This is a genomic window from Methylobacterium sp. Leaf93 (assembly GCF_001422345.1).
In the GTDB taxonomy this organism is placed as follows: domain Bacteria; phylum Pseudomonadota; class Alphaproteobacteria; order Rhizobiales; family Beijerinckiaceae; genus Methylobacterium; species Methylobacterium bullatum.
Genome location: NZ_LMMS01000001.1, coordinates 529,303 through 757,152, shown reverse-complemented (window position 1 = coordinate 757,152; position 227,850 = coordinate 529,303). Strand labels below are relative to the sequence as shown.

202 protein-coding genes, 2 tRNA genes and 1 riboswitch (2 of these 205 cut by a window edge) are annotated in these 227,850 nt (G+C 68.2%); of the genes, 91 read left to right on the top strand and 113 right to left on the bottom strand.

All coding sequences use genetic code 11. From position 1 onward, the window contains the following. Together ASF26_RS03320 and ASF26_RS03315 are read left to right on the top strand one after the other, a co-directional pair. Positions 1-973 carry the 3' portion of an FAD-linked oxidase C-terminal domain-containing protein gene (locus ASF26_RS03320; protein ID WP_056249453.1) on the top strand. It extends 461 nt beyond the left edge of the window, so only the last 973 of its 1,434 coding nucleotides appear in the window; the start codon falls outside the window, past its left edge; it ends in the stop codon at positions 971-973. Between the two features lie 106 nt (positions 974-1,079). Beyond that, the gene (locus ASF26_RS03315) at positions 1,080-1,367 is read left to right on the top strand and encodes a hypothetical protein (protein WP_056249852.1); all 288 of its coding nucleotides are present in this window, start codon (positions 1,080-1,082) and stop codon (positions 1,365-1,367) included. Between the two features lie 32 nt (positions 1,368-1,399). Here the strand turns inward: ASF26_RS03315 and ASF26_RS03310 are convergent, their stop codons facing one another. The 5 genes from ASF26_RS03310 to ASF26_RS03290 form a co-directional block, all read right to left on the bottom strand. Beyond that, positions 1,400-2,101 carry a hypothetical protein gene (locus ASF26_RS03310; RefSeq protein WP_056249849.1) on the bottom strand — a complete coding sequence of 234 codons (702 nt, stop codon included), beginning with the start codon at positions 2,099-2,101 and terminating at the stop codon, positions 1,400-1,402. 26 nt (positions 2,102-2,127) lie between these two features. Further along, positions 2,128-2,973 (bottom strand): 23S rRNA (adenine(2030)-N(6))-methyltransferase RlmJ, encoded by an 846-nt coding sequence (rlmJ, locus tag ASF26_RS03305; RefSeq protein ID WP_056249449.1) that lies wholly within the window; start codon positions 2,971-2,973, stop codon positions 2,128-2,130. A gap of 18 nt (positions 2,974-2,991) precedes the next feature. Continuing rightward, positions 2,992-3,651: a ribonuclease T2 gene (locus ASF26_RS03300; RefSeq protein WP_056249445.1), complete on the bottom strand. Its 660-nt coding sequence runs from the start codon at positions 3,649-3,651 to the stop codon at positions 2,992-2,994. After that, positions 3,648-4,115: a hypothetical protein gene (locus ASF26_RS03295; protein ID WP_018045906.1), complete on the bottom strand. Its 468-nt coding sequence runs from the start codon at positions 4,113-4,115 to the stop codon at positions 3,648-3,650. Before ASF26_RS03295 ends, ASF26_RS03300 begins: the two co-directional genes overlap by 4 nt. 128 nt (positions 4,116-4,243) lie before the next feature. Next, positions 4,244-5,290: an extensin family protein gene (locus ASF26_RS03290; RefSeq protein WP_056148704.1), complete on the bottom strand. Its 1,047-nt coding sequence runs from the start codon at positions 5,288-5,290 to the stop codon at positions 4,244-4,246. A gap of 189 nt (positions 5,291-5,479) precedes the next feature. Between ASF26_RS03290 and ASF26_RS03285 the strand changes: the two genes are divergently transcribed. Next, the gene (locus ASF26_RS03285; RefSeq protein ID WP_244475800.1) at positions 5,480-6,241 is read left to right on the top strand and encodes a methyltransferase; all 762 of its coding nucleotides are present in this window, start codon (positions 5,480-5,482) and stop codon (positions 6,239-6,241) included. Positions 6,242-6,426: 185 nt separating this feature from the next. Here ASF26_RS03285 and ASF26_RS03280 read toward each other — a convergent pair whose 3' ends face one another. From ASF26_RS03280 to ASF26_RS03265, 4 genes are all read right to left on the bottom strand, one after another. Next, a complete protein-coding gene (locus tag ASF26_RS03280; RefSeq protein WP_018045910.1) occupies positions 6,427-6,687 on the bottom strand; it encodes a hypothetical protein in 261 nt (86 codons plus the stop codon). A 243-nt stretch (positions 6,688-6,930) separates the two neighbouring features. Then, a complete protein-coding gene (locus ASF26_RS03275; RefSeq protein WP_244475799.1) occupies positions 6,931-8,157 on the bottom strand; it encodes an adenylate/guanylate cyclase domain-containing protein in 1,227 nt (408 codons plus the stop codon). A gap of 187 nt (positions 8,158-8,344) precedes the next feature. After that, on the bottom strand, positions 8,345-9,019 hold the full coding sequence (gene metW, locus ASF26_RS03270) for a methionine biosynthesis protein MetW (protein WP_244474586.1): 675 nt from the start codon (positions 9,017-9,019) through the stop codon (positions 8,345-8,347). 14 nt (positions 9,020-9,033) lie between these two features. Next, entirely contained in the window at positions 9,034-10,242 is a 1,209-nt protein-coding gene (locus ASF26_RS03265; protein WP_056249442.1) for a homoserine O-acetyltransferase, read from the bottom strand. 302 nt (positions 10,243-10,544) lie between these two features. Between ASF26_RS03265 and ASF26_RS03260 the strand changes: the two genes are divergently transcribed. The 3 genes from ASF26_RS03260 (at position 10,545) to ASF26_RS03250 (ending at position 13,568) form a co-directional block, all read left to right on the top strand. Continuing rightward, positions 10,545-11,408, top strand: a complete 864-nt coding sequence (locus ASF26_RS03260; RefSeq protein ID WP_056249433.1) for a chorismate mutase — start codon at positions 10,545-10,547, stop codon at positions 11,406-11,408. Between the two features lie 86 nt (positions 11,409-11,494). After that, positions 11,495-12,616 carry a histidinol-phosphate transaminase gene (locus ASF26_RS03255; protein ID WP_056249430.1) on the top strand — a complete coding sequence of 374 codons (1,122 nt, stop codon included), beginning with the start codon at positions 11,495-11,497 and terminating at the stop codon, positions 12,614-12,616. Beyond that, positions 12,609-13,568, top strand: a complete 960-nt coding sequence (locus ASF26_RS03250; RefSeq protein ID WP_056249424.1) for a prephenate/arogenate dehydrogenase family protein — start codon at positions 12,609-12,611, stop codon at positions 13,566-13,568. Before ASF26_RS03255 ends, ASF26_RS03250 begins: the two co-directional genes overlap by 8 nt. 256 nt (positions 13,569-13,824) lie before the next feature. Here ASF26_RS03250 and ASF26_RS03245 read toward each other — a convergent pair whose 3' ends face one another. The 10 genes from ASF26_RS03245 to ASF26_RS03200 form a co-directional block, all read right to left on the bottom strand. Then, positions 13,825-14,922, bottom strand: coding sequence for a DUF2125 domain-containing protein (locus ASF26_RS03245; protein ID WP_056249420.1), 1,098 nt, complete (start codon positions 14,920-14,922; stop codon positions 13,825-13,827). A gap of 105 nt (positions 14,923-15,027) precedes the next feature. Next, positions 15,028-15,411, bottom strand: coding sequence for a hypothetical protein (locus ASF26_RS03240; protein ID WP_056249417.1), 384 nt, complete (start codon positions 15,409-15,411; stop codon positions 15,028-15,030). Positions 15,412-15,610: 199 nt separating this feature from the next. Next, positions 15,611-16,390, bottom strand: a complete 780-nt coding sequence (locus ASF26_RS03235; protein ID WP_056249412.1) for a lysophospholipid acyltransferase family protein — start codon at positions 16,388-16,390, stop codon at positions 15,611-15,613. A 72-nt stretch (positions 16,391-16,462) separates the two neighbouring features. Continuing rightward, positions 16,463-18,199 carry a gamma-glutamyltransferase gene (gene ggt, locus ASF26_RS03230; protein ID WP_056249409.1) on the bottom strand — a complete coding sequence of 579 codons (1,737 nt, stop codon included), beginning with the start codon at positions 18,197-18,199 and terminating at the stop codon, positions 16,463-16,465. A gap of 81 nt (positions 18,200-18,280) precedes the next feature. Then, positions 18,281-18,763: a hypothetical protein gene (locus ASF26_RS03225; protein WP_056249406.1), complete on the bottom strand. Its 483-nt coding sequence runs from the start codon at positions 18,761-18,763 to the stop codon at positions 18,281-18,283. A gap of 9 nt (positions 18,764-18,772) precedes the next feature. Beyond that, positions 18,773-20,059 carry a 23S rRNA (adenine(2503)-C(2))-methyltransferase RlmN gene (rlmN, locus tag ASF26_RS03220; RefSeq protein ID WP_056249402.1) on the bottom strand — a complete coding sequence of 429 codons (1,287 nt, stop codon included), beginning with the start codon at positions 20,057-20,059 and terminating at the stop codon, positions 18,773-18,775. A gap of 95 nt (positions 20,060-20,154) precedes the next feature. After that, positions 20,155-20,574 (bottom strand): hypothetical protein, encoded by a 420-nt coding sequence (locus ASF26_RS03215; RefSeq protein ID WP_056249399.1) that lies wholly within the window; start codon positions 20,572-20,574, stop codon positions 20,155-20,157. 115 nt (positions 20,575-20,689) lie between these two features. Next, positions 20,690-21,379, bottom strand: a complete 690-nt coding sequence (locus ASF26_RS03210; RefSeq protein WP_056249396.1) for a uracil-DNA glycosylase — start codon at positions 21,377-21,379, stop codon at positions 20,690-20,692. After that, the gene (locus ASF26_RS03205) at positions 21,376-22,896 is read right to left on the bottom strand and encodes a bifunctional UDP-sugar hydrolase/5'-nucleotidase (RefSeq protein ID WP_056249391.1); all 1,521 of its coding nucleotides are present in this window, start codon (positions 22,894-22,896) and stop codon (positions 21,376-21,378) included. Before ASF26_RS03205 ends, ASF26_RS03210 begins: the two co-directional genes overlap by 4 nt. Positions 22,897-23,016: 120 nt before the next feature. After that, positions 23,017-23,970, bottom strand: coding sequence for a class I SAM-dependent methyltransferase (locus ASF26_RS03200; RefSeq protein WP_056249388.1), 954 nt, complete (start codon positions 23,968-23,970; stop codon positions 23,017-23,019). 127 nt (positions 23,971-24,097) lie between these two features. Between ASF26_RS03200 and hemH the strand changes: the two genes are divergently transcribed. From hemH to hisG, 3 genes are all read left to right on the top strand, one after another. After that, positions 24,098-25,180 (top strand): ferrochelatase, encoded by a 1,083-nt coding sequence (gene hemH / locus ASF26_RS03195; RefSeq protein WP_056249385.1) that lies wholly within the window; start codon positions 24,098-24,100, stop codon positions 25,178-25,180. Between the two features lie 98 nt (positions 25,181-25,278). Beyond that, positions 25,279-26,433 carry an ATP phosphoribosyltransferase regulatory subunit gene (locus tag ASF26_RS03190; RefSeq protein WP_056249382.1) on the top strand — a complete coding sequence of 385 codons (1,155 nt, stop codon included), beginning with the start codon at positions 25,279-25,281 and terminating at the stop codon, positions 26,431-26,433. After that, a complete protein-coding gene (gene hisG, locus ASF26_RS03185) occupies positions 26,426-27,445 on the top strand; it encodes an ATP phosphoribosyltransferase (RefSeq protein ID WP_056249374.1) in 1,020 nt (339 codons plus the stop codon). Before ASF26_RS03190 ends, hisG begins: the two co-directional genes overlap by 8 nt. 20 nt (positions 27,446-27,465) lie before the next feature. Here the strand turns inward: hisG and ASF26_RS03180 are convergent, their stop codons facing one another. Genes ASF26_RS03180 through hemE form a run of 3 tightly spaced genes read right to left on the bottom strand, consistent with a single transcriptional unit; the run spans position 27,466 to position 29,351 of the window. Next, entirely contained in the window at positions 27,466-27,822 is a 357-nt protein-coding gene (locus tag ASF26_RS03180; protein ID WP_056249370.1) for a hypothetical protein, read from the bottom strand. Then, the gene (gene hemJ / locus ASF26_RS03175) at positions 27,819-28,271 is read right to left on the bottom strand and encodes a protoporphyrinogen oxidase HemJ (RefSeq protein WP_056249367.1); all 453 of its coding nucleotides are present in this window, start codon (positions 28,269-28,271) and stop codon (positions 27,819-27,821) included. Before hemJ ends, ASF26_RS03180 begins: the two co-directional genes overlap by 4 nt. Before the next feature lie 9 nt (positions 28,272-28,280). Continuing rightward, positions 28,281-29,351 carry a uroporphyrinogen decarboxylase gene (gene hemE / locus ASF26_RS03170; RefSeq protein WP_156462841.1) on the bottom strand — a complete coding sequence of 357 codons (1,071 nt, stop codon included), beginning with the start codon at positions 29,349-29,351 and terminating at the stop codon, positions 28,281-28,283. 604 nt (positions 29,352-29,955) lie between these two features. Here hemE and ASF26_RS03165 point away from each other — a divergent pair. The 6 genes from ASF26_RS03165 (at position 29,956) to ASF26_RS03140 (ending at position 35,077) form a co-directional block, all read left to right on the top strand. Continuing rightward, positions 29,956-30,786: a pyruvate, water dikinase regulatory protein gene (locus tag ASF26_RS03165; RefSeq protein WP_018045933.1), complete on the top strand. Its 831-nt coding sequence runs from the start codon at positions 29,956-29,958 to the stop codon at positions 30,784-30,786. Between the two features lie 20 nt (positions 30,787-30,806). Continuing rightward, positions 30,807-31,421 (top strand): nucleoside triphosphate pyrophosphatase, encoded by a 615-nt coding sequence (locus tag ASF26_RS03160; RefSeq protein ID WP_056249356.1) that lies wholly within the window; start codon positions 30,807-30,809, stop codon positions 31,419-31,421. A gap of 26 nt (positions 31,422-31,447) precedes the next feature. Continuing rightward, the gene (locus ASF26_RS03155) at positions 31,448-32,290 is read left to right on the top strand and encodes a shikimate dehydrogenase (RefSeq protein WP_056249352.1); all 843 of its coding nucleotides are present in this window, start codon (positions 31,448-31,450) and stop codon (positions 32,288-32,290) included. Continuing rightward, positions 32,287-32,892: a dephospho-CoA kinase gene (coaE, locus tag ASF26_RS03150; protein ID WP_056249348.1), complete on the top strand. Its 606-nt coding sequence runs from the start codon at positions 32,287-32,289 to the stop codon at positions 32,890-32,892. The genes ASF26_RS03155 and coaE overlap by 4 nt, the downstream gene beginning before the upstream one ends. A 35-nt stretch (positions 32,893-32,927) precedes the next feature. Further along, the gene (gene dnaQ, locus ASF26_RS03145) at positions 32,928-33,653 is read left to right on the top strand and encodes a DNA polymerase III subunit epsilon (protein ID WP_056249840.1); all 726 of its coding nucleotides are present in this window, start codon (positions 32,928-32,930) and stop codon (positions 33,651-33,653) included. Positions 33,654-33,832: 179 nt separating this feature from the next. Further along, positions 33,833-35,077, top strand: a complete 1,245-nt coding sequence (locus ASF26_RS03140; protein ID WP_056249344.1) for a PHB depolymerase family esterase — start codon at positions 33,833-33,835, stop codon at positions 35,075-35,077. Positions 35,078-35,188: 111 nt separating this feature from the next. On the opposite strand, the gene panC is transcribed toward ASF26_RS03140, so the two are convergent. From panC to ASF26_RS03095, 9 genes are all read right to left on the bottom strand, one after another. Beyond that, positions 35,189-36,052 (bottom strand): pantoate--beta-alanine ligase, encoded by an 864-nt coding sequence (gene panC, locus ASF26_RS03135; protein ID WP_056249340.1) that lies wholly within the window; start codon positions 36,050-36,052, stop codon positions 35,189-35,191. A 93-nt stretch (positions 36,053-36,145) separates the two neighbouring features. Next, the gene (locus tag ASF26_RS03130; RefSeq protein ID WP_244475798.1) at positions 36,146-36,562 is read right to left on the bottom strand and encodes a hypothetical protein; all 417 of its coding nucleotides are present in this window, start codon (positions 36,560-36,562) and stop codon (positions 36,146-36,148) included. Between the two features lie 111 nt (positions 36,563-36,673). Further along, on the bottom strand, positions 36,674-37,927 hold the full coding sequence (locus ASF26_RS03125) for a BatD family protein (RefSeq protein WP_056249337.1): 1,254 nt from the start codon (positions 37,925-37,927) through the stop codon (positions 36,674-36,676). Positions 37,928-38,226: 299 nt separating this feature from the next. Further along, on the bottom strand, positions 38,227-39,138 hold the full coding sequence (locus ASF26_RS03120) for a tetratricopeptide repeat protein (RefSeq protein ID WP_056249333.1): 912 nt from the start codon (positions 39,136-39,138) through the stop codon (positions 38,227-38,229). Further along, positions 39,138-40,067, bottom strand: coding sequence for a vWA domain-containing protein (locus ASF26_RS03115; RefSeq protein WP_056249329.1), 930 nt, complete (start codon positions 40,065-40,067; stop codon positions 39,138-39,140). The genes ASF26_RS03120 and ASF26_RS03115 overlap by 1 nt, the downstream gene beginning before the upstream one ends. Continuing rightward, complete coding sequence (locus tag ASF26_RS03110; RefSeq protein WP_056249326.1) at positions 40,064-41,077, bottom strand: VWA domain-containing protein; 1,014 nt, start codon at positions 41,075-41,077, stop codon at positions 40,064-40,066. Before ASF26_RS03110 ends, ASF26_RS03115 begins: the two co-directional genes overlap by 4 nt. Positions 41,078-41,081: 4 nt before the next feature. Then, positions 41,082-41,549 carry a DUF4381 family protein gene (locus tag ASF26_RS03105; RefSeq protein ID WP_056249322.1) on the bottom strand — a complete coding sequence of 156 codons (468 nt, stop codon included), beginning with the start codon at positions 41,547-41,549 and terminating at the stop codon, positions 41,082-41,084. 3 nt (positions 41,550-41,552) lie between these two features. Further along, complete coding sequence (locus ASF26_RS03100; RefSeq protein WP_244475812.1) at positions 41,553-42,413, bottom strand: DUF58 domain-containing protein; 861 nt, start codon at positions 42,411-42,413, stop codon at positions 41,553-41,555. Positions 42,414-42,511: 98 nt separating this feature from the next. Then, positions 42,512-43,525: an AAA family ATPase gene (locus tag ASF26_RS03095; protein WP_056249315.1), complete on the bottom strand. Its 1,014-nt coding sequence runs from the start codon at positions 43,523-43,525 to the stop codon at positions 42,512-42,514. 337 nt (positions 43,526-43,862) lie between these two features. On the opposite strand from ASF26_RS03095, the gene ASF26_RS03090 reads away from it, so the two are divergent. The 3 genes from ASF26_RS03090 to ASF26_RS03080 all read left to right on the top strand — a co-directional run bounded on the left by ASF26_RS03090 (position 43,863) and on the right by ASF26_RS03080 (position 46,304). After that, positions 43,863-44,765, top strand: coding sequence for an alpha/beta hydrolase (locus ASF26_RS03090; protein WP_056249314.1), 903 nt, complete (start codon positions 43,863-43,865; stop codon positions 44,763-44,765). 48 nt (positions 44,766-44,813) lie between these two features. Further along, entirely contained in the window at positions 44,814-45,530 is a 717-nt protein-coding gene (locus ASF26_RS03085; protein ID WP_056249310.1) for an MgtC/SapB family protein, read from the top strand. An 87-nt stretch (positions 45,531-45,617) separates the two neighbouring features. Beyond that, positions 45,618-46,304: an SDR family oxidoreductase gene (locus tag ASF26_RS03080; protein WP_056249306.1), complete on the top strand. Its 687-nt coding sequence runs from the start codon at positions 45,618-45,620 to the stop codon at positions 46,302-46,304. Between the two features lie 4 nt (positions 46,305-46,308). On the opposite strand, the gene ASF26_RS03075 is transcribed toward ASF26_RS03080, so the two are convergent. Continuing rightward, positions 46,309-46,641: a hypothetical protein gene (locus ASF26_RS03075; RefSeq protein WP_200925877.1), complete on the bottom strand. Its 333-nt coding sequence runs from the start codon at positions 46,639-46,641 to the stop codon at positions 46,309-46,311. 289 nt (positions 46,642-46,930) lie between these two features. On the opposite strand from ASF26_RS03075, the gene ASF26_RS03070 reads away from it, so the two are divergent. Beyond that, the gene (locus ASF26_RS03070; protein ID WP_056249828.1) at positions 46,931-47,806 is read left to right on the top strand and encodes a C40 family peptidase; all 876 of its coding nucleotides are present in this window, start codon (positions 46,931-46,933) and stop codon (positions 47,804-47,806) included. Here ASF26_RS03070 and ASF26_RS03065 read toward each other — a convergent pair. Genes ASF26_RS03065 through ASF26_RS03050 form a run of 4 tightly spaced genes read right to left on the bottom strand, consistent with a single transcriptional unit; the run spans position 47,796 to position 50,624 of the window. Continuing rightward, positions 47,796-48,257 carry a low molecular weight phosphatase family protein gene (locus ASF26_RS03065; RefSeq protein WP_056249303.1) on the bottom strand — a complete coding sequence of 154 codons (462 nt, stop codon included), beginning with the start codon at positions 48,255-48,257 and terminating at the stop codon, positions 47,796-47,798. The genes ASF26_RS03070 and ASF26_RS03065 overlap by 11 nt on opposite strands. Before the next feature lie 39 nt (positions 48,258-48,296). Then, complete coding sequence (locus ASF26_RS03060; RefSeq protein ID WP_056249299.1) at positions 48,297-48,812, bottom strand: UPF0262 family protein; 516 nt, start codon at positions 48,810-48,812, stop codon at positions 48,297-48,299. Positions 48,813-48,819: 7 nt separating this feature from the next. Next, complete coding sequence (hisD, locus tag ASF26_RS03055) at positions 48,820-50,115, bottom strand: histidinol dehydrogenase (RefSeq protein WP_056249295.1); 1,296 nt, start codon at positions 50,113-50,115, stop codon at positions 48,820-48,822. Then, positions 50,115-50,624 (bottom strand): DUF2948 family protein, encoded by a 510-nt coding sequence (locus ASF26_RS03050; RefSeq protein WP_056249292.1) that lies wholly within the window; start codon positions 50,622-50,624, stop codon positions 50,115-50,117. The genes hisD and ASF26_RS03050 overlap by 1 nt, the downstream gene beginning before the upstream one ends. 216 nt (positions 50,625-50,840) lie before the next feature. Between ASF26_RS03050 and ASF26_RS03045 the strand changes: the two genes are divergently transcribed. Further along, the gene (locus ASF26_RS03045; RefSeq protein ID WP_056249288.1) at positions 50,841-51,206 is read left to right on the top strand and encodes a hypothetical protein; all 366 of its coding nucleotides are present in this window, start codon (positions 50,841-50,843) and stop codon (positions 51,204-51,206) included. 45 nt (positions 51,207-51,251) lie between these two features. Here ASF26_RS03045 and murA read toward each other — a convergent pair whose 3' ends face one another. Continuing rightward, on the bottom strand, positions 51,252-52,541 hold the full coding sequence (murA, locus tag ASF26_RS03040; protein ID WP_056148788.1) for a UDP-N-acetylglucosamine 1-carboxyvinyltransferase: 1,290 nt from the start codon (positions 52,539-52,541) through the stop codon (positions 51,252-51,254). Between the two features lie 138 nt (positions 52,542-52,679). After that, positions 52,680-52,847 carry a hypothetical protein gene (locus ASF26_RS23020; protein ID WP_200913237.1) on the bottom strand — a complete coding sequence of 56 codons (168 nt, stop codon included), beginning with the start codon at positions 52,845-52,847 and terminating at the stop codon, positions 52,680-52,682. 343 nt (positions 52,848-53,190) lie between these two features. Between ASF26_RS23020 and hemA the strand changes: the two genes are divergently transcribed. Further along, the gene (gene hemA / locus ASF26_RS03035; protein ID WP_056249285.1) at positions 53,191-54,534 is read left to right on the top strand and encodes a 5-aminolevulinate synthase; all 1,344 of its coding nucleotides are present in this window, start codon (positions 53,191-53,193) and stop codon (positions 54,532-54,534) included. Between the two features lie 7 nt (positions 54,535-54,541). On the opposite strand, the gene ASF26_RS03030 is transcribed toward hemA, so the two are convergent. Then, positions 54,542-55,060 (bottom strand): TspO/MBR family protein, encoded by a 519-nt coding sequence (locus ASF26_RS03030; protein WP_056249281.1) that lies wholly within the window; start codon positions 55,058-55,060, stop codon positions 54,542-54,544. Between the two features lie 141 nt (positions 55,061-55,201). Here ASF26_RS03030 and ASF26_RS03025 point away from each other — a divergent pair, with 141 nt between their 5' ends. The 3 genes from ASF26_RS03025 (at position 55,202) to ASF26_RS03015 (ending at position 58,118) form a co-directional block, all read left to right on the top strand. Next, positions 55,202-56,350, top strand: a complete 1,149-nt coding sequence (locus ASF26_RS03025) for an aminotransferase class V-fold PLP-dependent enzyme (protein WP_056249278.1) — start codon at positions 55,202-55,204, stop codon at positions 56,348-56,350. Between the two features lie 98 nt (positions 56,351-56,448). Beyond that, positions 56,449-56,910: a hypothetical protein gene (locus tag ASF26_RS03020; RefSeq protein WP_018045965.1), complete on the top strand. Its 462-nt coding sequence runs from the start codon at positions 56,449-56,451 to the stop codon at positions 56,908-56,910. A gap of 179 nt (positions 56,911-57,089) precedes the next feature. After that, a complete protein-coding gene (locus ASF26_RS03015) occupies positions 57,090-58,118 on the top strand; it encodes a MerR family transcriptional regulator (protein WP_056249273.1) in 1,029 nt (342 codons plus the stop codon). A gap of 231 nt (positions 58,119-58,349) precedes the next feature. On the opposite strand, the gene ASF26_RS03010 is transcribed toward ASF26_RS03015, so the two are convergent. Together ASF26_RS03010 and mdoH are read right to left on the bottom strand one after the other, a co-directional pair. Further along, positions 58,350-59,372, bottom strand: a complete 1,023-nt coding sequence (locus ASF26_RS03010) for a helix-turn-helix domain-containing protein (RefSeq protein ID WP_244475797.1) — start codon at positions 59,370-59,372, stop codon at positions 58,350-58,352. Between the two features lie 249 nt (positions 59,373-59,621). Then, a complete protein-coding gene (gene mdoH / locus ASF26_RS03005; protein ID WP_082477487.1) occupies positions 59,622-61,517 on the bottom strand; it encodes a glucans biosynthesis glucosyltransferase MdoH in 1,896 nt (631 codons plus the stop codon). A 238-nt stretch (positions 61,518-61,755) separates the two neighbouring features. Here mdoH and ASF26_RS03000 point away from each other — a divergent pair, with 238 nt between their 5' ends. From ASF26_RS03000 to ASF26_RS02990, 3 genes are all read left to right on the top strand, one after another. Next, positions 61,756-63,231, top strand: a complete 1,476-nt coding sequence (locus ASF26_RS03000; RefSeq protein WP_056249822.1) for a glucan biosynthesis protein — start codon at positions 61,756-61,758, stop codon at positions 63,229-63,231. Between the two features lie 163 nt (positions 63,232-63,394). Continuing rightward, positions 63,395-64,498 carry a catalase family protein gene (locus ASF26_RS02995; RefSeq protein WP_056249268.1) on the top strand — a complete coding sequence of 368 codons (1,104 nt, stop codon included), beginning with the start codon at positions 63,395-63,397 and terminating at the stop codon, positions 64,496-64,498. A gap of 83 nt (positions 64,499-64,581) precedes the next feature. Beyond that, positions 64,582-64,784: riboswitch (cobalamin riboswitch) on the top strand. 110 nt (positions 64,785-64,894) lie between these two features. Next, positions 64,895-67,045, top strand: a complete 2,151-nt coding sequence (locus tag ASF26_RS02990) for a TonB-dependent receptor (protein ID WP_056249264.1) — start codon at positions 64,895-64,897, stop codon at positions 67,043-67,045. 46 nt (positions 67,046-67,091) lie between these two features. Here ASF26_RS02990 and ASF26_RS02985 read toward each other — a convergent pair whose 3' ends face one another. After that, positions 67,092-67,649 carry a DUF1993 domain-containing protein gene (locus ASF26_RS02985; RefSeq protein WP_056249260.1) on the bottom strand — a complete coding sequence of 186 codons (558 nt, stop codon included), beginning with the start codon at positions 67,647-67,649 and terminating at the stop codon, positions 67,092-67,094. Between the two features lie 95 nt (positions 67,650-67,744). Next, positions 67,745-68,854 (bottom strand): hypothetical protein, encoded by a 1,110-nt coding sequence (locus ASF26_RS02980; protein WP_056143777.1) that lies wholly within the window; start codon positions 68,852-68,854, stop codon positions 67,745-67,747. Positions 68,855-69,087: 233 nt separating this feature from the next. Between ASF26_RS02980 and ASF26_RS02975 the strand changes: the two genes are divergently transcribed. Beyond that, positions 69,088-71,418: a Tex family protein gene (locus ASF26_RS02975; RefSeq protein ID WP_056249256.1), complete on the top strand. Its 2,331-nt coding sequence runs from the start codon at positions 69,088-69,090 to the stop codon at positions 71,416-71,418. 382 nt (positions 71,419-71,800) lie between these two features. After that, on the top strand, positions 71,801-72,253 hold the full coding sequence (locus ASF26_RS02970; protein ID WP_056143771.1) for a BLUF domain-containing protein: 453 nt from the start codon (positions 71,801-71,803) through the stop codon (positions 72,251-72,253). A gap of 108 nt (positions 72,254-72,361) precedes the next feature. Here the strand turns inward: ASF26_RS02970 and ASF26_RS02965 are convergent, their stop codons facing one another. From ASF26_RS02965 to ASF26_RS02930, 8 genes are all read right to left on the bottom strand, one after another. Next, the gene (locus ASF26_RS02965) at positions 72,362-73,708 is read right to left on the bottom strand and encodes an L-serine ammonia-lyase (RefSeq protein ID WP_056249253.1); all 1,347 of its coding nucleotides are present in this window, start codon (positions 73,706-73,708) and stop codon (positions 72,362-72,364) included. Between the two features lie 119 nt (positions 73,709-73,827). Continuing rightward, a complete protein-coding gene (locus ASF26_RS02960) occupies positions 73,828-74,334 on the bottom strand; it encodes a phosphate-starvation-inducible PsiE family protein (RefSeq protein WP_056249250.1) in 507 nt (168 codons plus the stop codon). Positions 74,335-74,404: 70 nt separating this feature from the next. Next, positions 74,405-74,962, bottom strand: coding sequence for a DUF4337 domain-containing protein (locus tag ASF26_RS02955; protein ID WP_018045979.1), 558 nt, complete (start codon positions 74,960-74,962; stop codon positions 74,405-74,407). A gap of 94 nt (positions 74,963-75,056) precedes the next feature. Further along, positions 75,057-76,103 carry a sulfate ABC transporter ATP-binding protein gene (gene cysA, locus ASF26_RS02950; RefSeq protein ID WP_056249246.1) on the bottom strand — a complete coding sequence of 349 codons (1,047 nt, stop codon included), beginning with the start codon at positions 76,101-76,103 and terminating at the stop codon, positions 75,057-75,059. Positions 76,104-76,107: 4 nt separating this feature from the next. Continuing rightward, complete coding sequence (gene cysW, locus ASF26_RS02945) at positions 76,108-76,989, bottom strand: sulfate ABC transporter permease subunit CysW (protein WP_056249243.1); 882 nt, start codon at positions 76,987-76,989, stop codon at positions 76,108-76,110. After that, positions 76,982-77,839, bottom strand: a complete 858-nt coding sequence (gene cysT, locus ASF26_RS02940; protein ID WP_056249239.1) for a sulfate ABC transporter permease subunit CysT — start codon at positions 77,837-77,839, stop codon at positions 76,982-76,984. Before cysT ends, cysW begins: the two co-directional genes overlap by 8 nt. A gap of 322 nt (positions 77,840-78,161) precedes the next feature. Further along, entirely contained in the window at positions 78,162-79,244 is a 1,083-nt protein-coding gene (locus ASF26_RS02935) for a sulfate ABC transporter substrate-binding protein (protein ID WP_280136341.1), read from the bottom strand. A gap of 687 nt (positions 79,245-79,931) precedes the next feature. Then, positions 79,932-80,120 carry a hypothetical protein gene (locus ASF26_RS02930; protein WP_056249236.1) on the bottom strand — a complete coding sequence of 63 codons (189 nt, stop codon included), beginning with the start codon at positions 80,118-80,120 and terminating at the stop codon, positions 79,932-79,934. Positions 80,121-80,514: 394 nt separating this feature from the next. Here ASF26_RS02930 and ASF26_RS02925 point away from each other — a divergent pair, with 394 nt between their 5' ends. After that, a complete protein-coding gene (locus ASF26_RS02925; protein WP_018045985.1) occupies positions 80,515-80,736 on the top strand; it encodes a hypothetical protein in 222 nt (73 codons plus the stop codon). 279 nt (positions 80,737-81,015) lie between these two features. Here the strand turns inward: ASF26_RS02925 and ASF26_RS02920 are convergent, their stop codons facing one another. Beyond that, entirely contained in the window at positions 81,016-81,411 is a 396-nt protein-coding gene (locus tag ASF26_RS02920) for a hypothetical protein (protein ID WP_056249232.1), read from the bottom strand. Positions 81,412-81,487: 76 nt separating this feature from the next. Then, entirely contained in the window at positions 81,488-81,934 is a 447-nt protein-coding gene (locus tag ASF26_RS02915; protein ID WP_018045987.1) for a helix-turn-helix domain-containing protein, read from the bottom strand. Positions 81,935-82,002: 68 nt separating this feature from the next. Here ASF26_RS02915 and ASF26_RS02910 point away from each other — a divergent pair, with 68 nt between their 5' ends. Continuing rightward, entirely contained in the window at positions 82,003-82,788 is a 786-nt protein-coding gene (locus tag ASF26_RS02910; RefSeq protein ID WP_056249226.1) for a cation transporter, read from the top strand. 224 nt (positions 82,789-83,012) lie between these two features. On the opposite strand, the gene ASF26_RS02905 is transcribed toward ASF26_RS02910, so the two are convergent. From ASF26_RS02905 to zapE, 3 genes are all read right to left on the bottom strand, one after another. Beyond that, the gene (locus tag ASF26_RS02905; RefSeq protein WP_056249223.1) at positions 83,013-85,364 is read right to left on the bottom strand and encodes a xanthine dehydrogenase family protein molybdopterin-binding subunit; all 2,352 of its coding nucleotides are present in this window, start codon (positions 85,362-85,364) and stop codon (positions 83,013-83,015) included. Then, a complete protein-coding gene (locus tag ASF26_RS02900) occupies positions 85,361-85,840 on the bottom strand; it encodes a (2Fe-2S)-binding protein (RefSeq protein WP_056249219.1) in 480 nt (159 codons plus the stop codon). Before ASF26_RS02900 ends, ASF26_RS02905 begins: the two co-directional genes overlap by 4 nt. A 643-nt stretch (positions 85,841-86,483) precedes the next feature. Beyond that, positions 86,484-87,629 (bottom strand): cell division protein ZapE, encoded by a 1,146-nt coding sequence (zapE, locus tag ASF26_RS02895; protein WP_056249216.1) that lies wholly within the window; start codon positions 87,627-87,629, stop codon positions 86,484-86,486. A gap of 314 nt (positions 87,630-87,943) precedes the next feature. Between zapE and ASF26_RS02890 the strand changes: the two genes are divergently transcribed. The 3 genes from ASF26_RS02890 (at position 87,944) to ASF26_RS02880 (ending at position 89,323) form a co-directional block, all read left to right on the top strand. Then, entirely contained in the window at positions 87,944-88,567 is a 624-nt protein-coding gene (locus tag ASF26_RS02890) for a GNAT family N-acetyltransferase (protein ID WP_244475796.1), read from the top strand. Between the two features lie 122 nt (positions 88,568-88,689). Further along, positions 88,690-88,983, top strand: a complete 294-nt coding sequence (locus ASF26_RS02885; RefSeq protein ID WP_056249213.1) for a hypothetical protein — start codon at positions 88,690-88,692, stop codon at positions 88,981-88,983. 121 nt (positions 88,984-89,104) lie between these two features. Beyond that, complete coding sequence (locus ASF26_RS02880; RefSeq protein ID WP_056249210.1) at positions 89,105-89,323, top strand: hypothetical protein; 219 nt, start codon at positions 89,105-89,107, stop codon at positions 89,321-89,323. A 1-nt stretch (position 89,324) separates the two neighbouring features. On the opposite strand, the gene ASF26_RS02875 is transcribed toward ASF26_RS02880, so the two are convergent. The 3 genes from ASF26_RS02875 to ASF26_RS02865 form a co-directional block, all read right to left on the bottom strand. Continuing rightward, positions 89,325-90,011, bottom strand: coding sequence for a spermidine synthase (locus tag ASF26_RS02875; protein WP_056249207.1), 687 nt, complete (start codon positions 90,009-90,011; stop codon positions 89,325-89,327). Between the two features lie 112 nt (positions 90,012-90,123). Further along, complete coding sequence (locus ASF26_RS02870) at positions 90,124-91,797, bottom strand: formate--tetrahydrofolate ligase (protein WP_056249194.1); 1,674 nt, start codon at positions 91,795-91,797, stop codon at positions 90,124-90,126. 233 nt (positions 91,798-92,030) lie between these two features. After that, entirely contained in the window at positions 92,031-92,252 is a 222-nt protein-coding gene (locus ASF26_RS02865; protein WP_056249192.1) for a heavy-metal-associated domain-containing protein, read from the bottom strand. Between the two features lie 283 nt (positions 92,253-92,535). Here ASF26_RS02865 and ASF26_RS02860 point away from each other — a divergent pair, with 283 nt between their 5' ends. Both ASF26_RS02860 and ASF26_RS02855 read left to right on the top strand, forming a co-directional pair. Beyond that, complete coding sequence (locus tag ASF26_RS02860; RefSeq protein WP_056249190.1) at positions 92,536-94,032, top strand: EAL domain-containing protein; 1,497 nt, start codon at positions 92,536-92,538, stop codon at positions 94,030-94,032. 117 nt (positions 94,033-94,149) lie between these two features. Continuing rightward, positions 94,150-95,064: a TIGR01459 family HAD-type hydrolase gene (locus tag ASF26_RS02855; protein WP_056249187.1), complete on the top strand. Its 915-nt coding sequence runs from the start codon at positions 94,150-94,152 to the stop codon at positions 95,062-95,064. A gap of 58 nt (positions 95,065-95,122) precedes the next feature. Here ASF26_RS02855 and ASF26_RS02850 read toward each other — a convergent pair whose 3' ends face one another. Further along, entirely contained in the window at positions 95,123-95,662 is a 540-nt protein-coding gene (locus ASF26_RS02850) for a protein phosphatase CheZ (RefSeq protein WP_082477486.1), read from the bottom strand. A gap of 55 nt (positions 95,663-95,717) precedes the next feature. Continuing rightward, a complete protein-coding gene (locus ASF26_RS02845; protein ID WP_018046001.1) occupies positions 95,718-96,101 on the bottom strand; it encodes a response regulator in 384 nt (127 codons plus the stop codon). 277 nt (positions 96,102-96,378) lie between these two features. On the opposite strand from ASF26_RS02845, the gene ASF26_RS02840 reads away from it, so the two are divergent. After that, positions 96,379-97,392, top strand: coding sequence for a bifunctional riboflavin kinase/FAD synthetase (locus tag ASF26_RS02840; RefSeq protein ID WP_056249184.1), 1,014 nt, complete (start codon positions 96,379-96,381; stop codon positions 97,390-97,392). A 39-nt stretch (positions 97,393-97,431) separates the two neighbouring features. On the opposite strand, the gene ASF26_RS02835 is transcribed toward ASF26_RS02840, so the two are convergent. The 4 genes from ASF26_RS02835 to ASF26_RS02820 all read right to left on the bottom strand — a co-directional run bounded on the left by ASF26_RS02835 (position 97,432) and on the right by ASF26_RS02820 (position 102,016). Beyond that, on the bottom strand, positions 97,432-98,202 hold the full coding sequence (locus tag ASF26_RS02835) for an anti-sigma factor (protein WP_056249816.1): 771 nt from the start codon (positions 98,200-98,202) through the stop codon (positions 97,432-97,434). 92 nt (positions 98,203-98,294) lie between these two features. Beyond that, positions 98,295-98,936, bottom strand: a complete 642-nt coding sequence (locus ASF26_RS02830; RefSeq protein WP_056249181.1) for a sigma-70 family RNA polymerase sigma factor — start codon at positions 98,934-98,936, stop codon at positions 98,295-98,297. Positions 98,937-99,007: 71 nt separating this feature from the next. Beyond that, on the bottom strand, positions 99,008-100,567 hold the full coding sequence (locus tag ASF26_RS02825; RefSeq protein ID WP_348271073.1) for a CHASE3 domain-containing protein: 1,560 nt from the start codon (positions 100,565-100,567) through the stop codon (positions 99,008-99,010). Between the two features lie 387 nt (positions 100,568-100,954). Next, a complete protein-coding gene (locus ASF26_RS02820) occupies positions 100,955-102,016 on the bottom strand; it encodes a patatin-like phospholipase family protein (protein ID WP_244475811.1) in 1,062 nt (353 codons plus the stop codon). 480 nt (positions 102,017-102,496) lie between these two features. Between ASF26_RS02820 and ispG the strand changes: the two genes are divergently transcribed. Beyond that, complete coding sequence (ispG, locus tag ASF26_RS02815; RefSeq protein ID WP_187273356.1) at positions 102,497-103,810, top strand: flavodoxin-dependent (E)-4-hydroxy-3-methylbut-2-enyl-diphosphate synthase; 1,314 nt, start codon at positions 102,497-102,499, stop codon at positions 103,808-103,810. A gap of 328 nt (positions 103,811-104,138) precedes the next feature. Beyond that, a complete protein-coding gene (locus tag ASF26_RS02810) occupies positions 104,139-106,091 on the top strand; it encodes a potassium transporter Kup (protein WP_056249180.1) in 1,953 nt (650 codons plus the stop codon). A gap of 10 nt (positions 106,092-106,101) precedes the next feature. Here ASF26_RS02810 and ASF26_RS02805 read toward each other — a convergent pair whose 3' ends face one another. The 5 genes from ASF26_RS02805 to ASF26_RS02785 form a co-directional block, all read right to left on the bottom strand. After that, positions 106,102-106,845, bottom strand: a complete 744-nt coding sequence (locus ASF26_RS02805) for a cell wall hydrolase (RefSeq protein WP_244475810.1) — start codon at positions 106,843-106,845, stop codon at positions 106,102-106,104. 289 nt (positions 106,846-107,134) lie between these two features. After that, positions 107,135-107,974 (bottom strand): aldo/keto reductase, encoded by an 840-nt coding sequence (locus ASF26_RS02800; protein ID WP_056249175.1) that lies wholly within the window; start codon positions 107,972-107,974, stop codon positions 107,135-107,137. A 58-nt stretch (positions 107,975-108,032) separates the two neighbouring features. Next, positions 108,033-110,930, bottom strand: coding sequence for a preprotein translocase subunit SecA (gene secA / locus ASF26_RS02795; RefSeq protein ID WP_056249172.1), 2,898 nt, complete (start codon positions 110,928-110,930; stop codon positions 108,033-108,035). A 158-nt stretch (positions 110,931-111,088) separates the two neighbouring features. Further along, positions 111,089-111,331 carry an aspartate dehydrogenase domain-containing protein gene (locus ASF26_RS02790; RefSeq protein WP_056249170.1) on the bottom strand — a complete coding sequence of 81 codons (243 nt, stop codon included), beginning with the start codon at positions 111,329-111,331 and terminating at the stop codon, positions 111,089-111,091. Positions 111,332-111,450: 119 nt separating this feature from the next. Next, positions 111,451-111,795: a hypothetical protein gene (locus ASF26_RS02785; protein ID WP_156462838.1), complete on the bottom strand. Its 345-nt coding sequence runs from the start codon at positions 111,793-111,795 to the stop codon at positions 111,451-111,453. A 232-nt stretch (positions 111,796-112,027) separates the two neighbouring features. Here ASF26_RS02785 and ASF26_RS02780 point away from each other — a divergent pair, with 232 nt between their 5' ends. Beyond that, positions 112,028-112,936, top strand: coding sequence for a peptidylprolyl isomerase (locus tag ASF26_RS02780; protein WP_056249164.1), 909 nt, complete (start codon positions 112,028-112,030; stop codon positions 112,934-112,936). A gap of 96 nt (positions 112,937-113,032) precedes the next feature. Here ASF26_RS02780 and phbB read toward each other — a convergent pair whose 3' ends face one another. Continuing rightward, positions 113,033-113,761 carry an acetoacetyl-CoA reductase gene (phbB, locus tag ASF26_RS02775; RefSeq protein WP_026176322.1) on the bottom strand — a complete coding sequence of 243 codons (729 nt, stop codon included), beginning with the start codon at positions 113,759-113,761 and terminating at the stop codon, positions 113,033-113,035. Between the two features lie 226 nt (positions 113,762-113,987). Continuing rightward, positions 113,988-115,169, bottom strand: a complete 1,182-nt coding sequence (locus ASF26_RS02770) for an acetyl-CoA C-acetyltransferase (protein ID WP_056143698.1) — start codon at positions 115,167-115,169, stop codon at positions 113,988-113,990. Between the two features lie 326 nt (positions 115,170-115,495). Here ASF26_RS02770 and phaR point away from each other — a divergent pair, with 326 nt between their 5' ends. Further along, positions 115,496-116,110, top strand: a complete 615-nt coding sequence (gene phaR, locus ASF26_RS02765; protein WP_056161148.1) for a polyhydroxyalkanoate synthesis repressor PhaR — start codon at positions 115,496-115,498, stop codon at positions 116,108-116,110. A gap of 487 nt (positions 116,111-116,597) precedes the next feature. On the opposite strand, the gene rpmF is transcribed toward phaR, so the two are convergent. Beyond that, positions 116,598-116,786, bottom strand: a complete 189-nt coding sequence (rpmF, locus tag ASF26_RS02755) for a 50S ribosomal protein L32 (protein ID WP_018046018.1) — start codon at positions 116,784-116,786, stop codon at positions 116,598-116,600. A 326-nt stretch (positions 116,787-117,112) separates the two neighbouring features. On the opposite strand from rpmF, the gene ASF26_RS02750 reads away from it, so the two are divergent. From ASF26_RS02750 to ASF26_RS02690, 13 genes are all read left to right on the top strand, one after another. Beyond that, the gene (locus ASF26_RS02750; protein ID WP_056249161.1) at positions 117,113-117,493 is read left to right on the top strand and encodes a helix-hairpin-helix domain-containing protein; all 381 of its coding nucleotides are present in this window, start codon (positions 117,113-117,115) and stop codon (positions 117,491-117,493) included. Positions 117,494-117,600: 107 nt separating this feature from the next. Beyond that, the gene (locus ASF26_RS02745; protein WP_056249158.1) at positions 117,601-118,227 is read left to right on the top strand and encodes a ribonuclease D; all 627 of its coding nucleotides are present in this window, start codon (positions 117,601-117,603) and stop codon (positions 118,225-118,227) included. Between the two features lie 291 nt (positions 118,228-118,518). Beyond that, entirely contained in the window at positions 118,519-119,283 is a 765-nt protein-coding gene (locus tag ASF26_RS02740; RefSeq protein ID WP_056249155.1) for a hypothetical protein, read from the top strand. Further along, positions 119,280-120,020 carry an LptA/OstA family protein gene (locus ASF26_RS02735; protein ID WP_082477483.1) on the top strand — a complete coding sequence of 247 codons (741 nt, stop codon included), beginning with the start codon at positions 119,280-119,282 and terminating at the stop codon, positions 120,018-120,020. The genes ASF26_RS02740 and ASF26_RS02735 overlap by 4 nt, the downstream gene beginning before the upstream one ends. After that, positions 120,017-120,910 (top strand): LPS export ABC transporter ATP-binding protein, encoded by an 894-nt coding sequence (gene lptB / locus ASF26_RS02730; RefSeq protein WP_244475795.1) that lies wholly within the window; start codon positions 120,017-120,019, stop codon positions 120,908-120,910. The genes ASF26_RS02735 and lptB overlap by 4 nt, the downstream gene beginning before the upstream one ends. 400 nt (positions 120,911-121,310) lie before the next feature. Beyond that, the gene (rpoN, locus tag ASF26_RS02725) at positions 121,311-122,858 is read left to right on the top strand and encodes an RNA polymerase factor sigma-54 (RefSeq protein ID WP_082477500.1); all 1,548 of its coding nucleotides are present in this window, start codon (positions 121,311-121,313) and stop codon (positions 122,856-122,858) included. A 156-nt stretch (positions 122,859-123,014) separates the two neighbouring features. Further along, positions 123,015-123,626 carry a ribosome-associated translation inhibitor RaiA gene (raiA, locus tag ASF26_RS02720; RefSeq protein ID WP_026176326.1) on the top strand — a complete coding sequence of 204 codons (612 nt, stop codon included), beginning with the start codon at positions 123,015-123,017 and terminating at the stop codon, positions 123,624-123,626. A 123-nt stretch (positions 123,627-123,749) separates the two neighbouring features. Next, on the top strand, positions 123,750-124,217 hold the full coding sequence (gene ptsN / locus ASF26_RS02715; RefSeq protein ID WP_056249149.1) for a PTS IIA-like nitrogen regulatory protein PtsN: 468 nt from the start codon (positions 123,750-123,752) through the stop codon (positions 124,215-124,217). Positions 124,218-124,261: 44 nt separating this feature from the next. Then, positions 124,262-124,555, top strand: a complete 294-nt coding sequence (locus ASF26_RS02710) for a hypothetical protein (RefSeq protein WP_056249795.1) — start codon at positions 124,262-124,264, stop codon at positions 124,553-124,555. Positions 124,556-124,691: 136 nt separating this feature from the next. Next, entirely contained in the window at positions 124,692-126,104 is a 1,413-nt protein-coding gene (locus tag ASF26_RS02705; RefSeq protein WP_056249146.1) for a Wadjet anti-phage system protein JetA family protein, read from the top strand. Between the two features lie 151 nt (positions 126,105-126,255). Beyond that, positions 126,256-126,522, top strand: a complete 267-nt coding sequence (locus ASF26_RS02700) for a hypothetical protein (RefSeq protein WP_018046029.1) — start codon at positions 126,256-126,258, stop codon at positions 126,520-126,522. A gap of 91 nt (positions 126,523-126,613) precedes the next feature. Further along, on the top strand, positions 126,614-127,249 hold the full coding sequence (locus ASF26_RS02695) for a DUF4194 domain-containing protein (protein ID WP_056249143.1): 636 nt from the start codon (positions 126,614-126,616) through the stop codon (positions 127,247-127,249). Positions 127,250-127,460: 211 nt separating this feature from the next. After that, positions 127,461-130,916 (top strand): SbcC/MukB-like Walker B domain-containing protein, encoded by a 3,456-nt coding sequence (locus ASF26_RS02690; RefSeq protein ID WP_056249140.1) that lies wholly within the window; start codon positions 127,461-127,463, stop codon positions 130,914-130,916. Positions 130,917-130,961: 45 nt separating this feature from the next. Here the strand turns inward: ASF26_RS02690 and ASF26_RS02685 are convergent, their stop codons facing one another. The 6 genes from ASF26_RS02685 to ASF26_RS02660 all read right to left on the bottom strand — a co-directional run bounded on the left by ASF26_RS02685 (position 130,962) and on the right by ASF26_RS02660 (position 135,914). Next, a complete protein-coding gene (locus tag ASF26_RS02685; protein ID WP_056249137.1) occupies positions 130,962-131,900 on the bottom strand; it encodes an ABC transporter ATP-binding protein in 939 nt (312 codons plus the stop codon). A gap of 25 nt (positions 131,901-131,925) precedes the next feature. Then, positions 131,926-132,189, bottom strand: coding sequence for a hypothetical protein (locus ASF26_RS02680; RefSeq protein ID WP_056249792.1), 264 nt, complete (start codon positions 132,187-132,189; stop codon positions 131,926-131,928). Positions 132,190-132,411: 222 nt separating this feature from the next. Further along, complete coding sequence (locus tag ASF26_RS02675) at positions 132,412-134,094, bottom strand: SpoIIE family protein phosphatase (RefSeq protein WP_056249135.1); 1,683 nt, start codon at positions 134,092-134,094, stop codon at positions 132,412-132,414. Next, positions 134,091-134,948, bottom strand: a complete 858-nt coding sequence (locus ASF26_RS02670; protein WP_056249133.1) for a GGDEF domain-containing protein — start codon at positions 134,946-134,948, stop codon at positions 134,091-134,093. The genes ASF26_RS02675 and ASF26_RS02670 overlap by 4 nt, the downstream gene beginning before the upstream one ends. A gap of 5 nt (positions 134,949-134,953) precedes the next feature. Next, entirely contained in the window at positions 134,954-135,349 is a 396-nt protein-coding gene (locus ASF26_RS02665) for a DUF1987 domain-containing protein (protein WP_056249130.1), read from the bottom strand. Positions 135,350-135,362: 13 nt separating this feature from the next. Further along, positions 135,363-135,914 carry a SiaB family protein kinase gene (locus ASF26_RS02660; RefSeq protein WP_056249127.1) on the bottom strand — a complete coding sequence of 184 codons (552 nt, stop codon included), beginning with the start codon at positions 135,912-135,914 and terminating at the stop codon, positions 135,363-135,365. A gap of 346 nt (positions 135,915-136,260) precedes the next feature. Here ASF26_RS02660 and ASF26_RS02655 point away from each other — a divergent pair, with 346 nt between their 5' ends. The 6 genes from ASF26_RS02655 to ASF26_RS02630 all read left to right on the top strand — a co-directional run bounded on the left by ASF26_RS02655 (position 136,261) and on the right by ASF26_RS02630 (position 142,310). Beyond that, positions 136,261-137,334, top strand: coding sequence for an HD domain-containing phosphohydrolase (locus ASF26_RS02655; RefSeq protein WP_244475794.1), 1,074 nt, complete (start codon positions 136,261-136,263; stop codon positions 137,332-137,334). A gap of 301 nt (positions 137,335-137,635) precedes the next feature. Continuing rightward, positions 137,636-138,259: an FMN reductase gene (gene msuE / locus ASF26_RS02650; protein WP_056249122.1), complete on the top strand. Its 624-nt coding sequence runs from the start codon at positions 137,636-137,638 to the stop codon at positions 138,257-138,259. A 94-nt stretch (positions 138,260-138,353) separates the two neighbouring features. Then, positions 138,354-139,142 (top strand): aliphatic sulfonate ABC transporter permease SsuC, encoded by a 789-nt coding sequence (gene ssuC / locus ASF26_RS02645; RefSeq protein ID WP_018046040.1) that lies wholly within the window; start codon positions 138,354-138,356, stop codon positions 139,140-139,142. Between the two features lie 54 nt (positions 139,143-139,196). Next, positions 139,197-140,042 carry an ATP-binding cassette domain-containing protein gene (locus ASF26_RS02640; protein WP_056249119.1) on the top strand — a complete coding sequence of 282 codons (846 nt, stop codon included), beginning with the start codon at positions 139,197-139,199 and terminating at the stop codon, positions 140,040-140,042. Between the two features lie 45 nt (positions 140,043-140,087). Then, positions 140,088-141,251, top strand: a complete 1,164-nt coding sequence (ssuD, locus tag ASF26_RS02635; protein ID WP_056249115.1) for an FMNH2-dependent alkanesulfonate monooxygenase — start codon at positions 140,088-140,090, stop codon at positions 141,249-141,251. A gap of 84 nt (positions 141,252-141,335) precedes the next feature. Further along, positions 141,336-142,310 carry a sulfonate ABC transporter substrate-binding protein gene (locus ASF26_RS02630; protein WP_056249111.1) on the top strand — a complete coding sequence of 325 codons (975 nt, stop codon included), beginning with the start codon at positions 141,336-141,338 and terminating at the stop codon, positions 142,308-142,310. A 7-nt stretch (positions 142,311-142,317) separates the two neighbouring features. Here the strand turns inward: ASF26_RS02630 and ASF26_RS22465 are convergent, their stop codons facing one another. Continuing rightward, positions 142,318-142,455 carry a hypothetical protein gene (locus tag ASF26_RS22465; protein WP_156462837.1) on the bottom strand — a complete coding sequence of 46 codons (138 nt, stop codon included), beginning with the start codon at positions 142,453-142,455 and terminating at the stop codon, positions 142,318-142,320. Positions 142,456-143,386: 931 nt separating this feature from the next. On the opposite strand from ASF26_RS22465, the gene ASF26_RS21780 reads away from it, so the two are divergent. Then, positions 143,387-143,689, top strand: coding sequence for a hypothetical protein (locus ASF26_RS21780; RefSeq protein ID WP_348271072.1), 303 nt, complete (start codon positions 143,387-143,389; stop codon positions 143,687-143,689). Positions 143,690-143,701: 12 nt separating this feature from the next. Here ASF26_RS21780 and ASF26_RS02625 read toward each other — a convergent pair. Continuing rightward, positions 143,702-143,778: transfer RNA gene (locus ASF26_RS02625), tRNA-Arg, on the bottom strand. Between the two features lie 189 nt (positions 143,779-143,967). Here ASF26_RS02625 and ASF26_RS02620 point away from each other — a divergent pair. Beyond that, positions 143,968-145,017, top strand: a complete 1,050-nt coding sequence (locus ASF26_RS02620; RefSeq protein ID WP_056249108.1) for a cysteine synthase A — start codon at positions 143,968-143,970, stop codon at positions 145,015-145,017. Positions 145,018-145,150: 133 nt separating this feature from the next. Next, a complete protein-coding gene (locus tag ASF26_RS22460) occupies positions 145,151-145,306 on the top strand; it encodes a hypothetical protein (RefSeq protein WP_018046049.1) in 156 nt (51 codons plus the stop codon). An 87-nt stretch (positions 145,307-145,393) separates the two neighbouring features. On the opposite strand, the gene ASF26_RS02615 is transcribed toward ASF26_RS22460, so the two are convergent. Beyond that, on the bottom strand, positions 145,394-146,818 hold the full coding sequence (locus tag ASF26_RS02615) for a serine protease (RefSeq protein WP_056249105.1): 1,425 nt from the start codon (positions 146,816-146,818) through the stop codon (positions 145,394-145,396). Positions 146,819-146,992: 174 nt separating this feature from the next. Here ASF26_RS02615 and ASF26_RS02610 point away from each other — a divergent pair, with 174 nt between their 5' ends. Both ASF26_RS02610 and pbpC read left to right on the top strand, forming a co-directional pair. Continuing rightward, positions 146,993-152,341, top strand: a complete 5,349-nt coding sequence (locus tag ASF26_RS02610; RefSeq protein WP_082477481.1) for an alpha-2-macroglobulin — start codon at positions 146,993-146,995, stop codon at positions 152,339-152,341. Positions 152,342-152,498: 157 nt separating this feature from the next. After that, the gene (pbpC, locus tag ASF26_RS02605) at positions 152,499-154,550 is read left to right on the top strand and encodes a penicillin-binding protein 1C (RefSeq protein ID WP_056249101.1); all 2,052 of its coding nucleotides are present in this window, start codon (positions 152,499-152,501) and stop codon (positions 154,548-154,550) included. A gap of 18 nt (positions 154,551-154,568) precedes the next feature. Here pbpC and ASF26_RS02600 read toward each other — a convergent pair whose 3' ends face one another. Beyond that, entirely contained in the window at positions 154,569-155,279 is a 711-nt protein-coding gene (locus ASF26_RS02600) for a L,D-transpeptidase (RefSeq protein ID WP_056249099.1), read from the bottom strand. A 282-nt stretch (positions 155,280-155,561) separates the two neighbouring features. Here ASF26_RS02600 and ASF26_RS02595 point away from each other — a divergent pair, with 282 nt between their 5' ends. Further along, positions 155,562-155,918: a hypothetical protein gene (locus ASF26_RS02595; RefSeq protein WP_056249096.1), complete on the top strand. Its 357-nt coding sequence runs from the start codon at positions 155,562-155,564 to the stop codon at positions 155,916-155,918. 204 nt (positions 155,919-156,122) lie between these two features. Here ASF26_RS02595 and ASF26_RS02590 read toward each other — a convergent pair whose 3' ends face one another. Continuing rightward, positions 156,123-156,332 (bottom strand): hypothetical protein, encoded by a 210-nt coding sequence (locus tag ASF26_RS02590; RefSeq protein WP_056249093.1) that lies wholly within the window; start codon positions 156,330-156,332, stop codon positions 156,123-156,125. 278 nt (positions 156,333-156,610) lie between these two features. Between ASF26_RS02590 and ASF26_RS02585 the strand changes: the two genes are divergently transcribed. The 3 genes from ASF26_RS02585 (at position 156,611) to ASF26_RS02575 (ending at position 159,944) form a co-directional block, all read left to right on the top strand. Continuing rightward, positions 156,611-157,276, top strand: coding sequence for an HAD family hydrolase (locus ASF26_RS02585; RefSeq protein WP_056249090.1), 666 nt, complete (start codon positions 156,611-156,613; stop codon positions 157,274-157,276). 142 nt (positions 157,277-157,418) lie between these two features. Next, positions 157,419-157,871 (top strand): anaerobic typically selenocysteine-containing protein, encoded by a 453-nt coding sequence (locus tag ASF26_RS02580; RefSeq protein WP_155935015.1) that lies wholly within the window; start codon positions 157,419-157,421, stop codon positions 157,869-157,871. 258 nt (positions 157,872-158,129) lie between these two features. Further along, positions 158,130-159,944 (top strand): M10 family metallopeptidase, encoded by a 1,815-nt coding sequence (locus ASF26_RS02575; protein ID WP_056249087.1) that lies wholly within the window; start codon positions 158,130-158,132, stop codon positions 159,942-159,944. A 290-nt stretch (positions 159,945-160,234) separates the two neighbouring features. On the opposite strand, the gene ASF26_RS02570 is transcribed toward ASF26_RS02575, so the two are convergent. After that, positions 160,235-163,984, bottom strand: a complete 3,750-nt coding sequence (locus ASF26_RS02570) for an AAA family ATPase (protein ID WP_056249084.1) — start codon at positions 163,982-163,984, stop codon at positions 160,235-160,237. Between the two features lie 895 nt (positions 163,985-164,879). Between ASF26_RS02570 and ASF26_RS02565 the strand changes: the two genes are divergently transcribed. From ASF26_RS02565 to ASF26_RS02550, 4 genes are all read left to right on the top strand, one after another. Continuing rightward, positions 164,880-166,253 (top strand): MFS transporter, encoded by a 1,374-nt coding sequence (locus ASF26_RS02565; RefSeq protein WP_056249081.1) that lies wholly within the window; start codon positions 164,880-164,882, stop codon positions 166,251-166,253. A gap of 176 nt (positions 166,254-166,429) precedes the next feature. Next, on the top strand, positions 166,430-167,377 hold the full coding sequence (locus ASF26_RS02560; RefSeq protein ID WP_056249079.1) for a helix-turn-helix domain-containing protein: 948 nt from the start codon (positions 166,430-166,432) through the stop codon (positions 167,375-167,377). A gap of 679 nt (positions 167,378-168,056) precedes the next feature. Further along, positions 168,057-171,587, top strand: coding sequence for a PAS domain S-box protein (locus tag ASF26_RS02555; protein WP_056249075.1), 3,531 nt, complete (start codon positions 168,057-168,059; stop codon positions 171,585-171,587). Positions 171,588-171,824: 237 nt separating this feature from the next. Beyond that, complete coding sequence (locus ASF26_RS02550; protein ID WP_244475793.1) at positions 171,825-173,252, top strand: calcium-binding protein; 1,428 nt, start codon at positions 171,825-171,827, stop codon at positions 173,250-173,252. A gap of 73 nt (positions 173,253-173,325) precedes the next feature. Here ASF26_RS02550 and ASF26_RS02545 read toward each other — a convergent pair whose 3' ends face one another. The 3 genes from ASF26_RS02545 to ASF26_RS23310 form a co-directional block, all read right to left on the bottom strand. Beyond that, complete coding sequence (locus tag ASF26_RS02545) at positions 173,326-174,306, bottom strand: catalase family peroxidase (protein ID WP_056249069.1); 981 nt, start codon at positions 174,304-174,306, stop codon at positions 173,326-173,328. Between the two features lie 333 nt (positions 174,307-174,639). Beyond that, positions 174,640-175,866, bottom strand: a complete 1,227-nt coding sequence (locus tag ASF26_RS02540; RefSeq protein WP_056249066.1) for an exonuclease SbcCD subunit D — start codon at positions 175,864-175,866, stop codon at positions 174,640-174,642. Between the two features lie 110 nt (positions 175,867-175,976). Next, entirely contained in the window at positions 175,977-176,363 is a 387-nt protein-coding gene (locus ASF26_RS23310; RefSeq protein ID WP_056249064.1) for a hypothetical protein, read from the bottom strand. Between the two features lie 298 nt (positions 176,364-176,661). Between ASF26_RS23310 and ASF26_RS02530 the strand changes: the two genes are divergently transcribed. Next, entirely contained in the window at positions 176,662-177,627 is a 966-nt protein-coding gene (locus ASF26_RS02530) for a L,D-transpeptidase (RefSeq protein ID WP_156462836.1), read from the top strand. 536 nt (positions 177,628-178,163) lie between these two features. Here the strand turns inward: ASF26_RS02530 and ASF26_RS02525 are convergent. Next, positions 178,164-178,712 carry an SMI1/KNR4 family protein gene (locus tag ASF26_RS02525; RefSeq protein WP_056147068.1) on the bottom strand — a complete coding sequence of 183 codons (549 nt, stop codon included), beginning with the start codon at positions 178,710-178,712 and terminating at the stop codon, positions 178,164-178,166. Between the two features lie 613 nt (positions 178,713-179,325). Here ASF26_RS02525 and ASF26_RS02520 point away from each other — a divergent pair. After that, positions 179,326-180,441, top strand: coding sequence for a calcium-binding protein (locus tag ASF26_RS02520; protein WP_056249061.1), 1,116 nt, complete (start codon positions 179,326-179,328; stop codon positions 180,439-180,441). A gap of 324 nt (positions 180,442-180,765) precedes the next feature. Beyond that, positions 180,766-181,302 carry a DNA starvation/stationary phase protection protein gene (locus ASF26_RS02515; RefSeq protein ID WP_056249057.1) on the top strand — a complete coding sequence of 179 codons (537 nt, stop codon included), beginning with the start codon at positions 180,766-180,768 and terminating at the stop codon, positions 181,300-181,302. Positions 181,303-181,396: 94 nt separating this feature from the next. Here ASF26_RS02515 and ASF26_RS02510 read toward each other — a convergent pair whose 3' ends face one another. The 8 genes from ASF26_RS02510 to ASF26_RS02475 form a co-directional block, all read right to left on the bottom strand. Next, positions 181,397-181,594 carry a hypothetical protein gene (locus tag ASF26_RS02510; protein ID WP_018046073.1) on the bottom strand — a complete coding sequence of 66 codons (198 nt, stop codon included), beginning with the start codon at positions 181,592-181,594 and terminating at the stop codon, positions 181,397-181,399. Positions 181,595-181,940: 346 nt separating this feature from the next. After that, complete coding sequence (locus ASF26_RS02505) at positions 181,941-182,303, bottom strand: DUF6481 family protein (RefSeq protein WP_280136340.1); 363 nt, start codon at positions 182,301-182,303, stop codon at positions 181,941-181,943. 147 nt (positions 182,304-182,450) lie between these two features. Further along, positions 182,451-182,660, bottom strand: coding sequence for a cold-shock protein (locus ASF26_RS02500; protein ID WP_026176335.1), 210 nt, complete (start codon positions 182,658-182,660; stop codon positions 182,451-182,453). A gap of 290 nt (positions 182,661-182,950) precedes the next feature. Beyond that, complete coding sequence (locus tag ASF26_RS02495; protein ID WP_056249050.1) at positions 182,951-184,234, bottom strand: cation:proton antiporter; 1,284 nt, start codon at positions 184,232-184,234, stop codon at positions 182,951-182,953. Positions 184,235-184,543: 309 nt separating this feature from the next. Beyond that, positions 184,544-185,764 carry a Gfo/Idh/MocA family oxidoreductase gene (locus ASF26_RS02490; RefSeq protein ID WP_056249047.1) on the bottom strand — a complete coding sequence of 407 codons (1,221 nt, stop codon included), beginning with the start codon at positions 185,762-185,764 and terminating at the stop codon, positions 184,544-184,546. Positions 185,765-185,946: 182 nt separating this feature from the next. Beyond that, positions 185,947-187,122, bottom strand: coding sequence for an ABC transporter permease (locus ASF26_RS02485; protein WP_056249044.1), 1,176 nt, complete (start codon positions 187,120-187,122; stop codon positions 185,947-185,949). A gap of 25 nt (positions 187,123-187,147) precedes the next feature. Further along, a complete protein-coding gene (locus ASF26_RS02480) occupies positions 187,148-187,648 on the bottom strand; it encodes a DUF4112 domain-containing protein (RefSeq protein WP_056249041.1) in 501 nt (166 codons plus the stop codon). A 96-nt stretch (positions 187,649-187,744) separates the two neighbouring features. Then, positions 187,745-188,914: an aminotransferase gene (locus tag ASF26_RS02475; protein WP_056249037.1), complete on the bottom strand. Its 1,170-nt coding sequence runs from the start codon at positions 188,912-188,914 to the stop codon at positions 187,745-187,747. A 601-nt stretch (positions 188,915-189,515) separates the two neighbouring features. Here ASF26_RS02475 and ASF26_RS23015 point away from each other — a divergent pair. The 7 genes from ASF26_RS23015 to zwf all read left to right on the top strand — a co-directional run bounded on the left by ASF26_RS23015 (position 189,516) and on the right by zwf (position 201,797). Beyond that, on the top strand, positions 189,516-189,656 hold the full coding sequence (locus ASF26_RS23015) for a hypothetical protein (RefSeq protein ID WP_200925875.1): 141 nt from the start codon (positions 189,516-189,518) through the stop codon (positions 189,654-189,656). Positions 189,657-189,928: 272 nt separating this feature from the next. Continuing rightward, positions 189,929-191,347: an MdtA/MuxA family multidrug efflux RND transporter periplasmic adaptor subunit gene (locus ASF26_RS02470; protein WP_056249026.1), complete on the top strand. Its 1,419-nt coding sequence runs from the start codon at positions 189,929-189,931 to the stop codon at positions 191,345-191,347. A gap of 181 nt (positions 191,348-191,528) precedes the next feature. Beyond that, the gene (locus ASF26_RS02465; protein WP_056249024.1) at positions 191,529-194,642 is read left to right on the top strand and encodes an MdtB/MuxB family multidrug efflux RND transporter permease subunit; all 3,114 of its coding nucleotides are present in this window, start codon (positions 191,529-191,531) and stop codon (positions 194,640-194,642) included. Between the two features lie 89 nt (positions 194,643-194,731). Further along, the gene (locus ASF26_RS02460; protein WP_056249021.1) at positions 194,732-195,229 is read left to right on the top strand and encodes a DUF559 domain-containing protein; all 498 of its coding nucleotides are present in this window, start codon (positions 194,732-194,734) and stop codon (positions 195,227-195,229) included. Further along, positions 195,226-198,504, top strand: coding sequence for an efflux RND transporter permease subunit (locus tag ASF26_RS02455; protein ID WP_056249017.1), 3,279 nt, complete (start codon positions 195,226-195,228; stop codon positions 198,502-198,504). The genes ASF26_RS02460 and ASF26_RS02455 overlap by 4 nt, the downstream gene beginning before the upstream one ends. Positions 198,505-198,674: 170 nt before the next feature. Beyond that, positions 198,675-200,162 carry an efflux transporter outer membrane subunit gene (locus ASF26_RS02450; RefSeq protein WP_082477496.1) on the top strand — a complete coding sequence of 496 codons (1,488 nt, stop codon included), beginning with the start codon at positions 198,675-198,677 and terminating at the stop codon, positions 200,160-200,162. 111 nt (positions 200,163-200,273) lie between these two features. After that, on the top strand, positions 200,274-201,797 hold the full coding sequence (gene zwf, locus ASF26_RS02445; protein ID WP_056249003.1) for a glucose-6-phosphate dehydrogenase: 1,524 nt from the start codon (positions 200,274-200,276) through the stop codon (positions 201,795-201,797). 10 nt (positions 201,798-201,807) lie between these two features. On the opposite strand, the gene ASF26_RS02440 is transcribed toward zwf, so the two are convergent. The 3 genes from ASF26_RS02440 to ASF26_RS02430 all read right to left on the bottom strand — a co-directional run bounded on the left by ASF26_RS02440 (position 201,808) and on the right by ASF26_RS02430 (position 205,008). Beyond that, positions 201,808-202,587, bottom strand: a complete 780-nt coding sequence (locus tag ASF26_RS02440) for a restriction endonuclease (RefSeq protein ID WP_056249782.1) — start codon at positions 202,585-202,587, stop codon at positions 201,808-201,810. Positions 202,588-203,289: 702 nt separating this feature from the next. Next, positions 203,290-203,784, bottom strand: a complete 495-nt coding sequence (locus tag ASF26_RS02435) for a MucR family transcriptional regulator (RefSeq protein WP_056249000.1) — start codon at positions 203,782-203,784, stop codon at positions 203,290-203,292. A 561-nt stretch (positions 203,785-204,345) separates the two neighbouring features. Next, on the bottom strand, positions 204,346-205,008 hold the full coding sequence (locus ASF26_RS02430; protein ID WP_056248997.1) for a class II aldolase/adducin family protein: 663 nt from the start codon (positions 205,006-205,008) through the stop codon (positions 204,346-204,348). 99 nt (positions 205,009-205,107) lie between these two features. Between ASF26_RS02430 and ASF26_RS02425 the strand changes: the two genes are divergently transcribed. After that, positions 205,108-207,735, top strand: a complete 2,628-nt coding sequence (locus ASF26_RS02425; RefSeq protein ID WP_056248994.1) for a bifunctional acetate--CoA ligase family protein/GNAT family N-acetyltransferase — start codon at positions 205,108-205,110, stop codon at positions 207,733-207,735. Positions 207,736-207,751: 16 nt separating this feature from the next. Here the strand turns inward: ASF26_RS02425 and ASF26_RS02420 are convergent, their stop codons facing one another. The 4 genes from ASF26_RS02420 to ASF26_RS02405 all read right to left on the bottom strand — a co-directional run bounded on the left by ASF26_RS02420 (position 207,752) and on the right by ASF26_RS02405 (position 211,400). Beyond that, on the bottom strand, positions 207,752-208,549 hold the full coding sequence (locus ASF26_RS02420; protein ID WP_056248991.1) for an ABC transporter permease: 798 nt from the start codon (positions 208,547-208,549) through the stop codon (positions 207,752-207,754). A gap of 127 nt (positions 208,550-208,676) precedes the next feature. Then, positions 208,677-210,044: a hypothetical protein gene (locus ASF26_RS02415; RefSeq protein ID WP_056248988.1), complete on the bottom strand. Its 1,368-nt coding sequence runs from the start codon at positions 210,042-210,044 to the stop codon at positions 208,677-208,679. A gap of 351 nt (positions 210,045-210,395) precedes the next feature. Continuing rightward, positions 210,396-210,713 carry a hypothetical protein gene (locus ASF26_RS02410; protein ID WP_056249778.1) on the bottom strand — a complete coding sequence of 106 codons (318 nt, stop codon included), beginning with the start codon at positions 210,711-210,713 and terminating at the stop codon, positions 210,396-210,398. 201 nt (positions 210,714-210,914) lie between these two features. After that, positions 210,915-211,400 (bottom strand): SRPBCC family protein, encoded by a 486-nt coding sequence (locus ASF26_RS02405; RefSeq protein ID WP_018045728.1) that lies wholly within the window; start codon positions 211,398-211,400, stop codon positions 210,915-210,917. Between the two features lie 494 nt (positions 211,401-211,894). On the opposite strand from ASF26_RS02405, the gene ASF26_RS02400 reads away from it, so the two are divergent. Together ASF26_RS02400 and ASF26_RS02395 are read left to right on the top strand one after the other, a co-directional pair. Further along, positions 211,895-213,469: a 2-isopropylmalate synthase gene (locus ASF26_RS02400; protein WP_056143471.1), complete on the top strand. Its 1,575-nt coding sequence runs from the start codon at positions 211,895-211,897 to the stop codon at positions 213,467-213,469. 102 nt (positions 213,470-213,571) lie between these two features. Continuing rightward, positions 213,572-213,647: transfer RNA gene (locus ASF26_RS02395), tRNA-Lys, on the top strand. Between the two features lie 314 nt (positions 213,648-213,961). On the opposite strand, the gene ASF26_RS02390 is transcribed toward ASF26_RS02395, so the two are convergent. The 3 genes from ASF26_RS02390 to ASF26_RS02380 form a co-directional block, all read right to left on the bottom strand. After that, positions 213,962-214,213 carry a hypothetical protein gene (locus tag ASF26_RS02390; RefSeq protein ID WP_056143474.1) on the bottom strand — a complete coding sequence of 84 codons (252 nt, stop codon included), beginning with the start codon at positions 214,211-214,213 and terminating at the stop codon, positions 213,962-213,964. A gap of 399 nt (positions 214,214-214,612) precedes the next feature. Beyond that, positions 214,613-215,452, bottom strand: a complete 840-nt coding sequence (gene pucL / locus ASF26_RS02385; protein WP_056143476.1) for a factor-independent urate hydroxylase — start codon at positions 215,450-215,452, stop codon at positions 214,613-214,615. A 41-nt stretch (positions 215,453-215,493) separates the two neighbouring features. Then, complete coding sequence (locus ASF26_RS02380; protein WP_082477479.1) at positions 215,494-216,891, bottom strand: nucleobase:cation symporter-2 family protein; 1,398 nt, start codon at positions 216,889-216,891, stop codon at positions 215,494-215,496. Positions 216,892-217,066: 175 nt separating this feature from the next. On the opposite strand from ASF26_RS02380, the gene uraD reads away from it, so the two are divergent. Next, positions 217,067-217,963, top strand: a complete 897-nt coding sequence (gene uraD / locus ASF26_RS02375) for a 2-oxo-4-hydroxy-4-carboxy-5-ureidoimidazoline decarboxylase (protein WP_056248984.1) — start codon at positions 217,067-217,069, stop codon at positions 217,961-217,963. Positions 217,964-218,057: 94 nt separating this feature from the next. Then, entirely contained in the window at positions 218,058-218,321 is a 264-nt protein-coding gene (locus tag ASF26_RS02370) for a hypothetical protein (RefSeq protein WP_056248979.1), read from the top strand. An 82-nt stretch (positions 218,322-218,403) separates the two neighbouring features. Here the strand turns inward: ASF26_RS02370 and ASF26_RS02365 are convergent, their stop codons facing one another. The 6 genes from ASF26_RS02365 to ASF26_RS02340 form a co-directional block, all read right to left on the bottom strand. After that, a complete protein-coding gene (locus tag ASF26_RS02365; protein WP_056248975.1) occupies positions 218,404-219,459 on the bottom strand; it encodes a BMP family ABC transporter substrate-binding protein in 1,056 nt (351 codons plus the stop codon). A 94-nt stretch (positions 219,460-219,553) separates the two neighbouring features. Further along, positions 219,554-220,480, bottom strand: coding sequence for an ABC transporter permease (locus tag ASF26_RS02360; protein ID WP_056248972.1), 927 nt, complete (start codon positions 220,478-220,480; stop codon positions 219,554-219,556). A 29-nt stretch (positions 220,481-220,509) separates the two neighbouring features. Further along, positions 220,510-221,601: an ABC transporter permease gene (locus tag ASF26_RS02355; protein WP_056248969.1), complete on the bottom strand. Its 1,092-nt coding sequence runs from the start codon at positions 221,599-221,601 to the stop codon at positions 220,510-220,512. 332 nt (positions 221,602-221,933) lie between these two features. Further along, positions 221,934-223,535 (bottom strand): ABC transporter ATP-binding protein, encoded by a 1,602-nt coding sequence (locus ASF26_RS02350; protein ID WP_056248966.1) that lies wholly within the window; start codon positions 223,533-223,535, stop codon positions 221,934-221,936. A 2-nt stretch (positions 223,536-223,537) separates the two neighbouring features. Continuing rightward, the gene (locus ASF26_RS02345; protein WP_056248963.1) at positions 223,538-224,902 is read right to left on the bottom strand and encodes an 8-oxoguanine deaminase; all 1,365 of its coding nucleotides are present in this window, start codon (positions 224,900-224,902) and stop codon (positions 223,538-223,540) included. Positions 224,903-224,967: 65 nt separating this feature from the next. Continuing rightward, positions 224,968-225,975, bottom strand: a complete 1,008-nt coding sequence (locus ASF26_RS02340; protein WP_056248960.1) for a hypothetical protein — start codon at positions 225,973-225,975, stop codon at positions 224,968-224,970. A gap of 233 nt (positions 225,976-226,208) precedes the next feature. Between ASF26_RS02340 and ASF26_RS02335 the strand changes: the two genes are divergently transcribed. From ASF26_RS02335 to ASF26_RS02325, 3 genes are all read left to right on the top strand, one after another. Further along, positions 226,209-226,949 carry a GntR family transcriptional regulator gene (locus ASF26_RS02335; RefSeq protein ID WP_056163970.1) on the top strand — a complete coding sequence of 247 codons (741 nt, stop codon included), beginning with the start codon at positions 226,209-226,211 and terminating at the stop codon, positions 226,947-226,949. 154 nt (positions 226,950-227,103) lie between these two features. Beyond that, complete coding sequence (locus tag ASF26_RS02330; RefSeq protein ID WP_056248958.1) at positions 227,104-227,778, top strand: isochorismatase family cysteine hydrolase; 675 nt, start codon at positions 227,104-227,106, stop codon at positions 227,776-227,778. A 54-nt stretch (positions 227,779-227,832) separates the two neighbouring features. Then, positions 227,833-227,850, top strand: partial view of a regulator gene (locus ASF26_RS02325; RefSeq protein ID WP_200925874.1) — the 5' end (the start) only. Its footprint extends 1,575 nt past the window's final position; 18 of the gene's 1,593 nt are visible here — the first part of the coding sequence; it begins with the start codon at positions 227,833-227,835; its stop codon lies beyond the right edge, outside the window.

The following is a 227,850-nucleotide window of genomic DNA, read 5'->3' as shown; positions in this document are numbered from 1 at the left end:
CGCGGGCAACATCGCGATGAATTCGGGCGGCGCGCATTGCCTGAAATACGGGGTGACCACCAACAACCTTCTGGGCGTCACCCTGGTGATGAACGACGGCACCGTGGCCGAGATCGGCGGGGCCCATCTCGACAGCGCCGGCTACGACCTCCTTGGCCTGATCTGCGGCTCGGAGGGTCAGCTCGGCATCGTCACCGAGGCGACGGTGCGCATCCTGCGCGCGGCGGAAGGCGCGCGCCCGGCCCTGGTGGGCTTCTCCTCGGTAGAGGATGCGGGCGCCTGCACCGCCGCCATCATCGCTGCCGGCATCATCCCCGTGGCCATGGAGTACATGGACCGCGAGGCGATCCTCATCACCGAGGATTTCGCGCAGGCAGGATATCCGCGCGATGCCGAAGCGATGCTGATCATCGAGGTCGAAGGCTCGGACGAGGAATGCGAGGCGATGCTGGCCCGGATCGAGGCCATCGCCCGCGACTACCGGCCCACGAGCATCAGGGTCTCGAAATCCGAAGCCGAGAGCGCCGCGATCTGGAAGGGCCGCAAATCCGCCTTCGGCGCCACCGGCCGGATTTCGGACTACATCTGCATGGACGGCACGATCCCCACCGGGCAATTGCCGCTGGTGCTGGAGCGCATCGGCGCGATCTGCGCCGACAAGGGCCTTCGCGTCGCCAACGTGTTCCATGCGGGCGATGGCAACCTGCATCCCCTCATCCTGTTCGACATCAACAAGCCCGGCGAGTTGCAGAAGGCGGAGGCCGCAGGCGACGAGATCCTGAAGCTCTGCGTGGAGGTCGGCGGCTGCCTCACCGGCGAGCATGGTGTCGGCATCGAGAAGCGCGAGCTCATGCGCTTCCAATATGCGCAGGCCGACCTCGACCAGCAGATGCGGGTCCGCAACGTGTTCGATCCGAAGTGGCTGATGAACCCCGCCAAGGTGTTCCCGCTGGAGGGGCGCGTTGCCGCTTGAGGCCGGCGCGCCGCGCAACGCGGTTTCTCGCGATCCCGCCGAACCAAGCCCGGAACGCTAAGCTCCGGGCCGGTGTTTCCTCCCCGCACAATCGTGGAGGATGATCATGCGCATCGTTGCAACGCTCTCGGCCCTGGTGCTGCTCACCGTGGCGAGCACGGGAGCGGCCGAAGCCAAAGGCTGCATCAAGGGCGCGATCATCGGCGGCCTCGCCGGGCATTACCTGGCCGAACGCGGCGTGGTGGGTGCGGTCGCGGGCTGCATCGGCGGTCGCTATCTCGCCAATCGCCGCGCCAAGCAGCAGCGTGAGATCGAGTACGGCTCGCGGGTGCAGCAGCGTGGAGCCGGCTACGCACCGAACCAGGCCTATCCCCGCCGGTCCTACAATTACTGAGATCGACCCGGCGGGACGGGACGGCGACGGGACTACCCGTTCCGCCGGCCCGCCTCGGCTTGTACGTTCGTCCTTACGGCGATCCAGAGCACGTGCCGGCGTCCGCCGGGATGGGCGGGATAGCGGTGTTCCTCGACATCGAAGCCGAAGCGCCGGAGCCGCTTCTTGAACCGGCGGTCCGGCCCCCCGGACCAGACGGCCAGAATGCCGCCCGGTCGCAGGGCATAATGCGCCCGCTTGAGGCCCCAGCCATCGTAGAGGCGGTCGTTTTCCCGGCGCGTCAGCCCCTTGGGGCCATTGTCGACGTCGAGGAGGATGGCATCGTACTGAGCCTGTCCCGACTGGATGAGGCGGTTCACGTCGGCCTCGACGAGGCTCACGCGCGGATCGTCGAGGCTCCCGGTGAAGAGATGGGCAAGCGGTCCGCTCGCCCAGGCAATGACCGCCGGCATCAGTTCGGCCACGACGACCTCCGCCTGCGGGCCGAGGGTGTCGAGGGCGGCACGCAGGGTGAACCCCATTCCGAGGCCGCCGATGAGGATCCTCGGCGCCGGGTTTCCCTCGAGCCGCGCGCAGGTGACCGTGGCCAGGGCACGCTCCGAATCGCGGTGCCGGTCGTTCATCAGTTCGGCCGTGCCGACCATGATCGAGTAGGCATCGTCATAGCGGACGAGACGCATCGTCTCGACGCTGCCCGGAATGGCGGCGCTGGCGATGGGAATCGCGGAATTCATCGACGGGACGACCTTCACGACAGGATTCAAGCCTCGACGCCGAACGCGTCGCAGCGGAACGCCCCGTAATCGCCCCGCGCCAGCCGCTCGGCCAGGGCGGGCAGGAACAGGGCCGCCTCCTCGGCGAGACGCCAGGGCGGGTTGATGACGATGAGGCCGTTTCCGTTGAGACGGTTCGGATAGGGCTCCGAAATCATCAGGTCGATGCGCAAAGCGGGCCGGGAGAGCGAGCGGTCGAGTCCCGCCACCATGCGGTCGATGAGTGCGGCGTCCTTGATCGGATACCAGCCGAGATAGATGCCCGTCGGCCATTTCGCGACGGCCTTGGCCAGAGCCGCGCCGAGCTTCTCGACTTCGCCGAGTTCTTCGTAAGGCGGGTCGATCAGCACGACGCCCCGCCGCTCGGGGGGCGGGATCAGCGCATGGAGGGCGGTCCACCCGTCGAGATGCATCACCTTGGTGCGCGGATCCTGGTTGTAGCGCTCGCGCAGGAGCTCGGCATCGGCCGGGTGCAATTCGACGAAGACGCCCTGGTCGCTGGGCCGTAGGAATTCGCGGATGATCGCCGGCGAGCCGGGATAGATAGTCGCCCCATGGCGCGCCTGGGTGGCGGCGACGGCCTCGCGATAGGGGGTGAACAGCGCCTCCACCTCGTCGGGGAAGGGCGTATCGAGGCGGCCCCAGCCATCGTGCCACTCACCCGTCCGCCCCGCCTCGTCACCGGTCAGGTCGTAGAAACCGAGGCCCGCATGGGTGTCGATGGCACGAAAGCCCGTGGGCTTGGCCTGGAGATGATGGAGCACACGCGTCAGCACGAGGTGCTTGAGCACGTCAGCGAAATTACCGGCGTGGAAGGCGTGCCTGTAGTTCATGGGCGCAGGTTCCTGGCCTCACCGGCTCGCGTCGACGGCGATCTCGCCCGCACGGCAATTCTGCCGCGCCACTTCGGGGCAGGGCGCGAAGCCGCGCAGATCCTTGGTGAAGCAGATCCGCACCTCCTGCAACTCTCCCCGGGTGCAGGTGACCGACATCATGTCCGGGCGCAGGCCGCGATTGGCCGCCACGAACTGGCGGGCGATATCGACGGGGGCGATGCGCGTGTCGGAATCGGGCTTCACGAAGCCGGCCGGGATGGTCACCGCTTCCCGCGCCTGGGCGGCGGCCTTGAAATACGACATCGGATCGAGGCCCGAACAGGTGCCGTGCTTGCGCCACTCGTGGCGGGCGAGCCCCTCGCTCGGATAGACCTCGCCGGCCAGGTCCATGGCCTGGCGGGTGGGAGAGCGTTCCACGGAGGAGCAGTCGGACGGGTAGCCCCGCGTATATTGCGGCCACAACCCATGGACGACGAAGCCGAGGCCGCGACCCGGCCGGCACTGGCCGTCGGCGTCACGCCGTCCGGCCGTCTCGCAATAGGTCGGCGACCAGGACAAGGCCAGCACATAGAAATCGAACTCGCCGGGCGTGCCGCCGCGTCCATAGCCCTGCGCCTGCGCGGTTCCGGCGAAAGCCGTCAGCGCCAGTCCGGCGAGCGCGGCGACTCGTCTCACGGACGGGCTTCGCGGCAGGCCGTGGCGTAGGCATAGGCGAGGTTGCGGTCGAGGCCGTGGACGCAGAACTCCACGCCCCAGGTCACGCCGATGAAGCCGAGGCCCTCGCGGACGGAATAATCGACCTTGCGCTTGATCCCGTCCGACGTGGTCGCCACCGCGCTGCAGAAGCGGCGGGGGTAGGTGTCGAGGCCCCAGGGGCGCCAGGCCGTCCGCTCGATCCGGTCATAGCCGACGATGGTGAGGCTCGAGTTCCAGAACTTCGCCTCCTTCTCGGCGAACTGGCTCGACATCTGCTCCAGCACCGAGGAATCCTGGCAGCCCGGAATCTGCCCGTCGAAGGGAAACTCACGTTCCTCGGCGGGGGTGATCTCCTCGCGGCCCGAGCGGGCGAAGGCGGGTTGGAGGCTACCCGCGAGGACGAGGCCGAGGGCCAGGGCGGTGACGAGGGAATTCGGGCGCATGCCGGCGTCTTTTCGCTGGAGTCCGTTCATCCGGGGACGATGGCGTCTGTCCGGGCGGTGTCAAGCGCAAGAGGCCGGGCGGCATCGCTTTCATTCCGGCCTGGGGCGACCGGAACACAGTCCGGCCCTCAGTAGATCGGGTCCGACAGGCCCGGGGCGGCGAGGGACAGCGGCTCGTCCGAGAAGCCCGGCGCCGGTTCGGCATAGGTCGGCGCGGAGGCCAGACGCGAGGACTGCGGGCGCGGTACCGGCCGGGCCGCCGGCGTGGAGGCATAGGCGGAAGGCGCCCGATTCGACGGGGCGGCAGCGGACAGGGCGGGGGAGGGCGCGCGGGCGACCTGCGGGCTCGTCCTGGCAGGGGTCCGGTTCGAGGACATCGGGGCCACGCCGTAGGGATCGTCCTCCTCGACATCGAGGGGGGCCTGGGGCGGGGCGGGCTGGCGCTCCACCGGGCGCGGGCGCGAGACCGGCCGGGGCACGCCGTCGGCGCCGAGCTGCGGCGTGAACTTCAGCAGCGGCTGGCAGATGCGCTTGAGGCCGCGCGGGTCGTGGCGGGCGAGATCCACGTGGATATGGTCGTAGTGGAACACGTTGGAGCCGGGGGCGAGCACGGTGGAGAAGCGTGCGCAGGCGCCGATGAACACCTCGCGCAGAAAACCCTGCTCGGCCTCGGTGCCGCGCCAGCCGCCCTTCACGGTGATGACGTAGCCGTCGGCGAGCTTGAACGACATGATGTCGACGGCATTGCCGAACGAATGCTCCGAGAGCTTGGCGCCGGCCTGGTTGTTGCGGCCGCGGCAGGCATAGGAGCCGGCGTTGATCTCAGCTACGGGCTGGCCGAAATACAGGTTGGCAGCGGGCTGGATCGTGTCCGCCAGCCAGGCCTCGGCCTCGGCCAGGGCCGGGCAGGCCAGCGTCATCCGCTGCTTCAGAGCGACGGAGCCCTTTCCGAGACGGGTGATCCGGTAGGGCTGCAGCATGCCGCAGACGCCGGGACCGGCGATCTCCTTCACCGGTGTGACGAATTCGGTGGTCTCTACCAACCGCTTGGCGTTGCAGGCCTGTTCGGTCTGGTCGCGCCAGGCCTCGCGGCTCTCGAACGGGCTGCGTCCACAGCCGGTGAGACCTGCGCCGATAAGTCCGAGAACGGAAAACGCGAGTACGCTACGCCACATGTCGGAACAATGGGCAGCTTTTCGTAAAGCGTTCGTCAACGATGCCGAGTGATCGCTCACCTGTGTATGAGTGTGGACGGCCGAGGCTTCCCTCTTGCGCGGCCGGAAGCGCAAGTCGCGCCGGGACGCTTGAGCGCGCCCCGCGCCCGGTCTATCGCAGCCTCACCGATGATCCCGACGACGGCACCGATGCGTCCCTGGAAACAGGCTGTGGCCCGGGCCTTCGACGGGGCGGACGATTACGATGCCGCGGGAATCATCCAGGCGGAGGTCGCTGCGCGGCTGGCGCAGCGCATCGCCGCCCTGCCCCTTCCCCCGTCGCCACACATTCTCGAGATCGGCTGCGGCACCGCCTTCCTCACGCGGGCCGTCCTCGCTCATGTGACGCCCGGCCTGATGGTGGCATCGGATCTGTCCCCCGCCATGATCCGGCGGGCTCGCGAGCGCATGCAGCATCGCCCGGATTTGGCCTTTCTCGTCATGGACGGCGAGCGGCCCTGCCTGGCGCCGGGCTTCGACCTGATCTGTTCGAGCCTGGCGGCGCAATGGTTCGAGGATCTGGAGAGCGCGCTCGGCCGCCTTTCCGGCCTGCTGGCTCCCGGCGGGTTCCTCGCGGTGACGACCCTGGCGTCCGGCACGTTCCGCGAATGGCACGCGGCGCATGACGCTATCGGCCATCGCCCCGCTACGCCGTCCTATCCGACGGCGGAGGCCCTGGCCCGACTCCGGTTCGCCGGCTGCACGAGCGGCGTGTTCCTGGAGCCGGTCGTCGAGAAACATGCCGACGGCCGGGCCTTCCTCCGCTCGCTTCGCGCCATCGGGGCGGGAACGCCGGGCACCGTCCGTCCCCTCTCGCCCGGCGCATTGCGGACGGTCATCCGACAGTTCGAAAGGGGAGGGGCAGCGATCACCTACGAGGTCGCCACCCTGGAGATCCGGCGCGATCCCTGACATGGAAACGGCGGGGCTCTCGCCCCGCCGCACAGCGTTCCGGTCTTGGTGAACGATCCGACCTACGAGGCCAGGAAGACGCTCGCGGTGCCGACGATGGTCCAGATCAGGCCGCCCGCGAAGGCACCGATCATGGCGTAGGAAAAGCCCTTCAGAACCATGTTCGTCCCTCTCGTCTCAAAGGATCAGCAGCGGTTTCCGCCGGAGGTCTGACCGTATTGCTGGACCGGGAAATTCTGCTGGTTGGCGTTGCCTTCGGCGGCCGAGCTCATCGGGCAGCCGAGATAGGCGGGCGGGCGGCTGACCTCCCTGAGGGAGCCCGTCTCGGTGACGTCATAGGGCGAGAAAGCGGTGTAGCGCGAGGGGCGCTCGAACGCCGTTGCAGAAGAGATCGAAGCAGCGCCAAGCACAAGAGCGGTAGCGACGGCGGCGATACGGTTCATCATGGCGTTTTACAAGTTCCTTTACAGTGCGGACCAGATGTTTGGCCCGCTTCTCTCTGCATGAAACTGATATAGGAAGTCTCTTTCCTCCATGACGTGTCACGGCACACGAACCATGCGGGATTAAGAGTGCCTCACAAAACTCCCGGTCACCGTCGGTTCTCGCTCACGGCACGACGGTGCAGCGGGAGTTTTGTGAGAGACACTCAGTGACGAGTCTGCCGATGGCATCGGGCTGGATACGATTCAGCGCGCGACGGCGTAGAGCCGGGGCCCAGAGGCCTCGCTCACCGTCCCGGCCGAGATCCAGTTGAGACCGCTCGCCCCGGAGCCGGCAAGGAGATCGCGGAAATCTTCCGAGATGGCGATCGAGAGGTCCACGGCCTTGGCCCGTGCCTCGATGCGGGCGAGGGTGTTCATCGCTGGGCCGAGCACGGTGAATTCCGCGCGATGACCGTCGTCGAACACGCCGACGAGGACGTCGCCGGCATGCAGCGCGATGGTGACGCGCAAGGAGGGAAGGCCTTTCTCCGCGAGGCGCCGGTTGAGGGCCGCCAGCCGCAGCTGGACCGCCTCGGCACAGGTGAAGGCCGCGCGCGCCTGCGCCTGGGGAGGGCCGACGAGGAACTGCGCCAGCACCCCGTCGCCGATATACTTGTCGACAATGCCGCCGCGTTCCGTCACGGCCCGATGCGTCAGAGCGCGCATCTCCATGAGGACCTCCACGACCTGCTGGGGCGGCCGCGTCCGCGTCAGCGCCGAGAAGCCGCGGATGTCGAGGGCGAACAGGCAGGCATGCCGTTCCTGGACCTCGCCCGGACCGCCGCCCTGCGCCAGATCCTCGGCGACGGCGGCCGGCACGAAGCGAGTGAGGATCAGGCGCTCCCGCTCCAGCCGGAACGTCGCCGCCACCGCCCAGGTCAGCCGCCGCACACCGTCGAGGACTACGAGGCTGGCGACCATGAAGGTGAGAAGGCCCGGAACCTCCTCGTCGAGGGTGACGTGCGGTCCCAGATGCTGGCTCTCGGGCGAGAGATAGACGAACAGGATGGCGCCGCCCCACCCCGCCGTCACCAGACCGGCGAAGATGCAGGTGTGCCAGACGCGCATGGTCAACGCGGTCTGCAGCAGGATCAGGAAGGCCGGGATCCGGCTGACCGCGGCGGCAGCCTCCTCCGTGTCGGCGGCACCCAGAAACATGTGCTCGACGAGGACGTAGATCGCGACGCTGGCATTGAGGAGAGTCGAGCCCCAGCCGAGCCACCCTCGGCTCGGGCCTACGGGGATGCCGGTACCCGGCGCCGTTCGCAGGCTGAGCAGCGCCAGGAGGATCGAGGCCCCGGCATAGACCGACAGGACGATCCAGTGTCCCAGCCCGTGGATCGATCCGTCATAGGTCTGCGCGGTGGCGAGCAGGACCAGGACGATGAGCAACTGCAGGGCGAAGGACCGGCCGCTCGATGCCTGCTGCAAATGCGTGATCGTCGGCGAACGCGGCTCTTCCCCGTTTGCCCGGTCTCGATCCCCGGTTCTCAATAGGCTGTCTCCTCCTGCGCCATCGGCCGCTCCTCATGCCGGATGCGGTCCACGCAGGCCATCGGTGGAGATTGCCGCATGCCGGCCGCCGGCCTCTTCGGGAGGGGTACGCGCCCGGATCGCCTCAGTTGGCGTCGGACGGCGTTCCGTCACCGCGCCGCAGGAGGAACACCCCTTGCGCGCCGAACAGGTTCCAGACCCACCACGGCATGGAGATCCGCATCGGCCGGCCGCGCGCGTTGAGCGCCGTGGCCTTCTCGATCTCGGCCCCCACGGTCCGGCACAGGCCGACGAAGTCGCGGATGGTGCAATGGTGGATATTCTGGGTCTCGTACCATTCCTCCGGCATCAGCTCGGTCACCGGCATCCGCCCCCGGAAGGCGAGTTCCGAGCGGACCCGCCAATGGCCGAAATTCGGGAACGAGATCACCACCTGCCGGCCGATGCGCAGCAGGTGTTCCAGCACGATGCGCGGGTTGCGCGTCGCCTGGATGGTCTGGGACAGGACCACCACGTCGAAGGCGTCGTCGGGGTAATTGGCGAGATCGGTGTCGGCGTCGCCCTGGATCACCGGCAGGCCACGCGCCAGGCAGGCGTTGACGCCCTCACGGGAGAGCTCGATGCCGCGCCCGTCGACGCCGCGCCGGTCGCGCAGCAGCGCGAGCAGGGTTCCGTCGCCGCAGCCAATATCGAGGACGCGGGCGCTCGGCGGCACGAGACCGAGCACGACGAGATGGTCGACGCGGGCGCCGTCGCTGCGCGGCAGCGTGTCGGTCGTGCTCCAGGGGGCGAGGGCCACGCGGCTCACCGACGTCACAAGCCCCTCGCCCGGGCCGCGGCGTCGATGAAGCCCTTGGCGGCGTTGAACATCACCGGCTCGTCGAGGAGAAAGGCGTCGTGACCCTTGTCGCTCTCGACCTCCACGAAGGCGACCGAGGCCGAGGCCGCGTTCAGCGCATGTACGATGGCGCGGGAATCCGCCGTGGGAAACAGCCAGTCGGAGGTGAAGGACATCACGCAGAACCGCGTCCGGGTGTTGCGGAAGGCGTTGGCGAGCACCCCGCCATGGTCGGCCGCGAGGTCGAAGTAATCCATGGCGCGGGTCAGGTAGAGGTAGGCGTTGGCGTCGAACCGCTCGACGAAGCTCAGGCCCTGGTGGCGCAGATAGCTCTCGATCTGAAAATCGGCGTTGAACGAGAAGGTCGGAGCATGGCCGCCCTGGAAGCGGCGGCCGAACTTGCGGTGCAGGGCCGGCTCGGAGAGATAGGTGATGTGGGCACCCATCCGCGCCACGCCGAGGCCCTTTGCGGGGCGCGTGCCGGCTTCGAGGTAGCGTCCTTCCGCCCAGGCCGGGTCGGCCATGATCGCCTGACGGCCGACCTCGTGGAAGGCGATGTTCTGGGCCGAGTGGCGGGCGCCGGTGGCGATGGGCATCGCGGCGAAGACCCGGTCGGGATAGAGCGCCGCCCATTGCAGCACCTGCATGCCGCCCATGGATCCGCCGACGCAGAGGAACAGGTCGCGGATGCCGAGACGGTCGAGGAGCATCGCCTGGCCCCGCACCATGTCGCGGATCGTCACCAGCGGAAAGTCGAGGCCGTAGGGCTTGCCCGTGGCGGGATCGGTGGAGGCCGGACCCGTAGAGCCCATGCAGGAGCCGATCACGTTCGAGCAGATCACGAAGTAGCGGTCGGTATCGATGGGCTTGCCCGGTCCCACCAGGGTCTCCCACCAACCGCGCTTACCCGTCACCGGATGGGTGTGGGCGAAATGCTGGTCCCCGGTGAGCGCATGGCAGATGAGCACCGCGTTCGACCGGTCGGCGTTAAGGGTGCCGGCCGTCTGGTAGGCGATCCGGAACGGCGCGAGATCGACGCCGGCATCCATCGCCAGCGGTTCGTCGAGGCCGAACGAGGCCACCGGGCTTCGCGGATCGAGGGAGGGCGGCGCATCCGTCGGGATGCCGTCCTGGCGGAGGTTCCCCTCGTCGGGCCTTGCGAGACTGTCGAGCGACATGGTCATCAGGCGTCTTCGCGCGTTGTTCGCCGATTCGCTTTCGCGGTGATGCGAGGGGGGCGGCCGGTCGCCACCCTATCGACGCGTCGCGAAGGTCCATCCCCATCGGTGCCCGGCCCAGCCGAACGAATATGGGCGTAATGTGCGTATGCACGGGCGTCAACGAAAGGGGCCGCGCGCGAGAAGGTCACGACCGGTGCTCTGGTCCTCGGGCTTCGGGAAACGTAGACACGATCGGCCGTCTCCCTCATGCGGGGTCGGCAAGATCCATACCCGATCCATACCCGCCGCCGGACGCGACTGCCCGCATGCGCTTCACCACGAGACCCGCACCGCCCCTCGACAATCTCGCCGAGTTGCGCGCCGAGATCGACCGGATCGACGCGGAGATGCATGCCCTGCTGATCCAGCGCGGCTCGATCATCGACCGGCTCATCGCGGTCAAGCGCACCTCGGCCAGCGGCTCGGCCTTCCGGCCCGGCCGCGAGGCCTCGATGATGCGGCGCGTGGCCGAGCGCCATCGCGGGCTGCTCCCCCTCGACACCGTGGAGGGGATATGGCGGGTCATCATCGCCACCTTCACCTGGGTCCAGGCCCCGTTCAGCGTCCATGCGGACGTGTCCGGCGGCGACGCACAGATGCGCGACTCGGCGCGCTTCCATTTCGGATTCACGGTGCCCTACCGGCCGCATCCCACCTGCGCGGCGGTGATCGAGGCCGTGGCCGCCTCGCGCGGCGATCTCGGCATCTTCCGCCTCGACCCCGAAGGTTCCGCACCGCCGAGCCCGGAGGCGCCGTGGTGGGAGGGCCTCGTCGGTGAAGGCCGGCCCAAGGTGATCGCGCGGCTGCCCTTCATCGAGCGGCCGACCCATCCCGCCGGAACCCCGGTCTTCGTGGTGGCCAACCCCCTCGACGATCCGGCCGCCGCCCAGCGCGACTGGGTGCTCCACGCGGCCCGGCTCGAGAACTGGACGCCCGAGAGCGCCCGTGCCCTGCAGGACCTCTACGGCGAGGTGGTGGCGCGCGCGGCCGTCACGGGCGGTCACCGCCTTCTCATTGCCGTACCGGGCGGGGTCGGCGGCCGGCAATTGCGGGAGACCCTGGAGCGGGCCGGCACGATCGTGGAAAGCCTCGACGAGATCGGCAGCCACGCCGCCCGGTTCCGGGTGTAACGACGGGCCGGGAGGCGGCCGGTTCTCTCGTCAAGGAGGGCAAGCTGCGTTAGACGGGCAGCCTGAACTCCAGCCGGCCCGCGCTCATGTCCTCCGCTTCCCCCGTGTCCCGTCCCGTACCCCGCCCCGGAATCCTCGCCATCGAGGCCTATGTGCCCGGCAAGAGCGGCGCGCCGGGCGCTGTGAAGGTCCACAAGCTCTCCTCCAACGAGACGCCGCTGGGTCCGAGCCCCCTGGCCATCGAGGCCATGCGCGAAGAGGCGTTCCGCCTCGCCCTCTATCCGGACGGAAACTCCACGCGCCTGCGCGAGGCCATCGCCTTCCGCTACGGGCTCGATCCCGCCCGCATCGTCTGCGGTGCCGGGTCGGACGAGCTCCTGTCCTTCCTCGCCTACGCCTATCTCTCGGAGGGCGACGAGGGGATCTTCACCGAGCACGGTTTCCTGGTCTACCGCATCGCCATCCTGGCCGCCGGCGGCACGCCCGTGGTGGTGCCCGAGCGCGATCTTCACGCCGATGTCGACGCGATCCTCGCCGCCGTCACGCCGCGCACAAAGATTGTCTACCTCGCCAACCCCAACAACCCGACCGGCACCTACCTGCCCTTCGCCGAGATCCGACGCCTGCATGCGGGCCTGCCGCCGAACGTCCTCCTCGTCCTCGACGGGGCCTATGCCGAGTACGTGCGGACGAACGATTACAGCGCCGGCCTCGAACTGGTCCTCGAATCCGAGAACGTGGTGATGACCCGCACCTTCTCGAAGATCCACGGCCTCGCGGCCCTGAGGATCGGCTGGATGGTGGGCCCGGCGGGGGTGATCGATGCGGTGAACCGCATCCGCGGGCCGTTCAACCTGTCGGGCAGCGCCATCGCGGCCGGGGCGGCGGCCATCGCCGACGAAGCGCATGTGGCGGCGGCGGTCGCCCATAACGAGACCTGGCTCGCCTGGATGACCGAGGTCGTCTCCTCGCTGGGCTTGGCGGTCACCCCGAGTGTGGCGAACTTCATCCTCGTCCATTTTCCCGACGAGCCGAACCGCAGCGCTGCGGAAGCAGACGCCTATCTCGCCGCGCGCGGCGTAATCGTGCGGCGCGTCACGTCCTACGGCCTGCCGGACGCGCTGCGCGTCACCATCGGCAGCGAAGAGGCGAACCGGGCCTTCGTCACGGCGCTCACCGCCTTCGTGAAGGACGGCATCCGTGCCTGAGGCGAAACCCGTCTGCCAGCGCCTCGCTATCGTCGGCCTCGGGCTGATCGGCTCGTCCATCGCGCGAGGGGCGCGGCAATACGGGCTGGCGCGGAGCATCGTCGCCATCGACCGCGACCCGGCCGTGGTCGAGCGTGTGCGGGCTCTCGGCCTCGCCGACGAGGCGACGGGGGAAGCCGAAGGCATTGCCGGCGCCGACCTCGTCATCCTGTGCGTCCCGGTGGGGGCCGTGGGTGCCGTCGCAGAGGCGATGGCGCCGCATCTGAAACCCGGCGCCATCGTGTCCGATGTCGGCTCGGTTAAGGCCTCTGTGGTCGCCGCCGTCTCGCCCCATCTGCCGGACGGCGTCCATTTCGTCCCGGCCCATCCCGTGGCGGGCACCGAGTATTCCGGCCCCGATGCCGGCTTCTCGACCCTGTTCTCGGGCCGCTGGTGCATCCTCACCCCGCCGGAGGGCACCGACGAGGCCGCCACCGCGCGGGTCCAGGCCTTCTGGGAGGGGCTCGGCGCCATCGTCGAGAGCATGACGCCGGAGCATCACGACCTCGTGCTCGCCATCACCAGCCACGTGCCGCATCTCATCGCCTACAACATCGTCGGCACGGCCGCCGATCTCGAAGCAGTGACGCAATCGGAGGTCATCAAGTTCTCGGCCGGCGGGTTCCGTGACTTCACCCGCATCGCCGCCTCCGATCCGACCATGTGGCGGGACGTGTTCCTCACCAACAAGGACGCGGTGCTGGAGATGCTCGGCCGTTTCAACGAGGATCTGGCGGCACTGGCCCGCGCCATCCGCTGGGGCGACGGCGACGCGCTGTTCGAGCTGTTCACCCGCACCCGCGCCATCCGCCGGGGCATCGTCGCCCTGGGGCAGGAGACGGCGGAAGCGGATTTCGGCCGCAGCCGCACCCCGCCGGAGCCGGCGAAGGACGAACCGGTCTCCGAGCGGTAGGGGTCGTCCGGTGAGTGTGACCGTGGGGGCTGGTTCGCCATCGCCCCCCGAGCAAAGCGTCCATTCTCTCCCCCCCACGACCTCATCCTGAGGCGCCGCGCAGCGGCCTCGAAGGAGGGTTCCAGAAACCACGTCGCGAGCTGGAGGGCTCCTTCGAGGCCTCCGCTTCGCTTCGGCTCCTCAGGATGAGGTCGTGCAGGGATGAACGTCTCCTGCCGAGACGTCATGGCTCATGCATTGGGGTCGAGCGGCCCGCTCAATACAGAGGCGGCACCTGGACGTTGGGAATCGGGAACGGACCCAGCATCAGGCGTCCGTCCGTGAGGCGCAGGGGCGGCAACGCCTTGAGGGACGGATCTCCCGTCGCCGCAGGCGCTGCGGCCGTTTCGGCGTCCTGGCGGCGACTTCCGCCACCGAGCAGCTTACCGACCAGCCCTCCGATCAGGGCTCCCTTCTCCGCCCCGAAACGCTGGCCCATGACCTGCCCGACCAGAGACTCTACCCCGGCGGCGCGGATATCGATCTGTCCGGCGGGACGGTGCTCGTCGTCGAGCGCGATCTTGCCCTGGGCCTGGAGGCGGCGGTCGCCCTTGGCCAGGGAAAGCAGGGCGATGTCGAGGCTGCCGCCGGCCCGGCGCCAGGCTTCGAGCTCGCGCGCCACCTGTCCCGTCCGGATGACGGCCGCCTGATTCACCGTGGCATCCAACGCCATGTCGATGGGGGCGGTGTTGCCGAGGAGAGGATCGAGGACCGGCACGTTCGCCTGCGTCAGCCGCAGGCTGGTGTCGACGGCACCCTCGGTAGCGAAACGGGCGGGTGTCGGCCGGGCGTGGAATTCGAGGTGCTTGGCCGCCACGTCGATGGGCTGCGGTCCGGCATTTGTCACTCTGACTTTCGGTCCATCCATCGCCAGGGAGGCCCGTGCGAACCCGTCGGACGTACCGTGGAAACTCGCCTCCAGCGAGGTCCAGGTGGCGTCGGCGACGAGGCCGTCCTGTTCCACGTGGAACGGCCCGCTCGCCTGCAGGATGCCCTGGCGCGGCTGATAGACCTGTACCACCGCGGTCAATGGTCCAAGGGTGAAGCGGCTGTCCGCCCGCGAGAAGGCGAGGGAGGCGCAGCGCAGTTCGATCCGAAAGGGATAGCCGGTGATCGAGCGATCAATACAGGTCCAGTTGCGCCCGGCCGTCGCCTCGCGGGCCATCCAGGCATCCATTTCGGACTCGGCCTTTCCGCGAATCCAGAACCAGCCCGCGCTCCAGATCAGGACGACGGCGAGGAGAAGAATGTAGGGCAGGAACAGGCCGGTCCGCGATGGCCGTTTCCTGGCCGCCAAATCCGGTTCCTGCGCCATCGTCCGCTCGCCTCGATCTCGAAGCCCCGTCGCCGTCGACGGGGGGTCCTTCGTGACTGAGCTTTGGCGGGTCTCAACGCGGCGAAAGCATGGCCGCCCGCCGATTCAGGCGGCGACGCCCGTGATCTGGTCCATCGGCCGATCCACACGAAGATCGGCGACGATCTCCCACCGCTCAGCCTCGTCCTCGGCCAGGCGGTGGACATGCATCTCCGTGGCGCCCCCATGGCGCGCACGGGCGATCCAGTTGCGGGTGAGCCGCTCGCGCGGGCTCGATCCGGCCGCGGCCACGGCGATGAGTTCGCCGATCCCGGCGGAGTCCCGCCGCACAGCCATCACCACCGCCTCGCCCATGTCGTCGAGTTCGAGCTCGGCCAGGTCATGGATGCCGACGACGTAGCGACGCCCGGACCGGCCGCGCCAAGCGCTCAGCACCAGGGCAGGAGTTCCACGCAGGCTGGCCGTCGTCCTGAGACGTACTTCGCGCATGGATGGATCTCCGGATCAGAGGATGGGCATCGGTGAAAGCCGTGTTCCGCACCTTGCGGGGTGAGAACGAAGACGGCTTTTCCGTTCGCCCTTTGTTCCAGAGTAATCTTAACAATTTCCTTCCGTCAAGAGTCGCGCTTTCGCTCTCCGCAGAGTGCCTCCGACCGGCTTATCCACAGCCTGTGGATAGACTAAGCACTCACGCGGTCCTGGATTGTTCTGCGACGGCACCGGTCTCGGGCACGGCATGACCGCGTGCCGCCAGATCAGCCCGGCCGGACGCCAGGAGGGCATCGGAGGCGGCTTCGATCCGAGTCTGCATCTCCTCCAGGAACGCCGTGCGGTCGAGGCCGGGGGCGATGGGGGCGAGGAACTCGATCACCGTGGTGCCGGGGCGACGGGTCAGCTGGCGGCGCGGCCAGTAGAGGCCGCTGTTGAGGGCGACGGGCAGGCAGGGCACGCCGAGCGCCGCGTAGAGATGGGTGATGCCGAGCTTGTAGGCGGGGGGCGAACCCGGCGCCTTGCGGGTGCCCTCGGGGAAGATGATAAGCTGGCGCCCGTCGCGGATGGCGCGGGCCGCCGCCTCGTTCATCGCCGCCATGGCGCGGGTGCCCTTGGAGCGGTCGATGGCGACCATGCCGGAACGGGACAGGAACCAGCCGAAGAGCGGAATCCAGAGCAGCTCGCGCTTGAGGATATAGGCGAAATCCGGGAAGGCGGTGACGAGGGCCAGGGTCTCGAGGGCGGATTGATGCTTGGACGCTACCAGCAGCGCGCCGGGGGGGCGGTGGTGCAACCCCCTGAACTCCACGCGCACGCCCCCGACCACGCGCAACAGCCACAGGCTCACCTTGGCCCAGAACCGGGCGACCCGGATGCAGGCCCGCTCCGAGACGAGGGCGGGCAAGCCGCCGATCGCGATGAGGGCGGTGGCGAGGTAGAAGACGATGTTGAAGGCGATGGAGCGAAGGATATGCATCGGAAACCCGGAATGATGCCCTTCCTGTAGCGCGCGCCGTCCCGCCGCACCATCCGCTCGACCCGAACCGCCCTATTCGCCCTCGGCCAGGGTTCCGCGCTGGCGCGTGTCGGCGGCTCCCGCCACGAGCCCGCCCCCCGTCATCACCGAATTGGCCGAGCCGGAGGTCGATCCCACCCGCACCGCGTGCCCCTTCGCCCGGAGCAGGGCGAGGGTATCCGGCGAGAGCCCGTCCTCGGCGAACAGCACGTCGGGCCGCCATTGGTGATGGATGCGCGGGGCGGTGACGGCCTCGGCGAGGTTCATGCGGAAATCGATGACGTTGACGATCACTTGCAGCACCGTGGAGATGATGCGGCTGCCGCCCGGACTTCCGGTGACGAGGACGAGGCGTCCGTCCTTGAGCACGATGGCCGGGGTCATCGAGGAGAGCGGCCTGGCGCCGGGAGCCACCGCATTGGCAGGGCCGCCGACGAGACCATAGGCATTGACGCTCCCGGTCTTGGCCGAGAAATCGTCCATCTCGTTGTTGAGGAGGACGCCGGTTCCCTCCGCCACGAGGCCGAGCCCGTAGGAGAAGTTGAGGGTCGTGGTGGTGGAGACGGCGTTCCCGGCGCGGTCCACCACGGAATAGTGGGTGGTCTGGTCGGATTCGTAAGGCAGCGGGTCGCCGGCTTTCACCGCCTCGACCGGACGGGCGCGGGCGGGGTCGATGGCGGCGCGCAGGGTCTCGGCATAGGCCTTGGCGGTGAGGCCCCGCACCGGCACCTCCGAGCGGGACGGGTCGCCGAGCCAGGTGGCGCGGTCGGCATAGGCCGGCTTCATCGCCTCGGCGAGGGTGTGGAGGGCATGGGCGCTGCCCGCGCCCATGGCGGCGAGATCGAACCCTTCGAGGATGTTGAGGATCTCGATGAGATGGACACCGCCGGAACTCGGCGGCGGCATCGAGACGATCTCGTAGCCGCGGTAGGTGCCCCGAATGGGCTGGCGGAGCGCCGGCTGGTAGGCGGCGAGATCGGCGGACGTCAGCACTCCGCCGACGCGTCTCGCCGCCGCCGCGATCCGCTCCGCGATCGGCCCGGTATGGAACGCATCGGGCCCCTGTTCGGCGATGGCCGCGAGGGTCGCGGCGAGATCGGGCTGGACCAGGGTCTCGCCCCGCTGGAGCGGACGCCCGTCGCGGAAGAACACGGCACGGCTCGAAGGCCAGCGCCCGAGGCGGTCGGCGGCGCGGGGCAGCGAATCAGCGAGCCCGCCCTCCACGGGAATCCCGTCCCTGGCCAAAGCCCTGGCCGGGGCAATGAGATCGGCGAGAGTGAAGCGGCCGGAACCGTAGAGGCGGTGCGCCTCGGCCAATCCGCGCACGGAGCCAGGAACGCCGACGGCCTTGCCGGTGCGGATGGATGCGCCGCGATCGGGCTGCCCGTCGGGGGCGAGGAACATGTCCGCCGTCGCCGCGGCGGGTGCCGTCTCGCGAAAATCGATGGCCACGGTCTCGCCGGTGGCGGCGAGGCGGACCAGCATGAACCCGCCGCCGCCGAGATTGCCCGCCTGCGGCAGCGTCACCGCGAGGGCGAAGCCCACCGCCACGGCGGCATCGACGGCGTTGCCCCCACCCTTCAGGATCGCGACACCGACGCGGGTCGCCAGGGCATCCTGCGAGGACACCATGCCGTGGGTCCCGAGGACGGGGAGGATGCGAGCGTCGTCGGAGGGGATCGGCGGCAGTTCCGGAACCGCCTGGGCGAGGGCCGGTCCGGACAGGATCGTGAGAAAGGTCAAGGCGAGGCTGAAACGACGTCCGGTCATGCCCAATCCGTCATGCGAGGCTCTCCCACGGCATCCTGCGCCGATGCCCGTCGCAGCCAACGCAGCGGCAGCGGTGCGCGTTCAGGCCCCAACGGGCCGGTCGCGTATGGCGATCCAGCCATAGACCAGCCCGGCGACCGCTCCGGCAAGGAAAAGCAAGGCGGTCACCCGTCCCTCGACGGCGAGGTTGCGCGCGGCGAGGGAGCCGGACGCGCCCCGCATGAGCCAGGGCACGAGGGCGGTAGCGAGCCCCGTGCCGACGGAATAGGCCGGAGCGCTGCGCAGATTCATCGCCTCGCCGATAAGCGCCATGGCCACGGGCGGCAGCACCAGCAGAATGAAACCGGCCCTGGCCAGCCCGGCGGCAAGGACGAGGATCACGTCGGGTCCGATCCCGGAGGCGAGATCGGTCATGCCCTGCAGGAAACCGAACAGGCCGATCCGGGTCAGCGCTTCGCTGGAGACCGGATCGAGCAGGATGGCGGCGACGAGCACCAGGGCCCCGCAGGGAATGGCGAAGCACAGGGCGAGGCTCGCCCAGATCAGGCGGCCGAGGAACCGCATGGGACGCGCTCAGCCTTCGTCGTCATCGGCCCCGGCATAGACGCCCTCGGCGCCGATCCCGTCTTCCAGCATCATCCGGGCGCGGGCACGCAGCTTCTCGGTCTCGCTCTTGAGCTGGCCGCAGGCGGCGAGGATGTCGCGACCGCGCGGCGTCCGCACCGGCGACGCATAGCCGGCCTCATAAACGATCTCGGAGAATTGCTCGATCCGCTCCCAATCCGAACATTCGTAGATGCTGCCGGGCCAGGGGTTGAACGGGATCAGGTTGATCTTGGCCGGGATGCCCTGGAGCAGCCGCACCAACTCGCGCGCATCCGCATCGGAATCGTTGACGCCCTTGAGCATCACGTATTCGAAGGTGATGCGGCGGGCATTGTTGAGGCCGGGATAGTGGCGGCAGGCCGCGAGCAGTTCGGCCAGGGGATACTTGCGGTTCAGCGGCACCAGCGTGTCGCGCAGGTCGTCCCGCACCGCGTGGAGCGAGATCGCCAGCATGGCGTGGGCCTCCTCGCCGAGCCGCTGCATCTGCGGCACGACGCCGGAGGTCGAGACGGTGATGCGTCGGCGGGAAAGGCCGAGGCCCTCTTGGTCGGACATCACGCCCACCGAATCGATGACGTTGTCGATGTTGTAGAGGGGCTCGCCCATGCCCATGAAGACGATGTTTGTGACGGCGCGGCGGGTCTCGTCCTCGCCGGCAGCCACCGGGTTCTGGCCGACCCAATCGTTCAGCCGGTCCCGGGCCACCACCACCTGCGCGGTGATCTCGGCGGCGGTCAGGTTGCGCACGAGGCGCTGCGTGCCCGTGTGGCAGAAGCTGCAGGTGAGGGTGCAGCCGACCTGAGACGAGACGCAGAGGGTGCCGCGCCCACGGCCGGGAATGTAGACGCACTCGATCTCGGCGCCGCGATTGTGGTCGTGCTTGCCGGTGGGCGCCATGCGCAGCAGCCACTTGCGGGTGCCGTCGCGGGAAATCTGCTCGGTGACGACCTCCGGCCGCTCCAGGGTGTAGGCCCGCGCCAGATCGGCCTTCAGCCCCTTGCCGACATTGGTCATCTGGTCGAAATCGGTGGCGCCGCGCGCGTTGAGCCAGTGCCAGAGCTGGCCCGAGCGCATGCGCTGCTCGCGCTCCGACACGCCGATGGCGGCCAGACGCCCCTTCAACTCCTCGCGGGTGAGGCCGATGAGGGACGAGCGGCCCGGCGGAACGGCGTCCGGCTGGAACTCGGGTAGCTTCTCGATTGCGGCCACGACGCTGTCGTCGCGGCCGGCGGTGTCGACCGACGCCGTCGCCATGGATCACTCAACCTTCGGACTTGGAATCGGTCCGATATAGGCGATCCCGCACCGGAACGCGAATGCGTCCCGATGCGTGCACGGAATGGCGGGGTCTACTGCGCGGGTTTGGGCTCGACCGGAGGTTTCGCTTCGGCGGGCGGGGAGCCCGCGCCCATGGGAAGCAGCACGTTCTTCACGACATTGCCCTCGGGGCCGTACTCGCCGGCCACCGCGAGGCAGGCCTGCTCGCGGTTCAGCTGCATCTGATTCGACATCAGCGCGAAGATCGTCTGGACCTTATTGCCGAAGGGTCCACGCGGACCGACATCGGCGGCGCTGACATTCTGCTTCTGCAGCAGGGCATCGAATTGTTCGACGCCGATCTGGTAGCCGCAGACATTGGCGGCGGCGAAGATGTAGGCGGCGAATTCCAGGGCACGGGGCGGAGGCGCGTTGCGGATCTGGGCCTGTGCAAGAGTCGGTGCGAGCAGGACGGCCGCAAGGCACAGGGTGAGAACGGGTTTCAGGCGCATGGACGGCGTTTCCTCGGGAGTATTCTTGGGGCGGCGCGGTTTCTTACGATCCGCTTATGCTGCCCATCCGAGATAGACTGCCGGGCCGTCCTGTCAAAGCGACCGTTTCACCGCGTCAACCGAGCGACCAGTCGATAGGGGAAAGGCCCCGGCTTGCCAGCCAGGCATTGGTCTCATCGAAAGGCCGCGTGCCCGGGAAATCCCGCAGCCGGTTGAGCGGAGAGGGATGTCCGGTCTCGATCACCCCGCATCGTTCGCGGTCGATCAGTATTGCCCGCGCGCGAGCTTGTGCGCCCCAGAGCAGAAAGATCGCGGGGGTCGGGCGGGCCGAGACGGCCGTCACGGCCTCGTCGGTGAGGGCGGACCAGCCGTAGCGCAGGTGCGCGCCGGACTTGCCGGCCTCCACGGTGAGCGCCGAGTTCAGGAGCAGCACGCCCCGTCTTGCCCAGGGCGTGAGATCGCCGCTCGCCGTTGCGCCCGGCAGTTCGGCGAGGATCACCTTGAGGGAGGCGGGAAGCCGGCGGGGGCCGACATAGGAGAAGGCGAGGCCGTTGGCATCGCCGGGCGTCGGGTAGGGGTCCTGCCCGAGGATGACGACCTTCACCGCTTCCAGCGGTGTCAGGGTAAGGGCACGGAAGACCGCATCGGGGGAGGGCAGGACGCTCGCCCCTTGCGCGATCCGTTCGTCGACCCGCGCGCAGACGGCCTCCGCCGCCCCACCGGAGAAGAACGGCAGCGTGAGCCAGGACGAGCCCGAGGCACGGAACTCGTTGAGGGCGAGGCTCAGCGGGCCGGGCGCCGTCACCGGATCACGATCCGGCCGCCATCGGGGACGGAGAGGGGGTCATGCCGGGCGATATAGGCCATGACCTCGTTGGCCACGAGCTTGCCATCCGTGGCGCCGATGAGGGTGCGTCCATCGGCCAAAAGGCCGTAGCCGTTACCGCCATCATAGAGGAAGTTGTTGGAGGCCACGGTATAGGTGCGCGTCTCGTCGAGGGGCTGTCCGTCCACGAGGATGGACTGGATCCGGTGTCCCGCCCCCGCCCCCGGATCCACCGTGACGACGAGACCCGAGACTTGCGGAAAGCGACCCGCCGGACGTCCGAGATCGGTCAGAGCCGATTCCAGCAGGGCCCGCACCTGGGCGCCGGTCAGGGAGACCAGAACCGTGGTGTTGCCGAAGGGCAGTTCGGTGAGGATGTCGCGCCGGGTCAGCACGGTGCCGGCCGGATAGAGCCGGTTGCCGCGAATGCCGCCGCCATTGGTGATCGCGATCTCCGCCCCCGTCGCCGCCCGGAGCGCATCGCCGACGAGGTTGCCGAAGCTGCCTTCGCGGAGGCGCACGGTCGAAATGCGGCTGTCGAGGGGCGCGCTGATCGTCCCAACCGGCACGTCGAGTTCCTTCGCCAGCCGCGCCTCGAGCCGCTGCGTCAGGGCGAGGGTCTCGGGATCCGGCGTGACGTCGGCGGTGTCGTGGATGCGGAAGGTCGGGTGCCAGGACAGGGTCCGGGCCTTGCCCGCGCCCTTTACCGTCACGGCGATGTCGATGGCGGTGACGTAGCGCGCATCGAAACTCGATTCTGCCAGCAGGCTGCGCCCGTCATACTGCACGATGAGGTCGTGGTCGTGGCCCGAGAGCAGGATGTCGACGATCCGTGCCGCCACGATGGCCTCGTCGGTGACGCGCGCCGTATGGCAGATGCCGACGATGAGTTCGGCCCCCTCGTCCCGAAGGGCCTGGGCCGCCGCACGCAACGTCTCGATCTCGGGACCGAAGACGAGGTCGCCGGATTGCGATTTCTCCGGCGTGCTGGCGAGGGCGATGCCGACGATGCCGACCAGAATCCCGCCGAGCGTCACCATCATCCGGTCGCGGATCCCCTTCAGCGGCTTGCCGTCCGCACCGCGCAGATTGGCCGCGAAGACCGGAAAGGCCGCCTCGCCCATGCGCTGGGCGAAGGTCGTGGGCCCGAAATCGAATTCGTGGTTGCCCGGAACGAAGACATCCGGCGGCGCGATGTTCAGGAGTTCGACGATATGCGCGCCGCGATCGAACCCCGACATCAGCGACGGGGACAAGGTGTCTCCGGCATGGGCGTAGAGCATCGGCACGCCGCGCGCCCGCTCCGCCTTCACCACAGCGTTGAGGCGGGCGAAACCGCCACGGCCCTCGACCTCGGACATCAGGTAGATGTCGTTGACGAGGAGGAGCGTGAAGGTCGGTTCGATCGCCCCGGCACGGGCGGGCGCGGCCAGGCCTGCCGCGAGACCCGCCCCGAGACCGAGGCTCAGGGTCTGACGACGGGTAGGACGAGGCATCGCGACAGGTCTCCGAAGGGCCGGGCGATCGAGATTCCACCCGTCGTCAGTGTGGACGCGATCGATGAAGCCGCTGCAACATCGGGAAGCCAATCCCGGCATCAGGCCGGAACGTGGAGTTCAACGCGAGGCGAAACCGTCGCGCACCGCCTTGGCGTTGCGGCGGAGCATCGGCCAGATCCAGGCGCCGGAGACGAGATAGGCGGCGGCCGGCGTGCCCTTGAGCTCGACGACGAGACGCTCGGCGAGACCCGGATTGGCGAGTTCGCCCACGGGGGAGTCGGTCTTGCGGTAGACCACGGTGGTGTCCTCGCGCCAATATTCGGGATGCGGGACGAGGCCGGCCCGGCGGGCGTTGAGGTCGAAGGTCTCGCGCACGAAGCCGTGGACATGGGCGAAGTGGAAACGCTCGTGGGGCGGCTTGCCGGTGGCGGCCATGTTGGGCACCGCCGCGTAGATGACGCCGTCGGGCTTCAGCCAGCGCGACAGGCGCTCCATCACCACGGCCGGATCGCGCAGGTGCTCGAACACGTGATGGGTCGAGATCACGTCGAAATGTCCGGCGGGGAAGCGTCCGTCGTCGGCGTCGTCCAGGACCTCGACCTTGTGATGCTCCCGAGCATAGGCGGCATAATCGCGACCGGGCTCGATGCCGATGGCCTCGCAGCCCTTGGCGCGGGCCGCGGCCAGGAACTCGCCCGAGCCCGAGCCGAAATCGAGAACCCGCGCGCCGGGCTTCAATTTAGGCGCCAGCAGGTCGGCGCGAAAGGTCGCTTCACGGGCCGAACGGTTGAGGTGGTGGCGCGGCGGACCACCGGCGAAGGCGAGCTGGTAATCGGCCCGGTAGGCATGGGCGTAATAATGCGCCAGCTCGTCCGGCGTCGGCATCGGGTCGGTGCGAATCAGGCCGCACTGGACGCAAGCGACGGATTTCAGGGTCTTCAGGCGCCGGTCGGTCTCGGCCACCGTCACCGTCTCGGCCGATCCGCACAGATTGCAGACCGTCGGTCCCCCCTTATAGGGGTAGCCGGTAAACGGCATGAAGTGGTTGAAGAAGTACCGGGGAGACGGCATGTCGCGCCTTCATTGACGAGATGGTCGCTGGCAGGTCTCGTGCTCTAGATAGATATGCTGCGCCAGACAACTGCGCCACGAAGACCGCTTTGACAAACCGCGCCCTGCCGGGGCGCTCGGGAACCCGATGAACGAACGCGTCGAACCGACGTCCCTCAAGGACATCAAGCCGTTGCAGACCAACTCCTCCGCGACCGCCAGCCTGCCCTCCGACCACCCGCCCGTTCTCTGGGGCCGGGTCGGCGTGCTCCTGATGAATCTCGGCACGCCGGAGGGCACGAGCTACTGGCCCATGCGCCGCTATCTCAAGGAGTTCCTGTCGGATCGCCGCGTCATCGAGGTGCCGCGCTTGATCTGGTGGCCGATCCTCAACCTCATCATCCTCACGAAGCGCCCCGGTCCGAAGGGCCGCGACTACGCCTCCGTCTGGAACAACGAGCGCAACGAGGGTCCGCTCAAGACCATCACGCGGGGCCAATGCGAGCGCCTGCAGGCGGCGATGGGTGATTCCGTCGTGGTCGACTGGGCCATGCGCTACGGGAAACCGGAGGTCTCCCTGCGCATCCAGGCGCTCCTCGACCAGGGCTGCGACCGCATCCTGCTGGTGCCGCTCTACCCGCAATACGCCGCCGCCACCTCGGCCACCGCCTGCGACCAGGCCTTCAAGGCGCTGATGCAGATGCGCTGGCAGCCGACCGTGAGGGTCTCGGCGCCGTATCACGACGACCCCGTCTACATCGAGGCCATGGCCACCTCGATCCGCGAAGGCCTCGCCAAGCTCGATTTCGAGCCTGAGGTGATCCTCACCTCGTTCCACGGCGTGCCGAAGAGCTATCTCCTCAAGGGCGATCCCTACCATTGCCAATGCGTGAAGACGGGTCGTCTCATCCGCGAGGCCCTGGGCTTCTCGACGGAACGGATGCGCACGACCTTCCAGTCGCGCTTCGGCAACGAGGAATGGCTCAAGCCCTATACCGACGAGACCGTGCAGACCCTCGCCAAATCCGGCGTGAAGCGCATGGCCATCGTGGCGCCGGGCTTCACCGCCGACTGCCTCGAGACCCTGGAGGAGCTCGACGGCGAGAACCGCCATTATTTCGAGGACAATGGCGGCGAGCGCTTCGCCTACATCCCCTGCCTCAACGACAGCGATCTCGGGATGAAGGTGATCGAGAACGTGGTCCGCCGCGAGCTCCAGGGCTGGCTCTGAAAAACCGCAGTATCCGTTCGTCGAGAGCGGATGCGGTTGATGGTCGCCAAGAGCGGACGCGGTTGATAAAGGACGCGGCATCAGGCGGCGGGTGAACCATGACGAGACCGGAGGCAGTCGATCCGATCGACACCGTGCGAGCGGATGAGGGAACGCGGCTCCTCGCGCATTTCTCGCAAGGCGGCTACGGCCCGATGACGCCCGCCGTGCTCCAGCCGGTGGAGCCGTTCCTCGAACTTTCCGGCGAGGACATCCGCCGGCGCATCTTCGTGACACAGGACGCGTCGGGCGCGGAACTCTGCCTGCGGCCGGAATTCACCATTCCGGTCTGCCGCCAGCATCTGGCGCGTGGCGTGGGTGCCACCGCCGATTACAGCTATCTCGGCCCGGTCTTCCGGCTCGGCTCCGGCGAGGCGGAGGAGTTCCTCCAGGCCGGCATCGAATCCATCGGCCGCACCGACATCCCGGCGGCGGATGCCGAAGTGCTCGGCCTCGCCCTCGAAGGCCTCGACCTGCTCGGAGCCGGAGAGGTCTCGGTGAGGCTCGGCGACATGGGCGTCATCGACGCGCTACTCGATGGGCTCAATGTGCCGCCGGCCGCCAAGCGGCGGACGTTGCGGGCACTCGCGGCGGGCCGCTCGCTGGACGACGTCACCACCGTGGCGAGTGTGGAAGACCCGCATGCCGGGTTGCTGGCGGCGATCCAGGGACAGGATCCCAAGGGCGTGCGCGCCTTCGTCGAGGATGTGCTGTCCATCGCCGGCATCTCCCGCGTGGGTGGACGCAGCGCCGGCGAGATCGCGGAACGCTTCCTCGCCAAGGCCTCGGCCCGAGCCAATGGCGGTGCCGGGCTCAACGCCGAGAACCGCGCCGTCGTCGAGCGCTACCGCGCCATCTCGGGCGATCCGGATCAGGCCGCCCGGTCCATGCGCGAGCTCGCCGCCTCGGCGGGCGTCACCTACGCGCCGCTGGAGGCCGCCCTCTCCCTGTTCGAGGAGCGGACCGGCTTCATGGCCGCGCACGGTCTCGACGTGGAGCGGTTCCGCTTCTCGGGCAGCTTTGCCCGCAACCTCGATTATTATACCGGCTTCATCTTCGAGGTGACGCGGGAACACGGCGCCGCTCCCCTCGTCGGCGGCGGTCGCTACGACGGCCTGCTCCAGCATCTGGGCAGCCCCACGCCGATCCCGGCCGTGGGCTGCGCCGTCTGGCTGTCCCGTGTCCTCACGTCGGAAGGATCGTCCCGTGGCTGAGACCGTTCCGACTCCCCAGGCTTCGCAAGACGCGGGCGAAGGCCCCCTCGTCCTCGCCGTCCCCTCGAAAGGGCGCCTGCAGGAGAACGCTTCCGCCTTCTTCGCCCGGGCGGGGCTGAAACTCGCCCAAGGCGCGGGCGCGCGCGACTATCGCGGCAAGCTCGTCGGCGTGCCGGACGTGGAGGTGCGCTACCTCTCGGCTTCCGAGATCGCCAACCAGCTCGCCAGCGGCAGCGCCCATCTCGGCGTCACCGGCGAGGATCTGATCCGCGAAAGCCTTCCCGATGCGCGCGGCCAGGTCGAGTTGCTGACGCCGCTGGGCTTCGGTCAGGCCACCGTCGTCGTCGCGGTGCCGCAGGCCTGGATCGACGTCCGCGCCATGACCGATCTCGACGAGGTCGCGGCCGAACTGCGCATCCGCCACGGGCGTCGCCTGCGCATCGCCACGAAATACGTGAACCTGACCCGGCGCTTCTTCGCCGAGCACGGCGTCGCCGATTACCGCATCGTCGAGAGCCTCGGCGCCACGGAAGGCGCCCCCGCCTCGGGTTCGGCGGAGATCATCGTCGACATCACCACCACGGGAGCGACACTCGCCGCCAACGCCCTCAAGATCCTCGACGACGGCATCATCCTGCGCTCGGAGGCCAATCTCGTCGCTTCGCTGACCGCCCCCTGGGGCCAGAGCCAGAAGAAGGCCCTGCGCACCGTGCTCGGCCGGATCGCGGCGGAGGAGCGCGCCCGCCTCACCCGCGAGATCCGCGCGGCGATGCCGGCCGACGGCGATCTGGACCTCGCCGGGATCAGCGCACTGCACGATGCGCAACTGCCCTACGGCGTGCCGGAAAACCGGAGCGCCGAGATCGTGCTCCACTGCCCGGTGGACGCTACGTTCGACCTCGTGGACGATCTCGTGAAATCGGGAGCGAGCGCGGTCAGCGTCAGGCGGATCGATTACGCCTTCGGCCCGGACAACCCGCTGATCGACCGGCTGCTCACGCGGCTGGGCTGAACCTCTGTGGGGCCCGCTTCCTAAAGCGGCCCCTGCTTGGCAAACTCCGAAAAGACGCCGCGCAGGGTCTTCAGGCGGGCCTCGTAGGCCTTGGTCAGGCACGTGACATCCGCCGCGCAGCTGCGCCGTTCCTGCAGCCAGGCTTCCTGGTCGTCGCGCAGCTTGGCATTTCCGCCCATGGGCAGCAGCCCGCGCAGGATCTCGAATCGGACCGCCATCTCCACGTCGAGATCGTTGAGGGGGAGATGGCCGCAGATCGCCTTCTCGTCGGGCGTTTCCGCCTTCTCGCACGGGAAGCTCGCGGCCTCGGCGCCGGATGCGGCCAGCATCAGTGCGGCGGCACCCCACGAGACCCGGAAGCGATGCGATGCGATCATGATCCGAATCCCGGCTTGACGATGACGAGGATGACGATGGCCACCATGAGGAGCGTCGGAACCTCGTTGACCATTCGGTAGAAACGGTGATTCCGCGCGTTCCGGTCGGCCGCGAAATCCTTGACCATCCGCGAGAACCAGCCGTGGCAGCCGCTCATGGCGAGCACCAGGGCGAACTTCGCCTGCATCCAGCCCGAGGCGTAGAACCCGCTCTGCCAGACGAGGAACAGGCCGAGCAGCCAGGTGACGATCATGGCCGGGTTCATGATCGCCTTCATCAGGCGTCGTTCCATGACCTTGAACGTCTCGGACTGCGCGGAGGAGCCAGCTCCCTCGGGCAGGGACGCGTGGTAGACGAAGAGGCGCGGCAGGTAGAGCAGCCCCGCCATCCAGGAGATGACGGCGATGACGTGGATCGCCTTGATCCAGGGATAGAGCGTGTCGACCATGGTCCGAGGTCAGCGCCGCAATCTGGCGAGCATCCGCTCCACATGGGCGATCGGCGTCTGTGGGGTGATGCCGTGGCCGAGGTTGAAGATGTGCGGCAGCCCTTCCGTCGCCTCGAGCACCCCGTCCACGGCCGCGTCGAGGGCCTCACCGCCCTCGATCAGCGTTTCGGGGTGGATATTGCCCTGGGTCACGGTGCGGGGCGCCACGGCACCGCGCAGGGCCTTCAGATCGACGCTCCAATCGACGCCGACGGCGTCCGCCCCGGTCTCCGCCATCACGCGGGCATGGCCTTCGAGGCCCGAGCCCCGGGCGAAGACGATGATCTTCGCGCCCGGCACGCGTGCCCTGACCCCATCGACGATGCGGGCGATGGGAGCAAAACTCCAATGCTGGAGGGCGTCCTCCGTGGCACCCGGCGCCCGCGGCAGCGAGCCCGCATGGGATTCGAAGATCTGGACCGCATCAGCGCCGGCTTCGAGCTGGCGCGACAGGTACTCGATCTGCACCGAGACCAGGCGGTCGATGAGTGCTTCCACCAGGGCGGTCTCGGTATCAGCGAGCGCGCGGGCGGGAGCGAGGTCGGGCGTGCCGCGCCCGCCGATCATGTAGCTCGCGACCGTCCAGGGACCGCCGCAGAACCCGAGAAGCGTCGTCTCGGCCGGCAATTCGGAGCGCAGGCGCCGGACGGTCTCGAAGACCGGCTCCAGGTGCTGGAAGATGCTCGGATCGTCGGCCTGTTTCAGGCGGGCGAATTCGTCCCGGCCATGGACCGGGTCGAGACGCGGGCCTTCCCCTTCGACGAAGCGGACATTCTGCCCGAGGGCGTCCGGCACGACGAGGATGTCGGAGAAGAGGATCGCCGCGTCGAAGCCGAACCGCCGGATCGGCTGCAGGGTCACCTCGGTGGCGAAATCCGGATTGTAGCAGAGGTCGAGAAAGGAGCCGGCCCTGGCCCGGACCTCGCGATATTCCGGAAGGTAGCGCCCGGCCTGCCGCATCATCCAGGCGGGAGGGATCCGGGACGGTTTGCCGTCGAGAACCTGAAGCAGCGCACGATCGGTGCCGTCACGTCGAGTCATCCGCGTATCCGCCCGGTCCATCTTGTTGGGGAGAGACCCTCCCTTTGGAACAGAGCTATGACGTCCCTGCCCCTTCTCGGGAAGATGTTTTGCCGAGGGACGTTGTTTTACCGCAGGACGTCCCCGCTTCTCCGATGCCCACTTCCGAAAGCCCTGTTCCCTGCGAGAGCCTCTGAAGGTGGCCGAAAATCCCTGTCCCCGTCCCGTCTATCTAATAAGAAAAGAGAGATTCTAGGACTCTGTTTTTTCTTTTAGACGGGGGATGACGGGACCGCGAACTTGTCCACACCCCATCCCCGCGCCACCGCCGTTAACGGGGCTTTAACGGGTTCGCGCTAACTTTCGAGAACGGGAAGTCTAATCAGCGACTTGCGCGCCGTGATGGGTCCCCCGTGCCCGAACCCTCCCTGAATCTCCCAAACCGGGATCGGGACGAGGGTTGATGATCTGCATGTTGACGCGAGAGTCGACAACGCGGGGGAAGGTTCCGCCCCCGGCCCTCACAAGGGTGCTTTATCCCCACCTGTCGACTCCGGCTCTCAGGTGTGGTGGATAACCCGGAGATCCCTCACGCCCGTCCGCCGGCCTGGGATGGGAATTTCCGATGAGTCGCAGCTACTTCCACCTCCATCTCGTGTCGGATTCCACCGGCGAAACCCTCATCAATGTGGGTCGCGCCGCCGCCGCCCAGTACGAGGGCGTCTCGGCCATCGAGCATGTCTATCCGCTGGTGCGATCCTCGGCCCAGCTCGAACGGGTGATCTCCGAGATCGAGGCGGCGCCGGGCCTCGTCCTCTACACCCTCGTCGGGCACGACCTGACCGAGCGTCTGGAAGCGGCCTGTCGCGAGACCGGCTCGCCCTGCCTCTCCGTGCTCCAGCCGGTCCACGCCTTGCTGCAATCCTATCTCGGCGCGGAGACGACGGCCCGGCCGGGGGCGCAGCACATGCTGAACGCCGAGTATTTCAAGCGCATCGACGCGATGAACTTCACCCTCGCGCATGACGACGGCAACCTGCCCTTCGACATCGACGAATCCGATGTGATCCTCGTGGGCGTCAGCCGGACCTCGAAGACGCCCACCGCGATCTATCTGGCCAATCGCGGGCTGAAGACCGCGAACTTCCCCCTCGTGCCGGGCATGCCGGTGCCGCCCAATCTCGAGAATGCCCGCAAGCCCCTCGTTGTCGGTCTGCTGGCGAGCGCGGAGCGGATCGTGCAAATCCGGCAGAACCGCCTGCTGAGCTTGAAGGCGGATGACACCTCGCTCTATGTCGATCGCGACGCCGTCGCCGACGAAATCGCCGCTTGCCGCAAACTCTGCAACCGGCATCGCTGGCCGACCATCGACGTCACGAGGCGGTCCATCGAGGAGACCGCCGCCGCGATCCTCGATCTCCACCGCGAGCACCGGCTCAAGTTCCTCGTGGCGTGAAACGCGAAGCGAGATCCGTCATGACCCGCCTCTGGCTGCCCGAACGCCCGCTCGTCCTCGCCTCCGGCTCGCCGACGCGCAGGCATCTCCTCGAAGCCGCCGGCCTCGACGTGGAGGTCGTGGTCCCGAATGTCGACGAGCGCGGCATCGAGGCCGATTCAGGCCCCCTCGCCCCCGCCGATCTCGCTCGCCGACTGGCCCTGGCCAAGGCACGAGCGGTCGCGGAAAAGGCCCGAGACCGGATCGTCCTGGCCGCGGACCAGGTTCTCGCCTGCGAGGGGGAGGTGTTTCACAAATCCGCCTCCCTCGACGCGGCGAAACATCAGCTGAGCCGGCTATCCAACAGGACCCATTCTCTGCATTCCGCCGCCGCCCTCATCGTACCGGGACGGGAGCCGGATCTCCTCCACGACGAGGCCCGTCTGACCATGCGGGATCTGAGCGCGTCCGCCATCGACACCTATCTGGCGATCGCCGGGCATGAGCGTGTCACCGGCACGGTGGGGGGATACCAGCTGGAAGGCCTCGGCCTCCATCTGTTCGCGGACATCGAGGGCGCCCATGCCACGATCCTCGGCCTCCCGCTGACCGGATTGCTCGACCGGTTGCGCAGCCATGGCTGCCTTGCTTTCTGATCCCGAACGCCCCGCGAGACCCCTTCATGATCAAAGCCTTCGTCGTCGGTCATCCGATTGCCCATTCTCGGTCGCCGATGATCCACGGACACTGGCTCTCGACCCTTGGGCTCGACGGGTCCTACGAGCGGATCGACGTGGCGCCGGAGGATTTCGAGGTCTTCCTGCACGGCCTGAAGGCTGCCGGGTTCGCCGGCGGAAACGTGACCCTGCCGCACAAGGAAGCGGCCTTCGCCGGAGCCGAGGTGCTGACGGCGTCCGCCCGGCGGATCGGCGCGGTCAACACGCTCTCCTTCGACGGGCAGGGCCGTCTCGTGGGCGACAACACCGATGCCGTCGGCTTCACCGCCCATCTCGACGAGACCCTTGGACCGGACTGGCTCGGCGCCGATGCGGGAGACGTCGTGATCCTCGGAGCGGGAGGAGCGGCACGGGCCGTCGTCGCGGGCCTTCTCGACGGTCCGGCGAACCGCATCCGGGTTGCCAACCGCACGCGCTCGCGGTCCGAGGCCATCGTGGAACTCGACCCTTCGCGTGTGGAGGCCATCGACTGGGACGGGCTCGACGATGCCCTCCGCCGCGCGCGGCTTCTCATCAACACCACCTCCCTCGGTATGACCGGCAAGCCGCCCCTCGACATCGCCCTCGATCGTTTGCCGGCTGAATGTGCCGTGGCCGATATCGTCTATTCGCCCCTGGAGACGCCGCTTCTCGAGGCAGCTGCAGTGCGAGGGCATCGCGTGGTCGACGGGCTCGGCATGCTGCTGCATCAGGCCGTGCCGGGTTTCGAGCGCTGGTTCGGGACCCGTCCCGTGGTCACACCGGAACTGCGTGCCCTCATCGTCGCCGATCTGGTCGCGAAGCGGTGAGCCGGCCGTTCATCCTCGGCCTCACCGGGTCGATCGGCATGGGGAAATCCACCACCGCCTCCCTATTCGCCCGGCGCGGCGTCCCGATCCATGACGCGGATGCGGCGGTGCGGCGCCTCTACGCCGCGGGTGGAGCCGGCGCCCGCCTCATCGCAGACCTGTTCCCCGACGCCATCGCGGAGGACGGCTCCGTTGACCGCACGCGCCTGCGGGACCATGTGCTCGGCCGGCCGGATTTTCTTAGCCGGCTGGAAGCCGCGATCCATCCCCTCGTCCGAGGAGAGGAACAGCGCTTCCTCGACGAGCATGCCGACGCTTCCCTGGTGATCCTCGACATCCCCCTCCTGTTCGAGACCGGCGGAGAGGCGAGATGCGATGCGGTTCTGGTGGTGACGGCGGATTCCGAGGTTCAGCGGCAGCGTGTGCTGGCTCGTCCCGGCATGTCCGAGGCGGCTTTTGCCGCGATCCTCGCCAAGCAGATGCCCGATGCCGACAAGCGCGCCCGCGCCGACTTCGTGATCGATACGGGGCTTGGCCTTGCTGGTGCCGAAAATCAGGTGGACGCTCTCATCCAACGCCTCGTCGGCGCAGGCACGGCCTGACCGCTTGCTTCGTATCCCCTCGAATGGACCGCACCATGCTCCGTGAGATCGTCCTCGACACCGAGACCACCGGAACGGATGCCAAGAACGGGGACCGGCTGATCGAGATCGGCTGCGTCGAGCTCATCAACCACATCCAGACGGGGGTGACCTTCCACCGCTACGTCAATCCGACACGGCCCGTTTCACAGGGGGCGTTCGGCGTTCATGGTCTCTCCGACGCGTTCCTGGCCGACAAACCCGTCTTCTCGGCGATCGCGGATGATTTCGTCGCCTTCTGCGGCGATTCCCCCCTCGTGATCCACAACGCGCCCTTCGATGTGGGCTTCCTCAACATGGAGTTCGCCCGGCTCGGCGAAGGCGGACCGCCGCAGATCGACCTGGGGGCGGTGGTCGACACGCTGCAGATGGCGCGGCGCAAGCATACCGGCGCCTCCAACAGCCTCGATGCGCTCTGCGTCCGCTACGGGATCGATACGACGCGGCGCACCAAACACGGGGCGCTCCTCGACGCCCAGATCCTGGCCGAGGTCTATATCGAACTCCTCGGCGGCAAGCAGACGAGCCTCGGCCTCGCCATGGTCGAGACCACGGAGCCGGCCCGGGCCATCGCCTCGGGCGACGGACCCATCGCCGCGGAACCGCGCCGATTGCGTAATCGTTTGGACCCTCTGGAAGTGAGTCAGCACGCGGCTTTCGTCGCCACCCTCGGTTCCAGTCCGATCTGGCGCGACTACGTCAGCGAGAACGACGCTGAGTGAAACCCGTTAGGTGCAATGCAATAAAAGACATATTGCAATGCAATAGAACCAGCCTACATCTTTGCACATCGAGTCGGCGCGGAGGCGAATCAGCCCATCGTCGATGCGGGATGTCTGTGTATCCAGCATCGATCGGATCCGTTGGCCCCTCTCCCAACACCCAAGAAAGCGATCATGCGATGGCTGATCACCCGAACCGGACGCGTATGGACGATCTCGTCGAGGCGACCAAACTGACGGGGGCGGGCCGCCTGCAGGAAGCGGCCGATCTCATCCAGCGCGGCCTTTTCGGCCGGCACGATGCCGAGACTTCGGGCCGGATGGTCCAAGTCGGAGGCGGCGAGGCCGCAAAGCCCGCGCATCCGACGGCCGGATCGATGACGGAGGGCCTGCAGGACCATCTGCGCGAGGCTTTGGATCAAGTGGCGCGGAAGTTCGGGCTGACTTCGGCATCCGGGCAGGCGGGTCAGGGCGTGGTCGCGCCCGGATCGGCGCCGTCGGGATTCTCCGGGTTCGATCCCACCAACCTGTTCCGGGACGGCAACGTGCCGATTCCTCCCGCTGGCGAGGGGACTTTCACCGAGCATGCGTTCGCCAACGACGCGGGCGCCCGCGACTACAAGCTCTACGTTCCGAGCAGGACGGTCGCCCAGCCTCCCCTCCTCGTCATGCTCCACGGCTGTACCCAGTCGCCGGACGATTTCGCGGCCGGCACCGGCATGAACCGTCTCGCCGAGACGGAGGGCTTCCTCGTCGTCTATCCCGCCCAGAGCACGAGGGCTCACGGCCAGCGTTGCTGGAACTGGTACCAGCCCGGCGACCAGGGACGCGGTTCCGGCGAGGCCGAGATCATCGCGGGTCTCACCCGCGCGGTGATGAGCCAGTACAAAGTCGATGCACGCAGGGTTTATATTGCAGGCCTCTCGGCCGGTGGCGCTGCTGCCGCCAACATCGCCCTGGCCTATCCCGACCTCTATGCCGCCGTCGGCGTGCATTCAGGTCTCGCCGCCGGTTGCGCCGGGGACGTGTCCACCGCGCTGACGACCATGCGTCTGGGGCCGTCGGGGTCCGTGGCGATACCGCTGGCGGAGACCATGCGGGTGCCGACCATCATGGTCCATGGCGAGAGTGACGGCACCGTCCATCCGCGCAACGGCGATCAGGTTCTCCTCCAGGCCGGCGTCGAGTCCCTGCAGCCGTCCGTCTCGGAGGGAACTGGCCCCGGCGGCCTCGCCTATATCCGCACGCGCTATGCCGACGAGTCCGATCGCGTGGTGGTGGAAAGCTGGGTGGTGCGCGGCCTCGGCCATTCCTGGTCGGGCGGTGACCCGGCGGGCAGCTACACCGATGCACGTGGCCCGGATGCGTCACGGGCCATGGTCGACTTCTTCATGGCTCACCGTCTGGACCGGCCGCGCCACTAGACCTGCACCCGACCACGCTGGGTCGGACGCAATTCTAGATCTTTGTGTGCCGCGCTCTTTGTCGCCGGACCGGCATCCACTTCGGCTGAGAGCGCTCGTCCGCCGGTCCGATCAAACGGCGACGTTGTCGATGAGCCGCGTCGAGCCGAGATAGGCGGCGACCAGGACGCGGGTCGGTCCCGTGGCGTGCTCCACCGGGGCCAGCGTGTCGGCATCACACACGCTGAGATACTGGATTGTGCTGAAGCCGGCCTCGATCAGCCGATCGGTCGAGGCGGAGACGAGCACCGAGGCTGCGTTTCCCGCTCTCAACCCTTCGGCGATGGTCGCCAACTCGCGGTGGAGAAGGGGCGCGATCCGCCGTTCGTCCGCATCGAGGTAGCGGTTGCGCGAGGAGAGGGCGAGACCGTCCTCCTCCCGCAGGGTCGGCACGCCGCCGATGGTGACGGGGATGTCGAGGTCGCGCACCGCGCGGCGGATGACCTGCAATTGCTGGAAGTCCTTCTCGCCGAACAGGGCGGTATCGGGCTGGACCTGATTGACGAGCTTCGTCACCACCGTGGCGACGCCGGAGAAATGGCCCGGCCGAAACGCGCCGCACAAGCCCTCGCTGATGCCCGCCACCGTGAGACTGGTGGAGAAATCCGTCGGGTACATCGTCTCCACGGTGGGAAGGTAGGCGGCATCGACGCCCGCCTCCGACAGGAGCGCGAGATCGGCCTCGGTGTCGCGCGGATAGCGCGAGAAATCCTCGCTCGGCCCGAACTGCGTCGGGTTGACGAAGATGCTGACCACAACTCGCTCTCCCAGTTCCCGCGCCCGGCTCACGAGGGAGAGGTGGCCCTGATGCAGGGCACCCATGGTGGGCACGAGGACGACACGGTCGCCCGCTGCCTTCCAGTCGCGGATGCAGGCCCGCATGGGGGCTACGGCGTCGACCCGGACCGGGGTGACGGGCGAGGCTTGGCTGCTCATCGAGGCTCTTCGGCAGGACTCTGAGGGAGGTCGGATCGTTCTCCGACTATCTCAACTCGGCGCCGGAAGGCCAGATGCCGCGAGCGGCCGAGGTCAGTTGCAATAGGGCAGCAGGGACCGACCGAAGGGATCGTCGACGCCCAGCGCCGGCTTGAACCCGTAATAGCTCGGCTTTCCGAGCCCATAGGTCGATCCGACATAGCTCGGATCGTCCGGCGCATCGGTGGGAATGGGCACGCTTCTCGGGATGCAGGCGACCCGTCGGGGTCTCGCACGCTCCCGTCGCGGCGTGCTGTCCTCGTCCGCGCGCGGGAAGTAACGCGGCGGCGGCTCGGCTCCCGGAACAGGGCGGTTGGCCTCCACGCCGTAGGGGGTGGACCAGCGCTCCCGCGCATCTGCAGCCCGGGCCGGGTCGGACGAGACGGACGCGACGAAGCCTGTCGCGACGAAACTCGCCGCGATCAGCACATTCGCGGCATGACCTCTTGCTGTCTCGCGCCCTCGGCTCATGTCATCCCGCCGCGTGCCCCCGTCGCCGGGAGCCCTGTGGATGGGCGTTCACCGCCCAACTCACCGTCCGTGGACGAGGCTCGAAAGTCTCAGAACAGGGTGAACGAAAGGTTACCGCCGCAAAGTCCGACCATCGAGATCCGCCAGCTGGGTGACCGGCTCGGCGGAAGGCCTGTCGATTTTGAACGGCTTCGACAGGTTGCCGGCTAATTGAGCCAGGTCCGGCGTCGCCTCCTCGGCTCGGCCATAGAGCGACGCGTCGAGGGCCGAGAGCGCCTTGGCGATGACGGGAGTGGAGCGCCAGAGCCGCGCGAGTTCGGGTTCGCGCTCGAAGACCGGGTCGAGGGCGGCGCGGAAACCCGGTCCGTCGCCGGCCTCCGCGTGGCGTGCGAGCTCGCGGCGTGTCGCACGGTCGAGGCGCAAGGTCCGCGAGCGTCTCGGAACGCCAAAGCCGATGAGGGCGAGGCCGAACCCGAAAGCGCCCACGGCCGCAGCCGCCACCATTATCGGCGAGGCCGGAGCGACGGGTTTGGCGTCCTCGTCCCGATCGGGCAGGCCTCCGCCGATCTGGCGGGCCGGGATTTCCGCTTCGCGCAGGGTCCGCGAGACGGTGTCGAACCAGGGGATGGAGATCGCATCGAGCGGGACGATCTCGGTGACGGCGGGGCGCACGTCCCATTGATAGGTCGCCCGCGCCACCGGCCCCGTCGGCGTGATGATCGTCTCGCGGGTCACGGGACCGGCGAAGGTGAGGATACCGCGCGTGCGCATCACTGGCCTTGGTGGCAGCCCTTCGGCCACCAGCCCCTGCGCCTCCAGGGTGACGATGCGTCTCGTGGTCTCGCCGATCTTCACCGTTTCGGGGTCGGGGCTCCAGGAATCGGTGATGGTCACGTCCCGCGCCGGCAGCCACCACGGCTCCTTTACGTCCGGACCGCCCACCGGTTTCGTCCAGGTGGCGACGGGCAGCGAAACCGGGACGGAGGGAACGTCCACCACCTTGCGGGTGCCGCCATCGTTGATGGTGAGGCGGTGGATGAACGGGTCGATGGTGAAATCGCCCGGATGGTGCGGGAAGATCGCGATGGTGCGGTCGAAGGCCACCGCCACCTGTCCGTCCGGCAGGCGGGTCTTCGACCAAGTGTCGCGACCGAGCTGGGTCCAGCTGAAATTCGCCAGCGACGGCTGGACCACCTCCTCCAGCAGGATCGCCTGCCGGTAGACGCCGCGAATGTGGAGCAGCACCATCTCTCGCGAAAACGGCGCCGCGTTTCCGTTGAGCTCCGGCGTCACCGTCAGGGTGAGGTCGCCGGGGGAGATTTCGGCATGGGCCGGAGCGGCGAGGAGCAGGAGCGCGCCGAGCATGAGGATGCCGCGCCGGGCGTGATCCCTCCCCCCTTTGTGGGCTGGAAGGTCATGATCGGACAGCGTGAGACGTTCCCCTCTCCCCGCACGCGGGGAGAAGGCCGCGACGACCCCGTCGTCGGCGCGGCGAGGCGGCAGCCGAGGGTGAGGGGGCTCGTCCGAAGGAGTCGCTTTCGGACGAGCCCCCTCACCCTCGCTCCGGCTTTCGCCTCCGCTTACCGAAGGCACGACGAGGTGCCTTCGGCCCTCTCCCCGCGAGCGGGAAGAGGGGGGATACACCGGCATCTCTCCGCTAAAGCTCACCATGGGTTGCTTCCCGCCGGGACCGCCGTGCCCGCTTCCACACGCACCGCCTGCTCGGCTTTCAGGCGCAGCTTGAGATACCGGCCCGGATCGTCGGGCAGGGTCTGGAGCCACAGGCGGTCGGGGCGGATCTCGTGCGCCTCGAAACTCTTCGTCACGCGTCGCGCTTCCCGCTCCGGGGCGGCGGCGACCATGGCGGAACCGGCGCCCGTGCGGCCGCGGCCGGCCGCATCGCTGGCCGAGCCTCTCGCTTCACCTTTGCCGGAATCGACCGATTGCTGCTCGGCCTTGCCGCGCCGCGCTACCTTGCTGTTGCCCGGCGTCGAGGAGGAGGTGCCCCCCTCCTTGTTGCCGGCCAGTCCCTCACCGACGGAGGAGGCCTTCATGTCGTCGTTCGGGTCCTGGTTCGACGTCTTGTTGTAGCGCGAGCCCACCGTCGCCGTGGCATTGGCGAGGCCCCCGCCCTTGCCCGGATCGCCCGGCCCCTCGGCGACGAGGCGGGCGACGAGGGAACGATTCGCCTGTGCATCCGCATCGCGCGGGTTGTATTGCAGGGCGACGTCGTAGGCGTCGATGGCGCCCTGGTAGTCGCCCGAACGCGCCAGGGCGTTGGCGAGATTGTAGGCGTTGCGCCGGCCGCCGTTGCGGAAGATGGCGATGGCCTCGTCGTAACGCCCCGCCTCATAGAGTGCCGGCCCGCGCCAAGCCGGATCGGCGAGGATCACGGCGGCGGCACCGGGCAGGCCGAGGCCCATCAGACTGCGACCGAGCGTCGTGCGCGGCTCGGAGAGCAGGGTGAGGCCGAGAATGCCGGCACCGGTCAGGGTAATGCCGGCGATCCTCGCCCAGCCGGTCCAATGGCTGGGGAGAGGAAGACGATCGGACAGGGAGAGACGCGCCGTGCTCATCAGGCGCTCCTGCGGAACAGGACGAGGGCGGGAAGCAGGGCGAGCAGGATCAGCCAGCGTCCGAGATCGGCGAAGGCGAGCACGGTGTAGCCGCCCGCCGCCAGATGCTGCGCCGTGCTGGCACCCACGATGTCGAGGAGGGCGGCGGGCCTGTCGAGATCGACGGTCACGCCATCGCCCGCGCCGGTGACGCGGTCGAGGGCCGCCCGGTCGGGTTTCGGCGAACCGTCCGGCAGGGACTTGGTGGCCGGCACGAACACCGCATGGAGATGCCAGCCCTTGCTCCGGATGGCATTGGCCTCGCGCAGGGCCGCATCGCCGATCCCGTCGCCGTCGGTGACAAGGACCACGTCGCCGGCGATGACCCCCGCTTCTTCCAAGGTCCGGCGCGCGATGGCGAGGCCGCGCTCGGGATGGGTGCCGCGATCGGGCACGGTGTCGCCGTCGAGGGCGAACAGAACGAGGCTTAGGGCGTCGCGATCCGTGGTCGGCGGGGCGGCGAGATAGGCATCGCCGGCATAGACCACCACGGCGACACTGCGGGTGCCCGCCGCCTGGGCCACGCTGTCGGCGATCTGCCGGACCTCCTTGAGGTGCCCGCCCTCGGCCACGGAGCGCGAGAGATCGATGACGACCACCGTCGCGTCGAGGTTGCGGAAGGTCGCCGCGTCCGGGCGCTCGATGGCCGGTCCGGTGAGGGCGAGGGCGATGATCCCGGCCGCGATGGCGGCGGCGAGGTTGGCCTGGCGCCGCCCGCCGAGGACGGCCCCCCGCGTCTCGAGGAAGGCCATCAGGCCGGGATCGACGGCCTTCGCCCAATCCCCCATCGGGGCCGAGCGCCAGGCCGCGCGCAGGGCGAGGACGAGGATGACAGGAATCGCCAGGAGCCACCAGGGCCGCAGGATGGCGAAGGACAGAAGGGCGCTCATGCCTTGCGCCTCGCCGCCAGCAGGCCCGCCGCGCAGAGCAGGGCGAGGCCGGCGGGCCACGGCCACAGATCCTGCCGCAGGGGGACCGGGGGAGCCTTGGCCCGGCCTCCCTCGATGGCATCGATGGAATCGGCCATGGCGAAGAGGTCGTCGGTGGTCTTCACCCGGAAGAAGGTGCCCCCGGTGAGAGTCGAGATATCCCGCAAGGTCTCGGCATCGACCACATCCTGCTCGCCGTCGGCATTGGACATGTCGCGGGGGCCGAGCGCGATGGTGTGGACCTTGACGCCGAGTTCCTTGGCCAAGGCCGCCACATCGCGCGGCGTGGTCTGGCCCGCATTGTTGGCGCCGTCCGTCATCAGCACCACCACCTTCGATGTGGCCTGCGGGATGTCGGACGCCTCGCCGGAGGTCGCCGGCACCAGCCGCTTGAGGGCGAGGCCGAGACCGTCGCCGATGCCGGTGGAACGGCCGACGAGGCCGATCGTCGCCTCGTCGAGGGCGCGCGCCACGGTATTGGTGTCGAAGCTCGGGCTCGCGGCCACGTAGGATTCGTTGGCGAAGATCACGAGGCCGATCCGGTCCCCGGCCCGGCGGCGGATGAAGTCTGTGCCCACCCGCTTCACGGCGGTGAGCCGCGTCACGGTCTCGCCGTCGATGGCGAAGTCGCGTCGCTCCATGCTGCCGGACAGATCCATCACCAGCATGATCTCGCGGCCCGAGGCCGGAAGCGCAGTGGCGGGCAGGACGAGGCGGGGTCCGGCGAGCGCCGCCACCAGGGCGGCCCACAGGGTCCAGATCAGGAGCGAGCGCCCGCGCCCGCGCGCCGCCACGCCGTCCCCCCGGGCGGAGCCCATCACGACGGTGGCCGGAACGCGCAAGGCGCCGCTCGATCCCATCCGTTCGGGCGGCAGCAGCCGGGCGGCGAGAAAGGGCAGCGGCAGGAGCAGCAGCGCCAGGGGCGCGGCGAGATCGAAGGCCGAGAGGAAAGCGGTGAACCAGGCTGGCATCGGCTCAGGCCCTGATCCGCGCGAAAAGACGGCTGAGTTCGGAATCGAGGGTCTCGACGTCGGCCGGGCAGGAGCGCCGGTACAGGCCCTCCGTCAGGACCCTGCCGGCGCCCTTGCTGAAGACATCCGTGGCGAAGAGGCGGTCGAGGGTGGCCGCCCAGTCGCGTCCCTGGGTCGAGGCGGCCTCGTCGCCGGCGAGCGTCCGGGCGAGGCGCCGCAGCAGGCGGGCCTGCGCGATGAGGCGTGCCTCCGGGGGAAGCGCCCGCGTCTCGGCGAGGCCGCGCAGGGCCGAGGCCCGCACCGAGGCTTTCGAGCGCGCGCGCATCAGCCTCACGAGGCCGACGAAAAGGGCCGCGACGAAGCCCAGCGCGATGGCCAGCACCACCTCGCCCTGCGCGCCGCTGCCCGCATCGGCCGGGAGGTGCAGGCCGCGCAGCTGGGTGAGATCGGTGGGGGAGGCGAGCGGGTTCACGCGCTACAGCACCGCATCGAGACGTTCCATCAGCGGGGCATAGGCCTCGGGGCCGGCCTCGGCATCGAGGCGCAGGCCTTCGATGCCGCGCCGCGCATAGGCGATGAGCCGGTCGTCGGGTGCGCCCTCCGCCATGGCGGCGGAGCGCCCGACCTGCACCGTGCCGCGCTGCCCATCCGGCGTGGCGAACGGAAAGAACCCCGCCGGCTTCCTGCGCTCGAACGCGTCGCTGACGAGGACGAGGCGGATCGACAGGCGTTCGGCCAGCACGGTGAGCAGGTGGTCGAACTCGGGCCCCGGTGCGTCCAGCGCGCTGCCAATGACGAGATGGCCGCCGGAGGGAAGCAGGCTCGCCGCCACGGTGAGGCTGCGGTCGAGGGGAGGGTCTGTCCTGTCCGAGGCCGCGAGAGCCTGGGCATGGGCCATGGCGAGGGCACCCGTCACCGCCGTCATGGCCCGCTCGCCGCCGCCGGGACGGACCACCACCGGCTCCCCCGAGAAGGCCGCCACGAGGCCGACTCGGCCGCCATCGCCGACGATGCGCCAGCCGAGCAGCACCAGGGCTTCGGCCGCCGCCACCGAGCGCAGGGCGCGGCGCGTACCGAACAGCATGGAGGGGCGGAAATCCGCCAGCAGCACCACGGCGCGGTCGCGCTCGTCATGGTGGGTCCGCACGTGGAGGATGCCGGTGCGGGCGGTGGCGTTGCGGTCGATATGGCGGCGGTCGTCGCCCTCGGACCAGAGCCGCACGTCGTCGGGCTCCGATCCGCGTCCGCGCCGCCGCGTGACGATGCCGCCGGGAAGGCCCGCCAGGGTGCGGGTGGCCGGCGAGACCCCGCGCCGCGCAAGGTGGCGCAGACCCATCAGGGCTTCGCCCGAGAGGTGGATGCCGGGTCCGTGCGCGGAACCTGTCGTGGGGTCGGGATTGGACGCCATGGCTGTCTCTACGCGACCATTCCGCCTCAGAGCGCCCGGACCCGCTGGACGAGGCCCTTGATGATGCCCCGCGCGGTCTGTCCCTCGGCGGCGGCGCGCCAGGTGAGCCCGATCCGGTGCGCCAGGGCGTCGGCGGCGAGGTCCGAGATGTCCTCCGGGATCACGTGGTCGCGGCCGCGCAGATAGGCCCGCGCCTTGCCGGCGAGCATCAGCGCCAGCGTCCCGCGCGGGGAGGCCGGATGCTCGATCGAGGCGCGGAGATCCGGGGCGGCCTTGTCGGTGCGGGTGCCGGCCACGAGCCGCACCAGATAATCCTTGAGGGCCGACGAGACGTGGACATTGAGGGCCGCCGCGCGTGCGGCGCGGATTTCCGCCACGGTGAGCGTCACCGCCATCGCCTCGGCATGGTGGTTCAGTTCGCCCTCGACGAGGTCGAGGATGCGGCGCTCGGAGGCCTCGTCGGGCATCTCCACCACCACGTGGAGGAGGAAGCGGTCGAGCTGGGCTTCCGGCAGGGGGAAGGTGCCCGCGTGCTCGATGGGGTTCTGGGTCGCCACCACCATGAACGGGTCGGGCAGGACATGGGTGTGACCGGCGACCGTGATCTGGCCCTCGGCCATGGATTCCAGTAGCGCCGACTGGACCTTGGGCGGGGCGCGGTTCACCTCGTCCACGAGGATCAGCGAATGGAACAGCGGGCCGGGCAGGAACTCGAAATCGCCGGCATCCTGGCGCCAGACGGTGGTGCCGGTGAGATCGGCCGGCATCAGATCGGGCGTGCACTGGATGCGGGCGAAGCTGCCGTCGAGCCCGTCCGACAGGCGCTTGACCGCGCGGGTCTTGGCGAGGCCGGGCGCACCCTCGATGAGGAGATGGCCACCAGTGAGAAGCCCGATGAGCAGGCGCTCCACCAGGGTCTCCGCGCCGATGAGCCCATGGCTCAACCCATCGCGCAGGGCGAAGACGCGGGCACGCAGGGCCTCGTCGGCGACCGGCACCGTCGAGGTGGCGGGACGCGTGGCCAATGTCGCATTACTCATGAGCGGGTCATGATCGTGGCAGGGCCGGCGTACAGCACCATGCGCGTCTCCTCGGGCGGATTCTTAAGAGATCCCTATGTCGATCGGGTGTGCATGCAGCGGAGCACCGGCGTCAATCCCGTGGGACGTTTCCCGTGAAACACGAGGGTGAGATCGGGCAGAATGCCCGACCACCGGGATTTCATGAAGTCGAGTGCATGCAGAGCGGATTTCTCTGCCGATCCGAAGGATTTAAGCAGGATTTCGGCGTTATGTCGCATCCCGTGCGACGTCGGTGGAAACCGAGGGCCAGCCTCCCGGTTTCCGTCCTGACCCAGCGGGCAGACTGGAGCAGACCATGAGTACAGACCTCTTCCCCGGCTTCAGCGCGGACTGGATCGACATTCCGGAGGGCCGTTTCTTCGCCCGCAGCGGCGGTCGTGAGGATGCGCCTCCGGTGATCCTCCTCCATGGATTTCCGCAGACTCATGCCTGCTGGCACCGCATCGCCCCGGCTTTGGCCGAGACCCATCGAGTGGTCTGCCTCGACCTCAAGGGCTACGGCTGGTCGGAAGCGCCGAAGGGCGATCCCCGCCACGACGTCTATTCCAAGCGCCGCATGGGCCGCGACGTGGTGGCGGTCATGGAGCGGCTCGGCCATGTCCGCTTCGCGCTCGTGGGTCACGATCGCGGCGCGCGGGTGGGCTACCGCCTCGCCCTCGACGAGCCGGGCCGGATCGAGCGCCTCGCCCTCCTCGATATCCTGCCGACCCTCGTTCAGTGGGAGCGGATCGAAGCCGATCCCGACGTGTCGTCGCATTGGGCATCCCTGGCCCGGCCGGCCCCCGGTCCGGAGGAGGGGATCGGTCGCGATCCGGTCGCCTATTTCGAGAGGCTCCTCCGGCAATGGAGCAATGCCCGGAGCCTCGACCCCTTCGCCCCGGAGGCGGTGCGCCTCTATCGCGAGAACTGGACCGTGCCCGAGCGCATCCACGCCTTCTGCGAGGATTACCGCGCCGGTGCCACCCGCGACCGCGAAGCGGATCTCGACGACCTCGCGGCGGGCAAGACCCTGTCCTGCCCGACCCTGATCCTCACCGGGGACGGCTATCTCGACCACTCGCACGAGACCCCGCTGGCGGCCTGGCAGCGCACATTCGCGCCGAAGGCCGAGGCCGTGGACATCCCCTCCGGCCATTTCCTGGCGGAGGAGAACGCTCCCGAAACCCTCGAAGCCCTGCGGGCCTTTCTCGACGGCTGACGCGCGAAGCGTCACCGTTTCGTCATGGGCCGGCGACATGCAGCGCCCATGACCGCGCTCCTCGCCTCGCCGCTTCCCGAATTCGTCAATTCCGCCATCAGCCTCGTCGTCGCGTTCGTCCTCGGCACGATGATCGGGGCCGAACGGCAATATCGCCAGCGCACGGCGGGCCTGCGCACCAACGTGCTGGTGGCGGTGGGTGCTGCGGCCTTCGTCGATCTCGGCATGCGCCTCGAAGGCACGCGCGGCGCGGTGAGCACGGTCGCCTACGTGATCTCGGGCGTCGGTTTCCTCGGGGCCGGCGTCATCATGAAGGAGGGCATGAACGTCCGCGGCCTCAACACCGCCGCCACCCTCTGGTGCTCGGCGGCGGTGGGAGCTTTCGCCGGGGCGGACTTTCCCCTGGAGGCCTGTTTCGTCACGGCGGCGGTCCTGTCCGGCAACACCCTGCTGCGGCCCCTCGTCAACGCCATCAACCGTGTCCCCATCGACGAGAGCCAGACCGAGGCCACTTACGAGGTCCAGGTCACGGTGCAGGCGGAGCATGCCGGCCCCGCCCGCGACCTCCTCGTGGAACGGCTGGAGGCGGCACATTACCCGGTCGGCGGTACCGAGGTGGTGGAACGTGGAGAGGAGACGGTGGAAGTGGTGGCGACCCTGGTGGCGACGGCGGTGGACTCCGCCGAACTCGACGCGGTGGTGGCCGGGTTGGAGCGCGACGGGCGGATCAGCCATGCCACCTGGTCGGTCCAGACCGCCGATTGAGCGCGTCCGCCGCCATTGCCGCCGTGAGGAAAAGACCAACCTAGGCCCGTGACGCCGGGCTCATTCCGGCGGCGGAGGGCCCTGACCATGACCGGAACACGCAGGAACGCATTGATCGTCGGGGCCTCGCGCGGCCTGGGCCTCGGGCTGGTGGAGACCTTCCTCCAGCGCGGCTGGGCCGTCACCGCAACGCAGCGCTCGCCCTCCGGCGGATTGGCCGCTTTGGCCTCCGACGCGCTCACCATCGAGACCGCCGATATCGACGATGACGGGGCGGTGGCCGCCCTCCACGACCGGCTCGCGGACCGGCGCTACGACCTGATCTTCGTGGTGGCCGGCGTGGCCACCCAGGCGCACGATCCCGCCCACGAGGTCCCGCGCGAGGTCGCCGCGCAGGTCTACCTGACCAATGCCATCAGCCCGATCCGCTTCGCCGAGCTGTTCCGCGACCGGCTGGCGGGCAATGGCCTCATCGCCTTCATGAGCTCCGTCCTTGGCAGCGTCTCGCTCAACGAGAGCGGCGGATGGGAGACCTACCGGGCGAGCAAGGCGGCGCTGAACACGCTGGCGATCAGCTTCGAGATCCGTCACCGAGACGAGGGGTTCGGCGTCGCCCTCCTGCATCCCGGCTGGGTCCGCACGGAGATGGGCGGCGAGGAGGCGGATCTCGACGTTGGAACGAGCGTCGCCGGTCTCGCCGACGCCATCGAGGCCCGGCTCGGCAAGCCCGGCATCGCCTATCTCGACTATACCGGCGCGACCCTGGCCTGGTAGGCGCTCAGCGCCGGCCGTCGAAGGGGCGACCGCGCCGCTCCACCACCACCGGCGGGCGGGTGCGGCGCTCGACGATGACGGTACGCGGCGTCCGGCTCGGGCCGCCGGCGGTGAGGATGCGCTCGGAGATCCGCTCGGGCTTCGGCTTCTCGGCGGCGAGCACGTGCGGGCGCACCTCGTCGAGGGGGAGACCGATCAGGCCGGCGGCGATCTCGACCTGCTGTTCGAGATCGTCGGCGAGATCCTGCGCGGCGGCGATCGCCTCGGGGATCGTCGGCGGTTCGCGCCGGACACGGATCGGCGGCAGGTCCTGGAAGGATTTCGGCGTCTTCTTCACGACTCGGCCCGCGCTCCACACCGGTCGAGGATAGCGCGACCGCGGCGAGAGTGCATTGCACCATTTCGACGACGCACCCACGCGTTCCATGCATTCCCCCATCACCGCCGGATTTTCCCGCAGATCCGGCGAAAGTTGCCCTGCCTGCATTCGCATGGGCGTCGGATTGCCCAGGGAACGGGCATATCGTCGTGTCGATATGTCGCATAGGGGAAGCGACGACGAAGTCGATCCTTGCGCCGTTGCATGCGGCCACGCTGCCGCCGATACTGGCCTGATCATGTTTCCCATCACCGATCTCACCGATGCCCGGCTGGTCCCGGCCCGCACCGATCTGGCCGACGTCCGGCTGCGTGGGCGCGTCGATGCCGCCCGCTACGTCGCCGGGCGAAGCGGGCGCCTCGCCGCCGCCTCGGCCCCGCTGCGGCGCAGGCCGAGCCCGGATGCGGGGATCGAGACCGAGGCGGTGATGGGCGACCCCGTGACCCTCTACGACACGGACGGCGGCTTCGCCTTCGTGCAGCTCGAAACCGACGGCTATGTCGGCTATCTGCCGAAGGCCGCCCTCGCCCTGGAGGCGCCGACCCCGACCCACCGGGTGACCGCTCTTCGGACATTCCTCTACCCGGCCGCCGACATGAAGCGGCCGCCACTGGGCCATGTGAGCCTCGGCGCCGGGCTCGGCATCACCGGGCGGGAAGGCGATTTCCTGCGCCTCGCCGATGACGGCCATGCCTTTGCCGACAGTGCTTACGTCTTCGCCGATCATTGCGCGCCGGTCGGCATCGTGGAGCCCGATCCTGCGGCCACCGCCGAGCGTCTCGTGGGCACCCCCTATCTCTGGGGCGGGCGCACCAGCCTCGGGCTCGATTGCTCGGGCCTCGTCCAGCTCTGCCTCGCCCTGGCGGGCATTCCGTCTCCCCGCGACGCGGACCAGCAGGAGACGGCCCTCGGCATGGCGCTGCCCACGCGTCTCGACGGCTTGGCTCGGGGCGACCTCGTCTTCTGGCGCGGCCATGTGGGGATGATGCTGGACGAGACCCGCCTCATTCACGCCAACGGCTACCACATGGCGGTGGCGGTTGAGCCCCTGGCGGGAGCGGTGGCGCGCATTGCCGAGAAGAGCTACGGCGCTGTGACATCGATCCGGCGGGTCATGCCTTGAGCCGGGTCTTGATGCGGGTGATCAGCCCGTCGCGGACGTCGCGGTAGGCGTCGAGGCGCTGCTCGCGCGAGGCTTCCTGCATCAGCGTCGGGTCCGGCGTTGGCCAGTACTCCACGTCCACGGCGTTGGTGCGAGTGACCTCCAGGGCCGCGTGGTGGGCCTCGGGCGACAGGCTGATGATGAGGTCGAAGTTCAGCCCCTCCCATTCCTCCAGTTCGAGGAGGGTCCGGGGCCGGTGCTTGGAGGCGTTGATGCCGATCTCGTCGAGGGCCGCCACCATGAACGGGTCGGCCGGCTCGCCGGAGCGGACGCCCGCCGACTGGACATAGGTGGACTTGCCGAAATAGTGGCGCGCCACCGCCTCCGCCGCGAGGGACCGCACGGCGTTGAAGTTGCACATGAACAGCACCGACTGCACGCGCGTCTTCTTCGGGCCGGCCTCTTCCGCCATCCGGTGACTGCCTCGGGCTTCAAACGACGGGGAGGGCGCTCACGCCTTCCAGTGCAAGGCGAAGACCAAGGTGAACAGCCGCCGCGCGGTGTCATGGTCGAGATCGACCTTGCCTTCGAGCCGCTGTCTCAAAAGCTCGGAGGCTTCGTTGTGCAGGCCGCGCCGTCCCATGTCGATCGCCTCGATCTGGGTGGGCGAGGCGGTCTTGATCGCGTTGTAGTAGCTCTCGCAGATCATCTCGTAGTCGCGGATCACCCGGCGGAACGGGGTCAGCGACAGGAGGTGGGTCATCACCGGCTCGCCGTCCTCGCGGCGGATCGCGAAGGACAGCTTGTTCTCCACGAGACCGAGGGTGAGGGCGTAGGGTCCCACGCGTCCGGGAATGGAGAAATGGTTCTCTTCCAGGATGTCGAAGATCGCGATGGCGCGCTCGTGCTCCTGGTCGGGGTTGCCCCGGCCGATGGAATCCTCGTCGAAGGTCACCGCCGCGAGGCGGTGGATGGACGACGCCTTCTCTGCCGCTTGTCCCGTTTCTGGTTGTCCTGAGCCGGCCATCGTCCCCTCACAGATTCAGGCGGATCGCCACCGAGCGGGCGTGGCCGTCGAGGCCCTCCGACCGTCCCAGCGCGATGGCTGCCGGCCCCAAGGCCCTCAGCGCTGCGGGATCGCAGCGCAGGATCGTCGTCCGCTTCATGAAGTCGAGCACGCCGAGGCCCGAGGAGAACCGGGCCGAACGGGCGGTGGGCAGCACGTGGTTGGGGCCGCCGACGTAATCGCCGATGGCTTCCGGTGTATGGCTGCCGAGGAAGATCGCGCCGGCATTGCGGACCTTGGCGGCCAGGGCCTCCGGGTCGGCGGTCTCGATCTCCAGATGCTCCGGGGCGAGGCGGTCGACCAGGGGGACGGCCTCGTCGAAATCGCGGACGCGGACGATCGCGCCGTAATCGCGCCAGCTCGCCCGGGCGATGTCGGCCCGGGGCAGGGTGGCCAGAGCCCGGTTCACGGCGCTCTCCACGGCGTCGGCGAGCTCGGACGAATCGGTGATGAGGATCGACTGGGCGGCCACATCGTGCTCGGCCTGGGCCAGCAGGTCGGCCGCGACCCAATCGGGGTTGGCATGGCCGTCGGCGAGGATCAGAACCTCGGACGGGCCGGCGATCATGTCGATTCCGACCTGCCCGAAGACCCGGCGCTTGGCCGCCGCCACCCAGGCATTGCCCGGTCCGACGATCTTGGCCACGGGGGCGATGGTCTCGGTCCCGTAGGCCAGCGCGGCCACGGCCTGAGCGCCGCCGACCCGGTAGATCTCGCTGACACCGGCGAGGTCGGCGGCGGCGAGCACCAAGGGGTTCATCTGCCCCTCCGGCATCGGCACCACCATGACGACGCGCGGCACCCCCGCGACGTGGGCGGGAATGGCGTTCATCAGGACGGAGGAAGGGTAGCTCGCGGTTCCGCCGGGCACGTAGAGGCCCACCGATTCGAGCGCCGTCCAGCGCCAGCCCGAAGTCACGCCGATCGCGTCGGTGGCCATGTGGTCGGCCGGCACCTGGTCGCGATGGAAGGCCTCGATGCGGGTTGCCGCGAGGCGGAGGGCGTCGAGGGCGTCGGCCGGGCAGGCGGCGATGGCGGCCCGCACCTCCTCCGGCGTCACCCGCAGGGTCGCGGCGGAGAAGTCCTCGCCGAGCCGGTCGAAGCGACGGGTGTAGTCCACCAGGGCCGCGTCGCCCCCGGAGACCACGCCGGCGATGATCCCGCGCACGGTCTCGTCCACATCCTCGGAAATCTCGCGCTTGACGCTGAGAAGACCGGCGAAGGCGGCGGCGAAATCGGCGTCGCGGCTGTCGAGGCGCATCATCAGGCGGAATCTTTCAAGACGTTGTCCTTGGCGGAGGGGGCCGTGCCCGCTTGTCCCCGGATCGCGGCACGGCCGGCTTCCGCCGCCTCGTGGTCGGGGCGGCCTTCCACCTCCCAGACCGGACCGAGATCCTTCAGCCGCGCCTCGATGCATTCCACATCGAGCTGGATCGCCGCTTTGCCGGCAAAGACCAGGGTGACGGTGCCGGAGGGTTCCTCCTTCGGCTCGAAGGTGACGGCTAGCAGGCTGAGCGGCTCGTCGGAGGTGGAGCCGGGCGTGATCCCGCGTGCGCGCACGGCCATGACCCGTTCGAAATGGAGGCCGGTGAGGCGCCGGCGCGGGGCCTCGGCATCCGGCGTCGACCAGTCGAAACGCCGCCCGACCAGCACGAAGCGGTGCGACGACGCCAGATAGGCGAGGTCCTGCGGGCGCAGGACCGCATCCTGGAGATGAGCCGAGAGGATGGCGAGATCCTCCGCGTCGAGGGCAGCGAGCTTGAGGAGCTCCATGTCGGGTTCGCATCTGGCCGGACACCGCCGGATCGGGCGCCGGGTGTGAAAGTGGGTCGGCCGTAGGTAGCGAGGCGGCCGCCCTGCGGCAACCGCGCGGCCCGGAACAATTGCAGCGTGCCGGCGATACGAGCCGTTCGCGGCGGCGACGTCAGACGACGTTCATGCGGAAGGGACTATGTCTTCGTAGACTTCCGAATTGGGATATCCAAAGCCATGACCGCCGGACCTGTACGTCGTATCGCCTTTGCTGCCGTCACCGTCCTGACGGTGGCGGCCGGCCTGGGGTCAGCCCAAGCTCAGGTTCCGCACTATCCCGACGACGGCTACAACCGGCCGACCTACGACCAGTCGCCCTACGGCGACGACCGGTCGCGCGGCTACGATCGCTACGATCGCTATGCCCGGCCGTACGACGATGGCGAGCGCCGTCCCCTGCCGCCGCGATACGGACGCCAGCGCATGGGCAGCGTCTGCGTCACCTCGCGCGGCAATTGCCCCGCCTATCCGAGCCCGATCCAGTCGCCCTGCCGCTGCGACATCCCGGGCTTCGGCCCGAAGCGCGGCAACGTGCTGGAATAGGGCCTTCGTCCGGGAGGCGCGGACCGCCTCCCGGGTCGGACAGGGTCAGGAGCGGACCCGGCTGATCTCGGCGCCGCAGCGGCCGAGCTTGGCTTCCAGCGCCTCGAAGCCGCGGTCGAGATGGTAGACCCGGTTGATGCTGGTCTCGCCCTCGGCGGCGAGGCCGGCGATGACGAGGGAGACCGAGGCACGCAGATCCGTGGCCATGACCGGGGCGCCCTTGAGGCGCTCCACTCCGTCGACGATGGCCAGATCGCCTTCGAGCCGGATCTTAGCGCCGAGACGCGCCAGTTCCTGCACGTGCATGAATCGGTTCTCGAAGATGGTCTCGCGGATGTGGGACTGGCCCTTGGCCAGGGTCATCAGCGCCATGAACTGCGCCTGTAGGTCGGTGGGGAAGCCAGGGAACGGGTCGGTGGTCACGTCTACCGCCGCGATGCCGCCGCCGTTGCGCCGGATGCGGATCGTGTCGGCGGTGCTGGTGATCTCGGCACCCGTCGTCGTCAGCACGTCGAGTGCACTGTGCAGCAGGTCGGCCCGGGTGTTCTCCAGGGTCACGTCGCCCCCCACCATGGCGGCCGCCATGGCGTAGGTGCCGGTCTCGATCCGGTCCGGCAGGACGGTGTGGCGGGCGCCGTTCAGGCGCGAGACGCCCTCGATGGTGATGCGCGGGGTGCCGGCGCCCGAAATCCTGGCGCCCATCTTGATGAGGCAATCCGCGAGATCGACCACTTCCGGTTCGCGGGCGGCATTCTCGATCAGGGTCGAGCCGTTGGCGAGCGATGCCGCCATCAGCGCCACATGAGTGCCGCCCACCGTGACCTTGGGGAAGTGGATCTCGCCGCCGCGCAGGCCGTTCTTGGCCTTCGCCACCACGTAGCCGCCGTCGATCTCGACGGTGGCGCCAAGGCGCTCCAGGGCCATCAGCATCAGGTCGATGGGCCGGGTGCCGATGGCGCAGCCGCCGGGCATGGAGACGCGGGCCTCGCCGAACCGCGCGAGCAGCGGCGCGATGACCCAGAAACTCGCCCGCATGGTGGAGACGAGCTCGTAGGGCGCGGTGGTGTCGATGACGTTGGAGGCGGTGAGCCGGATGGTCTGGCCGGTCTCCGTCGTATCACCCGGGCGCTTGCCCACCACCATGTGGTCGACGCCGTGGTTGCCGAGGATGCGCAGCAGGGCGTGGATGTCGGCGAGGCGCGGCACGTTCATGAGTTCGAGGGATTCCCCCGTCATGAGGCTCGCGATCATCAGGGGCAGGGCCGCGTTCTTGGCGCCCGAGATCGGAATGACGCCGTGGAGCGGCTTTCCGCCGATGATGTTGATCCGGTCCATCGTCGTCCTTCGCGCGGCGTCCTGCCCCTTCCCGTGACGGGAGGGCGGTGCCGTCCTGGTTCTGCAAACAGTGGCGGTGCGCTCGCGGCACGGCCTTATCGAGCCGCCTATACGTGAGTTTTGTCCGAAAAAGGATCGTCAGCCGTCTCCGTCGCGATCCGGCTTCGCGTCCGATCGCTCGCCGGCATCGCCGGTTTCCGCCGCGGCCGTGGCCTGCCCGCGGACCCGCGTCTGGGCCTTGCGGCGCTTCAGGTTGTCTCGCAGGGCCGCCTTCAGCCGTTCGTTGCGCGTGGCGTCGTTCTTCATGGCGATCACTGCGCGACCCTTCGTCGCCAGGGCGAAATACCGGCTTTGCCACCCGGTCTCAACAGGCGCAGAGCTGGAATGCAGGAGTCGACTTGAACCAATTCCAAGTTCGCCTGTATCGTCGGGCTCGTGGCGTCGAAATCAGCACCGTCTGATTCCTTCCGCGCCATGCGAAGCGAGATCGTTGCGCCAGCGGGAATCATGGTCGTCGAGACCCGCAGCGGAGAGTTTGGTGCTTCGGAACAAGCCCTTTGTAACGATGCTGCTGCTGAATGCAGACGAGCGGATGCCGGAGCCGCCGAGAGCGGCGCTGCCATGCGGTCGGCCATAGCGTGAAGGACGGATGCCCGTGAATCGGATGCCCGCGATGACGATGATCAGCGATACGACGACGCCCCGCGATTCCTCCAGCCGGGGATCGTCCACCCGCGCGTCGTTCGGGCAGGGCCGGACCGATTACGAGAGCTACTTCCGCAAGGCCGTGGACCGTCTGCACGACGAGCGCCGCTACCGGGTGTTCGCCGATATCGAGCGGATCGCCGGGCGCTTCCCCACGGCCAACTGGCGCCGTCCGGACGGCAGCACCCGCGAGATCACCGTCTGGTGTTCCAACGACTATCTCGGCATGGGCCAGCATCCGGACGTGGTCTCGGCCATGACCAAGACCGCCGCCCGCTGCGGCGTCGGCGCCGGCGGCACCCGCAACATCGCCGGCAACAATTCGCCGCTGGTGGACCTGGAGCGCGAGCTCGCCGACCTGCACGGTAAGGAGGCGGGCCTCGTCTTCACCTCGGGCTACGTCTCGAACCAAGCCGGCATCTCCACCATCGCCAAGCTGATCCCGAACTGTCTGATCCTGTCGGATGCGTTCAACCACAATTCGATGATCGAGGGCGTGCGCCACTCGGGCTGCGAGAAGCGCATCTTCCGCCACAACGATCTCGCCCATCTCGAGGAACTGCTGATCGCCGCCGGGGACCGCCCCAAGCTGATCGCCTTCGAGAGCGTCTATTCGATGGACGGCGACGTCTCCGACATCGCCGCCATCTGCGATCTGGCCGACACATACGGCGCCATGACCTATCTCGACGAGGTCCACGCGGTGGGCCTCTACGGGAATCGCGGCGGCGGCATCGCCGAGCGCGACGGGGTGATGCACCGGGTCGACGTGATCGAGGGGACGCTGGCCAAGGGCTTCGGCTGTGTCGGCGGCTACATTACCGCCTCAACGGTCCTGTGCGACGCCGTGCGCAGCCATGCGCCGGGCTTCATCTTCACCACCGCCCTGCCCCCGGCCATCGCGGCGGCGGCCCGCGCCTCGGTGCGCTATCTCAAGCGCTCGCAGGTGGAGCGGACGGCGCACCAGCGCCAGGCCGCCCTCACGAAGGTCGCGCTGGAAGAGGCGGGCCTGCCGGTGCTCCCCACCGAGACCCATATCGTGCCGGTGATGGTGGGCGATGCCGAGCTGTGCAAGGCGGCGGCCGACCACCTCCTCGAGCAGCACGGCATCTACATCCAGCCGATCAACTACCCCACCGTGCCTCGTGGCACGGAACGCCTGCGGATCACGCCCTCACCGTTCCACGACGCGGCCCGCATCGCCAAGCTGACGGCGGCGCTCACCGAGACCTGGGACACCCTGGACCTGCCCCGCGCCGGCACCGTGTTCGTCGAGGCGGCGGAGTAGGGAGCGGTCAGTTCAGCCGCCAGAGCGTGACGGTGAGCACCGTCGCGAAGGTGACCCAGGCGGCGTAGGGCACGAGCAGCCACGCCGCCAACCGGTCGAAGCGCCAGGACAGGCGGATGGTCCAGAGGATCATCACCAGCATCGCCGCGGCGACGATCCCCGCCCAGCCGAGGGCATGGGCCGCGAAGAAGACCGGCGACCAGGCCGCGTTGAGCGTCAGTTGGGCGGCGAAGGCACCGACCGCCAGCCCCCAGGCCCGCCGCGTCGGACCCGTCGCCGGAGACGCCCCGAGCAAGCGCCAGAACGACAGCGCGATCATCGCGTAGAGGATCGTCCAGGCCACTGGGAACAGCCAGTTCGGCGGATTGAAGGACGGCTTCGTCAGGCCGGCATACCAGCCCTCGATGTTCGGTGTGGTGCTGAGAGAGCCGATCACCGACGTGGCCACGACGGGCAGGATGGCGACCGCTAGGCGAGGCCAGAAGGAAAAGGCGGGCCGTTCCGGAACATCGAGGGCTGACGTCATCGGCGTAGATCATTCCTCTGAGGCTTCAAAACTTGCGGGCGCTGAAGGTGTTTGATGATGGCGAGGGTTTCGCCGAGGCTGGTTTCATGACCCGGCTTCTTGGCGATGACAGCCCAACGTCCTCAACGTACGGATGGTCCGATGACTGAGTCCACCACCCCCTTCACCAAGCGCACCCTCGCCGCGCAGGCCATGGGCCATGTCGATCCGGTGACGCGGGCGGTGGTGGCGCCGCTCCATGTCTCGACGACGTTCCTCCGCGATCCCGACAACGGCTACAGTTCGGGCTTCTCCTATGCCCGGCCGGACAACGCCACGACCCGCGAGGCCGAGGCCGTCATCGCCATGCTGGAGGAGGCGGAGGCCGGCGCGATGCTGTTCGGCTCCGGCATGGCGGCGGCGACCGCCGTCTTCTCGGCCCTGGAGCCCGGCGACCACATCGTCGCCCCCCTCGTGATGTACTGGGCCTTGAAGCGCTGGCTCCAGCAGGAGGCGCCGCGCCGGGGATGGGGCCTCGATTTCGTCACCATGGACGACCTCGACGCCCTGCGCGCCGCGATCAGGCCGGGCACGACGAAGCTCGTCTGGGTGGAGACGCCCGGCAATCCGCTCTGGACCATCACCGACATCGCCGCCGCGGCCGAGATCGCGCACGCGGCGGGGGCGCGTCTGGCCATCGATTCCACCGCCGCCTCGCCGATCCACACGCGGCCCCTGCGGCTCGGGGCCGACATCGTCATGCACTCGGCCACCAAGATCCTGAACGGGCATTCCGACGTGGTCGCCGGTGTCCTGGCCTCGGCCCGCGCCGATGCGTTCTGGGAGCGCATCGGCGCGATCCGGGCCGGCGGCGGGGCGATCCTCGGGCCGTTCGAGGCCTATCTGCTGATGCGCTCGCTGCGGACCCTGCCGCTTCGCGTCGCCGCGCAATCGGCTTCCGCCGCGGACCTCGCCCGGCGCTTCTCGGCGCATCCGCGCGTGGCCTCGGTGCTCTATCCCGGCCTGCCGGGCGATCCCGGCCACGCGGTGGCGGCGCGGCAGATGGAGGGCGGCTTCGGTTTCATGCTGTCGATCCGGGTCGCGGCCGGCGAGGAGGCGGCCATCGCCACGGCGGCGAGGGTGCGCCTGTGGAAGCGCGCCACGTCGCTCGGCGGCGTCGAGAGCCTGATCGAGCATCGCGCCTCGGTGGAGGGGCCGGGCACGCCGTGTCCGCCCGATCTGCTGCGGCTCTCCGTGGGAATCGAGCATGTGGACGACCTGTTCGCGGATCTCGACGCGGCGCTGGGCTGATTTCCTCGTCGGTTCTTGGTGCGATCCCGCCCTTCGCGCATTGTGCGAGGGACGGACCGCCGCCGGGCGGTCGCCGCGATGCGAGCGAGGACGACCCGATGCGATACCCTGTTCCCCTCCTGACCGGAGCCCTCGCGCTCGTCGCCCTCACGAATGTGGCCCCGGCCGCCGATGGACCGCCCAAGCTCGACGTTCAGGCGACCTGCAAATCCTCGGTCCGTGCGGAGGCCAGCGTCAGCGATAATGCCACCGTCGAGGGCTGCCTGCGTTCGGAGGAGGCGGCGCGCAAGGAAGCCCAGCGCCGCTGGGGCGATTACTCGCCGGCCGCCAAGACCCAGTGCGAGAAGCAGTTCCAGGCCGGCGGCTTCCCGTCCTACGTGGAGATGGTGACCTGCCTCGAACTGGCCAGCGGCACGGTGCCGACCCAGGGCACCGGACCCGGCGCCGATACCAGCTCCGGCGCCCGGCGTGAGAAGCCGGACGGCAATGCCGGTGCGGCCACCGCCGAGCCCAGGCCGAGCCAGCGCACCAACCCGATCGAGGTGCTGGAGAAACCCTAGCTTCCAGGGTCAGAACACGATCATTTTGATTAAGGGTGGTTCGGCTTCTTCTCCCTTTCAGACCTTCGGGACAGGGATTGGTGGCTCGATGGCAATGGAGAGGCTTGCCGAAGGAAGCCCTTGACCCGGCCCCTGCGGCCGGTCCGATAGATGTCGGGTCCGACTATCCAAGGTGAGTCATGAACCCGACGCTCCGCAGCCTCACACCCGCGCAAGCAAGCGTTACCCTCGGAGTTTCCGCGAAAGCGCTCCGCCTCTACGAGGAGCACGGCCTGCTCGTCCCTGACCGCACACGAACTGGGTGGCGGGTCTATGACGTTGCCGCGATGACTCGGGCATCCGAGATCGTAGCACTGCGTAGCCTTGGCCTGAGCCTCGCGCAGGTTGCGCGCGTTCTCGATGGGAAGCCGCACGATCTCGATGCCAGCCTCGCTGCGCACGAAGCACGTCTCAGTGAGCAGCGCCAACGGACGGCCGAGGCCCTCGAACGGCTCAGGACGCTTCGCGTGGACCTCGCCGAGGGTCGCGTTCCCGAGCCGACGACGATAGCTCGTGCAGTCGTTCAAAGCCTTCCGGTGACGGTCGGTTTTACCTTACCCTGGCCGTGGGATGGGGAGTGGTTCGCCCTGCACCACGTTCCGCGCCTTGCGTTCATCACGGGACCGCTCGGCAGCGGGAAGACACGCTTCGCGCAAAGCCTCGCGTCAGCGTTGCCCGATGCCGTATTCCTCGGCCTTGACCGCCTGTCGGACCCTACACACTCGCAGCGCCTCGCCGACGATCCTACCCTCGCGGAGCAGGTGGAACGCAGATTGACGTGGCTTATCGAGGAAGGGGCGGAGCGGTCGGATGGGTTGATCCGTCTCGTCGTTGCCCTGGAAGCTGCTACGTCCACGATCCTTGTGATCGACATGGTGGAGGAAGGACTGAGCGCAGCGACGCAGACGGCCCTGATGGCGCACCTTCGTCTTCGAGGTACGAGCAAGCGTGCACTAATCCTGATGACGCGTTCATCGGCTATCCTCGATCTCGATGCGCTTGAGCCAACTGAAACCGTCATCCTATGCCCGGCCAACCACAGCATGCCGCTTCGCGTTGTTCCGTATCCAGGCGGACAGGGCTACGAGGCCGTGGTGACCTGTGTTGCGTCACCAAAGGTCCGAGCACGTACGGCAGGGGTCGTTGCCATACGTCCCGGCATAGGGTGAGGGGATGCCATGTCGGCTGTCCACCGAGGCCGTGTGAGAACGCAGATCCCTCCGGTTCAAGGCGAATGTCCTGAGAGTGTCGCAGAGCGAAGTGGTGGCCTTCAGGCCCGGATCAGTGCGCCTCACACCGGACCTCGGTGGGCCTGACCTACGGGGCAGGAACACTGAGGCGTGGCATGAGATGCGGCCGCCGTCTCTCGGCGTCGATCGACCGGGTCCATCCGGACGAGGTCATCGCGTTTCGCGAAGCCACTTCCAGACGTGCTGCACCGTCCCCTGACCGCTGATCTGCTGAACCACCCGACGCTCGACCCGCCAAGCCTGGGGTGGCGCGCCGAAGCGGTTGCGGAAGCTGCGGCTGAGCTGCGAGGCACTGCTGAAGCCGAAGACCTCGGCCAAGCGGGCAAGGGTGCGCATCTCCATCGGATCGGCCAGCGCGTCGCGCATGGCCTTCAGGCGCTCGCCCTGCACGAAGTGCATCACGCCTCCTTCCGGCTCGAACAGCCGGTAGAGCGTGGCCCGCGAGACCCGCATCTGTCCGGCGACGAAGGCGGGCGACAGATCGGACCGGGACAGGTTTTCCCGCACGATCATCCTGGCCAGCGCCATCAGGCCGCCGTCGAGTTCGCGGCCTTCGAGCACGTCCTTGGCCCGCGAGGGATCGAGCAGGCGGCGTAGGAAGCCAACGAACTCGACGGCGAGAGCCGGGGCGTCATCGGGGCGCGTGGTCGGCAAGCGGCGGTAGAGGTCCAGAATGCGTGCGGCGAGCAACCGGTTGCGGGCCGCATCGAAGAGCATGTCATGGTCCTCGAGCGGTAGCCCGTGGAGGTGGGAGCAGGGGATCACGATGCCGGTCGTATCGGCTCGGTCGAGCATGCCATCGAGCAGATGACGGCGGCCGATGAAGGTCACTGTGCCGGCCGAGGCCAAGATCGGTTTACCCGCGACGGTGCCCTGAAAGCGGCCGGACCGGTAGAGTTGGACGATGTACTGGTCGGAACCGGCATCGACACGTCGGCGATCGCGCTGGAGCCGCTGGGTCGAGAGCAGGGTGCGATGAGCGACGAGGTCGTCGATCGGATACGCGATGTTGGTGCCGAAAGGCAGGACGGCGGAGCGCGTCGTCGGACTGACCTCGTACATCGGCGCCAGGAGTGTGCGCCATCGCTCGAAAGCCTCTCCGGGAGGCAAGCCCGACGTCGTCAGGCAGAAGTACGGCAGGCCCGGTTCAGCCGTCGTGTCGTCTGCACCCAACGAGCCAAATCCTTCGTCACCCGACCCGTCCGAGCCACGACGTTAGGCATGAAGTCCTTGATGAGGCAACCGAAATGGATGTTGGGGGTCCGTGGAGCGTAAAAGGGTCGCAAGCGGGCGGATGACCGCTCCGGGCGACACCGCGCGCCCGCATCCACGGCAAGATCGGATCGGGTTCGGACCTGGCTTCCAGCCTCTCGCCCCTTCGTCGCCCCTTCGGCCTCATCGTGGCGCGGAGAGGCCGGTTTCTCAGCTCGCCCAGGCTTCCTGATGGAGGCGCAGGCCCCGCTCCTCGCCCCGGCGGACCGAGGCCAGGTCGAGGAGTTCGGGGGCGCGGTCCGTGTCGTCGATGGAGAGGAACAGGCCGTTCCTCTGCGAGGCACGGCCGAGATCGGCGCGGCTGGTCAGGACGCTGAAGGCCGGGCTCGTGAGGAGCGCGAGGGCCACCGGCCCCATCCACAGGGCGAGCCAGGGATCGCCGGCATAAACGAGCAGGCCGGCGAGCAGGGCGCCCGCCACCAGGGCGTCCACCTGCAGGCGGATCGCCTCGGACCACGGCACCCGACGGTCGTCGCGCACCTGCGAATCCCAGCGCACCACGCGGCCGATGAAGGTGGTGGCGACGGCACCCGCGGCAAAGACCGTCATGACCGGCCAGAGCAGCACCCAGACGATTTGTTCGAGCACGGCGCTCTTCAGGAGCGAGGCGGTGCCGCCGAAGGCCGCGCGGCGGGTCGGCGAGGCCAGGACATGGCCGAGGCTGAGAAGCTTCGGCAGGGCCATCACGGCGACGACGAGGGCGGCCATCACATGGGCGGCGAGGCCCGTTCCGGTGAGCCCATAGGCCAGGAGGCCGAGATCGCCGGTCACGGCGGCCTGGATCGAGGCGGCGGCGAGGAACAGCACCCAGAGCGGGCAGGCGAGGTAGGACAGGATGCCGACGATGAGGTGCCAGCGGCTCGCCGCCCGCAGGCCGGGCAGGGTGGTGACGCGCAGGTGCTGCATGTTGCCCTGGCACCAGCGCCGCTCGCGCCCGAGGAGATCCACGAGGTTCGTCGGCATCTCCTCCCAGGTGCCGCCCATCTCCGGCAGGAGGCGGACCTCCCATCCGGCCCGGCGCAGGAGCGCGCCTTCGACGATGTCGTGGCACAGGATCTCGCCGCCCAGCGGCGCCTTGCCGGGCAGCACCGGCAGTTCGGCATTGTCGGCGAAGGCCGCGACCCGCAGGATCGCGTTGTGGCCCCAATAGCTTCCATCCGCGCCCTGCCAGGTCTCGAGGCAGCGGATCGACAGCGGCGCGTAGAGCCGCACGGCGAATTGCTGGATACGGGCGAACAGCGTGTCCCGGCCAGTGGCATAGGAGACGGTCTGGATCAGCCCGACACGGGGGGCTTCCTCCATCAGCCGGGCGAGGCGGCGCATGGCGGCGCCGGTCATCAGGCTGTCGGCATCGAGCACGATCATGAAATCGTACTCGTCGCCGTAGCTCCGACAGAACTCCGCGATGTTGCCGGCCTTGCGGCCCGCATTGTCCTGGCGCCGCCGGTAGCGGAAGCGCGGCAGGCCGGGGCCGTTCAGGCGCGCCCAGGCCTCGATCCGCGCGAATTCATGCTCCTCCACCGCCGCGATGGCGCCGTCACGCGTGTCGGAGAGGACGAAGATGTCGATATCGGACCCGTCGCCGCCGCCACGCTGGAGCGAGCGGGCCATGACGCGAAGGGCGGCGAACACCGCCACGGCGTCCTCGGCATGGATCGCCACCACGGCCGCCGTGCGGCTCAGGCCCGAGGCGGTGGCCGGCACCGTGGCCGAGCGGATCTCGATCGCGGATTTGGCGGCATCGCCGAACGCGACCGCCACGAGTCCGTAGACGTATTGCCAGGCGACGAAGGATTGCCACGCCATCACGAGGCCGAACAGGACCAGCACGGCCCAGCCCAAGGCGCCGTCGGGGCGTCCATAGGCGGACACGGCGAGCCACGCGATCGCCGCCGCGGTGACCAGGGTCGGCACGGCCAGCAGGAGCCGCCGCCACAGGAGCGACGGCGCCTCGAACGAGGGCGTCTCGCTCGGCCGGCTCGCGGGAATCACCGGGTCCGGGATTCCGGCTTGGGATGCGTCGTGCGACAACCGGGTGATGGACATGGGGCGATGGACACTCGATCAAGGCTGAGATGGGCCGTCATCCGTCACGACACGAAGGGCATCGATGACACGGGACGACGGTGGAGACGAGCGTTCGGGACGCGAGCCCCTCTCGCGGCGGCAGACCTTGCGAACCGCGCTCGGTCTGACAGCAGGCATCATAATGCCTAGTGCCGTCGACCTGAATACCGCCAGAACGATGGCCGCCGACACTCTCGACCCACCGCGCGACGCGCCGATGACCTTCGAGGGCGTCGTGGCCCAGGCCCGCCGCCTCGCGGCCTCACCCTATCGGCCCGCTCCGGACGATCTCCCGGCCCCGCTCGCCGGCCTCAGCTACGACGGCTACCGCGCGATCACCTTCCGCCCCGACGCGGCCCCTCGCCTCGGTGGTTCGTTCTCGCTGCAGCTGTTCCATCGCGGCTTCCTGCAGAAGAAGCGCGTCGCCCTGTTCCTCCAGCCGCCGGACGGGCCGCCGCAGCCGATCCTGTACCAGTCGGGCCTGTTCGATCTCGGGTCCGACCTCGCCGGGCAGGACTTTCCCCGCGATCTCGGCTTTGCCGGCTTCCGGCTGCATCACGCCTTCGACGATAGGAAGCCGGCTCACCAGGAGGAATTCCTGGTCTTCCTCGGCGCTTCGTATTTCCGGCTTCGCGGAAAGACGCAGGAATACGGCCTGTCGGCGCGCGGTGCCGCGATCCAGACCGGCGGTCCCGGAGCGGAGGAGTTTCCGGACTTCACGGCGTTCTGGATCTGCGAGCCGAAGGCCGAGGCCCGCGCCGTCACGATCCTGGCGCTCCTCGACTCGCCGAGTCTCGCGGGCGCCTACCGTTTCGTGGTCGAACCCGGCGAGACCTCGCGGATGGTCGTCACCGCCTCGTTGCATCCCCGCGCCGCGATCCCGCGTCTCGGCCTCGCGCCACTCACCAGCATGTTCTTGCACGGAGAGAACGGTCCGCGCGCGCGCGGAGCCGCGCCCTTCGACGATTTCCGGCCCCAGGTTCACGATTCCGATGGGCTGGTGGTGGCGACCAAGGACGACCGCCTGTGGCGTCCCTTGAGCAACGGACGGCGCGATCCGCAGATCTCGGCATTCCGGGTCGATCCCCTCGATGGGTTCGGGCTTCTCCAGCGCGAGCGAAGCTTTGCCGCCTATCTCGACGTCCAGGCCCGACACGAGGCGCGGCCCGGCCTCTGGGTCACGCCCCAGGCGGGGTTCGGCGCCGGGGCGGTGCAGCTCTTCGAGATCCCGTCCCGCGAAGAGTACATGGACAACATCGTCGCCGCCTTCGTGCCGGCCGCACCCGTCACGGCGGGGAGCGCCCTCGACCTCGCCTACACGCTCGCCACCATCGGGGCCGAACCGGACACCGCCGTGCTGAGCGCGCTCGCCCGGGTGGTCTCCACCCATGTCGGTTCGGCCGAGCGCCTGCGGCCGACCACGCCGCCGAGTCCGGAGCGGCGCCTCTACGTCATCGATTTCGAAGGACCGGGCCTGCCCACCGGCCCAGACGGTGACATCGCGGCCGAGGTCTCGGCCAGCGCCGGCACCATGGTCGATCCGGTGGTGGAGCGGGTGCCCCAGACCGGGGGCTGGCGCCTCTACGTGGAATGGCGTCCGCCGATGCCGCTGCCGCCCGGTGACGTCATCCTGCGCGCGCGCCTCATGCGCGGCGGGCGTCCGATCAGTGAGACCTGGGACAACGCCGCCTGATCGCCGATTTCACGACTTGGCGAGTTGCCGCAGGGATCGGAACGGGAGCACCGGTCGGGGATTCTCAACTTGGAACACCACCAAGTTGCGGAGCCGCCCGGTTCCCTCAAGGCCTTAGAAGCGCCTCGGGGCGCGGCATCCGCCATCCCCCGGAGCAGCACCCTTGGCGATCGAGTCCCCCTACCTGCGCTACACGCCCGCCGTCGAGACCCCTGACGCCGACGAGGCCGAGACCAGCCGGTCCCTGAACGAGACCATGCGCTCCATCAGCGAGAAGACCCTCGCCCATGGCGGTCATGCCATCCGCAGCGTCCATGCCAAGGCGCATGGCGCCTTGAGGGCCGAGTTGGAGGTGGCGCCCGGCCTATCCCCCGAACTGGCGCAGGGTCTGTTCGCGCAGGCGGGGCGCTACCCCGTGGTGATGCGCTTCTCGACCATCCCCGGTGATATCCTGGACGACAGCGTCTCCACTCCGCGCGGCGTGGCGATCAAGATCGTCGGCGTCGAGGGCGAGCGTCTCGAAGGGTCGGAAGGGGACGCCACGCAGGATTTCGTGCTCGTCAACGGGCCGGCCTTCTCGGCGCCGGGACCGAAGCAGTTCCTGGCGACCCTGAAGCTCCTCGCCAAGACCACGGATCGGGCGGAGGGGCTCAAGAAGGTCGCCTCGGCGGCGTTGCGCGGCGTGCAGAGCGCGGTCGTGGCGGCCACCGGTTCGCCGAGCCCGGCCCTGGCGACGCTGGGCGGACAGCCCGAGACGCACATTCTGGGCGACAGCTTCTACAGCCAGGTTCCGCTGCGCTTCGGCGATCACGTCGCCAAGATCGCGCTCGTCCCGGTCTCGCCGGACCTGACGGCGCTTACCGATAAGCCGCTGGACGACACGAGCGCCCCCAATGCGATCCGCGAGGCGGTGCTGGCGCATTTCCGCCGCCATGGCGGCACCTGGGAGTTGCGGGCGCAGCTCTGCCTGAACCTCGAGGACATGCCGGTGGAGGACGCCTCCGTGGTCTGGTCGGAGGCAGCGAGCCCCTACCGCACCATCGCCACCCTCACCGCCGCGCCGCAGACGAGCTGGAGCGAGGCGCGCGCGGCTTTCGTCGATGACGGCCTGTCGTTCAGCCCGTGGCACGGGCTGGCCGCGCACCGACCGCTGGGTGGCATCATGCGCATGCGCAAATCGGCCTACGAGATGGGCAAGCGCTTCCGGGCCGAGACAAACGGCCGCCGCATCGAGGAGCCGAAAAGCCTCGACGCGCTGCCGGAGTAACGCCTGACGTTGCCGCGATGCGACAGGGCGGCGGCGATGGTCGGCATGGGAGAATCTCGCCATTGACCCTCCCGTCGCGGCCGACCTAGCCTGACGATGACGGTTTCCCTTCGGGGGATCAAAAGGGAACGCGGTGAGGATCTTGCGTCCGATGCCGCGGCTGCCCCCGCAACTGTAAGCGGCGAGCCCATCATCAACACGTCACTGGAGGCTCCGGCTTCTGGGAAGACGATGAGAGGGCGGTGACCCGCGAGCCAGGAGACCTGCCGTCAGTCGTGGTCACACGCGAAACGCATCGGGCGGGGTGTCCCGGTGGGGTGTCGGGCGTTCGCATGTCGCGAACGCATCGGCTTCGTTCGCGGTGACGTGCCACTGCCGTTGCCCGAGGTTTCGCCCGTGTCCGCCCATCCTCCACACGCTCTGCATCCCCTCCTCGTCCTCGCCATCCTCACATCCGCCTCACCGGCCCTCGCCCAGGCCGGCGCGGCGACCACCGCCGAGGCGACCCTCGACGAACTCTCCGTGGCCGCCGACACGCGTCCGCCCCCTGCCGCCGGTCCCGGTCTCGGCGGGGCCACGGGCGGAGCGGGTGGGGCCGAGGCGTTCGGCGCGCTGTCCGCGCCTGCCCTGACGTCGAGCTCGGGCGTCATCACCGGCAAGGCCCTCAACGACCGCCCGGTCACCCGCCCCGGCGAGGTACTGGAAGCCGTGCCCGGCCTCATCGTCACGCAGCATTCCGGCGAGGGAAAAGCCAACCAGTACTTCCTGCGCGGCTTCAACCTCGACCACGGCAGCGACATCGCCATCACCATCGACGGCATGCCCGCCAACATGCGCACCCATGGCCACGGCCAGGGCTATGCCGACATCAACTTCCTCATTCCCGAACTCGTCGGCGCGGTGGAGTTCCACAAGGGCCCGTATTTCGCCCGCGACGGGGATTTCGCCTCCGCCGGCTCGGTGCGGATCGACACGATCGACGCGGTGCCCCGCCCTCTCGCGCTCACTTCCCTCGGCAGCTTCGGCTACAAGCGGGCGCTCACCATCGCCTCCGCGCCGCTGGGGGAGGGGACCCTCCTCGCCGCCGGCGAGGCTCAGGTCTATGACGGCCCCTGGGTGGTGCCGGACGATATCCGAAAGCTCAACGGCGTGCTGCGCTACAGCCAGGGCACCGCCCTCGACGGGTTCTCCCTCACCGGCATGGCCTATTCCAACCGCTGGACGGCGACGAACCAGATCCCTCAGCGGGCGATCTCCGAGGGCCTGATCGGCCGCTTCGGCACCCTCGACCCAAGCGATGGGGGTAATGCGAGCCGCTTCTCCCTGTCGGGCCGCTGGAGCCGGTCGGACGACGGCGGCGTCACCCGCGCCAGCGCCTATGTCCTCCGCTCGAACCTCAACCTGTTCAACAACTTCACCTATTTCCTCAACGATCCGGTCAATGGCGACCAGTTCCGCCAGCTCGACAGCCGCACCGTCGCCGGCGGCGAGATCGCCAGGGTGTTCAAGGGTGAGCTGTTCGGCCTGCCCATGGAGAACGAGATCGGCGTGCAGGCGCGGTTCGACGACATCCATGTGGGCCTGTTCAACACGCGGGCGCGCACCTCCCTCTCCACCGTGCGCGACGACCGCGTGCAGGAGGGCAGCGCCGCCCTCTACTTTGAGAACCGCCTGCGCTGGACCGACTGGCTGCGCACCAGCGTCGGCCTGCGCGCCGACGCCTACGACGCCGCCGTGAGATCGAACAATCCGTTGAATTCCGGCCACGCGCGGGACGGCATCGTCAGCCCCAAGCTCGGCGTCGTGTTCGGCCCCTGGATCGGGACCGAGCTATTCGTGAATTACGGCGAGGGGTTCCACTCCAACGACGCGCGGGGCGCGACCATCACGGTCGATCCGGGCAATCCCTTGTTCCCCCTCGACCGGGTGCCCCTGCTGGTGCGCTCGGTGGGCTCGGAGGTCGGCATCCGCAACCGCTCCATCGCCGGTCTCGAATCGACCGTGACCCTGTTCCAGCTCGATTTCGATTCCGAGAACCTGTTCGTGGGTGATGCGGGCACCACCGAGCCGAGCCGCCCGAGCCGGCGCACCGGCATCGAGTGGACCAACCACTACGCGGTGACGCCGTGGCTCGCGCTCGATGCCGACCTCACCGTGACCCATGCGCGCTTTGCCGACCGCGACCCGGCGGGAAGCCGCATCCCCGCCGCCCCTACCGCCATCGCGGCCGCCGGCTTCACGCTGGGCGAGCCGCTGGGCTGGTTCGGTACGCTACGGCTTCGCTATTTCGGCCCACGCCCGCTCATCGAGGACAATTCCGTCCGCTCGAAGCCCACCACCCTGGTGAACGGCCGCATCGGCTACAATTTCGACAACGGCGTCACGGTGCAGCTCGACATCCTCAACCTGCTCAACGTCAAGGCGAGCCAGATCGATTATTTTTATGAGTCGCGGCTGCGGGGAGAGCCCGCCGGCGGGGTGGCGGACACGCATCTGCATCCGGTGGAGCCGATGGCGGTGCGGTTGACGGTGGCGGGGCGGTTTTGAGGAATGGGAGCGGGTTGCGGGCAGCCAAGCCGCTCTCCGGTCATGCTCATGGCAGCGATCCGGGCCGGAGATACGCGAACATGTGAGGCACATAGTCGGCTTTGCCGAGCGCGATGCCGTGATGTCGCAAGATGGCGTAGGCGGTGATGACGTGGAAGTAGAACTGAGGCAGAGCCCAATCCCGAGCGTATTGTTCGCCGCTCATATCGAACGTGATGTTGCCCGGAAGCTCGATCGTGATCTGCAGGGTCGCTCCGGAATCGAGGGCATTGTCCGAGAGGCTGTCCAGACGCGCCAATGCGTCGGCGATGCGAGCCCGTGCATCCGCGATTGAGCCGGGCACGTCGCCGGCATTGCGCCCCTCGGCCGCCACGGCAGCAAGCGATTGGGAAATATCTTCGCCGCGAAGGCGGAACGTCGCCTCCTGAGCTTGGTAGGCGGCAAAACACACCTGTGACGCTAACGGGTACATATCCGGTGCCAGACGCGCCGATAGCAGACCATTGGCCGGATCCACCATCTGATGCTCTGCCTTGTCCAGCAGCCCGGCCAGCGTCCGCAACATGTTCCTGTAGGTCGGTACCAGAAGGTTAGTCAGCGACATAATCAGTCTCGCGTCGACGGCTACTTCAAGGCCTATCCTATTTCCCCGGGAGCGAACACCATGAGTCGACGCTTACTTTTTCCCATTCCGGCCTCCTACGGCCCCACCCGCTTGCGCACCACCATCTCCCCCTTGAACAAGAACTTCTGCGCGCGCTTGCCCGTATCCACCTCCGTGGTGAACACGTTGCCCTTGCTGTCCACGGCGAGGTTGTGGACCCAGTGGAAGTCGCCGGCCATGCGGCCGTTGCGGCCGAAGGCGCCGAGCACTTCGCCGGTGTCGCGCTTGAGGGTGCGGACCTCGTTGTTGGCGCCGTCCGCATTGAGGAGGTAGGTCTGGTCGGGGTCGGGCCAGAGGGCCAGTTCCCAGACCGAGCCGTTGGCGCGGGTGTTCTTTTCCACGAAGAACTCCTTCACGAAACTGCCGTCGCGGCGGAACACCTGGACCCGGTCATTGGCCCGGTCGCAGACATAGACCAGCCCGTCGCGGGCGATCTGGACGCAATGGACCGGGTTGCGGAATTGCTGGGCCGGCGCGGCGGCCGGGTCGTAGGCGGGCAGCGCTTCGTCGGTGGGCGGCTTGCCGTAGGCGCCCCACATCCGCTTGAACGCCCCGGTCTCGGCATCGAACACGATGACCCGGTGGTTGTAATAGCCGTCGGCCACGAAGAGCTCGTTGGTCTCCGGGTCCACCTGCATGGCGGCGGGGCGGCCAAGGCGGGTGGTGTCGAGGCTGTTGGTCTGCGGCCCCTGCTTGCCGATCTGCAGGACGAATTTGCCCTCCGGCGTGAATTTCAGGATCAGACCGTCCTGCTCGCCGTTGCCGGCGAGCCAGACGAAGCCCTTGTGGTCGATATGGATGCCGTGCTCGTTCTGCGGCCAGTCATAGCCTTCGCCCGGCCCGCCCCATGACCGGACGAGGGTGCCCGCCTGGTCGAAGACCAGCACGGGAGGGGCGGGGTGGCAGCATTTGGTGCGCGGCGGCGTGAGGCTCGCCGCCTTCTCGTCATCGGTCAGCGAGCGGGGCCGCTGCACCACCCAGATCCGGTCCTCGGCATCCACCGCGACGCCGGAGGCCTGGCCCATGATCCAGTCGTTCGGCAGGGGCTTGGGCCAAGCCGGATCGACCTGGAAGGTCGGGGGTTCCGCCGAGGCCGCCCCCGCGAAGGCGACGACGAGCGCGGCCAGAGCAAGCCTGAGCCTCATGCGATTCTCTCCCTGACCCGTTTGTTCTTTCGACAAGTCTCCGCTGCGACGAACCCCATGTCCATGGCAGGCAAGCGTGTTCGGCGTCCGCTTTCACGACAATCGGTATCGACACGGGGGGCTTTGTCACGAACACCTCGGCCCGGGAGCCAGGCGGGGCGGCCGGATGCGGTTTGACCACGCTCCGGCCCGGCCTGTAGACACCGCGGCCCCTTCACGCGCGCGAGGATTCCATGGCCGCCATCACTGCAACCATCGCGGCGGAGCTCAAGGTCGCCGAGCGGCAGGTCGCTGCGGCCGTCGAGCTTCTCGATGGCGGGTCGACGGTGCCGTTCATCGCGCGCTACCGCAAGGAGGTCACCGGCGGCCTCGACGATTCCCAGCTCCGCGATCTGGAGGAGCGCCTCGCCTATCTGCGCGACCTGGAGGCGCGCCGCGCCGCCATCCTCGACAGCATCGACGGCCAGGGCAAGCTCGACCCTGCCTTGAAGGCCCGCATCCTCGCCGCCGACACCAAGGCGCGCCTCGAAGACCTCTACCTCCCGTTCAAGGTGAAGCGCCGCACCAAGGCGCAGGCCGCCCGCGAGGCCGGGCTCGGCCCCCTCGCCGAGGCGCTGCTCGCCCATCCCGAACGCGCGCCGGAACAGGCCGCCGCCGCCTTCGTCGATGCGGGCAAGGGCGTCGCCGATGTCGAGGCCGCGCTGGAGGGCGCGCGCACCATCCTGATCGAGCGGTTCGGCGAGGACCCGGAACTGGTGGGAAGCTTGCGCGACACGGTCTGGCAGCGCGGCCGGATGACCTCCACCGTCAAGAAGGGCAAGGAGGCGGCGGGCGAGAAGTTCGCCGACTATTTCGATTTCTCCGAACCGCTCACGCGCCTGCCCTCGCACCGCATCCTGGCTCTGTACCGGGGCGAGAAGGAGGAGATCCTCGACCTCGACATCACCGATGCCCCCGGCGACGTGGCCGAGAAGGGCGTGCCCTCCTGGCAGGAACTGCGCATCGCCCGCGCCTTCCGCATCGGCGATCACGGCCGGCCGGGGGACCGTTTCCTGATGGAGACCGTGCGCCGGACCTGGCGCACCAAGCTGAAACCCGCCCTCGACACTGACCTGCGCGGACGCCTGAAACAGGTGGCCGAGACCGGCGCGGTGAGTGTCTTTGCCGGCAACCTGCGTGACCTGCTGCTCGCCGCCCCGGCCGGTGCCCGGCCGACCCTCGGCCTCGATCCGGGGTTCCGGACGGGGGTGAAGGTCGCGGTGGTGGATGCCACCGGCAAGGTCGCGGCCACCGACGTGATCTACCCGCACGAACCGCGCCGGGACTGGAACGGCGCCCTCGTCGCCCTGGCCAAGCTCTGCCGCGCCCATAAGGTCGAGCTCATCGCCATCGGCAACGGCACCGCCTCGCGGGAGACCGACAAGCTCGCCGCCGAACTCATCGCCAAGCAGCCGGAGTTGAAGCTCACAAAGGTGATGGTGTCGGAGGCCGGCGCCTCGGTCTATTCGGCCTCCGCCTATGCCAGCGCCGAATTGCCGGGCCTCGACGTGACCCTGCGCGGGGCGGTCTCCATCGCCCGGCGCCTGCAGGACCCGCTCGCCGAACTGGTGAAGATCGAGCCGAAGGCCATCGGCGTCGGCCAGTACCAGCACGATCTCGGCGAGGGTCAGCTCTCCAAGGCCCTCGATGCGGTGGTGGAGGATTGCGTGAACGGCGTCGGCGTCGACGTGAACATCGCCTCCGCGCCCCTGCTCGCCCGCGTCTCCGGCCTCTCCGAGCGGGTGGCGGCCAACATCGTGACGACGCGGGACGAGAAGGGGCCGTTCCGCACCCGCGCCAGCCTCAAGAAGGTCGCCGGCCTCGGCCCCAAGGCCTATGAGCTCGCCGCCGGCTTCCTGCGCATCCGCGACGGCGACGATCCCCTCGACGCGTCGGGCGTGCATCCGGAGGCCTATCCGGTGGTGCGCCGCATCCTCGCCGCCGCCGGACAGCCCATCCAGGCCGTCATCGGCAACGGCCCCGTCCTGAAGAGCCTCGACCCGAAGCGCTTCACCGACGAGACCTTCGGCCTGCCCACGGTCACCGACATTCTGTCGGAATTGGAAAAGCCCGGCCGCGACCCGCGCCCGGCCTTCAAGACCGCGACCTTCCAGGAGGGCGTCGAGAAGATTTCGGATCTCCGGCCCGGCATGCGCCTCGAAGGTGTCGTGACCAACGTCGCCGCCTTCGGCGCCTTCGTGGATATCGGCGTCCACCAGGACGGCCTCGTCCACATCTCGGTCCTGGCCGACCGGTTCGTGAAGGACCCCCGCGAGGTGGTGAAGCCCGGCGACGTGGTGCAGGTGCGCGTCGTCGAGGTGGATGCCAACCGCAAGCGCATCGCGCTCAGCATGCGCTCGGAGGAAGCGGGCGCGCCGCGACCGGGGCGACAGGAGGAGCGCTCCTCCTCACGCCCCCAGCAGAGACCCGCGCCGGCCCCGGCGCCACGCGGCCCGGCCCCCGACGGGGCCATGGCCGAGGCCCTGCGCCGGGCGGCGGAGGGCAAGGACCGGGGACGCCGCTGACGGCGGCGTGCGTCTCCTCTCCCAGGAGACGATTTCGGGTACCTCGGGCGCGATCCGGACCCAGGCATAGGCTCTGAATCCCGTGATCGGGCTCTCGGCTGGACGGTGAGCGATCTTCGCGCCGTTCATACCGAAATCTCGGCTGGGACCGTTTCCCGGCATCCGGCACGTCGCGTAAAGACCTCCGCCTGTCGCTGGCCCGAGTGGTGAAGAGGATTCCAAGAGCTGCTTATCGTTGCGTATTCGGATTTGATTAACTTAGCGATCAAACAAGACAATCGGGTCAAGGCCGATATCGTTCGTGCGGCGTTGGTGGGCTGCATGAGCGTCAGAGACGATCATTTTCTTACGCTTCGCTTTTTAACGGAAGTGAAAATCTACGATGATTCACCAACTCGTCTATTATAGCCGTAACGTCGTGCAGGGTAACGACCGCGCAATGCTTACGAATCTGCGGGACATCGTTTCCGCTTCTCAGCGCAATAATAGCAGAGACGGGATCACCGGCTTCCTCATTTTCGACAAGACGTGGTTCATTCAGATTCTGGAGGGTGAGCAAGCCCAGGTGAGTGCCACCTATACTCGGATTGCACGCGACCCGCGCCACGCCACCGCAACCATCATGGATGCGCGCAATGTTCAGAGCCGCTCCTTCCCCAACTGGACCATGGGCGGCGCGATGCGAACGCCAGAGGTGGAAGAAGTCTACCTGCAGCACGGTATCGGAAGCGCGATCGAGCCGACACGCCTGAAGAGCGCCCACGTCATCAATCTCGCCCTCGATCTTCAGGCCTTCGATGCGGCCAAGCGTCAGGCGCAGCGTCTCGCCAGCTAGCCCCGGCACCCGAGGGTTCGCAGAGTGCACGGACGGCCATGGGTTTTGCTCGTCACCGTCTGGATAATCTGCAGAACCGGCCGTGACGGCTGAGACGGGATCGGCGGCTCAGCACGCCGCCACGTTCACCGCGAGGCCGCCGAGCGAGGTCTCCTTGTATTTCGCCTGCATGTCGTGGCCGGTCTGGCGCATGGTCTCGATGACCTCGTCCAGGCTGACCCGGTGGATGCCGTCGCCGCGCAAAGCCAGGGAGGCGGCCACCACCGCCTTGTTGGCCCCGAAGGCGTTGCGCTCGATGCAGGGGATCTGGACGAGGCCGCCGATCGGGTCGCAGGTCATGCCGAGATGGTGCTCCATGGCGATCTCGGCGGCGTTCTCGATCTGCAGGGTCGAGCCGCCGAGCAGCGCGGCGAGGCCCGCCGCCGCCATGGCCGCCGCCGAGCCGACCTCCCCCTGGCAGCCGACCTCGGCGCCGGAGATCGAGGCGCGGCTCTTGATGAGACCGCCGATGGCGGCCGCCACCAGCAGGAATTCGCGGCCGCGCTCGTCCGACCAGCCGGGGCAGAAGTCGCGGGCGTAGCGCAGGACAGCCGGAACGATCCCGGCGGCGCCGTTGGTGGGGGCGGTCACCACCCGGCCGCCGGCGGCGTTCTCCTCGTTCACCGCGAGGGCGAACAGGCTGATCCAGTCCATGATCTCGTGGGCCGGCCGGGCGTTGAGGTGGCGGTTGGCTTCCAGGTCCTCGAACAGCTTCTTGGCCCGCCGTCGCACCTTGAGGCCGCCGGGCAGTTCGCCGGTCTGGCGCAGGCCCCGGTCGATACAGGCGAACATCGCGTCGCGGATGGCGTCGAGCCCCTCGTCGATGGCCTCGCGGCTGCGGCTCGCGCCCTCGTTGGCGCGCTGGACCTGGGCGATGGAGAAGCCGGTGCGCAGGCACGTGGCCAGGAGATCGGCGGCGCTGGCATAGGGCAGCGGAAACTCCACCGCCTCGCCCGCGCGGACCGCCTCCTCGCCGACGACGAAGCCACCGCCGATGGAATAGCAGGTGACCGTGTCGAGCACCGTGCCGTGCCCGTCGAGGGCACGGAAGCGCATGCCGTTGGTGTGCACCGCCAGCACCTCGGTGAAGTTGAAGACGAGATCGGTCTCGAGGGCGAAGGCCGGCCCGCCGAGGCCGAGCCGGCCCGTCCGCTTCGCCTCGGCCACGTACTCGTCCACCCGGTCGGGGTCGATGGCGGAGGGGCTATGGCCGAGGAGGCCGAGGAGGATGGCGACATCCGTCCCGTGCCCGCGCCCAGTCCAAGCGAGGGAGCCAAAGATCTCGGCGCGGATACGGGCGAGACCGGGACGGCGCCGCGTCCGCTCGCGAAAATCGAGGGCCGCCACCATCGGCCCCACCGTATGCGAACTCGACGGGCCGATCCCGATCTTGAACAGGTCGAAGGCGCTGATCATCGGTCCCGGTCCGTCTCATCCGCAACAGCGCGCGGCGTCGCGACCGCTCGTCTCATCGGCCTGATCTGAAGCTCGGGCCTCGTCTTCGCAAGTGCGAAGCCAATTCCGCGAGGGCGGGATCATTCCTTGCCGGCCACCTCGTTGTCGTCGCGGGCGCGGTGCAGCAGGAAGATCGAGATCACCATGGTGAGGATGAGCCCGGACAGCACGCCGAGCTCGATCATCGAGGCACGGAACAGCGCCTCGCGCTCGGCCGTCATCGGCGCGTGCATCACCTCGGAAGATTGCAGGGTGATGACGAGGACGCGCCGGATCGAGGCGATCAGCCCGACGATGAGGAAGGGCTCGCAGGTGAGCCGCCCCGAGCGCATCGAGACCCGCACCGTGTGCAGGATCTCCACCAGCATCAGCAGGAACAGCAGGCTGTCGACGATCTTGAGGAGTTCGCCCGAACCTCCGAGATGGCGGATCGCGCCGAGGAGCAGGCCCGTCGCGTCGATGAGGGCGAGGATCGCCGTCCCGGCGAGGAGCAGGCCGAGGGCGGCATAGACGGCGTGTTCGGTGTGAAGGAAGACGAAGGCCGAGATCCGGGTCAGCCGGCCTTCCTGCTCGCTGTCTTGCGCCATGTCTCGCCTCCCTTTCCTTCAACTGTCGCGAAGGAGGCGAGAGTCCAGGCTCGGTGCCGGGATTCGTGCGTCAGTGAAAGAACGGCAGAACGTGCGGCGCGTAGAGGCCGAAGCCCAGCATCACCAGGCCGGCGAGGCCCAGGAACCCGCCCGCCAGCGTCAGCGCGGCGATGCCGGTGATGACCTGGGCCGAGGCGAGCACGATGCCGATCTGGAAGGCGGCCGAGCCGAACTCGTAATGGTGGTAGCGATGGAGCGCGAGGTCACGGTGCTCCTGCGAGGCCCGCGCCTTCTCCTGCAGCTCCTTGCGCCCGTCGCCGGTGGCGGGGTCGGATTCCCAGCGGGCCATGGTCTTGGCCCATTCGGCGCGCTTGGCCGCGATGGCCGGTGCGTTGGCCGTCTCCGGCGGGATCAGGGCGAGGGTCTCGTCGGCGGTCTTGAGGATGGTGCCGCGGATGGTGCGGGCCTGGTAATAGGCCCATTGGTTGGAGGATTCGACGTTGGCGCTGAGCGCTTCCGTCTGCGCACCCTTGGCCAGGGTCTCGGCCAGCGCCAGGAACAGCGCCAGCACCGAGATCAGCAGCGCGACCTTCTTGTTCGAGCCCTCAATGGCTCCATGACCCGACATGCCGGATGCTCCCGCTCGATTTCGACGGCGGCAGTCACAGCCGATCCGAAGAGGAAGCGCAACCGTTTCCTCCGCGGTACCCCCGCCAGCGCCGTCAATCCTTGAAGACGTAGCCGGCGATGATCTTGAGCCCGACCGGGCGGCCGGCGGCGAGGCGGTGGGTGTCGGAGGCTTCCACCACCACGGTCTTGCCCTCGGGGCGGTCCACCTCGATCCGCTGGCGGCCCTGGCTGCGATAGGACGAACGCACATGGCCTTCGAGATGGGCCTGGTCGGGCTCGGCGAATTGCAGCTGCCACGGTCGCGCATAGAGCTTGACCGGGCCGACGAGACCGGGCGGTGCCTTCACCGGGGTGAGGCGGCCGTTGACACGGACCTCGCTTCCCTGGGCGATGGCCTCCACCTCGATCGTGTCGCCGAGGAACTTCAGCACGGTGGAGGAGACCGGATTCTCCTGGACCTCGTCAGGGGTGCCGATCTGTTCGAGGCGGCCCTTGGACAGGACGGCGACGCGGTCGGAGAGCTCCAGCGCCTCGTCCTGGTCGTGGGTCACGAAGATCGTGGTCTGGCCGGTGCGGTCGTGGATCTCGCGCAGCCAGCGGCGCAGGTCCTTCCTCACCTGGGCGTCGAGGGCGCCGAAGGGCTCGTCCAGCAGCAGCACGCGGGGCTCGACGGCCAGGGCGCGCGCGAGCGCGATGCGCTGGCGCTGGCCGCCGGAGAGCTGCGACGGGTAGCGGTCGGCGAAGCCCGAGAGCTTGATGAGGTCGAGGAGATCGCCGACCCGGCGCTTGATCTCGGTCTTGGCCGGCCGGTCCGCGCGCTTCCGGGCGTTGAGGCCGTAGGCGATGTTCTCGGCGACACTCATGTGCTTGAACAGGGCGTAGTGCTGGAACACGAAGCCGACGGCGCGCTCCTGCACGGGAACGCGGGTGGCGTCGTCGCTGCCGAAGATGATCCGCCCGCGATCGGGGAAATCGAGCCCGGCGATGATGCGCAGCAGCGTGGTCTTGCCCGAGCCCGAGGGGCCGAGCAGCGCCAGTAGCTCGCCCGCCCGCACGTCGAGGGAAAGGTCGTGCAGCACCGCCGCGGTGTCGAAGGTCTTCGACAGCCCCTCGACCCGGATCGCCGTGGACGAACCCACCGGGTCAGTGACCCCGTGCGCCCGCTGCGATCTCGGCGCTGAATCGCCATTCGAGGAGGGATTTGACGAGGAGGGTGACAAGAGCGAGGCCGGCAAGGAGGGAAGCGACGGCGAAAGAGGCAACGAAGTTGTACTCATTGTAGAGGATCTCCACGTGGAGCGGCAGTGTGTTTGTCAATCCGCGGATGTGGCCCGAGACCACCGACACCGCGCCGAATTCACCCATCGCCCGGGCGTTGCAGAGGAGCACGCTGTAGAGCAGCCCCCAGCGGATATTGGGCAGCGTCACCGTCCGTAAGGCATGCCAGCCGGAGGCGCCGAGGGTCAGCGCCGCTTCTTCTTCTGCGGTTCCCTGCTCCTGCATCAGCGGGATCAGCTGGCGGGCGACGAAGGGAAAGGTGACGAAGATCGTGGCGAGCACGATGCCGGGAACGGCGAAGATGATCTGGATGTCGTGCGCGAGCAGCCACGGGCCGAGGAACCCTTGAGCGCCGAAGACGAGGACGTAGATCAGGCCCGAGACCACCGGCGAGACCGAGAACGGCAGGTCGATGAGGGTCACGAGCAGGTTCTTGCCGCGGAATTCGAACTTGGCGATGGCCCAGGAGGCCATGACGCCGAAGACGAGGTTGAACGGCACGGCGATGGCTGCGGTCAGCAGGGTGAGGCGGATCGCCGAGCGGGCATCCACCTCGGAGAAGGCGGCGAGATAGGCCGACCAGCCCTTGGCGAAGGCCTGGATGAACACCGTCACCAGGGGCAGCACCAGGAACAGGGCGAGGAAGACCACCGCGATCCCGATCAGCAGCGCGCGGACGGCGAAGCCTTCGGTGACCACGCTCCCGGCATGGGCGGGGGGCCGAGTGGTGGCGAGGGCGCTAGACATATCCGAACCTCCGGCGGCTCCAGGCCTGGATCAGGTTGATGGCCAGCAGCGTCACGAACGAGATGCCGAGCATGATCGTCGCGATGGCGCAGGCGCCCCCGTAATCGAACTCGGAGAGCTTGATGACGATGAGGAGCGGCGCGATCTCGGAGACGTAGGGCAGGTTGCCGGCGATGAAGATGATCGAGCCGTATTCCCCGACGCCGCGGGCGAAGGCGAGGGCGAAGCCCGTGAGCACCGCCGGGATCAGCGGCGGTACCACCACCTTGATGAGGGTGTGCCAGCGATCGGCGCCAAGGGTGGCCGAGGCCTCCTCGATCTCCTTGTCGATCTCCTCGATGAGGGGCTGCACCGTCCGCACGGCGAAGGGGAGGCCGATGAAGACCATGGCGATGTAGATGCCCACCGGCGTGTAGGCGGCCTCGATCCCGAGCTTGGCGAGTTGCTCGCCGACGAGACCGTTGGGCGCATAGAGGGAGGCCAGGGCGATGCCGGCGACGGCGGTGGGCAGGGCAAAGGGCAGGTCCACCACCGCGTCCACGATCTTGCGGCCGGGGAACCGGTAGCGGGTCAACACCCAGGCGATGAGGAACCCGAAGACCGAGGCGGTGAGCGCCGCGATGAGCGACACGCCGAAACTCACGCGCAGGGCGCTGGCGACGCGCGGATCGGTGGCCACCTCCCAGATCCCCCACAGGCCGAGGCCGGAGGCGCGGGCGACGAGGGCGGCGAGCGGCAGCAGCACGATGATGCCGAGGCAGGTCAGCGTGTAGCCGAAGGTGATGCCGAAGCCCGGAATCACGCTGGGCTGACGGAAGCGTCGTCTCGGACGCAGAGGGGGCTCTGCCATGGGGTGGTCCTGAAGTGGGTCGCCTCGCTCACGCATCGGCGGGTCGGGAAGCGGGTTCGGTGTCCGGCGGAAGGTCGCCCTCCGCTCCGCGGGCACCCTCCCCGTGACGGCTACGGGTCACACATTTCGCGGTCTGCGCTGACGAGCCCTCCTCCCCCTTGTGGGGAGGAGTTGGAGGTGGGGGTGGTCGGGCGACGCTCAAGCTGCGGAGGCAAGCGGCGCCACCCCCACTCCCGACCTCTCCCCACAAGGGGGAGAGGGACGCGCTCTGCCGTTAAGAGCGGATGTGTGAATCCCGTAGCCGCGACGGGGGAGGTCCGCGTTACTGTGGCGGCTTGCTCAGCTGGTCGAACAGGCCGCCATTGTCGAAGTTCTTCTTCTGGATATCGTCCCAGTTGCCCTGGAGATCCTCGATCTTGAAGAGCTTCAGCTCGGGCAGCTGCGCGAGATGCTCGGGCTTGGCGGCCTCGCGCTTGATCGGACGGTAATGGTGCTTGGCGAAGATCGCCTGTGCCTTGTCCGTGTAGAGGAACTGCAGGTAGGCCTCGGCCTGCTTGCGGGTGCCCTTCTTGTCGACATTGGCGTCGACCAGGGCCACCGGCGGCTCGGCGTAGATCGAGGTCGGCGGCACGACCACGTCGAACTTGTCGCGGCCGAACTCGTCGAACACGAGATAGGCCTCGTTCTCCCATGTCGGCAGCACGTCGCCGAGACCGCGCTGGGCGAAGGTCACGGTGGAGCCGCGCGCGCCCGTATCGAGCACCGGCACCTGCTTGTAGAGCTGGCCGACGAAGGCGTTGGCCTTGTCGGCGTTCTTGCCTTCCTTCTCGTAGGCGTAGCCCCAGGCCGCGAGGAAGTTCCAGCGCCCGCCGGCGGAGGTCTTCGGGTTCGGGGTGATCACCTTCACGTCCGGCTTCACCAGGTCGCCCCAGTCCTTCACACCCTTCGGGTTGCCCTTGCGCACGAGGAACACCACGGTGGAGGTATAGGGCAGGCCTTCGTTGGGCAGCTTGGTGCGCCAGTCGGCCGGGATCTTCTTCGAGATGCGGCTGATCGCGTCGATGTCGGAGGGGATGCCCAGGGTTACCACATCGGCGGGGATACCATCGATGACGGTGCGGGCCTGCGAGCCGGAGCCGCCATGGGCCGCGCGGATGGTGACCGTCTCGCCGGTCTTGGCTTTCCACTCCTCGATGAAGGCCGCGTTGATCTCCTTATAGAGCTCACGCGTCGGATCGTAGGAGACGTTGAGGAGTTCGGTCTGCGCCTGGGCGCTGCCGGCGGCGAACAGCGCGGAGCCGAGCCCCGCCGAGACCAGGCCGACCGAACCGGCGCACAGGGCGAGGATGCGCCTTCTCTGGGAGAGACGGCGGGCGTTGGGCGTCGAGGACATGGTCGAGCTCACAGGGTTGTCTCCGGCTACGTCGCGGCGCGGGAACGTCGCCGTCCCGATGCCCCGGTGATGCTACGTTTCGTTCTTTTTAAAGAACAATGTCAAGCTCGGCCGGATTGGAGTTACTGAGCTTAGATAGGTAATTCTCCTTCAGAAAACGAGGCCATGACGAGATCTTGGCGGTGTGGGGAACGAAAATCTCTCCGTTGCCGCCGATTTGGAACAACATGCTCAGGGAGGCTGGTTCTTTAGAAAGGACGTTCCGCCCCGGATCACGCGCCGATCCGCATGGCGTCCTCCGGCCGATCGCGAGGGCCGCTAGGCCGACGAATCGGCGAAACGGAGAGCGGGGCCGGACGGCGTCGGACCGATCCATGGAGGCACGACGAAGCGCCGGTTGCGGGATGCCGCGACCGGTCGTCCGGGCTGGGTGGCTCACGCTACGTCGAGAGCCGTGATGTGGAGGCAGGCTGGAACGCCGAAGCGTCTCGCGAGGGCCGTTCAGTCGGAGGCGAGGGCGACAAGGGAGAACAGGGTCGCGAGCAGGATGTTTCCGGCGACGACGAGAACGAGGACGGTCATGGGATCGGGTTTCGCGGGTTGGCTGCGGACGGGCCGGGCAGGTCCGGCGCGTGGGCGGGACCAATAGCACCGCAATTCTGAACGGCGTGTGTTGTCCCGCTCATTCCACGTGACGCGTCAGCCTTTCGTGCGGCCGAGCTTCGTCAGCAGCGTCTCGATCCGCTCGCTCACCGGCTCGACCAGCGAAGCCGCATAATGGGTGCGCAGGTTCAGCCCGAGATGGCGTCGTACGCTCGCGGAGAGCGCCACGGGTCTTGCCCGGGGGGCTCGACCGTCCTGCCCGTCATCCGGCTGCATTTTGGTCATGAGGGGTGGCTCCGCTCATATCGACTTTCTCACGGGTGAGTGAGTCGGTCGTGACCAGAAGGCTCCCACGGATTGGTTAAGAACAATTTTATCGATTCCGCGAAAGCCGCATGCGGCCGAGCTTTGCCGGGCGGCGCCAGTTTTCCCCTTTCCTGTCAATGACATTTTACATTTCCAGGGCGAAATAAATCCGCCGCCCGTCCCTCCGGGAGGAAACGGCACGCCTGCAAAGGGTTGCCTCCGGCCGGCCCCTCGGCCGACCCGCCGACAGGGTTACCGAATGGTTTCCGGCTGTGGACGGCCGCACCGAAGCGGGGTTACAACGCTCTCGCTCGCTGAGTCGGATTCAAGTGTTCGGAGAGCAAAAACTGCACGAAGGGGAGATCTTCAAAGAATGCAGACCATCACCATCACAGTGCGAGAGCGCGACACCGTATTGGCGGCATTGCGTTACTATCAATTCTATCGCCTTCAGGGCCATCCCTTTGATCCTCGGCAAGATCACCTGATCGATGCAATTGCGAGTCACTCAGGTGAAAGTCTAGATCTTGCGGAGATCGATGATCTGTGTGCCGGCATTCAGGGCAACAAACACGCCTTGAGCGCGGCCGCCTAGGACCCCCCGAAGGAATACTCCATCGACGGCGGCGGCCTTTCCGCGCCGCCTCGAATACAGGGACGGGCGAGCCGGCGCGCATTCCGCGTCCGCGCCGATACGACGCCGGTCGCGGCGGATGTCCGAGACGGCCTTAAAAGAAAAAACTTCTCTTTTTACGCTTTGCCGGGACATCCCCACGACCCGCCGCGCCATCGCGCAACGGGCCATCGTGCGGGCCACAGGCACCGTGCCGGGCTCCCCCGGCCAGTGCGCCGCGACGGCGGTCGCACCCGCGCCTCACGGAGCCGTGGCGAGCTGGCTCTTGGCGCGCTCCAGCGCGGCGTTACAGGCCTGGGCGTCGCCCTTGCCGTCGGCGGTGCGGGCCTCGTCCAGGGCGACCTTGGCCTGCATCGCGGCATCGGAGCCTCTGCCGGCTTCAGCGGATTTCTCCGGCGGAGCGGCCGGGGTCGAGGCGTTGCCTCCCTGCCCGGTCTCTCCCTGGCCTTCCCGCGCTCCGGCCGCCGCCTTGCCCGAGGTCGAGGCCGAGATGGCGCCGGTCGCCTCCTCCTTCACCTTCGCTTCGAGGCGCGCGATCTTCTCCGAACACGGGGAGGCGAGGACCGGGCCGGCCACAAGGCTGGCGGCGAATCCGGCGGCCAGCAAGGCGGCGAAGGAACGGGGTCTCTGAAACATGGGGCATCCTCAACGGGCGGGTCTGTGACGGGACAACCCGCCGCCGGCCCCTTCGGCTCCGCCGGAGCGGCGAAGTTTACGCCTCGGCGAATCCCGGCCGCGCACCGCCATGGTCGTGGTCGCATTCGCCGTGATCCGCCAGAACCTGGATGACCCGGCACTCGCCCACCCGCCCATGGCCGCATTCCGTCACCATGCGCTGCAATTCCGTGCGCAGGGAGACCAGCCGGGCGATGCGCTGCTCCACCTCCGCCAGGTGGCGCCGCGCGAGGCGGTCCACCTCGGCGCAGGATTCCTCCGGCTGCGCGCTCATGGCGAGAAGTTCGCGAATCGCATCGACCTCGAAGCCGAGCTCGCGCGCGTGCCGGATGAAGTTGAGCCGCGCCACCTCGGCGTCACCGTAGCGGCGCTGCTGCCCGTCGGTGCGCGGCGGCGACGGCATCAGCCCGACCTGCTCGTAATAGCGGATCGTCGGCACCTTCACTCCGGCGCGGCGCGACAGGATTCCGATCGAGAACGTCATTTTCCGCTTGATCCTCTAGTCGCTAGAGCTTGTAGGCTCCTGTCTAACGACGAAACAAGGAGAGAGCCATGGCCGAATCCTGCTGCGGCACGAGCCAGAACCAGCCCGACATCCACACGCACGCGCATGCTCATGCTCATGCTCATGCACCGGGCGACGGGCATCACCATGCCGTCGCGGCGCAGGCTCCGACAGCATCGGCGCACGAGGAATCCTGCGGCTGCGGCGGCGGCGTCCCGGTCTTCGACGGGGTCGATCCGCGCTACAAGCGGGTGCTGTGGTTCGTCATCGCCCTCAACGGCGCGATGTTCGTCACCGAGATGGCGGCGGGCCAGGCGGCCGGATCACAGGCGCTGAAGGCGGACGCCCTCGACTTCCTGGCCGACACCGTCACCTACGGCCTCAGCCTCGCGGTCATCGGCGCGAGCCTGCGCACCCGCTCGTTGGCGGCCCTGGCCAAGGGGGTGAGCCTCAGCCTGATGGCGGTCTGGGTCTTCGGCTCGACGATCTACCAGACCCTCGTCCTCGGCGTGCCGAGCGCGGAATGGATGGGCGGCATCGGCCTGCTGGCGCTGGCCGCCAACGTCGCTTCGGTGTTGCTGCTGATGCGCTACAAGGATGGCGACGCCAATGTCCGCTCCGTCTGGCTGTGCTCGCGCAACGATGCCATCGGCAACATCGTGGTGATGGGCGCGGCTCTGGCGGTGTGGGGCACCACCTCCGCCTGGCCGGACCTCGCGGTCGCCGCCCTCATGGCGGGTATCTTCCTCACCTCCTCGGTCCAGATCCTGAAACAGGCCTGGGGCGAGTATCGGGAGGGAGGCCGGGAGGCGCGGGCGGTGGCGGCTGAGTGAGGTCCGAAAGGCGATTCTGCCTTCGGCACTTCCAACCCGGCCCCTCATCCTGAGGAGCCGGAGCGCAGCGAAGGCCTCGAAGGAGGCCTCCAGGTCGCGCAGTCGGCTCTGGACCCCTCCTTCGAGGCCGCTGCGCGGCACCTCAGGATGAGGTGGAGGGCTGGACCACGTGTCGAACGATGTGACCCTCCGGCCCAAGTCTTCGGGCCGGAGGGTCTTTGTGCTTACGAGCTCAGCTGGTCGCGGATCGGCAGCTGCCGGATGCGGCGGCCGGTGGCGGCGAAGACCGCGTTGGCGATGGCCGGCGCCACGGGGGGGACGCCCGGCTCACCGACGCCGCCGAGCGGACGACTGTAGTCGTTGTTCTGGATCAGGTGGACGTGCAGTTCCTTCGGGGCGGCGTCGAGACGGGTGATTTCGTAGCCGTCGAAGTTGTTCTGCTGCGCGCGCCCATCCTTGAAGGTGATCTCGGCCGATAAGGCCAAGCCCATCCCCATGACGACGGCACCTTCCATCTGCGAGCGGATACGCTCCGGGTTGACGTGCGGCCCGCAATCGACGGCGATGTCGATGCGCTTGACCGAGACCTCACCCTTGGACCCCACCTCCACTTCGGCCGCCACCGCCGTGTGGGTGACGAAGCTGTAGTGTCCGGCAATGCCGAGGCCCCGTCCCTTCGGCAGCTTCCGGCCCCAGCCGATGCCCTTGGCCGCCGCCTCGATGACACCACGCAGGCGCGCGGTCTCGATCGGGTAGCGGGCGGGATCTTCGCCGTAATTCCAGACATCGCCGATGCTGGTCGGGTCGATCACCCGGTCGGGGCCGATCAGGGCCAGCAGGTACTCCTTCGGATCCTTGCCCGCCGCATGCGCCAGCTCGGCGACGAAGGACTGGATCGCGAAGGCGTGCGGGATGTTCGAGACCGAGCGGAACCAGCCGATCCGCACATGCGCATCCGCCGCCGGATTCTCGAGGCGGATGTTGGGCACGTCGAAGGGCGTGTTGGTCAGCCCCATCCCGAGCTCGAAGGGGAGCTCGTTCTTGGCGCCGGCCGCGAAGATCGAACCGATCGTCGGGGCGGCCGAGCGGTGGAGCCAGGCCACCGGCATGCCCTTGTCGTCGAGGCCGGCCTCCAGGCGCTCCACCGAGATCGTGTGGTAGTAGCCGTGATGGAGGTCGTCCTCGCGGGTCCAGGTGAGTTTCACCGGGGCGCCGTCCACGGCCTGCGAGCACAGGGCGGCCTCGAGCACGTAATCGGGCTTGGACTTGCGGCCGAAGCCGCCGCCGAGCAGCGTCACGTTCACCCGCACCTTGTCGGCCGGCAGGTTGAGCTTCTTGGCCAGCCGGTCATGGGTCGCCTGGGGAGCCTGGGTACAGGCCCAGGCCTCGCAGAATCCGTCCTTGATCCGCACCGTGGCGGCCGGCGGCTCCATCGGGGCCTGGACGAGATGGGGCACGAAATACTCGGCCTCGATCCGCTGCTTGGCCTTGGCCATGGCGCCGTCGACGTCGCCCTGGTTGCGCACGACCTTGCCGGGCGCGCGCGCTGCCTTCTCCAACTCGCCCCGGAAGGCGACCGAATCGTAGTTCGCGTTCGGGCCGTCGTCCCAGGTGATCTTCAGGGCCTCGCGGCCCTTCATCGCCGCCCAGGTGTTCTTGGCGATGACGGCGACGCCGCCGATCGGCTGGAACTCGGACGGGATCTCGGGGGCGTCGATCTTGAACACCTTGACCACGCCGGGGATCTTCATGGTCTCGGCATCGTCGTAGCTCGCCACCTTGCCGCCGAAGACCGGCGGGCGGGCGACGAGGGCGTAGAGCATCCCGTCGAGCCGGGTATCGAGGCCGTAGATCGCCTTGCCGGTGGTGATGTCGCGGTTGTCGATGAGGCCGATCTTGCCCTTGCCGATGAACTTGAAGGCCTTGGGGTCCTTCAGGATCACGCTCTCGCGGGCGGGGACGGCGAGTTCGGCGGCGGCCGCCGCGACATCGCCGTAGCCCAGCGTGCGCTTCGACTTGGCGTGGGTGAGGACCGAGTTCTCGGCCTTCACTTCCGTTGCCGGCACGCCCCATTGCTTGGCGGCGGCCTGGACCAGCATGGCCTTCGCCGCAGCACCCGCATGGCGCAGATGCGGGAAGAAGTGGCGCAAGCTGCGCGAGCCGTCGGTATCCTGGTTGCCGAAACGAGCTTCGTCACCCCAGGCCTGGGCGACCCTCACCTTGGCCCAATCGGCATCGAGCTCGTCGGCGACGACGAGGGCGACGGAGGTGCGCACGCCCTGGCCCATCTCCGAGCGATGGCAGGTGATGGTGACGGTGCCGTCCGGCGCGATGGCCACGAACACCTTCGGGTCGTCCTGCCAGCCATGCGGCATGGCATCGGCGCCGAATTTCTTCGGCTCGTCCTTCTTGTCCTCTGCCCGGGCGGAATCCTTCCAGGACAGGGCGAGGACCAGGGCGCCCAGGCCGCCGAGCATGGCGCGGCGGCTGACATTGGCGAGAGCGCTGGGCGCTTCCGAAGCGGCGGCGGTCGTCTCGGCGGCGAGGTCGGCCGTGAGCTGTGCGTCGTGAATCACAGGCGCTCTCCCTTGTTGGCGGCCGGGGCATTGCCGGCGGCCTGGTGGATCGCGGCGCGGATGCGCGGATAGGTGCCACAGCGGCAGAGGTTGCCGCTCATGGCCTCGTCGATCTGGGCGTCGTTGGGCTTCGGCGTATCCTTCAGGAGGGACGCCGCCTGCATCATCTGCCCGCACTGGCAATAGCCGCATTGCGAGACGTTAAGGTCGCGCCACGCCGCCTGGACCGGGTGGTTGCCGTCGGGGGAAAGCCCCTCGATGGTCACCACATCCTGGCCCTCGGCCGCGGAGATGGGGGTGACGCAGCCGCGCACGGCGGTGCCGCCGAGATGGATGGTGCAGGCGCCGCAGAGCGCCTGGCCGCAGCCGAACTTGGTGCCGGTGAGGCCGACTTCGTCGCGCAGGAACCACAGCAGCGGCATATCGGGATCGCCGTCGAAGCTGCGTTCAGCCCCGTTCACGGTGAGTTTGATCATCGGTCTATCCTGTCATCGCTCAGGCCACGGACCGGTCGAGATCGGCTGGCCACCAATCCGTCGGGCTCGCGAATACCTCGGAGGTCGTCAGTCAGGCGCGGGGCGCGCGCGACATGGTCGCCGTCCCGCATCGAAACATATTTGAGGTGCGGCAGCGGATCCGGCGCCCCTCCATAGGGAACCGTCGCAGTGCACGAAGCCCCCACGCCCCGTACCTCATAATGAATCCAATTAAACGGTAGGGGTGCTGCAGTGCAACGGCCGGCAGCCGCGGGCGCCGCTTTCGCGAAGCTCGGCTGCGGATTCGATGTGCTGTTGCGCACGGCGCGTATTGAGGCGCTGCGACGTTTTCGACGATCGCTCGTTGTCTATGCCGGCTCTGCCGACATCGCTCCGGCCGTGGCTCAAACCGTTCGAATCATTTTGATATCGGCGTGGTCACACCGCATGATCGCTCTGTCCACTTAGATGCGGATGCCAAAGTCGATCATCCAATCAGCCCCCCTCATCCTGAGGTGCCCGCGTCAGCGGGCCTTGAAGGAGGCCTCCAGTCGTCGCGCGATCTTAAGGAGCCCTCCCTCAAAGCCGCTACACGGCCCCTCAGGAGGAGGCAAAGCCCTGGAGAAACACCGAAAACGGGCGCTCAGGTCTCCACGAGGCCGGAACTTGACCCGCTCGCCTCGGAATCCCCCCGCCCATGGGGCAAGGCGAGGTATTCCGACGAGCGCATCTCGATGAGGCGCGAGACCGTGCGGTCGAACTCGAACGCTTCGCGGCCCTCGGTTGCCGTATAGAGACCGGTCGGCTCGGCCGCCGCCGAGGCGATGAGCTTCACATGGGCGTCGTAGAACGTATCGACGAGGGTGATGAAGCGCTTGGCCTCGTTGCGGTTCGCCTCGCCCATCACCGGGATTCCCGAGACGATCACCGTCTGGAACGACTGGGCGATGGCCATGTAGTCGGACGCGCCGAGCGGCTGGGCGCAGAGATCGGCGAAGCCGAACCGGGCGACGCCGGCGGCCTCCTCCGGCACGGAAACCTCGCGGCCCTTCACCCGGATCGTGGCCGGCTTGCCCCTCGCCTTGCCGGTGAGGCCCTTGAAGGCCTGGGTGAGGGCCGCCTCGGCCGCCTCGTCGGCGGGCACGTGATAGACCGAGGCCCCGCCGAGCTTTTCCAGGCGGAAATCCGTGCGGGAATCGAGGCGCAGGATCTCGACCCGGCTCTTCAGCTCCGCGACGAAGGGCAGGAACAGGGCACGGTTGAGCCCGCCCTCGTAGAGCCGGTCGGGCTCGACGTTGGAGGTCGCCACCACGGTGACGCCGCGCTTGAACAGGGCCCCGAACAGCCGCCCGAGGATCATCGCATCGGCGATGTCGGTGACCGTGAACTCGTCGAAGCAGAGCAGCGTCGCTTCGTCGGCCAGCGCGTCCGCCACCACCGGGATCGGGTCGTCACCCTTGGCCGTGCCCGCCTTGAGCGCCTGCCGGTGAGCGTGGATGCGCTCATGGGCATCCGACAGGAAGCCGTGGAAATGGACCCGGCGCTTCTTGCCCGGCGCCGCCTCGTGGAACAGGTCCATCAGCATGGTCTTGCCGCGCCCGACGGAGCCCCAGATGTAGAGGCCCCTGGGCGGGCCTTCGCCGTCGCCGCTGCGCCCGAACAGCCAGCCGAGCGCGCTGCCCTTCTTCGCCCGTCTGCGCCGGTCGAGATCCTGGACCAGCCTGTCGAGAGCCTGCACCAGATGAATCTGGGCCGGGTCGCGCTCGATGGCGCCGGACGAGACCAGCATGTCGTAGCGTGCCGAGACCGGACCGGGAGGAGAATCGCCGCCCTGCGAACCGGCGGACGGGGCGGAACCTGAGGGGGGACTCACGACGATGGCGACCTCGGATACGAGACGGCGCGATGGCCGCGCGCGCGTCGATGGAACCGGTCCGGCGACAGGTCCGAAGACCGTAGGCCCGAAGACCGGTCTGCCGCGCGTCGCCGGGGGGATCAAGCGCGGCGCGTCGGCGGGATGACGTTTTGTTGCATTGCACAAAACCGGTGCCGATGCCATCTGGTAGCTTCCTCGAGGGAGGTTACGCCCGGAGCCCGCGCAGCATGCGCGTTGTCATTCCGGAGTACGGCACCACGATGCCCGACACGATTCCGACCGGACCGAATGTCCGGCGCCTCTGGCCCAGCGACCGTGCCATGGTCGAGGCCTATTTCCTAAGGCTCGACCCCGATACCAGAGCCAACCGCTTCATGGCCGCCCTGAGCGATGCTGCGGCCGTCGCCTACGCCGCCCGTGCCCTCACGGTCGAGGGGCTGGTCTTCGGCGGTTTCGTCGAGGGGACGTTGCGCGCGCTCGGCGAATTGCGCCCGCTCACCGGCCCCGTGCCGGGGCTGAGCCTCGGTCGCGACGCGGAGGCGGCCTTCGCCGTGGAGCGCGGGTTTCGCCGCAACGGCCTCGGCCACGCCCTCTTCCGGCGGATCGTCTCGGCGGCGCGCAACCGCGGCGTCCGCGACCTGCATGTCCGCTGTCTCAGCCGGAACGGACCCATGCGCGGACTCGCCACGAAGCTCGGCGCCGTCGTAACCCTGGCCGATGGCGATGCGGAGGGGGCTCTCGTCCTGGCCCGTCCGACGCCGATCTCCCTCTGGCGGGAGGGTCTCGACGAGGCGCTGGACTTCACCCTGGCGGTGGCCGCCGCGGCCGAGCCGCTGAAAAGGGCGGCGTGAGAGATGGCGTCATCCGGCGGATTGGCGGCGGTGCCGCCCGGCGCTATCCTTTGCTCCCACCGGGCGGCGCATCCGCCCGGCACCCCGGTCGAAACGATCGCTCCGCCATGAGATCCTGTGCCATGAGATCCGCGCTCGCCGCCTGTATCGTCCTGGCTCCGCTCACTGTTTCGGCACAGGAGCGGCCGGCGACGCCCGCCATGCTCTGCGCCGATGCCGCCGCCCTGGTGAACCGCGTCGGCGCCATCGTGATGACGACGGGGCCGATCACCTACGACAGGATCGTCCGCGACGGCGGCTTCTGCCCCCTGCCGGAAGCGCCCAAGCCCACCTACGAACTCACCCGTGACGTGGCCAAATGCTTCGTCGGATATGTCTGCCGCGACAAGTTCAACGAGGGCAGCACGCGCGACTGAGCACCGCCACGCGCCGGCGCCATGGCCAAGCTGTCACCGTGTGGCCCAGTCTCCACCCAATGGCCGCCGCATGGCGCAGTTAGACCGGGTCCCGTTCGTCATGATCGAGGGGGCTTGCCGCATGACCATTGCCGAGAATCTCGTCCAGGATCGGCGACCGCCGGACGGTGCAGCCACGGTCCGTCTGGAGCTTTGCGTGGCGCATACGCTGCGCGTCATCGCGGCGGCCCGCACCGAGCGCGACGACGCGCCGGTGAAGGCGGCCCGACGCCAACTCGCTGAAATCTATGGCGTAACCCGTCTCAACCGACGCCTGGAGCGCGGTCGGCACTCGGCCTGAATCAGCGCGGCGCACGCCCCGGTTTCATCGCCAGCCAGATCGTGTGGCGGGCGCCGCTGGTGACATTGGCCCTGACAGGAACTTCCTCCACGGCGAACCCGCCCCGGCGAAGGCGCTGAGTGAAGGTTCGGTCCGGATGCGCAGACCATACGGCGAGCACGCCACCAGGCCGCAGGGCCGTCATGGCCGCGCCCAATCCCGCCCCGTCATAGAGCCTGTCATTGGCCGCCCTGGTGAGCCCGTCGGGGCCGTTATCGACGTCGAGGAGGATGGCGTCGTAGGCCGCGGTCGCCGAGCGGATCGCGCCGACGACATCGCCGATCCGCAGGTCCACCCGCGTATCGTCGAGGGCATTCGCCGACAGGGCGCTCAACGGTCCCCGCACCCAGTCCGCCACGTTCGGCACGAGTTCGGCGACGACGATCGCGGCGTCGGGGCGCAACGCATCGAGGGCCGCGCGCAGGGTGAAACCCATGCCGAGACCGCCGATCAGGAAACGCGCGCCCGCGCGGCCTCCGACCCGCTCCGCCGCGAGTATCGCCAGCGCCTTCTCCGAGCCGCTGAGGCGGCTGTTCATCAACTCGTTATGTCCGAGCTGGATCGAGAATTCGGTGCCGCGCTGAAGCAGCCGCAACTGGCCCGCATCCCCGGGGATCGGTGCGGTGTCGAGGACGAGCCAGGGAATCATGAGCGGGGCCGGCGGGACTGCATGCCGACCCGGCTATCACAACCGGGGCGAGGGATCACGCGAGGCCGGGCAGACACCCCTCCCCGACAGGGGAGGGGCCGCTGGCGTCCGGCTAGAACAGGCCTTCGATCTGCCCGTCGGCATCGAGATGGATGCCCTCCGAGGCGGGGACCTTGGGCAGGCCGGGCATGGTCATGATCTCACCGCAGATCACCACGACGAAGCCGGCGCCGGCCGAGAGCCGCACGTCGCGCACCGAGATGGTGTGGCCCGAGGGAGCGCCCATCAGGTTCGGGTCGGTGGAGAACGAGTACTGCGTCTTGGCCATGCAGACCGGCAGGTTGCCGTAGCCGTCCTTCTCGAACTGGGCGAGCTTGGTGGCGGCCTTGGATTCCACCTGGATGTCGCCCGCGCCGTAGAGCTTGGTGGCGATGGTCTTGACCTTGTCGGTGAGCTTGGTCTCGGTCTCGTAGGCGAAGGTCAGCGGCTTCTGCTCGCCCTCGGCGAGCTTGACCACGGCCTGCGCCAGCTCCTCGGCGCCGGCTCCGCCTTCCGCCCAATGCTTGCAGGTGATGGCCTCGACCTGGAGCTTGTCGCGGCACAGCTCCTTCAGCTTGGCGTGCTCGGCATCGGTGTCGGCGTAGAAGTGGTTGACGCCGATGACCACGGGCAGGCCGAAGCCGCGCACGTTCTTCACGTGGCGGGCGAGGTTGGCGAAGCCCTTCTCCAGGGCGTCGAGGTTCTCGGAGCCGAGCTCCTTCTTGGAGACGCCGCCATGCATCTTGAGGGCGCGCACTGTGGCGACGATGACCACCGCCGAGGGCTTCAGCCCCGCCTGCCGGCACTTGATGTCGATGAACTTCTCGGCGCCGAGATCCGCACCGAAGCCGGCTTCGGTGACCACGTAATCGCCGAGCTTGAGGCCGGCGCGGGTGGCGATCACCGAGTTGCAGCCATGGGCGATGTTGGCGAAGGGGCCGCCATGGATCAGGGCCGGGTTGCCCTCCAGGGTCTGGACGAGGTTCGGCTGCAGCGCGTCCTTGAGGAGCACGGTCATCGCTCCCGTGGCCTTCACGTCGGCGAGCGTCACCGGCTTGCGGTCGCGGGTCTCGGCGATGACGATGCGGCCGAGGCGGGCCTCGAGGTCGTCGAGGTCACGGGCGAGGCAGAACACCGCCATGACTTCCGAGGCCACCGTGATGTCGAACCCGTCCTCGCGCGGGAAGCCGTTGGCGACGCCGCCCAGCGACTGGGTGATAGACCGCAGGGCGCGGTCGTTCATGTCGACGACCCGGCGCCAATGGATGCGGCGCACGTCGATGTTGAGCTCGTTGGCCCAGTAGACGTGGTTGTCGATGAGCGCGGCGGCGAGGCTGTGAGCCGATGTGATGGCGTGGAAATCGCCGGTGAAGTGCAGGTTGATCTGCTCCATTGGCACGACCTGGGCCTTGCCGCCGCCGGCGGCACCCCCCTTCATCCCGAAACAGGGTCCGAGCGAGGGCTCCCGCAGACACATCACCGTCTTCTTGCCGATGCGGTTCAGCGCATCGCCGAGGCCGACCGTGGTCGTAGTCTTTCCTTCGCCCGCCGGGGTCGGGCTGATGGCGGTGACGAGGACGAGCTTGCCCTCGGGCTTCGATTCCAGCGACTTGATGAAGGCGTGGTCGATCTTGGCGATGTGCCGGCCGTAATGATGCAGCGCCTCGTCCGGAATGCCGATTTTCTCGGCCACCTGCGTGATCGGCTTCAGGGTTGCCGCGCGGGCGATCTCGATGTCTGAGGGCATAGGTCTCTCCCGGTCTGTCGTCGCGATGGCGTGTCGCGCGGGCGTTTATTGTGGAACGTCGTGTGTTCGGGGCGTCGGGCATCGGCGCCGCGGGCACCATGCTTCACCGTTGTCATCACTGTGAGCGATGGAGCAAGCAAAAGCGCGTCGGAATTTTTCAACGCATCTGCAAAATTTCATTTGAGAGTGCGGAATCCAGCATGGATCGCCCGCGGCGGTGGGCGGGGCCGGCGTCAGCCCGACATCGCCGTTGCTGTGTAGCCGGCTTGGTCCAGAGCCTCGGCGATCGTCAAGGCCTGGGCATCGGTGGTGATCGCCACGCGCCCGTGATCGCGGTCGACGGCGATATGCGCCTCAGGATCGATCCGGAGGATCGCCTTGCGCACGGCCTCGGCGCACCCGTCGCAGGTCATGCCGTCCACCTGCATCAGCAGGTCCACCCGTCTCGCGTCCATCCACCCGCTCCCGTCGCTGGGTCATGTCCCGCACTCATGTAGAGCCAAATCCCCTCCGGCCGCGAGAGGGAATGGCCCCGGCGGCCTCCGCGGCGATGCCAGGCTGGCTGAAGCCAAGCTTGGAAGCTCATGCAACACATGGCAAAAAACCGGTTCACGCAGCCTGCGTCCATCTTGTGGGACCTCGTCGTGTCGGCGACAACCGGAGCCTATCCCGACTTGCGGAATCCGTAACCGGGACCCTGCATCTCCGCTCGATTGTCGTGAGGGTAAGAGTATTCCGATGGCCCGGATCGTCGGCCGACGCACGGTCCCGTGGCTCCTGAGTCTGATCGGGTTCGTGGTCCTGGCGCCGCTCGCAGTGATCTCCCCCATCGGCGGCGCCTTTGGATTGGCGGCCATGGGCGGCTTCGTCGCCATCCTGGCCTCGCGCCGGGCGCGTAAGCTCGACCAGCGCTGCGAGAAGCTCTCGGGCGAATTCGACATTCTCTCGCAACGCCTCGTGCGCCTGGAGACCGTGGCCCGCCTCATCGCCGACCAGCAGATGCGGATCGAGCGTGCCCGCGCCGACGAGGCCGAACCGGCACAGGGCAAGCAGGCCGGGAACGCCGCGGTGGAGGCCGCCGTCGAGGAAGTCACGGCGGAAATCGGCCTGCTCAGCGGCATCGTCCGCGAACTCGCCGCCGTGGTCGCCACGCAGGATGGTGAGATCGCCCGCCTCAAGGCGACGCCGCCGGCGGGTCCCGCCCCGACTCCGGTCGTCCGGCCGGCCTCCCGTCAGCCCGTCCTCGATGCCCCCGTCGTCCCGCCGCCTTCCCCGGCATTCCGCAACGAGACGGGCGGGACCCCCTGGGTGCCCCGAGCCTGGCCGCCGCTCGAGCGGTCCGAGCCCGTCACGGACCGGGCGCGACCGGACCGGAGCCGCGATGCGGTCATGGTCGCGGCCTTCGACGGCGACGGGCTCGAAGTCCATCTCCAGCCCATCGTCTCCCTGCCCCAGCGCAAGGTCGTGTCCTACGAGGCACTGGCGCGCCTGCGCCTCGGCGCCGACATCCTCAAGCCGGAACTGTTCCTGCCGGTCCTCGAACGCCATGGACGGACGACCGAACTCGATCGACGCATGCTTCCCCTGGTCGCCACCGTGGCACGCCATCTCAGCGGGCGCGGCAGTCAGGCCGCGGTGACCTACGCCCTGTCGCCGCATTCCCTGTTCGAGCCCGGTTTCCTGCGCACGCTGCCTCGGCTGCTCGTCGGCGAGCCCGGTCTGTCGGGCCGCCTCGTGATCGCGCTGCCCCAGTCGAGCTGGCGCAGCCTCGACGCCGAGCAGGCGGGCGCGTTGGCGGAACTGCGCGGCCGTGTCGGCTTCGCCCTGGACCGTCCCGTTGACCTGCGGCTCGATCCACTGGCCCTGGCCGACCGGGGCGTCAGCCAGGTCAAGGTCCCCGCCGATCTCCTGCTGCGTCCCGATTCCCGCCAGGCCATGCCCGATATCGCTCTCGACGACCTCGTCGCCTCCCTGTCCCGGGCCGGCATCCGGCTCGTCGCGGAGTCGGTCGAACGCGAGAGCGACGTGCCCGATCTCATCGATCTCGACGTTCCACTGGCGCAAGGCACCGTCTTCGCTCCGGCGCGGGCCGTGCGGGCCGAGGTCCTGGCCGCCACTCCGCCACAGGCCGCACCATCCCCGGTGCCACCTCCGTCCCGAGAACCCGGCGGCGACGATCCGGAACCGCCGCCGCAGCGTCGGCCGTTCCGCGATTTTCTGCGCCGCGCCGGCTGAGGCAGACCTGCCCGGACCCCGGCGCGTCGACGGCGCTGCGTTGATTTCAGTGCGTGGGCGGCCTAACCGATCAGCCGTTCTCGATGCCCCCGATACCTTGCCAGTCAGGCCAGATTCATGAGCGAAACGATCGCGCGCGCCGCATCCTCGGCGCCGGTGCCGATTCTGGGCGGGCTTTCCGCCGTCGCCGAGCGCTACGACCTCATACTGTGCGATGTCTGGGGTGTCCTGCATGACGGGACGCGGGCCCATATGGGAGCCGGCGAGGCGCTGATCCGATTCCGCACCCTGCCCGAGGACGGTCGCCGGCGGCGCGTCATCCTGGTCTCTAACGCGCCCCGCCCCTGGGCCGGCGTCCGGACCATCCTCGACGGCTACGGCGTCCCGCGCGAGGCCTACGACGCCATCCTCACCTCCGGCGATCTGACCCGGCGGCTGATCGCGGAGCATCCGGGCGAGCGCATCCACCATCTCGGGCCGGAACGCGACGCGACGATCTTCGATGGCCTCGACATCCGCCTCGTGGCGGCCGGGGAGGCGGATCGCGTGGTCTGCACCGGCCTGTTCGACGACACGACCGAGACGGCGGAGGATTACCGCGAGACGCTGGCCGGGTTCCGGGCACGGGACGTGCCGATGATCTGCGCCAATCCCGACCTCGTGGTCGAGCGCGAGAAGAAGTTGATCCCCTGCGCCGGTCTGATCGCACAGGCCTATGCTGAGATCGGCGGCGCGGTGACCTATGCCGGCAAGCCGTACCGCCCCGTCTACGAGGCGGCGCTCGCCATGGCGGCGGAGCTCGACGGTGGCTCCGCGCCGGACGTCGCCCGCGTCCTCGCCGTTGGTGACGCCCTGCGCACCGACATCGCGGGGGCGGCGGCCTACGGCATCCCGAACCTGCTGGTGGCGCGCGGAATCCACGCAGAGGAACTGGGCGTCCTCGCCGAACACGACACGCTCGGCGAGGTGTCCGAATGGCTCGCCCGGCAGGAGGTGCGCCCGGATGCCGTCATAGAGCGGCTGGTCTGGTAGCGTTCCCGGATCTCATCGGCCCCGGATCTCATGGGCCCCAAGCGGCGAGACCCGCCGATCAGGAGAACAGGGCGTCGATCTCGTCCTGGGCTGTGGCGGGCCCCTTGATCTGCGGTCCGTTGAGGAGGAGGAGTTCGGCTCGCACCCGGCGCTCTACCTCGGCCGGGTCGACGCCGCCCTCATCCTTTGCCTTCACCGCGGCGGCAAAACGCGTGAGGCGGCCTTCGAGCTGGCGCAGGGATTCGCTCACCTTGGCGATCCGCTGGCCGGTAATGTCCTGGAACGTGCAGGCCTCGAAGATGTCGTTCATCCGTGCCTCGACGGCGGCGCGGTAATTCTTGTCGTTGGGCAGGCTGAGGATTTCCTCGGCTGCATTCATGATGGAGTTCGTCGCCCCCGCCGTTGCCTCGACGACACTGCCGAGTTCCTCATGCGCCATTGGCAGACGGTCACGGGTGAGCTCGTTCGCCCGCAGGGCCGCGATCTCCCTACGGACATGCGCGATGTAGTCGGCGATCTCGACCAACTCCCGGATCAGCGACGGTCGCGTCGATGCCGGGTCAGGGCTGGCCGTCCGTGCCTTTTCCGCCATGGCCATCGCCTGTCGCTCCACGATGCTGTGAGTCGCCGAAGAAAGAGATCGGGTCTGCGGCTCAAGCGCCGCAGACAGCCTCGATCTTGCTCTTCAGCGTCGCCGCATTGAAGGGCTTGACGATGTAGTTGTTCACGCCGGCCTTCTTGGCCGCGATCACGTTCTCGGTCTTCGATTCGGCGGTGACCATGATGAACGGCGTGGTGCGCAGGGCCTCGTCGGCACGCACGTGGCGCAGCAACTCGTAACCGGTCATGGGCTCCATATTCCAATCGGAAATCACGAGGCCGTATTTGCGGTTCTTCAGCCGGGCGAGGGCGGCGGTCCCGTCGGAGGCATCGTCGACCTCTTCGAAGCCGAGCTGCTTGAGCAGGTTGCGGATGATGCGGACCATCGTCTGATAATCGTCCACGACGAGGATCGGCATGCCGAGATCGAGGGCCATGGGTCGGGGTGCTCCGTCGGTGCAGGGCCGGTGCGGCATGCCGCGAACCGGGAAAGTGGCAAAAGAATTGGGGGAAGCGCCGCCTCGCGCCGCCTCTCGTCCGTGAAAGTACCTCGCCCAGCATTGCGAAGCGGTTAACTGCGCAGTGGATCGCGCATCCCCCGTCGATGGGGTGGCCGCTTCCCTTGACCCCCCTCCGGCTTTTCGACAGGTTCCCGCGCGGAATCCCCCACGGCCGCCGCTTCGGCCGCAGCTTCTTCGAGACCCTTTGAACCCGATGGCGCCAGCCGACGATCCTTTTGTGCGCCCCGGAGCCGCCTCCCCGTCGGGGCGGCCCTTCACGATCTGCCGCGAGGACGAAGCGGTGCCGGCGGCCCTTGCCGGGGCCATCGCGGCGATCGGCAATTTCGATGGCGTTCACCGGGGCCACGGCGCTCTCGTGGAGGCCGTCCGCGAGGAGGCCGACCGGCGCGGTGTGCCGGCGGTGATGCTGACCTTCGAACCGCATCCGCGCGCCTATTTCGCGCCCGACCTGCCGATGTTCCGGCTGACGGGACCGGCCGCCAAGGAAATCGTCTTCGCCCGCCTCGGTCTCGACGGCCTGATCGTGCGCCGTTTCGACGCTCTCATGGCGGGGACCACTGCCGCCGAGTTCGTCCACGGCCTGCTCGCGCGCGATCTCGGCCTCAGCGGCGTCGTGATCGGCCACGACTTCCATTTCGGGCGGGGACGCGAGGGAACGCCGGAGGTGCTGGCCCGGCTCTGTGCCGAAGCCTCCCTGGCATGCCGGATCATCCCCCCGGTCTCGATCGGGGAGGGCGAGGCTCCCGTCTCGTCGAGCGCGATCCGGGAAGCCCTGCGACAGGGCGACGTCGTCCGCGCGAACCGGCTTCTCGGCTACCGCTGGTTCGTCTGCGGAGACGTCCGGCACGGCGACAAGCGCGGCCGGACGCTGGGCTATCCCACGGCGAACGTGGCTTTGCCCGATTGTGCCCTCTCTCACGGAATCTATGCCGTCCGCATCGGGTTGCCCGATGGAACGGTGCGGGACGGCGTAGCGAGCTATGGCCGTCGTCCGACCTTCGACGACGGCGCGCCCTTGCTCGAGGTCAACCTGTTCGGTTTCTCGGGCGATCTCTATGGCCGGACCATCGCTGTGGAGTTTCTCGGCTACATCCGCGGCGAAGAACGCTTCTCCGGCGCCGAGGCTTTGATCGCCAGGATGGATGTGGATGCGGCCGAGGCGCGCACGCTCATCGCGAACGACCGCGTTCCGTCGATGATTGGCTGAGATCCGACGCGCGACGGCCGGGGCGCGCCATCCGGCGGATCAGCGCTTGGCGGGATCGATCGAGGCGAGGCGCCGGGCCGCCTGCTGCAGGGCGTCCTGCTGGCCGTTGCCGCTGAGCGCATAGACCGAGCGACCCGCCGTCCAGTAGACGGTCTCGCCGTCGCCCGGGCTCGTCACCTCTCCGGTGAAGGCCGCCTCGTTGGTGCCCCGTGCCGCGAACAGGGAGATCTCGCCGAGATCGGGGGTGTCGATCACGACCTCGACGCCTGCGCCGTGACGCGCGGGCACGATCTGGACGTCGCGCACCGACCAATCCCCCGGAAGGTCCGGCAGGACGATGCCCGTGGCGCTGGAAATGCCAGCCTTGTCGTAGCTCGGCGAGGCGGGCGAGCCGAGACGGACGCGGATCTGGGCTACCTCTCTCGCCTGGCGCGCATCGGCGATCAGGGCCGGATCCACCGGCGCGGCGAAGGTGTCGGGCACGCCGAACACGCCGGTATCCGAATGCGCGATCCAGCCGGCACCCACGAGAAGCACGATCACCGCCGCCCGCTTGAGCCGCTCGCCCACGCGCCGCCAGGCCATGGACCGGTCGAGGCGGCGGGCGGCCGCGCGGTTGCGCTCCGGTCCCGGTCCCGGCAATTGCGAGAAGGCCTGGCGCAGGGCGTCCCTGTCATGCATCTCGGCCATCACCCGCGCCGCCGCCTCCGGCGTGCGGGCGAGATGAGCTTCCACCTCGAGCCGGCGCATGACGTCGAGCTGGCCATCGACGAAGGCGGCGAGGTCACTGTCGGTGATCGGGTCGATCATGACGGTCGTATCCAGTTCAACGATCGGAAACGGCGAGGCTTCCATACAGTCCTGGTACTCGGAGGAACCGAATACCCTCGAATTCTGCGCTGTTACGAGCCGCCAATGGCTTTCGACCCGAGCCGGATGTCCTGCCGGGCATCCTGGCCGTTCCAGTCGCTGACGAGGCGCAGATGCGGTCGCTCGGGTCTGGCCGTCCCCGAACCCGGCAAGGATTCGGAGCGACTGCGGCCGGTCTGGCCTTCTTCGAAGGCGCGAAGGGCGGCGCGACCGCGACCGAGGCGGGACATCAGCGTGCCGATGGGAATTCCGAGCACGGCCGCTGCATCGGCATAGGCCATGCCTTCGAGGGTCACGAGGTGGAGCGCGGCGCGCTGCTCCTCCGGCAGGGTCAGGAAGGCCTGACGGATCTGTGCGAGACGCACCTGTCCCTCCTGCGCGGGCGGCACGCTCTCGTCACCCATCTGGACGAGGGCTTCGGCATGGCGGGCTTCCACCCGCTTGCGGCGCTGGTCGTCGATGAAGACGTTGTGCAGCACCGTCATCATCCAGGTCCGCAGGTTGGTGTTCGGCCTCACGGAGAGACCGGATTCCAGCGCGCGGACGAGAGTATCGTGGACGAGGTCGTCTGCCTTCAGCGCGTCGCGCGTCAGCGAACGCGCATAGCGTCGCAGCGGGACCAGAAGGTCGACGATGGAGGAAGCGGAGGCGGTCTGAGTGGGTTCGGCCGTCATGGTCAGTTAACGCGCGAGCCCGGCCGGCTAATCCGACCGAGCAGCACGCTATCGATAGGTCGCTTCGATATTTAGGCCGCCCGAACCGTGTCCAGGAAGTTTCGCACCTGGACGTCGAGGTGTTCGGCCTGGACCGACAGTTCCGAGGCGGAAACGAGGACTTGCGCCGCTGCTGCGCCGGCGCCCTCGGCCGCATTGGCGACACCGGTGATCGTGAGCGTCACCCGCTCTGTCCCCTGGGCGGCCTGCCCGACGTTGCGCACGATCTCCTGCGTGGCCGAGCCCTGCTCCTCGACGGCCGCCGCGATCGCTGACGCCACGTTACTCATCTCGTCGATCCGTCCTGAAATCGAGTCGATCGCCGTAGCCGCCTCGCCGGTCGAGACCTGGATCGCACTGATCTGGCGGGCGATCTCCTCCGTGGCCTTCGCGGTCTGGCCGGCCAACTCCTTCACCTCGGACGCGACCACAGCGAAACCGCGGCCCGCATCGCCGGCCCGCGCCGCCTCGATAGTGGCGTTGAGCGCCAGCAGGTTGGTCTGCGCGGCGATGCTATTGATCAGCCCGACGACATCGCCGATCCGGGCCGCCCCCTCGCGCAGGGTCCGCACCAGTCCGGCGGTCTTGGCCGCCTCGGACACGGTGGAACCGGCGAGGTCGGCCGAGGACTGAACCTGGCGGCCGATCTCGGTGATCGAGGAGCCGAGTTCCTCGGCCGCCGCAGCGACCATGGTGACGTTCGAGGCGGCGTGGCCCGCAGCGATCGCGACCGTCGTCGATTGGCTTGCCGTCTCGGTCGCGGCCGAACTCATGCTCTCGGCGGTCATCCGCAACTCGGTCGAGGACGAAGCGACCGCCCGGATGATGCCACCGATGGCGGTCTCGAACGACCCGGCGAGATCGCTCATTGTCACCTTGCGCAGCACCTCCGTGTCGGCGCGCGCCACAGCGGCTTCCGCTTCCAGAGCCTTGGAGCGGATTATGTTGTCCTTGAAGATCTGCACCGCTGCGGACATCGCACCGACCTCGTCCCGGCGTCCCGCACCGGGAATTTCAGCCGAGACGTCGTCGGCGGCGAGCCGGGTCATCGCGGCGGTCATGCCGCGGATCGGGCGGGCTATGCCGAGATGCAGGAGCAGCAGCGAGGCGAGCGCTGCGAGGATCATGAGACCGAGGCCGGCGAAGCTGGCCCTGCGCGAAGAGGCGATCGCGGCCTGGGAGGCGGCGGTACGCTCACTCAGCCGCGCAGTCTCCACGGCCGCGATCTCGCCGGCCAGGACGCGAAGACCGTCCATCGCCGCCTTGCCGGTCCCTGAAATCTCGATCTGGCGTGCCTCGGCCTGCGTCGCGGGATCGCGCATCAGGGCGATCTCGCGCAAGGCGACCTCGTTGTTCCATCGGTGACCCAGAGCGTTGTAGGCCGCGAGCCGCGCCTGTTGCGCCGCGTTGTCCGCCGTGAGGCGCTTGGCCGCCGCGAGGGCCGCCACGTAGGCTTCGCCAGCGGTATTGTAGGTGGCGAGGAAGGCTTCGTCTCCCGAAAGCAGATAACCGCGCACGCCCGTCTCAGCAGAGACCATCGCGCCGCTGAGCCGATCGACCGCGCTCAGGACCTGATGCGTATGATCCGTCAAGGACTCGGTCTGCTCGATCGTAGCAAGGGTCGTCAGCGACACCATCGAAACCCCGATGCTAATCGCGACTGCGAAGGACATCGCGACACCGATTTTCACGGCAATTTTTAGACCTACGATCCACGACAACATGACGACGGAGCTCCGGGGCGTCGAGGCGCCGACTTGCTCGGCCTCGATTGCGCCGCGGAGAATGTCGTGTCGGCATTAATTTTCTATTTTAGAACCGAGATCTCCCACGAACTAAGCAGGTTTCGCAAAAGTGTTGCCGGTTTTATGCCATAAAACCCGCTACGATATAGATATCTAAGCAAGGTGAGGCGTTGCCGTGCCGATGCCACCCTGCTGCCATGATCGATCGACCCGCGAGCCCGACCAGCCGGAACCCTACTGATAGGTAGCCTTGAGATTCAGCGTGCAGGTTCGTCCGATGCCTTCGTAATGCTCGGCGAGCCAAGCCTGCGCCGCCGCGCGGCCCTTGTCGCGCAGCCCTTCGAACACGCGGATCCGGGCATCCATCCGCGAGGAGGCCTTGTAATCGTCGAGGGCCCCAGTCCCATCGATGCGATGGACCAGCATGCGGTGGTAGTCGTTGCGGCCGAGCACGCCGTCCTCGATCAACCCGTCGACGAAATCGATGGCGCGCAGTTCCCGCATCAGGTTGGCGTTGAAGGTGATCTCGTTGAGCCGGTCCTGGATCTCCTCGCGCGAGCGAGGGGTCTCGCGGCGTTCCACCGGATTGATCTGCACCAGCACCACGTCGCGGGTCCGGGCCCCGTGGAAGAGCGGGTAGATCGGCGGGTTGCCGAGATAGCCGCCGTCCCAATAGGGCACGCCGTCGATCTCCACCGCCTGGAACACCGTCGGCAGGCAGGCCGAGGCCATCAGATGGTCGATGCTGAGGGAATCCCGCTCGAAGACGGCGAGCTTGCCCGTCCAGACATTGGTGGCCGAAACATAGATCCCGGCGGTCTCCGCCGTCCGGAGGCGCTCGAAATCCACGTGCTTGGCCAGGGCCTTGCGCAGCGGGTTCACGTTGAGCGGGTTGGAGACGTAGGGGCTGGTCTTGAGCGCCCGCGTCCAGAAGTCCAGGACTGGGTTCTCGTTCCAGAAGTCGAACAGCCGGTCGAACAGGCCGCGCTGGGCCGGCCACAGGTCGCCGTCGAGGCTCGCCTCGCGCCAGAACCGGTCGAGGGCGGCACGGGCGCCCTCCGGCCCTCCGGCGATCCAGCCATCAACCATCACGACCGCGTTCATCGCCCCGGCACTGGCACCGGTGACGGCCTCGAAGGCGAGGCGACCATCCTCGATCAAGGCATCGAGCACGCCCCAGGTGAAGGCGCCATGGGCGCCGCCGCCCTGCAGGGCCAGCGCGACGGTCTTCTCGGCATTCGGACCGGCCAGGCTGACGGGCGGGCGCGAGGCGGGGCGCGGCGGGGCCACTTCCATATCGGTAGAAGGCGAATCGATCGGGGCAGGCTGTTGGGAATCGAGCATCGTCAGCTCCACATGGCAGAATTGCACAGACGCATCGATACAGTGCGCATGGACATGCTGCATTGCAGCATCAAAGGTCGCAGGGCAGCAAACCGGTGGCTGCATGGATCGGTTCCGCTTGGGCCGTTCCTATGGCGGATGGCGGACATGTCGCACTGCGCCAATTCCCTCGACATCGCCCATGGGATAAGACATGTCAGCCGACGCTGGGCGAACGTGTTGCGCGCGGTCCGTCCTGCCCCGTGGTTCCACCATGCGGTACGCGGACTTGACGCATGCGCCGCGCCATCTCAGCTAACCGGCAGGGGTCTCGATCACGGGACCCTTCACCCGATCTTTGCAAAGGATCGGCAGGATTTGATACCAGACGACCATGGCCGGGCGCTCGCTAAAGGGCAGGCCAGGCCATAAGCAAGGTCAGCGATGGACGCCATGATGGAAGCCACTTCCGCCGATCCGTTCGGCCCCGGCATTTCGATTACCGGCCCGGAGATCGCCGGTCCGACGCCGCGTCACCGCACGGTGGGGGTCACGGTGGGTGAGGGCGAGGGGGCCGTCACCGTCGGCGGAGGCGCCCCGGTCGTCGTCCAGTCGATGACCAACACCGACACGGCCGATATCGACGCCACCGTGGCGCAGGTCGCTGCCCTGTCGCGGGCCGGCTCCGAACTCGTGCGCATCACCGTCGACCGCGACGAGGCGGCCGCCGCGGTCCCGAAGATCCGCGACCGTCTGGCCCGCATCGGCGTCCATGTGCCCCTGGTGGGCGACTTCCACTATATCGGCCACAAGCTCCTCTCCGATCACCCGGCCTGCGCCGAGGCCCTGGCCAAGTACCGGATCAATCCGGGCAATGTCGGTTTCAAGGAGAAGAAGGACACACAGTTCTCGACCATCGTCGAGCAGGCGATCCGCTACGGCAAGACCATCCGCATCGGCGCCAATTGGGGCTCGCTGGACGAGGCCCTGCTCACCCACCTGATGGACGAGAACGCCCGGTCCGCGCGTCCCATCGATGCGCGCGCCGTGATGCGCGAGGCCATGGTGCGCTCGGCCCTGTCCTCGGCCCAGCGCGCCGAGGAACTCGGCCTTCCCAAGAACCGGATCATCCTCTCGGCCAAGGTCTCGGCGGTGCAGGATCTGATCGCGGTCTACCGCGAGGTCGCCAGGCGCTCGGACTACGCGATCCATCTCGGCCTCACCGAGGCCGGCATGGGCTCGAAGGGTCTGGTCGCGGCCTCCGCGGCCATCGGCGTGCTGCTCCAGGAAGGCATCGGCGACACGATCCGCTATTCGCTGACCCCGATGCCCGGCGGCGACCGCACCGTGGAGGTCAAGGCCTCGCAGGAACTCCTGCAGACCATGGGCTTCCGCACCTTCGTGCCGATGGTGGCCGCCTGTCCCGGCTGCGGCCGCACCACCTCGACCACGTTCCAGGAACTCGCCCGCGACATCCAGAACTGGATCGTCACCTCGATGCCGGAATGGAAGAAGACCTATCCGGGAGTCGAGGGCCTGAACGTCGCTGTGATGGGCTGCATCGTCAACGGACCCGGCGAATCGAAGCATGCCGATATCGGCATCTCGCTGCCCGGCACCGGCGAGACCCCCACCGCACCGGTCTTCATCGACGGCAAGAAGGCGATGACCCTGCGCGGCGCCACGCTGGCCAAGGATTTCGAGACGGTGGTGATCGACTATATCGAGCGCCGTTTCGGCCAGGGCGCCCGCACCGCCGCCGAGTGAGCCCGTCCGTCGTGACGCCCGTCGCCCCGCGCTGCTCCGGCACGCGGGGCGACTTCGCTCGCCTTCCCGGGGAAGCCTTCCCGGACATCACGGGATCGTCGTTCTCGGCGTCACACCCGCATGATACGACTTTGGCATGCTTCGCGCTGGGAGCCGTCGTGCACCGGTACCTCAGGGGCCGGCCGCCGGTTCGGCCGCGACGTGTCCGTGTGAGGCGGGACAGGGGAGCGATCACGGCTCGCCCGTCTCCGTCGCTACGTCACGCTCCAAAAAATCCGAGCCTCCCCATTCGATTCCTTTCCCCGTCGCAGAAGCCTGATCGCAGCGCATGACGCAAACCTCCATCCCGAGCGTCCCCGGCGCTCAGCCAGGCCCCGCGGCCCATCCCGAGACGGGGTCGGGCGAGCATGGGTCGGGCAATCACGGGCATGGGAAGACGAGCTTCTGGACGCTGGTCGTCGGTTCTGTCGGCGTCGTCTACGGAGACATCGGCACCAGCCCGCTCTACGCCTTCCGTGAGGCGCTCGGCCCGGCGCGGGCGGACGGCATCCTGCTGACCGAGGAAGTCCTCGGCACGACGTCGCTGATCCTCTGGGCGCTCCTGCTGATCGTCACGATCAAATACGTCGTCATCCTGCTGCGCATGGACAATAACGGCGAGGGCGGAATCCTCTCGCTGATGGCCCTGGCCCGCAAGGCGCTGGGCGGGTCGCGTATCGTGTTCATGCTCGGGCTGCTCGGCGCCTCTCTGTTCTACGGCGACGCCGTCATCACGCCGGCCATCTCCGTGCTCTCGGCCGTGGAGGGCCTGAAGCTCGTCACCCCGGCCTTCGAGCATTACGTGCTGCCGATCACGGTGGCGATCATCTTCGCCCTGTTCATGGTCCAGAGCCGGGGCACCAGCAAGGTGGCGGCCTTCTTCGGCCCAATCATGGTGGTCTGGTTCCTGGCGCTGGGGCTCGCGGCCCTGCCGCACATCGTCTCGCGGCCGGAGGTCTTCCAGGCGTTCAATCCCTGGTACGCGGTGCACTACCTCCTCGGTCACGGCACCGGGGCGCTGGTGGCGCTGGGCGCGGTCTTCCTCGCGGTGACCGGCGCCGAGGCGCTGTTCGCCGATCTCGGGCATTTCGGACGCCGGCCGATCCAGGTGGCCTGGCTCGGCCTCGTGGCGCCGTGCCTGACCCTGAACTATCTCGGCCAGACGGCGCTGGTCCTCAACGTGCCCGACACGACGGATCCGTTCTACCAGCTCGTGCCCGAATGGGGCCTTCTGCCCATGGTGATCCTGGCGACCATCGCCACCGTCACCGCGAGCCAGGCCGTCATCACCGGGGCGTTCTCCCTGTCGCGCCAGGCTATCCAGCTCGGCCTGCTTCCGCGCCTCGAGATCCGCCACACCTCGGAATCGCATTCCGGCCAGATCTTCCTGCCGCAGGTGAACATCCTGTTGCTGATCGGGGTCGTGGTCCTGGCGATCCTGTTCCGGTCGTCCTCGGCCCTGGCCTCCGCCTACGGCATCGCCGTGACGGGAACGATGCTGCTGACCGCGAGCATGGGCTTCATCGTGCTCTGGAAGTCGTGGAAATGGTCGCCGATCGCCGCCGCCGCCGCGATCATGCCGTTCATCGTCATCGAGTTCCTGTTCCTGCTCTCGAATCTGCTCAAGGTGTTCGAGGGCGGCTACGTGCCCCTCGTGCTGGCCGGGATGCTCATCATCGTGATGTGGACCTGGGTGCGGGGCGTGAACATCCTGTTCAACAAGACCCGCAAGACAGACGTGCCGCTGCTCGAACTCGTGGGCATGCTGGAGAAGAGCCCACCCCATCACGTGCGCGGCACGGCGGTGTTCCTCACCAGCGACCCGTCCATCGCCCCGGCGGCCCTGCTGCACAACCTTAAGCACAACAAGGTGCTGCACGAGAAGAACGTGATTCTCACGGTCGAGACCGTGGACACCCCCCGTGCAAGCGAGGCGGACCGTATCCGCATGGAGCCGATCGGCCCGCACTTCTCGAAGATCGTGATGAAGTTCGGCTACATGGAGCAGCCCAACATCCCGCGGACGCTGACGCTCCTGAAGAAGCAGGGCTTCAAGTTCGACATCATGGCGACGTCGTTCTTCCTGTCGCGCCGTTCGATCCGCCCCGCCGCGCATTCCGGTATGCCGCTCTGGCAAGACCGGATCTTCATCACGCTCGCCAAGAACGCCAACGACGCCACCGACTTCTTCCAGATCCCCACCGGCCGTGTCGTGGAAGTGGGGACTCAGGTCACCGTCTGAACCGGCCGGGTCACGGCCTCGGCAGGTTGATGACGGGCGGCGGCGGTGGCGCCTCGGGGGCAAGGGCCGCCAGCGTCGCCGGGCTCTTGGCATGGGCGGCGACACGCGTTCTCGCCACCGGCTTCGATGAGGCTTTGAGGTGCGCGCCCTGGCCTACGGCGGAGTGGGAGGCGGTGACCGCGCGATCCGGTTCCGCCTGAGCCGTCGAGGCGGGCTGCGTGCCCGTCACCTCCGGTAAGGCGGAGGCCACAGGTGTCGCCGGAACACCGGCGGGAGCAGGATTCGCGACGGCCTGGACCGGTGCGGCCGGAGCTGCCTCCGAGGCCGCCGCCGCATAGGCCAGGGCGGCCGGCGGCCGGGCCTGCTCCACGGCGCCGGGCTTGCGCTTCTCGTAGAAGGCGTTGCCGCCGGCCACCGCCACGTAATGCATGTTGTTGTAGTGGAACGTGCGGCCCGCCGTGTGGAAGTACATGGCGCGACCGACCTTCGGGTGGCGCTGGCCGGCCAGGACCGCATCGGCCGCGTCCGCGACCTTGGTCAGGTCCTTCTCCGCCATGGGCTTGGTGAGCACGCCGGTGGCGAACTGTCGGGGCTGGCCGACCACGGCGCAGATGCCGCCGTTCGGGAAGGCGGCGGCTTCGAGGCGGTTCATCACCACCGTGCCGACGGCGAGCAGGCCTTCGGAATCGCTGCGGTTCGATTCGAAATACATGGCGCGGCCGAGACAGTCGCGCTCTTGGTCGCTCACCGCCATGGGTTTGGCCGCAAGGCCCGGGCCGCCGAGGGAGCCGGTCGTGGTGGGGGAATTACAGGCACCGAGGCCCATCGTCGTCATCAGCAGGACCCCGTAGAGTCCCGTCGTCGCCGATCGGGGATACCCCATGCCGTCTCGCTCCCGTCCGTTTCCTGGACGGTCTAGCTCGGCGGGAAATGTGGTTTCTTTTCGGATACGGTCCGGGAGGTTCGCTCATCTTCCCGATGCTGTGGCTTGAGGGTCACGCCCGGCTTTTCTCTCTCCGGCCAGGGCGAACCCGATCCGTGCCTCAGAGCATCGGCAGGTGCGCGGGTTTGGCCCCGCGCGGAAAGGCATCGTCGAGGCGCTGCCATTGACCATCGGTCAGCGTCAGCTCGCCGGCGGCGGCGTTCTCCTCCACATGCGCGATTCGCGCGGCCTTCGGGATCGCGAGGACGGAGGGCGACCGCGTCAGCGCCGCGAGGGCGACCTGCCGCTGCGTCGCTCCCGTCTCGGCGGCGATCTCTCCGAGCACGCGTCCGCCGGCCGAGTCCGGCTCGGGGAAGTCGTCATGGCCGAAGGGGCTGTAGGCGACCAATGCGACGCCATGCGCCGCGCACCAGGGAAGGACGGCATGTTCGATCGCCCTTTCCCCGAGATGATACAGCACCTGATTGCAGGCGATGCGGCCCTCGCCGGCCACGGCGAGAGCGTCTTCGAGATCGGGGACGTCGAAATTACTGACGCCCCAGGAGAGGAGCTTGCCCTGCCGGACCAAGCCCTCGAAGGCACCGATGGTGTCCTCCAGCGGAGTTCCGCCCCGCCAGTGCAGGAGATAGCTGTCGAGCCGGTCCGTCTTCAGGCGCGCCAGCGAACGCTCGCAGGCGGTGACGACGGATCGGGCCGAGGCATGGTTCGGCAGCACCTTCGAGACGAGGAACACCTCGTCGCGCCGTCCAGCGATCGCCTCCGCCACCACGAGTTCGGCCTCGCCATACATCTCGGCGGTGTCGATATGGCTCATTCCGAGATCGAGGCCCCGCCGCAGGGCGGCGACGGCGTCGGGCCGGTGTGCCTCGTCAAGATACCACGTGCCCTGGCCAATGACGGAGACGGACCGCCCGGTCGGCCCGAAGGTCGCCTGCCGCATTCGGATCTCCCCTCGAATGGCCCACGGCCGGATGCATGTCCGGTCGTATGGCTGCGCCTCAGGCCGTCAGGGTGCCGTGGCAGTGCTTGTACTTCTTGCCCGAGCCGCAGGGGCAGGGCTCGTTGCGCCCCACGCGGCCCCAGGTGGTGGCGTCGTTCGGGTCGCGCTCGATCACGGCCGCGTCGGTGGACATCGCCTGCGCGGCGTAGCCGTAGGCCGGCCCGCCGCCGCCGCTGCTGCCCGTGCCGCGCCCGGCATAATCCATCTCGTTCTCGCCGGTGACGGGATCGAGGTGCTGGGCGAACATGGACGGCAGTTCCGGGCTCGAGAACGGGTTCGCCCCTTGCGAGTCCTGCTCCTGGTACGTGATCTCGATGCGGGACAACTGCTGGGTCACCTGCTCGCGCAGGCTGCCGACGAGGCCGTTGAAGAGCTCGAACGCCTCCGACTTGTACTCGTTGAGCGGATCACGCTGGGCGAAGCCACGCCAGCCGATCACCTGGCGCAGGTGGTCGAGGGTGACGAGATGCTCGCGCCAGAGATGGTCGAGGGTCTGAAGCAGAACCTGCTTCTCGACATAGGTCATGACCTCGGGCGTGTTCTTCTCGGTGCGGGCGGCATAGGCCTCGTCGGAGGCGGTGCGCAGGCGGTCGCGCATCTCCTCGTCGGCGATGCCCTCTTCCCTGGCCCAATCCTCCACCGGCACGTCGAGGTTCAGCACCTCGGTGACGCGCAGGCGCAGGCCCTCAATGTCCCACTGCTCGGCATAGGCGTTCTCGGGCACGTGGACGGCGACGAGATCGTCGACGACGCCGTGACGCATCTCGTCCACGGTCTCGCGCACGCTGTCCTGGCCCATGAAGTCGCGACGCTGCTCGAACACGACCTTGCGCTGGTCGTTCATGACGTTGTCGTACTTGAGCACGTTCTTGCGCATGTCGAAGTTGCGCGCCTCGACCTTCTGCTGCGCCTTCTCGATCGCCTTGTTGATCCAGGGGTGGATGATCGCCTCACCCTTCTCCAGGCCGAGGCGGGTGAGCATCCCATCCATGCGGTCGGAGCCGAAGATCCGCATCAGGTCGTCCTGAAGGGACAGGTAGAATTTCGAGCGGCCGGGATCGCCCTGTCGGCCGGAGCGGCCGCGCAGCTGGTTATCGATGCGCCGCGATTCGTGACGCTCGGTGCCGATGATGTAGAGGCCGCCGGGCAGGGCCTTCTTGCGCCCGGCCTCCGGGTCGGCCGGCTCGCCCGAGGCCAGCACCTTGGCGCGGTTCTCCTCGATCTCGGCCTTGATCGCCGCCGCCTTCGCGTCCCGCTCGGCGCCTTCGGGCAGGCCGGCGAGCTCCTTCTCCAGGCGCATCTCGAGGTTGCCGCCGAGTTTGATGTCGGTGCCGCGCCCGGCCATGTTGGTGGCGATGGTGATGGCGCCCGGCACGCCGGCTTCGGCGACGATATAGGCCTCCTGCTCGTGGAAGCGGGCGTTCAGCACCGCGAAGGTCTTCGTCACCCGGCCTTCGCGGGCGGCGGCGTAGACGTCGGTCAGCGCGTTGAGGTCGGAATAGTCGAGCTGGCGGAAGCCGGCCTTGGTGAGCATCTCGGCCAGGTGCTGCGACTTCTCGATGGAGCCGGTGCCGACTAGGATCGGCTGGTGGCGCGCATGCGCCTTCTCGATCTCCGCGATGATGCCGTCGTACTTCTCGCCCACCGTCCGGTAGACCTCGTCATCCTCGTCGACGCGCTCGACCTCCTTGTTGGTCGGGATGTCGACGACTTCGAGCTTGTAGATCTCGGCGAATTCATCGGCCTCGGTGGAGGCGGTGCCGGTCATGCCGGCGAGCTTGGAATAGAGCCGGAAGTAGTTCTGGAAGGTGATCGAGGCGAGCGTCTGGTTCTCGGGCTGGATCGTCACCCGCTCCTTGGCTTCGAGGGCCTGATGCAGGCCCTCCGAGTAGCGTCGGCCCTGCATCATGCGGCCGGTGAACTCGTCGATGATCACCACCTCGTCGTTCTTGACGATGTAGTCCTTGTCCAGGGTGAACAGGGTGTGGGCGCGAAGCGCCTGGTTCACGTGATGGACGAGGCTGACATTGTGGGCGTCGTAGAGGTCACCCTCCTTTAGCAAGTCGGCGCCGCGAAGCAGATCCTCGATGAACTCGTTGCCGCTCTCGGTGAGCGAGACCGAGCGCTGCTTCTCGTCGAGGTCATAATGCTCCTTTTCGAGATGCGGCATCAGCGCGTCGACGGAGACGTAGAGCTCAGAGCGATCGTCCACGGGACCGGAGATGATGAGCGGCGTGCGCGCCTCGTCGATCAGGATCGAATCGACCTCGTCGACGATCGCGTAATTGTGCCCGCGCTGCGACAGCTGCGAGAGCTCGTACTTCATGTTGTCGCGCAGGTAGTCGAAGCCGAACTCGTTGTTGGTGCCGTAGGTGATGTCGCAGGCATAGGCGTCCCGACGCTGCTCGTCATCGAGCCCGTGGACGATGGTGCCGACGGTGAGGCCGAGGAAGCGATAGACCCGGCCCATCCACTCCGCGTCGCGGGAGGCGAGGTAGTCGTTCACCGTGACCACGTGCACGCCGAGGCCCGACAGGGCGTTCAGGTAGACCGGCAGCGTCGCCACCAGGGTCTTGCCTTCGCCGGTGCGCATCTCGGCGATGCCGCTCTCGTGAAGAACCATGCCGCCGATGAGCTGCACGTCGAAATGGCGCTGGCCGAGGGCGCGCTTGGCCCCTTCGCGCACGGTGGCGAAAGCGGGAACGAGGATATCGTCGAGGGTCTTCCCGGCAGCGAGCTCGGCCTTCAGCATGTCCGTCCGGGCACGCAGGGCCTCGTCCGACAGGGCGGAGATCTCCGGCTCCAGGGCATTGATCTCGGCGACGCGGGGGCGATAGCCCTTGACGCGGCGATCGTTGGACGAGCCGAATATCTTCTTAGCGAGGGCGCCGAGCATCGTGAACCTGCGGTCGATCGAAATATCAGAAGGCGTGAGTTGGCCGGGCTTATAGAGGTAAATATTGCACGGCGCATCCGAAAGGGCGGACTGCCTTCAACTCCGAAGGCCAAGGGGGCCGCGTCCGCCGTCGTCGCCTTTGGACGGCAGTCGATCTGCTAAAGCGCCAAAGCGGCTCTTTGGTTCTCGATGATGCGCACCAGAGCCAGGGCCGTGAGCTCCGAGGATTTCGGATTGGCCGGCAGGGCCTGATTCTCGATGCTCATGTCGAGGGTCCCGAAAGCGCCCGTCGCCTGGAGGCGATGTCCGTTGCCGGTGGCGCGGGGATCCGCCACCAGGGCGATACGGAGCGGCCGACCGCGATCCGGCCGCGCCGCCGAAAGATTGGAGAGGAGAGACAAGGGCCGGTATCCCCATGACTGGCGAAGGCTGACACGGCTCGACGCCCTGTTGCGCGATCTCGAGAAATCTTCGGTCGCTGGCTTGTCAAGCTTCCTGCCGGCCGCTGGACATACAGGCGTCAGTTGATCTCACAGAAACCCGCGCCGGTGCCGACGACGCGCTTGTCGACGCACCATGACGCGGCCGAGCGGACCTCCTTCGCCGCCGGCGCGGGGACCGGGAGGACCGGGCGCAAGGTCACGGAGTGTCCCGCTGTGGTATCATTCTCTGTCGCACCCGCGATGGCGCGGACGGGCCGCGCCGCGCCGATTCCGGCACCCAGGGCCGCCGATCGGGCGGGAGTGATGGAGGGAGCCGGGTGGGAGACGGAGATGGAGCGCCCGCCCTTGAACCGGGCCTGCGCCGTCGTGATCGAGGCGGACAGGATCAGGCAAGCGGCGGTGATGATGGTGCTGGTCCGCATGCCGCTCTCCCACGAAACCCGGAAAGGATGGCGCATGCGGGCTTAAGACCGCTTTATCGTGATCGGACGGATTCGCCCGAAACCCCATATGCGCTTGTCTTCCGCCCTTGCCCGCGCCACCTCTCGCCTACAGATGCCTACGGCGTCCCGCCGCTCGCTGTTGCCACGTCTCCAACCTGGCCGGACAGAGCTTCGTGGACGCGGCATCCACCTGTTCGAGGAATCCCCATTGATGACGTCGCCTCTCCTTCTCCGGCGCTCGGGCGCCCTGGCGCTGGCCGTTGCGCTGCCCTTCGCCTCCGTGGCCTTGCCGCTGCGGGCCCTGGCGCAGACGCCTGCCCCGGCTGCGGCTCCCGCCCCGGCCGCCGCGGCGCTGCCGCCCGAGACGGTTGTGGCCAAAGTGAACGGCTCGCCGGTCACCGCGGGCGACCTCGCCATCGCCGCCGAGGACCCGGCGCTCTCGCTGCCCGGCGTCGACGAGGCCCAGAAGAAGAACCTGCTCATCGACTACATGGTCGACCTCAAGGTCGGCGCGCAGGCGGCAGAGGCAGCCAAAGTCGGCGACTCGCCCGAGTTCCAGCGCAAGCTCGCTTACTTCAAGAGCAAGCTCCTCCTCGACGAGTATCTGGAGCGCGAGGCGAAGAAGGCGGTGACGCCGGAGGCCGCCAAAGCCCTCTACGACCAGACCCTCACCACGATGAAGCCGGAGGAGGAGGCCCATGCCCGCCACATCCTCGTGGACAACGAGGAGGAGGCCAAGAAGATTTCGGCCCGGATCAAGGGCGGCGAGGACTTCTCCAAGATCGCCGCGGAGGTCTCGAAGGATCCCGGCTCGAAGACCGAGGGCGGCGATCTCGGCTGGTTCACCAAGGAGCGGATGGTCGCCCCCTTTGCGGAGGCCGCGTTCAAGCTGCCGGTCGGCCAGGTCTCCGACCCGATCAAGACGCAGTTCGGCTGGCACGTGATCAAGGTCGAGGAGCGGCGCACCAAGCCGGTGCCGACCTTCGCCGAGATGAAGGAGCAGGTGGACCAGTACCTCACCCGCAAGTCGCAGCAGGACCTCATCCTGAAGCTGCGTGAAAGCGCCAAGATCGAGCGCACCGATGCGGCCACGCCCGCCGCGGCGCCCAAGGCTCCCTGACGTTCGGCTCCCTGAATCAGGACGCTCTGCGAAAACGAAGAAGGCCTGCCGCGTCGCCGGGGCAGGCCTTCTTCCCGTCGATGACGCGAGGCGGCGTCAGGCGATGTACTGGGCGCCGTTGATCGTCAGGGTCGAACCGGTGATGAAGCCCGAATCTTCCGCCGCGAGGTATTCCACCGCGCGGGCGATCTCGGCGGCCTCGCCGAGGCGTCCCACGGGAATCGTCGAGATGATCTTGTTGCGGATGTCCTCCGGCACCGCCATCACCATGTCGGTGGCGATGTAGCCCGGCGCGATCACGTTGACGGTGATGCCCTTCGAGGCGCTCTCCTGGGCCAGCGCCTTGGCGAAACCGATCACGCCGGCCTTGGCGGCCGAGTAGTTGGTCTGGCCGGCCTGGCCCTTCTGGCCGTTGATCGACGAGATCAGGATGATGCGGCCGAAGTTGCGGGCGCGCATTCCCTCGATCACCGGGCGGGTGACCGTGAACATCGAGTCGAGGTTGGTCTTGATGACCGCCTGCCACTTCTCGAAGGTCATCTTGTGGAACGCGCCGTCGCGGGTGATGCCGGCATTGTTCACCAGGATGTCGATCGGGCCGAGTTCGGCCTCGACGGCCTTGATGCCGGCCTCGCAGGCGGCGGCGTCGCCGACGTCGAACTTGAAGACCGGGATGCCGGTCTCGGCCTTGAAGGCGTTGGCCGCCTCGTCGTTACCGCCGTAATTGGCGGCGACCTTGTAGCCCTTGGCCTTGAGACCCGTCGAGATCGCGGCACCGATGCCGCGCGTTCCACCCGTGACGAGGGCAATGCGTTCCTGAGCCATGGCTTCCTCCAATTTTCTTTGATGTTCGATGGCGTGCGTCATGCAATTTCTTGCAGATTCTCGGCGCGGGCGGGCTTAGCTCAATCGGCTCCGCCCGCCCATGCCATTTAAATTTGCTACGTCCTCAAGAATTCTCCAAGACGATGTCCCCAATGTTTGCGGGCATCCTTCAAGATCTGTCACGAGCGCAGAAATTATACTGTATTCAATCGAGCCCGATGGGGCTTCAGACGCGCTCGATGCACATGGCGACGCCCATGCCGCCGCCGATGCAGAGGGTGGCGAGGCCCTTCTTGCCGTCACGACGCTTGAGCTCGTGCAGCAGTGTGACGAGGACGCGGGCGCCGGACGCGCCGATCGGGTGGCCGATGGCGATGGCGCCGCCATTGACGTTCACCTTGTCGGTGTCCCAACCCATGTCCTTGTTCACGGCCAGCGCCTGGGCGGCGAAGGCCTCGTTGGCCTCGATCAGGTCGAGGTCGGAGGGCTTCCAGCCGGCCTTGTCCAGCGCCTTGCGCGAGGCCGGGATCGGGCCCGTGCCCATCACCTTCGGATCGACGCCGGCGGTGGCCCAGGACACGATCCGGGCCAGCGGCGTGATGCCCCGGCGCTCGGCTTCCGAGGCCGACATGAGCACGATGGCGGCAGCGCCGTCGTTGAGGCCGGACGCGTTGGCGGCCGTCACGGTGCCGTCCTTCGAGAAGGCGGGCTTGAGCTTGGCCATCGCCTCGATGGTGGCGCCGTCACGGATGTACTCGTCGGTGTCGACGATGGTGTCGCCCTTGCGGCCCGGAACGGTGACGGGGACGATCTCGTCCTTGAAGCGGCCTTCCTTGCGGGCGGCCTCGGCCTTGTTCTGCGACTTCGTCGCGAACTCGTCCTGCTGCTCGCGGGTGAGCTGGAAGGCCTGGGCCACGTTCTCGGCGGTCGTGCCCATGTGGTAGCCGTTGAAGGCGTCCCAGAGGCCGTCCTTGATCATGGTGTCGACGAGCTTCACGTCGCCCATCTTCTGGCCGCCGCGCAGGTACTGCGCGTGGGGGGAGAGCGACATCGATTCCTGGCCGCCGGCCACGATGACCGTGGCGTCGCCATTGGCGATCTGCTGCATGCCGAGAGCGACCGTGCGCAGGCCCGAGCCGCAGACCTGATTGACGCCCCAGGCGGTGGCCTTCTCCGGGATACCGGCCTTGATGGCGGCCTGGCGGGCCGGGTTCTGGCCGGCGCCGGCGGTGAGGACCTGGCCGAAGATCACTTCGTCCACGTCGTCGGGAGAGACGCCGGCACGCTCCAGGGCGGCCTTGATGGCGACGGCGCCGAGTTCATGGGCCGGGACGGTGTTGAAGGCACCTCCGAACGAACCCACTGCGGTCCGCGCCGCTCCGACGATGACGATGTCTTCCGCTGCCATTGACGTTCTCCTCTTGAGGGCCGGCGCGACGTTGAAGCCCTCTGATGGGCATGCGCGCTTGAGGCCAACTCAGGCGATGAAAGCGCTGGGCAGGGTGAAGTCAAGCGCGTGCGGAAGGTCGGCGAGTGACCGGCCGGCGTTTGTCACCGGAGGCGCCGCGCGGCGTGTGGCACTATTCTGCGGGGATCGGGGTCAAATTGCTGTTTTCGTCAGCGGGCGAAAGCCTTAAGGTCTGCTCACGCGCAAATACGAATGATACCCGGACGGCGCATCGGGCCTCGAAGGGATTGGGCGCTGGAATGAACGTGTCGGGAAAGGCCACGAGGATGGCGGACAACGGTAAGTCTCAGCAGACCGTCATCAAGAAATACGCGAACCGGCGACTGTATCATACCGGAACCTCGACCTACGTCACGCTCGAGGACCTCTCGACGATGGTCCAGAACGGCGAGGATTTCCTCGTCTACGACGCCCGCTCGGGCGACGACATCACCCGCTCCGTGCTCACGCAGATCATCTTCGAGCAGGAGAACAAGGCCGGCGACGACAATCTGCTGCCGGTGGCCTTCCTGCGCCAGCTCATCCGCTTCTACGGCGACAGCATGCGGACGATGGTGCCGAGCTTTCTCGAATTCTCCATGGCCAATTTCGCCCGAGACCAGGACGGCCTGCGCGAGAAGATGAACCAGAGCTTCGCTCCCAAGGTGTTCCAGAGTGCCATGGAGGAGCAGGTGCGGGCCAACATGAGCTTCTTCGGCGATGCCATGAAGATGTTCACGACCTTCGGCACCGGGCCGCTCTCCGGCATGAAGTCCTCCGCGTCCGCGCCGACGCCGTCCCAGCCTGCGACCCCGGTGGCCGCGCCCGATAGCGACCTCGACGAGTTGAAGCGGCAGATGGCGGAAATGCGCAATCGCCTGGAAGACCTCGCCAAGAAGTAGGCCGGCGACATCGGCGACGGGTCCTCCGACCGCGTCCTGAGAGAGTGCTGACGAACCGTTAACATCGGCCCACCCATTGCGCTTTTCCGCCAGTAACAGGCGGAAGGGCAGCGGGTGGCACAAACCGGCACGGGAAAGCGTACCATAACGGGACGCGGCGTCCCCGAGGGGGACCGCGACACGGCGCGGACGCTCGTGGTCGTCGATGGCGGTGAAACGGTGGCCCGCAAGGCGAGTGACGCCTATGGCAGGCCGAACGCAGAGTTCCTGACCCAACTTCTCGTCAGTTGCGAGCCGACGATGCGCGCCTCTCGGACAGAGCGCATGCGCTCGGCCACGGCGCGTTACGCCGAGACCACGCGGATCGGGACGAACAGGCGCCGCGCATGATCCGTCGAGGCGGATAACGCAAAAAACCGCCCGAAGGCGGTTCTCGCAGACATCGTCTCGTTCCGGTCCCTGGCGGGACCGTCGACGACGCGTAGGATCAGGCCTCGGCCGACTTCACCTTGAGGACCTGGCGACCGCGATACATGCCGGTCTTCAGATCGATGTGGTGGGGACGACGCAGCTCGCCCGAATCCTTGTCGGCGACATAGGTCGGGGCCTTGAGGGCGTCGGCGGACCGGCGCATGCCGCGCCGCGAGGGGGAGGTCTTTCGCTTCGGAACGGCCATGGGGTAGTCCTGCTACGACAAAAAGGGTGCACGGGCGCCGCCCCGCGAGGGAAGAGGCAACCTCGGCACCGTGTTCAAACGGAGATTCGATGGCGGCTGTATAGCGGCAGATCGGCCGCCTGGCTAGAGCCGCCCGAGGCCGGACTTCCGAAAATGGCGGATCGATCCGCGAAGGGGCAGCCGGCCCCGGTTCGCGGCGGGGCTCGCGAGGCCGTGAAGTCTCGTTAAGCGCCGGTTCAACCGTCGTGTCCTACCTGCGAATACGGAGACGCCTCAACGAAGACTGCGCCGCCGCATCTCGGGAGATTGCCGTGACTTCATCTCGCATGACTACATCTCTGCTCCGCACCCTGGCCGTGCTGGGCTGCCTCGCGGCGGCTCCCGCCCTCGCCCAGGCGCCGAGCCCCTCGACCTCCACTCCTTCCACCGTCGCACCGAAGGCGCCCACGGCTCCGGCCGCCCCGGCCAAGCCGACGGCGGACAAGCCCGCCGCTCCCGTCGCGCCGGCGGCCAAGACCGATCTCATCGATCTGAACAGCGCCTCGCCCGCCGAACTCGAGGCTCTGCCCGGCATCGGTGCGGCGCGCTCGGCCGCGATCGTCAAGGGCCGCCCCTATCACGGCAAGGATCAGCTCGTGTCGAAGAAGATCCTCACCCAGGGCGTCTATGACGGGATCAAGGACAAAGTCATCGCCAAGCAGAAGTAACCCTTCGGCTTGGGCTGCCCGGCGCCGTTCCGGTGCCGGGTTGTTCGCCGGGAGGCACGGTGTTACGCGGCCCAAGACCACGGTTCCCGCCGGAAGACACAAGCCAGATGCCTCCCCAGCCCATCATCCGCGTCCATCGCGGTGATCTCCCGGCCGATTACGTGCCGGGCACCGCCATCGCCATCGACACCGAGACGCTGGGTCTCAATCCGCATCGGGACCGACTCTGCGTCGTCCAGATCTCGCGCGGCGACGGCAGTGCCGACGTGGTTCAGATCGTGCCCGGATCGAGCCCGCCCGAAACGCTTAAGCGCGTACTGGCCGATCCGTCGGTGACCAAGATCTTCCATTTCGCCCGGTTCGACCTCGCCGTGCTCTACAAGGCCTTCGGCGTGATGCCGGAGCCGGTCTATTGCACCAAGGTCGCCTCCAAGCTCGCCCGCACCTATACCGACCGGCACGGCCTCAAGGACGTGGTCCGCGAACTCGTGGGCGTCGACCTGTCGAAACAGCAGCAATCCTCCGATTGGGGCGCCGAGTCGCTAAGCCAGGCGCAGGTGGACTATGCCGCCTCCGACGTGCTGCATCTGCATGCGGCGCGCGCCCGCCTCGACGCGATGCTCGACCGCGAGGGACGCACGGATCTCGCACGGCGCTGTTTCGAGTTCCTGCCCACCCGCTCCCTCCTCGATCTCGAAGGCTGGGCCGAGACCGACATCTTCGCCCATACCTGATCGGCGCGCGAGACCATCGCGGCCGGTATGGAGGGTATGCCGGGGACGGTGCGGCGGCGCACATCGATCATGCCGTGGCGATCCCGCCCAGTTGATGATTCCTCAATGCTCCGCCCATAAGGTTCCGGCACGGCCACAACTTCGCCATCGGCCGCGCGCATCCGGCGCTAGGCCATGGGGTAAGCGGGTTCCCACGGTTCAGCACATGATGGGCGAGACGTGGCATGTTGCGGGGCGCAACCTGCCGGTGTCCCATCGGATCGGTCAGGCGGAGCGGCTCGGATCATCACCATGCACGGGGTCGAGGCCATCGATGCGACAGGGACGACGGGATCGGGCGCGGATGCGCGCCGTCACCGTGCCCATGCGCGGGCTCGCAACCACAGCACGCAGGTGCGCTACCTGCGTCGTCTCATTCCCCTCTCGGCCGGAGCCGCGGTCGTCGCCCTCGCCGTGGTGACGCTGTTCAACCCGTTCGGCAGCGCCCTGCCGGCCGTCACCATGGGGCCGGTCACCCTGTCGGGGACCAAGGTGAAGATGGAGAACCCGCGCCTCTCCGGTTTCCGGAAGGACAACCGGGGCTACGAGGTCATCGCCACGGCCGCCTTCCAGGACGTGCGCAAGCCCACGCTGATCGAACTCCAGGCCATGAAGGGCCATCTCGTCACCGACGATTCGGGCGGGCTCGCCCATATGGAGGCCGCCTCGGGTCTGTTCGATTCGGCACGCGAGACCCTGTCCCTCGAACGCGACATCAAGTTGTGGACCGACAAGGGCGAGGACATCCGCCTCCTGACCGCCGCCATCGACTTCAAGGCCGGTACGGTGAAGTCCGACCAGGCCGTCGCCGTGACGCTTCCCACAGGGACGGTGGCCTCCGACGGTCTCGACATGGTCGATAACGGTCGCGTCATCTCCTTCGTCGGCAATGTCCATGCGGTGTTCCACGGATCGGACAAAGCCGAGAACGCCGGATCCGAGATCAAGCCCGATGTGAAATTGCCGCGCATCCTCACCTCCGCCGCCGAGCCGCAGGATGGGGAGGCACGCCGATGAGCCGTTCCGCGCTGATCTCCACCCTCGCCCTCTGCAGCCTCCTCGCGGCAGGGAGCGCGATGGCGCAGATTCCGTCCGGCACGTCTCCGGCGCCCGCCGCGAAGGCGACCAAGCCGACCGCGCCGGGGAGCACCTTCGGCGCCAGCGGGGGCAAGGAACCGGTCAAGATCGACGCGGACCGGCTCGACGTGTTCGACCGCGAGAACAAGGCGATCTTCGCCGGCAACGTCGTGGCTGTGCAGGGCGACAGCACCATCCGCTGCTCGACGATGACGGTGCATTACAAGCGCGGCAAGGATGCCAAGCCGGGGGCGCCCGCGCCTGCCGCCGATGGTGCCAAATCGCCGGCTGGCATGGCGGAGAACGGCATCCAGAAGGTGGAATGCGCCGGCCCCGTCACCGTGGTGCAGAACGACCAAGTCGCCACCGGCGACAACGCCGTGTTCGACCAGGAGGCCAAGCGCATCGTGCTCACCGGCAACGTCGTGCTGAGCCAGTGCCAGAACGTTACCCGGGGCAGTCGCCTCGTCTACGACATGAATACCGGCCGGGCGAACATGGACCCGGTGGCCGGCGGCCGTGTCTCGGCGATGTTCGTGCCGCAGAAGGAAGAGGCCGCCAAGGGTGGAGCCAAGGGGTGCGCCCAGCCCGCGAGTGCCGCGGGCAAGCCCGCGCCGAAACCTTCTGAGGCGGGCGCGGAGAAGCCCTCCGCCAAGCCGAGAGCGCAGGCCAATTGACCTCCGCCCTGCCGGCGGCCCCGGCGCCAGACCCGATCAGCTCGCGGATCGCCGATGCCGCTTCTGCAGGCGCCGTGCGCGCGCCCTCCCTCCTGTCGCGCCTCTTTCGCCGCGGCAAGGGGCGGGCGGCGGGTGGTGAGGCGGGCTTGTCCGGGAGTGGCGGCGGTCCGGGCATCCTCCACGTGGAAGGGCTGCGCAAGAGCTACGGCGCGCGCACGGTGGTGCACGAGGCCGGGCTGACCGTGCGCAACGGCGAGGCCGTGGGCCTGCTCGGCCCCAACGGCGCGGGCAAGACCACGATCTTCTACATGATCACCGGCCTCGTCTCGGCGGATCGCGGCTCGATCAGTCTCGACGGACTGCCGATCACCCACCTGCCGATGTATCAGCGTGCGCGTCTCGGCATCGGCTACCTGCCGCAGGAAGCCTCGATCTTCCGTGGCCTGTCGGTGGAGGACAACATCCGCGCCGTGCTCGAAGTGGTGGAGCCCAGCCGAAAGGAGCGCGAGCGCAAGCTCGATTCGCTGCTCGAGGAATTCGACATCGCGCGTCTGCGCAAGGCGCCTTCGATCGCGCTGTCGGGCGGCGAGCGGCGTCGCTGCGAGATCGCCCGCGCCCTGGCGACATCACCGAGCTTCATGCTCCTCGACGAACCCTTCGCCGGCATCGACCCCATCGCGGTGGGCGACATCCAGGATCTGGTGAAGCACCTGAAGCAGCGCGGCATCGGTGTGCTCATCACCGATCACAACGTCCGGGAGACCCTCGGCCTTATCGACCGCGCCTATATCGCCCATTCCGGCCGCATCCTCACCGAGGGCACGCCGGAGGAGATCGTCGCCAATGAGGATGCACGGCGCCTTTATCTCGGCGAGGGGTTCCGGCTTTAGGCCACCGGCTCGATCCGAGTCCGCGAATCACGCTCCCGACCGGGCTGCCCGCATTCTCGGCTGCCTATTTTCTCGCCACGTTACCTGACGCTCAAAAAATGCATGCGTTTTGTGCATGTCTTTTGGCTGGTCCTCCGCGCATGCCCGCGGTTGGGGAATCTAATTTCTCTTTGGTACGAGGCAGTTGCGTGACCATGGGGCGCATCCGTCAGCCCCAGGCGCGTCGGGTCCGATGGTGCGCCGCAGCATCGCGGTGGAAATCGCGCGCATGGCGCTTTGACGCCGGCGCAAGATGGCGATAGACCTAGGCGAAGATAAAAAGAAGCAACATTCATGCCGAGCGGCGTAGGGTTCTGTGCGCGCCTTCGGCTGGGCTCACCTGAAGGCGTCGGGTCACACCATGAGCTTGCTGCAGCGACTGGAAATGCGTCAGGGCCAAGCCCTGGTGATGACGCCACAGCTTCTCCAGGCGATCAAGCTCCTTCAGCTCTCCCAGATCGATCTCGCCACCTATGTGGATGCCGAACTGGAGCGCAATCCGCTCTTGGAGCGCGTCGAGGGCGAGCCGGACGGTGACCGCGCGAACGGCGAGGTGGCCCCGGAGGCCGCGGGCGACGGGGATGGCGAGTTCGACTCGGCCGAGCCCGACAATTGGATGTCGACCGAACTCACGGCCAGCAGCGCCGAGATGGAAAGCGTCCTCGACACCCGCCTCGACAACGTCTTCTCCGACGAGAATCCGAGCCATGCCCGCGAGGCAGTCTCGGGCGACATGCTCAGCTTGACCCCGGCGCCCTACGGCAATACCGGCGGCAGCTTCGACGGCGAGGCGCCGGATTTCGAGGCGACCCTGACCTCGGAGGTCTCCCTGCGCGAGCATCTCAGCGCGCAACTCGACCTCGCCACCCGCGATGCCGGCGACAGGCTGATCGCCGGCTTCCTCATCGATGCGGTGGACGATGCCGGCTACATGCGCGAATCCATCGACGAGGTGGCCGAGCGCCTCGGTGCCAGCCTCGATTCCGTGGCGCGGGTGCTCAAGCTGATCCAGACCTTCGACCCGCCGGGCATCGCCGCCCGCGATCTCGCCGAATGTCTGAGCCTGCAGCTGCGCGAGCGCGACCGGTTCGATCCGGCGATGCAGGCCCTGGTCTCCCGCCTCGACCTCGTGGCCAAGCGCGACTTCCCGAGCCTGCGCCGGCTCTGCGGCGTCGACGACGAGGATCTCGTCGACATGCTGGCCGAACTGCGCCGCCTCGACCCGAAGCCCGGGCGGGCCTTCGGCTCGCGCGCCGTGGAGGTGCTGATCCCCGACGTGTTCGTCCGGGCGGCCTCCGACGGCTCCTGGCTGGTGGAGCTCAATGCCGAGGCGCTGCCGCGCGTTCTGGTGAACCAGAGCTACTATGCCCGCGTCTCGCGCGGGGCGGCGGCCGAGGGCGACAAGGCGTTCCTGTCCGAATGCCTGCAGACCGCCAACTGGCTCACCCGCAGCCTGGAGCAGCGGGCGCGTACCATCCTCAAGGTCGCCTCGGAGATCGTCCGCCAACAGGACGCCTTCTTCGTGAACGGCGTGGCGCATCTGCGCCCCCTCAACCTCAAGACGGTCGCCGAGGCCATCGGCATGCACGAATCTACCGTGTCGCGGGTCACCTCCAACAAATCCATCGGCACCAGCCGGGGCACCCTGGAGATGAAGTACTTCTTCACCGCCGCCATTCCGGGGGCGGCGGGCACGGCTTCGCATTCCTCCGAGGCGGTGCGCCACCGCATCAAGCAGCTCGTGGACGGCGAGGCGACCGGCGACGTGCTCTCGGACGACGCTCTGGTGCAGAAGCTCCGCGACGAGGGCATCGACATCGCCCGCCGCACCGTGGCGAAATATCGGGAATCCCTGCGCATCCCCTCGTCCATCGAGCGCCGCCGCGAGCATTTCGCCTACGCCCGCTGAGGGTTGCCGCGTTCTGCGGATGACGTCTGCCCGCCGGGGAAAGCTTCAGGCTCTTCCGCCTGTCACCTCCCGTGCAATGCCGGCTCGCCATTCCGTTGACTTCTCCTCCCGGGGCTCCTTTACTTGCCTCCCGAACGCAACAAAACCGGAGGATACATGGGGTCATTGCGCGTCACAGGCCACGGCCTGGACCTCGGCGAAGCCCTTCGCGGGCGTGTCGAAGAGCGAATGGCCGCCACCTTGTCGAAATATCTCGACAGCCACATGAACGGCACCTGTTCCGGCCATGTGACGCTTCGACGGGATGGGACGGCCTACCGTACCGATTGTGTGCTTCATCTCGTCTCGGGCCTGACGCTCGAAGCGTCCGCCGCTTCGCACGACGCGCATTCGAGCTTCGAGCAGACGGCGGACAAGCTCGAGAAGCGCTTGCGGCGCTACAAGCACCGGCTCAAGGATCATGGCGCCGCCCTGCATGAGGGCGCCACCGTCCAGGCGGCCTACGCCGTCTTCGCCGCGCCGAGCGACGCGGAGGAGGACGTGATCGACGACGATCTCGCCGAGGACGAGGAGGCGCATCCGCCCGTGGTCGCCGAGAGCACCAGGGCGCTCAAGCGCCACTCGGTGAGCGAGGCGGTCACCGCCCTCGATCTCACGGGGGCACCGGTGATCGTGTTCGTTCACGCTGGTACCGGCCGCATCAACGTCGTATACCGCCGCAGTGACGGAGCGATCGGTTGGGTGGATCCGCCGGAGGCGGCAGCTTAACGCGCTCTGCCGGCCGCGTGCCGACCATCGGCCGCCTCGGGATGCGTGGGGACCACGTATCCGCAGCGCTAATGTAGACGAGCGGGGGCCGGTGGGTCGCCGCCGATGGGGCGATGGTCCTTCATGCCGATTCTGGAATTCCTCAGTCCGGATTCCGTGGTGACCTCTCTGCGCGCTCGCGCGAAGAAGCAGATCCTCCAGGAATTAAGCACCCATGCGGTGCGCCAGCTTCCCGCTCTCGACGAGCGTGAAGTGTTCGAGACTCTCCTGCAGCGCGAGCGCCTCGGCTCCACGGGCATCGGCGACGGCGTCGCCATTCCCCACGGCAAGCTTCCAGGCCTCGACCGGCTGTTCGGCCTCGTCGCACGGCTGGAGCGGCCGGTGGATTTCGAATCCCTCGACGGTCAGCCGATCGACATCGCCTTCCTTCTCCTCGCTCCGGAGGGCGCGGGCGCGGAGCATCTCAAGGCCCTGGCGCAGGTGGCGCGGCTCCTGCGCGAGCCGGGAGTTCTCGACCGGATCCGGGCCGCGAGGGATGCCAGCGCCCTCTATGCGCTCCTGACCCAGCCTACGAAATCCGAGGCGGCATGATCCTGATGGACGTGAAGGCGAAGTGGGCGCCGGTGGCGGCCGCGATGGCGGGGATCGTCCTGTCGCTCACGCCGGTGCGGGCCGACGTGACCTGCGCCCGCGACGTGCTCGTGGCCAACTCGATGCAGCGTCAGGCCATCGACCAGCTCGAGCAGGCGGATGGCGATGATGCCAACCGCTGCCGGGTCTGGCGCCGCCACGTGGAGACCATGCGCCGGGTCGCCAGCGTCTACGGCCGCTGCCTATCCGGGGCCGAGCGCGCCGCCAAGCTCGCCGAGGTGCAGACCTCCGAGAAGGATTTCTCCGGCATCATCCGGACGCGCTGCCGCGGGCTGTAGTGTGTCGGCCCGAATGGCCGGAACCGGTTTTCAGACGCGCCGATGCTGCAAGGTAAGTGGGCGGTCGGCACACAGGCCGTTACGGCCGGTCGATTGACTCCGGCCTGCGGCGCTGGCTGTCTTCATCCGCGCCGCCATGCTGTTTACTCGCCTCCCCGACGATCTGTTCAAGCCGCTTGCCTCGCCGAGCCGGGCCTTCAACGCGGCCCTGCTGCTGCATCTGCATGCCAGGGTGTTCGCCGAGACCACCGAACCTCTGCGCAAGAGCGAACTGCTCGCCTCCATCGGTGATTTCTCCGCCGACTGGTCCCAGGGCGAGATCGCCGACGACGAGGCGACGCCAGTCGATCCGGTGGAGCGACGCTCGGCGGTCTACCGGCGGCTTCTCGACGCCGGCTGGCTGGTGGAACGGCGCGAGCGCTACGTGCCGGTGGTCGATTTCGATCCGGATGCCCGCCTCGTCATTGAGGAACTCGCCCGTCTCGACCGGGGCGAGACCCGCTCCTATGGCGGCGCGGTGCTGGAGGTACTGGGTAGCCTGGAGAGCGCGGTGGCCAACCCGGCCGAACGTTCGGAGGCCCTGGTCAACGCAGCCAAGGCCTCGCGCGCCTTCCTCGGGCATCTGCGCAGCCTCGCCGGCTCGATGCGCAAGATCGAGGAGCGGATCCTGCGCGAGGAAGACCAGGGCGTCGCGTTCCGCCTCTATTTCGAGGAGTTCGTGGCGCGCCATCTCGTCAGCGACTACCGCACCCTGCACACGCGCCTGAACCCGTTCCGCTTCCGCTCCGGCATCGTCCGCGAGGCGGGCCGCGCCCTGCGCGACGACCTCACCCTGCGGGCGCTCTCCGAAGCGGGGCTGCGCGAGGGGAGGGCGCCCGAGCTGTCCCTGGCCGAGCGGGCGGTGCGGGCGGATCTCGCCGAGATCCTGTCGATCTTCGAGGGGCTCGACCGGCATCTCGACGCCGTGGCCGACATCGTGGCACGCCTGGAGCGCCGGATCGCGGCGGCCCTGCGCTACACCGACCATCGCGATTCCGACCGGATCGAGCGTACCGCCGCGGCGTTGCGGGCCGTAGGCGCCGCCGAATGGTCGGAGACCGCTCCCTCCGCCGAGGTCTCGCTCCTGCGTCCGCCCATCGGCGAGCCGCATCTCTACACCCCCCGCATGCGGCGCGCGGCGATCCTGTCCGAGCCGCTGCCGGAGATCCATCTCGACCCTGCCATCGAGGCCTTCATCCTGGCCAAGGACGCCTTCCGCCAGCGGGTGATGGTGACGCCTGAGCGCGTCATCGCCTTCGTCGAGCGCAAGCTTGGGGCGAGCCCCGCCGTCCGGGGTTCCGAGATCGTGGTGGCGGATGTGGACGAGTTCGTGGTGTTCCAGCGCCTGCGCGAGATCGACGTGCTGTTCGACGGTATCCTGACCACGCGCTACCGCCTCTCGCGGGTCGAGGGCCGCGTTTCCAACGGCTGGCTCGACTGCCCGGACTTCCTGGTGGAGCGACGAAACCCGGCGGTCCGCCCCGTATCGGTTCGCCCGCGCGGCGCATGAGCGGCGACGGGTCCGGCATCGGCCCGCAATTGGTGGCGATCTTTGATCACCGCCCGATCACATTGATGTTTCCGGACTTGGCAGACGTTGGAAGGAGGATCATGCTTGCCGAAGACCCGCCGGAGATGCGGGAATATTGGGAGATGTGTCGATGACGTCCGGGAAATGCTTGATCAAGTCGGCCTGGATCGCGGTCGAGGTTGGCAAGGAGAGATCCGAGCGCGTGCTCGTGGTCGAGACCTACATCGCCGTCAGTCCGCTGGAACGGAACTTCGACCCCTCCCGCTACGACCGGGTCGTGGCGGAGGTCCAGCGCGTGCTCGCCGAGAACCCGTCCATCGACCGCGCCTCGATCCTGAGCATGCACCGTGATACCCAATGCCTCTCGCTGTTCAAGGCGACTCAGCAGGCGGCATGAACGCCGGGCCTTTGTGAAAAGACCGCGATCCGGGTAACGAGGCGCCACGGCGGGACGGGTGTTCCGCCTCAGCGCTTCATGGATTGTCGGGATGATCGAGGCCTTCCGCGCCATCGTCGACGGTGACGAGCCTCCGCCTCCGGGGACGCGGGCACCGTCCGGGGAGGATCTGACGCGGGCGCTCCAAGTGCTGCTCAAGAGTCAGTGCGTCTATTCCGATACCCCCGGCATCGGGCGCTCTTACGAGATCGCCCGGCACTACGCGCCCTTTTTCAAGAGTTACTTCGCCTGCCTCGGCTACGGATTCGAGGTCTCGCCCCGCGACCAGATGGTGTTCCTGCGCGTGCCCCCGGACGGGGTGCGCCATGACGGCCAGGCCGAGCGCCTGCGCAAGGACGAGACCCTCGTCCTGCTCGCCTTGCGTCTCGCCTACGAGGAGGGGCTGCGCGCGCACCGCGTCACCACCGACGGCGTGGTGGAATGCACCACCGACGACATCGCCGAATCGATCCGCACCGCTGCCCGGAGCGAGGCGCCGGAGGAGGCGCGCCTCACTGAAATCCTCCGCCTCTTCGCCCGCAAGGGTGCCCTGCGCCTGGGGGAGCGCGACAAGGCCGAGAAAATCACGCCGCTGATGCTGCTACCGGGCATCGCCGTGCTCTCGCCCGATGCCTGGATGGAACAGGTCCGCGCCTGGGCCGCGGCGCGCCTCGACGACGACGGCTGACAGCGGGTCGCCGGGGCGGGCGAACGCCCCGATGCCGGCCTTCGGGCGGGATCGGTGCTGCTTAATAAAAGATTTCACATGAAAACATTCCGGTGCGCGGGGACGGACCGTCCCGCCCCTATAGGAGGTGACGCTGCGACCCGACTTGCATCGCGAGCCGACGGCGTCCATGCCGGGCGACCGACACGCCCCGCAGGGAGCCGCCCGACCGGTGTACCGCCTCACCGACATCGTCCTCTCCAACTGGTACCTGATCCGGCGCGAGCAGATCCGCATCCGGGGGGCGGCTGCCCTGGTGGGGCCGACGGGCGCCGGCAAATCGACGATCTTTGATGCCGTTGGAACGGTGCTGGCCGGCAACAATGCCAGCCGCCTCGCCCTCAACGCCTCCGCCTCAGGGCGTAGCGCCCGCACGGTCCGCGATTACTGCCTCGGCTGGATCAGCGACCCGGCCGAGGGCGGACGCCCGACCCGCGAGGCCTGCGAGACCCTGATCGTCCTGGTCTTCGAGAACGAGACCACCGGCCGCGTCGTCTCGGTGGGCCTCGCTTTGGCGGCCCGTGCCGAGGACAGCCGCGAGACCACGCTGTCGCGCTTCATCGCGGTCGGCCACCGCTTCGAGATCGCCGATTACGTCCGCGAGACCGCAGAGGGCAGCTTCGTCGCGCCCTGGCCGGAGATCGCCAAGGACCTGCGCATCCAGGCCGACCGGTTCGAGGAATTCCGCTCGTCGGGCGAGCGCTTCACCGCCGAATTGCTGGCGCTGATGCGCGAGGGGGCGTCGAGTCCGGAGCCACGGCATTTCCTGCGCACCTTCTCCAACGCCGTGGCGTTCAAGCCGATCTTCGATTCCTCCGCCTTCGTGCGCTCCTTCGTGCTCGAACCGGAGCCCCTGGACGTTGCCCGCATCCGCCAGTCGGTGGAGAACTGGCGCCGCTTGCTGGAGACGATCGAGGAGTTGGAGCGCCGACTCACGCATCTCGGGCGCATCCTGAAGCGCTACGAGACCTGGGCCGAGGCCAGCCTCTCGGCCGCCCTCGACGATCTGCGCGCCGCCGGCGCCGATCTGCGCCGGCGCATCCTCGATTACGCGACCGCCCGCTCCAGGCTCGGCGAGGTGGCCGAGCGCCTGCGCATCGCCCGCGAGAGTGTGGCCACCAGCCAGGGGTTCGTGCGCGAGATCGACGGGGAGATCGCCGGCAAGAAGGCGATGCTCGCCGGGAGCCAGGGCGAGGGGCGGCTCGCCGCCTCCAATGCCGGCCTCGCCATGCTGGCGCGCGACAAGCGCGACCTCTCCGCCCGCGTCGCCGACCTCGTGGGGATGGTGCAGGAGGCGGGCAAGCTCAACACCCTGTTCTCCGAGATTCAGCGGATCGATCCCGACGCCGCCCGGATCGTGGCCGCCTGCGCGCGCTCCGGCCTGCGCCGCGAGGCGCCCCCCGAGGAATCCCTGCGCATCGACGGCCCCCTCGGCGGCCTGATCGAGATGCTCGTGGCCCTGCCCGACATCGCCACGCCCCTCGACACTGCCGCCGAGGATATGGCCCTGCGCGCGCGGGCCCAGGAGAAGGAGGCGCAGGTCCTCTCGGCCGAGATCGGCACCGGGCGGACGGGCGGCGCCCGCCTCTCTTCCGACACGGCGGGCTTCCGCGACGAACTCGCTCGGCTCGGGATCGAGGCCACGCCGATTTGCGAGCTCGCCGAGATCACCGATCCGAAATGGGGGCCGGCCCTGGAGGGCCTGCTCGGCGGCGCCCGCGAGGCCCTGGTGGTGGAGCCGGACAGGCTGAACGAAGCCTTTGCCCATCTCGAAGCCCGCAAGAGCCAGTTCTACCGCTGCCTGCTGGTCAAGACCACGGACACCGCCCGGCGCCGGGGCGGGCGCGACGACGAAGGGCCGATCTCGCTCATCGAGACCCGCGATCCTCACGCCCAGGCCTTCCTCGCCGCGCGTCTCGGGGGCTACGATCTCGCCCCGAACGACGCGGCCCTCGCCCATATGAGCCGCGCGGTGGCGCCGAGCGGCCGCTCCACCTCGGGCATGGCCTATTCCGTGGTGCGGCCGGTCCAGTTGATGATGACGCGGGGCAGCCGCGGCCCCACGGCGGAGGGACGGCAGAACCTGGAGCGCGCCGTGGCCGAGGCGCGGCGCCTGCGCGGCGAGGCGGGCGTGCTGCGCGAGGCCGCCCGCATCGCCGCCATGCTTCGGGTCCGCCTCGCAGAAGCGAATCTCGACATCGTCTCCCTTCGCCAGGAGGCCGACGCCATGGAAGGGCGCCGGCGCAGCCTCACCACCGAGCGCGAGGCCGTGGAGAAGGCGGATACCGGCGCGCTGGAGGCCGAGATCAAGGAACTCGCCAAGGAGCGCTCGGCCTATCTCACGGAGCTGGTCCAGGTGCTGGAGCCCAAGCGCGACGCGCTGCTCGGCGAGGAAGCGGGGCTGAAGGCAAAGGTCACCACCGCGCGGGAGGCGATACGCGGCGCGCTCCAGGCGAGGCGCAGCGCCCACGCGCGCTGGATCGCCGGCGATTCCGTCCGCATCCGACTCGTCCGGCCGGACGGGTTCGATCCGCTGGCAGTGGCTAAGGCGCGCGCCGACGCCGCGGGCCTGGAGTCGAAGGAACTGGCGGCCTTGGCCAATGCGGCGCGCGGCGCCGCCCGCGAGGCGATGGAGACGGCGCGCACGCAAGGCCGTGCCGCCGAGCGCGATCTCGCCGAATATTGCGTGCAATGGCGGATCGAGAACCCGCTCGGCAATGGCGACGCCCCGGCCTCCTTCGGTTTTTCCTGGGTCGCCCGCGCCCATGACGAGGTGGCCGGCCACGAGTTGCGGCGCTATCGCGACCAGGCGGTGCGGGCAGAGGGCGAGATGCGCCGCCTCATGACCGAGGACCTGCTGACGCGCCTCGCCGACAAGTTCGAGCGGGTCCGCACCCGCCTCGACGCCCTGAACGAGCGTCTCTCCACACAGACCTTCACCGGCCAGACCTACGCGTTCGAGGCCACCGTCGACCGCCGCTATGCTGCCGTGCATGCCCTCGCCACCGAGGTGGCTCGCTCGGCCGACGCGGCGCAGGCGATTCTGCCGGGGGAAGGCGAGGAAGCGCCTTCGGGTCCGCTCGCCGCCGCCATCGAGGAGATCACCGCCCTGATCGCCGGCGACGAGAGCGCGGCGCGGCTCGCCGATTACCGCAACTATTTCGTCTACGAGATCGGCATGCGCGACAAGGCGGGCAACCGCACCACCATGTCGAACCGGGCCCTGCGCGGCTCGGGCGGCGAGGCGCAGGCGCCGTTCTACGTGGCCATCGCCGCCTCGCTCGCCTCGGCCTATTACCCCGGCGACCGGCCCGGCGACGAGAATCCGGGCCTCGGCCTCTGTCTCCTCGACGAGGCCTTCTCCAAGCTCGACGTGCGCAACTCGCAGGCCCTGGTCGATCTCTATCAGGCCTGGGGGCTGCAACTCCTCATCGCCGCCCCGGAGGATAAGCGCACGACGCTCACCGAGGTGATGGACACCATCGTTACCGTCTACAAGAGCCCGGACCTGACCTCGGTGCGGATCGAAGCCGAGCATCCGCTGGAGACGGCCAAGCGCGCCCTCGCGGCCATCAACCCGGAACGACAGGGAATCGAGACGTTCCAGGTCTCCGACGCGGCGGAGTGAGGGGGTGGCTCTCCCTCAATGCGCTCGGCCTTGGCGAAGGCGCGATCAGGTCCGCCGCGACGCGGCGTCCCGGATCGCGGCAAGAGTCAGGATGGCAGGGGCACCGCTCCCCGTCACCGCGAGGTGATCGGCGCCGGTGGAGAGAAGCAGCGCCAGGGCGTCCTTCAGCGATGTCTCGGCAGTGACGGACGGCGCATCCGCGGCCTCACCCGGAACCGCGACGACACCCGCTTGCGTCAGCGTGAGACGCCGCAGAGCACGGTCCTCGCCGACGAAGCTCTCCACGAAGGCGTCGGCGGGGGCGACCAGGAGGCGGTCTGGCGTGTCGGCCTGGACGATCCGGCCTTCGCGCATCAGCACGACGCGATCACCCATCCGCATCGCCTCGTCGATATCGTGGGTGACGATGATGACGGTCTTATTGAGCCGGCGAAGGATTGCGCCGATCTCGATCTGTAGCCGGCTACGCGCAATAGGATCCACGGCCCCGAAGGGTTCGTCCATGAGGAGGACGGCAGGGTCCGCCGCCAGGGCGCGGGCGACGCCGACGCGCTGGCGCTGACCGCCGGAGAGTTCGTCCGGCCTCCGGTCGCAGTGGTCCCGCGGATCGAGGCCGACGAGGGTGAGCATCTCGTCCACGCGATCCGCGATCCGGGAGCGAGACCAGCCCGACAGCTTTGGCACGGTGGCGACGTTCTCGGCGACGGTCCGGTGGGGGAACAGGCCGATGCCCTGCAGGACGTAGCCGATGCCGCGGCGCAGCCGCACCGGATCGATCTCCGCCACGTCGCGACCGTCGAGGAGGATGCGCCCGGCATCCGGCTCCACGAGCCGGTTGACCATGCGCAGGGTGGTGGATTTGCCGCAGCCGGAGGGGCCGATGAGAACGCAGGTCGTGCCTTCCGCGATGTTGAGGTCGATCCCGTCGACCGCCGGTCGATCCGCGCCGGCAAAGCGGCGGGAGGCGCCCTCGAACCGGATCATCGACCGAGCCTCGCGGGCTCGGGCCTCAGCAGCCGAGGCAGATCGAGCCCATCGTGGTCCGCATCTTCCGGTCCCAGGCCTTGTCGCGGGCAGCGGAGACCTTCTGCGCCTTGAGCATGTCGCCTTCGGTGGAAGCCCGGTTGAAGGTGGAGGTCGGCGGCTTCGTCACACCCATGGCGGTGGTCATGCGCTTGGGGGCCGGCTGCTGCGCCGTGGTGGAGGGCTGCGCCTGGACGGGCATGGTGACGAGCAGGCCCAGACAGACGGACGCGGCAAGGAAGCGTGTCATGATCGATCTCGACTTTTCGAATGTGTAGAAACGCAGCAGAGGCAAACGAAGACCACGCCCCGATTACCAGCCCTCTTCGTCTATCATGACGGCAAGGTTGAGGCGTTGCGATGCGATTTCTCGAATGGCAGGTGGTTATAGTGCCGAATTGTCATGCAGCTTTGCGTGTGCCAGCGCACCGGGCGACGATCGTTTCGGTCACGGTGCAGCGGGTCACGTCTGTCATGTCGGCCGGAATGCGACCAGGGTCATGTCGTCCCGGGGTGTCTCGGAGCCGCGATAGGCGGCCAGCTCGGTTTCCAGTGTCTCGATCTGCCGGCCCAGTTCCTCCCCGCGGGTGCGCAGGAGGATCTCCGCGACGCCGCGATACCCGAGCAATCGCCGCTGCGTACCGTGGGTACCCATCTGGTCGGTGATGCCGTCGGTCATCAGGTAGAAGGTGTCGCCCGGCGCCACATCCAGGGTGACGTTCCCGGTGCTGAACCTCTCGCTCCCCTGGCGCGGATAACCGAGTCCCCGCTTCGCCCCCCTGATCCGGCTCACTCCCGTATCCGTGACGGTGGTGAGCGACAGGCCGGCGCCGGCGAAGGTCAGGCGCCGGGCCTCCGGGGCCCAGATGCACAGGCCGCAATCGAGCCCGTCATCGGAATCCGAACCGCGCCCGTCCTGGCGCAGCTGGGCGCGGACCATCTCGTCGAGGACAGTCAGGATCTCGGCCGGCGAGCGCAGGCCGCGCTCGTGCAGCACGCGGTCGAGGGCGGTGGCGACGATGAGTGTGATGAAGGCGCCTGGTACGCCGTGGCCGGTGCAATCGGCCACGACGATGATGCTCACGTCACCGAGGCGTTCGAGCCAGAAATAGTCGCCGCCGACCTGATGCAGCGGCTCCCACAGCACGGCGACGTCGAGTCCCGCACCGGCCAGCGCCATCCGGTCGGGCAGGACGGAGGTCTGGATGCGACGGGCGTAGCCGATGCTCTCCATGACCTGGTGGTTGGCGTCGGCGAGCTTGGCATGGGCGAGTTCGAGTTCGGCGAGGAGTTGCTTCGCCTCGTCGCCGGCGCGCAGGCCCTCCACCATGCGGTTGAAGGCCGAGGAGATCACGTCGATCTCGTTGCTGGAACGTATGGCGCCGTCGAACGCCACCGTCGACCAGCGCTTGTGCTCGACCTCGCGCATGGCGAGCAGCAGGCGCTTCAGGGGGGCGAGGACGTGCTTGCGCACGTTGGCATGCAGGGTCAGCACGAAGGCGAGCATCAGCACCAGGCTCGCCCCGACCGCCAGGAGCGCCTGCTTCTCGGCATTGGCGCGCAGGGCTTCGGTGGAGAGTCCCAGCGTCAGGCTTCCCACGGGCTTCGCCTGGCCCGCCAGGGTGATGGCGGTGGAGGCGCGGATGAGCTCGATGCCGCGTCCCCCCGGCATCTCACCGATGGACATCACCAGGCCGCCCTCCACGTTCCAGGCACGGACGAAGCGGAACGCCGGATCGAGGGTGAGGGCCTGGACCTGCGCCGTGTAGACGTCCGGCCGCTCGCTCCAATCGGGTCGGGCGATGGCCTGGGCGGTGAGGGCGACGAGAAGGTTCGCCCGTTCGGTATAGAGCCTGAGACTGTCGTTGTAGTTCACCCAGGCGATACCGACCTGCGTCGCCAGCACCACGATGGCGATCACCGGGTAGATTCGCAGGAACAGGGTATGCGCCAGACTGTCGAGGTCGCGCCCGCGGGCCGAACCGCGCAGGGCGCCCGGCCGCATCGTACCGGGCGCGGATGTGGACACGTCGGTGAAACCGGCCAGTTCCAGGAAGTCGTCGCCGCGCAGGGGACCGCCTCCCCTTAAGGAGCGCTTGCGGGTGGGGGAGGCGACGGCGGGCGTTGCCCCCTCGGCCGCAGGATCGAACGTCATGGCGGCGGTCCGTCCGCGGACGGGCCGCGGGACGGGCGGACACAGCCCCGTCCGGCATGTTTGGCCGCATAGAGCGCGGCATCGGCCCGGCCCAGGGTCTGCTCGAAGGTCTCGGTTCCCTCGATGGCGGCGATGCCGATGCTGACTGAGAGCGCCAGCGGTCCTCCGGGCCACGCCACGCCGGTTTCCCCGACGAGGCGGCAGATGTCTTCGGCGACTGCGAGTCCGGCATCGGCCCCGATCTCGGTGAGCAGAATCGCGAACTCCTCGCCGCCCATGCGGCCGATCACGTCCACCTTGCGCAGGCGCCTCTGGCAGGTCTCGACGAAGCTGGCGAGGGCCGCGTCTCCGGCGGCGTGGCCGAACTCGTCGTTGAGGCGCTTGAACCTGTCGAGATCCGCCATGAGGAGGCAGGCGGGAATCCGGTCGCGCTCGTATCGCAGCCATTCACGCTGGCTGATCTCCATGAAGCGGCGACGGCTCACCGCGCCGGTGAGGTCGTCGGTATCGGCCAGGTGCCTCAGCTTCGCTTCGAGACGGGTCCGATGCTCGATCTCGCCGGACAGCGCCTCGTTGAGGGCCTGCAGGTCGCGTTGCTGCTCGGCGAGGCGGTGATTCGCCTTCTGCAGGTCGAGCTGCATCCGGTCGCTCATCCTCACGAGGCGGCGCTGCTCGCGATAACTGCGCCGGTAGGCTTCGGCGAGTTGCTGGACGCCGCCCGCGACCTGCGCGAGCCCCGCCAGCATCCCATCGGTCTTCCCCAGGACCGCTTCCTCGGTATCGTACAAACTGAACGCGTCGCCGCCGACGGGGGGATGGTCGGTCGGCGGAACGATCCCGGGCTTGACCTTCATCCGTGTCAGTTCCCCGCCTGCGAGGTCTCGACGAGATCGAAGCGTGCATGGGAAAAGTCGGAGGCGAAATCCTCCCCGGCCTCGGCGATGGTCTCGTCGCCCTCGGCGTAGAGCCAGCGGATGGTCACGCCTCGACCTTCGCCGGCGGCGTCCTCGAGGGGCATGAACAGGTTCATCAGTCCCTTGGCGCTGGAACTGTTGAAATAGACGAGGGCGACCTCGAACACGATCGGTTCCGGACCCGACAGGGCGAGGTAGGACCGCAGGGCCTGGAGCAGGGGGCCGAAGAAAGCCGCGGCATCCTCCGGATACGATTCGCCGCTCAGCCTGAAACGGCCGGCTGCGAAGTCGAAATCCACCTCGGGGGATCGGGCGGTCGCCGGGATTTGAATGCGGTCCATCGCCGGGGCGCCGTCAGATATAGGCTTTGAGGCAGAACAGACTGCGCTCGTCGCCGAGATCGTGAAAATCGAACTCCACGGGAGCACTCGAGCGGCGGGCGATCTCGATCAGGCCGATGCTCCCGCCGAGGCTGCCCTCGTCGGGGGGCTGGCGCAGCTTCTCGCGGTAGAAACGCTTGAGTTCTTCGCTGGACATGCCGGCAATGTGATCCAATCGCTCATGCAGAACGGCGGCATCGGCCTTGGGGACCTCGTTGCCGCACACGACGAAGAAGCGTGCGTTCTCGACGCCGACCACGATCATCCCCGCACTGATCATGCCGCAGGACGCCGTGTCCCCGGGGAGCTTGTCGGCCGAGTAACGAATAATGTTCTGGGCCTGCTCGACGAAGATCGAGAACACCCGCTTGGCGATGGTCGCGTCCGTCTCACCCTGGATCATCCGAAGCTTCAGAACTTCGCCGAGGGAAAACAGGACGTTCTCCGAGATGTCGCCGCCGAACGACAGGATGATACCGTTACGCTTCGAGGTCTCGAAGAAGGATTTGAAGTCCCGCGCGAGCACAGCATCCTCCTCCCGATGGCGGAAGGTGCCGCGCGGTGAGCGCCCGCCTTCACTGCCCGACAGCACTAACTCAAAGGCCTCTACAGACAGTTACCGCCTCGGAATCCAGCGGAGTGCGAGCAAATTCCGTTCCATCCGGTTAACCAGGACGACAGGATTGGACGACACCGCGCCATGGTTCCGACAGGAGAACTATCTCGGTCCAAGGTGTCGATGATAGATCCGACGGCGTCGGGTTCGTTCTGCGAAAAGAAACAATTTATAGGGATTTGTTTCTGTAAACCTCGCGAGCGCGCCTGTGTTTGGGCACGAACCCAGACCTTGCCGGTCTGAAGCGGATCGGATCGTGACACAAGACAAGTCCGTCCTCATCGTATCGGATCGACCGGACCGGGTGAGACTGCTGGCGCGCGCCATCACCACCATCCTGCCCTGCCGCAGCGTTCTCGGGGACCAGTCGGTTCCCGCCATCCTCCCCGTCGTCGCCGTCATCGATCTGGATCCCCGTGACGGCGTAGCGGCGGCCTGGGTGGTCCGTCTCCTGGCAATGCACGTACCCTGCCTCGTTCTCACGAATGCGTCCGCCCACATCCCGGACAGGGCGAATCCGGCCCTGCGCGTCACGGCGGCCGATACCCCGCGCCCGACCATTCTCTCCCTCCTGTTCAGCCTCATCGATGCCGGCGAGAAGTTGCGCACGCGTCACGCCCGCGAGACCGCCGCATTGGAGGGCAGGGCGCACCGCGCCTGCTCCGTGGTGGCGGACCTGTTCCATGCGGCGCAAACCGATCGGCCGGTCTCCTCGGAGGAGGCCGATGCGGGAACCGACGTCATTCTGGAGGCCGTCTCCGAGGGGGGCATCCGCGCGTGGCTCGACGTGATCGGACGCTACGACGAACTGCTCTACCAGCACTCCCTCAGCGTCGCCGGCTTCGCCGCGGCCTTCGGCTTCCACCTCAAGCTTCCCCGGGCCGACCGGAAGCGTCTCGCCAAAGCCGCGTTGCTGCACGATATCGGCAAATCGAAGATTCCTCTGGCCATCCTCAACAAGCCCGGCGCGCTGACCTCGAACGAGATGGCGACCATGCGCACGCATGCCGCCGCCGGTGCAGACTTGCTCGCCCGGCAGGAGGGGTTCGATGCCGCCATGCTCGACGTGGTCCGGCATCATCACGAGATGCTCGACGGCAGCGGCTACCCGGCCGGCCTCTCCGGCGATGCGATTCCGGATCTCGTCCGCCTCGTGACGATCTGCGACATCCATTCGGCCCTCACCGAGCGGCGGGCCTATCGCAATCCGCTCCCGCATGCCGAGGCCCATGCGATCATGCTCGGCATGACCGGCAAGCTCGACATGCCGCTCCTGCGGGCCTTCCAGCCCATCGTCCTGCAATCGAGCCATGGCGACGCACTGGTCTAACGACTCGGGGCGTTCGGTTTACCGAACCGCGTCCGGTTCACGGGGAGAGTTCTTCCAGGTTGGCCCCGTCGATCGCTCGTGATTCTGCATGAAATTGCCAAGTCGAAAGTTTCATCTCCTACGGGGACGTCTTGCCGAAGACCGATCTCCCACGCCCCGTTCTTTTAAAAGCCCGTTTCGTTGACCCGGATCGCCGCTGGGATCACATTTCGGTAACGGTGCCGAGGGGCATTCCACGACCGGACGGCGCGTTCGGATCAAAGTCCCCGGCGCATTCCCGTACCCGATCGGTAGGCGCTCAATGTCTCTTCAAGGCAGCTCTTTTCCAGGCCCGCTTCCGCGCATCGTCGGCTTCAGCGCCAATCTGCAGCGCCCCTCGAAGACGCGGGCGCTGGTCGAGGCGGTGGCCGAGGCGACCGGTGCGCGACTGCGCGCCGACATCCGCCTGTTCGACGTGGTCGATGCCGGGACCGGCCTCGGCGCCGCTTGGTCGCGCGACCAGCTCTCGCTTCCCGCTCGGCGCATCCTGGAGGCGATCGAGAACGCGGACGCGCTCATCGTTGGAACGCCGGTCTACAAGGGTGCCTATACCGGCCTGTTCAAGCACCTGTTCGACTTCGTCGATCCGACGGCTCTCGTGGGCAAGCCCGTCGTGCTCTCGGCCACGGGCGGGGGCGCGCGACACGCCCTCGTCGTCGAGCATTCCCTGCGGCCCCTCTTCGGCTTCTTCAGCGCGCAGACCGTCCCGACCTCGGTCTATGGCAGCGACGCGGATTTCTCCGACGGTGTCCTCGTCGATGAGGGCGTGCGGGCGCGGGTGTCCGACGCGGCGAGCCAGCTCGCCGCACTGCTAGGGGCACGGGCGAAGCCGTCCGCCTCCCTCGACACGGCGCCGGCCGCCGCCTTCGCCGCGCCGAGTCGCTAGCCCGCGCGGCCGACCGGATCGACCGTCCCTGCTGCATCCGGGCGATGGCCCCATCGGCCTCCATCTCAAGGCCTAAATCAACAAGGGCTGGACCATGTCACGGCAGACAACCCTCGGTTCCGACATCCTCGGCCGCCTGACGCCCTGGCTCGTGCCGGTGGCGATCATCGCCGGTTGGCAGGCCGCGGCCTCCACGGGCCTCGTCTCCACCCGCTTCATGCCCGCCCCCTCGGACGTGATCGCCGCAGGCTGGCAGGCGAGCAAGACCGGTGAACTCTGGACCAACCTCTGGATCAGCTTCCTGCGCGCCGCCGTCGGCTTCCTCATCGGTGGCAGCATCGGCTTCGCCCTCGGCCTCGCCAACGGCCTCTCGCAGCTTTCCGAGAAGCTCACCGACACGACCCTGCAGATGGTGCGCAACATCCCGCACCTGTCGCTGATCCCCCTGGTGATCCTGTGGTTCGGCATCGACGAGGAGGCCAAGCTCTTCCTGGTGGCCATCGGCGTGTTCTTCCCGATCTACGCCAACACCCTGCACGGCATCCGCTCGGTGGATCCGCAACTGGTGGAGATGGGCCGGGTCTACGGCATGTCGCCCACCACACTGTTCCTGCGGGTGGTGCTGCCCGGGGCGCTGCCCTCGATCTTCGTCGGCCTGCGCTACGCACTCGGCATCATGTGGCTGACGCTCATCGTCGCCGAGACGATCTCGGCCTCGTCCGGCCTCGGCTACATGGCGATGCAGGCGCGCGAATTCATGCTGGTGGACGTGGTGGTGCTGGCCATCGTCATCTACGCCCTGCTCGGCAAGATCGCCGATACCCTGACCCGGCTCCTCGAGCGTTCGTTCCTCGCCTGGAACCCGGCCTACCGAAACATCTGAGGGGCATCGCGCCGATATGCCCCCGTTCCTCGATCAACCCCACGGACGACGTCCATGACCGCCTCCACCCTGCTGCGCGCGCCCGACGCCTCCTTCGTGCCGCCCCGCGAGGTTCCCGTCGTGCCTCAGGCCCGCCAAGCCACGCGCCCCGCGCCCGTCACGGGCCCGGGGGTCGCCGTCACCCTGCGCGGCCTGTCGAAATCCTTCGACGGCCATCAGGTGATCGAGGGGCTCGACCTGCACATCCCGGCGGGCCAGTTCGTGGCCATCGTCGGTCGTTCGGGCTGCGGCAAGAGCACCCTGCTGCGCCTGATCCTCGGGCTCGAACAGCCGAGCGCCGGGCGGATCGACCTGGAGAACCCCGGTGCGCGCTCGGCCACGAAGCGCATTATGTTCCAGGAGCCGCGCCTGCTGCCCTGGGCCAGGGTCGTCGACAACGTCGCCGTGGGGCTCGGCGGGGCCGGGCGGCGCCAGGAACGGCGCGAGCGGGCGGCGGCCGTGCTGGCCGAGGTCGGCCTCACCGACAAGGCCGGTAACTGGCCGGCGACCCTCTCCGGCGGCCAGCGCCAGCGCGTCGCCCTGGCGCGCGCCCTCGTCAGCCGGCCGGGCCTGCTCGCCCTGGACGAGCCCCTCGGCGCGCTGGATGCCCTGACGCGCATCGACATGCAGGACATGATCGAGCGGATCTGGCGCAACCAGGGCTTCACCGCCATCCTCGTCACCCACGACGTCGCCGAGGCGGCGGCCATGGCCGACCGCATCCTCGTGGTGGAGGAAGGCCGCGTCGCCCTCGACCTGACCGTGGACGTGCCCCGCCCGCGCCGGCGCGGCGACCCCGAACTCGCGCGGCTGGAAGGCCGTATCCTCGACCATCTGCTGAAGGACCGTGCCCCGGCCTGATCCCCGGACGCGCGCGATCCCACCGGCACAACACCAGGAGCACCCATGACCGCAGAGACCGACGTCCTCTGGTTCCTTCCCACCCACGGCGACGGCCGTTACCTCGGCGCGCAGGAAGGCGCCCGCGACGTGTCGCTGGCCTATCTCCGCCAGATCGCCCAGGCCGCCGACGAGCTCGGCTATTACGGCGTGCTGCTGCCCACCGGCCGCTCCTGCGAGGATTCCTGGGTCATCGCCTCGGCGCTCGCCGCCCTGACGAAGCGCCTGCGTTTCCTCGTGGCGGTGCGTCCTGGCCTGCAGGAACCGTCCATGGCCGCGCGCATGGCCGCGACCCTGGACCGGATCTCGGACGGGCGCCTCCTCATCAACGTCGTCACCGGCGGCGACCCGGTGGAGCTGCGCGGTGACGGCGTCTTCCTCGACCATGACGAGCGCTATGTCGTCACCGACGAGTTCCTGCATGTCTGGCGCGGGCTGATGTCCGGCGAGACGGTGAATTACGAAGGCAAGCATCTCAAGGTGGAGGACGGCCGGCTCATCTTCCCGCCGGTCCAGAAGCCTTATCCGCCGCTGTATTTCGGCGGCTCCTCGCCGGCCGGCATCGAAGTTGCGGCCGAGCATTGCGAAGTCTACCTGACCTGGGGCGAGCCGCCCGCCGGCGTCGCCGAGAAGATCGCCAAGGCGAAGGAGGCCGCCGACCGCAAGGGCAAGACCTTCTCCTACGGCATCCGCCTCCACGTCATCGTTCGCGAGACCGAGGGCGAGGCCTGGGCCGCGGCCGAGAACCTGATCTCGCGCCTCGACGACGAGACCATCGCGCGGGCGCAGGCCACTCTCAAGCGCCAGGATTCCGTGGGCCAGAGCCGGATGATGGCGCTCCATGGCGGCGACCGCTCGAAGCTCGAAGTCGCGCCCAACCTCTGGGCCGGAGTCGGCCTCGTGCGCGGCGGCGCCGGCACGGCGCTCGTCGGCTCGGCCGATCAGGTGGCGGACCGGATGAAGGAATACATCGACCTCGGGATCGATCGTTTCATCCTCTCCGGCTACCCGCATCTGGAAGAGGCCTACCGCTTCGCCGAACTCGTCTTCCCGAAGCTGCCGCTCCGCGCCACCACCGGCGTCCCCCCGAGCAACGCCCGCAACAACGGCCCGTTCGGCGAAGTCATCGCCAACGACATCGTCCCGAGCCGCCGCATCGCAGCGCATTGAGGGGATGCATCGCTTCTCCCCGGCCCGCGGGGAGAGGGGGGCTCTCGCCGGACATCTGTTCCAAACGCTGCACGAGGACATTCCATGCCCCGTTCCACCGCGCGCACCCTCTCCCCGCCCGGGCAGGCGACCCTCGCCTTCCTCACCGCCCTGGCGTTCCTGATCCTCGGCACGCTTCTCGCCCGCGCCGAGGACAAGGTGATCCGGGTCGGCTACCAGAAATACGGCACGCTGGTCCTGCTGAAGGGCAAGGGCCTGCTCGAGAAGAAGCTGGCGCCCCTGGGCTACAAGGTGACCTGGGCCGAGTTTCCCTCGGGACCGCCTCTGCTGGAGGCATTGAATGCCGGGGCCATCGATCTCGGCTCGGCCGGGGAGGCGCCCCCGATTTTCGGGCAGGCCAACAACCCGGATTTCCTCTACGTCGCCCATGAGCCGGCGGCACCGCTCGGCGAGGCGATCCTCGTCGCCAAGGGCAGCCCGATCAAGACCGTCGCCGATCTGCGCGGCAAGAAGATCGCCCTGAACAAGGGTTCGAACGTCCATTACTTCCTGGTCGAGGCCCTGGCGAAGGCCGGCGTGCCTTACGAAGCGGTGACGCCGGTCTTCCTCGCTCCCGGCGACGCCGTCGCGGCCTTCTCGCGCGGTGCCGTCGATGCCTGGGTGATCTGGGACCCCTTCCTCGCCTCGGGCGAGCGGGCCACCGGCGCGCGGACCCTCGTCAACGGGACCGACATCGTGCCGAACCGCCAGTTCTACCTGTCGACCCGCCGGTTCTCCGATGGCAACAAGGAGGCGCTCGATACGACCCTCGCGGCGATCGGTGAGATCGACGCCTGGGCCAAGGACAATACCGACGCGGTGGCGGCCGAACTGGCCCCCGCCATCGGCATCCCGGCGCCGATCCTCACCGTCGCCCTCAAGCGCCTGACCTACGGCGTGACCCCGTTGGACACGGCCGTGATCGCCGATCAGCAGAAGGTGGCCGATACGTTCCACCGCCTCGGTCTGCTGCCCAAGCCCATCGCCGTCTCCGACGCCGTGCGGAAATCCGGGAGCTGATGGGAGTCTACCGCCCGGCCGGCGCCGGCATGAGCCGGCGCAGGACGAGATGGGTCGTCCCGCACAGGACGAGGGGGATGACGACGAGAAGGCTCGCGAACCAGGCCCAGGCCGGCATCATCGTCTGGGCGACGGCGTCGCTCATGCCCTAAGCGGTTGGCATTGTCTGGCCAACGGATGACGTCTGTGATTCAGGTTCCAGCATAGGCCGCGGGATCGGATCATGGCGGGCCGATCGTCCATGCGCGCGAGTGAGGCGCTGGCCTGTTTGCGCGAGCCGGATCGGGCGCGTGCGGTGCTTCTAACGCTTGCGGGCTGGACCAGTGAGCGCATCGCCGAGGCGTTCGAGTCCGCGAGGACATGGTACGTGTGTGGCGCAGCGACTTTGCCTGCGGTGGGGTCGACGCGCTGAAGGCGTGTGTGGCCGCAGGGCCGACACCTCTCAAAGCACAAGCCGCCCTGCGGGTCGCAACGCCCCTGCTCCGAGAGCCCCGTCGCCGACTGTCCCAACTGCACGCTGGCGCAGCTTGCTGGCGGGATCGAGAGATGGGAAGGCATCGGCATCTCCCGCTCGCAACGCTCCAAGGTGCTGCGTAAGAATACTTTCGCCGCAACGACCCCGGTACTATCCGAAAAATCTATAGGACGCGGAGGCCGGCGACGTCGTGCTCGTCTACGTCAATGACAGCGAGGCGTTGACCCGTCCCTATCTGGCTAAAGCTTTGGGCCGATCTGCGCGAGCCCGCGTCTGGGTTGCCCGGCGAAACCGGTCGCGAGCATGCGCGACAATGGGCCGATCCATAGCGGGAGGGCGGCCAGAGCCACGCTGGTGGCCCGCGCCCGTCGATGCCGAGGCGCTCGACAGCGCCATCCATCAAGCCGTCGACACCATCAACACCGAGCGAGTTCCCAATTCGTTGGGTATTCAGCGAATCCCGGCTTAGCGATGATCTCCTGCACGTCCGCACTGCAGCGCATTTTGGAATGCATGGATCACGTTTCGCCCCTGGTGCTGACCAATTAAGACCGGACGGGCCCTGCAGAAGCAATGTTTCGCTGAACTCTGGGACCGGGCCATGCTTGAGACTGGGATTGGACAGGTGTCTCTCCCCGGATTGGAAAATCCGGTCAACCTTCACTTCCACGATCTCCGTGGAACGGCCGTGACCATGCCCTCCAAGGCGGGCGGCAATCCTCAGCAGATCGCCACCATTACGGGTCATTCGCTCAAGACGGTGAATGTGATCCTTGATCGCTATCTCGCGCGCACAGACCAAGCGATCTTCAGTTGGGAGAACTCACCACGAACGAAGTCTGCAAACCGACCGCAAACCAGCGCTCAAGTCCCCGAATCCCCGAAGGGAAAAATTTATGTCTAACGATAAGATAAATGGCGCGCCCGAAAGGATTCGAACCTCTGACCCCCAGATTCGTAGTCTGGTGCTCTATCCAGCTGAGCTACGGGCGCCGACCTGACCGGGGGAGAGTTGTGCGCTCCGCCGTCGGTGGGGGTGTCTAGAATCTCCTTTTCAGCTTGGCAACCCCTTCTCGACCGATCGGCGTGCCTTTCTGCGATCCGCGTGATCGTGGGTGTTCGTGGGACGCCGTGTCGGTCATGCTCGTCGCTCTTCCCCTCGCAGGATACGCCCGACCCGTCATGACCACGCGCACCCCTTCCCTCTCCGGCGACGTCCTCGCCGCCATCGGCGGAACGCCGCTGATCCACCTGCGCCGTGCCTCGGACCTCACCGGCTGCACCATTCTCGGCAAGGCCGAATTCCTCAATCCCGGGCTGTCGGTGAAAGACCGGGCGGCCCTGTCCATCGTCGTGGATGCCGAGCGGCGCGGGTTGATCCGGCCGGGCGGCACCATCGTCGAGGGGACGGCGGGCAATACCGGCATCGGGCTCGCCCTCGTCGCCTCGGTCCGTGGCTACCGCACGGTCATCGTCATCCCGGAGACGCAATCGGCCGAGAAGAAGGAGACGCTGCGCCTTGCCGGCGCCCGCCTCGTCGAGGTGCCGGCCGTGCCGTTCTCCAATCCGGACAATTACGTGCATGTGGCGCGCCGGCTCGCCGAGCGTCTGGCAGCCACCGAACCGGCCGGCGCCTTCTTCGCCAACCAGTTCGACAACGTCGCCAACCGCCAGGCGCATGTGGAGACGACCGGCCCCGAGCTCTTCGCCGCGACGGAGGGGCGGATCGACGGCTTCGTCTGCGCCGCCGGGACGGGGGGCACCCTCGCCGGCACCGCCCAGGCCTTGCGGGCGCTCAAGCCCGGGATCACCGTCGCGCTCGCCGACCCAGAGGGATCCGCCCTGCATGCCTATTACACCACCGGCACGCTGAAGGCCGAAGGCTCCTCGATCACCGAAGGGATCGGCCAGGGCCGGGTGACCGCCAATCTCGAAGGGTTCCGGCCGGACCATTCCTTCCGCATCCCCGACACGGAAGCCCTGGACATCGTGTTCGGGCTGATGCGCGAGGAGGGACTCAGTCTCGGCGGTTCATCGGGAATCAACGTCGCCGGCGCGATCCGGCTAGCGCGGGTTCTCGGCCCCGGCCACACCATCGCGACGATCCTCTGCGACGGGGCGGCGCGCTACGCGTCGAAGCTGTTCAACCCGGCCTTCCTCACCGAGCGCGGGTTGCCCGTGCCGGCCTGGCTCACGGAAACGGCGGGCGAACTGCCGGATTGGCGAGCCTGATATCGACTTTCCTGCAACACCGTCATCAATCTGCATCATTGAAACGCCCAAGCGTTGAACGGAATCGGCGGATGGGCGTTTCACCGGTCAAGCTCAAGCAATGTTGGTTGGGCGTGACCGGAGTTTCTTTCCCATGACCCTGACCACCATCCTGCTCATCATTCTGATCCTCGCCGTCCTCGGTGGCGGCAACTTCCTCGGTGGCGGTGCTTATCGCGGACAGAGCTTCGGTCTGGGCGGTATCCTCATCATCATCCTGATCGTGCTTCTGGTCACGGGACGCCTCTGATCGCGCGTCCGAACCGGCGGGGTGTTCCGGCGCCCCGCCGTTCATGCATCGGGGACGTCGCGGTCCCGAGAGGACCGGGTGGATTCCCTACTGACAGGTGAGGCCGACCATCGAACCGGCCGCCCCGGAGGCGACCGCGCCTAACGTCGCGCCCGACCTGTCCATGGCCACCCCCGGGGAGACGCCGTTCTCGGCTAGAAACGCCAGTGCCACGCGGCCGTCGACCAGAGGGTAGCTCATCGGCGGCGCCACACCGGCCACGAGCCGGGGCGACGACGGATAGCGGGCCACGAGGCCGGCCAGGGCGCCGTTCCGGTCGAGCACGACGGCTCCCGACGATCCGGGTTGGAGCGGCGCCGAGAGCCTATCCCCGCAGGCTTGGCCCGACGATACGGCGATGCCACCTCCCCCATCGGCGCCCAGGACCACCAGCGCGTCGCCCGGCGTCAACGCGTTCCCTTTCGCGGCCAGGGTGGCGACGCGGCCCTTCGCGCCGGCCGCTTCCAGAAGCGCCAGACCACGCCCTGCATCCACCTTGACGATCCGCGCGGCCACACCGGCGATCCGCGGCGCCGCGCAGGCCTCCAGGGCCGAAGAACTCGTCAGGACACGCCCCGGGGCGACGATGAGGCCGATTCCCACATTCGTAGCGGCCCGGGTCAGAGGCGGCAGGGGGCTCACGGCCGGGCCTGGCAAGGGCCTGCCGGGCGTCGCACCGGGTCTGGCGGCCATCTCGGCAGGGGCGGCATCGGCCGTCTCCGGGAACGGCACGAAGCTGTTGGCGACGGCGATGACCAGGCGGTCTACATCCGGCCCGAGGGCCTTGTCGTAGCCGATGGTGAAGCCGCGAACTCCCCCCGGGGCGGCGGCGTAGCGGATGTAGGATTTGCCCGCCGCCGTCTCGCCGGTGACCACGAGGAAATCCGGCCGCTTGATCTTGTAGGTGATCTTGCGGTCGGCGCCCGGCGCGGTGATGCGGGCGAATAGGGCATCGAGACCGGCCTCCTCCGGGGCGAAGGATTTCGTGTCGAGGGTGACGCGGCCATCCCCGCTCTGCCAGCGGGTTCCGCCGGCCTGAGGGCTGCGCTTGGCGAGCAGCCGCTCGGGCACTCCGATCACGACGCCGCTCGCCGGATCGGGCTTCACGGTGAAGCGCGCCGCCTTCCGAGCCATCTCGCCGGCTGCGAGGATCGCCGCACGCATCCTCGCGTCCGGGAAGCCGGGCGCCGTGTTGCCGGCACGCTTCTGGTAGGAGAGCAGGGCGTCGTAGGTGCGGCGCCCGAACGTGCCGGTGATGACGCTGTTGTAGTCGCCGGTCCAGACCAGCGCGTCCTGCAGGCCCTTCCTCTCCGCCTCCGGCAGGGGCTCGAAAGCCGCCTTCGCCGCCTCGAAGGCGGGGTCGGCCGCCGGTGCCGCACGGGCAGGCGCCTGGGCGGGGCCTTGCGCCTGAACCGGCAGGACGAGGAGGGCCAGAGCCGCCGCCACCCCGGCGAATCGCGTGCGCTGCGTCATGGTCCACGCTCCCCGATGGCCTGTGCCGATGCCGTTTGCGAAGGTGTGACAGAGGGATCGCCGGATATCCAGCCGATCGTCAGAGCGAACGCGTCATTGCGGCCCGCGCGCGAGGTGCTAGGGTCCGGCGCGGCACCGAGGGGGGATCGGATGCCGCCGAGGACGAGGTGGGCGATGTCGGGATCAACCGGGCTCGGGCGCGCGACCGCCCATCTTGCAAGAAATTTTCTTGCCGGAAGCGTTCTTGCCGGCTCCTTGGCCCTCGGCGGCATGGGCGCCGCACCGGCTTTCGCCCAGGCGCCCGATCGTCCGGTGGCGCGGATCGCTACCCCGAAACCAGCGCCATCCCCCAAGGCTTTCGTGCGTGACGCGCTGGCCAGTGACGCGGTCCGTCTCGAAGCGACGGTGAGGGCGGATTCCGCCACGTCGGGCCTGACCAGACCGGCAGCCAAGCTGCGCGCCGAGGGCGAGGCCCTGGTGCAGGCGGAGAAGCCGGCCGATGCCCTCAAGCCCCTCGCCGGGGCCATTGCCGCCGATGCGGGCGACCCACTGAACTGGCTCGCCTATGCCCGCGCCGCGAGCACGGTGGGCAATGATAACCAGACCGGCGTCTATTCCTACCGCCGGACCCTACGCGGCCAGGCTCGGGCCGCCGCCTATCAGGCTTACCTGAAGGCGCGCGGCGCCGCCGCCGAGGCCGAGGCCCTGGCGGTGCTGGGCGAGGTCTATGCCGATCAATCCGAATGGCGGCCCTCGCTCGAGGCCTACCGCGCCAGCCTCGTGCTCGCCGACGACGCCACGGTGCGCGAGACCTATGAGGGTCTGCGCGCCGAGCACGGCTTCCGCATCCTCGACTACAAGGTCGATTCCGACGCCGCCGCCCCGCGCGTCTGCTTCCAGTTCTCCGAGAGCCTGGCCCCGAAGACCGATTTCACGCCCTACGTCGCCGTCTCGGGCGCCGCCAATGCCGCCGTCACCGGTAGCGGCCAGCAGATCTGCGTGGACGGGCTGAAGCACGGCGAGCGCTACGCCTTCGTGCTGCGCTCGGGCATCCCGTCCTCCGTGGGCGAGGCCCTGCTGAAATCGGCCGATTACGAAGTCTATGTGCGGGACCGCTCGCCCCAGGTGCGTTTCACCGGGCGCAACTACGTCCTGCCGCGCACCGGACAGGCCGGCGTGCCGCTGGTCTCGGTCAACGCGCCGAAGATCGACGTGGAGGTGCTGCGCGTCGGCGACCGTGGCCTGCTCCCGTCCCTGCGCTCTGAGGAGTTCCTCGGCCAGCTCAGCGGCATGACCGCGAAGACCATCGCCGACCAGAAGGGCACCCGCGTCTGGAAGGGCACCCTCGACACGGCCAAGGCCGAGCTGAACCACGAGGCGGTCACGGCCTTCCCGGTGCTGCAGGCGGTCGGCAAGCTGGAGCCCGGCATCTACATCATGCTGGCCCAGGCCAGCGGCGTCGCCACGAATGTCGATGAGGACGGCGGCTACGAGACCCAGGCGACGCAATGGTTCGTCGTCTCGGATCTCGGTCTCACCGCCTTCAAGGGCCGCGACGGCATCCACGTCTTCGCCCGCTCGCTCGCGAGCGCAAAGACGGTGCCCGGCGCCGAGATCCGCCTCGTGGCCCGCAACAACGAGGTGCTGGCCACGAAGAAGACCGACGGCCAGGGCCACGTCGCCTTCGATCCGGGCCTCGCGCGGGGCGAGGGCGGGATCGCGCCCGGCCTCGTGGTGGCGCAGCTCGGCGACGATTACGGCTTCCTCGACTTCTCCCAGAGCGCCTTCGATCTCACCGACCGGGGCGTGAAGGGCCGGCCGCAGCCGGGCGCGGTGGAAGCCTATGTCTTTCCCGAGCGAGGCGTCTATCGCTCCGGCGAGACCGTTCAGGTCACGGCCCTGCTGCGCGACGCCGCCGGCATCGCTGTGCCCAACCTTCCCCTCACCCTGGTGGTGAAGCGTCCGGACGGGGTCGAGTATCGCCGCGTCCAGGTCGCCGATGCCGGCCTCGGCGGCCGCGCCCTGCCCCTCGCGCTGATGCCGGGCGCGATGCACGGCACCTGGCGGATCGCCGCCTATACCGATGCGAAGGCGCCGCCTGTGGGCGAGGCCACGTTCCTCGTCGAGGATTACGTGCCCGAGCGCCTGGAGGTCACTTTGACGCCGAAGAGCCCGACCCTGACGAAGGGCGGGCCCGCGACCATCGACGTCGCCGCGCGCTATCTCTACGGCGCGCCGGGCTCGGGCCTCGACGTGTCGGGCACGGTCCTGGTCCAGGCCGCCGCGACGAGCGGGATCAAGGGGCTCGACGGGTTCTCCATCGGCCTCGACGACGAGAAGGTGGAGGCGACCTCGGCCGAGATCGAGGCCAAGGCCACCACGGACGCCAAGGGATCGGCGTCCGTGACGGTGCCGGTCCAGGCGCTCAGCGCTCCGCGCCCCACCGAGGCGAAGATCACGCTGCAGGTCGGCGAGCCGGGCGGGCGGGCCCTGAGCCGAAGCGTCACCCTGCCGATTCTGCCCTCCGGCCCCGTCCTCGCCATCCGCAAGAATTTTTCGGGCGACCTCACTGAAGGCGGTGTCGCCACGTTCGACGTAGTCATGGCGAGCCCCGACGGACGGAAAATCCCACAGAACGGCGTCGCCTGGACCCTGTCCAAGGTCGACCGCAACTATCAATGGTACCGCGAGGGCGGGCGCTGGTCGTTCGAGCCGGTGACCTCGACGCGGCGCATCGCCGACGGACGGCTCGATCTCGCCGCCGACGCGCCGGGCCGGGTCAGTTCCACAGTCGGTTTCGGCACCTACCGCCTTGAAGCCCTGGTCGCCGGCCGGCCCGAGGCCACCGTCAGCGTCACCTTCACCGTGGGCTGGGGCGGGTCCGAGACCGCGGACGTGCCCGATCTCCTCGACCTCAAGCTCGACAAGCCGAGCTACGCCGCCGGCGAGACCCTGCGGGCGCGCCTCCAGCCGCGCTTCAAGGGCACGGCGACCCTCGCCGTGGTGAGCGACAAGGTCCACGACATCCTGGACGTCACGGTTTCGGAGGCCGGCGCCACGGTGGACATCCCCGTGAAGGCGGAATGGGGGTCGGGCGCCTATCTCGTCGCCACCGCCTACCGGCCGCTCGACCAGGCGGCCAAGCGCCTGCCGGGCCGGGCGCTCGGCCTTGCCTGGTTCTCGGTGGATACCGACAGGCGCAGCCTCGCCGTGACCGTGGGGGCGCCTGCGACCACGCGGCCCCGCGAAACCCTGACCCTGCCGATCCAGCTCGCCGGTCTCTCCTCCGGTGAGGAAGCGCGGATCAGCGTGGCCCTGGTCGATGTCGGCATCCTCAACCTAACCCGCTACGAATCGCCCAATCCCTTCGGCTATTTCTTCGGGCAGAAGGCCCTGGGACCGGAGATCCGCGACCTCTACGGATACCTGATCGACGGCATGCAGGGGACGCTCGGCGCGATCCGCTCGGGCGGTGACGGCGGCGCGGCCGAACTCTCCGATTCGCCCCCGACCCAGGCGCCGCTGGCGCTCTATTCCGGCGTGATCCGCGTCGGCCCCGATGGCCGCGCCAGCGTCGATTTCCCGCTGTCCGCCTTCAACGGCACCGGCCGGGTGATGGTGACCGCCTGGAGCAGGACCAGGGTCGGCTCGGCCCAGGCCGACGTCATCATCCGCGATCCGGTCGTCCTCACCGGCACCCTGCCGCGCTTCCTCAATGTGGGCGACCGCTCGCGCTTCTTCATCGCCATCGACAATGTCGAGGGGCAGGCCGGCGACTACACCGTGGATCTCGACCTCTCCGGCCCGGTCCTGGTCTCGGCTGGCGCGGTTCACAGCACCATGAAACTGGAACGCGGGGCGAAGACCTCGCTCGTCATCCCGATCACCGCCGCCGGCCCCGGCCTGTCGCGGCTCGACGTGAACCTGTCCGGCCCCGGCATCGCCGGCACCGTGGGCCAGAGCTTCTCGCTCAACATCGGCCCCGGCACCGGCGCCCTGGTCCGCCGCTCGGTGAGTTCCCTCGAACCCGGCGCCAGCCTGCAGGTGACGGGCGACCTCCTGGCCGACATCCTCCCCGGCACCGGCTCGGTCTCGGTGACGGCCTCCTCGCTCGCCGCCCTCGACGTGCCCGCCCTGCTCCAGGCGCTGGACCGCTACCCCTATGGCTGCTCGGAACAGACCGTGAGCCGGGCGATGCCGCTCCTCTACGTCAACAAGCTCGCCTCCCTCGACAGGCTCGGCATCGACGACAAGGTGGACGAGCGGGTGCGCGAGGCCATCGACCGCGTGCTCTCGCGCCAGGACGCCTCGGGCGATTTCGGCCTGTGGAGCGTCGGCGGGTCGAGCGACGTCTGGCTCAACGCCTACGTCACCGACTTCCTGACCCGCGCCCGCGAACGCGGATTCGCCGTGCCGCAGACCGCCTTCTCCAATGCCCTGGACCGCCTGCGCAACACGGTCGCCAACACCACGGAGGTGCGCGACGGCGGCATGGACATCGCCTACGCGGCCTATGTACTGGCCCGGAACGGGCGGCCGGTGATGGGCGACCTGCGCTACCTCGCCGACACCAAGCTCGGTGAGTTCGCGACCCCCCTCGGACGCGGCCAGATCGCGGCGGCTCTCGCCCTTCTCGGCGACCGGGGCCGCGCGACCAAGGCGTTCGAGTCGGCGGTGACCGCGCTCGGATCCGCGCGCGACACCTCGACCTATCGTCCCGATTACGGATCGCGCCTGCGCGACGGGGCCGGCCTTCTCGCCCTCGCCGCCGAGACGGGCCTCGCCCGCGATACGATCCGGCCGTTGGGTCAGGTCATCACCCAGGAGCGCGCCAGCGGACGCCTCACCAGCACCCAGGAGAATGCCTGGATGGTGCTCGCCGCCGAGGGGCTCGCCAAGGACGCGGAAGCATTGAGCTTCAGTGTCGACGGCGTGCGGCAATCCGGCCCGGTCTCGCGGCTCTACCGCGCCCCCGCCCTCGACGGGAAGCCCGTCACCATCACCAATGACGGGACGGGCGCCGCCCAGACCGTGGTGAGCGTGTCGGGCAATCCCATCGCCCCGGAGCCGGCGGAATCGCGCGGCTATGCCATCGAGCGGACCTATCACCGGCTCGACGGCACGGTGGTGGATCTGGCTCAGGGGGTTCGCCAGAACGACCGCCTCGTGGTGGTGCTCAAGGTGACCGAGGCCAAGGCCAGCGCCGGGCGCCTCCTGCTGGTGGACCGCCTGCCCGCCGGCCTTGAAATCGACAATCCGAAGCTCCTCGATTCCGATGCCCTGGCGGGGCTCGCCTTCGCCAAGTCGGACGTGCAGCCGGTAAGCACCGAGTTCCGCGACGACCGTTTCGTGGCGGCCTACGAGCGCAACCCCGAGCAATCCGCCTTCTTCACCGCGGCCTATACCGTGCGGGCGGTCTCGCCCGGCACCTACGTCCATCCCGGCGCCACCATCGAAGACATGTACCGCCCCGAACGCTTCGGCCGCACCGCCTTCGGCTCGGTCGAGGTGAACGCGAAGTAGGGCCATGAATCGCGCGCGGAAGCGCTTCCCCTCCCCCTTGTGGGGAGGGGTCAGGGGTGGGGGTGGTGCCGGATGTGGCGCGGCCTCTACGCAACCACCCCCACCTCCAACTCCTCCCCACAAGGGGGAGGAGAGCCTCGCGCTTCGTCCGATCTACGTGGTCATCGCCCTCCTCATCCTCCTCCCCGCGCTGACCCTCTGGCGCTTCGTCGCGACCCTCCCGCCCCTCGACCTGACCCAGGCGAACCTCCGCTCCACCGTCATCCTCGACCGGGACCGCCATCTCCTGCGCCCCTTCGCCACCGCCGACGGGCGCTGGCGGCTGCCGGTGACGGGGGCGGAGGTCGATCCGCGCATGCTCGCCATGCTGAAGGCCTACGAGGACCGGCGTTTTGCCGACCATCCCGGCATCGACCCCGCCGCGACCCTGCGTGCCGCGTGGCAATGGCTCCGGCACGGCAAAATCGTCTCGGGCGGCTCCACCCTGTCGATGCAGGTGGCTCGCCTCGTGGAGCCGCGCCCCGAGCGCTCGCTCAGCGCCAAGCTCCGGCAGATGGTGCGGGCGGTCCAGCTGGAACGCTGGTTGGGGAAGGACGGCGTGCTCGACCTCTACCTCGCGCTCGCCCCTTATGGCGGTCCGGTGGAGGGCTTGCGGGCGGCGAGCTTCGCCTATTTCGGGCGGGAGCCCGCTCGGCTCTCCTTTGCCGAATCCGCCCTCCTCGTCGCACTGCCCCAGGCGCCGGAAGTGCGCCGGCCGGACCGGTTTCCCGTTCGTGCCCGGCAGGCGCGCGACAGGGTCCTCGACATCGCCGCGGCGCGCGGAATCATCACGCCCGCGGAGGCGAAGGTCGCCAAGGCCGAACCGGTGCCGGACCAGCGAAAGCCCTTCCCGATGCTGGCGGCCCATGCGGCGGAAGCGGCCGTGGCCGCCGATCCCGCCGCGCGGGTCCAGCGCCTCTCTCTCGACGGGCGTCTGCAGGCGAGCCTCGAACGGCTGGCCGCCGAGCGCGCTGCCGCCATGGGGCCGGGCATTTCGGCGGCGATCCTCGCCATCGACAACCGCACCGGCGCGGTGATCGCCCAGGTGGGGAGCGCCGGCTATCTCGACGCCAGCCGCTCCGGGGCCATCGACATGACGGGGGCGATCCGCTCGCCCGGCTCGGCCCTGAAGCCGTTCATCTACGCGCTGGCCTTCGAGAACGGCATCGCCCATCCCGAGACCCTCCTCGACGACCGGCCGGTGCGCTTCGCCGGCTCCTACGCCCCGGAGAATTTCGACCTCAGCTACCAGGGCACCGTCACCGCGCGGCGCGCCCTGCAACTCTCTCTCAACGTGCCGGCGGTGGACTTGCTGGAGGCAGTGGGCGCCGCCCGCTTCATCGCCCGCCTGCGCGGTACGGGAGCGCGGATCGACCTGCCGCGCGACACGGCACCTGGCCTGCCGGTGGCTCTGGGCGGCCTCGGCATCACCCTCACCGACCTCGCCCGGCTGTTCTCAGGCCTCGCCCGTGGAGGCTCGGTGCCCGACCTGATCCGCCGCCTCGACGGGCCGGCCGCGTCGCCTCCGCCGGAGTTGCGCGTCACCGAGCCGGTGGCGGCCTGGTACGTCGCCGATACCCTGCGCGGGGCGCCGCCGCCGGAGAACGCGCTGCCGAACCGGATCGCGTTCAAGACCGGCACGTCCTACGGCTATCGCGATGCCCTGGCGGTGGGGTTCGACCGGCGCGTTACCATCGCGGTCTGGGTCGGGCGGCCGGACGGCAACGCCGTGCCGGGTCTCGTCGGGCGGGCGGTGGCCGCGCCGATCCTGTTCGACGCGTTCTCGCGCTTCGGCGGCGAGCCCGATTCCGTGCCGATGCCCCGCGACGCCCTGGTGACCACCACCGCCGGCCTGCCGCCGCCCCTGCGCCACATCCGCAGGGACGTGCCCAAGACCCTGTCGGCAGCTCTGGGCTCAGCCCTCAAGATCGCCTACCCGCCGGATGGCGCCCGGATCGATCTCGGCCTCGCCGAGCCCGGCCCCGCGCCGAGCCTCGCCCTGAAGGCGCTCGGCGGGGTGCCGCCCCTCACCTGGATGGTCAACAGCCTGCCGGTGGCCGAGAGCGCCCGGCGCCAGTCGGAATGGGCACCGGACGGCGCGGGCTTCGCCAGGATCTCGGTGATGGACGCGTCGGGGGCCAGCGACAGCGTGGTGGTGAGGCTGGAGTGAGGGGCCGGCCCCTTTTCACTACGCGGGCAGGACGACCACCTTCGTCTTGACCGGGGTCCGCGAATACAGGTGGATCATGTCCTGGCTGAGCAGGCCGACACAGCCGCTCGTGATGCCCGAGCCGATCGAGTCGGGCTCGCTCGAGGCGTAGATCGTGTAGAGCGTGTAGGCGCCGTTCTGGTAGAGATGGAGCGTGCGGGCGCCGAGAGGGTTGTCGAGGCCGCCCGGCATGCCGCGGGCGTATTTGGCCACCTCGGGCTGGCGCCGGATCATCTCCTTGGGCGGTGTCCAGGTCGCCCATTCGGACTTGCGGCCGACATAGGCGTCACCGCTCCACAGGAACCCGGCACGGCCGACATTGGCGCCGTAGCGGGTAGCGGCCCCATCCTCCTCGATGCGGTAGACATAGAAGTTGCTGGGATCGACGATGATCGTGCCGGGCGCTTCCTTGGTTTCGTAGCGCACCGTGCGGCGATAGTATTTCGGGTCGACCTTCCTGATGTCGGTGGCCGGGATCGGGAATTTCTCGTCCGGCATCGGACCGTAGATCTTCGCCGCCTCGGCGAGGATCAGGCCGTCGGTCGTCGCGCAACCGGCGAGCCCCAGCGCGCCGAACCCGGCGGCCGAGCCGGCCAGAAACGATCGGCGGCTGAGACGCCCCGTCCTGCCACCGAGCCGGGCACTCTCGTCCATCCCGCCGGCAGCGGCCTTCCCTGCATCCATCGTCATGATTCCGGACTTTCCTGTCCTGTGGCCCGACGGCACAACGCTCCGGCGAACGCGCCGACTGCCAAGCTGAGTTAACCGGTCCCCGACTTGACTGGCAAGCTCGGCAGCAGGCCATTCGAAAGAGCTGCGCAGGCGGGTGAGTCAAGAGTGAACCCTGGCCGGGGAGCGGCTTCCCCGCCACTGTCGGCGCATGGTCGTCCACACGGGACAACGAAGCGTCTGGCGCATGTAGGGGGATGGCGGATAATGGGGTAAGCACTTGGTGGGGGAGGAACATTTGTCATGACCGAGAGCCCGGAGCCGTCCTCCGCAGCCGCGGACCCCGCCGGGCGGCTGTCCGAGGTGTCACGCCTCGCGAGCCTTCTGGCGGACCGCGTCCTCAGCGCGCAGATCGCCAGCCAACCCATTCCAAAAGCTCACATTCACGCCTTGCTGGACGCGGCCATCATTCTCGAAAAATACGAGGTCAGGCTGCCGCCGCTGCTCGAACAGATGGTCGAGACGCTGGAAGACGAGGATGCCGGGAAGCCGGCCGGGACCGGGGCCGAAGAGCCGGCGACCGAGCCTGTCGAGGGCGAAGAGGCCGATGCCAAGCGCCTCGCCTGGCTGTTTCGTCCCTTCCAGGGGACGAAGAGCTGAGCCGGTCCGCATCGGCGAGCCGACGCTCGACCTCGCCCAAATATTTGAAAAATCACAGACTTTTAGCGCTCGGCGCCGGCTAGATAACGCCCGCGCCCTGAGCGCCTCAGGAGGTGGTGGCGCTCTGAAGGCGATGCGCGAAAGAACGTTCGGACGGCGCCAAGGGTAAGGCAGCGTCATCAATGGTCGCGCGGCAATCGTTAGTCACGCTGCCGACAACGCTCCGTAGTGGAACTCGGCGATTTCCTGGATCAGGTCGCGCCTCTGCTCGTCGATCAGGTCCGGAAGGATATCGTCACCTTCGCTGTCGATGGCCGAGAGGAGGCGGACGTCCGGGAATACACCCTCGAACGTGACCAATACCTCCGCCTGTGCGTAGGAATCGTGGGGGTCGAGACAGCGATGGCTCATCATCGGGCAAACGGCGCTCAGTGAGATAAAGCAAAAAAGTGCCATACACCTGGTCTGTCCCGGGAAAAATATAGCATGATAATGCTTATTTGCATCTCGAGGCCGCACGCCGCCACACTTTGAGCGGGGGCCGGACAGGAACGGCGATCCGCTCGGTACCGCCACGCACCCCCCGTTTCGACCGCCACGCGACCCCCTCTTCGGCCGCCATCTCTCGGTCCGTGGCATCCGCATCGCGGAACGGCGCATTCCCCAAGATGGTTGTCGGCGGGGGGCCTCACATGCGCGCAGTGATCTTCGACATCGACGGCACGCTGCTCGACAGCGTGGACCTGCATGCCCAGGCCTGGGTCGAGGCCTTCGCCCATTTCGGGGTGGAGGCCGATTTCGTCACGGTCCGGCGCCAGATCGGCAAGGGCGGCGATGAACTCATGCCGGTGTTCCTGCCGCCGGAGCGCGTGGAGCGCGAGGGCAAGACCATCGAGGCCTACCGCTCCGACCTGTTCAAGCGGGACTATCTCGACCGGGTGCGGCCGTTCCCCGGGGTGCGCGCCCTGTTCAAGCGGATCGGGGCGGCGGATATGCGGATCGCCCTGGGGTCGTCGGGCAAGAAGGACGAGGTCGAGCATTACCAGGAGATCCTGGGCATCGCCGATCTCGTCGACGTAGTGACCACCTCGGACGACGCGGAGCGCTCCAAACCCCACCCCGACATTTTCGAGGCGGCGCTCAAGAAACTCGCGCCCCTGAAGGCAAGCTCCATCCTCGTGGTCGGCGATACCCCCTACGACGCGGAGGCCGCCGCCAAAGCCGGGCTGTCGACGATCGGCGTCCTGTGCGGCGGCGTCCCGGCGGCGGACCTTTCGAGGGCCGGCTGCATCGCCCTCTACCGCGACCCGCAGGATCTCCTCGACGGGTTCGATCGCTCGCCCCTCGCCGCCACCTGACGGGAACTCATTGGGCCGAGGCCCGCTGGGAGCGCCGGGGAGGGGGCTCGCTTCGTCGCAGCCCGGAACAGGGACGGGTGGTCGTTCTTGTCAGAACGACACCGCGCACCGCCGGGATGCGAAGCAATCGGAGCCGAGAACGATGATGATGATTCGTCAAAGCCTTGCCGTCATGGTGGCTGCACTCATCGCAGGCCCTGCTTATTCTCAAAGCAAGCCTCTGGCGCCACCGGCGAGCGATGCGATGCCGCCGGTCGAGCTGACGGTGACGCTCGAAAACGGAAAGCCCGTCTGCGCACCGGCCGAGCTGAGATTGCCCGCCGATACGAATGTGGAGCTTCATATCGTGAGCACGGCGAACGCCCCGGTGACGATCACCGCCGAGGGCCAGTTCGAGAACGCCAAGGTGCTGCATGCGGATGGCGACCTCGTCCATGTCATGAGCGAGAAGGGCTACACCGTGAAGCAGAACGGCAAGGGCGTCCTGCGGCTTCGGACGATGAAGGCGGGCGAGACGGCCTATGGCTGCACCAGCACCCGCAACGCCGACGCCCCCTTCGTCGGCAAGCTGATCCTCACCCCGCCCGCCGGCTGACCGGGCGACAGGGCCGTTCGAGGCAGGACACCGTGGGTTTTTCGCGCCGGCGTCCCATTTTCGCGCCAATGCCAGGCGACCCGCCGGGTATCGGCCCGCAAGGTCCGTCGGGCCGGCTCCGATCGTCGCAGTTTTTAACCCACTCTTTAAGCGGTCAGGCCCTATGAACTCCGTCCTGAGCGCTGTCGATACGAATCATCCCCCCTGGCTGACCATCACGGCGCGGACAATCACGCTCGATTGTGAAGGCGCGAGACGATGGCCGTACCGAGTTCAGCACAAGCCAGCCGCAGCGACGGAAAGACGGCCCTGCTGCTTCAGTCTAAGGACCGCGACGGGACGTATCATTTCGCCGGCGACGATCATATCGATGGTGTTCTGATCGGATCGAAATGGACGATCGGCACGCTGACATACAGCTTTCCGGCGAGCGGGAGCTTCTACGAAGGGTCCGGCTACGAGAGTGATCCGTACCAGAGTGGCGACCCCGTCTATCACCAGCCCTTCAATCCGCAGCAGCAGGAGGCGACGCGCTACACCCTCGATCTCGTCTCCTCCTATACCAACCTGACCTTCCAAGAGATCACCGAGACCGCCACGGTTCATGCCGAGCTGCGTTTCAGCCAGACCTCCTGGATTGACGAAGGATCGGCCCATGCCAATTTTCCGTCGAGCAATCTCCAGGCCGGGGATGTCTGGTTCGGCACCTATACCGACCAGCCGTTCTACAGCGTTCCGGTAATCGGAAACTGGGGTCAGGCGACGAACATGCACGAGATCGGGCATGCGCTCGGCCTGAAGCATGGCCACGAGGATTATACCTACGCCCCCCTGAATGCCGAGCTCGGCCTCGCCGGTAGCCCGCCCCGCTACGGCACGGCGGCACTTCCCCTGGAGAAGGACGGGCAGGATTGGTCGCTGATGACCTACCGGTCCGACCCGACCAATCTCGGCGCTTCGTTCGAAGGCGAGGGGTTCAACCAGCCTCAGACCTACATGCAGGACGACATCGCCGCCCTGCAGTTCCTCTACGGCGCCAATTTCGCGACCAACAGCGGGAACACGACTTATCGATGGGACGCCAGGAGCGGCGAGATATCCATCGACGGCATCGACCAGGGCGCTCCCTCCGCCAATAAGATCTCGATGACGGTCTGGGACGGCAACGGCCGGGACACCTACGATCTCTCCAATTACGCGACCGCCCTGGACGTGGACCTGCGCCCGGGGGCCTTCTCGACCTTCTCCACCGCGCAACTCGTGAACCACCAGGCCTATAGCGGCGGCGACGCGATCGCGCTCGGCAACGTCGCCAACGCGCTCCTGCACCAGGGCGATCTCCGCTCCCTGATCGAGAACGCCATCGGCGGCCGGGGGCATGACCGGATCGTCGGCAACACGACCGATAACCGCCTCGACGGCGGTCTCTCCTCGGACAAGATGTTCGGCCTTGCCGGAAACGACACCTACCTCGTCGATAACGGGCGCGACATGGTGGTGGAGAGGGCCGGTCAGGGCACCGACTATGTCCGCAGCACCGTCTCCTACGCCCTCGGCGAGAATGTCGAGCACCTGATCCTCATCGGCAACGGCGCGACGAAGGCCACCGGCAACGATGTGGCGAATGCTTTGCGCGGCAATGTGGGCGACAACGTGCTGGACGGCGGGGCCGGGCGCGACCGGCTCTACGGCAATGACGGCGCGGATCGGCTCAGCGGCGGCGTGGGCAACGACCGGCTCGATGGCGGTGCAGGCAACGACACGCTCAGCGGCGGAGAGGGCCACGACGTTCTCATCGGCGGTCGGGGCAGCAACGTGCTGACCGGCGGGCTCGGCGACGATCTCCTCTACCTGGGCGCGGGCGCCGACCGATCCGTGTTCGACACCTCTTCGGGACACGACACGCTGTTCGATTTCAGCGCCTCGAGCGGAGACCGGATCGACCTTTCCGGCCAGACCTACTCCCTCGGCCAGTCCTCCGACGGCTATGCCCTGCTCGCCCTGTCGGGCGGGGGAACGGTCGAACTGGACCACATCCGCGTCTCGCAGGTCGATTCGGGGTTCTTCGTTTAAGGCGGCCGGAGCTCACGCCGGGAATACTGATGCGGGTCTCATTTTCGTCCAGTCTACGGCATTCACACATGTAAGGGCCGCGCGGCCCTCCTCCCCCTTGTGGGGAGGAGTTGGAGGTGAGGGTGGTCGGGTGACCCTCAACCTGCGGAGGCTGGCGGAGCCACCCTCACTCCTGACCTCTCCCCACAAGGGGGAGAGGGACGCGCTCTTCTTGTAAAAGCGGATGGCTGAATCCAGCAGTATTTCAGAAGAGCTCCTCCTGACTGGCGTACCGGAGGCGATCAGCCGCCTTACCCCGCCCCAGCCTCCACGACACTCACCACGCTGCGGCCGTTGCCGCGCTTCTCCACGCGGACCTGCACGGCGATGCGCTCGATCATCGCCGCCACATGGGTGATGACGCCGACCTTGCGGCCGCGGCCCTGGAGCGTCTCCAGGGCGTCCACCGCGAGGTCGAGGGTCTCGGCGTCGAGCGAGCCGAAGCCTTCGTCGATGAAGAGCGTGTCGACGAAGGAATCGCGGCCCTCCAGGCCCGACAGCGCGAGGGCGAGGGCCAGGGAAACGAGGAAGCGCTCGCCGCCCGAGAGGCTGCGGGTGGCGCGCACCTCCTCGCCCATGTCGCGGTCGACCACGTGGAGGGAGAGGTTGGCCGGGTCGCCGCGCACCAGCCGGTAGCGCGGGCTGAGCGCCAGCAGGTGCTCGTTGGCGAGCCGGACCAGATGTTCCAGCGTCACCCCTTGGGCGAAGAGGCGGAACTTGACGCCGCTGGCCGAGCCCACCGCCTCGTTCACCGCCTCCCAGACGGCGTAATCGGCCCGCGCCTCGGCGATCGTCGCCTCCAACCCGGCCGCCCGCTCCCGCGCCGCGTCGTCCCGCTGGAGATCGGCCGTGATGGCGCCGAGGCCCTGTTGCTGGGCGGTGATCGTCTCCGCGAGGCCCGACGCCGCCGCTTGCGTGGCGGGAGCGTCGATCTCGGGCGCATCGATGAGGAGGGCGAGGTCGGCGCGCCGCGTGGCGAGGGCGGTCTCCGCCTCGCGCGCTTCCGCCATGCGCGCATCGACGGCTTGGCGCAGGGAGGTGCGGATCTCCGGGGGCAGGGCCAGGGCCTCCCGCACCGCCTCGACGCCGCGCGGGGCGCAGGCGGCGAGGAAGGCGGCGTCGGCCTCCTCGCGCAGACGCCCGGCCGCGTCGCGGGCGGCGGCCCCGTGCTCGGCCGCCGTCACCGCCGAGGCGAGGGCGGCCTGGGCGGCGGCGCGGGCTTCTTCCGCCTGTTTCAGCGCGTCACGGGCCCGCTTGCGCGCGTCGTTGATCCGGGTCCGATGCGCCCCCGTCTCCTCACCGCTCAGCAGAGGCGCACGTTCGGCCCGCAGCCCGGCGAGCCTGTCGGAGCGGGCCAGGGCCTGGCGTCCGGCCGCGTCGGCGGCGTCGCGGGTGAAACCCAGGGCCTCGGCCGCGCCGGCGCGGCGCGACGCGAGGGCCTGGACCTCGCGGTCGAGCTCGTCCCGATGCCGGTCGAGGGCACGGTACGCGGCGGCGATCTCGGCCACGCGCTTGGCCGCACCGGCCCCGTCCCGCTCGAGATCGGCCAGCGACAGGCCGGCACCCGCCAGATAGGGCGCGATCTCGCGGCCGAGGGAGACGACCCGCTCCGTATGGCCCGAGACGCGGACCGCCTCGCCATTGGCGGTGAGTTCGGCGAGACGCAGGGCCTCGCGCTCGGCGGCGCGGGCGAGTTCCGCCGCTTCGATCTCCCCTTCTCCCGCCTCGATCCGCGCGGTGAGGGCGTCGATCTCGCCGCGCAGGGTCCCGGACCGCTCCAGGGCGGAGAGCAGCGGGGCGCGGGCGCGCTTCAGGGCCTCGACGAGGGCGCTGAGCGCGGGGGCCGCCTCGGCATCGAGCCGTTCCGGGATGGTCCCGTCCACCCCCGCTTCGCCCCGCGTGGTGAGGAGGTGCGGGTGCAGGCCCGCATAGGCGGAGGCCGCCCGACCCTGCGTCTCCTGCGCGGCCGCCGCCACCTGTTCGGCGTTGCGCGCCCGCGCGCCGGCGGCGGCGCCGGTAGACGCGGCCTCCGCCAGGGCTTCCCGGGCGGCGGCGATGGCCGTGTCCTGTTCCGCCCGCTGGGCTTTGAGCGCCTCGGCCACGCGCCCCAGCCCATCCTGGTTCCGGGCATGGGGATGATCGGTGGCGCCGCAGACCGGGCAGGGCTGGTCTTCCACGAGCAGGCTGCGCAGATGCGCCGCCTGCTGCGAAACGGCCTCCTCGGCGAGCTCCGCCAGGGGGGCGACGGCCTTACGCATCTCGATGGCGCGGGCCTGCCGGGCGGCGGCCTCCTCCCCGGCGCGCCGCGCGGCCTCCTCGGCGCGGCGGGCGGCCTCCGCCTCCGTGGAGGCGCGCTCGACGGAGAGGGACGCCTCCGCGTGGCCGCGCGCCAGGGGCAGCGCCTCGCGCAGGTGATCGGCGAGGCGGTCGATGGTGCCCAGGCGTGCCCGCGCAGCGCCTTCGCCGATCCGGTCCAGGGCGGCGGCGAGGCCGGCCCGGTGGTCGGCCGCCTGCGTCCGCGCGGCCTTCGCCTGCGCGATCGCCCGGTCCCCCGTGGCGATCGCGGCCGAGCGGCGGGAGGCCTCGTCCGTGGCCGTGCGGAGAGTGGCCTTCGCCTCGGCCAGTTCCGCGCTCAGGGTCGCGCGCTTGGCAAAGAGCTGGTCGGCTTCCTCCGTCCGCCCGGCGAGGAAGGCGCCGCCCGTATCGGCCGCGAACCGGGCGGCCACCTCGGCCCGCGCGGCCTCCGCCGCCGCGAGGCCGGCATCGAGCGCCTCCAGGGCCGTGCGCGCGTCCAGCGCCTTCGCCTCCGCGGCGGTCGCCGCCTCGGTGGCATGGGCGGATTCGGTGGCCGCCCCGCCGATTTGGGTGTCGAGCTCGGCCGCGCGGGTCCAGACCGGCCCCAACGCCTTGAACCCGATTTCCGAGGCCTCGTCCGCCTTGGCGGCGTCGTCATGGGCCTCCCGCGCGGCCCCGGCCCGCGCCTCGGCCTCGCCGCGCGCCGCGAGAGCCAGGACCAGGGCCGCCTCGGCGGCGGCGAGGTCCCGCTCCGCCCGCGCCGCATTCCGCGCCGGTTCGCGTAGGGGCTCCACCGCGTCGAGTTCGGCCAGCCGAAGGCTGTCGGGCCGATGGGTCTCCAGGGCTTGCCGTGCGACAGCGAGGCGGCTCTCGGCCGCCGAGACCAGGCCCCGGGTGTCGGCGATGCGCTGCGCATGGGCCAGCGCCGCGTTCAGGTCCGCCAGTTGGCCGGACAACTCCGCCACCTCGGCCTGGAGCCGCGCCCGCTCGGCGTGTTTCTCCGCCCGCGCCGACTCGTCGAGGAGGCCGACGGCGTCGCGATGGGCCTCCAGCTCCTTCACCGCGGCGCGCTGCGCCTCGGCCCCGGCATGGATCCGCTTCGAGATCTCGGAATAGATCGCCGTGCCGGTGATCTTCTCCAAGAGCTCCGCGCGCTCGCCCTCGGCGGCCAGCAGAAAGGCATCGAACTCCCCCTGCGCCAGCAGGACGGTGCGGCGGAACTGGTCGAAGGTGAGGTCGGTGAGGTCGCAGATCGCCGCGTCGACGAGGCCGGCCTTGCTGTCGCCGACGGAGCCCCCGTCCGCGAGCCGGGTGAGGGAGCGCGTCTTGTTTTGGAGGCGGCCGTTGGCCTTTCCCCGCGCCCGGTAGACCGACCACCGCGCGCAGTAGCCCTGTCCGTCCCGGCCGATGAAATCGACCTCGGCGAAACCTTCCGTCGCCCCCCGCCGCAGGATCGCCCGCTCGTCGCCGATGGTGATGGGATCGCCGCCGGGATCGGGCGCCCGCTCGCGCCCGCTGGTCGCCACGCGCGGATAGCGCCCGTAGAGGGCGAGGCAGAGGGCGTCGAGGATGGTGGACTTGCCCGCCCCCGTCTCGCCGGTGATGGCGAAGATGCCGGTGGCGCCGATGGGGCCGCCGGCGAGATCGACGGAGAAGGGGGCCGCGAGGCTCGCGAGGTTCTCGCCGCGGATCGCCAGGATGCGCAAGGGTCGTGGCCTCGTCTCAAGAAATCAGGGGGATGCGGGGAAGAGTGTCATAGCCCAGGATGACGGGCGGACGAGGGCGATGCCGTCGCCGCGCAACGATGTCCACACGCGGCGGGATGGCGGCAGGGCTTCGAACTCGGGGGAATGGGATGTGGCACGACACTGAACAAGCCACGTCGTCATTCCGGGTCCGCATCGCGGAGCCCGGAATCCAGAGCCCCTCTGTGAGCTCGATAGGGCACGCCCGGCGGATCTGGCTTGCACGCCTCTGGCGCGGCCCTACGGGTCCGGGCTCGCTTTCGGCGCGGGTGTCTAAACCGGTGTGAGCGGTCCCGCAGATCGGATGGCATCGACCCGAATGCGGAGCCCTTGGGATGGCGGGCGCCCATAGTCGCTCATCTTGACTGCCCCCCTCTGAGAACGCCGGGAGAAAACGAGCGGTCTCTTCGGAGGAGATGAAGAGACCGAAGAGTGCGGCGTCTGCCTCGTGCTGCCCTTGAAGGCTCTTCGGCGCCTGTCATGTCCCGACCCCTAGCAGGCCCTGGGAAGGGCCGCTTTCAGGCAATTTAACGGGATCGATACTACGACCGAGTTGGGTCGGAACACGTCCGTCTGCGCTACGAATGCGAAAATAATGACGGTCTGCGCGATGGCGGCTCGGACGGCCCTGCTGCAGTATCGTGAACGGGATTTGGTATTTGTTCGCGCACCAAATCGTCACGTTGAGGAAAACCTGTGTACATTCGTCCTAGAATGCGAGTTAGGTCTCACGCTCGCGTAAGGAGATCATACCCCATAGCTGGGTTTTTTCCCGTCAACAGGTAAATGACATCCTCGTTACGGGCTGATCGACGCAATAGTAATCGGTTCTGTGCTTCGCTACACGAACCAGACAATGATGCCGCTTTCTCATCCCGTCCGTGAACGATCTGGTTCCTTATCCCTGGCGCTTCTGCTCGCCGGGATCCAACTGCTTGCCTTCAGCGAGCGGTTCCTCCTCACCGTGGTGGCACAACCGCTCAAACTCGAGCTTTCCTTGACGGATGCGCAGCTCGGCTTTCTCCAGGGCTCGGCCTTCGTCCTGCTGCACGCCCTCGGCATGCCGTTTTGTGGCCGGATCGCCGACCGCGGGCATCGCCGTGCGCTGCTTATCGGAGGCATCGTTCTGTGGAGTGCGGCCGGCATCGCGTTCGCGCTCGCGGGATCCTTCGCGCTCATGGTGGCTGCACGCATGCTGCTGGGGCTCGGGCAGGCGGTGGTCGCGCCCGCCGCGCTCTCGCTGATGGCCTACCGCCTTCCGCCCGGCCATATGGGGCGGGGCCTGTCCTGGCTCACCGCCAGCACGAGCCTGGGGCGAAGCCTCGCCCTGCTCGGAGGGGGAGCGGTCCTGGCGCTGCTGACCGCCGCCGGGGGCCTGGACCTGCCGGGCGCCGGCCACTTGCCGCCGTGGCGGGCCCTGCTCATCCTGTCCTGCCTCCCCAACCTTCTCGCCCTCGTGGCCGCCCTGTGCATCGCCGAGCCCCCGGCCCGAAGGCACGCCGTCACGCCGCGCAACGGTCGCGCGTGGGCCTGGATCTGGCGCCATCGCGCCGTCTACCTCGCGCTCTTCGTGGCCGCGGCCTGCGCGGCCCTCGTACCACAGAGCCTCGGGGCCTGGGCACCGACGTTCTACGTGCGCGTCCACGGGTTGACGCCTGCCGAAAGCGGCGTGCGCCTCGGCCTGATAAGCATGCTGATCGCACCTTTGGGTCACCTCGTGGGTGGATGGCTTCTCGACAGTGCCCGCGCGTCCGGCCGGCGGATCACCGCCGCGCGAATGCTTCTGGCCGGATTGCTCCTGGTGCCCCCCTGCACCGCGGCGATGACGCTGGCCCCGACCCTGCCGCTCTCGCTCGTTGGCTTCGGCGCCCTGGCGGCGACGCTTGGTTTCACATCTCCTGCTTACGTGGCTTGCCTCCAATTCCTGACCCCGGCCTCCATGCGCGGTTTCGTGAGCGGGGTATTCATCGCGGGGGTGGCACTGACGGCGATCGGCGTGGGACCGTTCATGATCGGACTCCTGAACGACCGCGTGTTCGGGCAGGCGGGAGTCGGCTCGACCATGCTGGCGGTCTTCGTCGTGGTGGCCCTGCTCGGTGCCGCGCTCACCCATGCGCTGGTCAGGTCTATCCGCGCGCAGGGGCGACCGGCGGTCGGCGTGGCGGGGCTCGGACGGACTTCAAGCCCATACCGGCCCGCGTCGGAAACGGCGCATTCTCCACGCCTGTAAGGTCCAATATGATTTCAAGCACCAAAGCAGATAGCGCTTCCGAGCTTTTGCGGCCGAAGCTTAGCAGCGACCGATTTTCATTGAGTCAGACCTGTCGGCGCTTTATTTAACGACTTTAAGGGCTCGGATCATGTTCAGATCGGACGGTCGGTCCTCGATCAAGGATTAAGCGTGTTTTGAGCAGTTCGCCGATCGTTCACACGCTTGTTCAAAGCACGGCTGAAGTCGAGTCGAAGCGAGCGTTCGAATTCTGGCGCGACACGGCGCTTTCCATGTCCGGCGTCACCAGCGCCGGGGCGGAGGAACGACGGTCGTTCGCGGCCAGTCGCCTCGTCGCCGTCACGGCCCATAGCACCTTGCTGCACACCGAGGGCCCGCGGGTCGATGTCGAGCGCACGGCGCGCCATGTCCGCCAAGACGGGCGCGACACCATCACAATCGCCCTGGTCCTGCGCGGTACCCAGTACTTTGAACAAGGGGGCCGCGGCGGGCGGATGGCTCCCGGCGACATCAGCGTCACCGACTCCGGACGCCCGTTCCTGATCGGGGCCTACGAGGACTACGAGGAGATCCGGCTTAGCGCGACGCGCGCGGCCTTCAGGGCCCATGTCGGCGAGCCGGAAGCCTACGCCGGGCGCCTGATCGGCGACGGCCCCCTCAATGCGCTGTTCGCGACCTACCTGCGGTCCTACGCGGCCTTGGTGCCGGGCATGACGGAGGCCGAGGCCGGCATCGCGGTCGAGGGCACCTTGCACCTGTTCCGGGGTTTGGTGGGCGCTCGCACGGGCGCCGTCACGGCGAACGCGTTGCTGTCGCTGGCCGCGGTGCACATCGAACGCAGCCTACACGATCCGGGTTTTGGTCCCGACGCCCTGTGCCGAGCGTTGTGCGTCTCCCGCAGCCGTCTCTACGCTGCCTTCGCGGACGGCGAAGGCGTCGCGGCGACTATCCGCGACGCTCGACTGGATCGCGCACGTGGGTACCTGTCCGACCCGGCGCTGGCGAAAGAAAGTATCGCGACCATCATGATCCGTTGCGGTTTCACCGACCCGTCGATGTTCAGCAAGGCATTCCGTCGACGTTTCGGGATGTCGGCGCGCGATCTCAGAACCTCGAACACCTGAGAGCGGACGCTTTACCGGAACTGGGGCGGCCACCAACCGCGTCACCGGCCGAGCCAGAACGCCGCGTCGCCAGGAAGAAGGGGCAACACGTCGCGCGAATGGACGAAGGTTTCTTGAACGACCGCGATGGGCGCAGTGCGGAAGGTCCGCTTCCGGGTATAAGGCCTACTTCCGGTTCCCACCGAGACTGTGTGAAAACGCGGAATGGATAGAAGGATTTCCTTTCGAACACTTCAGTAGCGCCGGAACCGGCATCCTATCATCATCAGAACGGTAGTCTGGCAGTTTGGAATGTCTGCCACGGAGAGAATTGTTCTATATTTTCGGAACGATGAAGCGCTTTCACACAGCCTCCACCCTTCTCGGACGTTCATGGCTGGGTACCAAGCGTCGGATTTCCGCCACTCGGAATCGGAACGGGAGCGGGGGGCGATCTTTCAGGGCGACATTTCAAACAGAGATCCTGACCGGCAGGGGCCAGGACTTTGACATCGCACAGCGGTTCGTGTCATCGGGCCGCGATGTCGATGCCGGGCCGTCCCACCGGCGAGGCGGGCTCCGACGGGGAACGGCGGGTCGACCTTGGCCGTTGGCAGGGACGTCGATCCTGTGCGGGCGAGCGTTCCGATCCCGCGTCGCGCCATCCCGGATCGACCGTCGCGACGGAGAGAGAGTGGCAGTGAGTGTCCTCGTGAACGGGGGCGAGTGTGGCGCGCTGATCGAGGCCATCGATTGGTCCGCGACGCCCCTCGGACCCTTCGAGTCCTGGCCCGCCTCCCTCCGCACGCTGACGGGGATGATGGTCGCTGCGCGCCAGCCCATGTTCGTCACCTGGGGGCCGGGGCGGATCGTCCTCTACAACGACGCCTATGCCCGGCTCCTGGGCGCCAAACATCCGGCCGCCATGGGGCGTCCCATCGCCGAGATCTGGTCCGACATCTGGAGCGACCTCGCCCCCATCGTCGCCGATGCCTATGCGGGACTCTCCATCCAGATGGACGACGTCGCCTTCGTCATGGAGCGCAACGGCTTTGCCGAGGAGACGCATTTCGCCTTCTCCTACACGCCGGTGCGGGAGGAGGACGGCAGCGTCGCCGGCTTCTTCTGCGCCTGCACCGAGACCACCGATCGGATCGGTGCGGAGAGCCGGCTGCGGCAGAGCGAGGCCGAGGTTCGGGGCGTCCTCGACGGGATGGGCGAGGGCTTCCTCCTGCTCGACCGCGATTTCCGGGTCCGCCGCATCAATGCCGAAGGCCTTCGCCTCGACGGGCGCCCCCCCGAGGCGATCCTCGGCCGTCACCTCCTCGAGGTGTGGCCGGATGCCGAGCGGATGCCGACCTGGCCGCTCTACCGCCGCGCCATGGCGGAACGCGCCTCGGCCGAACTCACCTACCGCCACAGCTCGACGCAGCGGGACATCTGGATCGAGGTCAGGGTCTATCCCTCCGGCAGCGGCCTCTCGGTGTTCTACCGGGACGTCAGCGGGCGCCGGGCGGCGGAGGAGGCCCTGCGCGAGCGCGAGGAGCGTCTGCGCCTCGTCATGGAGGGCGCCCGCGACCACGTCGTCCTCACCATGAACCCGCAGGGGATCATCACGAGCTGGTCGGCGGGTGCCGTGGAGGTGTTGGGCTGGACGGCCGCCGACGCGCTGGGCCGTGACGGAGCGATGATCTTCACATCCGAGGACCGGGCCGCCGGCATCGATGCGGCGGAACTCGCCGAGGCGGTGAACCAGGGCCGCGCCGATTCGGAGCGCTGGCATCGGCGCGCGGACGGGATGCCGGTGTTCCTCGCCGGCTCCCTCCACCGCCTGCCGCCGGACCCGCAGGGCCGTTCGCCCGGCTTCCTCCGGATCGCGCGGGACGAGACCCAGCGCAGGGCGCAGGCCGAGGCGCTGACGGAGAGCGAGGCGCGGTTCCGCAACATGGCCGACCATGCCCCGGTGATGATGTGGGTGACGATTCCCGACGGGTCCTGCATCTACCTCAACCGGCGCTGGTACGAGTTCACCGGGCAGACCGAGGCGGAGGCCCTCGGCCTCGGCTGGACCAAGGCGACGCATCCCGACGACGAGGGGCTGGCGGCGGACACGTTCCTCGCCGCCAATGCCGCGCACGAGCCCTTCCGGGTGGAGTACCGCCTGCGCCGGGCCGACGGCACCTATCGCTGGGCCATCGACGCCGCGACTCCGCGCTTCGGCACCGAGGGCGAGTTCCTGGGCTATGTCGGCTCGGTCATCGACATCGACGAGCGCCGGGAGGCGGAGGAGCGCCTGCGCCAGAGCGAGGGGCGCTTCCAGGCCATCGCCGATTCCATCGACCAGATGGTGTGGTCGACCCTGCCGGACGGGCACCACGATTACTTCAACCAGCGTTGGTACGACTATACCGGGGTGCCGGCGGGTTCCACCGACGGCGCGGGCTGGAACGGCATCTTCCACCCCGACGACCGGGACAAGGCCTGGACGGTCTGGCGCCATAGCCTGAAGACGGGCGAGCCCTACCACATCGAATATCGCCTGCGGCACCGCTCCGGGCAGTACCGCTGGGTGCTGGGGCGGGCGCAGCCGGTGCGCGACGCGGACGGGCGGATCGTGCGCTGGTTCGGCACCTGCACCGAGATCCAGGAGATCGTGGAGGCCCGCGAGGTCCTGGCCCGCTCGCGGGCCGAGCTCGAGCGCGAGATCGCCGAGCGCATCAAGGAGCGCGACCGCATCTGGACGCTGATCCCCGACCTCCTGATGTCGGGCACCCTCGACGGCCGCCTCCTCAACGTGAACCCGGCCTGGACCGAGGTGCTCGGCTACGACGAGGCGACCCTGCTGGCGACGCCGTTCTGGGAGATCATCCACCCCGATTTCCTCCCCCACAGCGCGGAGGCGGTGGAGGCGATGCGGCAGGGCCGCACCGTACGGCACCAGAACCGGGTCCGCACCGCGAGCGGGGAGTATCGCTGGTTCGATTGGGTCAGCGCCCCGGTGGGCGAGGTGTTCTATGCGGTGGCCCGCGACATCACCGACGAGAAGGCCCGCGAGGCGGCCCTCGCCCAGACCCAGGACGCCCTGCGCCAGTCCCAGAAGATGGAGGCGGTGGGCCAGCTCACCGGCGGCATCGCCCACGATTTCAACAACCTGCTCACCGGCATCTCGGGCAGCCTCGAACTGCTGCAGACCCGGATGGCGCAGGGGCGGCTGACCGACCTCGACCGCTACATCAACGCGGCGCAGGGCGCCTCGCGCCGGGCGGCGGCCCTCACCCACCGGCTGCTCGCTTTCTCGCGGCGCCAGACCCTGGACCCGAAACCGACGAACGTGAACGCCCTGGTCTCGGGGATGGAGGATCTGATCCGCCGCACGGTCGGGCCGGCGGTGACGATCGAGGTGGTGGGCTCCGCCGGCCTGTGGCCGGCTCTGGTCGATCCGAACCAGCTCGAGAACGCGTTGTTGAACCTCTGCATCAACGCCCGCGACGCCATGCCGGATGGCGGCCGCCTCACCATCGAGACCGCCAACAAGTGGCTCGACGGCCATGCCGCCCGCGAGCGCAACCTCGAACCCGGCCAGTATCTCTCGCTTTGCGTCAGCGACAACGGCACCGGCATGACGCCGGAGGTGATCGCCCGCGCCTTCGATCCGTTCTTCACGACGAAGCCGCTGGGCGAGGGCACCGGCCTCGGCCTGTCGATGATCTACGGCTTCGTGCGGCAATCGGGCGGCGAGGTGCGGATCTATTCCGAACTCGGCGAGGGCACGACCATGTGCCTCTACCTGCCGCGCCATTACGGCGAGGCCTCCGAGGTGGATGAGGCCGGCGCCTTCGCCGCCGCGCCGCGCGCGCAACGGGGCGAGACCGTGCTCATCGTCGACGACGAGCCCACCGTGCGCATGCTCGTGACCGAAGTGCTCGAAGAGCTCGGCTACACCGCCATCGAGGCGGCCGACGGCGCCTCCGGGCTCAAGGTGCTGCAATCGGACGTGCGCATCGACCTCCTCGTCACCGATGTCGGCCTGCCCGGCGGCATGAACGGCCGCCAGATGGCCGACGCCGCGCGGGTGGCCCGGCCCGACCTCAAGATCCTGTTCATCACCGGCTACGCCGAGAACGCCGTGGTCGGCAACGGGCATCTGGAGCCCGGCATGCAGGTGCTGACGAAGCCCTTCGTGATGGAAGCGCTGGCCGGCCGGATCAAGGACATGATCGCCTCCGGGTAGAGCCGAGGACGACAGGGGCTCCCGTTCCGGACCCGCGGGCGCGCCGCGGCTCGCGCGGCCTTCCGCATGCGGGTCCGGTGAACGGGCCGGCCCTTGTCCGGCCCTCGTAAGCGGGATTGCTGTCCAGATTTGTGCTGTATTTGTCTATACCGGTCAAGTCCATAACAATATCTTAAATTTTGATGACTATACCGCTTTCGGACCCCTCGATACCAGTCCGACCGGCGGAGTTTTCTCGTGGCGACATTATACTATACCCTGAACGGTAATTATGATCCGGAGTTTTCCGCGACGGCATATTCTGCGCCTGTCAACTCCGCCATGCGGGTATTGGATTTCGGACCTGGATCATCAATCGAGGGATTTGAAAACTATCAAAACCAGTTTGTATACTTGGTAAGCGGGCCTGATGTTGCGCCTGAATACCAGGGCTTCCAGCTGGCGACCGATCAGGCCGGCCTCTATGTCGATTTCCGCGACTTCGACTACGTCACGCGGGTCACCGGCGGAAATTTCGGGGATTACGTCTTCACGGGCGACGGTAACGACGTCCTGAACGGCGGCGGCGGCGACGACTTCCTGATCGGCGGGGGCGGCAACGATGTGCTGGAGGGCGGTCGCGGCAGCAACAGCTTCGACGGCGGCACGGGCACGAACACCCTGAGCTACGAGCATTTCGATGCGCCAAGCCTCGGCGGCACGTTAGGGGTAATCATCAACATGGAGAGCGGCTCGGCCAGCGACGGCGAAAGTTCCTTAGTCCAGGATACATTTTCCAATATCGCCAACGTTCGTGGCTCGCAGTATGGCGACATCATTTCTGGTGATGCGCAGAACAACGTCATCGAAGGCGGTGTGGATGTCGACAGTCTGACCGGTGGCGATGGCATCGATACGCTGAGCTTCGAGCATTCGAGTGATGGCGTGATTGTCGATCTTCAAGAAGGTTTCGGCTCCGGCGGCGACGCGGAGGGAGAGACCTACGGATCGTTCGAAAACATCCTCGGCAGCACGACCGACGACGCCCTTTACGGAGACGGCGGCGCCAACACGCTGAACGGCAATGGCGGCAACGACGAATTGTACGGGCGGGATGGCAACGATCGCCTCGTTATCGGTAACTCGCCCGTGAAGGTGGATGGTGGCGAGGGGACGGACCTGCTCTTCATCCTCAGGGACAGCACCGTCGCGCTCACCGACACCTCGTTCACCGGCTTGGCCAGCATCGAGAAAATCTATGTCCGCGACGGGGCGTCCCTCACCATGACGGGGGTCGATATCGGCGCGAAGCTCTATTCGCAGAGCGTCGCCGATGGCGGCTCCACGATCACCGGCACGGACGGCGCCGACCGCATCGCAGCCGGAAAGGGCAACGATGTCATCGCCGGCGGCCGGGGCGGCGATTCTCTCTTCGGCGGCGCGGGTGCCGACACCTTCGTCTTCGCCGCGGGCGATGGCCGCGACGTCATCCGCAAGTTCGATGCGATCAACGACACAATCGACCTCAGCGCGCTCGGCGGGGACACGGATGGCCTGGACGTCCGGTCGTTCCACGGCGGCGACAGCACGCTCATCACCCTGGCCCACGAATTCGGACCGACCGACAAGATCATCCTGCTCGACGTGGCGTTCGGCTCCCTGACGGAGGGCAGCTTCATCCTCTGACGCCCGCGCCGTGACCCGTCCTGCCCGGTCGCGTGAACCCATCGCGACCGGGCAGGCGGGTGGAGCGTCCCTCCTATTGCGCGCGGCGCGACAGCGACACGGCGTAGGCCGGCGAGCGGATCGCGAACATCGGGTCGTCGGCCGGGCCGGCGATACCGGCGGGGAGGTCCACCACCGGATCGAAGGTGGCGGCGTCGCAGGTGGCGGCAGGCTCGAGAGCCGTGATGGCGAGGGTGCCGAGCTTCGTGCTCTTGCGGCTGTCCTCGGGCCACAGCGCCGTGGGGTCGGCGGTGGGGTCGCCGGCCTCGCCGTGGATCGCCACCAGGGAGAAGGTGGCCGGCCCCTTGGCGAGACGCTCCTTCAGCTCGTCGGCATAGAAGCTGTCGGGCTTGGCCTTCAGCTCCTCGTCGGTGAGGCCGAGCTGGCCCGCATCCGCCACGGTCTTCAGCTTGACCACCTTGGCCTCGTTCTTGGCGTTGGTGAGCGTATAGGCGTGGACCCCCCAGTAATCGACGCCGGCAAAGCTCGCCGGGACCGGGCGCGCATTGAGCCAGGCCGCCTGTTTCGTGGTCTCCGGGTTGGCGGCGGCGAAGGCCTTGACCTTCTCGGCATCGGGTTTGCCGTCCGGCCCCGGCGCGCGGACGGTGGCGAAGTCGAGGAGCTGCTGGGGCGTGCGCGTCGAGAAGACCGGCGCCGAGATGATGACGAGGACGAGGTCGCCGGAAGGATCGCGCAGGCGCATGGCGAAGCCCCGCGTCACCGGCTTGGCCTTGTCCGAGATGGCGGGGTTGCTGCCACCCATGGAGAACCGCGCGGTCACCGGCACGGATTTCGCGAAATGCGGCGCCTTCGACAGGTCCGCCGCCTCGGGGGAGGGGGTGAACTGCCCGGTGACGCAGACGCCCTTGGCGCCGCTCGCCCGCACGCCGGGCTTGTTGCCTCCCGCCGTCACGAGAGCGCCGACGATGGCGGCGGCATCCGCCTCCTCGGCCTGCACCGGAGCGGCCAAAGCGAGCGCCATGGCGCAGCCGGTGGCGACGATCGAGACTTTCATGGCGCTGTTTCCCCCTGTGGCGCCCGGCTCGCATCGGTGGGGCCCGGCGAATCTCGATGGCGCACAATCGAATTGTAATACCTACAGGGTAACGGCGGCGTGACAAGAGACCGATGCGGCGGCACCGAACCTCCAAAAGCCTGTTTGAGTTATTTTTCCAGAGCTTTACCTCATCCTGAGGCGCCGCGGAGCGGCCTCGAAGGAGGGCCCCGGAATTCTCCGCGCGTACTGGAGGCCTCCTTCGAGGCCTTCGCTCCGCTCCGGCATCTCAGGATGAGGGGGCTGATTGGAGAACCGAGTCCGCCGACCGATCCGATCGAACACGCTCCGCATTCAGCCTTCGGCCTCGGCCCGGACCCGGTGGAACACCTCCAGATGCGCCGGCTCCGGCGGCGCGCCGCGCACGCGGGCGAAGGCGAGGCGGAAAAGGTCCTCCGGGTCCCGCTCGGACAGGCGCACGAGGGGCGCCGCCTCGACGGCCTCCGCCACTGGATCGGCCGCCGCCGTCACGCGGGTGTCGACGATGCGCACGGGAAAGCCGTCCGCGATCCGGTCCACCTCGGCCCGGTGGCCCGGCCCCAGCCCCTCGCGGGCGAGGCGGACCTGGATGTAGGGCCGCTCCTCCATCGGCAGGGCCGGGTCGAGGTCGAGGGCCTTGAGATGGTCGCCGAGGTCGGAGAGCCGCATGTCGCCGCGCGGCGGCAGGCGCAGGAACGGAACCGGGCGCGGGATCGGGATGTGTTCCACCCGCGCCGGGCCGTCGCCGAGGGTCACGAGGCTGACGCCATGGATGTAGGGCTGCTCGGTGGCCGAGAGCGGGATCAGCGAGCCGGAATAGCGCACCATCCCGCCGCCGATGGTCTGGGCCTTGTGGAGATGGCCCAGGGCCACGTAATCGGCCTCCATCGGGAACACGTCCGGCGGCACGGCATGCTCGCCGCCGACCAGGATGCGGCGCTCGGCCCCCTCCGATTCGGTTCCCCCGGCGACATGCAGGTGCCCGGTCAGGAGAAGCGGCAGGCCGGAGAGATGCGGCGCCGCCGCCTCCATCACCTGGGAATAAAGGGCACGCACGGCCCGGACGATGGGCGATCCCTCCTCCCGGCGTAGGGGCGGCAGGCAGGCGGCGGTGGGATAGGACACCGCCAGGATCTGCGCCGCCACCTCGCCGTTCCTCAGGACCGGCACCAGATGACGCTCGATGGACAGGGCGCCGTCGCGGCGGCGGACATTGCCGATGACCCGGACCCCGATGGCCTCGAGGATCGGGCTCGGCGCCTCGAGGCGCCCGGCCGCGTCGTGGTTGCCGGCGGTGAGCACGATGGTCATGGAGGGGCGCGCCCGGTGCATGCGCACCAGCACGTCGTACAGCAGCGCCTGCGCCTCGCCGGACGGATTCTGGCTATCGTAGACGTCGCCCGCCACCACGAGGGCGTCGACCTCGTGGCCGACGACGATGGCTTCGAGATGTGCCAGCGCCCGCGCATGCTCGTGGGCGCGGGAATAGCCGCGCAGAGACTGCCCGATATGCCAGTCGCCCGTATGCAGCACGCGGATCACGTCATCGCTCCCACCTCGCCCGGACATCGCCTGTGTGGGCCGGGGCCTTGTAGCGCGCCGCCACCGCCGGTCCTACCCGGCGGCCCGCCTCCGCTTTTTTGCAGAGATGCTTAACGGCAGACGGTCACGGTCTTGACCACCCAGCCTTCGCCTGCCTGCCACAGCTTGCGGCGGCTGCGCCCGCACCGGAGCTCGTCCGGCTCGGCCGAGGTCCAGGTGACGGCGGGCGCCTCGGTCGACCGGGTCTCGTCGGCGGTGGCCTCCTTGGCGGGGGATCCGGCGGCGGGCGCCGTCTTGGCCTTGATTGTGTTGGCCTTGACCATCCGCGACCGCTTGGCGGCCTTCGCCCGGGAGGAGCCGACGGCCTTCGCCTTGGCCGTCGACCCCGAGAGGACCGGCTTCGGGCCGGCCAGGGCCGGGCCAGGCCCGGCGATGAGAAGCCCGAGGGCGAGCGTCAGGGCTGACGCGCCAAGGCGTGCGAACGAAGAGATCGGCACAGGATTCGTCCGTCTTCCAAGGATTCGATGGTGTTGAAATGCAAAGACGTATGTCGACGTGAACAGAGGTTTTTGCAATCGCAAGACTCGATGAAATCACCACATCTCCCGCTCATTCTCGCGCCATGATGAAAGGTCCGTCGCTAGGCCGACCTCGTGCCTGCCCGGCGACCCCACCCGGCCGCAATGCTGATGAGCGACGGGCCGGCGTGACGCCGGCCCCGGGTCTTGCTAAGTCACCGCACGATCTTGGCTTTCATCCTCGCGCCCTGGCGAGGGGCCCATCCTCGAGTACCCCATGTCCGAACGCTTCGAGCCTGAACACACCGAGTCCGAACGCTTCATCTCCGAACTGCCCGTTCTCCCCGTCAGCCGGCGGACCCTACTGAGCGGCGCGGGCGCGGCCCTGGCCCTGATCGGTTCTCCGCTCGCCGCCCTCGCCCAGGTCCGCGGCCGGCTCTCCCTCGAATCAGAGGACGGTTACGGCCCCTATGACGACGACCGTCTCTACCGGGACGAGGCCGGGCGGCTCTACCGCCGGCGGGGCGGGCGCTACGAGCCCTATGGCGAGCGCACGGCCGCCCCACGCTTCGAGGACGATCCTGATGCGGACCCCTATGCCGATCCCAATGCCCGCCGCCGGGCGCAGCAGCCGCCGGCGAACCAGGGCAACGCCGTGGCACGTCCGGTGGATGACGGGCCGATCGACTACGCCAAGGCCTATGCGGCGATCACCGACGAGCCGTTCCCGGTCCATGCCTTCAACTGGCGCAAGGCGAACCCGGTGTTCCTGCGCCAGGAGATCGCCTATACCGGCCGCGAGCCCCCCGGCACCATCGTGGTCGACCCGCGCGCGCACCACCTCACCCTGGTCCAGGCCAACGGGCGGGCGCGGCGCTACGGCGTCGGCGTCGGCAAGCAGGGCTTTTCCTGGTCGGGCGTCTCGACGGTGAATTCCAAGCAGATGTGGCCGGATTGGTATCCGCCCAAGGAGATGATCGCCCGCACGCCCAAGCTCGCCCGCTCGGTGACCCAGCTCCAGAGCGGCCTCGGCGTTCCCGGCGGCTCCCGCAATCCGCTTGGCGCGCGGGCGCATTACCTGTGGCAGGACAACAAGGACACGCTCTACCGCATCCACGGCACCCTGGAGCCCGAATCCATCGGGCTCAGCGTCTCGTCCGGCTGCATCCGCATGATCAACCAGGACGTGATCGACCTCTACGGCCGCGTCGAGATCGGCACCCGCGTCGTCGTTCTGACCTGAGGCTGCCTGTCCCCGGCGGGCACGGCCCGCCGGGTTCTCTTTTCGCGATGGCGTGAGTCCGGGCAGATGGTGCGAGCCCCCCCCCGGGAGGCTCCCTCGGGGCCGCCACGCGGCACCTCGGGATGACGCAAGCCTCGGACAAAGAAGTCGAATGGCTCACGGCGATTCCGCACGCGGGCCGCCCGCTCGAACCGCTTCCGGGCGAATGGCCCGCCCGGTGATGCCACGGCGACGCCGGAATTCGTGGTGGAACTCCGACGCTCGGTACCCGCCGAACGTCCAAGTCGGGTGGATTTTTGCCCGGCTACTTCCGGCAGGAACGGCGTTGAGGCGGACGTTGCTGACCTGTTCGCTCACAAACAGTTGCGGATACTCGTCCTCGCGTCGGCTGGCAGCGCGCCGCCCAGGCTAAACGAGCAAGCCCACTCATCGCCTAGAGCGCTCTCCGCCGAAGTGGATGCCGGTTCGGCGAAAAAAGAGCGCGGCACAACAAAGGCCGAGAGATGTGCCCCGACCCAACGTGGTCGGGCGCAGCTCTAGCGCAATCCCACGAAGGATGAGGGCAAGGGCTCGTAGCCGGTCCCGAGCAGCCGCTTAACCTTATCCGTCTGCATGTCGCCGATCATCGCCAACAGGTCGTCGCCTCCGTATCGCACTGACAGGAAGGCGCGATCCAGCGTGTAGAAGGCAAAGCGATCGTCCGTGCGTAGCCAGCAGAAGGACTCGCCGTTCTCGCTCGTGGCGAAGAAAACCAACTCATTGTAGCGGGCGGCGACGCCTACGCTCTCCTCATCGTAGGGCTCCAGGCAATCCAGGTCGCCGAGCCGGCCGCCGTCAGCGATCCAGTGGGCGACGAAGTCGTCGAGCACGTCGGTCAGGCCGCGGCCCCGATCTTCGAACGTGCCAGAGGGGCAGCTGAACGGCATGAAGATCAGCAACAGGTCATTGGTCCGGCCGGTGCCGTAGGTCTCGGCGAAGGTGCGATAAGACGGCGGCAAGTCGCCGATGGCCGTCTCCAGGGCCGCAAGTTCGTCCTGCGTAGCCGCTCGGGTGATCTGGATCGAAGCGAACAGTCGCTGGGTCACGTCGCGGGGCTCGCCATTGGAGGAGGACGTTAAATCCGTGGAAGCGGCGTGGCCAGCCCTGACACGAACGTCGGCTTACTACACCGAGCTGAAGTTGCCGCAAGGCCGACGAATGGCGGCTTTTGGGAAGCGCTGGCAGCGATCTTGGCGGCCGGCATGGATCGCGAGCGCACCCAACGCCCGGGTTCCATCCGTCAGATTTCGACCGATAGAGACATGCCGGATCATCCGGTCTCGTCCGTAATAGTTCTCTCAAAACAGTCTTCCGCATCATCGACAGGGTATTTATCAGTACAATTGCTGATATGTAGAAAGTCTGCTCTCTAATTCCCCTCGACGATCAGTCGCTATTTCACCTCGTGTTGAGTGCGGCGCTGTTCCAAAGTTTGATTGTCTGGGGGATGTCATGCCTGTCGTTCATTATAGTCGCGGATCCGTATTCGATCCGGATCATTACAGCTTTGTATACATTTATGAGCCAACATACGACTCGAACCAGTCGCCTTACACGTATATCGCGAATTGGACGTCCGTAAAAAACGATGCTTTCACCGGAAGTTTTACGAACGACTATACCGGTGCGAGGTATGACCACAGATTCTATTTTTGGGAATTGAGCTATCTCATCGACTTTTCCGACAACAAAGGCTCTGTTTTCCTGCAGGGGCACGTGTTCGACGACATCCTTCGCGGCGGGTCCGGTGCGGACACGCTTCTCGGCCTGGACGGCAATGACGTTCTCGAAGGAGGCAGGGGCCAGAATCGCCTGGACGGTGGGGGCGGCAACGACACCCTGCGCAGCACCGGCGAGGCGGATACGCTCCTGGGCGGGAACGGCAACGATCGTCTCGTCCTTCACCGCGCCGGAGCGGCCGTCGATGGCGGCGCGGGCAAGGACAAGCTGTTCCTGCAGGGAGCGGACGCGTTCAGCTTCACCGACGACACGCTCAAGAGCATCGAGGCCGTCCATGTGGGGGCGGGGTCGTCCCTGGATCTGTCGGAGGTCACAGAGGGCGTAGCCATCGTCCTGTCGACGACGGGAAGCGCACCCCGCACCCTCTACGCGACCCAGGGCGCCGACCACGTCACCGGCGGCAGCGGCCTGTCGACCATCAGGGGGCAGGGCGGCGACGACCTCATCGAACTGGCCGGCGGAATGGCGTCCGTCTTCGGCGATGGCGGCGACGACACGATACGCCTCGGTTCCGGCGGACGCTATGCGAGCGGGGGGATCGGCAACGATCACATCACCGGTGGTGCCCAAAGCAACTTTCTTCAGGGAGACGCGGGCGACGACTGGCTCAGTCTGGGGACGGGGTACGGTAGCATTTCCGGGGGAGAAGGCGACGACGTCATCATCGGCAGCAGCCGCTACCCGAGCGATCTCAGCGGTGACGCCGGCAACGACCGCATCGTCGCGCGGTCCGGCGATGCCGAAATCCGTGGCGGCAACGGCTCGGACACGCTCTTCGGCGGAGGGGGGCGAGACACCTTCACCTTCGCCGGCGACTTTGGGCGGGACGAGATCTTCCGATTCGCTATCGCCCACGATTTTCTCGACGTATCGGCGCTCGCGTCGACAATCGGGGACCTGACTTTGACCTCGGTCCACAGAGGCGCGGACACGCAGATCACCGTCGTCGGCGACCCCGACCCGACGCACAAGATCATCCTGCACGACGTGACGAAGGCGGAATTGATCGAGTCCGGGCATTTTCTGTTCGCCTGAACCCTCGGCTGGCCGGGCAAGGTTGCGCATGCCCGGTCCACAAACAGCGTCACCGATCCGGCGATCGCACTCACAACATTGAGAGATTCGCCCAACCGCTGGTCGTGGCGGGCGCATGTCGCGGCCTGCCCCGATCCGAATCGTCGATGCCACGCAAAGGGTTGCCGGACCCATTCCCCGAAGGCATGTCTCGAGGCTAATCGACGGGTCTCGCTCCGCTCATGGCTGGGATGCGGAACTTCCCCCCTGTCTCTGGCTTTTTCCCGTCATGGGGCGTGCGCTGGACGCCGCCCGCTATCGGAATTCAAACGGAGTTATGACGTTATGGCAAAGAGCTTGAGCGGGCGCACGCGTGTCGACGGGGATCGCCTGAACACCCCGACCGATCTCGCCCCCGAGGCAACCAAGAAGATCGCCGAGGGCCTGACCGTCCTGCTGTCGGACCTCTTCGCGCTGTACGTGAAGACGAAGAATTTCCATTGGCATGTGAGTGGCCCGAATTTTCGCGACTACCACCTGATGCTCGACGAGCAGTCGCAGCAGATCTTCGGCATTATCGACGATGTCGGCGAGCGCGCCCGCAAGATCGGCAGCACCACCCTGCGGTCGCTGGGGCAGGCCTCCCGGCTGTCTCGGGTCGAGGACAATGACGCGGAGTATGTCAGCCCCCTCGAAATGCTGGCCGAGCTGCGCGACGACAACAAGACGCTCACCGCCAACATGCGCGAGCTGCACGAGGTGACGGACGAGGCTAAGGACGTCTCCACCACTAGCCTGCTGGAGGAGTGGATCAACCAGTCCGAGGAGCGGACATGGTTCCTCTACGAGGCGACCCGCAACGCCACAGAGGGCGGTCACTGACCTCGACCGGCCGAATGAACTCATGAAAAAGGCCCCGCATCCTCCGATGCGGGGCCTTTTTTGTCTCTGCCTCCGGCCTGCCGGAGGCCAAGCCTCACGAGGCGAGGGTGATCTCGCCTTCCCGGACGGCGCGCTCGCCGCCGCCGGACTTGATCCGGTAGAACGGCTCGCCGGTCTGGTCCTCGGGAACGAGGCGGACGATCTCGAACACGTCGGCGGGATCGGCCTTGACGTCGGCATAGCCGATGCGGGCGCGGCGCACACGCTGCCCGAGCTTGAACTTATGGGCCATGGGAGTGCCTTTCTGAAGTCGACGCGAAAGGGGTTCCGCGTCCCCGGACGGGTGTTCGTGGTCGCGCGTCGCCATGCCGAAAGCCTCTGGCCTTGCGGAAAAGGACGAGATGGGCGGCAACTCCGTCCGGCGATGCCACCCTGCGCCCGAACCCTCACGCAGGACCGAGCCAACCCATTCGACGTGACAGGTCCGATCGCTGACGATCGGTCCTGACGTCGAACCCAAGTGATGCCCGTCCCGAACCTATGGGTCGGGACGGCTCTTCGGGATTTCGTTTCGCAGCGCCGGTCTTCGGGAAGCGGGATCCGCCCCTCACTCAAGACCGATGCGGCACCGGTGCGCCCTATTTGCGGGCCTTGGCCTTGCGGGCGGCATAGCGCGCGTCGCGCTGCTGCTTCTGCTCGATGCGCGCGGCGGCGGCGAGAGCGATCTTCTCCTCGGCGAGGCGGGCCGCTTCGATGGCCTGACGCTCACGCTCGGCCTCTGCTTCGGCGACGGCCTGCGCGGCGGCGGCGGCGCGCTCGGCCTCGCGGGCGGCGACGCGGATCTCGCGCTCGCGGGCGATGGCCTCACGCTCGGCCTTGCGGGCCACCACCGTCGGATCGTCGGCGGCCGGGCGGTCGCGGAAACGCGCCAGCGCGGCCTGACGGGCTTCCTGCGAAGCCTTGAGGCGGTCGGTCATGGAGTTTTCGTTGAATTGGCTCACACAGAATCCTGGTTTGGAATGCGGCGGGGCAAGGCCGCATAAGAAGACGTCATCGAAAACGCAGGAAGCCGCTCCCCCAATGGAGAGCGGCTCCGTCACCAGTGTCGGATTCTCAGGGAACCCGGCATGGCTCATGCGGCACGTGGCTCAGGCGGCCTGGAGGCTGCCGGCGGACTGCTTGCCGCTACGCTTGTCGGTTTCCATTTCGTAGGAGACCTTTTGGCCTTCGGCGAGACCGCGCATACCGGCGCGCTCGACGGCGGAGATGTGCACGAACACATCGTTGCCGCCGTTATCCGGCTGGATGAAGCCGAAGCCCTTTTGCTCGTTGAACCACTTAACAGTACCGACAGCCATCATAATCCTTCGCCCTTGCGGGCATCATAGTTCGGAGGTCCGGACGAAGATGTCAGGCCTTCTCCGTTGTCTCGATTCGCACCCGACTTTCGTTCAGCAAAAGCCGTTTGGCTTCAGCAAATGAAAATCTGATCACGCTTCGATCACCCTCATGTACTCCCAATGGCGGGATTTAGCAAATGCCATGAAAAACTTGGGCTTTATTTTTGGTCGGGCGGAAGAAAATTTGCAGGGTATCCGGCCAATACGGAGGCTGATGTCGCTCGGCCGACAGGCCCCGTTCCCCGGCTTCATTCGGCGCGGCGTGAGGCCAGCGGCAGGTCGAGCTGGGCGCTCTCGGTATCGCGCCCGCTGCGGCGGTCGAGAAAGCCCAGCACCGGCGAGACGCTGACCCCGTGCAGGACGATGGAGAGGAGGATCGTCAACCCCGCCGTGCTCCACAACAGGCCCGCCCCCTCGAACCGCGCATGCCCGAGGGCGAAGGCGAGATAGTAGATCGTCCCGAGCCCCCTGATCCCGAAGATGCTGATCACCGCCCGTTCGGCGAAGGGCTGGTCGTGCCCGACGAGGCTGACCCAGCCGCAGAGCGGGCGCACCACGAAGATGACGAGACACGCGAAGGCGGCCCCCGCCCAGGTGAGGTCGCGCAGGAGCCCGCCGCCGAGGGCGAGGCCGAAGCCGACGAGGAGGATCATCATCGCCAACCGCTCGAACGCCTCCGCAGACCCGTGGAGGGCGTGATGGTAATCGTGGCCCCGGTCGGACCAGCGCATGGCCAGGGCCGCCACGAAGACGCCGACGAAGCCGTAGCCGTGCACCGCCTCCACGGCGGCATAGGTGAGGCAGGTGATGCCGAGAGCCACGAAGCCGTCGCCGGTGCGCGACAGGCGGGCGCGGTTCGGCAGGTGGAAGGTCAGCCAGCCGAAGCCCCGCCCGATGGCGGCGCCCAGGGCCACCCCCACCAGGATCTTCCAGACCAGCGAGAGGCCGACCCATTCGGTCCACCCGGCGGCATTCAGGCCGGAGGAGGCGGCGAACGCGATGGCGAGGTTGACGAAGGGAAAGGCGAGCCCGTCGTTCAGCCCGGCCTCGGAGGTGAGGCCGAAGCGCATCTCGTCTTCCTCGCCCTCCGACGGCGGACCGACCTGAACGTCGGAGGCGAGGACCGGGTCGGTGGGCGCCAGGGCGGCGGCGATGAGCAGGGACGAGGCGATGCCGAGGCCGAGGAGATGCGAGGCCAGGAAGCCGAGGGCGAGGATCGTCAGCGGCATGGCGATGGCGAGAAGGCGCCACGTCACCATCCAGCTCTTCCAGCCAACCCGGCGGTCGAGCTTCAGCCCGGCCCCCATCAGCGAGATGATGACGACGAACTCGCTGACCTTCTCGATGAGGCGCAGGTGATGCTCCGGCCGTGGGGAGAACTCGCCGATCCCCGGGATCAGCGACAGGCCGGCCCCGATCGCGACGCAGCAGATCGGCAGTGACAGCGGCAATTGCCGAAGCACCATCGGCAGCCAGGCGGTGAGGAGCACGAGGGCCCCGAAGCCGCCGAGCGTGATGACATACGTGTCCATGGCACCCGATTCGTTCCTGCACGCCCCCCGCCGGAATCACCACGACCCACACGCAAGACCGATTTACTTGAGTTGTCCGTTTCCGGATGGAAGCGCTGTCCTGCCCTCCGCCGCCGGCTACGCAATTTATACATCTTCTCGACGGCTGCTTTCTTGAGCCGAAGGCATCGATATCAGGCGCGACGGGCTCCCTCTCCTGGAAGGAGAGGGGACCCGCGCTGCCCGCGAGATGTGTGAACATCGTAGCCACAAGGGGGAGTGGGACGCGCTCTGCCTGCGTGTCCGGTTGTATGAACCCGATCGCCGCCGTCAGGGCGTGCCCGACCGCATGGTCATGTCGGGGTTGAGATCGACCCATCGGCGGGTCGCCGCCGCCTGGTAGAGCGCCTCGATCAGGCGGACGTCGCGCAGGCCCATTTCTCCGGGCGTGCGCAGCTCCCCGCCCTCCGCGATGACCTGCGAGAGGTGGTCGATCTCGCCGGTGAACTGCACCGCGTCGCCCTCCGCCGTCAGGATCTCGTCCGCGCGTTTGGCATTGCCGATCACGAGGCGGTTGCCCTGGTAGGCGGTGCCGGGATCGAGGGTGGCGACCGCCTTGTCGCCCCACAGGTCGATCCGCTTCTTGTCGGCGCTGTAGCCCGACGAGACCGTGGCGCGCCGGCCCGAGGGGAAGACGAGCTGGGCCGTGAACACGTCCTCCACCTCAGCGAAACGCGAATCGCCCGCCGGCGCATGCATCGAGGCGGAGACCGAGGACGGGCTCTCGCCGAAGAACCATTGCACGCCGTTGAGGCCGTAGATGCCGATATCGACGAGCGAGCCGCCGCCGGCCACGGCCTTCAGCATGCGCCACTGGTCCCGGGGCTTTCCCGGCTCGAGGGGGCGGTGATGGTCGGAGGAGGCGAAGCGCACCTCGCCGAGTTCGCCCGCATCCATCATCGCTTTGGCGCGCAGGTTATGTGGCTCCCAATGCACCCGGTAGGCGATCATCAGGCGGCGGTCGGCGGCCTTGGCGGCGTCGATCATCCGCCGGCACTCGGCGGAACTCGTCGCCATCGGCTTCTCGCAGAGGACGTGCTTGCCCGCCTCTAGGGCCTTGATGGTCAGATCGGCATGGGTGGAGTTCGGCGTGATGATATAGACGGCGGCGATGTCCGCATTGTCGGCCATCTTCCCCATCGAGGCGTAATCGTAGAGGCCGCCCGGTCCGATCCCGTAGCGGTCAGCGACGGACTTCGCCTTCTCCGGGTTGCCGGAGACGAGGGCGACGGCCCTGGAGCGCCGCGCGCGCTGGAAGGCCGGCAGGATCTGGGCCTGGGCGAAATCGCCGAGGCCGACCACGGCCCAGCCGAGATGCTTCTCCCGGGCCAGCGGCGGCGGCTGGTCGAGCTTGGGCTCGGGCCGGCCGGTGGGGGTGGTGGGGATCGCCTGGGAGGCCGCGCGCTCGGAGGCCAGCACGCCGCCGATTCCGGCGAGACTGCCGGCCATGAAGAGACGGCGGGACGGCGTCGTATGCGAGGCGTCGGACATCGTATCTCCGGATCCGGGAGGGGTAAATCTCGCGGCCGGATCGAGATTGCCGCCCTCCGACAACGCGTGACGCACCGATTGGATTCCTTCGGAACCTGCGGTCGAGGCGCGCGGGGGGATTAAAACGCGAAACCCACCTCAATGGATCTCGCGCGGCAGTCGGTTTTTACTTGAGCGTGGCTTTACTTGAACGTCTTGCGGGGGTCGAAGGCGTCGCGCACGGCCTCGCCGGCGAAGATGAGCAGGCTCAGCATCACCGCCACCACGAAGAAGCCGGTCAGCCCGAGCCAGGGGGCCTGGATGTTGTCCTTGCCCTGCGCCAGCAACTCGCCCAGCGAGGCCGAGCCGGGGGGCAGGCCGAAGCCGAGGAAGTCGAGGGAGGTCAGCGTCCCGATCGAGCCGTTGAGGATGAACGGCATGAAGGTCAGCGTCGCCACCATGGCGTTGGGCAGGAGGTGCCGGCTCATGATGCGGATGTTGGAGAGGCCGAGCGCACGGGCGGCGCGGACGTATTCGAAATTGCGCGCCCGCAGGAACTCGGCCCGCACCACGCCGACCAGGGCCACCCAGGAGAACAGCAGCAGGATGCCCAGCAGCACGAAGAAGCCCGGGGCGATGAAGGCCGAGATGATGATGATGAGGTAGAGGGTCGGGATGCCGCTCCAGACCTCGATGAAGCGCTGCAGGGCGAGATCGACCCAGCCGCCGAAATAGCCCTGCACCGCGCCGGCGATGACGCCGATCACCGAGGAGACCAGGGCCAGGATGAGCCCGAACAGCACCGAGATGCGAAAGCCGTAGATGACGCGGGCCAGCACGTCGCGGGTGGTGTTGTCGGTGCCGAGCCAGTGCATCTCCAGGCCCTTGCATCCCTCCCGGCCCGTCGTCTCCGCGCCATTCTGCTTCGCCGCCGCCTGGCACTGCTCGTCGGTGAGCATCCAGGTGGGCGGCGAGGGTGAGGGGGTCGGCAGCCCGTCGATGATCGTGTCGTAGGAATAGGGGATCGGCGGCCAGACCGCCCAGCCGTGATCGGCGATCTCCTTGCGGGTCTCCGCAGAGCGGTAGTTCGGCCTCGCGTAGAACCCGCCGAACTTCTCGTCCGGGTAGTCGATGAGGACGGGAAACAGGATCTCGCCCTTGTACGACACCACCAGGGGACGGTCGTTGGCGATGAACTCGGCGAACAGGCTCAAGCCGAACAGGCCGACGAAGATCACGAAGGACCAGAAGCCGAGCCGGTTTCGGCGGAAATTCGAAAGCCGCCGCCGGTTCAGCGGCGACAGCCCCCGCACCACCGGGGCGAGGGGAGGCGGGGCGGTGACGGGGACGGCTTCCGCGAGGCGGGCGATCTCGTTCATGAGACCGCCCCTATTGGATTGTGCGTCAGCCGTCGAGACGGACGGCCGTTCCCTCGATCTCGTTGGGGCGCAGGCCGCCGGTTTTCTCGAGGTGGCGGCGCAGCAGACGGACGTTGCGACGATTGGCCTTGAACGCAGCGTCGAAGATGTCGCCGGCGAGCGGCACGGCGCCGATCACCCCGTCGAAGGCCACGTTCATGGCCATCCGGGCCAGCAGCCATTTCGGAGCGCCGAGGCGGCGCGCCTCGTAGACGATATAGGAGGCGAGCAGCATGCCCGCCGCATCGCCGATGATCGGAACGAGGCCGACGACGGCGTCGAGCCCCACCCGGCGGTTGATGCCGGGGATCACAAACGCCGAGTCCATGAGGTGGGCGAACTGCTCCAGCCGCAGCAGCGAGGCCTCCCGGCTGTCTGGCTCGGCGCGGAAACGCGTGGCGGTCCCGTCCCGCTGGCCGAAGGTGCCGTTGGGCGATTCGCGGGTGGGCAATTCGCGAATGGGGAAGACGGCGTCGTTGAAGGCCATGGCGGGGCTCCGGGGGATGCGCGTCGTGGTCATGATGCAGGATGTGGCCCTGCCCGGTGGCTCCTGCAAGCGGCAGAAGCCCGAGACCTCCCGGCCTCACGCGGCCCGCCCCCGCATCAGGCCGGAGAGCCGCTCCAGGGCGGCGTCGAGGGTCGCGTCCTGCTTGGCGAAGCACAGCCGCACGAGGTTGCGCACCGCCCCTCGCGCATAGAAGGCGCTGATGGGGATCGCGGCGACGCCGTGCTCTCGCACCAGGGCCTGGCAGAAGGCCACGTCGTCCGCGCAGCCGAGGCGCGGCCCCAGCTCGCCGATGTCGATGGTGAGGAAGTAGGTCGCCTGCGAGGGCAGCACGGAGAAGCCGAGACCGGTGAGGCCGGCGCTCAGCCGGTCGCGCGAGCGGGCGAAACGCGCCCGCATGTCGAGGAAGTAGGATTCGTCCTTGGCCAGCCCGTAGGCGACCGCCTCCTGAAGGTTGGGCGGCGTGGTGAAGGTCAGGAACTGGTGCGCCTTCGAGACCGCCTTGAGCAGGGGCGGTGCCGCCATGACGAAGCCGACCTTCCAGCCGGTGAGGCTGAAGATCTTGCCGGCCGAGCCGATCTTCACGGTGCGGTCCCGCATGCCCTCGAACCCGATCAGCGGGCGATGGGGCCGTCCGTCGAAGGTCACGTGCTCCCACACCTCGTCACAGATTGCCGTCACGTCGAACCGCTCACAGAACCGCGCCAGCAGGGCGAGATCCTGGTCCCCGAACATCGTCGCGGTCGGGTTCAGCGGGTTGTTGAGAACGACGACGCGGGTGCGCTCCGAGAAGGCCTGCTTCAGCGCCTCTTCGTCGAGGCGGAAATGTGGGGGCCGCAGGGTGACGAAGCGCGGGATGCCGCCGGCCTGCCGGACGATGGGCAGGTAGGCGTCGTACGTCGGCTCGAACAGCACCACCTCGTCGCCGGGCGAGACCAGGGCGAGCAGGCTCGCGGCCAGGGCCTCGGTGGCGCCCGACGTCACCATCACCTCGGTCTCGGGGTCGAGGGCGAGGCCCTGGTGGCGCTCGTAATGGCTGGCGATGGCGCGGCGGAGGACCGGCAAACCCATCATCGGCGGGTACTGGTTGTAGCCGTCGCGCAGGGCCTCCGCGGCCTTCTCGCGCACGTCGGCCGGGCCGGGATCGTCAGGGAAGCCCTGGCCGAGATTGATCGCCCCGAGGTCGCGCGCCAGCACCGACATCACGTCGAACACCGTATTGGGGAGATCGGCGAAGACAGGGTTCATCCGGGAAACGCTCATGGGCGGCGGGGCTTCGATCGGGCTCCGCCTGGGGGCTGCTGGATTCGCACATCCGCTCTTAACGGCAGACCGCGTCCCTCTCCCCCTTGTGGGGAGAGGTCAGGAGTGGGGGTGGTTCCGCCAGCCTCCGCAGCTTTAGGGTCGCCCAACCACCCCCACTTCCCCCTCCTCCCCACAAGGGGAGGAGGGCCGCGCAGCCCGTAGCATGTGTGAATCCAGCAGCCCCCGGGGGGAGTTATCTTTCGCTCTCGGTACCACGGGCATTACGAGGCGGGAAATGGATGACCCGAAATGTGCGCGTTCGCACGCTCCTCAGCTTGGCGCTCCAGGCTTGCCCTGACGATTGTTGACATTCATCAGGCGTAACGTAGGTTCTGGTCATGGCCGGAGCGGGCGCCGCTCAACGGAAACACCGCCCCCTCGTTTCTTTTGAGTGGCGTACCGCTCCGGTCCTTTTTCTGAAGCTGATCCTCCCCGAGAAGACAGTCGTCACGCCCTCTTGGCGTGGCGGCTTTCTCGCGTTCTGCTTGTGCTTCGATGGTCTTCCGGGGTAGCGACCTCGCATCGGATCACGAGGACGCCCCCGTTGAGCACCCGCGCCTGCTGCGCCCTCGCTCTCTTCATCGCCCTGGCGGGGGCGGGATTGCGCCTCGCCGTGCCGGTGACGCCGCCGGACGCGGCCTATCGCGCGGTGGTCGAGGCCTACCCGTCGAAACCGCTGCCCTGAGGGCTTCGGACTTCCCGCCGTCGGCACCCTGGAAACAGCCCGGAAACCTCCGCGCCGCACTGGCGTCGCAATAGTCCGGCATGTGCGACGGCGATGCTGAGCGAACGATCGACGGGCACGGCCCTCCGGCAAACGTGCACGACTTCTTGCGCGGCCCTGGATCGTCGCCCCGCTGCGCGGTGGTCGCGCCCCCTGTTCCGTCGGGACTCTCGTCTCCATTTCGGTCACACTGCGTGGTGCCGGTCGGAAACGAGCGGCCGGATTGTCGAGGCATGAACGAACAATCGCCCATCCGGACCGAGACGGCCCGGCACATCGGACCCGAGACATCGGCGCCCACGCGCCGGCGAAGCCGTGCGGGGACGTGGCTCATCCTGCTCCTCCTCCTCGCGGGGGGCGGCGCGGCCGGCTACCGGTTCTATCTCGCGCCCAAACCTGCGACGGAGACCGCCGCCGACGGCGCGCCCGCCCGCGGCAAGGGCACCCGTGGACGACCCGGCGACATGGCCCAGGCGGTGGGCGTCGCCACGGTCTCGGCCGGCGAGATCCCGGTGGTGCTGTCGGGCCTCGGCACGGTGACGCCGCTCGCCACCGTGACGATCCAGTCGCAGATCAGCGGCTACCTCATGGAGATCGGCTTTCGCGAGGGCCAGACCGTGAAGAAGGGTGACTTCCTCGCCCAGATCGATCCGCGCATCTACGAGGCTCAGCTCGCCCAGTACCAGGGCCAGCTCGCCCGCGATCAGGCTCTGCTGCAGAATTCGAAGCTCGACCTCGCCCGCTTCCAGCGCCTCAGCCTGCAGGATTCGATCTCCAAGCAGAACGTGGACACGCAAGCGGCCCTGGTGAAGCAGAACGAGGGCACCGTCGCCATCGATCAGGCCCAGGTCGACCAGCAGAAGCTCAACATCGCCTATACGCGCATCGTCTCGCCGGTGGAGGGCCGCGTCGGCCTGCGCCAGATCGACCAGGGCAATTACGTCACCGCCGCCTCCACCAACATCGTGGTGGTGACGCAGCTGCATCCGATCTCGGTGGTCTTCACCCTGCCGGAGGACGACGTGGCGCGGGTGATGCGCCGCCTGCGCTCGGGGGCGAAACTCACGGTGACCGCCTACGACCGGGGCGATGCCAACGTGCTCGCCACCGGCACCCTCGACACGGTGGACAACCAGATCGACACCACCACCGGCACGGTGAAGCTGCGCGCGCTGTTCGACAACAAGGACGAGAGCCTGTTCCCGAACCAGTTCGTCAACGCCAAGCTCACCGTGGACATCGTGCGGGACACGCCCATCATCCCCACCGCCGCGATCCTGCGCGGCACGCCGGGCGCCTACGTCTACCTCCTCGACGGCGACGACAAGGTCGTGGTCCGCCCGATCACCGTGGGCGAGGCGGAGGGGGCGCGCACTGCCGTCACCAAGGGGCTGGCGGTGGGCGACCGGGTCGTGGTCGACGGGACCGACCGCCTGCGCGACGGCGCCAAGGTCCGCGTCACCGAGGGCGGCAAGGGCCAAGCGGCGCCCCCCGGTGAACCTGCGGCGCCCGGCCAGCCGGCGGCATCCGGCCAAACTGCACCTGCAACCGACGCCACGGCCACGACATCGACGCCCGCCGCCGGGACACCTCCCGAAAACCCGCCGCAGAAGCGCGAGCGCCGCAGAGAGCGGCCGGCGGCGCAGCCGTGATGGTCATTCTCGACGCCGTTCCTCCCTCCCCCCTCTGCGGGGGAGGGTGCCTGCGTAGCAGGCGGGAGAGGGGAGGACCTCTCCGGATAGCGCGCTCCCCTCTCCCGACCCACTGCGTGGGCCACCCTCCCCCGCAGGGGGGGGAGGGGAGAGGCGGCGCGCCCGTCATGGCCCTCGCCCCATGAACCCGTCCCGCATCTTCATCCTGCGCCCCGTCGCCACCACGCTGTTCATGCTGGCGATCCTGCTGGTCGGCATGGTGTCGTACCTGAACCTGCCGGTCTCGGCCCTGCCGTCGGTGGATTACCCGACGATCCAGGTCCAGACCTTCTATCCCGGCGCCAGCCCCGAGGTGATGACCTCGGCCGTGACGGCACCGCTCGAGCGGCAGTTCGGCCAGCTCGCCAACCTCAACCAGATGACCTCGCAGAGTTCTGCGGGCGCCTCGGTCATCACCCTGCAGTTCAGCCTCGATCTCGGCCTCGACATCGCCGAGCAGCAGGTCCAGGCAGCGATCAATGCGGCGGGCAACCTGCTGCCCTCCGACCTGCCGGCGCCGCCGGTCTACGCCAAGGTCAACCCGGCCGACGCGCCGATCCTGACGCTGGCCCTGACCTCCACGACGATGCCGCTCACCGAGGTGCGCGATCTCGCCGAGACGCGGCTCGCCCAGAAGATCAGCCAGGTCTCCGGCGTCGGCCTCGTCAGCATGGGCGGCGGCCAGCGCCCCGCCGTACGCGTGCGCTTTAACTCGCGGGCGCTGGCCGCCTACGGCCTCAACATCGATGACCTGCGCACCACCATCACCAACCTCAACGTCAATACGCCCAAGGGCACGATCGACGGGCCGACCCAGTCCTACGCCATCAACGCCAACGACCAGATCCGCGACCCGAAGGCCTACGAGCAGGCGATCATCGCCTACAAGAACGGCTCGGCGGTGCGGCTCTCGGATGTGGCCGACGTGGTCAACGGCCCGGAGAACACCAAGCTCGGCGCCTGGATGGACGAGACGCCCGCCGTCATCCTCAACATTCAGCGCCAGCCCGGCGCCAACGTCATCGCCACCGTCGACAAGATCAAGGCGCTGCTGCCCCAGCTCCAGGGGACGCTGCCCGCCGCGATCACGGTGACGCCGCTCACCGACCGCACCACCACCATCCGCGCCTCGGTGCACGACGTGCAGGTGGAGCTGGCGCTGGCCATCGGCCTCGTGGTGCTGGTGATCTTCCTGTTTTTGCGCAGCCTGTCCGCGACCCTGATCCCGAGCCTGTCGGTGCCGCTCTCGCTGATCGGCGCACTCTCGATCATGGACCTCTACGGGTTCTCCCTCGACAACCTGTCCCTGATGGCGCTCACCATCGCGACGGGCTTCGTCGTCGATGACGCCATCGTGGTCATCGAGAACATCGCCCGCCACGTGGAGGAGGGCGATTCGCCGATGGAGGCGGCCCTGAAGGGCAGCCGCGAGATCGGCTTCACCATCATCTCCCTCACCGTCTCGCTCATCGCGGTGCTGATCCCACTCCTGTTCATGGGCGACGTGGTGGGGCGCCTGTTCCACGAATTCGCGATCACGCTCGCCGCCACCATCGTGATCTCGGCGGTGGTGTCGCTGACCCTGGTGCCGATGCTGTGCGCCCGCCTGCTCAAGCACGCGCCGGAGGCCAAGCGCCGGGAAGGATTCATCGGGCGGGCCGGCCGGAGGGCCATGGACGGGGTGATCTCCGGCTACGGGCGGATGCTGCGCGTGGTGCTCAACCACCAGGGCCTGACCCTGTTGGTCACCCTGGCCACCATTGCGCTCACCGCCTACCTGTTCGTGGTGATCCCCAAGGGGTTCTTCCCGGTCCAGGACACGGGCGTGATCCAGGGCGTGACCCAGGCCGACCAGACCGTCTCCTATGCCGAGATGGCGGACCGCCAGCAGCAGCTCGCGCGCATCGTCCTGCAGGACCCGGATGTGGCGAGCCTGTCCTCGTTCATCGGCGTCGACGGGCAGAACGTGACGCTCAATTCCGGCCGCTTCCTCATCAACCTCAAGCCGCACGAGGGCCGCGCCACCGATGCCAGCGCGATCATCCGCCGCCTGAAGGAAGCGACGCGCGGGGTCGCCGGCATCCGGCTCTACATGCAGCCGGTGCAGGACCTCACCATCGACACGGCGGTGAGCGCGACGCAGTACCAGGTGATCCTGGAGAACCCGAACCTCTCCGAGTTCGAGACCTGGGTGCCGCGCTTCGTCCAGGCGCTGCAGCGCTCGCCGCTGCTGTCGGACGTGGCCAGCGACCTGCAGGGCAACGGGCTGGCTGCCTACGTCACCATCGACCGGCCCACCGCCGGCCGCTACGGCATCACCCCGGCCACCGTGGACAACGCCCTCTACGACGCCTTCGGCCAGCGCATCGTCTCGACGATCTTCACCCAGTCGAACCAGTACCGGGTGATCCTCGAGGCCGATCCCGACCTGCACAAGACCCTCGACAGCCTCAACGGCATCTTCCTGCCCTCCTCCACGGCGGCCTCGGGGCAGGTGCCGCTCTCGGCGGTGGCGCGGATCAGCGAGCGCCGGGCGCCGCTCCTCATCAGCCATCTCGGCCAGTTCCCGGCCACCACCGTCTCGTTCAACCTCGCCGAGGGGGTGGCGCTGGGCGATGCGGTGAAGACGATCGAGGCGGCGCGCAAGGAGATCGACTTGCCGCCGAGCTTCCGCGTGGTGCCGCAGGGCTCGGTCTTCGCCTTCCAGTCGGCACTCTCGAACCAGCTCTTCCTGGTGATCGCGGCCATCGTCACCGTCTACATCGTGCTCGGCGTGCTTTACGAGAGCTTCGTCCACCCGATCACGATCCTCTCGACCCTGCCCTCGGCGGGGATCGGCGCCCTGGTCGGGCTGATGCTCTTCGGCATGCCTCTCGACATCATCGGCGTCATCGGCATCGTGCTGCTCATCGGCATCGTGAAGAAGAACGCGATCATGATGATCGACTTCGCGCTCCAGGCCGAGCGCGAGGAGGGCATGGCCCCGCGCGACGCGATCTACGAGGCCTGCCTGCTGCGTTTCCGCCCGATCCTGATGACGACGCTCGCCGCCCTGTTCGCGGCGGTGCCCCTCATCCTCGGCACCGGCGTCGGCTCGGAACTGCGCCAGCCGCTGGGCATCGTCATCGCCGGCGGCCTCATCGTCTCCCAGGTGCTGACCCTGTTCACCACCCCGGTGATCTACCTCGCCTTCGACCGGCTGGAGCGGCGGTTCAAGCGCGGCGGCGGTACCAAGGCGGCGGGGGTGACGCCGTGAGCCGGGACTTCGCCGCCGCTCTCCCTCCCCCCTCTGCGGGGGAGGGTGGCCCCCGGAGGGGGTCGGGAGAGGGGAACCCGGTTTCCATATTGGGCGCGCAGAGCGACGAGGGGCGCAACCTCGTCAGACCCACTCCGCATCTGCGTGCGTTCGCCCGCGAACAACGTCGGCTCCGTACGCTTGCCGAGGATGCGTTCTGGCAGCAGGTGCGCGGTAGCCGCTTCCGTGGGCTCAAATTCAGACGCCAGGTTCCCCTGCCGCCCTACATCGCCGATTTCCTCTGCGCGTCCGCCCGTCTGATCGTCGAACTCGACGGAGCCCCGCATGATGAGGCCGAACGCAGTGATCGCGATGCCGCCCGCGATGTCTGGCTGCGGGAGCAGGGATTTGAGGTTCTGCGCATCCGGAATGACCGTGTCCTAAGCAATCTCGCCTCGGTTCTTGAGACGGTCGGCGCGACCGTCGAGGCGCGGCTGGCTCGCGCCACCTCCAACAGCGTCGCTCCCCTCTCCCGACCCGGCCTGACGGCCGGGCCACCCTCCCCCGCAGAGGGGGGAGGGAGTATGCGCCCGGCTCCCCGCCCATGAACGTCTCCGAGCCGTTCATCCGCCGTCCGGTCGCCACGACGCTGCTCACCATCGGGGTGCTACTGGCGGGGATCTTCGCGTTCTTCAAGCTGCCGGTGGCGCCGCTGCCGCAGGTGGATTTCCCCGTCATCCTGGTCCAGGCGCAGATGGCCGGGGCCTCGCCCGAGACCATGGCGACGACGGTGGCGGCGCCCCTGGAGCGGCGGCTCGGCATCATCGCCGATGTGGGCGAGATGACCTCCACCAGTTCCGTCGGGACGGTGCGGATCGTCCTGATGTTCAATCTCAACCGCGACATCGACGGGGCCGCCCGCGACGTGCAGGCGGCGATCAACGCCGCGCGGGCCGACCTGCCCACCGCCCTGCGCTCGAACCCGACCTACCGCAAGTTCAACCCGGCCGACGCGCCGATCCTGATCCTCGGGCTGACCTCGAACACCCTGTCGCCGGGCCAGCTCTACGATTCCGCCGCCACGGTGGTGCAACAGAAGATGTCCCAGCTCCCCGGGGTGGGGAATGTCGATATCGGCGGCTCGTCGTTGCCGGCGGTGCGGGTCGAGCTCGATCCCACCGCCCTCTACCATTACGGGATCGGCCTCGAAGGGGTGCGCGCGGCGATCGCCTCGGCCAATGCCAATTCCCCCAAAGGGGCGATCGAGACCGATACCCGCCATTACCAGCTCTACGCCAACGACCAGGGCCGGGTGGCGGCGGATTACCGCGACATCATCGTGGCCTACCGCAACGGGGCGGGGGTGCGCCTCACCGATGTGGGCAAGGTCGAGGATTCGGTGGAGGACAAGCGCAACCTCGGCCTCGTCAACGGCCGGCCGGGGGTGATCCTGTTCATCTACAAGCAGCCCGGCTCCAACGTGGTCGATACGATCAAGGCGGTGGAGGCGGCGCTGCCGCAGGTGAAGGCGGCTTTGCCCGGCGACATCGACCTCACCATCACCGGCGACCGAAGCGCCACCATCCGCGCCTCCCTCGCCGAGACCGAGGAGACCCTGGTCATCGCGGTCGTCCTCGTCATCGGCGTGGTCTTCGCCTTCCTGCGCTCCGGCCGGGCGACCCTGATCCCGGCCGTGGCCGTGCCGATCTCGATCATCGGCACCTTCTCGGCCATGTACCTGCTGGATTACAGCCTCGACATCCTGTCGCTGATGGCCCTCATCATCGCCACCGGCTTCGTGGTGGACGACGCCATCGTCGTCCTGGAGAACATCCAGCGCCATATCGAGCTCGGCAAGCCGAGGCTGGAGGCCGCCCTCGTCGGGGCGAAGGAGGTCGGCTTCACCGTCATCTCCATGAGCCTGTCGCTGATCGCGGTGTTCATCCCGATCCTACTGATGGGGGGGATCGTCGGTCGGCTGTTCGAGGAATTCGCCGTCACCCTGTCCCTGGCGATCCTGATCTCCCTGGTGCTCTCCCTCACCACCACGCCGATGATGTGCGCGCTGCTGCTCAAGCGCGAAAGCGTGCCGGAGGGAGAAGCGCCGCGCCGCCCCAACCTCCTGATCAGGGGGCTGGAAGGCGCCTTCGAGGGAACGCTGCGCGCTTATGAGCGGACCCTGCGGATCGCCCTCACTCACCGCCGCCTGGTGCTGCTCACGCTGTTCGCGACGATCGGGCTCAATGTCTATCTCTACATCATCGTCCCCAAGGGCTTCTTTCCCGAGCAGGATACCGGGCAGATGATGGGCGGCATCCAGGCCGACCAGCGCATCTCGTTCCAGGCGATGAAGCAGAAGCTGGAACAGGCCACCGCCATCGTGCAGGCCGACCCGGCGGTGGACAGCGTCGTCGGCTTCACGGGTGGGCGCGCCACCAACTCGGCCAACGTCTTCGTCGGCCTCAAGCCACGGGGCGAGCGCGCCTCGATCACCGAGGTGATGACCCGTCTGCGCCCCAAGCTCGCGCAGGTGGCCGGCGCCCGGCTGTTCCTGTTCCCGCGCCAGGACCTGCGCATGGGCGGGCGCCAGAGCTTCGCGCAGTACCAGTACACCCTGCAGGGCGACACGGCCGACGAGCTCTACGCGGCGGCCCCCCGGCTCGTGGAGGCGCTGCAGAAGAACCCGGTCTTCTCGGACGTGACCTCGGACCAGCAGGAGGGCGGGCTCGAGAGCCGCCTCGTCATCGACCGGGCGACCGCCTACCGCTACGGCATCACGCCCGACAAGATCGACAACACCCTCTACGACGCCTTCGGCCAGCGGCAGGTCTCGACGATCTACAACCCGCTCAACCAGTACCATGTCGTGATGGAGATCGCGCCGCGCTACCTGCAGAGCCCGGAGACGTTGAAGACCGTCTTCGTCTCGACCTCCGGCGGCAAGGCGCGGGGTTCGGCCATCACCAACGCCGTGGCCGGGACGGTGGCGGGGGCCGCCATGACGGGAACCACGGCCTCCACCATCGCCGCCGATTCCGCCCGTAACGCCGCCTCCAACGCCATCGCCGGCGGGGCGGGGGCCTCGTCCAGCGCGCCGGTTTCCAGCGCCAAGGAGACGATGATCCCGCTCTCGGCCTTCGCACGGGTGGAGACCGGCAACGCCCCGGTCCAGGTGAGCCACCAGGGCCTGTTCGTGGCGACCACGCTCTCGTTCAACCTGGCGCCGGGAAAGAGCCTGTCGGACGCCACCGCCGCTATCGAGGAGGCCGAGGCGGCCTTACGCCTGCCGGCCACGATCCACGGAGAATTCGCGGGTGCGGCCAAGACCTTCCAGGCCTCGTCTTCCCGCCAGCCGTTGCTGATCCTGGCGGCGCTCCTGGCCGTCTACACCATCCTGGGGATCCTCTACGAGAGCTTCGTCCATCCGGTGACGATCCTCTCGACCCTGCCCTCGGCCGGCATCGGCGCGCTGCTGGCGCTCCTCGTCTCCGGCACGGAATTCACCATCATCGCGCTGATCGCGGTGTTCCTGCTCATCGGCATCGTCAAGAAGAATGCGATCATGATGATCGACGTGGCGCTGGACGCCGAGCGCACGCGCGGAGCTACACCGAAGGACGCGATCTTCGAAGCCTGCCTCTTGCGCTTCCGGCCGATCATGATGACAACGCTGGCGGCCCTGCTCGGCGCCCTGCCTCTCATCCTCGCCGGGGGCGAAGGCTCGGAAATGCGCCGCCCCCTGGGCATCGCCATCGCCGGCGGCCTGATCGTGAGCCAGATCCTGACCCTCTACACCACGCCCGTCGTCTACCTCTATCTCGACCGCCTCCGTCGGCGGCCCAAAGCCGCCAGCGGCACCGCGCCGTTGCCGGCGGGGGAGTGATGATGTCGATGGCTCGTCGCGCATGCGCGACCCTCCCCCCTCTGCGGGGGAGGGTGCCTGCGGAGCAGGCGGGAGAGGGGGCGACCTCTCCGGACACGGCGCTCCCCTCTCCCGACCCTCGCTTACGCGAGGGCCACCCTCCCCCGCAGAGGGGGGAGGGTAACCGCCTCATTCGTAGAACGATCGCCCTCCTCCTCCTCGCAACAACCGTCTCCGGCTGCATGGTCGGGCCCGATTACGCGCGGCCCTCCGTGGAGACGCCGCTGGCGTTCAAGCAGGGGGGGATGCGCGAGGACAGCGTGGCCCATGTCGCCACGCGGAAGGGGTGGCGCGCGGCGCAGCCCAATGACGGGGCCGAGCGCGGCGATTGGTGGCGCGTGTTCCGCGACCCCGCCCTCGACCGGCTGATCCGCCTCGTCGACGTGGACAACCAGAACCTGCGCGTCTCCCTCGCCTCCTACGACCAGGCGCGCGGCCTCGTCGCCCAGGCGCGCTCGGCGCTCTACCCCACCGTCATCGGCGCACCGACGATCACGCGCTCGCGCACCCTCGGCACCGAGCGCACCTCGGTCTCGCTCCAGGCCCAGGCCTCGTGGGAGCTCGACCTGTTCGGCCGCATCCGGCGCAACATCGAGAGCGAGGTGGCCAACGCCCAGGCGAGCGCGGCGGATCTGGCGGCGGTGCGCCTCGCGATCCAGTCCGAGGTCGCCACGAACTATTACAGCCTGCGCTACCAGGACTCGCTCCAGCGCCTGCTCGACGAGACGGTGGAGGCCTACAAGAAGAGCCTCGCCATCACCGAGAACCAGTACAATGCCGGCGTGGCGGCCCGCTCCGACGTGATCACGGCGCAGACGCAGGTGCAGTCGACCCAGGCCCAGGCCATCGCGGTGGGCCTGCAGCGGGCGACCTTCGAACACGCCATCGCGACGCTGATCGGGCGCCCGCCCTCCGAATTGTCCCTGCCGAAGGGAAGCCTGCCGAAGACCCCGCCCGCGGTTCCGGTGGGCATTCCCTCCGCCCTGCTGGAGCGGCGGCCGGACATCGCGCAGGCCGAGCGCAGCGTCCAGTCCCAGAGCGAGCAGATCGGCGTCGCCGTGGCGGCTTTCTACCCGACCCTGGTCCTCTCGGGCTCGGGCGGCGTCTCGGGGCTGACCAGCAACGGCGTGTTCTCGGCGGCGAACCAGGTCTGGTCGGTGGCCGCCGCCGGCAGCGAGACCCTCCTCGACGGCGGCGCCCGCACCGCCGCCGTGCAGATCGCCAGGGCCGCCTACGATGCCACGGTGGCGACCTACCGCCAGACCGTGCTCACCGCCTTCGCCGAGGTGGAGAACGGCTTGGCCGGCGTGCGCATCCTCGCCCGCCAGCAGGCGGCGCAGGAGGAGGCGGTGGCCTCCGCCCGCCGCGCGGTGGAGATCACCCTCAACGAGTACCGCGCCGGCACGCAGAACTTCACCACGGTCATCACGGCCCAGGCGTTGGAACTGAACAACGAGGTGACCGCCCTGCAGGTGCGGCTCAACCGCTTCACCACGGCGGTGTCCCTCATCCGGGCGCTGGGCGGCGGCTGGGACGTCCGCAGCCTGCCGACCCCCGACGAATTGAAGGGCGACCSCCTGCCGATCGACCGGGGCCAAGCCGTCCGCACGGACGAATAAGTCCGTCCGCACGGACGAGTGATCGTTGCCTTGCACCATCCGTCGGAACGGCGCAGGGCATGGGCGGTTTGACCGGCGTCGCCGCCGTCGATGCCCGGAGTGTCCCGTCCCATGATTCATCCTGATGCCCCAGTGAACGACGGCAAGCAGCCCCGCGCCAACGACGAGGTCAGGACGGCGCCGGCATGTACCCTCGTCATCTTCGGGGCGGCCGGCGACCTGACGAAGCGCCTGCTGATGCCGGCCCTCTACAACCTCGCCTCGGACGGCCTGCTGGCGGATGGGCTGAAGATCGTCGGGGTCGACCACAACGACCGCACGAGCGAGCAATGGCGCGACGACCTCTCGCAGACAATGCAGTCCTTCACCGAGGACCACACCTCCGAATTCCACCCGGACTCCATCGATCCCGGCCATTGGGGCTTCATCCGTGAGCGCCTGACCTTCACCAAGGGGGATTTCGAGGCGGCGGAGACTTATCAGCGGCTCGCCCGGGACATCGGCGGCAACGCGATCTTCTATCTCGCCGTCTCCGCCCGCTTCTTCGGCCCGGTGGTGGACCATCTCGGCGCCGCCGGCCTGCTGAAGGAGGGGGAGGGCGCCTTCCGCCGCGTGGTGATCGAGAAGCCGTTCGGCACCGATCTCGCCTCGGCGCGCGCCCTCAACGCCCGCATCCTGAACCAGGCCGACGAGAGTCAGGTGTTCCGCATCGACCACTTCCTCGGCAAGGAGACGGTGCAGAGCATCCTGGCGCTGCGCTTCGCCAACGCCATGCTGGAGCCGATCTGGAACGCCGGCCATATCGACCACGTGCAGATCACCGCCGCCGAGACCATCGGCGTGGAGCAGCGCGGCGGCTTCTACGAGCCTACCGGTGCGCTGCGCGACATGGTGCCGAACCACTTGTTCCAGCTCCTGTCCATGGTGGCGATGGAGCCGCCCGGCAGTTTCGATGCGGAGGACATCCGCAACGAGAAGGCACGGATCCTGGAGGCCGTGCGGCCGGCGACGCCGGACCGGGCGGTGCGCGGCCAGTATGCGCCCGGCGAAGAGCACGGTCATGCCGTGCTGGGCTACCGCGAGGAGGCCGACGTCTCGGCCGATTCCCGCACCGAGACCTACGCGGCCCTGACGCTCACCATCGACAACCCGCGCTGGGCCGGCGTGCCGTTCTACCTGCGCACCGGCAAGCGCCTGACGGGGCGCCTCACCGAGATCGCCGTGCATTTCAAGCCGCCGAGCCACGGCCTGTTCGCGGGCACCGCTCTCGCGCCGAACGTCATGCACCTCCACATCGACCCGGACCAGGGGCTGAGCACCCAGTGGAACGCCAAGCGGCCGGGGCCGGACATGCGCCTCGGCGCGGTCACCTCCTCCGTGCGGTTCGGCGATTTCTTCGCCGAGGCGCCGAGCGTCGGCTACGAGACCCTGATCTACGACTGCATGGTCGGCGACCCGACCCTGTTCCAGCGAGCCGACGCCATCGAGGCGGGCTGGGCCGCCGTCGATCCCCTGATCCAGGCCTGGAGGGATGCCCCGGTGGAGACCTATGCGGCGGGCGGCGACGGACCGGCGGGGGCGGAGGCCCTGCTCGCCCGCGACGGGCGGGCCTGGCTTCCCCTCGCGGAGGGGTGAGGCTCGCGCGTCAGGCGGGCTCGGCGTCGAGGCGCCGGGATCGGCGAATGGGCGCAAGTGTGCGCAGGGCATCGTGGTGGAGGAGAAGGACGCCGGTGGCGCCCGACAATCTGCGCGCGGCGGGGGTGAAGCCGGCGTTGGAGACGACGGCCGCCATATCCGCCTGCCAGTAGCGCGCCGCCGCCGAGGCCTCCTGCACCGCCGCGTTGCCCACGGGCTTCGTGTAGCGCTTGCACTGGAGGACGAGGCGGATGCCTGAGCGCTCGGCGACCACGTCGGCCCCCTGGTCGCCGCTGGCCTTCGTCGGGCGCGCCGACCAGCCCGCCTCGCGCAGGGCCTCGGCGCAGAAGCGCTCGTAGGCGATGCCGTCCTCCGGCGCCTCGTCCTCGTCCGGCAGATCGACGGAGAGAGCGACATCGTCCACGATGTCGAGGACCGTCTGCCAGCGGGTATCGGCGAGATCGGTGAACCCCCTGGCGTCGAGATGCTGCAGGATCGTCCGCTCGGCGAAGTAATCCCGCTCGCGCAGCCAGCCGTCGTCGATCCGGTTGCCGTAGGCGTCTTCGAAACATTCCTGGCGGCGGCGCAGAGCAAGGGTCTCGGCATGGGTGCGCGCGAGCCGGCGGACCGTCCGCCTGAAACGCGCGGGCCTGTCGAGGCGATGCAGCAGGATCAGGCCAAGGCAGAGGCTGGTGGCGGCCAGGGCGGGTAGTCCGAACCAGAAGGCGAAGCCACCGCCGACGATCGTGGTCCAGAACAGGCGCGCGACGAGGCTCGATCGACCGGACATGCGCATCCCTTCCCGCCTTCGAGGCGGCCGCACCGGCCGCCTGTTTTCCGAGAATGCAGGGAGGGCCTTGCGACAGGCCTAACGGCACGGCGGCGAAAGACCGCCGGATGGACCACGATCGTCTCGCGGCATGACCAGGGACGGCGCGTCCTCAGTCTCTCTCAAAGAGATCCGGTTTGTTCTCCGGTCCGATCGGACACAGATATTGTCGTCCCGCCGGCGTTCGACGGACATCATGTCCCGATCTCGGGATGTCTTATTATATATGATAGATAGGAATGAGTTTCATTCAAATGTATCGCGAAAGTAGGCTCGGTTTTTTCGATAAATCGAACAACGGGCGCGGGTATGGTCGGTTGTCGTGACGAGCCGGACAGTCACCGGCCCCACAACTCTCCTGTGGATAGGTTTGCGGCTGCGGCTGTTTCGCCCCGAAGGTGATCCGGGCACCTTCGTTCGATGCCTGTCCGAGGAGGTCTCGATCATCGCGAGGCAGGTCGAGCAGCCTGGGATCGATGATCGAGCGAGAATGGGTCATCCCATCTGCTCGTCACACGCTCTGCTTCGCCTTCACCTGGCCGGGACGAAGCGCTCCGGAAACCGAACCGCGTCCTGGTGGCTCCGTCGTAGCCGTCGCCTTTCACCCGGAAGTCTTGCACCTCGGGGTGAGGTTGCGCCTCGGTGAGGCGAACCACAGCCTCGTCAGGCGCTGGTGGCCGTGCGAGGGCGACGACCGCGCGGCGCGGGTGTCGGCGGTGCCTCGACGACGGGTGCCTTCAAGCGAGATTTCCTGCGCTGCTGGCCTAGCCCCATGTTTTTCGCCAGTTCCGACCGTGCGGCCGCATAGTTCGGCGCAACCATCGGATAGTCGCTCGGAAGGTTCCATTTCGCCCGATATTCTTCCGGCGTCATGGAATAGCGCGTCCGAAGGTGGCGCTTCAGGGATTTGAACTTCTTGCCGTCTTCGAGGCAGATGACGAAATCCGGCGTGATCGAGCGTTTGATCGACACGGCCGGGGTCAGCGGCTCGGCCTTTTCCGGCGTCTTCGCCGTCGTCAGGCTGCCCAGGGTGGCGTGAACCGATGCGATGAGGGCCGGGATATCCGAAACCGGCACGGAATTGTTGCTGACGAATGCCGAGACGATATCCGCCGTAAGCTCAATATATTCCGCCACGAAGTCGTTTTCGATTTCCACGCTCACCCCCGAAAGTAGGACAGCCTTAGACCGCAGCGAGGCGCCGATGGAGCCTCGCCGAAAGGTCTTGTCTTCAGCTTGAATTGACTAGGCAGTTAGTATGATAGCCATTAACAAAGCGCAAGAGGCTTTGGCAAGACCAGGGTAACCGCAACAATTTGAAGGAAGCTTCCGGTGTGCTGCAGGAGCTTTCGGCATCTGAGAAATGGCCGGCGGTCCTGGCGTGAGGGGAGATTTTCTAATTCCCTAGGCTTGGAAAAAAATCCAGCTGGACAAAAAATTCAAAATTTATTTGTGGAACTGGAACCTTTATGCTGGTCGGTGAACTCTTTTAGCTCATAGTCGCAACTTCAGATGTGCGATGCGGTAAAAAACTACACATGGCATTGGCGCGCACATGCGGCGCGCGACGCGGCCAGCGGGCCGGTTGAACGACCGCGCCGGGAGGGAAAATTTCCTAAAAACCTGATGTCGGGAGGCCGATCTCGGCCTCCGAGGGCGCGTGCCGAGCAACCTCTACGTAATCATCGCGGCCAGAGCCCTCTGGACGTGGGGGCGACCTCAAGGCGTTTCCGTGCGGCTCCGTGGCCCATAGTTTTCGAAGCGCCTGATCGTTCGCGCGATCTCCGCGTCGGACAGTATGACCGGCTTCCCTACCTGGAGGGCGACGGCGTATTGGCGGCATAGGGCCTCCATCTCTACCGCCAGCCACAAGGCCTTGCCGAGATTACTGCCGATCGCGATCATGCCATGGTTGGCCAGGAGGCAGCCGAGGCGGTCGTCGAGGGCGGCCACCGCCGCGACCGACAGGTCCTCGGTTCCATAGGGAGCATAGGGCGCGCAGCGTATCGTCGGGCCGCCGGCGGCCGCGATCATGTAATGGACGGCGGGAATCTCGGCGCCGCACATGGCGAAGGCGGTGCAATAGGTCGGATGGGCGTGCACGACGGCCTCGATCTCGGGCCGTTGCCGCAGGATGTCGCGATGGAAGCGCCATTCGGAGGAGGGGACGAGGGCATGGCCGTGCTTCCCCTCCATGCTCATCGGCACGATGTCCTCCGGGCGCAGTGCATCGGCCGGGATCCCGGAGGGTGTCATGAGAAAGCCGTCGCCGTGGCGTACCGAGACGTTCCCGGCGGTGCCCTGGCTCAGGCCCAGGGTGATGAGGGAGCGCATCGCCTCGACGATCGCGCAGGAAATCTCGTAAGCTGTGGGTTCTGACATGTGGTTCCCCCGGTCGAGAGTGATCCGCGCCCTATACCTTGCCGTCCGGCGCGATGTCGCACGCCGTCGCCCCGGTCTGATCGAAGGTTACGCCAGTCCATGAGCACCTATCGCTTCGAGGCGTTGCTCGCCCCGCGGGCGATCGCGGTCGTCGGCCTCGGCCAAGGCGCGGTTGGCCAAGACGCGGTCGGCCAGGCCGTGGTCGGCAACCTGGGGAAGGCCGGGTTCGCCGGCCCCGTCCATCTCGTCAGCGAGGCGGGCCTTCCCACCCTCGACGACCTGCCCGAAACGCCGGATCTCGTGGTGATCGTGGCCCAGGCCGCGGAGGTGGAGGGCTGGGTGGAGAAGGCGGGGCTGCGGGGTGCCGCCGTAGCCGTGATCCTCACCTCCGATCTGCCGGAGGATCTCTGCGAGGCGGTGCGCAACCGGGCCCGGCAATGGGGCATGCGTCTCCTCGGCCCCAACAGCATGGGCCTGACCGTGCCGCGCGCGCAGCTCGATGCCAGCCTGTTCGCGGCGGCGCCTAAGGCGGGCGATCTCGCCCTCATCTCGCAATCGGGCACGGTGGCGGCGGGTATCGTCGCCTGGGCCGCGCATCGCGATGTGGGATTCTCGGCCATCCTGTCCCTCGGCACCGCCTGCGACATCGATATCGCCGATTGCCTCGACCATTTCGCCGCCGACATCCATACCCGCGCGATCCTGCTGTCGCTGAACGTGATTCCCAACGCGCGCAAGTTCATGTCGGCGGCCCGCGCCGCCGCCCGCGCCAAGCCGGTCCTGGTGCTGCGCACGGGGCGACACGCGGCTCCCCTGCGCCACACCGTCACCCATACCGGCGCCCTGGCCCGGCCGGATGCGGTCTACGAGGCGGCGTTCCGGCGGGCTGGGTTGCTGAGCGTCGACGGGCTCGACGCCATGTTCTCGGCGGTGGAGACGCTGGGCCGGCAGCGCCCCTTTCCCGGCCAACGCCTCGCCATCCTGGGGAACGGCGAGGGCATCGGGGCGCTCGCCGCCGACAGGCTCGCGGACCGGGGCGGCACGCTGGCCGCGGCGGGGCTCGGCGGCAACCCCGCCGATCTCGGCGTCGAGGCCGATGCGAAAGCCTATGCCGACGCCCTCAGGCCCCTTCTCGCCGATCCCGCCAACGACGCCGTGCTGGCCATCCACGTGCCCACCGCCCGCTCCGACAGCGCCGGCGTCGCCGCAGCCATCGCGGACACGGTGAGCGCGGCCCGGCGCAGGGGCGGACGGCGCAAGCCCGTCTTCGCGGTGACGGTGGGCGATGACGGAGAGGCCGGCGCTGTGCTCGCCGCCGCCGGCATCCCGCGCTTCGCCACGGACGCCGACGCGGTCGAAGGCTTTATGCACCTCGTCCGCTACCGCGAGGCGCAGGACGACCTGATGCGCACGCCGGATTCCCTGCCGCGCGAATTCTCCCCCGACGTGGAGGCCGCCCGCGCCATCGTGATGGCCGCCATTGAGGCGGGGGAGACCTGGCTCGATCCCCATGCCGTGGCGGGCCTTCTGGCCGCCTACCGCATCGACAGCGTGCCGCTGACGCTCGCCCCCGACATCGATGCAGCGGCTGCGGCGGCCTGGCCCATCATCGCCGAGGGCCGCGCGGTGGCGCTGAAGGTGGTCTCACCGGACATCGTCCACAAATCCGATGTGGGCGGGGTGCGCCTGGACCTCACCAGCGAGGCCGATGTGCGCGCTGCCGCCGCCGACATCCTCACCCGGGCCCGGCGCCAGCGGCCGGATGCGCGGATCATGGGGTTCGCGGTCCAGCCCATGGTGCGCAAGGGCAAACGCCGGGAACTCATCGCTGGCCTCGCCGAGGATCCCGTCTTCGGTCCCGTGGTGGTGTTCGGCCGGGGCGGCGTCGCCGTGGAGGTCATCGACGACCGGGCGCTCAGCCTGCCTCCCCTCGACCTCCGGCTCGCCAGCGAACTCATCGACCGCACCCGCGTGGCGCGGCGGCTGGCCGCTTATCGCGACGTCCCGGCGGTGGACCGGAGGGCGCTCGGCCTCGTCCTCGTCAAGCTCGCCCAGCTCTCGGCCGACCTGCCGGAGGTGCGCGAACTCGACATCAATCCCCTGCTCGCCGATGCCAACGGCGTGCTGGCCCTGGACGCCCGCGTGCTGGTCGGCCCGGCCCCGGAGCGGCGCGGTGGCACCCGCAATCCGCGCTTCGCCATTCGCCCCTATCCGGTGGAATGGGAGCGCAACCTCGTCCTGAAGCGCGAGAAGGTCACCGTGCGCCCGGTGCGGCCGGAGGACGAGGGGCTGTTCAAGAGCTTCTTCGAGCAGGTCAGCGCCGAGGATCTGCGCCTGCGCTTCTTCATGCCGGTCCGCGATTTCAACCACGCCTTCCTGGCGCGGCTGACGCAGCTCGATTACGCCCGCGCCATCGCCTTCGTCGCCATCGACGCGCAGACGGCGTCGATGCTCGGCGCGGTCCGCCTCCACGCGGATGCGAATCACGAGAGCGGCGAATACGCCATCCTGATCCGTAGCGACCGCAAGGGTACCGGCCTCGGCTTCGCCCTGATGCAGCTGATGATCGACTGGGCGAGGGCGGAAGGCCTGAGGCGCATCGAAGGCACGGTCCTCCGGGAGAATCGCCCCATGCTGGCCGTGTGCCGCAGTCTTGGCTTCGCGGTCCATCCGGACAAGGAGGACGGCGCGGTGATGAAGGTCGGGCTGGAGCTGGGGGCACCGTAACCGGGACGACCCGGATTCAGTCCTTGGCTTTATTGTTGTAGCACAAGATACCAACGAAGATCATGCCGACGCACCATTTGGTGAGATAGATGGCATCGAAGCTAGCATGGGGATAGTTCGGGTAGAATCCCACGCGGAACAGCTCGATCACATGCGAGAGCGGATTCCAGGAATAGATCGTCCGCACGGGCTCCGGTGTCAGGTCGACCGTCTTGAACGCGCCGCTGAACATCATCATCGGACGGCTCAGGAAGCCATAGATTCTACCCCAGCCCGGAAAATACGACTGGATGGTCGAATTGACGAGCGCCATTCCGAAGGCCAGGAAGCCGACTGCGGTCAGGCTCAGGAGGCAGTTTTCGGGAGCCCAGGGCATGGCCTCTCGTATCCCGTATACATAGAGCGACGAGAAGAACAGGGCCATCAGCATAAAGTTTTGAATCTGATGGATGAAGAATCTCGATAGTAGGAAATCGAACGGCTTGACGAAGTAATACTCCTTCGCTCGCGACTTCTGTGTACCAACACCGCGCGCGCAACGGCGAAAGATGTAGAACGGGAAGACGCCGGTCCCCATGAACAGAAGAACCGAGGGGCCGAAGGGAGGCTCCTTTCCGAAGAGATAGATTCGCAATCCCGCAATCATCACAACGAGGATGACGGGCTCGATGAAGAGGATGACGCCCAGAGCCGGGTGATAATTGCGGAAGCGGACCCAGAAATCACGGACGATCAATGCCGTCATGATCGTCAGCCACGGTCGTGCCCTCTGCTTGGAGGGGGCAGCCGGAAGGACGATCGAGGAGTTTGCCATCGTTCAGTCGCGATCCAGGGATGCCGAGGGACGTGGAGTGGCGGGTTACGGGACCGGCCCCCGAGCACCCCGTGCCGGGGGCGCGTCACGAGGCCGGAATGAGTGTCCGAGACCGAGTTGGCCCCGTTCAGGCGCGGCTGTTTACGATCGAGCGCACGGCGAGCAGGCCGATGAACCAGATCGCTGCCAGGATGAAGGCTCCGAGCGCCATCGACAGGAAGACACGTGGTCCGCCGGCGCTTTCGGGCAGGGCCGGGCGAACGTAGGGCGTGAGATAGAGGTGCTGGGCGGCTGCGCTGGCCCGTGCGCGGTCGAGGGATTGCAGCGAGGTGAGCAGGATCGCCTGTGCATATTGCCGGTCCATATCGAGGGCCTCGAACCGGGCGACGACGCCGGCCAGGACGTTGCGACCGGAGCGGCTGCCCGAGACCTCGCGCTCGACGGAGGCCAGCTGCTCGCGCGCCGCCTGGACGCGGGACTTGAGGGCCACGACGGAGGGCGCCGACTCGCTGAGATTCTGTCTCCGGATCGTGTCGTAATCGGCCTCCAACTGCGACACCGATCCGCGCAGGGTGCCGATGAGCTGGGTGTTGCCCGAGACGACGCTGGGTATCGGATCGATCACCCCCTCCTTTTCACGGAACTCGGCCATGGCGGCGCGGGCCTTGTCGAGGCCGGCTTTGGCCCGGACGACCTCCTGCTCGGCGAACTTGACGGCATCCTCCTCGGCGCGCTTGGCGATCTTGTTGACGAGGTTCTCCGACAGCGTGACGAGTTGATTGGCGATGGTCAGGGCATCGTCGGGCCGGAACGCCTTGATCTCGACGGAAGCGAGCCCGGTGAGCGGGTCGTAATTCGCCCAGATCATCTTGTTCCAGTAGCGCACCAGGTGCTCCGTCGACCGGCTCCTGTCGAACCGGTTCGGCCAATCGATCTCGGGACGGCTGTAGATCTCTCGGACATCGACGCTTTGAGACAGCTCGTCGACCACCTGACGGCTCTTGAGATAGTCGATCACGACGAAATTCTGCGCGGTACCGCCGCCGGCTGCCGCGCTGTGACCGCCCATGGCGCTGGCCACTGCCGATGCGGTCGTGCCCCCGCTGCCCCCTCCGCCGAGGGGGCCGGCCGACGGCGTCACCTCGGTCACGGAGAAGCGGAATTCGGCGAAGTATTGCGGCGTGGCGAGGAACAGAAAATACAGCCCGAGCAGGCATAGGGGCAGAAGCACGACGATGCCGAAGCTGAGCAGCGTGTGGCTCCAGTTATGTTCGGGCTGCGGCAGGGGGATGAGGGAAAACGTCTCGTCTTCCCCGGAATCGAGCGCCAGCTCCCGCCTCGCGTCGTCGTCCCGCCGGGGAACCATCTCGCGGTCGTCGTTTACAGCAAGTTCGCTGGACCGGGCCCGCTCCTCCCTGGTCACCGCCTCCTTGGATTCGAGTGTGGTGGCCCTGGCGGTCGGCAGGCGCGTGATGTTGTTGGGCGCTGAGCTCATGCGTCGCGGGGCCTGTCACCGAAATTCCGTAGCCCCCGACACTAGGAGATTTCCCGGCCCTTTTATGGCAACGCAGCAAGGACATGGCCAGTGTGGCTTTTCAGTCGCCGACCGAAGACCCGTCAATGATCGTCGAGAAGGCGGGGGCATTGCTGCAATCCTCCGAGAGGATTCGTGAGATGAACCGGATCTCGCCTGCGCTCTTTGCTGTCGCATGCCCCGGCCCCATTCGCCCCAAGGCAGGGTCACACTTTCGCGAGGGGGTCGAGTGCTTCTGCGCCGCCCGCGCCGTGGGTCCGGGTCGGGTCGCCTCTTTCGTGGGATGCGGCGATCCCGAAGGAATGCCCGAGCCTACGGATAGCCGTAGCGTGACTTGGCGGCGGCGAGCAGGCCGATCGCCTCACGCTCCCGCCCGGCGGCGCAGGCTTCCGCGGCGCGCGCGAGGTCGGAGGAGAACCGTGCGCCCACCGGCGCGTTGAGATTGCCGGTCGCCACATCGCTGTCCACCACGGCCTGTGTGCGGGCGATGCTCGGACCGCAGCCGGAGCCTGCCGGCAACGGGGCCGAGGCGACAGCGACCGGGGCGGCGGCCGGCGCCACCGCCGCCTTCGGAGAGGGGCCGGACGAGGTGCAGGCTCCGAGCCACGCGGCGAGGCCGATGGCCAGCATCAGGCTGGCCGGTTGCGGCGGCACGATGTTCCTGGTCACGGCGGCTCTCCTTCACGCTCCGGCGCGATGGCCGGCACGGCATGGACGCCGCGCCGGGTTCTTGCCTTCACGCGAGGGGCGGGTCAATCACCGCAGCCGGGGCTCCGGCGACGATCCCGGACCCCGTGTCGGACCGTCACGTCAGCCCGTCACGCGAGCGCGTCATTTGGCCTTCTCGGCGATGGCCGCGAGGCCGGACTCGTAGATCCCCGTGATGGCATCGGTCGCCACCGTGTCCGGAACACCCTTGGCCTTGAAGGTCCCCGTCCACGTCACCGTCGATCCTGAGCCTTTCGGGCTCACCGCGAGGGTGGAGGAATAGTCGGAGACCGGCAGCGGGCTCTCGACGATGGCGTAGGTGTAGCTCATCGCCTTGTCGTCGCGCGCCGTCTGCGATTCGACGATGGCGCCGCCGCCCTTGAGGCTGAGTTTGCGCAGCATCGTGCCGCCCTTGGTGGAGGGCTCGCATTTGGCGATGGCCGGGTGCCAATTGCCGATGCCGCAGAAATCGCCGATCGTCGCCCAGACCTTGGCCGGGGGAGCCGCGATATCGATGGTCTTGGTGAGGTCGATGGCAAAGCCGGGGGCGGTGCCGGCAAGCAGAACGAGGCCGGGCAGCACGATTCGACGCAGGAAAGTGCGCGACATGGACGGGTGTTTCCTTCCGATATTGTTATGTCGGCGCGGTACGAGGCGCACGCCGTGCCGTTGAACGGACGAACGTCAAGCTAGTCGCGAACCGGCACGCGACAATGGCCGGATCCCTGCCCACGAAGATGTGATGGACGGCGGTGCGTGCAGAGCGATCCTTGTCAACGGGGGCGTCGAGGGGTACGAAGCCGTTCGGTCGCATCGTTCGCGCGGCCGCTACGCCATTCGGGAGAGACGAGCCTTGGCCAGCGCCGGCTCCACGCAGGGAACCGCAGACACCGCCTTCGCAGCGGTGCGTGGTCATGCGCGTCCCCGAGCGCTCCTCGTCGGCCTTCTCCTCCTTATCCGCCCCTGAGGGCCGTCCGGGCGCGTGCGCCTGGGCTCTCAGGGGATCGTTTCGCGACCGGGGCCCTCGAGGGCTTCGTCGAGCCGATCGATGGATCAAGGCGCCGCGTCCCTCAGCGACCGCGCCTCCGACAGGACGACACGCCATGACCGACATCACCGCCCAGCCCAACGCCTCCCCGAAGGACAGGGTCCTCATCTTCGACACGACCCTGCGCGACGGCGAGCAATGCCCGGGCGCCACCATGACCCTCGACGAGAAGCTGGCGGTGGCCGAACTCCTCGACACGATGGGCGTCGACATCATCGAGGCGGGCTTCCCCATCGCCTCGATCGGTGATTTCGAGGCCGTCTCCGAGATCGCCCGCCGCTCGAAGCGCGCCACCATCGCCGGCCTCGCCCGCGCCATCCCCGCCGACATCGCGCGGGCCGGCGAAGCCGTCCGCCTCGCCCGGCGGGGGCGCATCCACACCTTCGTTTCGACCTCGCCGATCCACCTCGCCCACCAGATGCGCAAGTCCCAGGACGAGGTGGTCGAGATCATCCTCAAGACCGTGGCCCAGGCCCGCGACCTCGTGGAGGACGTGGAATGGTCGGCCATGGACGCGACGCGCACGCCGATCGACTATCTGTGCCGCTGCGTCGAGGCCGCGATCCGGGCCGGTGCGACGACGATCAACCTGCCCGACACGGTGGGCTACGCCACGCCCGACGAATACCGCAGCATGTTCCGCCAGGTGCGCGAACGGGTGCCGAATGCCGACAAGGCGATCTTCTCGGTGCATTGCCACGACGATCTCGGTCTGGCCATCGCCAACTCCCTGGCCGGCGTGGAAGGCGGTGCCCGGCAGGTGGAGTGCACGGTGAACGGCATCGGCGAGCGCGCCGGCAACGCGGCCCTGGAGGAGATCGTCATGGCGATCCGCACCCGCGGCGACGTGATGCCCTACGAGACCGGCATCGAGACCACGATGCTCACCCGCGCCTCGAAGCTCGTCTCCCACGCGACGAACTTCCCCGTGCAGTACAACAAGGCCATCGTCGGCCGGAACGCCTTCGCGCATGAAAGCGGCATCCACCAGGACGGCATGCTCAAGCATACCGAGACCTACGAGATCATGACGCCCGCCTCCGTCGGGGTCGCCAAGACCTCCCTGGTGATGGGCAAGCATTCGGGCCGCGCGGCCTTCCGCTCGAAGCTGGAGGAACTCGGCCTGCATCTCGCCGACAATCAGTTGCAGGACGTGTTCGAGCGGTTCAAGGCGCTCGCCGACCGCAAGAAGCACGTCTACGACGAGGATATCGAGGCCCTGGTCGACCAGGGCCTCGCCACGGCGCATGACCGCATCCGCCTCGTCTCGCTCTCGGTCATCGCCGGCACGCGCGGGCCGCAGCGCGCCACGATGAAGCTCGCCATCGACGACCGCATCGTCACCGAGGAGGCCGACGGCAACGGCCCCGTGGACGCCGTGTTCAATGCGATCCAGGCCCTGGTCCCGCACGAGGCGCAGCTCGAACTCTACAAGGTCGACGCCGTGACGCAGGGCACCGACGCCCAGGCCGAGGTCTCCGTCCGATTGAAGGCCGGCGACCGCAGCGTGACGGCGCGGGGCGCCGATCCCGACACGCTGGTGGCCTCGGCCCGCGCCTATCTCTCCGCCCTGAACAAGCTCTCGGCCACGGCGGTGCGCCTCCACGCCCAGCACGCCGCATCGGTTTAGCCGGAAAAATGACGCCCCGGGGGTGGACACCCCCCGGGGCCTTTGCTATCAGCCCCCTCGTCGCAGCGGGTTTGGTGGCTGCCGCGACTGCCGCAAGGCAATGGGTGCATAGCTCAGTTGGTAGAGCAGCTGACTCTTAATCAGCGGGTCCAAGGTTCGAACCCTTGTGCACCCACCAAATAAATCGCTGATTCGATCGCGGTTTTCCAAAACAGTTCAAAGCAGTCAGTCTCGGTCGGGAATGCGATCGGGGCTTTTTGCTGTGTTTTCCGGCATCTCTGGTGCGACCCGGCCAAGGGGCGGTCTTCGCTTCCTTGCAGTTCACCAGCGTTGGGAGCAACGAGGCGTTCGAGCCTTCCGCGCGGGCGCTCTCCCTTGCGGCTGTCCTCCACCTTCACAGCCACCTCGCCATGCCGTTCACCGTGGCACGCAGGGTATCGAGGGTGGCCAATCCTGCGCGCTTCCGCCCGGGCCGCTTTCCGCCCTGGGGCCTCAGTCGCGGTGGCGTGGCGGGGTCGGCCTCACCGATCCCGTCGTGACTGCGCCGTCCGCATCGATCCGGGTGCGAATGGGGCGGGAGAAGCGGCTGTCGTATTCGCCGACGTTCCGGGCGGCGGCCTGTCCGTCGAGACCGCCGGGGGCGGTCGCTGCCGGGATGCCGGCCGGTGCGGTGTAACTTTGCGCGAAAGCGGTGCCGGACAAGGCGAGACCGAGGGCGGCTCCCAGAATGAGGCGTGTCGTCATGGATGTCGTCCCAGGTTCGGGCCGGACTGCCTGAGGAGACGCGGCAGTCCCGGCCAATAACCTAGAATTTGTGCACCAAAGCCTCGTAAAGCAACACGGAATGGTCAGTGCGTGTGCATCATGTTCATGCACCGAGCGTGCAAGCCATATCCTCCGGATCGATGGCCACAGGAATAAGCCGTTTCATCCCATGGGTTTGGTTCGGGCTGCGACATTTTTTGCCAGTCATGGCCGGCATGGCATGACTCTTCCGCCGCCCGCGCGTCCTCGCTCCATCGACGCGCTTGCCGGACGTTCGGGGATTACGGGGACCGGGCCGGGCGCCCGTGGTCGCGGCCTCGCGGAAGGCCGTTCGGAAGGCGGCACTCCCCCTCTTCCGAAGGGCCGGGATCGTGCGGCTCAGCCTCGCCCGATCGTCGCCTCGATCTGACCGTGGGGCTCGTCGGTGGGCAGGAACACCGTGTTGGGGTTCTCCAGCCCGAACGGTGTCAGGTTGATCGGGATGTAGTGCTTGTTCGGCATGGCGAACCCGATCTCGGCGATCTCGGGAATGGCCGCCAGGACCGCCTCGCCCATGCGGTACATGCTGTCCTGCACGCTGGCGCTGTAGGTCGTGCCGAAGACCTCGATCAGGATGTCGAGCACCCGGGCATTGGTCGCGGTGTAGTCGGCGGGCGCGCTGGCCCAGGTCCAGGTGGCGTCCATGGCGGTCGCGGCGATGCGGTCGGTGGCGTCGGCCAGGGTGCGGTACGCGTCATCGACAAAGTCGGCCCAGCCCGATTGCGTGGTCTTCATGAAGGTGAAGCCCCGCAGCCCCGACTGCAGCACGGCGCCGTCGCGGCTCGCCACGAGCTTGACGTAGCCCGTCCCGTTGCCGTCGAGGGTGAAGACGTGGCCATGCGGCCGGCCGCCGATGGCCTGGCGCAGCCAGCGCGTCTCCTTGCCCTCGATCCCGATCTCCTCGACCTGCGGATACGTGTCGAGGAAGGTCGCGGCGACGGCCTCGGCGAAGGCTTCCTTGTCGAGGGACAGGTTCTTGGCCGCCACCACGTTGACGATGTTCTTCACGCTGTCGGTGGCGACGCAGGCCCGGTTGTCGCCGTCGGTCCAGGCGGCCTCGAAGGCCCCCTTCATCAGGACCGCGAGGGACAGTTCGCGCGGGGTGTGGTCGTCGCCGTCGCGGGTGAGGCGCATCACCCGCACGCGGCCCTTGCCGTATTTGGAGGCGATCAGGGGCATGCTTGTCTCCCAGGAGGGGCGATGAAGGACGACGGCCGTCCTCAATGTTCGGAGGACGCCGCCTGATGCCGGGCCGCGGCGCGGGCGGCCTCGTCGCCGGTCAGGCCGTTGAAGAACAGGTTCAGGCTCACCGCCGCGATCGCGCAGAGCAGGATTCCGGATTCGAGGAGCGGGTGCAGCGCGTGCGGCATCTGCTTGAAGAAGGCCGGGGCGACGAGGGGGATCATGCCGAAACCGACGGAGACCGCAACGACGAACAGGTTGTTGCGATTGCGGGCAAAGTCCACCGCGCCGAGGATGCGCACGCCCGTCGCGCCGACCATCCCGAACATCACGAGCCCGGCCCCGCCGAGCACGCATTGCGGCACCGCCTCGACCAGCGCCGCGAGCTTCGGGACGAGGCCGAGCCCGAGCATGATGAACCCGCCGACCACCGCGACGTAGCGGGTGCGCACCCCGGTGACGCCGACGAGCCCGATATTCTGCGAGAACGAGGTGTAGGGGAACGTGTTGAAGATGCCGCCGATGACGGTGCCGAGGCCGTCGCCGCGCAGGCCCCTGGTCAGGCGCTTCTCGTCCACGGGGTCGGCGCAGATCTCGGCGAGCGCCAGGAACATCCCGGTCGATTCGATCATCACCACGATCATCACGATGCAGAGGGTGACGATCGAGACGGGATCGAAGGTCGGGGCGCCGAAGGCGAAGGGCCGCACCACGTCGAACCAGGACGCGGTGGCCACATGGCCGAGATCGACCAACCCGAAGGCGGCGGCCACGAGCATCCCGGCGACGATGCCGATGAGCACCGAGGCCGAATTGACGAAGCCGGTGCCGTAGCGGGTGATCGCCAGGATCACGCACAGCACGAAGGCGGCGATGGCGAGATGGAGCGGTGCCCCGTAATCCGGGTTGCCGATTCCTCCGGCGGCCCAGTTCACGCCCACCTTCATCAGCGAGACGCCGATGACCAGGATGATCGTTCCGGTCACCACGGGCGGGAACAGCGGCAGCAGCCGTCCGATGAGCGGCGCCACGAGAAACGCGAACAGGCCGGCCGCGATCACGGCGCCGTAGATGCCGGTCAGCCCGATCTCGGGATTGGTCCCCATGGCGACCATGGGCGTGACGGCGGCGAAGGTGACGCCCATCATCACCGGCATGCGCACGCCGATCCCCGGCAGGCCCCAGCTCTGCAGCAGAGTCGCGAGCCCGCACGCGAACAGGTCGGCGCTCACCAGCATCGCCACCTGATCCGGCGGGAGTTTCAGGGCGCGCCCGACGATCAGCGGCACCGCGACGGCGCCGGCATACATCACCAGGACGTGCTGCAGCCCGAGCAGAGCGAGGGCGACGGGAGGCACCGTCGTCACGGGCGCCTTGACCGGCTCGGCGGCATGGATGCTGTCGGGAGGGGCGGCGATGGTCGTGGCACTGGTCATGGGGTCGACGCCTCCGCCGCTCCGGGCAGATCCCTCAGCGGGGATGCGGTGTCCGTGGGCGCAAGGCGTGTGCCACCGGGGCGGGACCCGGCGGTGGCGCGCATGGCCCGTTGCCTGCACCGGCCGGGCCTGCGATGCGTCGTCATCGCCTGCCTTCAACGGAGAGCCCGCCGCCATGGCGTCGACACTCGCAGCTCTGAACGAGGCCTCCGATGCGGACTTCGTGGCCACGCTCGGTGCCGTGTTCGAACACGCGCCCTGGGTGGCCGAGGCGGCCCTGCCGCAGCGGCCCTTCGCCACCGTGGAGGCGCTGTTCTCGGCCATGCGCGATGCGGTCCAGGGCGCGCCGGAGGGGCGGCGCCTCGCGCTGCTCACCGGCCATCCCGAACTCGCCGGGCGCGCCGCCCGATCCGGGGCCATCGCCCCCGATTCCATCGCGGAGCAGGCCGCGGCCGGCCTCGACCGGATGTCGGACGCGGAATACGCCCGGTTCGAGGCGCTCAACGCGGCCTACCGCGACAAATTCGGGATCCCCTTCATCCTGTGCGTCAAGCGGCACGGCCGCGCCTCGCTGCTCGGGACCTTCGACGCGCGGCTGGAATCCGCTCCCGATGTGGAGCGGCGCACGGCCGAGGCCGAGGTGATGCGGATCGCCGCGATCCGCCTGAACGCCCTGGTGAGCGGCCCCGGTCCGCTCGCCACGACGGGCCGGATCTCGACCCATGTCCTCGACACCGTCCGGGGGAAGCCGGCCGCCGGGGTGGCCGTCGACCTCGTCGAGTTCGTCTCCGCGACGGAGGCGGTGCTGGTGGCCCGCGCGGTGACCAACGCGGACGGCCGCACCGACATGCCCCTGATCCACGGGCGCCCCGTGCCGATCGCCACCTACGAACTGCGCTTCGGGCTCGGCGACCACTTCCGGCGGGTCGGAGCGGGTCCAGGCCTCGCTCTCCCCGAACCGCCCTTCCTCGACATCGTGCCCCTGCGCTTCGGCGTGGGCGACCCGGAGGGCCATTATCACGTGCCGCTGGTGGCGACCCCCTGGAGCTACCAGACCTATCGCGGAAGCTGACGCGGAACCTCTTCGATCTTCTTCGAGCGGCCAAAGACTTGCTTGTCGTTTTACGGTTCTCTTGCTCTTCGCCTCTCTTGGAAGGTCTTCGACCATGCGTATGACGATCTCGGCCCTCGCTCTGTGCGGGCTCTTCGGGTTGACCGGCGCCGCCCTCGCCCAGGGGACCGGTGCGCCCGCCGGCCGCGATCCGGCGACGGCTCCCGGCGGGACCGAGGGGATCGCCGGCCCGCAGAACGAGCGGGAGGCGATCCGGAGCGGCGATGCCATCGCCGCGCCACGCGGGGTCGGTGTGCCGGTTCCCCCGCCCTCCGAGGAGACGAAGGCCGACCGGCCGGCGCGCCACCACAACCACTGATCGCAGTGACGCTCCCATGAACGAAGAAGCCCCGCCGGAACGCTCCGGCGGGGCTTCTTCGTTCGAGGGAGATAGGAAGGGGTTATTGCGTCAGCTTGTCGTCGATCCCCTTCACGTACCAGTTCATGCCGAGGATCATCGGGTCGGGGGCGGTCTCGCCCTCCTTCACGGCGACGCTTCCATCCTGCTTCAGCACCGGCCCGGCGAAGGGGTGGATCTTGCCGTCCGCGATGGCCTGCTTGGTCTCCTCGGCCATGGCCTTCACGTCGTCGGGCATGTTGGTGAAGGGCGCCAGGACGACCATGCCGTCCTTGATGCCGCCCCAGGTGTCGTGGCTCTTCCAGGTGCCGTCGAGGACCGCCTTGGCCTCCGCGATCACGTAGCCGTTCCAGTCGTCGGTGATGGAGGTGAGCTGGGCCTTTGGGGCGAAACGGTACTGGTCCGAGGACTGGCCGAAGGCGAGCTTGCCCTGCTTCTCGGCCTCCTGGAGGGGAGCGGCCGAGTCGGTGTGCTGGGTCAGGATGTCGGCGCCCTGCGCGAGGAGCGCCTTGGCCGCCTCCGCCTCCTTGCCCGGATCGAACCAGGTGTTCACCCAGACCACCTTGATCTTGATGTTCGGGTTGACCGCCTGCGCCCCGAGCATGAAGGCGTTGATGCCGCTGACGACTTCCGGGATCGGGAAGGACGCGATGTAGCCCACCGTGCCGGATTTCGAGAGCTTTCCGGCGATCTTCCCGCAGACGTAGCGGCCTTCGTAGAACCGGGCGGAATAGGTGGAGACGTTGTCGGAGCGCTTGTAGCCGGTGGCGTGCTCGAACTTCACCTTGGGAAACTTCCGCGCCACCTTCAGGGTCGGCTCCATGAAGCCGAAGGAGGTGGTGAAGATCAGGCCGGCACCGGAGCGGGCGAGCTTCTCGATGGAGCGCTCGCTGTCGGCCTCGGGCACGTTCTCAAGGAAGGTGGTCTCGACCTTGTCGGGCAAGGCCTCCGCCAGGGCCTTGCGGCTGAGGTCGTGCTGGTAGGAATACCCGAAATCGGCCACCGGCCCGACATAGACGAAGCCGACCTTCAGCTTGTCGGCCGCGAGCGCCGGCCCGGCAGTAAGCATCGCGCACAGAACCGCACCGCCGAGTCTCATGGTTCTACCGCGCATCGTGGACCTGCCCCGCATCGTGTCGTCCCTCTCGATCCATTGCCGCGCACCCATCGGCGCCGTTCATGGGCTCTGTACTTTACCGGCTCGGCGTGAAGACCCGCCCGAGCGAGGCGGGCGCCAGCGAGCCGCCGTGGCGCTGCCCGAGGGAGAGCAAGACCAGGGCCAGGATGGTGGCGAGATAGGGCAGGGCGGAGAGGAGCTGGCCCGGCAGGCCGAGTCCGGCGGCCTGGGCGTGGAGCTGCAGCACCGTCGCCCCGCCGAACAGCAGGGCACCGGCCGCGACCCGCAGGGGCCGCCACGAGGCGAAGACCACCAGGGCGAGGGCGATCCAGCCGCGGCCCGCCGTCATCCCCGGCGACCAGAACGGCGTGTAGGCCAGCGCGAGATAGGCCCCGCCGAGCCCGGCGCAGGCGCCCCCGAACAGCACCGAGAGGAAGCGGACCTTGCGCACCTTCAGCCCGAGGGCGTGGGTCGCCACGTGGTCGTCGCCGATGGCGCGCAGGGTCAGGCCCGCCCGCGTCCGCCACAGGAACCACGACACGGCCACCACGAGGGCGACCGCCGTATAGACGAAGGCGTCCTGGCCGAAGACGAGCCGGCCGATTCCGGGCAGGTCCGTGAGGCCGGGGAGGGACAGGTGCGGCGCCGGATCGCGTTTCATCCCGACATAGTTTGCGCCCACCAGCCCCGACAGCCCGAGCCCCAGGATGGTGAGGGAAAGGCCAGAGGCGACCTGGTTCGCCGCGAGCCCGACGGTGAGGATACCGAACAGGGCGGCCAGGAGCAGGCCGGCTCCGGCCCCGCCCAGCGCCCCGAGGAAGGTCGAGCCGGTCTGCATCGCCACGGCGAAGCTGACGGCGGCGCCGAAGATCATCATCCCCTCGACGCCGAGGTTGAGCACGCCGGAGCGCTCGGCCACGAGTTCGCCGATGCCGGCGAGGATCAGGGGGGTCGCGGCCGCCAGGACCGTGACGAGGACCATCTGGACGATGTCGAGGGTCATGATCGGCTCCGGTATCCCTCGAAATGGCTCTACGAGACCGGGCGGCCGGACGGGCCGCCGGGCACGAGCCGCACGTGATAGCCGGCGAACACGTCGGCCCCGAGGACAAGGCCGAGGAGCAGGCCCTGGAAGGCGCGGGTGAGGTCGAGGGGCAGCTTCAGGTCGATCTGCGCGCCCTCGCCGCCGATGGTGGTCAGCGCGATGACGATGGCGGCGATCAGGATGCCCGGCGGCGAGAGCCGCCCGAGGAAGGCGACGATGATCGCGGTGAAGCCGTAGCCCGGCGAGATCTCCGGCTGGAGCTGCCCGATCTTGCCCGCCACCTCGACGATGCCGGCAAGGCCCGCCGCGCCGCCGGAGATGGCGAAGACGGCCAGCGTCAGGCGGGCGTCCGAGAAGCCGGCGAAGCGCGCCGCCCGCGGGCTCGCGCCGACGACCCGGACCTCGAACCCGAACAGGGTGCGGGCCAGCACGACGGTCGCCAGCACCACGGCGAGGAAGGCGATCACCACGCCCGCATGCAGCGTCTCGCCCTCCATGAGGTAGGGCAGCCGCGCCGCGGGATCGAAGCCGACGCTCTGGGGAAAGTTGTAGCCGGCCGGATCGCGCAACGGGCCGCGGACCATGTAGTCGAGGAGGAGCTGGGCGACGTAGACGAGCATCAGGCTCGTGAGGATCTCGGAGACGCCGAGGCGGACCTTCAGCACGGCCGGGATCATCGCGTAGGCAGCACCCGCGAGCGTCCCGGCGATCAGCATCGCGGGCAGGATCCAGAGCGTGAACCCCCCCATGCCGTGCGTGGCGACGCCGACCCAGCCGCCGGCCAAGCCGCCGATGACGAACTGGCCCTCGGCGCCGATGTTCCAGAGGTTGGCGCGGTAGCAGAACGCGAGACCGGTGGCGATCAGCGCCAGGGGCGCGGCCTTCAGGGCGATCTCCTGCAGCGACCAGACCTCGCTGAGCGGGGTGACGAAATAGGTGACGAAGGCGTCGCCCGGCGAGACGCCCAGGGCCGCCACGGCAAGGCCGCCGATCAGCACCGCCGCCACGAAGGCGAGCGCCGGAGAGAGGATGTCGAGCACCGGAGAGCGCCGGGTGCGGGGAACGAGGTCAAGACGCATGATGCCCTCCGCGTGTCGTTGGACCCGGCGCGCGATCCCGCTGCCGCCCGAGCGGGGCCGTCTGGGGAGGGCTTTCGGGAAAGGCGCCGGTCCCCTCTCCCCGCGGGCTGCTACCGGATTCGCTCATCTGCTCTTGCAGGCAGACCGCGTCCCTCTCCCCCTTGTGGGGAGAGGTTAGGAGTGGGGGTGGCTCCGCCAGCCTCCGCAGCAGGAGTGTGGCCCCACCACCCCCACCTCCAACTCCTCCCCACAAGGGGGAGGAGGGCCGCGCATTTCGCGACAGGCGTGAATGCCGTAGCCGCGTGCGGGGAGAGGGGATGCGCGGGCATCGGTCAGTGAGCATGGGTCCCCGCCTTTGCCACGTCCTGGGGTTCGGCCGACGGGTCTCCCGATCCGCCCATGAGCAGGCCGATGGCCTCGCGGGTCGTTTCGCCCGAGGGCACCGCCGTCGAGAGCGTTCCGTCGTGCAGCACGGCGATGGAGCCGGCGATTTCGAACAGCTCGTCGAGGTCCTGGCTGATGACCAGGATCGCGGTGCCGCGCGCGGAGAGATCGATCACCGCCTGACGGATATGCGCCGCCGCCGCCGCATCGACGCCCCAGGTCGGCTGGTTGATGACGAGCACGCCGGGCTCGGCCAGGATCTCGCGGCCGACCACGAATTTCTGGAGGTTGCCCCCCGACAGGGTGCCGGCGGCGGGGTCGGGCCCGGCCTTGCGCACGTCGAAGGCCTCGATCACCCGCCGGGCGAGATCGCGCGCGGCCCCGAGGCGGAGCAGGCCGAAGCGGGTCAGCGGCGCGGTCGGGTAGCGTGAGAGCAGGGCGTTCTCGGACAGGCTCATGAGAGGGGCCGCCGCGTGGCCGTTGCGCTCCTCCGGCACGAAGGCCGCGCCGAGGCGCCGACGCGCGTTGATGCCGAGCGCCCCCACGGCGGCGCCGTCGATGCGTATGGAATCGGGGGCCGGCGCGCGGGTCTCGCCCGACAGGGCGGCGAAGAGTTCGGCCTGGCCGTTGCCGGCAATGCCCGCGATGCCGAGGATCTCGCCGCCGGAGACGCCGAGGGAGACGTCGCGCAGCGAGGTGGCGTGCAGGCCCGGAGCTGGGAGGGTGAGGTGATCGAGGCGAAGGCGTTCCGTGCCCACTTTCCCGCCAGCGCGCCCCGTGACCTCGCGCACCGCGCTGCCCACCATCATGGCGGCGAGCGAGCGGGCCGTCTCCTCCTGGGGGTTGCAGGCCCCCACCACCTTGCCGCCGCGCAGGATGGTGGCGCGTACGCAGAGGCGGCGCACCTCGTCCAGGCGGTGCGAGATGTAGAGCAGTGCCCGGCCCTCCGCGCGCAGGCGCTCCAGCACGGAAAACAGCACCTCCGCCTCGCCGGGGGTGAGCACCGAGGTGGGCTCGTCGAGGATGACGAGGCTCGGGTCCTGGAGCAGGCAGCGAACGATCTCGATACGCTGGCGCTCGCCCGCCGAGAGCGACCAGACCGGGCGATCCGGTTCGAGGTGAAGGCCGTAATCGATGCCGAGCTTGGCGATGCGGTCGGCCAGCGCCCGGCCGGACAGGTCCTTGGGCATGACGAGGGCGATGTTCTCGGCCACCGTCAGGTTCTCGCAGAGGGAGAAATGCTGGAAGACCATGCCGATCCCGAGCCGGCGGGCGGCTTCCGGGTTGGGCAGCTGCACGATGTCGCCCTTGTGCGTGACGACGCCCTCCGTCGGCTCCAGCAGACCGTAGAGGATCTTCATCAGCGTCGATTTGCCGGCGCCGTTCTCCCCCAGGAGGGCGTGGATCTCACCGGCGCGGATCTCGAGATCGACGCCGTCATTCGCCGTGAAGCTGCCGAAGCGCTTGACGATGCCGTAGGCGCCGAAGAGCGGGGTCGGTCCCTGCCTCGGGCGAGGCGGCTGGGCGGCGGGAGAGAATGCGGTCGCCATCGTCAAACCGTGCCGAACAGGTGCCGGGCCAAGTGCGTGTGCTCCGCGCGAAGCCGGCGCGTGTCGAGGCCCACCGGGTGCCCGTCGATCACCCGCCATTGCCCGGCGACCATCACCCGGTCGGCCCGGTGCGCCCCGCACAGGACCAAAGCGGCGAGGGGATCGTGGCTGCCGGAGAAGCGCAGTTCGTCCAGGGTGAACAGGGCGAGGTCGGCCTCGCGGCCCTCCTCGATCCGTCCGATGTCGCTGCGCCCGAGGCAGGCGGCGGAGCCCTCGGTGGCCCAGCGCAGGGCGTCGAGATGGGTGACCTTCTCCGCGCCGTAGGTGAGGCGGTTCAGCATCAGGGCGTGGCGGACGCCCTCCATCAGGTTCGAGTTGTCGTTCGAGGCCGAGCCGTCGACGCCGAGACCCACGGGGCTGCCCGCCGCCTCGAGCTCGCAGGTCCGGCAGCAGCCGGACGCCAGGGTCATGTTCGAGGTCGGGCAGTGGCAGATTCCGACCCCCGCCTTGCCGAGGCGGGCGACCTCCGCGTCGTTGAAGTGGATGCCGTGGGCGAGCCACGCGCGCGGGCCCATCCAGCCGACCTCTTCCAGGTAATCGACCGGGCGCAGCCCGAAGGTCGACAGGCAATAGGCTTCCTCGTCGAGGGTCTCCCCGAGATGGGTGTGCAGGCGGCAATCGTGGCGCTCGGCCAGCGCCGCGCTCTCCTGCATCAGGCGCTTCGACACGGCGAAGGGCGAGCACGGTGCCAGCCCGATCTGCACCATCGCGCCGGGCGCGGTGTCGTGGAACAGGCCGAGCACCCGTTCGCTGTCACGCAGGATGGTGTCGTCGTCTTGAACCAGGGTGTCCGGCGGCAGGCCGCCGTCCCGCACCGACACGCTCATCGAGCCACGGGTGACGAAGGCGCGGATGCCGAGGCTCCTCGCCTCCTCGACCTGGATGTCGACGGAGGCCTCGAGCCCCTTGGGGAACAGGTAGTGGTGGTCGCCCGCCGTGGTGCAGCCCGACAGCAGGAGTTCGGTATAGGCCAGCCGGGTCGCTAGGCGGAACGCATCCGGGGTAAGCTTGTCCCAGACCGTGTAGAGCGCCTTCAGCCAGGGAAACAGCGGCTTGTTGATCGCAAGGGGATGGGCGCGCGTCAGCGTCTGGAAGAAATGGTGATGGGTGTTGACGAGGCCGGGAATGACCACGTGGCGCGAGGCGTCGAAGGTCTCGTGCACGGGCGCCGCCGGTGTCCCGCCCGACGCCACGCGCTCCACGATGCGCGATCCCTCGACGACGATGCCGCCGGCGGATTCCGCCGCGAGGATCGCCAGCGGGTTCCTGATCCAGAGGCGGCGGGCTCCGGCGTCTCGTTCGCTCATCCTGGCTCCCGATGTCAGGCGCCCCGGAGCGGAGCATATTTCAGGCCGTTCGGGTATCCGTGCATTCAGAAGATGTGAAAAGCGATGCCGGCGAGGAAGCTCTTCTCTTCGTTCCCCTTGAAGTTCGCGCGATCGACGTTGCCGAACTTGTTCAGCCAGTACTGGAACCCGATGAAGGCATCGAGCTTGTTGGGCTGGTTCCAGATCAGCTTGCCGACATCGAGGACGAGGTTCGTCCGCGACAGGAACTCGACGCCCGTCCCCGGATAATAGCCGCCCGGATAGTTGAACGGGTCGCGGATGCCCTTGCCCTTGGGCGTCACGATGTTGTTGAAGCCGGCGATGCTCAGCGGAATGTTGGGGATGAAGGTGAGCGGGAAATTGTAGACGATCTCGAACTCGGGAACGGTGTCGAAGCTGACGTCACGGTCGGGCTGGAAGTTGAAGCCGTTGCGGTTCCATTCCTTGTAGGCATGGGCGCTGATGTTGAGGAAGCCCGCCGGCACGTCGACCGAGAAGGTCAGGCCCCCGACGACGTCGCGCTTCTTGGGGCCGAAGGCGGTGTTCTTCGCGTTCGCATCGAAACCGAAGGAGAGCGAGACGTCCTTGACGATGCCCGGAATGGCGAAGGCCTTGGTTCCGGTGAGGGCGTTCAGGCTGAGGGTGCCGCGATAGAGGCCGTAGGCTTCCGTGGCGCCGTGATCGTATTGGGCGAAGCCGCCCGGGACGTTGGTGGTCCCCGCCGGGTCCTGGGACGTCGATTGCAGGATGTCGAGGGAGAAGAAGTTCGTGCCGTAGGCCCAGGCGTCGGCGTGGGAAATGTTGGTGATGTATTTCGGGATGTCGCGATTGCGGAAGCTGCCATCCGCCTTCTGGATCTGCACGCCCGGCTCCGCGGCCGGGAACTGGTAGCGAAAGCTGACCTGCGTATCGGAGAACAGGAAGAAGGACGGCGCCTTCACCGGCGCCGGCTCGGCGACCTTGAGCGTCTTCACCGGATCGAGATCGGCCGCCATGCCGCATCCGATCATGCCGAGTGACAGAGCCGCGGCCGTGAGCCCCCTTGCGACCATCGTTCTTCTCCTCATTCGCAACGTCTGAGGGGATCTCCGCAACCGATGTGCCATGGCGGGCCGCCGGCCGATCGCCGATGGGAGGAGTCATAAAATTGCAACGAATTCCCGGCCCCGTGCCGCGACGTCCTCCCGTTGCGGCACGGGGGAAACTCGTCGTACTCATGGCGCGCGCAGGCTGATGGCGCGCAGGCCGACCCTGCGCCGATCGCGTGTCATGAACCGAGACCACAGTGCCTGCGTCCCCGACCCGCTCCGAAAGCCTGTCCGACAGAATCGCCGACGCCATCCTGTCGGGGGAATTCCCGCCGGGCGCCCGGCTGGACGAACAGGTCCTGGCCACGCGCTTCGGCGTCTCGCGCACGCCGGTGCGCGATGCCCTTCGCCTCCTCAACGGCACCGGCCTGATCGACCTGCGCCCCCGCTTCGGCGCCACCGTGCGGACGATCACGCCGGACCAGCTCGACATGCTGTTCATCGCCATGGGCGAGATCGAGGCGACCTGCGCCCGCCTCTCGACCCTGAGCATGACGCCCGCGGAGCGCGCCCAGCTTCGGCTGCTGCATGAGCGCATGGGCGTCCTCGCCGAGGCCGGGGACCACGACAGCTACGTCGTCGCCAACCAGGACTTTCACGGGCTCCTCTACGAGGGCGCCCACAATACGGTGGTGGACGAGATCGCCCGCAATCTGCGGCGGCGGCTGACGCCGTACCGCCGCGTCCAGTTCCAGGCACCGGGGCGGCTCGCCCGCTCGCATGCCGAGCACGGCCTCGTCGTCCGCGCCGTCCTCGCGCGGGACGCCGCCGCCGCGAATTCCGCGATGCTCGTCCACATGAGCGTCGTCGAGGACGCCTTCGAGACCCTCGACGCCCAGAGCGCCGCCGCCCGCGAGGCGGCCGGCGAACGGGCGCGGGACCGGCTGGAGCGGCCGGCCGCTCCGCTCCGCGCGGGCAAGGCGCGCCTGCAACGCTGACGGCACCGGCTCCCCCCTAGGGGCATGCATAGATGCTCGCCAGGGCGAGGCGAATCTTCGGGCATCGAAGTGTATGGTTTGGGCAAGGATTTCCCCATCCTTGCATACATGATGAGGCGCAGTCAGCCCGATTCGCGATTGGGAGAGGCCTCTCATGCCCAACCTCCTCGACGCCCAGCCGTCCCCGCTCCCCTTCGACGCGTCGAGCACGGCCCTTCTCATCATCGACATGCAGCGCGACTTCCTCGAGCCCGGCGGCTTCGGGGAGAGCCTCGGCAACGACGTCTCGCTCCTCGCCTCCGCCGTGCCGCCGACGAGGGCCCTCCTCGACGCGGCCCGCGCGTCCGGACTCCTGGTCGTGCATACACGGGAGGGCCACCGCCCGGACCTCTCCGATGCGCCGCCGGCCAAGCTGGAGCGCGGCGAGCCCACGGCCCGGATCGGTCAGCCCGGGCCGATGGGCCGCATCCTGATCCGGGGCGAACCGGGGCACGACATCATTCCCGCCCTGGCGCCGCAGGATGGGGAGCCGGTGATCGACAAGCCCGGCAAGGGCGCCTTCTACGCCACCGACCTCGCCGACGTGCTCGCGGCCCGCGGCATCGCGACCCTTCTCGTCTGCGGCGTGACCACCGAGGTCTGCGTGCACACGACGGTGCGCGAGGCCAACGACCGCGGCTATCGCTGCGTCGTCGTCGCCGATGCCTGCGCGTCGTACATCCCCGAGTTCCACGCCGCCGGCCTCGCGATGATCAAGGCGCAGGGCGGCATCTTCGGCTGGGTCTCGGATTCGGACAGCGTCATCGCTGCCCTCGGCCGGCACGGCTGAACCCCTTTTCCCGGCGCGGCGCACTCGCCTCGCCCTGGCACGATGGAGGGCACCATGGCGATCGGCATGACG

Bases quoted from the DNA above. Each gene is read 5' to 3' on its own strand.
- ASF26_RS03315 (WP_056249852.1), top strand. From the start codon at position 1,080: ATGCGCATCGTTGCAACGCTCTCGGCCCTGGTGCTGCTCACCGTGGCG.
- ASF26_RS03310 (WP_056249849.1), bottom strand. From the start codon at position 2,101: ATGAATTCCGCGATTCCCATCGCCAGCGCCGCCATTCCGGGCAGCGTC.
- rlmJ (WP_056249449.1), bottom strand. From the start codon at position 2,973: ATGAACTACAGGCACGCCTTCCACGCCGGTAATTTCGCTGACGTGCTC.
- ASF26_RS03295 (WP_018045906.1), bottom strand. From the start codon at position 4,115: ATGCGCCCGAATTCCCTCGTCACCGCCCTGGCCCTCGGCCTCGTCCTC.
- ASF26_RS03290 (WP_056148704.1), bottom strand. From the start codon at position 5,290: ATGTGGCGTAGCGTACTCGCGTTTTCCGTTCTCGGACTTATCGGCGCA.
- ASF26_RS03285 (WP_244475800.1), top strand. From the start codon at position 5,480: ATGCGTCCCTGGAAACAGGCTGTGGCCCGGGCCTTCGACGGGGCGGAC.
- ASF26_RS03280 (WP_018045910.1), bottom strand. From the start codon at position 6,687: ATGATGAACCGTATCGCCGCCGTCGCTACCGCTCTTGTGCTTGGCGCT.
- ASF26_RS03265 (WP_056249442.1), bottom strand. From the start codon at position 10,242: ATGACCATGTCGCTCGACAGTCTCGCAAGGCCCGACGAGGGGAACCTC.
- ASF26_RS03260 (WP_056249433.1), top strand. From the start codon at position 10,545: ATGCGCTTCACCACGAGACCCGCACCGCCCCTCGACAATCTCGCCGAG.
- ASF26_RS03255 (WP_056249430.1), top strand. From the start codon at position 11,495: ATGTCCTCCGCTTCCCCCGTGTCCCGTCCCGTACCCCGCCCCGGAATC.
- ASF26_RS03245 (WP_056249420.1), bottom strand. From the start codon at position 14,922: ATGGCGCAGGAACCGGATTTGGCGGCCAGGAAACGGCCATCGCGGACC.
- ASF26_RS03240 (WP_056249417.1), bottom strand. From the start codon at position 15,411: ATGCGCGAAGTACGTCTCAGGACGACGGCCAGCCTGCGTGGAACTCCT.
- ASF26_RS03235 (WP_056249412.1), bottom strand. From the start codon at position 16,390: ATGCATATCCTTCGCTCCATCGCCTTCAACATCGTCTTCTACCTCGCC.
- ggt (WP_056249409.1), bottom strand. From the start codon at position 18,199: ATGACCGGACGTCGTTTCAGCCTCGCCTTGACCTTTCTCACGATCCTG.
- ASF26_RS03225 (WP_056249406.1), bottom strand. From the start codon at position 18,763: ATGCGGTTCCTCGGCCGCCTGATCTGGGCGAGCCTCGCCCTGTGCTTC.
- rlmN (WP_056249402.1), bottom strand. From the start codon at position 20,059: ATGGCGACGGCGTCGGTCGACACCGCCGGCCGCGACGACAGCGTCGTG.
- ASF26_RS03215 (WP_056249399.1), bottom strand. From the start codon at position 20,574: ATGCGCCTGAAACCCGTTCTCACCCTGTGCCTTGCGGCCGTCCTGCTC.
- ASF26_RS03205 (WP_056249391.1), bottom strand. From the start codon at position 22,896: ATGCCTCGTCCTACCCGTCGTCAGACCCTGAGCCTCGGTCTCGGGGCG.
- ASF26_RS03200 (WP_056249388.1), bottom strand. From the start codon at position 23,970: ATGCCGTCTCCCCGGTACTTCTTCAACCACTTCATGCCGTTTACCGGC.
- hemH (WP_056249385.1), top strand. From the start codon at position 24,098: ATGAACGAACGCGTCGAACCGACGTCCCTCAAGGACATCAAGCCGTTG.
- ASF26_RS03190 (WP_056249382.1), top strand. From the start codon at position 25,279: ATGACGAGACCGGAGGCAGTCGATCCGATCGACACCGTGCGAGCGGAT.
- ASF26_RS03180 (WP_056249370.1), bottom strand. From the start codon at position 27,822: ATGATCGCATCGCATCGCTTCCGGGTCTCGTGGGGTGCCGCCGCACTG.
- hemJ (WP_056249367.1), bottom strand. From the start codon at position 28,271: ATGGTCGACACGCTCTATCCCTGGATCAAGGCGATCCACGTCATCGCC.
- hemE (WP_156462841.1), bottom strand. From the start codon at position 29,351: ATGACTCGACGTGACGGCACCGATCGTGCGCTGCTTCAGGTTCTCGAC.
- ASF26_RS03165 (WP_018045933.1), top strand. From the start codon at position 29,956: ATGAGTCGCAGCTACTTCCACCTCCATCTCGTGTCGGATTCCACCGGC.
- ASF26_RS03160 (WP_056249356.1), top strand. From the start codon at position 30,807: ATGACCCGCCTCTGGCTGCCCGAACGCCCGCTCGTCCTCGCCTCCGGC.
- ASF26_RS03155 (WP_056249352.1), top strand. From the start codon at position 31,448: ATGATCAAAGCCTTCGTCGTCGGTCATCCGATTGCCCATTCTCGGTCG.
- dnaQ (WP_056249840.1), top strand. From the start codon at position 32,928: ATGCTCCGTGAGATCGTCCTCGACACCGAGACCACCGGAACGGATGCC.
- ASF26_RS03140 (WP_056249344.1), top strand. From the start codon at position 33,833: ATGGCTGATCACCCGAACCGGACGCGTATGGACGATCTCGTCGAGGCG.
- panC (WP_056249340.1), bottom strand. From the start codon at position 36,052: ATGAGCAGCCAAGCCTCGCCCGTCACCCCGGTCCGGGTCGACGCCGTA.
- ASF26_RS03130 (WP_244475798.1), bottom strand. From the start codon at position 36,562: ATGAGCCGAGGGCGCGAGACAGCAAGAGGTCATGCCGCGAATGTGCTG.
- ASF26_RS03125 (WP_056249337.1), bottom strand. From the start codon at position 37,927: ATGCTCGGCGCGCTCCTGCTCCTCGCCGCTCCGGCCCATGCCGAAATC.
- ASF26_RS03120 (WP_056249333.1), bottom strand. From the start codon at position 39,138: ATGAGCACGGCGCGTCTCTCCCTGTCCGATCGTCTTCCTCTCCCCAGC.
- ASF26_RS03115 (WP_056249329.1), bottom strand. From the start codon at position 40,067: ATGAGCGCCCTTCTGTCCTTCGCCATCCTGCGGCCCTGGTGGCTCCTG.
- ASF26_RS03110 (WP_056249326.1), bottom strand. From the start codon at position 41,077: ATGCCAGCCTGGTTCACCGCTTTCCTCTCGGCCTTCGATCTCGCCGCG.
- ASF26_RS03100 (WP_244475812.1), bottom strand. From the start codon at position 42,413: ATGGGTCTGCGCCACCTTGCGCGGCGCGGGGTCTCGCCGGCCACCCGC.
- ASF26_RS03095 (WP_056249315.1), bottom strand. From the start codon at position 43,525: ATGAGTAATGCGACATTGGCCACGCGTCCCGCCACCTCGACGGTGCCG.
- ASF26_RS03090 (WP_056249314.1), top strand. From the start codon at position 43,863: ATGAGTACAGACCTCTTCCCCGGCTTCAGCGCGGACTGGATCGACATT.
- ASF26_RS03085 (WP_056249310.1), top strand. From the start codon at position 44,814: ATGACCGCGCTCCTCGCCTCGCCGCTTCCCGAATTCGTCAATTCCGCC.
- ASF26_RS03080 (WP_056249306.1), top strand. From the start codon at position 45,618: ATGACCGGAACACGCAGGAACGCATTGATCGTCGGGGCCTCGCGCGGC.
- ASF26_RS03065 (WP_056249303.1), bottom strand. From the start codon at position 48,257: ATGGCGGAAGAGGCCGGCCCGAAGAAGACGCGCGTGCAGTCGGTGCTG.
- ASF26_RS03060 (WP_056249299.1), bottom strand. From the start codon at position 48,812: ATGGCCGGCTCAGGACAACCAGAAACGGGACAAGCGGCAGAGAAGGCG.
- hisD (WP_056249295.1), bottom strand. From the start codon at position 50,115: ATGATGCGCCTCGACAGCCGCGACGCCGATTTCGCCGCCGCCTTCGCC.
- ASF26_RS03050 (WP_056249292.1), bottom strand. From the start codon at position 50,624: ATGGAGCTCCTCAAGCTCGCTGCCCTCGACGCGGAGGATCTCGCCATC.
- ASF26_RS03045 (WP_056249288.1), top strand. From the start codon at position 50,841: ATGACCGCCGGACCTGTACGTCGTATCGCCTTTGCTGCCGTCACCGTC.
- murA (WP_056148788.1), bottom strand. From the start codon at position 52,541: ATGGACCGGATCAACATCATCGGCGGAAAGCCGCTCCACGGCGTCATT.
- ASF26_RS23020 (WP_200913237.1), bottom strand. From the start codon at position 52,847: ATGAAGAACGACGCCACGCGCAACGAACGGCTGAAGGCGGCCCTGCGA.
- hemA (WP_056249285.1), top strand. From the start codon at position 53,191: ATGCCCGTGAATCGGATGCCCGCGATGACGATGATCAGCGATACGACG.
- ASF26_RS03030 (WP_056249281.1), bottom strand. From the start codon at position 55,060: ATGACGTCAGCCCTCGATGTTCCGGAACGGCCCGCCTTTTCCTTCTGG.
- ASF26_RS03025 (WP_056249278.1), top strand. From the start codon at position 55,202: ATGACTGAGTCCACCACCCCCTTCACCAAGCGCACCCTCGCCGCGCAG.
- ASF26_RS03020 (WP_018045965.1), top strand. From the start codon at position 56,449: ATGCGATACCCTGTTCCCCTCCTGACCGGAGCCCTCGCGCTCGTCGCC.
- ASF26_RS03015 (WP_056249273.1), top strand. From the start codon at position 57,090: ATGAACCCGACGCTCCGCAGCCTCACACCCGCGCAAGCAAGCGTTACC.
- mdoH (WP_082477487.1), bottom strand. From the start codon at position 61,517: ATGTCCATCACCCGGTTGTCGCACGACGCATCCCAAGCCGGAATCCCG.
- ASF26_RS03000 (WP_056249822.1), top strand. From the start codon at position 61,756: ATGACCTTCGAGGGCGTCGTGGCCCAGGCCCGCCGCCTCGCGGCCTCA.
- ASF26_RS02985 (WP_056249260.1), bottom strand. From the start codon at position 67,649: ATGTCGCTGACTAACCTTCTGGTACCGACCTACAGGAACATGTTGCGG.
- ASF26_RS02980 (WP_056143777.1), bottom strand. From the start codon at position 68,854: ATGAGGCTCAGGCTTGCTCTGGCCGCGCTCGTCGTCGCCTTCGCGGGG.
- ASF26_RS02975 (WP_056249256.1), top strand. From the start codon at position 69,088: ATGGCCGCCATCACTGCAACCATCGCGGCGGAGCTCAAGGTCGCCGAG.
- ASF26_RS02970 (WP_056143771.1), top strand. From the start codon at position 71,801: ATGATTCACCAACTCGTCTATTATAGCCGTAACGTCGTGCAGGGTAAC.
- ASF26_RS02965 (WP_056249253.1), bottom strand. From the start codon at position 73,708: ATGATCAGCGCCTTCGACCTGTTCAAGATCGGGATCGGCCCGTCGAGT.
- ASF26_RS02960 (WP_056249250.1), bottom strand. From the start codon at position 74,334: ATGGCGCAAGACAGCGAGCAGGAAGGCCGGCTGACCCGGATCTCGGCC.
- ASF26_RS02955 (WP_018045979.1), bottom strand. From the start codon at position 74,962: ATGTCGGGTCATGGAGCCATTGAGGGCTCGAACAAGAAGGTCGCGCTG.
- cysW (WP_056249243.1), bottom strand. From the start codon at position 76,989: ATGTCTAGCGCCCTCGCCACCACTCGGCCCCCCGCCCATGCCGGGAGC.
- cysT (WP_056249239.1), bottom strand. From the start codon at position 77,839: ATGGCAGAGCCCCCTCTGCGTCCGAGACGACGCTTCCGTCAGCCCAGC.
- ASF26_RS02930 (WP_056249236.1), bottom strand. From the start codon at position 80,120: ATGACCAAAATGCAGCCGGATGACGGGCAGGACGGTCGAGCCCCCCGG.
- ASF26_RS02925 (WP_018045985.1), top strand. From the start codon at position 80,515: ATGCAGACCATCACCATCACAGTGCGAGAGCGCGACACCGTATTGGCG.
- ASF26_RS02920 (WP_056249232.1), bottom strand. From the start codon at position 81,411: ATGTTTCAGAGACCCCGTTCCTTCGCCGCCTTGCTGGCCGCCGGATTC.
- ASF26_RS02915 (WP_018045987.1), bottom strand. From the start codon at position 81,934: ATGACGTTCTCGATCGGAATCCTGTCGCGCCGCGCCGGAGTGAAGGTG.
- ASF26_RS02910 (WP_056249226.1), top strand. From the start codon at position 82,003: ATGGCCGAATCCTGCTGCGGCACGAGCCAGAACCAGCCCGACATCCAC.
- ASF26_RS02900 (WP_056249219.1), bottom strand. From the start codon at position 85,840: ATGATCAAACTCACCGTGAACGGGGCTGAACGCAGCTTCGACGGCGAT.
- zapE (WP_056249216.1), bottom strand. From the start codon at position 87,629: ATGCTGGTCTCGTCCGGCGCCATCGAGCGCGACCCGGCCCAGATTCAT.
- ASF26_RS02890 (WP_244475796.1), top strand. From the start codon at position 87,944: ATGCGCGTTGTCATTCCGGAGTACGGCACCACGATGCCCGACACGATT.
- ASF26_RS02885 (WP_056249213.1), top strand. From the start codon at position 88,690: ATGAGATCCGCGCTCGCCGCCTGTATCGTCCTGGCTCCGCTCACTGTT.
- ASF26_RS02880 (WP_056249210.1), top strand. From the start codon at position 89,105: ATGACCATTGCCGAGAATCTCGTCCAGGATCGGCGACCGCCGGACGGT.
- ASF26_RS02875 (WP_056249207.1), bottom strand. From the start codon at position 90,011: ATGATTCCCTGGCTCGTCCTCGACACCGCACCGATCCCCGGGGATGCG.
- ASF26_RS02870 (WP_056249194.1), bottom strand. From the start codon at position 91,797: ATGCCCTCAGACATCGAGATCGCCCGCGCGGCAACCCTGAAGCCGATC.
- ASF26_RS02865 (WP_056249192.1), bottom strand. From the start codon at position 92,252: ATGGACGCGAGACGGGTGGACCTGCTGATGCAGGTGGACGGCATGACC.
- ASF26_RS02860 (WP_056249190.1), top strand. From the start codon at position 92,536: ATGGCCCGGATCGTCGGCCGACGCACGGTCCCGTGGCTCCTGAGTCTG.
- ASF26_RS02855 (WP_056249187.1), top strand. From the start codon at position 94,150: ATGAGCGAAACGATCGCGCGCGCCGCATCCTCGGCGCCGGTGCCGATT.
- ASF26_RS02850 (WP_082477486.1), bottom strand. From the start codon at position 95,662: ATGGCCATGGCGGAAAAGGCACGGACGGCCAGCCCTGACCCGGCATCG.
- ASF26_RS02845 (WP_018046001.1), bottom strand. From the start codon at position 96,101: ATGGCCCTCGATCTCGGCATGCCGATCCTCGTCGTGGACGATTATCAG.
- ASF26_RS02840 (WP_056249184.1), top strand. From the start codon at position 96,379: ATGGCGCCAGCCGACGATCCTTTTGTGCGCCCCGGAGCCGCCTCCCCG.
- ASF26_RS02835 (WP_056249816.1), bottom strand. From the start codon at position 98,202: ATGATCGACCCGATCACCGACAGTGACCTCGCCGCCTTCGTCGATGGC.
- ASF26_RS02830 (WP_056249181.1), bottom strand. From the start codon at position 98,936: ATGACGGCCGAACCCACTCAGACCGCCTCCGCTTCCTCCATCGTCGAC.
- ASF26_RS02820 (WP_244475811.1), bottom strand. From the start codon at position 102,016: ATGGAAGTGGCCCCGCCGCGCCCCGCCTCGCGCCCGCCCGTCAGCCTG.
- ispG (WP_187273356.1), top strand. From the start codon at position 102,497: ATGATGGAAGCCACTTCCGCCGATCCGTTCGGCCCCGGCATTTCGATT.
- ASF26_RS02810 (WP_056249180.1), top strand. From the start codon at position 104,139: ATGACGCAAACCTCCATCCCGAGCGTCCCCGGCGCTCAGCCAGGCCCC.
- ASF26_RS02805 (WP_244475810.1), bottom strand. From the start codon at position 106,845: ATGGCGGTGAGCGACCAAGAGCGCGACTGTCTCGGCCGCGCCATGTAT.
- ASF26_RS02800 (WP_056249175.1), bottom strand. From the start codon at position 107,974: ATGCGGCAGGCGACCTTCGGGCCGACCGGGCGGTCCGTCTCCGTCATT.
- secA (WP_056249172.1), bottom strand. From the start codon at position 110,930: ATGCTCGGCGCCCTCGCTAAGAAGATATTCGGCTCGTCCAACGATCGC.
- ASF26_RS02785 (WP_156462838.1), bottom strand. From the start codon at position 111,795: ATGCGGACCAGCACCATCATCACCGCCGCTTGCCTGATCCTGTCCGCC.
- ASF26_RS02780 (WP_056249164.1), top strand. From the start codon at position 112,028: ATGACGTCGCCTCTCCTTCTCCGGCGCTCGGGCGCCCTGGCGCTGGCC.
- phbB (WP_026176322.1), bottom strand. From the start codon at position 113,761: ATGGCTCAGGAACGCATTGCCCTCGTCACGGGTGGAACGCGCGGCATC.
- ASF26_RS02770 (WP_056143698.1), bottom strand. From the start codon at position 115,169: ATGGCAGCGGAAGACATCGTCATCGTCGGAGCGGCGCGGACCGCAGTG.
- phaR (WP_056161148.1), top strand. From the start codon at position 115,496: ATGGCGGACAACGGTAAGTCTCAGCAGACCGTCATCAAGAAATACGCG.
- rpmF (WP_018046018.1), bottom strand. From the start codon at position 116,786: ATGGCCGTTCCGAAGCGAAAGACCTCCCCCTCGCGGCGCGGCATGCGC.
- ASF26_RS02750 (WP_056249161.1), top strand. From the start codon at position 117,113: ATGACTACATCTCTGCTCCGCACCCTGGCCGTGCTGGGCTGCCTCGCG.
- ASF26_RS02745 (WP_056249158.1), top strand. From the start codon at position 117,601: ATGCCTCCCCAGCCCATCATCCGCGTCCATCGCGGTGATCTCCCGGCC.
- ASF26_RS02740 (WP_056249155.1), top strand. From the start codon at position 118,519: ATGCACGGGGTCGAGGCCATCGATGCGACAGGGACGACGGGATCGGGC.
- ASF26_RS02735 (WP_082477483.1), top strand. From the start codon at position 119,280: ATGAGCCGTTCCGCGCTGATCTCCACCCTCGCCCTCTGCAGCCTCCTC.
- rpoN (WP_082477500.1), top strand. From the start codon at position 121,311: ATGAGCTTGCTGCAGCGACTGGAAATGCGTCAGGGCCAAGCCCTGGTG.
- raiA (WP_026176326.1), top strand. From the start codon at position 123,015: ATGGGGTCATTGCGCGTCACAGGCCACGGCCTGGACCTCGGCGAAGCC.
- ptsN (WP_056249149.1), top strand. From the start codon at position 123,750: ATGCCGATTCTGGAATTCCTCAGTCCGGATTCCGTGGTGACCTCTCTG.
- ASF26_RS02710 (WP_056249795.1), top strand. From the start codon at position 124,262: ATGGCGGGGATCGTCCTGTCGCTCACGCCGGTGCGGGCCGACGTGACC.
- ASF26_RS02705 (WP_056249146.1), top strand. From the start codon at position 124,692: ATGCTGTTTACTCGCCTCCCCGACGATCTGTTCAAGCCGCTTGCCTCG.
- ASF26_RS02700 (WP_018046029.1), top strand. From the start codon at position 126,256: ATGACGTCCGGGAAATGCTTGATCAAGTCGGCCTGGATCGCGGTCGAG.
- ASF26_RS02695 (WP_056249143.1), top strand. From the start codon at position 126,614: ATGATCGAGGCCTTCCGCGCCATCGTCGACGGTGACGAGCCTCCGCCT.
- ASF26_RS02685 (WP_056249137.1), bottom strand. From the start codon at position 131,900: ATGATCCGGTTCGAGGGCGCCTCCCGCCGCTTTGCCGGCGCGGATCGA.
- ASF26_RS02680 (WP_056249792.1), bottom strand. From the start codon at position 132,189: ATGACACGCTTCCTTGCCGCGTCCGTCTGTCTGGGCCTGCTCGTCACC.
- ASF26_RS02675 (WP_056249135.1), bottom strand. From the start codon at position 134,094: ATGACGTTCGATCCTGCGGCCGAGGGGGCAACGCCCGCCGTCGCCTCC.
- ASF26_RS02670 (WP_056249133.1), bottom strand. From the start codon at position 134,948: ATGAAGGTCAAGCCCGGGATCGTTCCGCCGACCGACCATCCCCCCGTC.
- ASF26_RS02665 (WP_056249130.1), bottom strand. From the start codon at position 135,349: ATGGACCGCATTCAAATCCCGGCGACCGCCCGATCCCCCGAGGTGGAT.
- msuE (WP_056249122.1), top strand. From the start codon at position 137,636: ATGTCTCTTCAAGGCAGCTCTTTTCCAGGCCCGCTTCCGCGCATCGTC.
- ssuC (WP_018046040.1), top strand. From the start codon at position 138,354: ATGTCACGGCAGACAACCCTCGGTTCCGACATCCTCGGCCGCCTGACG.
- ASF26_RS02640 (WP_056249119.1), top strand. From the start codon at position 139,197: ATGACCGCCTCCACCCTGCTGCGCGCGCCCGACGCCTCCTTCGTGCCG.
- ssuD (WP_056249115.1), top strand. From the start codon at position 140,088: ATGACCGCAGAGACCGACGTCCTCTGGTTCCTTCCCACCCACGGCGAC.
- ASF26_RS02630 (WP_056249111.1), top strand. From the start codon at position 141,336: ATGCCCCGTTCCACCGCGCGCACCCTCTCCCCGCCCGGGCAGGCGACC.
- ASF26_RS22465 (WP_156462837.1), bottom strand. From the start codon at position 142,455: ATGAGCGACGCCGTCGCCCAGACGATGATGCCGGCCTGGGCCTGGTTC.
- ASF26_RS21780 (WP_348271072.1), top strand. From the start codon at position 143,387: ATGCTTGAGACTGGGATTGGACAGGTGTCTCTCCCCGGATTGGAAAAT.
- ASF26_RS02620 (WP_056249108.1), top strand. From the start codon at position 143,968: ATGACCACGCGCACCCCTTCCCTCTCCGGCGACGTCCTCGCCGCCATC.
- ASF26_RS22460 (WP_018046049.1), top strand. From the start codon at position 145,151: ATGACCCTGACCACCATCCTGCTCATCATTCTGATCCTCGCCGTCCTC.
- ASF26_RS02615 (WP_056249105.1), bottom strand. From the start codon at position 146,818: ATGACGCAGCGCACGCGATTCGCCGGGGTGGCGGCGGCTCTGGCCCTC.
- ASF26_RS02610 (WP_082477481.1), top strand. From the start codon at position 146,993: ATGTCGGGATCAACCGGGCTCGGGCGCGCGACCGCCCATCTTGCAAGA.
- ASF26_RS02600 (WP_056249099.1), bottom strand. From the start codon at position 155,279: ATGACGATGGATGCAGGGAAGGCCGCTGCCGGCGGGATGGACGAGAGT.
- ASF26_RS02595 (WP_056249096.1), top strand. From the start codon at position 155,562: ATGACCGAGAGCCCGGAGCCGTCCTCCGCAGCCGCGGACCCCGCCGGG.
- ASF26_RS02590 (WP_056249093.1), bottom strand. From the start codon at position 156,332: ATGATGAGCCATCGCTGTCTCGACCCCCACGATTCCTACGCACAGGCG.
- ASF26_RS02585 (WP_056249090.1), top strand. From the start codon at position 156,611: ATGCGCGCAGTGATCTTCGACATCGACGGCACGCTGCTCGACAGCGTG.
- ASF26_RS02580 (WP_155935015.1), top strand. From the start codon at position 157,419: ATGATGATGATTCGTCAAAGCCTTGCCGTCATGGTGGCTGCACTCATC.
- ASF26_RS02575 (WP_056249087.1), top strand. From the start codon at position 158,130: ATGGCCGTACCGAGTTCAGCACAAGCCAGCCGCAGCGACGGAAAGACG.
- ASF26_RS02565 (WP_056249081.1), top strand. From the start codon at position 164,880: ATGATGCCGCTTTCTCATCCCGTCCGTGAACGATCTGGTTCCTTATCC.
- ASF26_RS02545 (WP_056249069.1), bottom strand. From the start codon at position 174,306: ATGAAAGTCTCGATCGTCGCCACCGGCTGCGCCATGGCGCTCGCTTTG.
- ASF26_RS02530 (WP_156462836.1), top strand. From the start codon at position 176,662: ATGTCCGAACGCTTCGAGCCTGAACACACCGAGTCCGAACGCTTCATC.
- ASF26_RS02515 (WP_056249057.1), top strand. From the start codon at position 180,766: ATGGCAAAGAGCTTGAGCGGGCGCACGCGTGTCGACGGGGATCGCCTG.
- ASF26_RS02510 (WP_018046073.1), bottom strand. From the start codon at position 181,594: ATGGCCCATAAGTTCAAGCTCGGGCAGCGTGTGCGCCGCGCCCGCATC.
- ASF26_RS02500 (WP_026176335.1), bottom strand. From the start codon at position 182,660: ATGGCTGTCGGTACTGTTAAGTGGTTCAACGAGCAAAAGGGCTTCGGC.
- ASF26_RS02495 (WP_056249050.1), bottom strand. From the start codon at position 184,234: ATGGACACGTATGTCATCACGCTCGGCGGCTTCGGGGCCCTCGTGCTC.
- ASF26_RS02490 (WP_056249047.1), bottom strand. From the start codon at position 185,764: ATGTCCGACGCCTCGCATACGACGCCGTCCCGCCGTCTCTTCATGGCC.
- ASF26_RS02485 (WP_056249044.1), bottom strand. From the start codon at position 187,122: ATGAACGAGATCGCCCGCCTCGCGGAAGCCGTCCCCGTCACCGCCCCG.
- ASF26_RS02480 (WP_056249041.1), bottom strand. From the start codon at position 187,648: ATGGCCTTCAACGACGCCGTCTTCCCCATTCGCGAATTGCCCACCCGC.
- ASF26_RS02475 (WP_056249037.1), bottom strand. From the start codon at position 188,914: ATGAACCCTGTCTTCGCCGATCTCCCCAATACGGTGTTCGACGTGATG.
- ASF26_RS02470 (WP_056249026.1), top strand. From the start codon at position 189,929: ATGAACGAACAATCGCCCATCCGGACCGAGACGGCCCGGCACATCGGA.
- ASF26_RS02465 (WP_056249024.1), top strand. From the start codon at position 191,529: ATGAACCCGTCCCGCATCTTCATCCTGCGCCCCGTCGCCACCACGCTG.
- ASF26_RS02455 (WP_056249017.1), top strand. From the start codon at position 195,226: ATGAACGTCTCCGAGCCGTTCATCCGCCGTCCGGTCGCCACGACGCTG.
- zwf (WP_056249003.1), top strand. From the start codon at position 200,274: ATGATTCATCCTGATGCCCCAGTGAACGACGGCAAGCAGCCCCGCGCC.
- ASF26_RS02440 (WP_056249782.1), bottom strand. From the start codon at position 202,587: ATGTCCGGTCGATCGAGCCTCGTCGCGCGCCTGTTCTGGACCACGATC.
- ASF26_RS02430 (WP_056248997.1), bottom strand. From the start codon at position 205,008: ATGTCAGAACCCACAGCTTACGAGATTTCCTGCGCGATCGTCGAGGCG.
- ASF26_RS02425 (WP_056248994.1), top strand. From the start codon at position 205,108: ATGAGCACCTATCGCTTCGAGGCGTTGCTCGCCCCGCGGGCGATCGCG.
- ASF26_RS02420 (WP_056248991.1), bottom strand. From the start codon at position 208,549: ATGGCAAACTCCTCGATCGTCCTTCCGGCTGCCCCCTCCAAGCAGAGG.
- ASF26_RS02415 (WP_056248988.1), bottom strand. From the start codon at position 210,044: ATGAGCTCAGCGCCCAACAACATCACGCGCCTGCCGACCGCCAGGGCC.
- ASF26_RS02410 (WP_056249778.1), bottom strand. From the start codon at position 210,713: ATGCTGGCCATCGGCCTCGCCGCGTGGCTCGGAGCCTGCACCTCGTCC.
- ASF26_RS02405 (WP_018045728.1), bottom strand. From the start codon at position 211,400: ATGTCGCGCACTTTCCTGCGTCGAATCGTGCTGCCCGGCCTCGTTCTG.
- ASF26_RS02400 (WP_056143471.1), top strand. From the start codon at position 211,895: ATGACCGACATCACCGCCCAGCCCAACGCCTCCCCGAAGGACAGGGTC.
- ASF26_RS02390 (WP_056143474.1), bottom strand. From the start codon at position 214,213: ATGACGACACGCCTCATTCTGGGAGCCGCCCTCGGTCTCGCCTTGTCC.
- pucL (WP_056143476.1), bottom strand. From the start codon at position 215,452: ATGCCCCTGATCGCCTCCAAATACGGCAAGGGCCGCGTGCGGGTGATG.
- ASF26_RS02380 (WP_082477479.1), bottom strand. From the start codon at position 216,891: ATGACCAGTGCCACGACCATCGCCGCCCCTCCCGACAGCATCCATGCC.
- uraD (WP_056248984.1), top strand. From the start codon at position 217,067: ATGGCGTCGACACTCGCAGCTCTGAACGAGGCCTCCGATGCGGACTTC.
- ASF26_RS02370 (WP_056248979.1), top strand. From the start codon at position 218,058: ATGCGTATGACGATCTCGGCCCTCGCTCTGTGCGGGCTCTTCGGGTTG.
- ASF26_RS02365 (WP_056248975.1), bottom strand. From the start codon at position 219,459: ATGAGACTCGGCGGTGCGGTTCTGTGCGCGATGCTTACTGCCGGGCCG.
- ASF26_RS02360 (WP_056248972.1), bottom strand. From the start codon at position 220,480: ATGACCCTCGACATCGTCCAGATGGTCCTCGTCACGGTCCTGGCGGCC.
- ASF26_RS02355 (WP_056248969.1), bottom strand. From the start codon at position 221,601: ATGCGTCTTGACCTCGTTCCCCGCACCCGGCGCTCTCCGGTGCTCGAC.
- ASF26_RS02350 (WP_056248966.1), bottom strand. From the start codon at position 223,535: ATGGCGACCGCATTCTCTCCCGCCGCCCAGCCGCCTCGCCCGAGGCAG.
- ASF26_RS02345 (WP_056248963.1), bottom strand. From the start codon at position 224,902: ATGAGCGAACGAGACGCCGGAGCCCGCCGCCTCTGGATCAGGAACCCG.
- ASF26_RS02340 (WP_056248960.1), bottom strand. From the start codon at position 225,975: ATGGTCGCAAGGGGGCTCACGGCCGCGGCTCTGTCACTCGGCATGATC.
- ASF26_RS02330 (WP_056248958.1), top strand. From the start codon at position 227,104: ATGCCCAACCTCCTCGACGCCCAGCCGTCCCCGCTCCCCTTCGACGCG.